Here is a 226,639-nt window from a genome sequence, read left to right on the forward strand (position 1 = left end):
CGGCGGTCGCGGCGATCCTGTTGTCCGGCGATGCCGGGGAACTCAATCGCGTGTACTTCGGCACCGACACCCGCGCGCAGGCGCTGATGATCGGCGCGGCCGCTGCGGCGCTGCTGGTGCGCGACTGGTCGGCGCTGACCGTGTCGGGCACGCTGATCCGGACCCGGTGGCGCCGCTGGGTGGCCTGGACATTGCCGGTGATCGGGATCGCGGTGCTGGCCGCGGCTGCGCACCTGGCGACCGGGAGCGCCGACGAATTCCACCGCGGGCTGCTGATCGTGGTGGCCGTAGGCGCCGTGCTCGTCGTCGCCCCCGTCGCACTGGACCAGGACGGCTACGTCGCCCGCGCGCTGGCCTGGTTCCCGCTGGTGACGTTGGGCGTCATCTCTTATGGCGTCTACCTGTGGCACTGGCCGATCTTCCTGATCCTCAACGGCGAACGCACCGGCCTGGACGGCTGGTCCCTGCTGGCGCTGCGCTGCGCGGTGACCATCGCGGTGGCGTGGGTGTCGTGGTGGGCGATCGAGCAGCCGATCCGACACTGGCGCCCCGAACATGTCCCGATGCTCCGGCTGTCCGCCGCCACGGTGGCCACCGCCGCGGTGGTGACGATGACGGTCGTCCCGGTCGGCGTCCCGAACCGCACGGCGGGCCCGGACGTGATGGCCGCCGCCGCGTCCGAGCAGGACATCGGCGCGGAGCGGGCCGTCGCGGTGGGGCAACCGCCGGCGCTGCCTCCCGGCACGAAGACGGTTGCGGTGTTCGGCGACTCGGTGGCGTGGACGTTGATGCGGTACCTGCCCGCCACACCGGGTTTTCATTTCAGCGACTACACGACCATCGGCTGCGGCATCGCCCGCGGCGGGCCGTACCGGTCGGCCGGGGAGACGCTGAACCAGAAGCCGGAGTGCGATTCCTGGCCGGAGCGCTGGACCCAGCGGCTCGCCCATGACCGGCCGGACACCGTGCTGCTGATGATCGGGCGCTGGGAGGTTGTGGACCGGACCTGGCACGGGCGGTGGATGCACATCGGTAACGACGCCTACGACACCTATCTCAAAGGTGAGCTGCAGCGCGCCTTGGACATCCTCAGCTCGACCGGAGCCCGGGTTGTGGTGACCACGGCGCCGTACAACCGGCGCGGCGAGCGGTCGGACGGGACGCTGTACCCCGAGGATCAACCGGGCCGGGTACAGGCCTGGAACACCATGCTGCGCAGTGTGGCCGCGCAACGGCCCAACGTGTCGGTGGTGGATTTCAACGCCAAGCTCAACCCGGACGGCAAGTACACCGCGAAGATCAACGGCGTCCGGACCCGCAGCGACGGCGTGCACCCGACGTCCGAGGCGGTCCAGTGGTTGACGCCGTGGCTGCTGGACTCGCTGAAGGCGCCTGCCAATCCGGCAGGACGCTAGTCGATCTATCGAGGGCAGGTGTCGAACTGCTCGCGGAGGCGCTCCTGCAGCGCCCTTTCCTCGCGCGACAGGCTGTCCCCGTGGGGTGTGCTCGGATATCCGCAAGCGCCCACATGTACGGTCCCGTCGGGCGCCGCGGGAAGGAAGATCTGACCGACTTGCCAGCTCAACATCAATGGTGAGTCAGGTCCGGCGCCGAGCCGGCTGATGACATCCTTCATCGCCGGTTCGACCGCCTGGATGTCGGTGACCGCGACATTGAGTTCGGTGATGACACCGGAACTGACCGTCACCGCGCCCACCTGAAGGGGGAGTGAGTCGAGTTGAGAACTGACGCGGCGTTCTTCATCAGGTGAGAACGGGAAATAGATGCGCCAGCGCTGCACGCTGCTCGATGCGCCTGGGTATATCTCGGCCAGACCAATGCCGCCCAGGCTGTCCCGAATCATGCCGAGTGTTCCCGGTAGCGGCGATTCGCGTGAGACATAGAGGTTGCCGTTCGGGATGTCGTCGCGGGTCCACTTCATCACCGCAGCCGGACCCACCGCCGGGGTGAGTCGACGTAGCCGCTCGACATCGTCGACGAACTGACCGGCATCGAGGTCGGCGACCGTGCCGCTGACGAGAATCAGTGGTTTTTCGGCGACACGGATGTTGATGGTCTCGAGATCCTCGTGGGGATTGTTCTTGAGCGTGTCGACGACCGCGCGGATCTGCCCGGGCGTTGCCCTTGCCATCGTCACAAAGAGATTCGGCAGCGTGACGGTGGCCAGTTCCGCGTCGTTTGTCGCAAACCCTGCGCTGGTGACACCGGGCATGGCGGCGATGGTGTCCTTCAACCTATCGGCGCCGTTGTCTTTGCCGGGGCCGAAGAAGCATCCGCTGAGCAGACCGGTGACAAGGAGAGCGATGCCGGCTATCGCTCGCGTCATGCTGGTACTCCTGGGGTTCGTCCCTCGGTGGGGTAGGGGGTCGGATCGCCGGGGGGAGCGTTCTTGGGATCGCCCCCAGGCACGCCGATCGGCAACTTGGGGTCGTTGCTCCAGGTCAAGCCTGCGCCGTCCTGGCTCACGATCACGGTGTCGCCACCTCGTACCGCCGATTCCACCTGAGCAGCGAGTTCCTCAGGTGACGCTTTCGGATTGGCCGTGCCGATCTGCCGGCCGATCTCGTTGTTGTACAGATCCATTGCCTCGCGCGGGGCAGGATCGCCTGGGCGCCGTTCGTGCGCCGTGGCGAATTTGCGGGTCCACTCTTCACCGAACCGTTGCGTCATCAGCGCATTCCAATACGTGTGCCGGAACGCGTCGGTGTGGTTGTCACTGGTGTTGCCGTCCGGTGGCGGGAACTTCCTGCTGGCCTCGTCGATTGCAGCTTGCTTGATGTCGAAGAAGTCCTTGACCGCCAAAGGCCCTTGGGTTGCAGCCAGTTCCGCGAGCACGCGGTACTCACCGACCGTGAGGTTGGCATCCCCTTTGACTTCGTCGCCGAGGACGCCCCCAATGGTGTCGAGCAGCCACTTGGGCAGCATCCGATCGTCTTTGACCTGGTACTCGCGCAGGATGTCTTCGAGCTTCTTACGGGGATCCTCCTCCAGAGTCGATCCGGCGCCCTCACCCGCTCCGAGCTTCTGATACTCGTTGGCGATTTCTGTGATGTCCTTGCTGATGTCCGAGAGATCGGCGGTGGTGCGACTGACGATGTCCCCGATCTGGCCGATACCGGCGGCGACGATCGGCATCAGCATCTTCTCCCGAAACGGACCAGGAGGGACCGACTCGGCCAAATGGACCACCTGATCGTGCAGCGAGATGAGTTCATTGCGTCCGCGGGTGACTGCGAAGGCGGCGAAGTCGATCTGGGCGCCGAGCCGCTGATCCAGGTCCGCGAAGTTCCCGACGTTCCCGATGTGCTTGTTGTTGGCCTGCGTGTACCTGTCGGATGCCGTACCCGTCCACTGACCTCCGGGACTGGCTCCCCGCAGATCGCTCTCGACGGTGCGGACCGCCGCGCTGCTCTCGAACAGGGGAGTGCCCGGCTGTGGAATACCATCGCCGAAGTTCGATTGCGCGGTTCTGGACACCGCCAGAAATGTGTCGAGCACGCTCATTGATGGCGCCCCCGGATTGTCACCCGTCCATTATCGGGCCTACCAGCGCAGTATCCTTACAGCAATTTCCCAGGATGGCCGGAGTTAGTGGCCCAGTCGGCCGCGGCCGAGCTGCAGCAGAAGGATCGCCAGGTCCTTGCCCTCGGGGCCGAGCGCGCTGTACCGCTCGATCACCTGCATCTCGCGGCTGTGCACCAGGCGGGTACCGCCGGAGGCCATCCGGGCCTTGCCGATCAGCTTGGAAACCTCGGCGCGGCGCTGGACCGCAGCAAGGATGGTGGCGTCGAGTTCGTCTATCTCCCGGCGCAGGTCATCGATCTCAGGCACAGCCTGATCGTCTCAGTCGGCCCGTGCCAGCGCAAAACTGTCCCCGCTCAGCGGTAAGTTTGATCGCACGATGACCACTTCCCCCGTCGCCTCCGAAATCGACCAACTCCTTGACGGTCTGAACCCGCAACAGCGCCAGGCGGTGCGCCACGTTGGGTCGCCGTTGCTGATCGTCGCGGGCGCCGGGTCGGGGAAGACGGCGGTGCTGACCAGGCGTATCGCCTATCTGCTGGCGGCGCGTGACGTCGGGGTGGGGCAGATTCTGGCCATCACGTTCACCAACAAGGCCGCCGCCGAGATGCGGGAGCGGGTGGTCGGATTGGTGGGGCCCAGAGCCCGCAACATGTGGGTGTCGACGTTCCACTCGACCTGTGTGCGCATCCTCCGCAACCAGGCTTCGCTGCTGCCGGGGCTGAACTCCAATTTCTCGATCTACGACTCGGACGATTCCCGGCGCCTGCTGATGATGATCGGCAAGGACATGGGGCTGGACACCAAGCGGTATTCGCCGCGGCTGCTGGCCAACGGCATCTCGAACCTGAAGAACGAACTGATCGGGCCCGAGCAGGCGGTGGCCGAGGCCTCGGAAGCCGCCGAGGAGATGGCCGGTGTCATCGCGCAGGTCTACGGCGAGTATCAGCGCAGGCTGCGCGCGGCCAATGCGCTGGACTTCGACGATCTGATCGGCGAGACGGTCGGCATCCTGCAGGTCTTCCCTCAGATCGCCCAGTACTACCGGCGCCGGTTCCGCCACATCCTCGTCGACGAATACCAGGACACCAACCACGCGCAGTACACGTTGGTGCGCGAGTTGGTGGGCCACCACCTCGACGAGACCGAAGGGGTGGCTGCGTCGGAGCTGTGCGTGGTGGGTGACGCCGATCAGTCCATCTACGCGTTCCGTGGTGCGACGATCCGCAACATCGAGGACTTCGAACGCGACTACCCGGACGCGACGACGATCCTGCTGGAACAGAATTACCGCTCCACCCAGACCATCCTGAACGCAGCCAACTCGGTGATCGCCCGCAACACGGGCCGCCGGGAGAAGCGGCTGTGGACCGAGGAAGGCGAGGGTGAGCTGATCGTCGGCTACGTGGCCGACAACGAACACGATGAGGCCCGGTTCGTGGCCCAGGAGATCGACTCCCTGGCCGACAGCGCAGGCCTGAAATATTCGGACGTCGCGGTGTTCTACCGCACCAACAACTCCTCGCGCGCGCTGGAGGAAGTGTTCATCCGCGCCGGCATCCCATACAAGGTCGTCGGCGGGGTGCGGTTCTACGAGCGCCGCGAGATCCGCGACATCGTCGCCTATCTGCGGGTGCTGGACAATCCGGGCGACTCGGTGAGCATGCGTCGCATCCTCAACACGCCCCGCCGTGGCATCGGCGACCGGGCCGAGGCCTGCGTCGCGGTGTACGCCGAGAACACCGGCGCCAACTTCAACGATGCGCTGCAGGCTGCCGCTGAGGGTCGGGTACCGATGCTGAACAGCCGCTCGGAGAAGGCCATCGCCTCGTTCGTCCAGATGCTGGACCAGTTGCGCGGGAAGCTCGATGATGAGCTGGGAGACGTCGTCGAGGCCGTGCTCGAGCGCACCGGCTACCGCCGTGAGCTGGAAGCCTCCAGCGATCCGCAGGACCTGGCCCGGTTGGACAACCTCAACGAATTGGTCAGCGTCGCACACGAATTCAGCACCGACCTGGCCAACGCCCGCGCACTGGCCGAACAGGGCGAGGGCGAGTCCGTCGACGAGGACATCCCCGACACCGGGGTACTGGCCCAGTTCCTGGAACGGGTGTCGCTGGTGGCTGACGCCGACGAGATCCCCGAAGACGGTGCGGGCGTGGTGACGATGATGACGCTGCACACCGCCAAGGGCCTGGAGTTCCCGGCGGTGTTCGTCACCGGCTGGGAGGACGGCATGTTCCCGCACATGCGGGCTCTGGGCGATCCGAACGAGCTGTCCGAGGAACGCCGGTTGGCCTACGTCGGCATCACCCGCGCCCGCCAGCGTCTCTACCTGAGCCGGGCCAAGGTGCGGTCGTCGTGGGGTCAACCCATGCTCAATCCGGAATCGCGGTTCCTGCGCGAGATTCCGGAGGACCTGATCAACTGGCGGCGCGTCGAGCAGCCGTCGTCGTCGATGAGCGCGCCGGTGGGTAACGCCGGCCGCTACGGAGACCCGCGCCCGTCGCCGTCACGGCCCGCGCCCGCCCGCAACCGTCCGGTGATCACGCTGGAACCTGGCGATCGCGTCACCCACGACAAGTACGGCCTGGGCCGCGTCGAAGAAGTCACGGGCGTGGGCGATTTGGCGATGTCACTGATCGACTTCGGCAGTGGGGGTCGGGTCAAGCTGATGCACAACCACGCGCCGGTGCAGAAGCTCTGACCCGGAGGATGTGGTAGTCCTCGGGCACCAGGCCGAGCAGTAGGGCCGCTGCGGCAGCAGTGAAAACCGATGCGCTGAACGGTGTCTCGAAGCCTGCGAAGAAGAACATCGACAGGCCGAATGCAATCAGCGTGGCCGCGCTCGCAAGGGACACCCAGCGCAACGCTGCGCCCAACAGCAGCGCCACGCCCAGGATGATCTCGAGGACTGTCGCGAGCCAGGCCGTCAGCTCCAGCAACGCACCGGGCACGTAGGGCGCCAGGACGCCGACATAGGCGGTGAAAGACTCGAAGTTGCCCCAGGCGACGTTCGGGGTGCCTGCCGGTCCCCATAGGCCGAATCGGTCCGCGACGGCGGAAAGAAACGCGGCGGCCAGCGCCACCCGGGCGAAAACGGTTGCCCCGTAGAGCAATCGCCGGCTCTCGGTCGGGTTCTTTTCGCGGTCGGCGGCGGACGCGTCGTCAGGCATGATCCTGATGATTCCAGGGTCTGTCGGCCAGAGTGCGTCGGGCACCTACCGGTGTGCGCTCCAGCGCCCGGTCGAGGGCAACACGGTGAACACGATGGCGGCCAGCGGGAGGGCCGGCATTGCGTAGACGACGGGATGCAGCCGGGCCCCGGCGATGAACAGGCTGCCGAAGATCAGCAGGCTGATGACCGCGCCGACGATGACCAGGAGCCGGCCCATCCGGTGCCGCAGCAACAATGCGATGAGTCCGCCGATGGTTGCTGCAGCCGAGATCGCCGCCAGGAAACCGATGGCCACGCAGAACAATCGGTCGGTGCGCCACCAGCCGGCGATCAGATCGGTCGCGATGACGCCGGTGGCCCAGCCGCTGAGAATGGCCAACGTGGCCGCCACGATCGTCGTACGCGGGTTGGTATCCGCCGGGGTGCGCGGGATGATCGGCGGCCCCGCACGGGGCACGAAACTCGTGCTGGCGTCGTCGTCCGCACGGCCGATCAGACCGGTCTGAGGCTCCGCGCCGGCCGCGGTGGGAACGGCGCCGGTGGGATGACGCCGGATGATGTTCGTGTGTGGTTCGCCGGCCACGGGTAACGGACGGGAAATGCGGTCCTGGGGCTGGCGCCGGATGATGCGGGTGTGGTCGTCGTCTTCGTCGGGGTGATCGGCCGGAATCTGACCGTCGTCGCTCACTCAGCCAACATAGCTGCCGAGGCTGAGGCCTCGCTTGGACAGCCACGGCACCGGATCGATGCGGCTGGTCCCGTTCTGCAGAACCTCGAAATGCAGGTGGGGGCCGGTGGAGTAGCCCCGATTTCCGACGGTGGCGATCTGATCGCCGGCCATCACGCGCTCGCCCACGCTCACGAGCCACGTGTTGATGTGACCGTAGAGCGTGACGGTGCCGTCGGAATGGCGCAGTTTGACCCACGCGCCGTAGCCGGCGGTCGGGCCCGAGGCGATGACGACGCCGTCGGAGACGGCCACGATCGGGGTACCGATCGGGCTCGCGAGGTCGATGCCGGCGTGCAGGACGCCCCAGCGGTAGCCGAAGTTCGAGGTCCAGACGTAACCCTTGGTGGGCATGACGAACAGCGGGCGTGACAGCCGCGCCTCGCGCTCAGCGCGTTCCTGGGCGAAAGCGGCGGCCTTCGTGATCTCTTCGGCGTGCACCGAGGTGTCGGCGGTCGACGAGACCGAGACGATCTGCATGCCGTCCACGGAGCCCGTCACGGAGGCGCCTTCGATGTGGCTGCCCTCGGAGGCCAGGATCGTGTCGTCAGCGTTGATCTCGGTGGGGTTGGTCAGCGAGTAGGCGCCGGCTGCGGTCGCACCCGCGGCCATGGCGGCGATCATCAGGCGGCTCTTGACCGCCCCGGCGGCCTCCTTGCGGTGGGCACCGCGCCCGCCCGAGATGTTGATCACGTCGGTGGCGGCGACGCCGTCGCTCACATCGGTGTGGCTGTCCCGGTACGCGTAACGGGAGCTGCGGTCACTGGTGGCCTCCGGGCGGAAGCGTGAGGGGACCGCGAGCCGGACGGGCACCAGATCATCGGTGTCGTCCATATCGTCGAGTTCGGGGGCGAAGATCACGCCGGGTTCGTGGTTGTCCGATCCGCGATCACCCTGGTCGGACTGGTCCTCGAACGCTTCGAAGGCGCTGAACGGAATGACGTCGGTGATCTCCGCGGCATCCAGAATTTCAGGTGCAACACGGCGCCTATGGCGGCGCGCATCCGTCGACGCCCCACGCGGGGCTTCGGACGAACGGTGCTGCGGCAAGACTCAGGAATCCTTCTTCGTCGTGACCTGAACGTTATCTGGACCAGAGGCACGTTAACCAAATCCCACTGATGGTGGCAACCTATGGGTCTATTCCGCGCCGGAATGTGATCCGTATCACCTCTTGTGGGCGGTGAGATCTACCACATGAGCCGGAGGCGATGCTAACCCATCACTCGGCGGTGGATAAAGTGCCAGCGGGCCCGTCAGAGGTTAAGCGGACCGGGCAGCTTCGAAGCTCGCTAGAAGCCAAGCAGACAGACAACGCCTATCTAGGAAGCACATGGATCTCTTCGAATATCAGGCAAAAGAGCTGTTCGCCAAGCACAACGTCCCCACGACTCCGGGCCGCGTGACCGACTCGGCCGAGGACGCCAAGGCGATCGCCACCGAAATCGGCAAGCCCGTGATGATCAAGGCACAGGTGAAGGTCGGCGGCCGCGGCAAGGCCGGCGGCGTGAAGTATGCAGCGACCCCCAAAGACGCCCTCGAGCACGCGACCAACATCCTCGGTCTCGACATCAAGGGTCACGTCGTCAAAAAGTTGCTGGTGGCCGAGGCGAGCGACATCGCCGAGGAGTACTACATCTCGTTCCTGCTCGACCGTTCCAACCGCACCTACCTGGCCATGTGCTCGGTTGAAGGCGGCATGGAGATCGAGGAAGTCGCCGCCACCAAGCCTGAGCGGCTCGCCAAGGTCCCCGTCGACGCCGTCAAGGGTGTCGACCTGGCCTTCGCCCGCTCGATCGCTGAGCAGGGCCACCTGCCCGCCGAGGTGCTCGACGCCGCGGCCGTGACCATCCAGAAGCTGTGGGAGGTGTTCGTCGGCGAGGACGCCACCCTGGTTGAGGTCAACCCGCTGGTGCGCACGCCCGACGACCAGATCCTGGCCCTGGACGGCAAGGTCACCCTGGACGCCAACGCAGATTTCCGGCAGCCCGGCCACGCCGAGTTCGAGGACAAGGACGCCACCGATCCCCTCGAGCTCAAGGCCAAGGAGAACGACCTCAACTACGTCAAGCTCGACGGCGAGGTGGGCATCATCGGTAACGGTGCCGGCCTGGTCATGTCGACGCTGGACGTCGTTGCCTACGCGGGCGAGAAGCACGGCGGCGTGAAGCCGGCCAACTTCCTCGACATCGGCGGTGGCGCTTCGGCTGAGGTCATGGCCAACGGCCTCGACGTCATCCTGAACGACAGCCAGGTCAAGAGCGTGTTCGTCAACGTGTTCGGCGGCATCACCGCCTGTGACGCGGTGGCCAACGGCATCGTCGGCGCGCTGAAGAAGCTGGGCGATGAGGCAAACAAGCCGCTCGTCGTCCGTCTGGACGGCAACAACGTCGAAGAGGGCCGGCGCATCCTGGCCGAGGCCAACCACCCCCTGGTTGTCCAGGCCGAGACCATGGACGCCGGCGCCGACAAGGCCGCCGAGCTGGCGAACAAGTAAGGGACACTTGACATGTCGATTTTTCTGAACAAAGACTCCAAGGTCATCGTCCAGGGCATCACCGGCGGTGAGGGCACCAAGCACACCGCTCTGATGCTCAAGGCCGGCACCCAGGTCGTCGGCGGCGTCAACGCCCGCAAGGCCGGAACCACCGTGTCCCACAAGGCTGCTGACGGTTCCGATGTGGAGCTGCCGGTGTTCGCCTCGGTCGCCGAGGCCATGAAGGAGACCGGCGCTGACGTGTCGATCGCCTTCGTGCCGCCGGCGTTCTCCAAGGACGCCATCATCGAGGCCATCGACGCCGAGATCCCGCTGCTGGTGGTCATCACCGAGGGAATCCCGGTGCAGGACAGCGCTTACGCGTGGGCCTACAACGTCGACAAGGGCGAGAAGACCCGCATCATCGGGCCGAACTGCCCCGGCATCATCACCCCCGGTGAGTCGCTGGTCGGCATCACGCCGAACAACATCACCGGCAAGGGCCCGATCGGCCTGGTGTCGAAGTCGGGCACGCTGACCTACCAGATGATGTACGAGCTGCGCGATCTCGGCTTCTCCACCGCCATCGGCATCGGCGGCGACCCGGTCATCGGCACCACCCACATCGACGCCATCGAGGCGTTCGAGAAGGATCCCGAGACCAAGCTGATCGTGATGATCGGTGAGATCGGTGGCGACGCCGAAGAGAAGGCCGCCGCCTACATCAAGGCCAACGTCACCAAGCCGGTCGTCGGCTACGTCGCGGGCTTCACCGCTCCTGAGGGCAAGACGATGGGCCACGCCGGCGCCATCGTGTCCGACGGTGCCGGTACCGCGGCCGGTAAGCAGGAGGCCCTGGAGGCCGCCGGCGTGAAGGTCGGCAAGACGCCGTCCGAGACCGCCGCGAAGGCGCGCGAGCTCCTCGCGAACCTGTAAGTCTTTACAACGGAAAGGCCCCCGCTACGGCGGGGGCCTTTTCTTTTGGCGCGGGCCGGCTAGACCCTTCCGTCGAGATGCTCGGCCAGGAACCGCTCGACAGCGTGGTACATGTCGATCTGGTTGTCGGGGTTGAGGAATCCGTGTCCCTCGTCCTCCTTGACCATGTACTCGACCTCGACGCCCCGCGTACGCAGCGCTTCGACGAGGTTGTCGGATTCGGCCTGCACCACGCGGGAGTCGTTGGCGCCCTGGATCACCAGTAGTGGCGTGCGGATCTGGTCCACCTTCGTGATGGGGGAGCGGGCCAGCATGTCGGCTTCCTGCACGGGATCGTTGTGGTCTCCCACGTACAGGTGCCAGTTGGTGGACAGGAAGGGCCGCGCCACATTCGGCAGTGTGCGCATGAAATTGGCCAGGCTGGAGATCCCGACGTAGTCGATCGCAGCGGCGAACACGTCCGGGGTGAACGTAACGCCGACGAGCGCGGCGTAACCGCCGTAGGAGCCGCCGAAGATGGCCACCTTGTCGCGGTCGGCGTAGCCCTGCTTGACGGCCCAGTCCACCGCATCGATCAGATCGTCGTGCATCTTGCCGGCGAACTCACCGATCGCAGCTTTGGTGAAGCCCTTGCCGTAGCCGGTGGAGCCGCGAAAGTTGACCTGCAGCACCGCATATCCACGGTTGGCCAGCATCTGCACGTCAGGCTGGAAGCCCCAGCAGTCCCGTGACCAGGGCCCACCGTGAACGAGCAGCACCATCGGCAGGTCGGTGGGCTCGATCCCGACGGGCAGGGTCAGATACGAGTGCAGCCGCAGTCCATCGCGTGCGGTGATCGTCACCGGGGACATCGGTGCAAGTGAATCTGAATTCAGATTCGGGTATGGCCGGAAAAGCATCCGGCTTTCGCCGGTGGCGTGGTCGTAGAAGTAGGTGACGGCGGGGTCGCGGTCGTGGGTGAAGTTGACCACCCATCGTTGCCCGCGGTCGTCCGAAGAGATGCCGCCCAGGTCGCCGTCGGACAGTTTGGTCAGATTTTCAAGTACGGCAGCGAAATTCGGGTCGAGGGCATGAATCACCTGACGTTCGCCGTAGTAGCGGGCACCGATCAGTTCTCCCGTGCTCCCGCTCAGGATCATCGGTGACGGCAGTACCATCTGGGCCGCCAGGTCGTAGGTCGGGTGACTGTCCACCTCGGTCTCGGCGCCGGTTGCGACGTCGATCCGGACCAGTCGTGTGCGGTCGGTGCCGGTGTTGGCGCCCAGCCAGATGCCGCTGCCGTCGGGGGTGATGGTGATCGGGAAGATGCCCAACGGGTAGTCGGTGCCGTCGTAGGTGGTGATGGTCCGCAAGCTGTGGGTCGCCGGATTCCATTGCGACAGTTCGACGTCACCGTCGCGCGTCAGCGTATTGGTGAACAGGTCACCGTTGGGCGCACACAACCAGGTGATGACGTTCCCGGGATTCTCCGCCAGCAGGGTGAGTTCTCCGCTGGCGATGTCGAGTTCGTACGCGTCGATCAGCTGGGGATCGCGATTGTTGGTCTGCACGATCGCTTTTCCGGGCCGGCCCTTGGTCAGGTCGAAACTCGCCCTGGCACCCGGAAACGGTGTGAGATCCACTGCGGCGGTGTCGGGGTGGTCCAGGTCGACGCGGAAGACGTGCCAGTTCTCGTCACCGCCGTTGTCCTGCATGTAGAGCAGCCATCGCGGATCGTCGGTCCATTCGTAGATGTAGACACTGCGGGTTTCGTCCGCGGTGACACAGCGTGGCGATGCATCGCCGTCGAGGTCCTGAACCCACACGTTGAGGCGGTTCTTCCACGGCGCCAGGTAGGCGATCTTGGTTCCGTCCGGTGAGATCTTTGCGGCTGCGCGCTCGGGTGGGTTGAAGAAGTCCTCTACCGAGATGAGTTCGGGCAACGCCATGACGCTCCTTTCGCGGGTGCGGACAAGCTCTTTCGGGCTCAGGATTCGACGGGTCCGCCCAATCGCCCGTTGGTGGCATCGCGGATCGCGCGGTCTATCAGGGCGAGTGCCTGCTCCTCGGTGACCTTCTTGCCTTCGACGATCACCGCGACGCTGACGTCCTCGTCGACGACGCGGAACGCCCCGGTGACAGCAGCCGCGCAGAGGCGAACGGTGAGGTCTGTTTCCGGCAGGCCCAGTCGCTCGGCGATCACCGGGATGAAGCCTTGCTCCATCCGGTCGTGCACCATGAGGTACGCGGTACGCAGGGCCGGCTCAGACATCGTCATGGTGGCGATCCGCATGGCGCTGATCTCGTCTTGCACGTCCTCGGCCGCCATCGGATGTGAAATCCCGTCGGTGGCAAGGTGTTCGGCCAGCGATACCTCATGCGGCCACCGGTTCAAAATGTCGATGAACCGGTCCGCGGACTTTTCCAGCACCGGTTCGACGCAGCGTTCCTTGGCGCGGAAGTAGCGCCAGATCGTGCGGGTGGAAAGCCCTGCGGCCGCGGCGATGTCGTCACCGCTGGTACCGGCGACCCCACGCTCCCAGAACAATGCGCACGCATGTCGTGACACTGCGAGACGCGCCTGATCCTGCTTCTCGCCCAACGCCCTCACCTCCAGAACTTGTCACTTAGTGACAGCTCCAATATGTCACTAAGTGACAGGGTCGTCAAGGTGCGCTGGTGAGCGCCGGTTTCGTTGTTGCTTTGCCTCTTCTAAGGCGTGGCTTTCCACATCTGGGCTGTGCTCGCTCGCTGAGAAGGACCCGGGCGTAGGAAGCGGTGAGCTCAGAAAGCCCAGCTGCCGGAGGGCTGCAGGACGAACCCGTGCTTGTGGTCGGCGTCGATACAGGAAACGAGGTTGTTCCCGCCGACGACGCAGGTGCTGTTGTGGCCCTCGAGTTTCTTGCCGACGGTGATCGGTTTAAACCTCGCCGAGGCGCAATCCCCATCCGGCCGTGAGATGACGTAGGGTGCGTCGCTCGGTCCGTCCTCTGGCTTGCGCACCTCAGGACAACCGGTACCTGTTACCGAATCGGCGATGCCGTCAATGTTGCCACCGCACACGACGGATCTATGAGGCCCGTAGTCGAGCAGGCAACTGATCCGTTCGGGACTGACGAACGCTGTTCCGCCCAAGTCGAAATCTTTTGGGTCGACGCCCGTAAATTCGTTCAGGTCGGGGAAACCTACTGGCGGAGAAGGTAACTCCGGTGGGCGAACATGCCGTAACCCCGAGAAGTGCGACGACCAAACACCGCGCAAGCCGCATCAGAACGCCCAGCTTCCCGACGGTCGCAGTACGAAGCCATGCTTCCCGTCGCCGTCGATGCATGCGGTTAATCTATCCTCACCGACCACGCACGCCGAGGTGTTGTTCGCGGTAAGTGTTAGCTTCTGACCGATGTTGAGAAGTGTGTCGGCCGGTGGTGGGCACCCCTTGACCGACTTCTCAAATCTGAAAGGTGCTGAGCGACTGTACTCTTCGTGGGTCTGCAGCACGACGGCACATTCGCCGTATTCCACGGGCAGTCCGGGTAGGGGTCCACTGCACCGTCTGACACCACCGATCATGCAGCTTAGACCGTCAGGTGTGCGAAAGAACGCGTACCCGTTGGCCCAGCGGTCTGGGCGCGAGAAGTCGAGGTTGGCCCACCCGAGCGACGCAGATTTCAGGTGGCCCGTCGTCCACCCCTCGACACGGGAGCGTGTCAGCATCTCGACTCGGTACTCCTACTTGGGCGGGTTCATCGTCTTGATTACGGCTTGAGCGTTGACCGAATCCGTTGCGTCGTAATAGCGCGCTGCCTGGGCGATGTTGTCGGCGAAGTGGAGCAGGTTGGCAGAACATTCGCTCATCACGTGATTGGTCGCCGCGGTGAGGGCGACCGTGGCCTTCGCCGACGGTTGATCCGCTGGAGGCTGCCATTCGTGAGTGAGTGAATCTCCGAGTTCGTCGCTGAACGCGGCTAGCTCTTCCGCAGCCCCTTTGAGTGCCGCGGTATCGACCCTCAACGGCCGCGTCACCCATTCACCCTAATGCGGCTCATGAGGGCAGATGCGCACCGATTTCGCTCTCGAAACCACAATCGGTTAGCCTCGCGAATTAACACCCGTCAAGGAGATTGTCATGGTCGATCCGCGCACACCTGTCATCGTCGGCGTCGGACAGTTCACCGAACGCATCGATCTTGACGGCTATCGCGGCATGTCCTCGGTCGAGCTGGCCACCGAGGCGGCCAGGGCAGCGCTGCACGATTGCGGGGCCGACGCCGCTGCTGTGGCGCAGGCGATCGACACGGTGGCGGGTACGCGGCAGTTCGAGATCTCCGGCCCACAGACGCCAACCCTGGGTGTGTCCGACAACTACCCGCGCTCGGTGGCGCGCAACGTCGGCGCCGCGCCGGCCCGCGCCATCCTCGAAGTGATCGGCGGCCAGAGCCCCCAGCACCTGGTCACCGAGTTCTCGGCGGCGATCGCGGCAGGCGAGGCCGAGGTGGTGCTGCTGTTCGGTTCGGAGAACACCTCGACGCTGCGCCACTTCTCCAAGCGTGACGACAAGCCGGATCACTCCGGGACCGTCGAAGGCCAGTTGGAGGACCGTGGCTACGGCTATGACGGCATCTTCGACGAGTACACGATCAAGCACGGGTTGATCGGTGCCCCGGTGCAGTACGGCCTGCTGGAGAACGCGCGTCGCGCCCGGCAGGGTCTGTCCGTCGCGGACTACCGGCAGGCGATGGCGGAGCTGTTTGCGCCGTTCTCGAAAGTGGCAGAGAAGAACCCGTATTCGTCTGCCCCGGTGGAGCGCTCGGCCGAGGAGTTGGCCACCGTCACCTCGAGCAACCGGATGATCTGCGACCCGTACCCGCGCATGATGGTGGCGCGCGACCAGGTCAATCAGGGTGCTGCCGTGCTGATGATGTCGGTCGAGACCGCCCGGAAACTCGATGTGCCCGAGGAGAAGTGGGTTTACCTGCGCGGGCACGCCGACATGAAAGAGATCAAGCTGCTGGAGCGCGCTGAACTCGGCTACAGCGATGCCGCGAACATCGCAGTGAACGAGGCGCTGCGGGTCGCAGACATCACCCTCGATGACGTCGCGGCGTTCGATCTGTACAGCTGCTTCCCGTTCCCGGTATTCAATATCTGCGACGGCACCGGTCTGGCACCCGACGATGAACGCGGTCTAACGCTCACCGGCGGTCTGCCCTTCTTCGGCGGCCCGGGGAACAACTACTCGATGCACTGTATCGCCGAGGCTGTCAATGAAATGCGCGACAAGCCAGGGCAGTTCGCTCTAGTCGGCGGCAACGGCGGTATCGCCAGCAAGTACTCGGTCGGTATCTACTCCACCGAGCCCGCCGATTGGGTGGCCGACGGCAGCGCCGCCTTGCAGGATGCGTTCAACGTTCAGGAGCGCGTGGTCATCGCCGAAAAGGCCGATGGCCCAGCCGCAATCGAGACCTACACCGTCCGTTATGACTGGACGCCGCGCACGGGCATCATCGTCGGACGCCTGGATGTCGATGGCAGCCGATTCCTGGCGACGACGACGGACGAGGCGCTGGTGGAGTTGCTCTCAGACGGCGAGCCGTTGGGCGCGTCGATCATCGTGCAATCTGGTGAGAAGCGGAACACCGCGACGCTGGCGTAACGCGGCTCTTTGGTCGCGGCACTGTGCCTGGAAACCTGGTACCGCATGCGATACCAGGTTTCGAGATCATATGTCGCCGAGAACATCCGACCTGCTCAGAAGAGCCTCGTGCGACTTTCACGCCCGCCATCTCAGAAGAACCTCGACCATTTAGGCCCCAGCACAAACCCGTGCCTGCCGATACGGCAGGCCGTTATGTGGCTGCCAACCCCGCAGACAAGGTCATCTTTCGGGTACCGCACCACGTGTTGGGCGGGCAGCAACGGAGGTGGAGTGGCCTGGGGATCATCCGGGTCGGTGAGCTGACGAATGGTGGCGGCAGACCGTCGTTCGGCGGCCACCAACCAGAGCCCCGGCCCCTTGTCCGGCCGAGGACCCCAGCATTGGATCCGCGCGTACTCGGGACCGAGATAGTCGTTGGAGTCACACGTCAGGCCGCTCGGCGTCCGGAAGCTGTAACCCGAATATCTCTGCCCGCCAGAGAAATAGGTGTCATGGTCAGCGGGGGTGTATCCGCTGAAATCGGGAAACCCCTTGCCGTCGCTGGGGCGGCCAGCGGGCGCGCAGGCGGCAAGAAACGCGATGAGGCAGACGACGAGGCGTCCAGCGGTGCGCACCCGCGTCAGCGTAACCGTGAGATCAACGCCATGGTCGTTCCGCTCGAACTTTTACGACCACAGCGTTGATTTCGGCGTGCCAGAAGCTAGTCCAGCGCGGCCAGCTTGCCCGCAAGCCGCTCGACGTACGCCGATACCTCGGCCTCGGACTTGTCCGGCAGCCCGAACAGAACCTCGGTGACGCCCAGTTCGCGCCAGTGGGCGAGCTTGTCGGCGTCCGGCTTGAAGTCCAGCGCGACGATCTGCGGTGCCCCGTCGCGTCCGGCGGCGGCCCAGGTGTCTTGCAGCAGCTTGACGGGCTCGTCGATGTTGAAGTCGCGGGGAGTGGTGATCCAGCCGTCGGCCGACTTGGCGATCCACTTGAAGTTCTTCTCGTTGCCGGCCGCGCCGACCAGGATCGGGATGTGCGACTGCACGGGCTTGGGCCAGGCCCAGGACGGTCCGAAGTTCACGAATTCGCCGTCATAGGAGGCTTCTTCCTCGGTCCACAGTGCGCGCATGGCTTCCAGGTACTCGCGCAGCATGGTGCGGCGGCGGCCCGGGGGGACCTTGTGGTCGGCGAGTTCGTCAGTGTTCCAACCGAATCCGACGCCCAGCGACACGCGTCCGCCGGACAGGTGGTCGAGGGTGGCGATCGATTTGGCCAGGGTGATCGGGTCGTGTTCGACCGGCAATGCGACGGCCGTCGACAACCGCACCCGCGACGTCACCGCGCAGGCGGTGCCCAGCGATACCCACGGATCGAGGGTGCGCATGTAGCGGTCGTCGGGCAGGAACTCGTCACCGGTGGTCGGGTGAGCCGCCTCGCGCTTGATCGGGATGTGGGTGTGTTCGGGAACGTAGAACGTCGTGAAGCCGTGATCGTCGGCGAGTTTGGCGGCCTTGGCCGGGGCGATGCCGCGGTCACTGGTGAAGAGAACAAGCCCATAGTCCATACGCAGAATTAGAACGTGTTTCAGTCGCAGTAGCAAGACGCACCGTCTCGTTAGGCGAGTCGGGTCGGAGAAAACTTCATCGCGAGCGATACCCGCGACGGGGCTTCACCAGTTTGCTGGGATCATCGGCATGACGACTGAACGCATCGCCGACCACGTCAAGTTCGCGTACTGGGTGCCCAATGTCAGTGGCGGTCTGGTCACCAGCGACATCGAACAGCGCACCGACTGGAACTACGAGTACAACAAGAAGCTCGCGCAGACGGCGGAGAACAACGGCTTCGAGTACGCCCTGTCGCAGGTTCGCTATGAGGCGAGCTACGGTGCGGAGTACCAGCACGAATCGACCAGCTTCAGCCTCGCCCTGTTATTGGCCACCGAACGACTCAAGGTCATCGCCGCCGTGCATCCGGGACTGTGGCAACCCGCCGTGTTGGCCAAGCTCGGCGCCACTGCCGATCATCTGTCAGGTGGGCGGTTCGCGGTCAACGTCGTGTCCGGTTGGTTCAAGGACGAGTTCACGCACCTGGGTGAACCGTGGCTCGAACATGACGAGCGCTACCGCCGCAGCGCGGAGTTCCTCCAGGTCTTGCGCAAGATCTGGACCGAGGACGACGTCGATTTCCGCGGTGACTTCTACCGGATCCACGATTTCACTCTCAAGCCCAAGCCGCTGAACACGCCGGAGCGTCCCAATCCCGAGTTGTTCCAGGGCGGTAACTCCACGGCGGCCCGCCGCAACGGCGGCCGTTACGCCGACTGGTACTTCTCCAACGGCAAAGACTTCGAGGGCTTCACCGAACAGGTCGTCGAGGTACGTCATCACGCCCGCAACGCTGACCGAGCGGTGAAGTTCGGTCTCAACTCGTTCATCATCGCCCGCGACACAGAAAGGGAGGCGAAGGAAGTCCTCAGAGAAATCGTGGCCAAAGCGAACAAACCCGCCGTCGAAGGCTTCCGAAGCGCGGTGCAGCAGGCCGGCAAGTCCACCGGGGACAAGAAGGGCATGTGGGCCGATTCCAGTTTCGAGGACCTGGTGCAGTACAACGACGGCTTCCGCACCCAGTTGATCGGCACACCCGAGCAGATCGCCGAACGCATCGCCGCCTACCGCAAACGTGGCGCGGACCTGATCCTCGGCGGGTTCCTGCATTTCCAGGAGGAAATCGAGTACTTCGGCGCCAACGTGTTGCCACTGGTCCGCGAAATCGAGGCAGCCGAAACGGATTCCGCCGAGACACCCGTTCTGGTATCGGCTTGAGACCGCTCTGACACCAAGCACGCGCGCCCGGCACACAGTCGGGTGCGCTAGCGTGGAAGATCGAATCGCTCACGTGGTCGGTATTCATGCCTGCGTGAACACACGTCGCGAAGCTTGATAGCACAGGAGAGGTCATGACCTACCCGCCCAGTAACCCCGGATACCCGCCGCAATCGGGTTCGCAGTTCGATGCAACCCAGCAGTTCGCCAAGGCGGTTCCCGCTCCGGCGGCCCCGCCCGCCGCCCCGGCCGCGTCAGAGCCCGGTGAGAACAAGCTGCCCGAGATCCTGCTGGGCGTGGTGGCCGTCACCGGCCTGCTCATCTACTTCGTGAGCTTCGCCTTCGAGGTCCAGGCCGTGATCGGTTCGCTGATCATCGTGGTCCCGCTGTTGGCCGGCCTCCTGGCCGGCGTCGGCGTTCTGCCGAAGCAGAAGAGCCGTGTTGCGCCGGCAGCAGTGCTGTCCACCCTCGGGTTGCTGCTGTCCATCACCCTCTCGGTAGCTGCAGGTGGAGACGCCGATTGGACGATCTGGGTTCTCCTTGTGCTCACGCTGGTCCAGGCCGGTGCCGGTATCGCCGCACTTCTGTTCGACGCCGGAATCCTCACCCCTCCGGCGCCCAAGCCGCAGTTCGACCAGCAGCCCCAGTACGGCCAGTACGGTGGCCCGTCGCAGTACTACGGGCAGCAGCACCAGCCGCAGCACGGTGGCCAGTCCTACCAGCAGGCTCAGCCGCAGCAGCCCGGCTACCCGTCGCAGTACGGCGGCTACGCCGGTGGTCAGAACACCGGTGGTTTCCCGGTGCAGCCCCCGCAGGGGCAGCAGCCGAGCGGCCCGCCGACGCCTCCGACCGGCTACCCCACCTATGGCCAGCCGCAGCATTCGGGCTCCCAGGCGCCCTCTGCCGGCCCGGCACAGCAGCCGCCTTCACAGCAATCTGGCCCTGCGCCGTCGTAAGCTGATCGGCGCGTGCGCTTCCCGCGTACGCGCCGATCATTGCGAGGAGCAGCCCACCAAGTGAGTAACCGGCCAGTCGGCACCCGCCAGGCACGTGAGTTGCTTCGGGTCGCGTTCGGGCCGTCCGTCGTCGCGCTGGTGGTCATCGCCGCGGTTGTGTTGTTGCAGCTGCTGATCGCCAACAGCGACATGACGGGCGCGCTAGGGGCGACCGCCAGCATGTGGCTGGGCGTGCATCAGGTGCCGGTCTCGATCGGCGGCCGCGAGCTCGGTGTGATGCCGCTGCTGCCGGTGATGGCGATGATCTGGGGCACCGCCCGCACGACGGCCGCGGCCACCGCCCCGAATTCCTCTTGGTTCGTCACCCGCTGGGTCGTCGCCTCGGCGCTGGGCGGGCCCATTCTGATAGCGGCCATCCTGCTGGCTGTCATCCATGACGCCGCCTCGGTGATCAGCGAACTGCAGACCCCCAGTGCCTTGCGCGCGTTCTTCAGCGTGCTGGTCGTGCATGCGATCGGCGCGTTGATCGGCGTCGGTTCGAAGGTCGGTCGACGCACGTTGGCGGCCCTGCCGCTCCCGGACTGGCTGCCCGATGCGTTTCGCGCCGCAGCCGCCGGTGTCCTCGCCCTGTTCGGGCTTTCCGGCGTGGTGACGGCGGCCTCCCTGGTGGTGCATTGGGGCACGATGCACGACCTGTTCGCGATTACCGACAGTCTGTTCGGCCAGTTCAGCCTCACTTTGTTGTCGATCCTCTATATCCCCAACGTGATCGTGGGGGCCTCGGCGATCGCGGTCGGATCCAGTGCCCATGTCGGGCTGGCCGCGTTCAGTTCGTTCACCGTGTTCGGCGGCGACATCCCTGCGGTGCCGGTGCTGGCCGCGGTGCCGACGCCGCCGCTGGGCCCGATCTGGGTGGCGCTCCTGATCGTGGGGGCGGCCTCGGCAGTGGCGGTAGGTCAGCAATGTGCACGACGTCCGCTCCCGATCGGGGCGGCCACCGGGAAGTTGGTGGTGGCATCGGCGCTGGCCGCGGTGACGATGGCGCTGGCCGGATTCGCCGGTGGCGGCCGGTTGGGGAATTTCGGGTCCGTCGGAGTCGATCAGGCGACCTTCGGGCCAGCGGTTTTCCTGTGGTTCGTCGGGATCGGCGGGCTGACGGTGGCGATGTCCGGCGGCCTGACCCGCAAGCCGCGGCCCGCGGCCCCGCCCCCGCCCCCACCTGCGCCCGAGCCCGAGCCCGAGCCCGAACTCGACGTCATCGAGGACGACGTCGAGTATGTCGAGGCAGAGCCCGAGCTCGAACCCGACGAACCGCTGGTGTCGTGGTCGGCCGAGGAGCCCGGCGACGAGCCGGAGAGCCCGCAGGACGAGTACGAGGACTACGACGACGTGCAGGAAACCGTCTACGAACCCGGCCCTCGGAGCTATGAAGACCTCGATGACGATCCCGAGGACCACTTCATCGTCGACGACATCCCCGACGACCCGGCGACCGGCGCCAACCCCCGCCGTGCGGACGACTAGGCTGCTGCGCGTGCAGCAACCGTTACAAGTGCCCCCGAGTGCACCGGCACGGCTGGTAGTGCTGGCCTCGGGGACAGGGTCGCTGCTCGCCTCGCTACTGGCCGCCGCTGTCGACGACTATCCGGCGCGGGTGGTCGCGGTCGGAACCGACCGCAAATGTGCCGCGGTGGACATCGCGGCAGAGGCGGGGGTGCCGTCCTACACCGTGCGGCTGGGCGACTATGACGATCGAGACGCCTGGGATGCGGCGCTCACCGAAGCCACCGCCGAACACGAGCCGGACCTGGTGGTCTCGGCCGGGTTCATGAAAATTCTGGGCGGCCAATTTCTTTCCCGCTTCCCGGGCCGGGTGGTCAACACGCATCCGGCGTTGCTGCCCGCGTTCCCCGGGGCGCACGCGGTGCCCGAGGCGTTGGCGTACGGCGTGCGGGTGACGGGCTGCACCGTGCATCTCGTGGACTCCGGGATGGATACCGGGCCGATTCTGGCCCAGCAGGCCGTCGAGGTGCTCGATGATGACACCGAAGAGACTTTGCATGAGCGCATCAAGGTGGTCGAACGACGACTGCTGGTGGATGTGCTGGCCGCGCTGGCAACCCGCGGCGTGACCTGGACTGGACGAAAGGCGACCATAGGGTGAGCGAGAAGAAACCGATCCGGCGAGCGCTGGTCAGTGTCTATGACAAGACCGGCCTGGCTGATCTGGCCCGTGGCCTGCACGAGGCGGGCGTGGCCATCGTCTCCACCGGGTCGACCGCCAAAACCATTGCCGCCGCGGGTGTTCCCGTCACCCCGGTGGAAGAGGTGACGGGTTTCCCCGAGGTGCTCGACGGCCGGGTCAAGACGCTGCATCCGCGCGTGCACGCCGGCTTGCTGGCCGACACCCGCAAGCCCGAACATGTTGCGGCCCTGCAGGAGCTCAAGGTCGAGGCGTTCGAGCTCGTGGTGGTGAACCTGTACCCGTTCTCCGAGACTGTCGAGTCCGGTGCATCGGTGGACGAGTGTGTCGAGCAGATCGACATCGGCGGACCGTCGATGGTGCGTGCGGCCGCCAAGAATCATCCGAGTGTGGCCGTGGTGGTGGACCCGCTGGGCTATGACGGTGTGCTGGCCGCGGTCCGCGCCGGTGGCTTCACCCTCGGCGAGCGGAAGAAGCTGGCGTCGTTGGCATTCCGGCACACCGCCGAGTACGACGTCGCAGTCGCCGGCTGGATGGGTTCGACCCTGGCGCCGGAGGAGCCCGCGCAGCCGCTGCCGGCCTGGTTCGCCGGCACCTGGCATCGCAGCGCGGTGCTGCGCTACGGCGAGAACCCGCATCAGCAGGCCGCGGTGTACCGCGACGATTCCGCGTGGCCCGGACTGGCCCAGGCCGAGCAGCTGCACGGCAAGGAGATGTCGTACAACAACTACACCGACGCCGACGCGGCGTGGCGGGCGGCGTTCGACCACGAAGAGATCTGCGTGGCGATCATCAAGCACGCCAACCCGTGTGGCATCGCGATCTCCTCGGAGTCGGTTGCCGACGCGCACCGCAAGGCCCACGAGTGCGATCCGTTGAGCGCGTTCGGCGGCGTCATCGCCTCCAACACCGAGGTCAGTGTCGAGATGGCCGAGACGGTCGCCGACATCTTCACCGAGGTCATCATCGCCCCGGCATATGAGGCCGGTGCGGTGGAAATCCTGGCGCGCAAGAAGAACATCCGCATCCTGGTGGCGTCCGAGCCACTGGTCGGCGGCATCGAACTCCGCCAGATCAGTGGCGGGGTGCTGCTGCAGCAGCGCGACGCACTCGACGCCGAGGGCGACAATCCGGCCAACTGGACGCTGGCGACCGGTGAGCCGGCCGACCCGCAGACGTTGAGCGAGCTGGTGTTCGCCTGGCGGGCCTGCCGCGCGGTGAAGTCCAACGCGATCGTCGTCGTCAAGGACGGCGCCACGGTGGGCGTCGGTATGGGACAGGTGAATCGCGTCGACGCGGCCGGACTGGCCGTGCAGCGTGCCGGCGACCGGGTGGTTGGCGCCGTCGCGGCCTCCGATGCCTTCTTCCCGTTCCCCGACGGCTTGGAGACGCTGACGAACGCGGGCGTAAAGGCCATCGTGCATCCGGGCGGATCGGTGCGCGACGGCGAGGTCACCGCAGCTGCCGAGGCCGCGGGCATCACGCTGTACCTCACCGGCGCAAGGCATTTCGCGCACTAGTTTTCTGCTGCTCTGGCTGCAGCTGCAGCTGCAGCTGCTGTGGCGGCGGCCCTTGCCATTGCTGCTGCGGCGCCGCCGTTTTCTACCTGAGGGCTGTGGTTCGCGTGGAATTGCGACCCCAGGGTAGAAAATGGCGCACTGCGGCCGCGGTGGTTTGCGCCGGTTTCTACTCCTGGGCTGTGACGGCCTCACGATCACGACCCAGAGGTAGAAAACGGTGAAGCACCACGCCGGGCAAACGCCTCTCGGACCCGGTGCAGGATGAAAGCCCTGCTGTGTTCGACCACGACGCGGATGTCTATCCAGCCCTCACGTTCGATGAGCTCGTTGCGGCCGATGTCGTGCACCACCCGCGGGCGGTCCGTGGCGTGGTGTTTACCTTCGTAGTCCAGGCCCACCTTGACGTCGTCGTAGCCCATGTCGATGAACGCCTCGTTGAAGCCGTCGGTCACCCGGATCTGCGTACGCGGGGGCCGATAGCCCGCGTCGATGAGAAGCAGCCGCAACCAGGTCTCTCGCGGAGATTGCCCACCGGCATCCATCAAGTCGAGTGCTGTTCGGGCGCTTGGTATTCCACGTAGTCCGCGATATCGGGCAGCCAGTTCGAGCACTTGCCCGGCGTCCACGCCGGTGGCGATCGCCATCGCGTCGAGGTGGGCGACCGCCTGGTCACGGGGAAGAAAGCGCGCGAGATCGAGCGCCGTGCGTAGCGGTGTGGTGACGTTGAGATCGCTGATGCGGCAAATCTCGTCGGGCCTGATGCGTTCCTCGCGCACGATGATGCCGGGCCGGCGACGCCCGTGCTTCGTGATCAGTTCGACCGGGGCATCATCGTCAACCCATTGCGCGCCGTGCAGGGCAGCGGCTGCCCGGCCGGCGATGACCCCGCGACGTGCCGTCCACAGCCATGCGGCCACGGTGTTCGCCTTGAGGGTTGGGACGGCCTGCTTCGGCAAGTAGATGCGTGGATGAGCCGCGGCGTATCTCCAACGCAGTTGGCCCCTGCTGAGGCTGCCCGCTGCGAGCGCTTCCGGTCCGATGAATGGGATGCTCATGGACCCCGACGATCGGCAGCGGTACCGACGGATTGACGGCGCCCACATACGTCTTCGTTGCGGCTGTGGATGAACCGTGCGCTGTGGATGAGCGCCGCTTTCTACACCAGGGTCGCGAAACTTCGCGATCACAGCCCAGGCGTAGAAAACGGCGCAAAGGCAAAGCGGTGGCAAAGGCGAGGCGACGCCAGCTACGCGCTCGCCTCGTCCTCGGCCTCGGTTGTCGCATAGGCGATGAAGGAGGCGATCTCGTCAACCGCGTGGCGGGCATCGGGGTTGATGTCGAAACTCAGCTGGAACATGTGCATTGCCTTGTCCCACACCTGAACCCACACCGGGACGCCGCAGGCCTGAAGTTTGTCGGCCAACGCGAAGGTGTCGTTGAGCAGCATCTCGTGGGTGCCGACCTGGAGCAGGAATGGCCCGAGCCCGTGCAGGTCTGCTTCTGGCGGCATCACCGGTGTGGGCCGGGTGCCGTTGACCGTGGCGAACACGTCATAGATGAACTTCACGGTCATGAACGGGAACAGCACGTCTCGGTGCTCTTGCAGGGCACGGTATTTGAGATCCATGTCGGACGAGGTCAGTGGCGAGAGCAGGACCTGCCCGGCCGGCACCGGCAGCCCAGCGTCACGCGCTGCCAGGGCGGTGTCGGCGGCCATCAATCCGCCGGCTGAATCGCCGGCCAGCACAATCCGATCAGGTGCGAAGCCGAGTGAAAGGGCCAGTCGGTAGCCGTCGAGCCCGTCGGCGACGGCGTCGTCGATGTCGGCCTGCGGGGCCAGTCGGTAGCCGACGTTGAGCACGCGCGCCCCGGTAGCGGCGGACAGTTTCGACACGAAGCGCCGGTGTGAGTTCAGGCCGAGGGTCACCAGCGCCGAGCCGTGCAGGTAGACGATCACCCGATCGGAGTCGCGGGCCTCGGGGGCGATCACCCATTCGGCCGGGCAGTTGGGCAGCGCCACCGGCGTCACCTCGGTGCCGGGCAGCGGCTTGATGAACCGCAAGGGCCGGTCGATGACGTCGAGGCGTGCGCGCTGCAGCAGTGCGGGGGCGACGCGGTTGATGCCCAGTCCGATCAGGGTCAGCAGCCCCAGCAATGGGCGGACGAAAATCGCAGTGGTCCAGCCGAGTGCTCTGGACTGCAGAGATGCGGGGCCGAAGTGCACGGTGGCCGGCCGGCTACGCCAATCGAGCGAATTCACGATACCGAGGGTACCGGGTACCTCGCGCCGGAGAGTCGGCCGGCCCGCCGACCGTCAGATGAAGCCGAAGCCGGGGAAGCCGTAGAACTCTTCCTCGCCCGGGTACACCGGGGGCGTCGCGTCGATCTGGACGTTGCCCTCGGAGGCACAGTCGGTGGTCTGCCCACCGGCGATTGAGCTTCCGCCGGTCACCTCGCAGTGCGGCAGGAGCGAAGGATCCGCGGCGGCGGTCGGCGCGGCCAGAATCGCGGCCGCGACGCCGAACCCTGCGGCACCGATGACCATGAGGTTACGCATGTGCGACATGGCGACTAGTCCTTTCGTCCGGGTTGACGCTGCGTCGACCCTGCACGCGATATTGTCGCGCAAGTTATGGTTGCGGCAAACGATAGACCATCGCTCGCAACCTGATCCGACGATCGAGGAGCTCCATGAAACTTGTCACGCGTTCACGTAGCTGGGCCGTAGCGGTGCTGGGGGCGGGCGCGGTGCTCCTCGGCACATCGGCAACGGCGTCCGCCGAACCGCCGAACTGCACCACTGCCGACGTCACCGCGGTGATGGCAGGTGTTGCGACGAATATCAGCGGCTACTTGTTCACTCATCCCGACGTCAACGCGTTCTTCACCGGGCTGCAAGGCCAGGGCAAGAAGACGACCGCGGACAAGACGAAGGCGTACCTCAACGACAATCCGCAGGTGCGCGACGAGCTCAACGCGATCCGCGCACCAGCGATTGATCTGCGCAATCGCTGCAATATTCCGCTCGAAGCCGAAATCTCCGGCGTGATCTAGACCGGTCACCTCGACCCGACGGGTCGAATCGGTTGGGGCCGGCCACCGTGGTGGCCGGCTCCTTTCGTCTGTGTCCGGCGCCGGAGGCACTCAGGGCAGGGCGATGGTGGCCTGGGACTCGATGGCCTTGTTGACCTCGGTGAGCACGCCCTTGTCGCGTTCGGGTGCGTCGGCGTTGATCTGCAGCACGTAAACCGCGCCGGGTGCCTGGATCACGATGGAGGTCTGGGTGATCGCGCGGCGCTGTTCGCCCTTGGCGTAGGTGCCGCTCAGGTGGACCGAGGGGAACCCGCCGATCTCTGCGCGGGTCACCTCACCGTTCGGCTTGTAGTCCGCCAGGTTCTGCAGCTCGCTGGGGGCGTACTCCAGCAGCTTGCCGGCATCGACGTCACCGGTCAGCTTGGAGATCAGTGAGATGACCGACGGCGGATCCGTCGGGTTGGCCGGGTCGTTGATCATCGCCGAGTAGGCCCACGCCGGTGTGCGGGTGCCGGCGTCGATCCATCCGGGCGGAGTCGGCCAGTTGAACACCGGCGCGCCCGGATCGCCGCGATGGACCGGCGTTTCGATGGCGCCGCTCTGCTTGATGTAGTCGGCGATGGTGAAGGCGTGGGCAGGCTTGGCCGGGCTCGTGGTCTCGCCGGAGGTATCCGTGGCGATCGCCGACGTGGTTTCGCCGCCGCCGTTGGTCTCCTCGCCTCCCGAGGTGACCGCGAACATGATGCCGCCGACGAGCAGGAGGACTCCGCCGATCGCGGCCGCGGCGAGGACGAGCTTGCGCCGGTTGTCCGGCTGCTGCGGAATCGGGTTGCGCGGCAGCGGGGGCGGTCCGAAGTTGGTCTGTGGCGGCCCGACTGGTCCAGGCGGCCCTGACGGACCGCTGAGCCCCTGCATGCCGCCCGCCGGATTGCTCGCCACGGGTTTGTGGGACGAAGTCTCGTTACCTGTCCACGATGAGGTGAACACCGGCGGTTCCGACGGGGGTGCTTGCCGGGGATTTGACGGCGGGAGCGGTGACGGCGGGAGCGGTGGCGTCGGCGGCGGGTTCACCGGTTTCGGGATGATCAGCGGGGTGGTGGGCGGCGCCGGCTCGTGAGGCCGTGCCGGGGTGCGCACCTCGGGGGTGGTTCCGGTGGCTGCCTCTGCCAGTGCGACGGCGAAGTCGTGGCACGTGTCGTAGCGGTCCTTGGCGTCCTTGGACAGCGCCTTGGCCATCACCGAGTCGAACACGGCCAGTTCGGGTTTCGTATCACCGAGCTTTGGTGGCGGGGAGTTCAGGTGGTGGCTGATCACGACGGCCGGGTTGCTGTGCGCGAACGGTGGGGTGCCGGTGAACAGGCGGTAGGCGGTGGCGGCCAGGGAGTATTGGTCGGCCCGGCCGTCGAGCGGCTGCCCCATCAGCTGTTCGGGTGCGGTGTAGGACATCGAGCCCACCGTGATGTTGGTCGAGGTGAGCCCGTTGACCTCGTCGGCGCGGCGTGCGATACCGAAGTCGGTCAGCATGATGCGGCGCTTACCGCCCTGCTTGCTGGTGACCAGGATGTTGGCCGGCTTGACGTCGCGGTGCCACAGGTTGCGCTGATGCGCGTAGTCCAGCGCGTCGCCGACGGCGGTGACGATCTCGATGACGTCCTCGGCCGGCATGCCCTTGGGGAACTGGTCGTGCAGCAGCTTGGCGGCGTCGTGCCCTTCGACGTAGTCCATCGAGATCCACAACCGGTCCTCGAACTCGCCGCGGTCGTGCACGCCGACGATGTGCGGATGCCACAGCGTGGCCGCCATGTCGGCCTCGCGGATGAACCGCTGCCGGAATTCGTTGTCCGAGCTGACGCTGATGGGCAGCACTTTGAGAGCGTCCTCGCGGGGTAACCGCGGATGGGAGGCCAAATAGACCTCGCCCATACCACCAGTGCCCACCAACCGGACGATGGTGAACCCTGCGAATTCTTGACCGCTAGCCAACGGCATGGAGCGCAGACTACCGGTAGCCACGCTCGGGCAACGACTATGCCGGGGGTGTGGCTTGCGCGCGCCGGGTGCTAGTTCTGCCGGGTGGCGATGTGCGCGGGCGGGTTCAGTCGTAGCGTGGAGTGGTGACCCAACCCAAGGATCTGCCTCGTACCGTCGGTGAGCTGCGCGCCTCCGGCCATCGTGAGCGGGGCGTCAAAGCCGAAATTCGGGAGAACCTGCTGTCCGCACTGGCCGAACGCCGCGACGTGTGGCCGGGCATTCTCGGGTTCGAGGACACCGTGATCCCGCAATTGGAGCGGGCTTTGATCGCCGGGCACGACGTGGTGCTTCTCGGTGAGCGTGGCCAGGGCAAGACGCGGCTGTTGCGGGCGTTGACGGGGCTGCTCGACGAGTGGACGCCGGTGATCGCCGGGTCGGAGTTGGGCGAGCATCCGTACAGCCCGATCACGCCGGAGTCGATCCGCCGGGCCGCCGATTCCGGCGACGATCTGCCGATCGAGTGGCGACACCGCAGTGAGCGCTATACCGAGAAGCTGGCCACCCCCGACACCAGCGTGGCCGATCTCGTCGGCGACATCGATCCGATCAAGGTGGCCGAAGGGCGCAGCCTGGGCGACCCGGAAACGATCGCCTACGGGCTGATCCCGCGGGCACACCGCGGCATCGTGGCCGTCAACGAGCTGCCGGACCTGGCCGAGCGGATCCAGGTGTCGATGCTCAACGTGATGGAGGAGCGTGACATTCAGGTCCGCGGCTACACGTTGCGGCTGCCGCTCGACGTCCTCGTCGTCGCGAGCGCCAATCCCGAGGACTACACGAACCGCGGCCGGATCATCACCCCGCTCAAGGACAGGTTCGGCGCGGAGATCCGCACGCACTACCCGTTGGAGATCGACGACGAGGTCGGGGTGATCCGCCAGGAAGCCCAGTTGGCCGCGGAGGTCCCGGAGTACCTGATCGGTGTGCTGGCCCGGTTTGCCCGCAATCTGCGTGAATCGAGCTCGATCGATCAGCGTTCCGGTGTGTCGGCCCGGTTCGCGATCGCTGCCGCCGAGACGGTGGCGGCCTCGGCGCGGCACCGCTCCGCCATTCTCGGTGAGGACGATCCGGTGGCTCGGGTGGTTGATCTGGCCACTGTGGTCGACGTGCTGCGCGGCAAGTTGGAGTTCGAGAGCGGCGAGGAGGGACGTGAGCAGGCGGTACTGGAGCATCTGCTGCGACGTGCCACCGCCGACACCGCACAACGACTGCTGGGCGGCATCGATGTCGCCCCGTTGGTGGCCGCGGTCGAGGAGGGTTCTCCGGTGACCACCGGCGAGCGGGTATCGGCCAAGGACGTCCTGGCCGCGCTGCCGGATCTGGCCGTGGTCGACGCGCTCGCCGCCCGGGTGGGCGCGGTGTCGGTCGGTCAGCGGGCCGCGGCCGTCGAATTGGCCTTGGAGGCGCTGTATCTGGCCAAGCGTGTGGACAAGGTGACGGGGGAGGGCGAGACGGTCTATGGCTGATCCCGGTCGGGCTCACGGGCACACCTCGCGGTATTCGCGGTACACCGGAGGCCCCGACCCGCTGGCACCGCCGATCGATCTGCGCGACGCGCTCGAGCAGATCGGTCAGAACGTCATGGAGGGCAGCTCGCCGCGCCGCGCCCTCTCTGAGCTGATGCGTCGCGGCACCGAGGGGATGCGCGGCACCGACCGGCTGGCGGCCGAGGCCAACCGGAAACGCCGGGAATTGTTGCAGCGGCACAACCTTGACGGCACGTTGCAGGAGATCAAGAAGCTGCTCGACGAGGCCGTGCTGGCCGAGCGCAAGGAGCTGGCCCGTGCCCTCGACGACGATGCTCGGTTCGGCGAACTGCAGATGGAGGCGCTCTCGCCGTCCCCGGCCAAGGCCGTGCAGGAGCTGGCCGACTACGACTGGCGCAGCCCCGAGGCGCGGCAGAAGTACGAGCAGATCAAGGATCTGCTGGGCCGCGAGATGCTGGATCAGCGTTTCGCCGGGATGAAGGAGGCGTTGGAGAACGCCACCGACGAGGACCGGCAGCGGGTCAACGACATGCTCGATGACCTCAACGAGCTGCTGGACAAGCACGCCCAGGGGAATGACTCGCCTGAGGACTTCCAGAATTTCATGGACAAGCACGGCGAATTCTTCCCGGAGGGCCCGCAGAACATCGACGAGCTGCTGGACTCGTTGGCCAAGCGGGCGGCTGCCGCGCAGCGGTTCCGCAACAGCCTGTCGGCCGAGCAGCGTGCCGAGCTGGATTCCCTGGCGCAGCAGGCTTTTGGTTCGCCATCGTTGATGAATGCGCTGGATCGACTCGACTCGCACCTGCAGGCCGCCCGACCCGGCGAGGACTGGACCGGTTCGGAACGATTCTCCGGTGGCGACCCGCTGGGCATGGGCGAGGGGGCCCAGGCGCTGTCCGACATCGCCGAGTTGGAGCAGCTGGCCGACGCGTTGTCGCAGAGCTACTCCGGGGCGTCGATGGACGACGTCGACCTCGAGTCGTTGGCCCGCCAGCTCGGCGACGACGCCGCGATCGACGCCCGCACCCTGTCCGAGCTGGAGAAGGCCCTGGTCAATCAGGGTTTCATCGACCGCGGCTCCGACGGGCAGTGGCGGCTGTCGCCCAAGGCCATGCGTCAGCTCGGCCAGACCGCATTGCGTGATGTGGCGCAACAGCTTTCGGGTCGACATGGGGAGCGGGACACCCGTCGGGCCGGCGCGGCCGGGGAGTTGACCGGGGCGACCCGGCCCTGGCAGTTCGGCGATACCGAGCCGTGGAATGTCACCCGCACGGTCACCAATGCGGTGCTGCGCCAGGCCGGTACCGGGATCGTCGAGCGGCCCATCCGGTTCGCGGTCGAGGATGTGGAGATCTCCGAAACCGAGACCCGCACCCAGGCCTGCGTGGCGTTGTTGGTGGACACCTCGTTCTCGATGGTGATGGAGAACCGCTGGCTGCCGATGAAGCGCACGGCACTGGCGCTCAACCACCTTGTGAGCACCCGGTTCCGATCAGATGAGTTGCAGATCATCGCCTTTGGCCGGTATGCCCGCACGGTGACCGCGGGTGAGTTGACCGGGCTAGAGGGCGTGTACGAGCAGGGCACCAACCTGCACCACGCGCTGGCCCTGGCGACGCGGCATCTGCGTCGTCATCCCAATGCGCAGCCGGTGGTGCTCGTGGTGACCGACGGTGAGCCCACCGCGCATCTGGAAGATTTCGGGGATGGGGAGGGGTCTTCCGTGTTTTTCGACTACCCCCCGCACCCGCGCACCATTGCCCACACCGTGCGGGGTTTTGACGAGGTGGCCCGCCTCGGCGCGCAGGTGACGATCTTCCGGCTGGGCTCCGACCCCGGCCTGGCCCGCTTCATCGATCAGGTGGCCCGTCGTGTGCAGGGCCGGGTGGTGGTGCCCGACCTCGATGGTCTGGGCGCCGCCGTCGTCGGCGACTACCTGCACTCGCGTCGGCGGTAGTGCGCCCCGAGCGCGACGCACACGTCGTTTGACCGGGCCGCCGACGACGTCTGCGTCGCACTCGGCTCTGAAGCGGGCTCGCGTAGTGTCTGGAACCGATGGGGGTCTCAAAGTGTGGTGCCGGTGTAGTCCTGGTGACGGCCGGGCTGATCCTCAGCGGATGCACCCAGATGACGGATGGCACCGTGACGGCCGGGTTCGATCGGCCTGACGGGTTGTCGGACGCCGCGTCGGGAGAGTCCGGATACAAGGTCCAAACCTGCGAGCAGTTGCACTCGGATGCCTGGATCGAGGTTCCCGGGATCGGATCCGACCAGCCGAGGGTGCGTGTGGCGCAACCGCCGGGATGGGTGCCCGCACCTGAGTTCGCCAAGGGCCCAGTCAAATTGGTGCTGCGCAATGAATCCCTCAGCGACGGAGTTTCGAATCCGGCCGTCTCGGTGTCGATCGGAGATGCGACGGATGGGGACCGGTCGCCCGAGGACCTGCTGACTGAGACCATCAAGGGCTTCCAAGCTGTCGGCGCCGAGAACATCACCCAGGTGCCGTCCGAGATCTGTGGATTCCCGGCGTTGATGGTCAACTACACGACCCCGCCCGACGACCAGATCAGCAAGACAAGCTACGTGACCGCCGTGTCGGTGATGGTGCCGCTCGGAGCGAAGTTCTGGAACATTGTGGCGCTGGCACAGAGCACGGCGCCCAATAACCCCACCTTCATGGCTGACGCGCAGGTGATGCTGGCGGGGTTGCGGATCGCGATGCCGCGCTGATCCAGGCGGCCTAGGAATTGCGCGGCCCGGGTGGATTTCGGGCCAATTCTTCTATCGGCACCCGACGACCGAAGTTAATTGCGTTTGCAAGGGTGTAGCTGTCGGGTCCAATTCATTTGAAAATGAAATCAATTGGCGGTGCTCCGAGTATTCGGTTGCCAGTGATATGCATTGTGTTCGTGATCCTTCAAGATCAATTCCGAACCGTGAGCTACCCGCCTGAACTGGGGTGATCGGTCGCAAGGTCGGCAATCGGCCACTGATTCCGTTACGACGATATTGTGCCGCTACATTCGGAGGCGCTCCGGCGGGATTGTGGCGACTTCGGCTGCGGTATTGGTTAGTCATTGATGGGTTGATATCGGTTGCAGGAGGGCAAGTCGAGCCTTAGCATTCACAGGAGTTTCTAAGTCGCCGCCGGAGCAGGAGCGGATTCTCGGAAACGGCCGTTCGTCCTCTAGATAAGGGGCTAGCTACATGGCTGTACGTCCGCTTGTCACCACTGCTGCTGCAGTCCTGAGTGCAGGCGCGATAGTTGCCGCGACTCCGGCCCTGTTCGTCCCTCGTGATCAGATCACCGTCGCCGCCCCGACTGCCGCGATCGCCCCGGCCACGTTGACCCAGGAGCAGATCAATCTGCTCGCACTGTCGTTGCAGGGGGCGTGGCAATCATTCACCCAGGGTTATGGCGGTCTCTGGTTCCCGGGCCAACGCCCCAAGCCCGCCGCGGCAATCGACCAGGGCGGGTTTCTCTTCGACGCGAACGACACCCCGCTCTACAACGCAGACGGGACCCGCGCCACGACGGCCGATCTCGAACCGGGCGCTCAGTACTACAACGTGAACAACCAGCCCGTCTACGAGCTCGACGCGGACGGCCAGATCGCCCTGGAGGACGATCCCGGCAATTGCGCCGCCCCCGGAGCCGTATGCCAAAAGGGCTTCACCGGTCTGGCGTACTACCTCAGCGACAACATCTTGCCTCTGGGCGATGTGGACAACATCTTCTTCGAGGGCGGCTTCACCGAGCTGGCCCATCAAGCCATCCGCACGGTTGCTCTGGTCATCGATGCGGTCGATCCGACCGGCCGGCTGGATCTGACCAAGCGCGTCGATGATTTCTTCGAGGGTGGTGCCACGCAACTCGTCGGCAACCTGCTGCTCGACAACCTTCCTCAGGACGGCTATGCCTACGGCCTGACCAACTCCTTCTTCTTCGGTTACGGCACCAACTCCGGCATCTACGCCGCGTTCACCTACGTGGTGGACGCCATCGTGCAGGGCACGCCGACACCCAACCCGAACCTGATCAATCCGCTCGACTCCGGCCCGTCCACCTTCTCGACACAGGAGCAGAGCAACAGCGACACCATGGTGCTGGCCCAGAAGGCGACCGACCCGACCTCCACCAGCCTGCCGGGGCCCGCGTCGCTGCTGAAGCTGTCGACGCAGTCGCCGTTCAAGAATCTGGTGAAGTTGCCTTTCAAAGCACCCGCTGTCGACGAGAGCAACCTCGTCAAAAATCTTGACGTGATCGAACAGGACGTGGACCAGGGCATCGGGAACCCGGTCGAAGGTGGTACCGGCGCCATCCCTCTGGGCATCAAGCTGCCGGCGGCGCCGGAAGCCCCGACGTTCGAGGCCCCTGAGGCCCCCAAGATTCCCGAGTTCAAGGCACCGGAGTTGAAGTTGCCTGAGTTCAAGGAGCCTGAGGTCAAGCTGCCCGAGGTGAAGGTTCCCGAGGTCAAGCTGCCGGAGATCAAGGTGCCGCAGCCGAAGGCGCCCGAGGTCACGGTGCCCGAGGTGAAGCCCGACATCACGCCCAAGATCAGGATCACGGTCAAGGACAAAGAACCCGCGACGGAAGACGGGCCGGCGACGGGTACCGACACCAAGAACGGCAACAAGTCCACCCCACCCATCCTCTTCGGCGACGGCAAGCCGAAAGGGGAGTCCAACGGCAGCAAGTTCCTGAAGAAGCTGGGCGAGGCCGTCAAGAATGCCACCGGCTCCGATCATGACAAGGGAACCGACAGCGGCGACAAGTAGACAACTGCCCGCATGATTCCCCGTGCGGGCATCATGCGCCCGGCCTAGGGCCACGAGTGGTTGCGCGAGTGTGCCGGGTCGGTACATCCGGTGGATACGCCACGGATTCCGTAGGCGATAACCCGCATATTTGTGCCCGCTAGTGCCTCGGCGACGGTATTCGAAGGTAGCTGGATGTGAGTCGTTCGGGAACGTCGCGTTCGGCATCGAAATATTTTTCGGACTCGTCCCGCAAAGAACCGCGTTGCGGCGGGGCATCAGGGGCTCCGGTCTCGCATAGAGAGAGGTTGCGGGAGGTGGTGACGGGAATTACCCTTCTCAAGGACTTTTAAGTTAGTACCTATATGCCAGGACGGATTCTCAGGAATCCGTCCTGCGCTCGAGATAAGGGGCCTCACCCGCATGGCAGTCCGTCCACTCGTCACCACTGGGGTGGCACTGCTCAGCGCCGGCGCGATTGTTGCCGGAACCCCGGGACTGTTCGTTCCCCGCGACGAGATCACGGTGGCATCGTCCGCTTCGGACGCTCCTGCGCACCGGACCATGACGGCGGAGCAGATCAACCTCGTCGCGCTCTCGCTCGACGGCCTGTTGAATTCATTCAACAACGGCTACGGTGCGCAGTACTACCAGGGCACGGTCACCGCTACTGCCTACGTCAAGAACAGCGAGGGCAAGCTGGTCCGGGCTACCTACGACGAGGACGGCACCGACGTCCTCTACGACGAGGACGGCTACCAACTCTACGGCGCAGATGTCGACGGCTATCTCGTGCCCGTTACGACTGCCAACCTCGACGCAGACGGCAAACCCGTCCAGTTCTACTGGGGCAACGGCAATGCCGCCTGGGAGCATGACCCCGGCAACTGCTCCGCAACCGGCGCGGTGTGCCATGACGGGTTCACCGGTCTGGCCTATTACCTCAGCGACAACATCCTTCCGCTGAACATCCTCGACAACATCTTCTTCGAGGCCGGCGCCAGCGAGTTCGCCTATCTCGGTGCAGTGATCGGCAGCTCGATCGTCGACGGATTCGACCCGACTCAACGCCTCCAGCTGTCGAAGCGGGTGGATGAATTCTTCGCCGGCGGCGCCGCTTACGTGGCCTACAGCATTATCAACGACAACCTGCCGGACAACGCGGTCGGCGAATGGGCCAAGGGGCTCAACGGCACCTTCTACGTCGATGGCATCCCGGGCGTCGTCAACTACATGGTTGAAACCGTGAAAATGCTGATCGCCGGGCCGGAACCCGAGGAAACCAACAGCCTCAACCTGCCGTCGACGCCGGAAGACGCTGAAGCAAAATCGGAAACCGCGTCGGACATCAGCTCCACGAGCCTGCCGAACGTCAGCAAGCTGCTGAACCTGCCGACGAACGTCGAGTCGCCATTCCAGAAGCTTGTGGAGAAACTCGAAGCGCCTGCCGAGCCCAAGCTCGTCAAGACTCTCGACCTCAAGACACTCGACCTCAAGACCGAGGACATCACGGTCGACAAGACCGCCGAGGACGTCACCGAGGCAGCTACACCCATCGTCGAGGTCTCGAAGCCCGAGACCCCGGAAGTCGTGGCGCCCAAGCTTCCTGAGCTCAAGCTGCCCGAGACCAAGCTCCCGGAAATCAAGCTCCCGGAAATCAAGCTGCCGCAACACGAGATCGAGTCCGTGGACGCCGACGCCGATGAGGCCGCGACTTCGCCGGAGTCCGGTACCGCGAGCACCTCTGGCACAGAGGCCAAGTCCACCTCCGAGACCAAGTCCACCTCCGAGACCAAGTCCACCTCCGAGACCAAGTCCACCTCCGAGACCAAGCCGACGACCGAGACCAAGTCCACCACCGGCACCTCGCTGGTCCGCGACAGCCTGGTGGCCAAGCCCGAGCGCAAGTCCACCGAGCGCAAGAAGTCTGCCGGTGAGAAGTTCGTCGAGAACGCCACGAAGAATCTGGAGAAGGCGTTCAAGGCAACGCCCAAGACCAAGGCGGGGGCGGACTCGCACGAGAAGGCCAAGGACGCCAAAGGCGATGCCGACTCCGGCGACAAGGACAAAGGCAAGAGCGCCGACAAGTAGCACCTGACTCATACGACGGCCCCCTCCAAAACGGAGGGGGCCGTTGTATTTTCGCGTGCATGGGCGGCCCTGTGAGTGACCTGTGAGTTCTCATGATGATGTGCCGAACGGCAAGTGAACAACATCGCCAGTACCTATCGCGCCTCCTCGCCGTACCTTATGTTCGCTGGCGGGCCAGCGGCAATGTCAGCCGATCGGCTCCAATTCAGCTGTGGCGCAAAGCCAATCACGAGAGGTTGCAGACATGGCAAAACATCGGAAGATGTCCGAGCGGTCGGTGCGGACGCGGACATTGGTTGGGGGCGTCATCGCGGGCGGCGCGTTGGCGGTGGCGTTGCCGACGGGATTGGCGTCCGCTGATTCCAGCGCATCGGGCAATGCGGTGGGTAGGCCTGCCTTCGACAACCCCGCACCGGTAGTCCGGGCCGCCCAGGCTGCCGGCGACAAGGTGTTCAACCAGACGCCCGGCGTCAACAAGACGCTCGACGACAGCCCACTGGGCGAGGTGTACCACACCAATTTCGGTACCGGGAACTACGCCGACCCGAGCAAGGGCGCCAACGGTGCGATCCAGGGCGAGCTGAACGTCAACGCCGGCAAGTACTACTACAACGAGACGCAGAAGTACTCGAATCAGTACCTCGGCAACAAGATCCTCGCGGACGAGAAGGACCTGCCGGGCACCCTGCCCAAGGCCATCGCCGGGAACGGACCCACCGCCAAGGTGTCCAGCGCTAAGCCATCCAACGCGAACAAGTCGCTGACCTGCGTCGCCGCCGCGAGCTGCAACCACTGATCGTTCGACATGGGGAAAGCGGGCGGGCCTTCGGGCCCGCCTGCTTTGTCTCAGTCGGTCTGGTTGCGGCGTTTCTTGCGCTTGACGCTCACGCTGCCCCATAGCGAGAAACCGCGGATGTGGACCCGCGGTGCCCCGGACGTGCCGGATCCGTCGACGCTGTGATCGAAGTTCCCCATCACGCCCATGCCGTCGACATCGACATTCACCTCCGGCGGCACCAGGATGGTCTGCCCACCGAAGATCGAATAGCTGCGGACATCGACGTCGGGTGCGGTGAAATCGGCATAGCGCAGATCGATCACGCCGCCACCGAAGAGCGCGAACGTCGTCAGCTTCTTGGGCACGTTCCACCGGCCGCGGCGCTCGAACCCGCTCATGATCGCCAGCAGCAGCGTCGAGGGGGCAGGGCGACATTGGCTTACCGAACAGTTCACGGCCCCCGGAAGGTCCCGGCTCAACCGGGCCAGATCGTCGTACGTCTGCGCCGCGTAAGCCTTTGCCAGCCGATCCTCGTATTCGGCCATCGGCAGCCGGCCCGCGGCCGCAGCATCAGTGAGCAGTTGCGCCACCTGAATGCGGTCGGTGTCGGCCGCGCGCATCGACTTGCCCTGAGGCGCTGAAGTGCTCATCGGTGTCGAGCCTACGACGATCGCTGTCACATGCAAGACCAGTGGCCTACCTGTGTTGCGACGGTTGCGGCAATGGACCCCACTCGGTGCCGACGATCTATCCGGCCGTACCCAAATAGTCCTGGAACGATGTGCCTTCGACCGCATTCTTCGGGGCCAGATTGGCCCCCGACCTGTAACCCGCGACGATGCGGCCGGGGATGGTGAATCTGACCACGCGACGCACGCCGTTGTGGGCTGATAGATACATCTGTCCCAATTCTGGGTGGCTGTGAACCGCGGGGCCGCCGATATCGGACACCCGCCCGGCGGGCTCGGAATCGATCAATGCGACCAGTCGAGTGGCCACATCCCGGGTGTCGATCGGCTGGAATCGGACGTCGCGTAGGGCCCATAAAACAGGGGAGAATCGCTGCGCCGAAAACGTCTTTTCGATTAGCTCGTGGAACTGCGTCGCGCGCAGGATCGTGTGCCCGACCCCGGACGTCTCGAGCGCCTCCTCGACCCGCAACTTGGTCTTGTAATAGGGCAGTGGGATGTCGTCGATGCCGACGATCGAGATATAGATGAGGTGCCCGACGCCCTTGCGTCGTGCCGCCGCGATCAGATTCCTGGCGGCTTTGACGTCCTTGCTGCCGGTGGCTTGCGTAGCGCAGTGGACGACGACGTCCACGCCGTCGAGCGTGGCGTCCAGGCCGTCGGGCGAGAGCAGGTCGGCTTGGTGCCAGTGCACGCCGGTGTAGCCGACCCGGTCCCGGCGGCTCAGTGCGCGGACCTGATGGCCGGCGTCGATCGCCTCCGGCACCACATGGTGGCCGAGAGTGCCGGTCGCCCCGGTGACGAGCACAGTGCGTGGCATGGTGGCCACGCTACCGACGCGTCCCCGGGGCCGTCAGCGATTACGCGGCTGCGTCGGCCGACTTCTCCTTCTTCTCGGCCTTGGCTTTCTTCGTCTTCTTCAGGCCCTTGCCGACGTCCTTGACGTCGTTGGCGGCATTGTCGACCGCGCCACGCACCTTGTCGACCGTCTCCTTGACCGACTTCTTGACGGGATCGCTCGCGTCGGCGGCATGGCGGGCCTTCGCTTTGGGCCGGGCGACCTTCACCGAGTCCTTCTCCACACCAAGACCCTTGAGGGTGTCCTTGACCGGGGTGGACGTGGCGCCAGTGTCCTTGGGTTCGGGTTGGTCGGTGTCGGTAGTCGTCGTGTCCGGGGCTTCAAGGCTGAGCGTCTGCAGCTGGCGGTCGCCCGATGGGATCGAGGTGATGGCCTGCTTGTTGGACTGCTTATTGGCGGTGGAGCCATTGACCTTGAGCATGTTGTCGATGGCCGTCTCGACCTGAGCGTTCACGCCGTCGAGAGCAGTGGTGACCGGGGCGAGGCCCTTCTCGATGCCGTCGAAGATCGGGTGGGCGCCGTCCTGGACGAGTTGCAGTGCGTCGCTCATCGCCTTGGCTACCGCCACCGACACGGCGTTCTGCACGATCGGCTTGAAGTCCATCCCCGGAAGTTTGGGGGTCCAGGCCTCCGGGTTGAGGGCGTTGGCCTGAATGCCGTCGATCAGCGCGTCGAAGATGATCTCGTTGGCGGCCAGCTGCTGCGTCACGTTGAGCGGGGAATGCCACAGGTATGCCTGGTCGCCGGCTTCGCCGAAGGTGCGCTCCAGGTTCGCGGGGTTCACGTCCTGGTACCCCATGTTCACCATCTTCCGCAGCGCATCCTCGACGCTGTCGGTCAACGGAGTCGGGATATCAACGCCCGGAGCAAGATTGAGCAGATGCGGGACCATCCGCAGCGGCTCGAGCAACGGGAGATTGCCCGAGTCGTAGGTGATGTAGGTGGCGTTGCCGGGGAACTTGGTGGCGTTGGTGAAATTGTTCAGCCAAGTGTTGAGGATGGGGACCCAATTGAGGCTGTCCACGAACCCCGTCCAGCCCGGAACCATGTCGAGGCCCTGGCCGCCGGTGGGGTCGACCATCACCTTCACGCCGTCGAGGATCCCGGTTACCAACTGCGGCAAGACATGGCTGCCGATGTTGTTGCCCTCGTCGGGCAGGAGATAGGTGAGGAATACTCCGGCTGCGAGCGAGTTGGCCCAGGCCAGCGGGCTCAGCGTGGTAGGTACGTCCGAGAGCGGGTTGTAGGCCCAGGTGATGTCGAGGATCGACGTGTTGAGCACCTTGGTCATGGCGTCGTTGGTGTAGCTGCCCGCATCCGGCGTGGTGAGGTTCACCCCGAGCAAGTTGGTGAAAGGTGTTGCCAGCGCGAACAACCCGCCGCCAGGACGGCTCGGGTTGTTGACGAAGATCAGCCACTGGCCGGTGACCCCGATCTGCCAGTCCGGGTCATTGGACTGGACTGCGTTGATCATGTCACGGTAGGCCAGCGAGGTGGTCAGCCCTCCGAGGCTTTCGGACAGGATGACGGCGCGTCGCTGATTTAGAACGGGAGCCTCGTTCAACAGCCAATTGGCAATCTGTTGAAATACCGGCTGGTTGCCCAGGCCGAACATCTTGATGAGGCCGGTGAGGGTGGGGTCCAGGCCGTTAACGGCGTCGTACACGTCGCTGGGCAGCGGGCCCTTGACGCCGGCCTCGACCGGCGAGACGGCGTCGAGCAGGTCCAGCAATCCGACGACGGTCTCGGCCAGCGCGGTGTTGCCGGTCAATCCTCCGGCCGCCCGGATCACGTTCCCGGGGGTGATCCCGAGGAGCTGCGCGGTCCAGAAGATCGGGCCTACCCCGTAGAGCCCGACGATGTCGGGGATCTTGCCGATGTCAGGGGCCGAGGCTGCCGTCAGTTCCACGTCCGCCTGCACGCTGCGGTTGTGGGCGGCGAGCGCTTCCGGCGCCGACGAGGCCACGCCTGCGGTCAATGCCGCCGCGGTCGCGACGACGGCCGCGGCGGTGGCTGCTGTCTTGGCCTTGGGAAGGCGGGGTGGGGTGGGCTGTGACATCAATCGATCCGCCTTCAAAGTGTGACGTAGCCGACAGAGAGCTTGCACACTGTAACAACACATATTTGCCCAGATGGCGTCCTTGCGCGTAGTTGGTGGATGGCGGCGCTGCGGAATCAGTCGCCAACCCACGCGCATGCCTGGTGAGGCGGGGAAATTCACCGGGCCTGTGCTCGGGGTTTGGCCTATGTGGAATCCGAAGTTGCGTGTCGCGATTGATTGCCAGAATCGCAGCCCGAGGTGTTATGCGCTCCCATAGTCCACCTGCCAGTGTTTGACGCCGTTGAGCCAGCCAGACTTCAACCGTTCCGGCTCACCGATCGGCTTGAGATCGGGCATGTGGTCGGCGATCGCGTTGAACATCATCGTGATCGTCATCCGCGCCAGGTTGGCGCCGATGCAGTAGTGCGCCCCGGTGCCGCCGAACCCGAGGTGCGGGTTGGGATCTCGGAGGATGTCGAAGGTGTGTGGGTCTTCGAACACGTCCTCGTCGAAGTTGGCCGAGCGGTACGACATCACCACCCGCTCTCCCTTCTTGATCTGTACGCCGTGTAACTCGACGTCGGCGAGGGCGGTGCGCTGGAACGCCGACACCGGGGTCGCCCAGCGGATGATCTCGTCGGCGGCGGTCTTGGGCCGCTCTTTCTTGAACAGCTCCCATTGATCGGGGTGTTGTGAGAAGGCGATCATGCCGTGGGTGATCGAGTTGCGGGTGGTCTCGCTGCCGGCCACCGAGAGCATGATCATGAAGAAGCCGAACTCGTCGTCGGACAGCTTCTCGCCGTCGATGTCGGCCTCGATCAGCTTGGTGACGATGTCGTCGGTCGGGTTCTTGCCCCGCTCCTCGGCCATCTTCATGGCATAGGAGATGAGCTCGAACGACGACGCGACCGGATCGACATCGGCGTACTCGGGGTCGTCACCGGCGGTCATCTCGTTGGACCAACGGAACAGCTTGTCGCGGTCGTCCTGGGGCACGCCGAGCAGTTCGGCGATGGCCTGCAGCGGTAACTCGCAGGCCACCTGCTCGACGAAGTCGCCGGTGTTCGACGCGGCCGCGGTCTTGGCGATCTGCTGGGCCCGGAAGTTCAGCTCGTCCTCAAGCCGCGAAAGCGCGCGCGGGGTGAAGGCCCGGGACACGATGTTGCGTAGCCGCGCGTGTTGCGGGTCGTCCATGTTCAGCAGCACGTTGCGCTGCAAGTCGACGGCCTCGCGGGTCATCGTCTGAGGCCACACCGGGATCGCGCCGTCCGGCGAGGTCCCGAAGGTGTCGTTGCGCTTGGACACCTCTTTGACGTCGGCATGTCGGGTCACGAGCCAATAGCCCTTGTCGCCGAATCCACCGGTGCCGCCGGGCACATCGACCCAGTGCACGGGCTCGGCCCTCCGCAGCTCGGCAAGTTCGGCGACCGGGAGGCTCACAACGTTCAGGTCCGCGTCGAGAGGGTCGAAGCCTTCGGGCAGATTGGGACGGGTCATGTAACGAGGCTCCTCAGATTCTCCGAGACGGCGGTGGCAACGTCCCATCACCTTGCGCTCAGCCGCGCGCCGCAACTAGGGCCATTAGTCCCTATTGGGTCCGTATGGCCTGGGCTTAGCGTTGCAATCCAGCAACTACAGGAACGTGTTCTAGTTTCTGGACTGAGCGGGAGGTGGCGGGTTGAGTAGCGATTCGACTGGCACTGCGGTGCGCGAGATCGACGTCGGCACGACGCCGACGCGGTTCGCTCGTGGCTGGCACTGCCTGGGCATGGTGTCGGAGTTTCTGGACGGCAAACCCCATTCGATTCACGCATTCGGGACGAAGCTGGTCGTCTTCGCCGACAGCAAGGGCGAACTGCACATTCTCGATGCCTACTGCCGCCATCTCGGCGGCGACCTGGCTCAAGGTGAGGTCAAAGACGATGCAGTTGCGTGTCCGTTCCACGACTGGAGGTGGTCCGGCAGTGGCCGCTGCACACAGGTGCCCTATGCCAAACGCGCTCCACGACTTGCACGTACACGTGTGTGGATATCAAGTGTCCGTGCGGGTCTCCTATTCGTCTGGCATGACCCCGAGGGCAATACACCGCCTCCGCATCTGGACATCCCCGACATTCCGGAGTTTCGTGACGAGGGCTGGACGGAATGGTCGTGGCGCACCGAGCTCATCGGCTCGAACTGTCGAGAGATCGTCGACAACATCGTCGACATGGCGCACTTTTACTACATCCATTTCGGGTTCCCGACCTACTTCAAGAACGTGTTCGAAGGCCAGGTGGCGTCCCAGTACCTCCAGACGATCGGGCGGCCCGACGTCAACCTGGGTGGATCGCACTACGCCGGTGAACAGGTCCTCGATTCCGAAGCGTCCTACTTCGGTCCGTCGTTCATGATCAACCGGCTGCACAACAGCTACAGCGGATACGCCGTCGAAGCAATCCTGGTCAACTGCCACTACCCGGTATCGCCGGATTCCTTTGTGCTGCAATGGGGCATCATGGTCCGCCGGCCGAAGGGGCTGACCGCCGAGGCGACCGACATGCTGCTGCATGCGTTCACCGACGGTGTCAGCCGCGGGTTCCTGCAGGATGTGGAGATCTGGAAGAACAAGACCAGGATCGACAACCCGCTTCTGGTCGAGGAAGACGGTCCGGTCTATCAGCTGCGGCGGTGGTACGAGCAGTTCTACGTCGATGCCGCAGACGTCACCCCGGACATGACCGATCGCTTCGAGTACGAAGTGGATACCACTGCCGCCAATGAGTATTGGCGCAACGAAGTCGCCGAGCATCTTCGACAGCAGGAACCACCGGCCCCGGCCCTCACTGGCCTCGGTCTCACCCAGTCCAACCCTGAAAGGGCAGTCCAGTGACCACTATTCAGATCGATCGTATTCAGGCGGTGCGCGATCCGCGGACAGTTCTGGCCGGTATCGACGAGTTGTTGCCGCTGCTGCGGGAGCGGGCCCAGGCCACCGAGGATCGGCGCGCGATCCACGAAGAATCATTGTCGGCACTCGACGACATCGGTTTCTTCAAGCTGCTGCAGCCCGAGCAGTGGGGCGGCATGCAGTGCGATCCGACCGTCTACTGCGAGGCAGTGCGCCGCTTGGCCAGTGCCTGCGGTTCCACCGGATGGGTGGCAGGAGTGCTGGCCGTGCACAACTGGCATCTGGCCCTGTTCGATCAGCAGGCACAAGAAGATGTCTGGGGCGACGACCCGTCCGCGCGGGTGTCGTCGTCCTATGCCCCGATGGGCGCCGGACACGTCGTCGACGGAGGCTATCTGGTATCCGGCTCGTGGCAGTGGTCGTCCGGAAGTGCGCACGCGACTTGGGCCTTCGTCGGCGGCCCGGTGATCAAGGACGGGCGGCCGGTCGATTTCGGCAGCTTCCTGATCCCGCGCTCCGACTATGAGATCGACGATGTGTGGAATGTCGTCGGCCTGCGCGGCACCGGCAGCAACACCCTGGTGGTCAAGGACGTGTTCGTGCCCGAACACCGTTTCCTGTCGTATGCGGCGATGAACGACGGCACCGCCGGCGGCTACCAGACCAACACCGCCCCGGTGTACAAGATGCCATGGGGCACCATCCATCCCACCACCATCTCGACTCCGATCGTCGGCATGGCCTACGGCGCCTACGATGCCCACGTCGAGCACCAGGGCAAGCGGGTCCGCGCCGCCTATGCGGGTGAGAAGGCCAAGGACGATCCGTTCGCCAAGGTTCGGATCGCCGAGGCCGCCAGCGACATCGACGCCGCCTGGCGACAGCTGTCGGGCAACGTCGCCGACGAGTACGCCCTGCTGGTCGCCGGTGAGGAGATCCCGTTCGAGCTGCGGGCCCGGGCGCGTCGCGATCAGGTGCGTGCCACCGGCCGTGCGATCGCCTCGATCGACCGTCTGTTCGAGGCCTCGGGTGCCACCGTGCTCTCCAATGATGCTCCGGTGCAGCGGTTCTGGCGTGATGCGCACGCCGGTCGGGTGCACGCGGCCAACGATCCCGAGCGTGCCTATCTGATCTTCGGCGACAACGAGTTCGGCCTGCCCCCGGCCGACATCATGGTCTGATAGCTCCGCAGGCACAGATACCCGTGGGGGTCCGGGGCCGCGGCCGGCCCCGGACCCATTAGGGCAGCAAGCTCAGGCTGGCGCCTTTTGTTGTGCGCCTGAGGGGATCAGGCCGAGCTGCTGCAGCATGCCGAGGGTGTCCCACGTGACCCAACTTTCGGCGATCTTGCCGTCTTCGATCCGGTCGATATTGGTCAGGTTGATCCGGCTGTGCTTGCCGGTAGCGGGCCGGCCCATGATCTCGCCGGTGTTGTCGCCCTGGGCCTCGATCATCGTGCAGACATAGTCGCCATCGGCGAGTTGCCTCTTGACGTCAAATCGCATGTTGGAGAAAGACGTCCGATACATGCCCATCAGGCTTCTCATGTGTTCGGGACCCCGCTGATCGCCGAACGGATCCTGGGTGTCGTGGAAGGCGGCACCCGGAGCAACGAGATCGTCCAGCTCGCCGAGGTCGCCGGAGCCGAATACCTCCCAGATGCGTCGGGAAATCGCCTTGTTCTGATCATTGGCCATGATTCCGGCCTTTCGGGAGACCACCGTACGGCAGATAACGTCCGCACAGAAAACGCTAGAACTGTGGCCGCCGATCCGACAGACGCGGGGCAGTGTGTGCTGCCACTGGCAATTACCAGTCGTCCAGCATGCACAGGCTGACCTGCGCTGTCCGCGACGCCGCCACTGTCGGATGGCGTCGCTTCGACCAGAGGCGTTGGCGCTTCCCCCCAGGGCGGCGGGGGAGGCGCCAACGTTCTGCTTGTTATTTGTCGCCGCTGCCGGCGTCGCTCTTGTCTTTCTCTCCGGCCTTGGAGGCCGCGGCCTTCTTGGGGCCCTTGGTGAGAGACTTGACCCTCTTCTTGATGTCGTCGCGGACGCTCTCGGCACTCTTGTCAACCTGACCTGCCGCGTTCTGCAACGACGTGCGCAGCTGCTGCCCGGTTCGGCTGGTGGCGGCGGCCGGTTTGCCGGGGGTGACCTTGTTGCCTGTCGAAAGGTCCTTTGCCCCAGTGGAGCTGGCGTTCACCGCGGCGGTATCCGCCGGGGCGGAGTCGTCCTCGGTTGTCGCTTCGGCTTTGGCCTCAGGCTCGTGGACCGGCGCCTGTGCAGGAGCGACCGGCGCAGTATCAGGCGCCGAAATCTTGGCAACCGGGAGCGCGGACTCAGGCTTCGGCAGTGCGATCGCCTGGGCGATGAACTCGGCCTTCCTGAGGACCAGGTTCAGCACGGTGCCGCCGGTGACGATGCAACCGCAGCCCCCAACCACCCGATAGTCGAACAGACCGGCCGGCGAGTTGAGGACCGAGTCGATGGCGTTGGCGGGGGCGTTGGCAACGGCGGTCAATGCCGTTGGGACATCGCCTGCTTCGATGGCATCGATGGCCGCCTGGGCTGAGGTGGCCATCGAATCAGCGGTCTTCATCACGACGTTTGACATGCCGTTGAAGAGGGGGGACATGGTGTTGATGCTGAAGATCTCCCGAACCACTGCAGCGGCGTGGTCACCTATCGAGGTGGGGATCTTCATGAGGTCCATCATGGGCATCAAGGCGAACATCACCCTGTTGAAAGCAAGTACGGTCGTCATCGTCTTGACCGCCTGCTGGACATTCCCGGCCTGGAACTGGGTCACGGCCAACTCAAATGCCGGCGCTACCTGATTTTCCGCCCAGTACTGCAGTTTCGGAATCGTGTTCTGCACACCGGAACTGATCCAGTCAGCGTAGGTCTGCACGTTGGTGATGAGCTGTCGGGTGATCGGCATCGGATTGTTCATCCAGTACGCGCCGAGCTCGCCGAGGTTCTCGCCGGTGTTCGTCGCCACCTGACTCCAGCGGGTCAGTGGGTCAACGGTCGACGTCAGCTGGACCGCGGCGGTCGAGATCGAGGTGGTGGCCGAGGCTGTGGCCGGTGGTGGTGCCAGTGGTGACATGGCGATCACGCTGGCCCCAACAAGTGCGATGCCGGCCCTGGCGGCCGGCCGCATTGCTTTCTGCATGGATGGTTCATTCCTGTCGGTAGTTCGGAATGGGAACCGTAGCGAGGCGAGAGCTCGTCGACGTCGAATCTTCGGAAAGTTTCAACGTGCAAGGAACGAATCAGCAAACTATCTGCTCGGGGCATATCTAGGTGCTACATGTGATGGGGTGCCATCGTGTGCGGGCAGTAGCTACTTGAAAATCATTGAATGTATTTCAAAGCGGAACAATCGCTGCGGGCCGGTTGCAACCGGTTCCGGCACTGCTGACGGCAACGGCCCCACTTCGTTGGCGCTGAAGTGGGGCCGGAGTCGCCGCTGGGTCAGCCCGTCACCCAGTTCGGTGGGCGCTTCTGCAGGAATGCCATCATGCCCTCGCGGGCTTCATCGGAGACGAACAGTTGCGCCGACTGCCGGGTCAGTGCCTCGGCATCCTCGTCGAACCGGCGCAGGATCGACGCCGTGGTCAGCGCTTTCGACGTCGCCAGCCCCTGCGGTGAACCCTTCGCGATCTCGGCGGTCAGCGCGGCCACGGCGGATTCGACGTCGTCGGCGGCCTGCGTGATCAGCCCGATCTCGGCTGCCTCGGCGGCACCGAACTTCTCCCCGGTGACGAAATAGCGCCCCGCCGCCCGCGGCGACATCTTCGGCAACAACGTCAGTGAAATGATCGACGGCGCAACGCCGATGCGCGCCTCGGTCAGTGCGAACGTGCTCTGCGGGCCGGCGACGACGAGATCGCACGCACCGATCAGGCCCATCCCGCCGGCCCGCACATGCCCGTCGATCGCGCCGATCACCGGGACCGGCAACTCTAGGATGGCCCGCAACGTCCTGGTCATCTCCCGGGCTCGGTCCACCGCGATCTCGCCGGGATCCTGCCCTGCGGCCTCGCTCAGATCGGCTCCCGCGCAGAAGGTTCCACCAGTGTGACCGAGCACCACCACCCGCACACCGGGTTCATCGGCCGCGTCGGTCAGCCCCTGGTGCAATTGCTCCACCAGGGCCGTCGACAGTGCATTGCGGTTGTGCGGGGAATCCAGCGTGAGGCGTGCGACGGCGCCCTGGACCCGGTAGTGGACGACCGCGCTCATCAGTAGGACCGAGGAAGACCGAGCGACGTCTGCGCGACGAAGTTCAGGATCATCTCGCGGCTCACCGGCGCGATGCGGGCGAGCTTCGACGCCGTCACTGCGGCCGCGATGCCGTACTCCTTGGTCAGACCGTTGCCGCCGAGCGACTGCACGGCCTGATCGACCGCCCGCACCGATGCCTCACCGGCGGCGTACTTGGCCATGTTGGCGGCCTCGGCCGCACCGAAGTCGTCGCCGGCGTCGTACAGCGTCGCGGCTTTCTGCATCATCAGCTTGGCCAGCTCCACCTCGATGTGGTTCTGCGCCAACGGATGCGAGATACCTTGGTGAGAACCGATCGGTACCTTCCAGACCTGGCGAGTCTTCACGTAATCGACGGCCTTGTTGATGGCGAACCTGCCCACGCCCGTCGCGGATGCTGCCCCCATGATGCGTTCGGGATTCAGTCCGGCGAACAGCTGCGCGATCGCGGCGTCCTCAGAGCCCACCAGCGCATCGGCGGGCAGCCGGACATCGTCGAGGAACACCTGGAACTGGCTCTCCGGGCTGACGATCTCCATCTCGATCTTGGTCCAGCTCAGACCCGGGGTGTCGGTCGGGATGACGAACAGTGCGGGCTTGAGGTTTCCGGTCTTGTGGTCCTCGGAGCGGCCGACGACGAGGATGGCCTGCGCCTGATCGACCCCGGAGATAAACGTCTTCTGGCCCTTGATGATCCAGTCGCTGCCGTCGCGGCGGGCGGTGGTGGTGATGCGGTGGCTGTTGGAACCCGCGTCAGGCTCGGTGATCGCGAAGGCCATGGTGATCGAGCCGTCGGCGATACCGGGGATCCAGCGCTTCTTCTGCTCCTCGGTGCCGAACTTGGAGATGATCGTGCCGTTGATCGCGGGGGAGACGACCATCATCAGTAGCGCCGACCCGGCCGCCGACATCTCTTCCATCACCATGGACAGCTCGTACATGCCGGCGCCACCGCCGCCGTACTCCTCGGGCAGGTTCACCCCGATGAAGCCGAGTTTGCCTGCCTCGTTCCACAATTCGGTGGTGTGCTGCCCGGAACGGGCCTTCTCCAGGTAGTAGTCCTGCCCGTAGTTGGCGGCCATCGCGGCCACCGCCTGGCGCAGGGCCTTCTGCTCGTCGGTCTCGATGAAGCTCATGACTGTTCTCCTTCAGGGTTGTGCACGCGGGCAAGTACGGCGCCGACCTCGACCTGTTGGCCAGCGGCGACATTGAGTTCGGCCAGCACCCCGTCCTCGGGGGCGGCGATGGTGTGCTCCATCTTCATGGCTTCCAGCCAGATCAGGGGCTGTCCGGCGGTGACGGTATCGCCGACGGCGGCGCCGACGCGCACCACCGAACCGGGCATCGGTGCCAGCAGCGAGCCGTGCGCCACCGCGTCGTCGGGATCGGGGAAGCGGGGCAGCGCGGTGAGTGCCACGGGGCCCAGCGGGGAGTCGACGAACACCTGATCGCCGTACACCGCCACGTCGAACGCGCGATCCACCCCGTTGACGGTGAGCACCACCCGGTCCGGAGTCGCCGACACCAGGGAAACCCCGCCTTCGTCGGGTAATTCAACGCCGGTACGGGTAAATCGGTAGCGCACCGGGACGTCGTCGCCCGCGGCATCGCGGTAGGTCCGGGACTGGTATCCCGAGGCCAGGTTGCGCCAGCCGCTCGGGGCGGCACCGAAAACCTTTGCACTGCTGCGGTTGCCCGCGGAGTTGGCCAGGGCGGCGGCGATCGCCGAGAGCGTCACCACCCCCGCGTCGGCCAGCGCAGCAGCCAGGGTATCGAGACCGTGCGCGTCGAAGAACGCCGTGTCGGTGGCCCCGCCCAGGAATGCCGGATGCCGCAGGACGTTCACCAGCAGATCCCGGTTGGTGCGCAGTCCGTGGATCCGGGTGCGGGCCAAGGCATCGGCCAGCACGGTCGCGGCCTGACGCCGGGTGGGCGCGTAGGAGATGACCTTGGCCAGCATCGGGTCGTAGAAGATCGACACGACCGAACCGTCTTCGATGCCGGTATCGACGCGCACGTGCCCGGGCACGTCGAACCGATGCACCGTGCCGGCCTGCGGCTGCCAGCCCTTGGCCGGATCCTCGGCGTAGAGGCGGGCCTCGATGGCCGAACCACGTGAGGCCGGTGGTTGCGCGTCGAGGGTGCCGCCGTCGGCCACCAGGATCTGCAGCTCGACCAGGTCGAGCCCGGTGGTGGCCTCGGTGACCGGATGTTCCACCTGCAGACGGGTGTTCATCTCCAGGAAGAAAAAGTCACCCTTGTGGTCGGCCATGAACTCGACCGTGCCCGCACCGGCGTAGCCGATCGCCTCGGCGGCCAGGCGGGCTGCGTCGAACAACTTCTCCCGCATCCCCGGGGTGCGCTCGACCAGGGGAGAGGGGGCCTCCTCGATGACCTTCTGGTGACGGCGCTGGATCGAGCATTCGCGCTCACCGACCGCCCACACCGTGCCGTGCTGATCGGCCAGCACCTGCACCTCGACGTGGTGGCCCGCGGCCAGGTAGCGCTCACAGAACACCGTCGGGTCGCCGAACGCCGACTGCGCCTCGCGCTGCGCGGCGGCCACTTCGGTGGGTAGCTCCGACAATTCACGCACGACGCGCATTCCCCGACCACCGCCACCGGCAGAGGCCTTCACCAGGACCGGCAGCTGATCGGCTGTCACGGTGGACGGATCGAGTTCGGCCAGCACCGGAACGCCGGCCGCGGCCATCATCTTCTTGGCCTCGATCTTCGAGCCCATGGCAGCCACGGCATTCACCGGTGGCCCGATCCAGGTCAGCCCGGCGTCGATCACCGCGGCGGCGAAATCGGGGTTCTCCGAGAGGAACCCATAGCCGGGGTGAATGGCGTCGGCGCCGGAGGCCTGGGCCGCGGCGATGAGCTGCGCGGAATCGAGGTAGCCGTTGGTGCCCTCCAGGCGCACCCGGGCGTCGGCCTCGGCCACATGCGGTGACCCGGCGTCGGGATCGGTGTACACCGCGACGGTGCCGATACCGAGGCGCCGGCACGTCTCGAACACCCGGCGGGCGATCTCGCCGCGGTTGGCGACCAGAACTCTCGTAATCATTGGGCGTCTCTCACATCCTGAAGACGCCGAAGTTCGACGTCCCCTCGATCGGGCCACTCGCAATGGCGGACAGGCACATTCCCAGCACGGTCCGGGTGTCACGGGGATCGATCACCCCGTCGTCGTACAACCGGCCGGACAGGAACATCGGCAGCGACTCGGCCTCGATCTGAGCCTCGACCGCGGCCCGCAGCGCCGCGTCGGCAGCCTCGTCGACCGCCTGTCCACGGGCCTCGGCGGCGGCGCGGCTGACGATCGAGAGCACTCCGGCCAACTGGGTACCGCCCATCACCGCGGACTTGGACGACGGCCAGGCGAACAGGAACCGCGGGTCGTACGCGCGCCCACACATGCCGTAGTGGCCTGCACCGTAGGAGGCGCCGACGAGCAGCGAGATGTGTGGCACGGTGGAATTCGACACCGCATTGATCATCATCGAACCGTGCTTGATCATGCCGCCCTCTTCGTACTGCTTACCCACCATGTAGCCGGTGGTGTTGTGCAGGAACAGAAGTGGGGTGTTGGACCGGTTCGCCAGCTGGATGAACTGGGTGGCCTTCTGCGATTCCTCACTGAACAGCACACCGCGGTGATTGGCCAGGATCCCGACCGGGTAGCCGTACAGCGTGGCCCATCCCGTCACCAGTGACGACCCGTACAGCGGCTTGAACTCGTCGAAATCCGAACCGTCGACGATGCGGGCGATCACATCGCGCGGGTCGAACGGGATGCGCAGATCGGCGGGCACGATGCCGATGAGTTCTTCGGGGTCGAACCGCGGCTCGACCACCGGGGCAGGCGCAGGCCCCTGCTTGCGCCAGTTCAAACGTGCCACGATGCGACGCCCGATCCGGATGGCGTCCAGCTCATCGTTGGCCAGGTAATCGCCCAGACCCGAAGTGCGGGCGTGCATCTCGGCCCCACCCAGCGACTCGTCGTCGGACTCTTCGCCGGTGGCCATCTTGACCAGTGGCGGCCCGGCCAGGAACACCTTGGAGCGGTCTTTGATCATCACCACGTGATCGGACATGCCCGGCACGTATGCCCCGCCGGCGGTGGAGTTGCCGAACACCAGCGCGATGGTAGGAATACCCGCCGCCGACAGCCGGGTCAGGTCGCGGAACATCTGCCCGCCGGGGATGAAGATCTCCTTCTGCGTCGGCAGATCGGCGCCACCGGACTCGACCAGGGAGACCACCGGCAGCCGGTTCTCCATCGCGATCTGGTTGGCGCGCAGGATCTTCTTGAGCGTCCACGGGTTACTCGTGCCGCCCTTGACCGTCGGATCATTGGCGACGATCAGGCACTCGACGCCCTCGACGGCGCCGATACCGCAGACGACGCTGGCGCCGACGGTGAAATCGCTGCCCCAGGCGGCCAGCGGGCTCAGCTCGAGGAACGGTGCGTCCGGATCCAGCAGCAGCTCGACGCGCTCGCGGGCGGTCAACTTGCCGCGGCCGTGATGGCGGTCGACGTACTTGGGCCCGCCACCAGCCAGCGCTTTGGCGTGTTCGGTGTCGAGTTCGGTGAGCTTGGCCGCCATCACCTCGGCGGCCTCGGTGAACCCGGGGGAGCGGGGATCGATGGTGGACTTGAGAGTGGTCACGACTGGAACCCCAATGTCTTTGCGGCCAACGAGGTCAGGATCTCGGTGGTGCCACCGCCGATACCCAGGATGCGCATGTCACGGTACTGACGCTCGACCTCGGATTCGGCCATATAGCCCATTCCGCCGAACAACTGCACGGCCTGGTTCGCCACCGATTCACCGGCATCGACCGCGGTGTTCTTGGCGAAACACACCTCGGTGATCAAGTTGGCCTCACCTGCCAACTGCCGCTCGGCCACATGGCGCGTGTACACCCGGGCCACATCGATGCGCCGGGCCATCTCGGCCAACGTGTTCTGCACCGATTGCCGGGCGATCAGTGGCTTGCCGAAGGTCTCGCGGTTGCGGCACCACTCGACGGTCAGATCCAGACAACGCTGCGCACTCGCGTACGCCTGCACGGCCAGGCCCACCCGCTCGGACACGAACGCCGCGGCAATCTGGAAGAAGCCGGAGTTCTCCGCACCGATCAGGTTGGCCACCGGCACCCGTGCATCGGTGTAAGACAGTTCAGCGGTATCGCTTGAGCGCCAACCCATCTTGTCGAGCTTGCGGCTGACCTCAAAGCCGGGCGTGCCCTTGTCCACCACGATCAGGGACACGCCCGCGGCCCCGGGACCGCCGGTGCGCGACGCGGTGACGACGTAGTCGGCGCGCACACCCGAGGTGATGTAGGTCTTGGCGCCGTTGAGGAGGTAGTCGTCACCGTCTCGAACGGCTCTCGTCGTCAGGTGCCCGACATCCGAGCCGCCACCGGGTTCGGTGATGGCCAACGATCCGATGAGCTCCCCGCGCAGCGTGGGCTTCACATACGTTTCGATCAGGCGCTCGTCGCCCGAGGCGATCATGTGCGGCACCGCGATGCCGCAGGTGAACAGCGAGGCGAACACGCCGCCGGGTGAGCCGGCGTAATGCATTTCCTCGCAGATGATCACGGCGTCGGCACTGTCGCCGCCACCGCCGCCGACCGACTCGGGGAAGTTGGCTCCGAGAAGTCCGGCCCCGCCGGCCTTGCGGTGCAGTTCGCGCGGGAGCTCGCCGGTGCGTTCCCACTCGGCGGCGTGGGGTAGGACCTCACGCTCGGTGAAACTGCGCACCGTCTTGCGCAGCGACTCGCGTTCGGGGGTATTCCAGATGCCGCTCACAGCAACCTTTCCGGGATATCGAGATGACGGCTGCGCAACCATTCGCCCAGCCCCTTGGCCTGCGGATCGAATCGGGCTTGATATGCAACGCCCTGACCGAGAATGCCTTCGATCACAAAGTTCACTGCCCGCAGATTCGGTAGCGGATGCCGGGTGACCGGCAGGTCGGCTGTCTCAGGCAGTAATTCACGAAGCCGCTCGACGGTCAGTGTGTGGGCCAGCCAGCGCCACGCCTCGTCGCTACGGACCCAGACGCCGACATTGGCCGACCCACCCTTGTCGCCGCTGCGGGCGCCGGCGATGGTGCCGAGCGCGGCACGCCGAGTCGGCCCGTCCGCGAGTGGCTCGGGTAGGGCAGGGTCGGAAACCGGTGCCAGTGGCAGGGTTTCGGCCGCAGGAGCGATACCGATCCGGGCGCCGTCGGCGTGCACGGCGATGTGCGGCACCTCGGCGGCGTCGACGTAGCCAGGTACGAACACGCCGTATATCTGCCCGTCGCCGGGCGGCGCGGTGGTGGTGAACCCCGGATAGCTGGCCAGCGCGAGTTCCACGCCCGCCGCGGAGAATTGGCGGCCGACGAGGTTGGGGTCGGGGTCGCGGACCACGCAGTGCAGCAGCGCACTGGCAGCTTCCTCGGTATCGGCGTCAGGGTGGTCGGTGCGGGCCAGGTTCCACTCCAGCTCGGCCGGACGGACCTTGATCCCGGCCTCCAACTGGCTGCGGATCAGCTGCGCCTTGGCCTCGATGTCCAGACCGGTCAGGACAAAGGTGGCGGCATTGCGGAAACCGCCGATGCTGTTGCACGACACCTTCAACGTCGGGGGCGGGGCCTCGCCCGTCACATTGGAGATCCGAACCCGGTCTGCGCCATCGGGGCCGTCCTGGCTCAACTGCAGTGAGTCGACGCGCAGCGTCACATCGGGATTGGCGTAACGGGCCCCGGTGATCTCGTAGAGCAGCTGCGCGGTGACGGTGCCGACGCTGACCTGCCCGCCGGTGCCGGCATGTTTGGTAATCACCGAGGAGCCGTCCGCGGCGATCTCGGCGATCGGGAACCCGGGGCGGGCCAGATCCGGGATTTCTGTGAAGAACGAGTAGTTGCCGCCGGTGGCCTGCGTGCCGCATTCGATCACGTGACCCGCCGCGACCGCCCCGGCCAGCGCGTCGTAGTCGGTGGCCGACCAGCCGAAGTGCGCGGCCGCGGGCCCGACGATCACCGACGCGTCCGTCACGCGGCCGGTGACCACGACGTCGGCGCCGGAATTCAGGCAGTCGACGATGCCCCATGCGCCCAGGTAGGCATTGGCGGCCAGGGGCGTACCCAGGCCTAGCTCAGAAGCACGGCCCACCAGATCGTCGCCCTCGACGTGAGCGACGTTGACGTCGAGGCCCAGGCGCTCGGCCAGGGCCCGCACCGCGGCGGCCAGTCCGGCCGGATTGAGCCCGCCGGCGTTGGCCACGATCTTCACGCCCTTGTCGAGAGCGAGGCCCAGCGACTGTTCCAGCTGGGTCAGGAAGGTCTTGGCGTAGCCGCGGTCGGGATTCTTGGCCCGATCACGGGCCAGGATCAGCATGGTGAGCTCGGCCAGATAGTCGCCGGTCAGATAGTCCAGCTCCCCGTCGGTGAGCATGTCGCGCATCGCAGACAGCCGATCACCGTAAAAGCCCGAACAGTTGCCGATGCGAACCGCATCAGTCCCTGATGGCACACGTACTCCCGTCGACGCTGACTATGGATACCAACCAACCAACCGGTAGGTTAGCGGGTACCGCCGGTCCCACGTCAAGGGTGGCCCCGTACGCCGAGTTTCCGCACCCAGATTGAACCCAGGGACAGAATCGGCCGGGTTTTTGTCCGTGGCTGCAATCTCGGCGCAGGGGCGTGAAACTGCGTTTTGGAGCCGACGCCGATCAACCGTTACTCTGTAGGACAGTCGTCTGCCGCTGCGATTCGCGCGGCAACACCCCTAAGCAAGGAGATGCACGTCATGGCTGTGCCCAAGCGCAGAATGTCGCGCGCGAACACCCGTAGCCGGCGCGCGCAGTGGAAGGCCGAGGCCACTGGCCTCGTCGGCGTCAATGTCGCCGGTCAGCAGCACAAGGTGCCGCGCCGTCTGCTCAAGGCCGCTCGTCTCGGCCTGGTCGACCTCGACAAGCGCTAGACCCGCAGAGGCTTCTTCAGAAAGCGCCATCACTCGTGATGGCGCTTTTTGTCGTGCTCGGAGCTTCCTAGAGCTGGGAAAACGCTCGGTGAATTTGCGGCGTGCCTCTCAGCCCACTCTCAGACGGCGGGATGAGACTGTTGCCTGTGCGCATACTTGTCGTTGACGACGATCGCGCTGTGCGCGAATCCCTGCGCCGGTCGCTTTCTTTCAATGGATATTCGGTCGAGCTCGCCCAAGATGGGGTCGAAGCGCTCGAGGCGATTTCCAATGACCGGCCTGATGCTGTGGTTCTGGACGTGATGATGCCGCGAATGGACGGCCTGGAAGTGTGCCGGCAGCTACGCAGCACCGGTGACGACCTGCCCATCCTGGTGCTGACCGCCCGCGACACGACCTCCGAGAAGGTCGCCGGGTTGGATGCAGGCGCAGACGACTACCTGCCCAAGCCGTTCGCACTCGAGGAGCTGCTGGCGCGGATGCGGGCGTTGCTCCGCCGGACCGTCAGCGACGATGGCTCCGATTCGCAGAAGATGTCGTTCTCCGACCTGACCCTCGACCCGGTGACCCGCGAGGTCACCCGCGGCGAACGTCAGATCAGCCTCACTCGCACCGAGTTCTCGCTGCTGGAAATGCTGATCGCCAACCCGCGGCGGGTGCTGACCCGTAGCCGCATCCTCGAAGAGGTCTGGGGTTTCGACTTCCCGACTTCGGGCAACGCCCTCGAGGTGTACATCGGCTACCTGCGCCGCAAGACCGAGGCCGAAGGTGAGATCCGGTTGATCCACACCGTGCGCGGCGTCGGCTACGTCCTGCGCGAAACTCCTCCCTGATTTGATGGCGCTCAACGGAAACACCTGGCGAGCCGCCACCGACTCTGGGCGGCTCGCGGCCGTGAACCTACGGAACACCAGCTCACTGTCATTGCGCTGGCGCGTGATGATGCTCGCGATGTCGATGGTTGCGATGGTGGTCGTCCTGATGGCCGTCGCCGTCTACGCCGTGGTCTCCCGTGCGCTCTATGACGACCTGGACAACCAGCTGCACAGCCGCGCCCGGCTGCTCATCGAGAGTGGATCGCTGGCGGCCGATCCCGGCAAGGCGATCGAGGGCACCGCGTACTCCGACGTCAACGCGATGCTGGTGATCCCGGGCCGCTCGATCTACACGGCCAACCAGCAGGGCCAGATGCTGCCGCTGGGCAGAGCGGAGAAGGACGTCATCTCGGGCGAGCTGCTGATGTCCCTGCGCACCGCCAACCACCAGCGGGTGCTCGCAGTGCATCTGGCCAACGGCAGCTCCCTGCTGATCTCCAAGAGCCTGGCACCCACTGTCCAAGTGCTGAGACGTCTGGGCACGGTGCTGCTCATCGTCGGCGGTGTCGGCGTGGCGGTGGCGGCCATGGCCGGCGGTGCGGTGGCCAGAGCCGGGCTCAGACCGGTGGGCAGACTCACCGAAGCTGCCGAGCGGGTGGCCCGCACCGACGATCTTCGGCCCATCCCGGTGGTCGGCAGCGACGAGTTGGCCCGGCTCACCGAGGCGTTCAACATGATGTTGCGGGCGTTGGCCGAATCGCGGGAACGCCAGTCCCGGCTGGTCTCCGACGCCGGGCACGAGCTGAGAACCCCGCTGACATCGCTGCGCACCAACGTCGAACTGTTGATGGCCTCGCAGGCGCCCGGGGCGCCGCCGCTGCCCAAGGACGAGATGGACGGGCTGCAGACGGATGTGGTCGCCCAGATCGAGGAGCTCTCCACCCTGGTCGGCGATCTCGTCGATCTCACCCGCGACGATGCGGGCGGTATCAACCCGGAGCCCGTCGACATGTCCGAGGTGGTCGACCGCAGCCTGGAGCGGGTCCGGCGGCGCCGCAACGACATCGAATTCGACGTCGACATCGTCGGTTGGCAGGTGTTCGGTGATGCGCCCGGACTGGGCCGTGCCGTGCTGAACCTGCTCGACAACGCCGCGAAGTGGAGTCCGGCCGGTGGACGCGTCGGTGTCCGGTTGCATCAGGTCGATCCGACGCATGCCGAGCTGGTGGTCTCCGACCACGGGCCCGGTATCCCGCCGCAGGAACGTGCGCTCGTGTTCGAGCGGTTCTACCGATCGGATGCTGCCAGGGCGATGCCGGGATCGGGCCTCGGACTGGCTATCGTCCAGCAGGTGGTGCTCAAGCACGGCGGTGCACTACGCATCGACGAGACCGTGCCGGGCGGCACCCCACCGGGGGCTTCGTTTCACATGGTGCTGCCGGGGCAGCCGATCTCGAATACCGATGCGACACATCTGCACCGAGTCGGTGGCGCGCACAGCGTCGGCGCGGAGGAAAGGTGAGAGAGTGAAGTCGGTCGGGGGACCAGTCACGGATGGATCAGAAATCTCTAAGTGGATTCTCAGCCCATCTGGGCAACCAAGGTGACCACTTCGTCGTTTGACGAAGTGACGGACGCGAGGGCTGGACATACGGGTCGGACCGGATCGGCGTGACTGGCCGGCGGACCTTTTATAAGAGAAGAGCACGCAGCACAATGACGAACCACCCGAGGTACCCCCAGCAGCCGGAGCAGCATCCCGGCGGCGCCCCCGGATACGCCGGTGCGCGTCCTGATCCTTATCAACCACAGCAGTACGACTGGCGATACGCGCGGCAACAACCGCAGCAGCAGCAACAGCAACACCAGAGCCAACAACACCAGAGCCAACAACACCAGCCGCCGCCGCAGCAGGCCTACCGCGCGCCGTATGACCCGTACCGGATTCCGGCCAGCCCGCAGCCTGTCCCGGCGAAGAAGCGGTCCAAGACCGGCTTGTTGGCCGGGGCGCTCGCGGTGGCCGTGGTCTCGGCAGGCATCGGTGGCGGTGTCAGCACCCTCATGCACGACGACCACCCGCGCCTGGGCAACTACGGCCTCGGCGCCGCGCCGACCGTCCCCGCGGCCGCCCTGCCGCCGGGCTCGGTGGAGCAGGTGGCGGCCAAGGTGGTGCCGAGTGTGGTCAAGCTCGAGACCGACCTGGGCCGCGCCTCCGAGGAGGGGTCCGGCATCATCCTCACCGCCGACGGCCTGATCCTGACCAATAACCATGTCGTGCAGGCCGCCAAGCCGGGCGGGCCCGGCCCCGCGCCAGTACCGGGAGGGGCACCGGCACCAGCCGGCGCACAGACCAAGGTGACGTTCTCCGACGGGACCACCAAGTCGTTCACCGTGGTGGGCACCGACCCCAGCAGTGACATCGCGGTGGTGCGGGCGCAGGACGTCTCGGGCCTCACCCCGATCACGATCGGTTCCTCGGCCAACCTGCGGGTGGGCCAGGACGTTGTGGCCGTCGGGTCGCCGCTGGGCCTCGAAGGCACCGTCACCACCGGCATCGTCAGCGCCCTCAACCGGCCGGTGGCCGCCGGCGGCGACGCGAAGAACCAGAACACCGTTCTCGACGCAATCCAGACCGACGCTGCGATCAACCCGGGCAACTCCGGGGGCGCGCTGGTCAACATGAACGGCGAGCTCGTCGGCATCAACTCGGCGATCGCCACCATGGGCGGGGATTCACCGCAGGCCCAGAGCGGCTCGATCGGGCTGGGTTTCGCGATCCCGGTGGATCAGGCCAAGCGGATCGCCGATGAGCTGATCCAGAACGGGACGGCCTCGCACGCCTCGCTGGGCGTGCAGGTCAGCAATGACACCACCAGCGACGGCGCCAAGATCGTCGAGGTCACCAACGGCGGGGCCGCGGCGGCAGCCGGTCTACCCAGCGGTGTTGTGGTCACCAAGGTCGATGACCGGGTGATCGGTAGTGCTGACGCGCTCGTGGCCGCGGTGCGGTCCAAGGCCCCCGGCGACAAGGTCACGCTGACCTTCCTCGGCGAGGGCGGCAAGCCGCAGACCATCGAGGTCACCCTCGGCAGGGCCGAGCAGTGAGCACGCTGATCGGACCCGGCGAGATGGCCACACTGCGTCTGGCTACACCGTTGTCTGCCGCCGGATATACGGTTGCAGGCATGGAACAGCCAGGGGAGTTGGTGGGCCGGGCGCTCGTCGTCGTCGTAGATGACCGCACTGCACATGGCGAAGAGGACCACAGCGGTCCGTTGGTCACAGAGTTGTTGGGTGAGGCCGGATTCGTCGTCGACGGTGTCGTGGTCGTCGCCGCGGACGAAGTCGAGATCCGCAACGCGCTGAATACCGCGGTGATCGGCGGCGTCGATCTGGTGGTGTCGGTGGGCGGGACGGGGGTGACACCGCGCGATGTGACGCCGGAGGCCACCCTCGACATCCTCGACCGCGACCTGCTGGGTATCGCCGAGGCGTTGCGCGCGTCGGGACTTTCGGCCGGCATCGTCGATGCCGGGCTGTCCCGCGGCCTGTGCGGAGTCTCGGGCAGCACGCTGGTGGTGAACATCGCCGGGTCACGTGCGGCGGTGCGCGACGGTATGGCCACACTCGGGCCACTGGCCGCACAAGTGATAGGCCAGCTGTCAAGCTTGGAGATCTGAGCGCAAGGAAGAAACGGCGGCCATCGGCCGCCGTTTCTTTTTTTGCCAATGTCTCGCGCAGTGTTCATGCTGGTTAAGAGCAGGTTAACGACTGCTTGCGTATCGCCCGATCTAGAGTGTGGGCTTCGTCACAAAGGAGGATCGCGATGCCGGAAGCGAATAAATCGTCCCGTCACGCAGTTAACAAGATCTTCGGTGAGGCTCTCCCGGACATCGCTCCCGACGAACGGGACACCGATTCGCCAGACGACGAAGCCGACCGTGACCGGTGGCTGCGGAACAACATTCCGCCGCATCATCATGACCTGTGAGCGGCCTGTCAGCGTAGGAACCCCCCATCTGGGGTGTGGCCTGAGCCTCAGCATGTCGTTCAGGCGAACGGCGTCACAGCATTGCCCCGCGGTCCAACTTGCAGCATCAGGGCGTTGTGCACCGATGCGCCTCCGGGACCCAGCAAATTTTTGAGCGCCTGAACGAATGCAGCTCTCGCGATATGTGCTTGCGTTGCCGCCGGAATGCCCTGCCGTTATGTTCCTCGTGTCAAAGACGATGTGCATTAGGTAAGAGCGACATGTGGAGTTCCTAATCCACGCCACGTGTTGGTCTTGCGCGGCGGTACGGTCTGCGGGGGACCGTAACGCCGACCACAAACGGTGGGCCTCTGGGAGCGCCGGCGATATGGCTAGGGAGAATATGAAGGCATTCAGTCGGGTGCTGGTCGTGATGGTCGCAGCCATCGCGACGTTGTTTACGAGCACGGGCATTTCTCATGCGGGTCTGGACAATGAACTGAGCCTGGTCGACGGCCAGGATCGGACCTTGACCGTTCAGCAGTGGGACACCTTCCTCAACGGTGTCTTCCCCCTGGACCGCAACCGGCTGACCCGTGAATGGTTCCATTCCGGCCGGGCGAAGTACCACGTCGAGGGCCCGGGGGCAGATGAGTTCGAGGGCACCTTGGAGCTGGGCTACCAGATCGGTTTCCCCTGGTCGCTGGGCGTCGGGATCAACTTCTCCTACACCACCCCCAACATCCTGATCGACGACGGTGACATCACCGGACCGCCCTTCGGCCTCGAGTCCGTGATCACCCCGAACCTGTTCCCGGGTGTGTCGATCAGCGCCGACCTGGGCAACGGCCCCGGTATTCAGGAAGTGGCGACGTTCTCGGTGGACGTCAAGGGCCCGGCCGGTGGCGTGGCGGTGTCCAATGCGCACGGCACGGTGACCGGTGCGGCCGGTGGTGTGTTGCTCCGTCCGTTCGCCCGCCTGATCGCCTCGACCGGTGACAGCGTCACCACCTACGGCGAGCCCTGGAACATGAACTAGGCACTGATCTGAAGCTCACACCAAAGCAGCCCCTGGATTCATCCAGGGGCTGCTTTGGTGTGCGGGCTACTTGTCGCCGCGGTCGGCACTCGTGTGCCTGGCGGTGTCGGGGCTGGGGCCCGTGCCGGGGCCGCTGACGTGCTTGCCGGCCGAGCCGTTTTCGTTCAGGAGATCACGAATCTCGGTGAGGAGGCTCAGCTCGGTGTCCTGGGCCTGTTCCACCTCGCCGCGCTCGCGCAGCTTCTTGTACGGCAGGACGATGACGAAGTAGATCACCGCCGCTACCAGGATGAAGTTGATGAAGGCCGACACGACGGCATTCAAGTCGATGAACGTCTCGGGATCGCCGCCGAGTGAGATCTTGAGGATGCCGTACTCGCTGTCGGGGCCGGCGCCGATCCGGTCGATCAGCGGCTGCACCACCTTTTCGGTGAAGGCGGTGACCAAGCCGGTGAAGGCGGCGCCGATGACCACAGCAACCGCAAGATCGATGACATTGCCGCGAGACAGAAACTCTTTGAAGCCCTTCAACATGCTGCGGACCCTCCCTGCAGTGGTGTGTGTTAAGTGCGACAAGCAAACAGTAACGGAGTTGTCCGAACGGCTGGGTGATTGTGGGACAACAACTTGGATTCGTGTGAACTATGTTGTCCGGCAAGGGAACCCGATTTCAGTGAATCGTCACCGTGACGGCCTGCACCAGGCTGGTGGCCGCCACCTCATTGGCTGAGCGGGCCGGCAGCGCCACCAGGGCCACGCGGTCGCTGCCCACCCCGGCCCCACGTGGCTTCTCGGAAACCAGCACCACAACGGCGCCTGAGGCCACCACGACCGGCCGGGCCGGCTGCTTGTCGTCCAGATCGGCCGTGACTGTCAGCACGTCGACCACATCGCCGGGACGGATCAGATCCAGTAGCGCGGTGTCGCTGAGTTTGAGCGGCACGATCCGGGCATCGGGGCCCGCAGCCGATTCGGCCAGCCGCGACCCGAGCAACCGGACATCGGTGATCACCTCGCCACGACGGGCCGGGGCGGTCAGCGTCGCGCCGATCACCGGAGCCACGTCGCGCTGGGCGCCATCGGGCAGGGTCGCGGTGCTGCGCCGCTCGAGGCGGACGTCGGCGGCGGTCAAGGCGACGCCGGGGGACAGGTCATGAGCCGCGACCGCGATCTCGGTGTACTCGCCGTGGGGATCGGAGCGCAGGGCGGCGACGGCGGCCAGCAGCACCAATCCGGCTGCGGCGGCGCGGCGGGCGGCCACGGTGCGGGTCCAGTCGGGCCGGGCGGCAGTCAACCGATGCCAGAGTGGCGGGTTGAGAGATTCGGCCATGGCGCCACGGTAGGCGCGCGACGGCCGGGTGGGAACGGCGTCTTCGCCGCCCTGTGGATAACTCGGGCTAGCTTGAGGTGGCCGCGGCGGGGGCGGCGCTGGAGCTGCTGGACGAGCTCGAAGAAGACGAGTCAGAAGAAGATGACGACGAGTCGGACGACGAGCTCGACGAGCTGCTTTCCGAGCTCTTGGCCGACGAGCCGTTGGACGTACTCTTGCCCGATTCGCGGTTGTCGGTGCGGTAGAAGCCGCTTCCCTTGAACACCACGCCCACCGAGCCAAAGAGCTTGCGCAGCTTTCCGGAGCACTTGGGGCAGGAGGTCAGCGCATCGTCGCTGAAGGCCTGCACCGCGTCGAACCGATTGCCGCACTCAGTGCATGCGTAGGAATAGGTAGGCACGAAAACCCTCCGAGTTGGTCAAACTTGTTAGCACTCTACCGGCTCAAGTGCTAGAACCGCTATGTGGGCCATGTCATTCCCGCGCGCCGTCGGCGCCGGCGCTCCGGAAGATTAGCGGTCCTGCTCGTGGTGGCGGTAATCCTGGCGGTGCTGGCCGTACTCCTGGTGGCCCGCATGCGGGAGGCAAGCCCGGTCGAGGATTCCGTGGCGCACCCGACCACGCACCCGTCAGCGTCCCCGGCCGTCGGTCCGGCGCCGGTGCAGCGGACCCCCGGCTACGACCGGGCCCGAACGTTGTTGGCGGGGCTGCCGGTCAAGGGATGGGATCGCGACACCGACTACCTCCGGTCCCGCTTCGGTGAGGCGTGGAGCGACGACGTCAACGTCGAGTTCGGCCACAACGGCTGCAACACCCGTGACGACATCCTGCGCCGCGACCTGGCTCAGCTGACCGTCCGCCCCGGCACCTGCTACGCCGCCACCGGCATCCTCCACGACCCCTACACCGGCGTCGAGGTCGCGTTCACCCGCGGGCCCGACACCTCCAGCGCCGTGCAGATCGACCATCTCGTGTCCCTGTCGGACGCCTGGTACAAGGGTGCACGCACCTGGGACCCGCAGCGGCGCATGGACTTCGCGAACGATCCACGCAACCTGATCGCGGTGGCGGCACAGCCCAACTTCGACAAGGCGTTCCGCGACGCGGCCAGTTGGCTGCCACCCAATGCGGCATTCCGCTGCGAGTTCGTCGCCCGTCAGGTCGAGGTGAAATCGGCGTACGGACTCTGGGCGTCGGAGAAAGAGAAGCGGGCGATGTCGGACGTGCTCGACAATTGCTGACTAGCTGCGGCGGTAGCTCGGCGCGATCATCAGCGGGACCGGTGAGTGGCGCAGGATCTTGCCGGCCGCCGAGCCCAGGAATACCTGGGCGAACGGCGCGGCCGCACCCGAACCCATCACCAGCATGTCTCCGGTGTTCCATCCGATGCTCTCGACCGCGGCATTCCAGTCGTGACCCGCGCCGACCACCACGTCGACGTCGGGAACGGCCATCCGGTCACGAATGGCGTTGAGCTGCTTGGTGATCTCGGCAATGGTTCGCCGTGACCACTGCTGGACCACCAACTCCTCGGCCGAGGTTTCGATGGTTCCGGCGAAGGCCGCGGTGTTGCGGACCGTGAACGAGACGATGCGCAGCGTGGCCTTCCACGCCGCGGCCAGCTCAGCGGTGGCCGGGATGAGCCCGTTGACATCGGCTTCTCCGCCGTAGGCCGCGGTGAGCCGGCGTATCCGTCCCTCGGTCTGCAGGTATCCGCGCGGCGCGAATGCCACCGGCACCCGCGCGGTGTGCACCAGGCGCTCGGTGACGCTCCCCAGCGTGACGCGCCCGAGCATGCCCGACGACGAGGAGCCGACCGTCACCAGCGTGGCCCGGTGAGCATCGGCAAGCTCCATCAAACCCGTTGGAATCGAAGTAGATTCATGTACCAACGGGGTGACGCCGATATCGGCGGGCAGCACCGCTGTAGCCCGTTGCAACTCCTGGGTGGCTTGGGCGCGAACGTAGGCCAGATATTCGACCTCGACGGGGTCGTCCCGGGGCGGCCAAGCTCTCTCCACCACCGCTGCGGCGATCACCCGCTCCCCGGTGGTGCGGGCGAGCTGGACGGCCAGATTCAGGGGTGCGCCGCTGTGCCGGCTCGCGCTGAATGCCGCGAGGATCGTCACGACGCGTGCTCCTGGGTGCGCACCCGCGCCACCACATGGGTCACCGGGATCTGGTAATCGGCGCGGGCCCGGTCGACGACATCGAATCGGTGCCACACCGAATCCTCCGGCGGCAGCGTCGCAATCACGATCTGGTCGGGTCGGAACGCCTCGACGGCACGGGCCAGGGCCCGCAGCGGACGATAGTCACCCAATTCCCCGTCGGCCGGTAACTGCTCGGAGCGCAGCGTGCTCAGCGTGTGATCGAGGCGGCGCTGGGCCGCGCGGGTGGTGGCTGCGGCGATGTCGAGCGGGCCGTGGGTGGCGGCCGCCCCGGTGTCGATCGGACTGGCCGGCACCACCACCTGATAGACGGCGTCGCGGTCCGCGCCGATGCGGCGCAACTCGTCGAGTAGTTCATCGGATTCGACGGTCTCGTTGGCCAGCACCAACACCCGGTGCGGACGCGGGGCCCCGGCCGCCCGCTCAGGCTCGGGCGTTTCGGGCCGGCGCCCGACGAACCAGCGGTTGGCCAGGAACAGCAGGATCACCACGGCCCACGATGCCAAGCTCAGGACCAGTTGCGAACGCACTTCCTCCTGCAGGTACATCTGCACCAGGATCGCCGCGATGGCCACCGCCGTGAGGATCGACGCCACCGGGAACAACCACATCTTCACCTTGAGCTGATCCGGGGAGGTCCGGTAGCGCAGCACGATCTGCGAGATGCAGATGAGGAGGTAGACGAACAGGATGATGGCGCCGCTGGAGTTCAGCAGGAACGCGAAGATCGTCTTCTCGGCGAACGCCGCCGCGATCACGCACAGGAAGCCGACCACCGATGACGTCAGGATCGCCGCTGCGGGTACCCCGCGGCGGGTGACGCTGACCAGTTGCGGCGGCGCTTCACGGCGGGCGGCCAGCACGAACAGCATCCGCGACGCGGTGTACATGCCCGAGTTCAGGCAGCTCAACACGGCCGTGAGCACCACGGCATTCATGATGTGGTCGGCGTAGGGGATGCCCATCTCGGTGAATGCGGAGACGAACGGCGATGCGGCGAGGTTCTCACTGTTCCACGGCAGGATCGTGACGAGCACGAACGCCGAGCCCACGAAGAACACCGCGATCCGCAGGATCACCGAGTTCGCGGCCCTGGCCACGGCGCGTTCGGGATCGGCAGACTCCGCGGCCGCGATGGTGGCGATCTCGGCGCCGACCATCGAGAAGATCACCGTCACGACGCCGACGGTGACCGCCATCGGCCCGAACGGGAAGAACCCGCCGTGCGCGGTCAGATTCGAGAAGTCCATCTCCTTGTGCGGCCACAGTCCGAAGATGAAGAGCATGCCCAGTCCGATGAACGCCAGGATCGCCACGACCTTGATGCCGGCAAACCAGTATTCGAATTCACCGAATGACGAGACGGAGAACAGATTGGTGGCAGTCATCGCGACCAACAGCAGCAGCGCCGTCAGCCAGATCGGGATGTGCACCCAGTACTGAATGATCTTGGCACCGGCGATGGCCTCGAAGCCCACCACGATCACCCAGAAGTACCAATACAGCCAGCCCACCGAGAAACCGGCCCAGTTGCCCAGGGCATTGCGCGCATAGTCGGCGAACGAGCCGGTCGACGGATTGGCCACCGCCATCTCGGCCAGCATGCGCATCACCATGATGATCAACACGCCGGCCAGGGCATAGGTGATGAAGGAAGCGGGGCCGGTCGCGCCGATCACCACGCCGGATCCGACGAACAGTCCGGCGCCGATCACACCGCCGATCGCGATCATCGTCAGCTGTCTCTGACTGAGCGCCTTGTTCAACACCGGAGTCTCGCCCATATCGCCACCCCTTCTCGCGTACGTGACGTGCATCACATCTCGTCAGAAGGTTGACGCTATGCCCGACGCCGAAACCGCGGGCGGCAATTCGGACGACGAGTTGTGCTCAGTTCCCGGCGGGGTTGCCCAGTCGCACGATCCCGCCCGCAGGCGTCAGCGCATGCGTCATCCGCACGTCGTGGGCGTCGGCGGGCAACGCGTCGACCAACTCGTCGTCCCGCACCACCGCGACCAGCCGCGCGTGTGGCGAGGCGTAGATCAGGCTGCGGTCGTAAAAGCCGGCACCTCGGCCCAACCGGTTCCCGTCGCGGTCGACGGCCAGGGCGGGCACCAGTACCACCTCGGCGTCGGCGATCGATCCGGCGGGCAACCACGGCGGCGGAGGCTCGCGCAGACCGAACTCGGCGGCCACCAACGTGCCCGGTTCGTAAGCGCCCCACTGCATCGGCAATGCGCGGCCGTCCATGTCGTTTCGGGCAACCGGAAGAAGCACGCGCACACCGAGTTCCGACAGGGCGTCCAGAAGGGCCGGCGCCCCCGGTTCGGAGCCCACCGGAGCGTAGGCGCACACCGTCTGGCCGCCGCGGACGAGAGTGGGCAGCCAGCGGCAAAGTGCCAGCGTCTCGCGGTCACGGAGGTCGGCCGGTACGGCCCGTCGTGCACGGAGAACGTCGGCTCGCAACTCGGTCTTGGTCGGCGGGGTCACGCCCTCCACCATTTCAGAACGAACGTTAGTGTGTGAACGATGAGCACGTCTCACAAGGCGCCTGAGGTGCCGTTTCCCTACACGGCCGTGGTTCCCGCGGCCGGTCTGGGTACGCGGTTCCTGCCTGCGACCAAGACGGTCCCCAAAGAACTGCTGCCGGTGGTCGACACCCCAGGTATCGAATTGGTCGCTGCCGAGGCGGCCGACGCCGGCGCCGAACGACTGATCATCATCACCTCGGAAGGCAAAGACGGCGTCGTCGCGCATTTCGTCGAGGACCTGGTGCTCGAGGGCACGCTGGAGGCGCGCGGCAAGAAGACGATGTTGGAGAAGGTCCGCCGCGCCCCCGCACTGATCAAGGTCGAGTCGGTGGTGCAGGCCGAGCCGCTCGGCCTCGGACATGCCGTCGGTTGCGTCGAGGGTGCGCTGGCTCCCGACGAGGACGCGGTGGCGGTGTTGCTGCCCGACGATCTGGTGCTGCCCACCGGCGTACTGGAGATCATGTCGAAGGTGCGGGCCAAGCGCGGCGGAACGGTGTTGTGCGCGATCGAGGTCCCCGAAGACGAGATCAGCGCCTACGGCGTCTTCGACGTCGAGACGGTGCCCGACGCGGCCAATCCGAACGTGCTGCGGGTCAAGGGAATGGTGGAAAAACCCAAGCCCGAGGATGCGCCGTCCCCGTACGCCGCCGCCGGCCGCTACCTTCTGGACCGGGCGATCTTCGATGCACTACGTCGCGTTTCGCGCGGGGTGGGTGGGGAGATTCAGCTGACCGACGCCATCGCACTCCTGATCGAAGAGGGGCATCCGGTACATGTGGTTGTGCACCGCGGAGCCAGACACGACCTGGGAAATCCCGGCGGCTACCTGAAGGCTGCGGTTGACTTTGCGTTGGAACGTGACGACTACGGCCCAGATTTGCGGCGGTGGTTGGAAGAACGGTTGGGTCTGACCGGACAGGAGGGCTAGCAAGAGCTGGCCCGGTCCCTCGCACGTCGGCCCGTAGATAGGAAGGCGTGTTGTGCGTTCGGTCGAGGAACAGCAGGCTCGGGTAGCGGCTGCCGCGGTGGCTCCCCGGCCGGTGCGAGTGGCCATCGCCGAGTCGCAAGGCCTGATGTGTGCCGAAGAGGTCGTGACTGAACGGCCGATGCCGGGGTTCGACCAGGCCGCGATCGACGGGTACGCGGTGCGCAGCGTCGACGTGTTGTCCGTGGGCGACGGCGCCGGTGAGATCAGCTTGCCGGTGATGGGGTTGATCGAGGCGGGGGCACGGACCCCGAGTCGCTTGCAGCCCCGGCAGGCTGCGCGCGTGCAGACCGGCGCGCCGATGCCGACGCTGGCCGACGCGGTGCTTCCCTTGCGCTGGACCGACGGCGGCGAGAGCCGGGTCCGGATCATGCGCAGCGTGCGCTCGGGCGCCTACGTCCGGCGCACCGGCGACGACGTGCAACCCGGTGACGTCGCAGTGCGGTCCGGCACCATCATCGGTCCGGCCCAGGTGGGCCTGCTTGCCGCGGTCGGACGGGACCGCGTGCTGGTGCATCCACGGCCCAGGTTGTCGGTGATGTGCGTGGGCGGCGAACTCGTCGACGTGTCCCGCAACCCCGGAACCGGGCAGGTGTACGACGTGAACTCCTACGCACTGGCCGCGGCGGGCCGGGATGCGGGCGCGGAGGTCAACCGCGTCGGCATCATCAGCACCGACCCGGCGGAACTGCGGGAAACCGTTGAAGGTCAAGTCAATCGCAACGAGATCGTGGTCATCGCCGGGGCGGTGGGCGGGGCGGCCGCGGAATCGGTGCGCACCGTGCTCGCCGAACTCGGCGAGATGGAGGTGGCCCGGATCGCGATGCACCCCGGGTCGGTGCAGGGCTTCGGGCAGCTGGGCCGCGACCGCGTGCCGGTCTTCCTGCTGCCTGCGAACCCGGTCAGCGCGCTGGTGGTGTTCGAAGTGATGGTGCGTCCGCTGATCCGGCTGTCACTGGGCAAGCGCGCACCGATGCGCCGCGTCGTGAAGGCCCGCACGCTCGCGCCGATCAGTTCGGTGGCCGGGCGCACGGGATACCTGCGCGGGCAGTTGATGCGCGACCAGGACACCGGCGAGTACCTGGTGCAGGCACTGGGCGGGGCGCCCGGCGCGTCGACGCATTTGCTGGCCACTCTCGCCGAGGCGAACTGTCTGGTGGTGATTCCGAGTGAGGTCGACGAAGTCCGCACCGGTGAAACCGTGGATGTGGCATTCCTGGCTCAGCGCGGCTGATAAGACTTCATTCGATGAATGACGGTGTGACGAATCGACGATGTGGATGAGCTGGCTGCGCTCCAGTGCTTCTTTTCACCCGGGCTGGCCCGTTCCGATCGGGCCGTTGCGCGTGCAGGCCGGCGTGGTGCGGCTACGCCCGGTGCGGCTGCGCGACGCCGCGGTGTGGAGCCGGATCCGGCTGGCCGACCAGGCTCACCTTGAGCCCTGGGAGCCGGTCAGCGGTGTGGATTGGCGTCTCCGCCATGGGGTTTCGTCATGGCCCGCGATCTGCTCGGGATTGCGCGGCGAGGCCCGGCGCGGGCGGATGCTGCCGTATGTGATCGAGCTCGACGGGGAGTTCGCCGGCCAGCTCACGATTGGCAACGTCACCCACGGCGCGCTGCGATCAGCCTGGATCGGTTACTGGGTGGCCAGCGACAAGACCGGTGGCGGGGTGGCGACGGGTGCGCTGGCGCTGGGGCTCGACCATGCCTTCACCGGGGTGCAGTTGCACCGGGTCGAGGCCACGGTGCGTCCGGAGAACGCCGCGAGCCGGGCTGTGCTGGCACGGGTCGGGTTCCGCGAGGAGGGCCTGTTGCGCCGCTACCTAGAGGTCGACGGTGCCTGGCGCGACCATCTCCTGGTGGCGCTCACGTTGGAGGAGCTGAAACATTCGGCGTGCCAAGCGCTGGTTTCGGCGGGACGGGCCAGTTGGTGCTGAGTCTTCGCGCCGACGGCGCGCCGCGTTGAGATTGCGCCCACGGTCGCGATTTCGCCGGATTCACAGCCCTGGAAGCAATCTCAACGAAAACCGGTCCACCGAACTGTTACTAATGTGGCAAATGTGGCTGTTGGTGCTTGTATCGATTGAATTACAGGTGTGTAATTGTCTCGGCGCGCCATCGATGGATGCGCTGGTCACAGACCTAGCCTGAAGGGGAAAGGAGCAGGCGTCATGCCAAGCATCCCCCAGTCACTGCTGTGGATTTCCCTCGTCGTTCTCTGGCTTTTCGTGCTCGTTCCGATGTTGATCAGCAAGCGCGACTCGGTGCGTCGCACCAGCGACGTCGCCCTGGCGACTCGAGTACTCAACAGCGGCCGCAACGCGCAACGGTTACGACGCGGCCCGGCCGCCGGGCATCACAGCGATCCGCACTGGCAGCACACGGCCGACCACCTCGACGAGAAGCTCGACGACGACTTCGAAGAGGATGAAGAGCCGGCCGAGGTGCACGTGCGTGCCACCGTGCAGCACACCGTGGTGGTGGCCGCGGCGGTGGTGAGCGTCGAGACCGCCGCTGAGCCCGACTACCTCGACGTCGATGTCGTCGACGAGGATTCCGGTGCGCTGCCCGTCGGTTCGATGGCCGAAGCCGCCGAACCGGTTGTTGCGCCCGAGGAAGAGTCCGAGCCCGAACTCGAGTTGGAGTTCGAGACCGAGCCTGAGGTCGAAGCCGAGCCGGAACCCGAACCTGTCGCGGTCGAAGAGCCCGTCGAGGAGTTCGATTCTGTCGAATCGGAGGCCCAAACCGAGCGCATCGCACTGGATTCCGAGGACATTCAGGAGTCCGAGGATCCCGACGACCTTTCCGACGACGAGTACGAGTACGTCGACGACTCGTCGGGCCTGGAACCCGAGGCCGAGGACGAGCCGGTCGACGGGGAACAGGCGGAGACGCCCGTCGCGTCGCTGAGTGCCACCCGCCAGCGCCGGTTCGAGTCCAAGACCTCAGCGGAGGTCACCGCACGCAAGTTCCGGTTCCGCAAGCGCGTGTTGGCCGTGCTGGCGGCCACGATCCTGTTCTCGGCGGGCGCTGCCTTGCTCGTGACGCCGTCGGCTTGGTGGGTGTGTGGCGGCGCGGCCACACTGACCGTGCTCTACCTGGCCTACCTGCGCCGTCAGACCCGCATCGAGGAACAACTGCGACGTCGTCGGGCACAGCGGATGGCGCGGTCCCGGCTCGGCGTGGAGAGCACCGACGACCACAAGCTCGACGTGGTACCTGCCCGGCTGCGTAGGCCCGGCGCGGCGGTACTCGACATCGACGACGAGGATCCGATCTTCGAACACCTGGCTTACGCGTCGTACGCGTCGACGGCCCGTGAATACGATCTACCGCGGGCTGCCGGGCAGTAGAGCGGCCGGTTTCCGGTTCCAGGCCGGCGACTGGTAGCCTTGCGTTCCGGTATCAGGGGCTATAGCGCAGTTGGTAGCGCGTCTCGTTCGCATCGAGAAGGTCAGGGGTTCGATTCCCCTTAGCTCCACAATGTGGTGAGTCGGGTCATGGGTTACACATGAGTCGAGTCATCGGTTACAGAATTCCCCGGTCTTTTGGCCGGGGTTTTTTGTTGGTTGGGCCAGTAGTTGCGGTCGGGGTTGATCCGGTGGCCAGCGATGAGGTGGTATCCGGTTTTGCTGATGATGGTGACGTTGGTGGTGGTGACCACAATGAGTACCGGGGTATGGGCATGGCGGCGTCCGATGCCCAGGTGGTGTAGTCGGCTGCCGTGGCGCAGAGTGAGTTTGCCGAATTGATCGACGGTGTCGTGGCGGATGCGGAAGTGTTCGATCATTGCGTCCGGGGTGGCTTTGGGTCGGCCGGTGTAGGCCTGCGCCGGTGTGGTGGCGGCTGGCAGGGCTCGGTGGGTGCGTTCGGTGTTGTAGATGATGCGGAATTCGTCGAGCAGGTGTTGCAGGTCGGCCAGGGTCGATGGTCGGGGGCGGGCGGCCAGCCAGCGTTTGAGGGTTTGGTGGAAGCGTTCGATTTTGCCTTGTGTTTGTGGGTGGCCGGGGCGTCCGTTCTTTTGCGTGATGCCCAGGCTGGCGATAAGTCGTTCGAAATCGTTGTGGCCGTGGGTGAATCGTGAGGTGTAGACCGATCCGTTGTCGGTCAGGGTGGATGCCGGCGGGCCGTAGATGTCGATGAGGGTGGTGAAACTGGCCACGATGTCGGGTCCGCTGACGCGGGTAAATGCGGTGCAGTACAGCAGGTATCGGGAGTGGTCATCGAGCCAGTTGAGGATCTCGATGTCGGTGCCGTCTGCCAGGGTCCAGTGGGTGAAGTCGGACTGCCAGCATTCGTTGGGTTGTTCGGCGGCGAAGCGGTGATAGGAGCTGCGGGGCCGTTTGTGGGGTTGCGGGGCGATCAGTCCGTGATGGTGCAGGATGCGTCGGATGGTGGAGGTCGAGGGCACCGGTAGCTGTTGTTGGGCCAGGTGTTCTTGCAGGGTGATCGGGCCGGCGTCGAGGCCTTGTGCGGTGAGTTTTTCGCGCAGCAGCACGATCGCGGTGATGACCTCATCGCTGACTGCACGGGGGTTGCTGGCGGGGCGCCGAGAGCGGGGATCGACGGCTTCCAGACCGCCTTCCCGGAAACGTTTGAGCAGTCGGTGGATGTGTTGACGGGACATCCCGTAGGTACGGGCCGCGGCGCTGACCGACAGATGACCGGAGACGATTTCCAACACCACCACGCGGGCTTTCGACATGAATCATGACTGTCACCTATGACGCGACTCATCGAGGTGCCATCGCAGGTGTCACCCATGTCCCGACTCAGGTGTCACCTATGTCGTGAACTCACACACCCTTAGCTCCACAAAGTTTGAACAGCTAAGACCCGCCGGAGACGGCGGGTCTTTCTCTTATCCCTCAGCTATCCCTCAGCGAGGATGAACCGTCGCATACTGGTCCTCGAACAGTGAATGCGAATCGAAGGGCACACCATGACCGTCAGCATCGTTGACGCGGGTCCGAATCAGATCAGCCGCTCCGTGGAGGTCAATGCCCCTGCGGCCGAACTGTTCGCCATGATCGCCGATCCGCGTCGTCACCACGAGATCGACGGTTCGGGCACCGTCCGCGACAACGTGTCGTGCCCAGATGACATCGCTCCGGGGGCGAAGTTCACGACTGGGATGCGGATGTACGGGGTGCCCTACCGGATCACCAGCGTCGTCACCGCGGTAAGACCCGACGAACTCTTTGAATGGCGACATCCAGTGGGGCACCGTTGGCGCTGGGAGTTCACCGCGCTCGCCCCCACCCTCACACGCGTGACAGAGACATTCGATTACCGCGACACCGGGCCGATCAAGGACACGCTGAAGTACTACGAGCGAATGGGCTTCGCCAAGGGCAACGCGAAGGGTATCGAGTCCACGTTGACCAAGTTGCACGACCGCTACGCGACTTGATTCGCGTCGAAGGGCGTGGCTTACGTCAGCGCGCGCGATCGCAGGGTGATCGGTAGGTCGTCGGCCGGGGTCGGCCCGGTACCCCAGGTCAGCTGAAGGCGGTAGTCGTCAGGCACGCTCCATTCGAATCGTCTCAGCATCTGGTGCATGGTGGTCTTGACCGTCATATCGGCGAACTGCTGGCCGATGCACTTGTGCGCGCCGCCGCCGAACGGGGCGAACACGTAGCGGCTCACATCGGCGCGGGATTGCGCATTGTTCACAAACCGTTCCGGATTGAACGTGTCGGGGTCGGGCCACCAGTCGGAAAGCCGCATGGAGGCATAGACATTGATAGCCACCTGGGTCTTGCGTGGAACGAAGTGTCCGAGGATCTCGGTGTCGCGGACGGTTTGGCGGAAGAGCGCGCCGGCCGGCGCGTACATCCGGAGGATCTCCTTGAACGCGGCATCGAGCAGTGGGTAGGCCTCCAGGTCGAGCACCGTCGGCGTGTCATTCGGGAGGCTGATCGCCTCCTCGCGCAACGCGTCCTGCCACTGCCGGTTCCGGCCCAGTTCGTAAGTCAGCATGGACAACGCGATGGCGGTGGTGTCGTGCGCAGCCATCAGCAGGAAGATCATGTGGTTGACGATGTCGGCCGGCGTGAACCGGGCGCCGTCCTCGTCCTGGCTGCGGCACAACATCGAGAACAGGTCGGCGCCGTCGCCGCGCTGGCGATCGGGAACCTGCTCGGCGAAGTAGCGTTCGAGCCGCTCCCTGGCCCGCAGCCCCTTGGCCCACACACCGCCGGGCACGTCGGCGCGGACCAGCGCCTGCCCGCCTCGGACCGTGTCGTGGAAATCCGCCGACAGTTGGTCGGACTCGGGACCGAGGTGCGTGCCGACGAACACTTCCGCGGCCTGTTCGAGCAGTAGCGCCTTGATGGACGGATAGAACGGAAAGCGCTGTGCCGAGGGCCAATTACGCAGGGTGCGGTCGATACTCGGCCGCATCAGTCCCAGATAGCCGTCCAACGCGCTGCGGGTGAAGGCCGCCTGCATGATGCGGCGGTGGTCGCGGTGTTCGTCGAAATCCAGCAACATCATTCCGCGGTGAAAGAACGGTCCGATGACCGGTGCCCAACCGCGCGTGCTGGAGAACACCTTGTCCCGGTTGACCCATGCGGTCTCGAGGGCATCGGGGCCCATCAGGCCGACGACGCGGAAGCCGACGCCCCCGGCCCACGACACCGGTCCGTAACGCTCGTAGCGGTCCCGGGCGAAGGTCAGGGGATCGGCCAGGGTACTCAATACATGGCCGAGGAACGGAAAACCGTAATTACCCATGACCGGCTTGAGGTTCGACCCCGGTGGCGGAGTGGCCAGTGGGTGATCTCCGCTGGGAAACCGTGACGTGACAGCGGCGCCGAACGCTTGCAGGCGGTGTTTGTTCGCCGGCGACGCGAGGCACGTGGCCAATGTCGTCATCCGTCGATCCGATCCAAATAGTCACGGCGACGATCTTCGTCGAAGTGGCCGGGTGGCTCGTTTCGAGTGGCGAGTCGTTTGAACAATTGCATCACCGGTTCCGGCGTGGCTTCCTCCAGCAGTCCGAACGGCGACAACCATTTCGGGACGGTGACCTCGCGTCCGGGGTTGCGTGCGCTGTCGGCGATGACGGTTCCGATCTGCTCGGGTTGCCGGGTGGGGAGAAGGTCGAGAGTGACTCCTGCGGTCAGGTCGGTGTGGACTGCGGTAGGCATGACCGTAGTGATGGTGACGTCGGTGTGGGCGATTTCGGCGCGGACGGCTCGTGACAACGCCGCCACCGCGTACTTCGTGGCGCAGTACACCGACATGCCCGGAGTGGTCACCTTGGCCGCCATCGATGCGACGTTCACGATGTGGCCGTGATTGCGATCGAGCATGCCGGGAAGAAACTCGTGCATGCCGTTGACGACGCCGGTCAGATTGACGGCGATCTCTTGGTGGTACGCCGCGAGCTTCTGGTCCACGAAAGGGCCCATGTGCTGAATGCCTGCGTTGTTCACCAACATCACCACCGGTCCGTCAGCGGATGCCGCACGGTGAAACGCCGCGACGCTCGACTCGTCGGTGACGTCCAGATGGGTTGCTTTCGCGCCGATTTCGCGTGCGGTGCGTGCGGCCTCGTCGGCGTCTAGGTCGCCGATCCATACCGTTGCGCCCCGCTGCACGAGCGCCGTCGCGGTGGCGCGACCGATACCGCGCGCACCGCCGGTGACGCATGCGACGGCCCCGTCGAGGTCGATCATCGGCCCGCGCTCTCGTCGGTGAACTCCCGCAGCGCGAAGTATGCGATGGGTCGCACTTCGCCGCTGTTCATATTCAGCAGGGCCCGCCCGAGATAGAGGCCGGGTAGCAGCTCGACGATTTCGTCGCGGGTCCGTTTGATGGGGAAGGTGCGCACGCTGGGGTTCCGGAATTCATCCGGGCTGTAGTCCAGTGCCCGAACCTTGATGTAGGGCGGGATAGCCGCGGTGTCGATGCGGTGGGTGAACTCGAATCCCACCATCTCGGATCCGGCCCGGCGCAGTCCGCGGTACAGGGGCGCGATGACGCGCATCGCGTACTTGGCGATCGGCGCGAGGCGGTTGAAGCCGGTATTGGTGTCGAATGTCTTTCCCCGCCAGGTCGGGTCGATTTTCAACAGCGGATTCGCCAGGGACGCCTCGGGAATGCCGAAGAGGTTGCCGACGATCAGACCTTCCATGGCTCCGTGCGGTCCGTCGGGTGCGTGTCCCCGCTCGAACAGCGCGGCGAGTTGGTCGCGGCGACCCGCGGTGCCGAGTTCCTGTAGGTAGTCCCAGCCCTGGCGCTGGGCCAGGGCCGGTGCGGTCTGGGCCAACTCGCGCAAGTCGTTCAACACCGAGGTGTGGGCCGTGTCCGGTGCCTGATTGTCGATGCCGGTGTTCTTGGCTGCGGTTGTCATGGTTCTCCTGGTGGAAGCATCTGGTACGGAATCGTGCCTAATATCTGGTACGGGACTGTGCCAGACTGTCGGGGTGGTGTCAACGACGAATCGCGCCTACGGAGGCCAGTCGGCGGACGCTCGCCGTCGGCAACGGCGCGAGCGTCTGCTGGATGTTGCGATGGACCTGATGACGCGCAAAGAGTGGCGCGGCGCGACGGTCGAGAAACTCTGTGCCGCAGCAGGTCTCAACAAGCGTTACTTCTACGAGAGCTTCACCGACCTCGATGAGCTGTCCGCCGCCGTCGTCGACGACATTGCCGAGAATGTCCGCGTCGCCACCGTTGAGGCGGCCGACGCGGCCGCACAGCAGCCACTGGAGGTTCAGGCCCTCGCGAGCGTCGCTGCTGCAGTGCGGGCGCTCGTGGACGACCCGCGTCGCGCCCGCGTCCTACTCGGCGGGGTGGCGGCTTCGCCCGAGCTCGATACGCACCGCACCACGGTCATGCACCGGCTGACCGACGTACTCATCGACCACGGGCGCACAGTGCACGGCGTCGAGCTGGAGCGAGACCCCCTGGCCAAGGTGGCACCGGCGTTCATCGTCGGTGGGACGGCGGATGCCATCCTGGAGTTCGTCAACGGCGGAGTCAACCTGTCCCTCGACGATTTCATCGCGCAGCTCGCCACTCTCTGGTTGATCACAGGCAACGGGGCCGCGCAGGTGGCCCGCGCCAGGCTTTCCTAGGCCGGCCTCAGCTGGCTCCGGGGTGGTGTGGATCGCGGCGGTTGACCAGAGGCCTCTGGTAGGACGGGTCGCTTCGGTTCCGCGCCGACGTGCCGTTGACGGCGATGTCGGGGACGTCGGCGAACGGTATCGGCATCGTCGGCAGCATGCCGGACCATTCGATTACGTTGGTTCGTAGCGTGATACGCCACTGACCCGCTCGGCGCTCGAGCCGGTCGAAGTACCGTCCTCCGGCGATCCAGTTGGAATCGTCCAGGTTCCGTGCGGCGAACAGGTAGTACGTTTCGGAATGCGCGATGTCGCCGTCGATGTCGACTGTGTTGTTCAACAGGTTGTGTTGGGTGGCGATCTGCCCCTGCTCATGCATGGCGTGTGCCCACGCGTACAGATCGGTCGCCGGTCCTACGAAGTCACCCGCGGCGATCTGCGCGTCGGGATGAAACGCCGAGAGGAACAGCTCGGAGTCGAACCGGTCCATGCCACGACTGAATCGGGTCAGACAGTCGGTGATCTCCTGACGTGACAGCAGGCCTTCGAGTCGAGCATGTTGATCAGCGTCCATGAGATGCCTCCGTGAGCGGCTGCCAGATCGGGGATCCTCGTTCGGCACGCAGCGATGGGATGGTCCTGCCGTCGATATCGGTGATCCCGTAGCGGTAGGCGAGTTCGGCAGTGATGAATGTGCCCCCGGTCAGGTCCATCACCGCGGGGTCGGTCGCCAAAGCTGCGATTACCCGGCCGGGAAATTCCGGAGAGCAGCCGACCGCAGGGTTTGTGACCAGTGACTGCGTCATCTCGGGTCGGGCCGTCAGATTGTGTTGCGCCCGTTCGGTCATGGTGAGGCCCTGCCACAGCGACAACGATGCGACGTTGTGGGGCTGAAGTTCAATGGCCATGTCGCGTGCCATTCGATCGACAGCCGTCTTGGCCAGGCCGAACACGACGCCGTAGGTGTACGTGACGCCGACGTATCCCGATGTTGCGACGATCAACCCGGAACCTTGGGGCACCATGATCTGGGCGGCGAGGCGGGCCGCGGTGAAGTTGGAGCGCACGCCGACGTCGACCATCTCCCAGTTGGATATCGGCTTGTCCCAGAAAGGCTTCGGGTCGGTGAGGTCGTCGGGGAGGGCGAACGCGTTGTTGACCAGGATGTCGAGTCGACCGTGCTCGATTCTCACCTGGTCGAACAAGGCGCTCACCTGGTTGTCGTCGGCATGGTCGACTTTTGCCGCGATCCCGGTTCCGCCTCGTCGGGTGATCTCGGCCGCCGTCTCGCCGATAGTGCCCGGCAGGTCGTGCTCACCGACCGTCGCAGTGCGCCCGGTGACGTACACCGTGGCACCGGAGTCACCCAGCGCCAACGCGATGCCCTTACCGATTCCGCGACTGGCCCCGGTCACGACGGCTACACGGCCCGACAGCGAGGTCATCGGTTGCCGTTCTGCGTTGTGAGACTCCAGGAGTCGCCGAAGAAGTCTTCACTGGGGTCACCCGCAGCTCGCCCGGTATAGCGCTCGGCATCGAGCGGCATTCCCATGAATCCGGTTCGCCAGTCGATCGATGCGCCGAGGTCCTGAACCCAGTCGTAGACCATGGTGCGCTTGGAGATCCGCCACTCGTTGGCGGACTTCTCAAACCAGTCCAGATAGCGGCCACCGATGACTGTGTCGCTGTGGTCGTCTCCGGTGACCATTCGGTGGTAGGCCAGCACGTGGGTTTCCACCAGGGCCGAGTCGAGGTGGAGGTCGATGGTGCTCTGCCCCAGCACGTGTTGCGTCACCGGAATGTCGGGCGAGCCCGGAACTACCCATCCGAGATATTCGTCGAAGGTTCCGCTGACGATGCCGTGATCGACGACGGCCCGCGGCCAATACGACCCGATGATGAGTTGGGCGTTGCGGCGGTCCTCGCCTCGGGCCAGCCGCGCAAGGCAGGAGCGGATCTTGTCGCGGTCCAGCAGTTCTGTGAGTTCTCGGGTGTCGGGGTTCATGGTCAGGCCAGTAGCCCTTCGCTCTCGGGATTTGTCTGGGTCGACGGGAACGTCGAGCGACTGTTCTAGCTGTTCGTAAAGTAATGTCTTGCTGATCAGAAAGTAAACGTTTTTCGAGAAATGAGCGTTGATCTTTATGATCGGCAAGTAGGGTGTGTCGGGATCGACTTGGCCGTCAGAGGAGGGGCGATGAGCATCGGCGTCGTTGACGACACGGCCTGGCCGGAGCCGACTCGGCGCCGGATGTTGGACGCGGCGATGAAACTGTTCAGCCAGTACAGTTTCGCCGGAACCTCGCTGCAGATGATCGCCGCCGAACTGAACCTCACCAAAGCGGCGATCTACTACCACTTCCGCACCCGCGAGCAACTCCTGATCGCCCTGATGCAGCCGATGCTCAGCCAGATCGGGCAGGTAGTGGAGCGCGCGGAGCGCAGCCGTGGCGACCGCGCCCGCGCTGAGGCGATTCTGGTCGGGTACGCCGACATCGTGGCGAGGAACCGGTCACTGACCGCCGTCACTGTTTTCGACCCCAGCGTCAGCAGCGTGCTCAGAAACCAACCGGAGTGGGCTGCGTTGATCGAGCGTCAACTTGCCCTGCTGGCTGCCGTCGGCTCATCGCCTACCGGCGCGATCAATGCTGCGGCGGTGATGACCGGCTTGGCAGGTGCTGCATCGACCGCGGACCCTGACCTCGCTGATGATGCGTTGCGTGAAGAACTCGTCGCCGTCGGCCGTCGAATCTTGGAATTGCCCGCCCCAAAGCGCTGACTGGGGACGACTTTCAATTCGATCTGGACGTCATCATCGCCGGGTTGGGGAGCCGGTTGGGCACAGGTGCTTGAGAAACCTGATAACACCGGGGATACCGCGTTTCGAACTCATACCCCACTTCCTGAGCCGGGGTAGAAGTGGCAGCTGTGACCCTAGGTGCTCAACGCAGTTCGACGAACCGCTATTCGTCCACTCGGTCGGGTAGTCGACCAGCCCCGGTTAGGATGGGGGCGTGGAGGTTCAGCCCGCCGGCTCCAGCCGAGTGACGCGTCGTCGTGACCGGCGTAAGGCCGAGATCGTCAAGACTGCCACCCGAATCCTGACCGAGTCCGGCTACCAGGGTATGAGCCTGGAAGAAGTCGCCGAGCAGACCGACATCGCCAAGGCCACGCTCTACCACTACTTTTCGTCCAAGGATGCCCTGGTTGCCGCCGCACTCGAGACCCTCACCGAGGACGTGCTGCAGCGGCTCGCGGCCCGCGAGGAGGCGATCGGAAAGGTCGGTGCCCGCGAGCACCTTGCGGCCCTGATCGATGAACAGATCCGCATCCTGACCGAGACCGCACCCGAGGTGGCCGCGGTGTTCTCCTGGCCGCGGGGCTGGCCGGCGGTGTTCGACGAACCGATGAAGGACATGCGTCGTCGCCACGACGCGGTGTTCCGCCGGGTCGTCGACCGCGGTGTGGCCGGCGGTGAATTCACCTGCCCCGACGTCAATGTCGCCTTGCAGTGCCTGCACGGGATTCTCAACCAGTCCTCGGTCTGGATCGGGCCGGGCATGCACGACGACGACCGCGCCGACCTGCGTGCCGCGATCGTCGACCGTGCGTTGTGCCTGTTCTACTGACCGCTATCCGGCTCCTGCGGCGGCGGCCACCTCGATGAGCAGGTGCTCGTTGGCGTTGATCCGCTCGGCCTCGACCCCGTAGTGCGGCGGGTAGAGCAGTGCCCAGTCGACCACGTCGGCGTAGCGACGCAGCTGCTCGACGATGTCCTCCGGGGTTCCGAACACCGCGCGGTCCCCGACCATCGCCTGCCCGGCGGCGACCACCCCGTCGAGGTCGTTGCGGGCCAGGGCCTCTCGGCTGGCCTGGCGCTCTGCGGTGTGCTCGCCACCCGGGAACAGCGCGTCGTAACCCTTGGGGGTGGCGTAGAAGCCCACCTGTGCCGCAGCGTCCCGCCGTGCCGCGAGACGGTCCGAATCGGCCGAAGCCACAATCTGCGTGGTGACCCGGATGTCATTGACGTCCCGGCCGGCCTTGGCCGCACCGGCGGCCAGCAGCGGTAGCGAGGCGTCGCGCAGATTCTCGGCCGAGGCGATGGTGTGCCCGACGAAGCCGTCCGCGCACTGCCCGACCGCCCTGACCATGTGCTCGCCCACCCCGGCCGCCATGATCGGCACCTCGGTGGGTAGCCCGGCCCGCTCGTAGTGGGCCATCGCCACCGTGTCGAACCGGCCGTCGAAGCGGAACGGCCCGCCGCGATGGGCGATCAACTGCCGGATCAACTCGATGCGCTCGCGGACCTGTGGGGCCGGGTGCTGCAACGCCGCGCCGTACCAGTCCTGGTTCATCCGCCGGGTGCTGCTGCCCACGCCGAGCACGAACCGGCCACCGGCGAGGGCCTGGATATCGGCGGCAGCCGACGCCAGTGCCAGTGGTGCGCGGGCGAAAAGCGGTGTGACACTGGTGCCGACGATCGCGTTCTCGGTGACGGCGGCGAACGATGCGGCCCGGGTCAGGCTGCTTCGGTTGTAGTAGTCGATGCTCCACAACGAGTGCACGCCGGCGCGGTCGGCGGCCTTGGCCACCTTGAGCGCGTCGGATGGGTTTTCGTCCATGACGACCAGGCCGATCTTCATGTCAGTCCGCCTGGCTCGGCTGTGCGGACGGGAAGTGCGGCGCGCGCTTTTCGCGCAAGGCGGTGTAGCCCTCCACGACGTCCGGCCCCAGAAAGGTCAACATCTCGTAGGCCGCAGACTGGTCGAAGATCGGGCCCGCGTTGCGCAGCCAGTTGTTGAGCGCCCGCTTGGTCAGCCGGATCGCCTGTTGGGCACCGTTGGCCAGGTTATCGGCGATCCGCAGCGCCTCATCTAGAACCTCCTCGCGCGGAAGGGCTTTGGCGACCATTCCGATACGCTCGGCCTCGATGCCGCCGATCATCTCACCGGTCATCAGGTAGTACTTGGCCTTCGCCGTGCCGGCCAGCAGTGGCCAGATGATGGCGGCATGGTCGCCCGCGGCCACGCCGAGTTTGACGTGTCCGTCGCCGATCCGGGCGTCCTCGGCGATGATTGCGACGTCGGCGAGCAGGGCGGCCACCACGCCGGCCCCGACTGCCACACCGTTGATCGCGGACACGATCGGCTTGTCGCAGTTGATCATGTTGTAGACCAGATCGCCCATCTCGCCGAGCATGTGTGACACCCGGTCGTAGTCACCGGCCATCCGTTCGACCATGGCCAGATCGCCGCCTGCGCTGAAGGCCTTGCCGGCCCCGGTGATCACCGCGACCCGGGTCTGCGGGTCGGCGGCCACGTCCTTCCAGATGTTGGCCAACTCGGTGTGCATGCCCTCGTCGGCCGCGTTGTACTTTTCCGGCCGGTTCAGCGTGATCAACAGGACGCCGTTGTCGCGGCGGGTCAGCGTCAACTGTTGGTAAGCGGAGAAATCCATGGGGACTGTCCCTTCTGTCTGCGTGCGCACGGGCACCCGGTTCAACCGAAGTTACGGTTTTTCGACCGCCTAAGTCAATTATCGACCATTCGGTTGATTTTCTGCATCGATCGGCCGATAGTGGCCATAGCGTCCACATCACCGCAGATCGGGAGGTCAGATAGTGCCATTCGACAACAAAGTCGCCGTGGTCACGGGTGCCGCCTCGGGGATCGGCCGGGCCATCGCGATCGCCCTGGCAGAGGAGGGCGCCGTAGTCGCCGCCGTCGACCGCAACGAAGCGGGCCTGAAGCAGACCGTGCGGGCCTGTGCGACTGCGACCGCTCACGTGGTCGATCTCGCCGATCCGGCAGCGGTCAGCACACTGCGCGACGAGGTGGTGGCCGCCCACGGACTTCCCGGCGTCATCGTCAATGCCGCCGGCTTCGATCGGGTCGAACCGTTCATGTCCAACGACGACGCCCTCTGGCAGTCGTTGGTCGCGTTGAACTTCCTCGGACCCGTCCGACTCACCCACGCGTTCCTCGAAACGATCCTCGACGAGGGGAATATGGCAAAGATCGTCAACATTGCCAGCGATGCAGGGCGGGTGGGCAGTCTGGGGGAGACGGTCTACGCCGGCACCAAGGGCGGGGTGATCGCTTTCACCAAGTCGCTCGCGCGCGAGATGGCCCGTCATCAGATCAACGTCAACTGTGTTTGCCCTGGACCGACCGACACCCCGCTGTTCGACTCGCTTCCCGACCGGGTCCGTGAGGGGCTGATCAGAGCCATCCCGTTCCGCCGGGTCGCCAAACCGGAAGAGGTTGCCAAGGCTGTGCTCTTTTTTGCCTCCGACGATGCCAGCTTCATCACTGGCCAAGTCCTCAGTGTCAGTGGGGGCTTGACGATGGCCGGTTGATGGCCAACTGATGGCCGGCCGGCGTCGAACCCACCCTTGGTCGATGCCAGATAGCAATGGCATACTTGCTCAGCCCCTGGGCTCAACCCAGCCAATTCGGTTAGCCTCGGGGAGCAGATTGGCCAGTTGGGGGATTGCTATGGCAAACGATCTGAGAGTGGACCCGGGGGCGCTTCGTGCGGGGGCCACTAGCAGCGAGATGATCGCTGCCGAATTGGGGGCACCGCCTGCCGGTCCCGATGCCGGCGGCTATCCGAGCAGTACCGGCGTCGTCGCGATGGACAGCGCGGTCATCACTGCGCGGACCTCCCAGTCGAGTCGTGTGAGCGTCCAGGCGGGGGACCTGTCTGCGGCCGCACTGCGATACACCGCGGTCGATGAGCAACACGGCGGAGGTCTGGCGGAGTTGATGTGAATGATCCGTCTACTACCGGACCGTCTGGTGGAGCCTTGACTCGATCTCAGTTGGAAGGTTGGGACACAACGTATCTGGCGGACGCCGCAGCCCGCTGGCGGCAGTTGGCCGCCGAGTCGGAAGCATTGTTCGAGTGGCACCGGCAGAACATTTTCGCGCCCGGCGGTGCCGAGTGGTCCGGCGAAGCCAGTGAAGCCGCGGGGGAGCGGGTCAGCGCGGACGCTGCCGTGGTCCGCAGGCAGGGCGACATTCAGCGTGAGGCCTCCGAGATCGCCGAGAACGGCTGCCGGGACATCCGCTTGGCCGTGGGGCAGGTACTCGACGCCATCACCGCCGCCGAGGAAGACAGTTTCCAGGTGGCCGAGGATCTCAAGGTCCGCGATACCCGACGCATCGACGTGACGACCATGGCGACGCGCTACACGGCGTCGCGGGAACATGCCGAGGACATCCGGTGGCACTGCGAGCGGCTCATGCAGGCCGAGATCTACCTGGGGCAGCGGCTCGAGGGTAAGGCCCTCGAGCTCGCCGCCGTCCAGTTCTCGGTGTGACGAGCTCGCCCGCTACAGCTGCGCCCAGATTGTCTTGGTCTTCAGATAGGCGTCGATGCCCTCGTATCCGAATTCCTTGCCGACGCCTGACTGCTTGTAGCCGCCGAACGGCACGTTGTGGTCGAATGTCAACTGGCAGTTCAGCCCCACCATGCCGGCCTGCAGGCGCTTGCCCAGGCTGTGCGCACGGGCCAGGTTCGAGGTCCAGACGGTGGCGGCCAGGCCGTAGCTCGTGTCGTTGGCCATTGCGATGGCTTCATCGTCGTCGTCGAACGGCAGAATGGTGGCGACCGGGCCGAAGATCTCTTCCTTGTACAGGCGGCTGGTGGCCGGGTCGACGTTGGTGACCACAGTGGGCTTGACGAAGTAGCCCTTGCGGTCCAATCGATAACCACCGGAAACGATTTCGGCACCGTCTCGCTTGCCCTGATCGATGTAGCCCAGCACGCGGTCGAGCTGCTTCTGACTGACCAGTGGGCTGATCATGGCGCCCTCGTCCTTGGGGCCGCCCAGCACCAGGTTGTCGCCGATCATCGCGATGCCCTGCACCACGCGTTCATACACGCTGCGCTGCACAAAGATTCGTGATCCGCACACGCAGCCCTGCCCGGAGTGCACAAAGATGCCCATCGAGGCCATCATGATCGCCATGTCGAGGTCGGCATCGTCGTAGATCAGTACCGGGGACTTACCGCCCAGCTCCAGGGTCACCTTCTTCAGGTTGTCCGCCGAGTCCCGCATGATCTGCTTGCCGACCTCGGTCGAGCCGGTGAAAGCGACCTTCTCCACGTCGGGGTGCGCGGTGATCGCGGCACCCGCGGTGGCGCCGTAGCCGATCACGAAGTTTGCCACGCCGTCTGGCACGCCGGCCTCACCGATCAGCCGTTCGAGCAGCACGGCTGACAGCGGGGTCTCTTCGGCGGGCTTGACGACGAGGGAGCAGCCGGCGGCCAGAGCCGGGGCGATCTTGGCGCAGGCGTTGAACAGTGGGCCGTTCCACGGGTAGATCAGGCCTACCACGCCGTACGGCTCCTTGGTGGTGTAGGCGTGCAGGTTGGAGTAGTTGCTGTTGACCCCGCCCTCCATCTGCACCTGGTAGCTGCTGCCGTTGAGCTTGGTACACCAGCCCGCGTAGTAGCGGAAGAACTCCGCGCAGGTGGAGACGATCATCTCGGCCTGCATCGGGGGCATCCCGGCGTCCAGCGACTCCAGTTCGGCGAATTCCTTGGCGTGCTCGTCGATCAGATCGCCCAACTTCCACAGCACCTTGGCGCGCTGGCGGGCCGGGATGTCAGTCCAAACCCCGGACTGGTACGCGGCCTTCGCGGCGGCGACGGCCGCGTCGACCGCGGCGACCCCGCAGTCGCGGAACTCGGTGATCTGCTCCTCGGTCGCGGGGTCGATGACCGGAATGGTCTCGCCCGTGCCGGGTCGGTTGCGGAGCTCTTCCAAAACCGTCTGCAGTGCCATATGGTTCCCTTCGTCGACGAAATGCTGAGCATCTGCTTAGCAGCCGGGGGCCGAGGCGGTCAAGACCGCATGTGCGGTTCAAAACCGGCGAATTCTCCTGTGTTTGCGGTTGTTGGGTGGATATTCGGCCGATAGGCTGTCGCGGTGCCAGACATCCGGGTCCGTGAGGCGGCCGAACTGCTCGGGGTCAGTGACGACACCGTGCGGCGCTGGATCGACGACGGATCGCTGCCGGCCCACCTCGACGGCTCCGGGCGCAAGGTGATCGACGGGGCCGCACTGGCCGCCTTCGCCCGTGCCAACGCCGCTGCGGCGCCCAAGGATCCGCTCGGCATCGGCAGCTCGGCACGCAACCGCTTCGCCGGGCTGGTCACCCACGTCATCGCCGATGAGGTGATGGCGCAGGTGGAGATGCAATGCGGACCGTTCACCGTGGTGTCGCTGATGAGCAGCCAATCGGTACGCGAGCTGGGCCTGGCCCCCGGCAGCATCGCTGTCGCGGTGGTCAAGGCCACGACCGTGATCGTGGAAACCCCGAAAGGACAATCGTGAACCGAGTCCGGATGTTCGCAATGGCGCTCAGCGTGGTGGGTGCGACCGCCCTGGTCGGTGGCTGCACCTCGACCGAGAAAGCCGCGGCACCCTCGAACACCGAGGGTGGCTCGATCACGGTGTTCGCCGCGGCCTCGCTGAAATCGGCGTTCACCGAGATCGGCGAGCAGTTCAAGACCGGCAACCCGGGCAGCTCGGTGGAGTTCTCGTTCGCCGGATCCTCGGACCTGGTCACCCAGCTCACCCAGGGCGCCGACGCCGACGTGTTCGCCTCGGCCGACACCCGGAACATGGACAAAGCGGTGACCGCCGGCCTCGTCGAGGGCACCCCCGTCAACTTCGCCACCAACACCCTGACCATCGCTGTCGCCCCGGGAAACCCCAAGGGCATCAAGACTTTCGCCGACCTGGCCAAGCCCGGCACCAGCGTCGTGGTGTGCGCCCCGCCGGTACCCTGCGGCGGCGCCACCGAAAAGGTCGAAAGGGCCACCGGCGTGACACTGTCCCCGGTGAGCGAGGAGACCTCGGTCACCGACGTGCTGGGCAAGGTGACCAGCGGACAGGCCGATGCCGGCCTGGTCTATGTCACCGATGCCGCCGGAGCCGGGGACAAGGTCACCAGCGTGGCCTTCCCCGAGGCGGCCGGGGCCGTTAACACCTACCCCATCGCCGTGCTGAAAGAGTCCAAGCGGGCGGAGCTGGCGCACCGCTTCGTCGACCTGGTGACCGGCGAGGCCGGCCAAAAAGCGCTCGCCAAGGCCGGATTCGCCAAGCCCTGACCGCACCCGCGGCGGCGTCGTAGCCTGGGGACGTGGCCGATCTGACCGAGATCAGTGCCGACGACCTGGCGGCACTGGAATTCTTCGCCGGATGCCGGCCGTCCGTACTGGCGCCGTTGACCACCCTGCTGAGGCCGCTGACGGCCCCGGCCGGGCAGGTGCTGATCCGGCAGGGTGATCCGGCCCTGACGTTCATGCTGATCGCCTCCGGGCGGACTCAGGTGGTCCATGACGGGCCCGACGGCCGGACGGTCGTAGCCGATCTGGAGCCGGGGCTGATCATCGGTGAGATCGCGCTGCTGCGCGATGCGTCGCGCACGGCCACGGTGACCGCCTTGGAACCGGTCACCGGTTGGGTCGGTGACCGCGATGCGTTCGAGGGCATCCTGCACGTGCCCGGGATGTTCGACCGCCTGGTGCGCATCGCCCGCCAGCGGCTGGCCGGGTTCATCACACCGATCCCGGTGCAGGTGCGCACCGGGGACTGGTTCTATCTGCGGCCGGTGCTACCCGGCGACGTCGAGCGCACCCTGAACGGGCCGGTCGAATTCTCCAGTGAAACCCTCTACCGCCGTTTTCAATCCGTGCGCAAACCGACCAAGGCCCTGTTGGAGTACCTGTTCGAGGTCGACTACGCCGATCATTTCGTCTGGGTGATGACCGAGGGCGCACTGGGGCCCGTCGTCGCCGATGCCCGCGTGGTCCGCGAGGGCCACAATGCGACGACAGCCGAGGTCGCATTCACCGTCGGCGACGATTATCAAGGCCGCGGCATCGGAACATTCCTGATGGATGCCCTGGTGGTGTCCGCGGATTATCTTGGGATTCAACGTTTTACCGCACGGGTGTTGAGCGAGAACTATGCGATGCGGCGCATCCTGGACCGGCTCGGCGCGGTATGGGAGCGGGAGGATCTGGGTGTGGTGCTCACCGATGTCGCGGTGCCCGCGGCCGACACCCTCAGTCTGGAACCCGAACTGGCGGCGAAGATCAAGGATGTGACCCGGCAGGTGATCAAGGCGGTCGGCCAGTGAGGCCGCCGTTGACCGCCCGTGGCCGGAGGCCACCGTTGACCGCCCGTGGCCGGAGGCCACCATTGAACAAAGACACCCGGGTGTGCATCTCACTGGCCGCGCGGCCCAGCAACATCGGCACCCGGTTCCACAACTACCTCTACGACGAACTCGGCCTGGACTACCTCTACAAGGCGTTCACCACAACCGATATCGCCGCAGCCATCGGCGGGGTACGGGCGTTGGGTATCCGCGGCTGTTCGGTATCGATGCCGTTCAAGAAGGCGGTCATGGACCTCGTCGATGAGGTCGAACCGTCCGCGCTGGCCATCGATGCGGTCAATACGATCGTCAATGACCTGTCGGTGCCCGGAGGTCGTCTCGTCGCCTCCAACACCGACTACCTGGCGGTGCAGGAACTCATCGGCCATTTGGACCCGAGTGATGCGGTGCTGATCCGGGGCAGTGGCGGCATGGCCAAGGCAGTCGGTGCGGCATTGCGGGACAAGGGGTTCCGCAACGGGACCGTCATCGCGCGCAATGCGGAAGCCGGACGTGGACTGGCCGGGACACTCGGCTACGGCTTTGCGCCGGAGGTCGGCGCATTGACCGCACCCATCCTGGTCAACGTCACCCCGATCGGGATGACGGACGGGCCCGACGAGCACCGCAGCGCATTCGAGCCCGCGACCATCGCGGCAGCCCGCGCCGTCGTCGACGTCGTGGCGATGCCGGCCGAAACCCCGTTGATCACCGCGGCCCGCGCGGCGGGGCTGCCGGTCATCACCGGCGCCGAAGTGATCGCGCTGCAGGCCGCCGAACAATTCGAGCGTTACACCGGAGTGCGGCCGACACCTGAGCAGGTGGCTGCGGCGTCAGCCTTCTCGCGGCAGGCGGCTACGGGGTGATGACCGTCTCGTCATCGATCGCCGAGGTAGCATCCATCAGTGGACCCATCTGATCCTCCGTGCCATCGGCGTTGAACTGCAAGACAAACAGCCCGTCCGACCCGGGGATCACCACTGTTTTCTGGGCGATCAGTCGGGTGGCGCCGTCCTTCACGTAGGTGCCACCGATCTGATAAGAATCGAACCCGCTCAGCTCGCCTGCTGAGCCGTCCCCCTGGTTCTGGTAACCCGGCAGGTTCTTGATCTCGTTCGGTGCGTACTCCAAGATCTTGGCCGCGTCGACGTCGCCGGTCAGCTTTGACATCAACACGATGATCGACGGCGGATCTGCCTCGAAGGCCGGATCGGTGGATACGATTGCGGCCCAGGCCCATTCGGGAGCCGACGAGGTCGCGTCCGTCCAGCCGTCGGGAATCGGCAGGTCCAATGTGGGTGTGCCCGGATCGCCCCGGCGCACCGGAGCTTCGGTGAGTTTGTTGTCACGGATGTAGTCCACGATCGTGTACTGGTGCCCGGCCGTGGGTGTGCGCGTTTCGTTGGCCTTGGTCTCGCTCGGTTCGCTGCTGACGCTGGTCCCGGTCGCCTCGGTGGCGGTGCCGGATACCGTCTTGTCGCCGCAGCCGGCCAGCGTGACCCCGAGTGCGACGGCAGCGATGGCGATTCCGCCGGCCCTCATTGAGGTGGTCATCGGTCTCCAATCGGTGGGACGCCCTGGCGAGGCGCAACTGATTGCACGATAAACGCTCACCTGGGCATTAGCTGGCAGAAGCGGCGGTCCTGGGACCCCGATCCTTTGCGCAGGGAAATGTTCCGTGGTGTCGCCGACCCGGGTCGGGCTCAGCAAATCGCGGACAGATACACCGTCTGCCGCAGAACCTGCGCCGGCCGTACCGATGAGACGGTGCAGCGATCGAGTGCCGCCGTACCGGCCCGGTAGATGATGACGTCGAAACCCTGACGCTCCAGTTCGTCGGCCGTGTCCTGCGCGGACCCGACCCCCGACGGGGCGGCCAGAGCCGGGACGGGAAAACCCAGGGCCAGGGCCGACAGTGCGGTGCCGGCCAGCGCAGCTCCCGTCAGTCCGTACATGTTGGTGCCAACCGGTCCTGCCACGATTAAATTCCGCTGTATCGCAACACTTGTCGTATGCCGACGAGCACCCTCGACAGCAAACCCGGCCTGTGGTATCAACACGCCGTGCGCCTTTTCGCCGTCGCGGCGGTCCTCTTGGCTTTCGGGGTGGCCTGCGGGCCGCAGCCGGCGCCGGAACCGACGCCGACATCGTCGAGACCTCAGGCCACCGGCAGTGTCGCCACGGTGAACCCGGTCCGCATCGACCGCGTGCGTCAGGCGCTGCCGCCGGGCTACGAAGTGGTGGCCATCGACCCGCAGGCGACCCCGGTGTCCGTGTGGGGTTTCGGCCCGGACTGGACGGCCGACCCCGCGGAATGCGGGGCATTGCCGGCCCGTGAAGTCGAGCCGACCCGGGGCTGGTCGGCCTCGGGGTCCGGCGGCATCGTGTACGCCGGCATCTTGAAGCTTGCGCCAGGCGTACCTGCGGATCGCCGCGAACCGCCGTGTGAACAGTGGAGTGTGTCGGGCGGCCATTCCGTCGGCACCGTCGACTCCGTCGCGGCCCCGGCGATCGAGGGCGCGACAACCGCGGGGATGTCCACCGCCGTCACCACGGTCGTCGAGGGTGGCACCGAAACCAGATCTCACGCCGACACATTCACCGCCGATCTGGGCGGCGGCTATCACGTGTTCGTCAGCGTCGTCACCGATCCCGGATCACCCAATCCTGCGCTCGACCCGGCGTTCGCCGCCGACCTGCTGGTGAAATCGGTTTCGGCGCTACGCGGCTGAGTCAGCGGTCCCAGGTATCTTGACAGCGATGCCGAACCGCAACGTCTTACTCGCCACCGCAGGCGTGCTTGCCTGCGCCACCGGATTGGTCGCCTGCGGTCAATCGGACCAGTCGACGTCCGCCGACGCGGACATCGCCAACGTCGCCAAGGTGCGGTCCAGCTTCGGGCCGGAATTCAAGGTCACCGATGTCGCCCCGGCCGGAATCGACCCGAAAAAGCTGGCGCCGCACAAAATGCCGCCCGGGGTGAAGGTCGAACCCGCCGATTGCGCGAAGTTCGCCGAGGGCCAGTCCCTGCCCGAGGGTCTGCAGGGAAACGTGGCGGCCACCACGGCCGAAGGCGCGGGCAACCGGTTCATCGTGATGGCTCTGGAGACCTCGGAGCCGGTCCCGCTGAACGTTCCCGGCGATGAGTGCAAGCAGGTGAAGTTCCTCGGTCCCGGGATGCGTGGGCAGGTGGATGTGGTCGAGGCGCCGCAGATCGACGGGGCACGCACGACGGGAACGCACCGCGTCGTGCAGACCGCGATGGGCGGCCAGCCACGTACCGGGGAGTTGTACAACTACGTCGCCAGTTTCGACACGTTCACGGTGATCGTCACGGCCAACCCGCTGGTGGAGCCGAACAAGCCGGTGGCTCCGGTGGACGACAAGCGGGCCCGCGACCTGCTCAGCGCCGCGGTCGCCGCGGTCCGGGGCTAGTCCGGCACCTCAGCGCACGTCGTGCGGGCGGAACTGGATGCTGATGCGCGGTCCGACCAGGCTGGTGGTCTTCGGTATCGAATGCTCCCAGGTGCGTTGACACGACCCGCCCATCACCAGCAGATCGCCGTGGCGGTGCTGTAGCCGCAACGCGTGACCACCGCCGCGGGGGCGAAGCGCGAAAACCCTTGTCGCACCCAGCCCGATGATGGCCACCATGGTGTCGTCGGTGCGGCTGCGGCCGATGGTGTCGCCGTGCCAGGCGACGCTGTCATTGCCGTCGCGGTACAGACACAGGCCCGCGGTGGTGAACGGTTCACCGAGCTCGCCGCCGAACGTGTCGTTGAGCTTGCGCCGGATCTGTTTGAGCCGGGGGTGCGGAACCGGTTCGTTGATCAGGTGGTGGAAGCTGACCAGCCGCGGCACCGCCACCACGCGGTCGTACATCTCGCGTTCCTCGGACCGCCAGGGGATCCCGTCCATCAACTCCTCGAACAGCGAGTCGGCGTCGGGCAACCAGCCCGAGCGCAGCTCCACCCAGGCGTCGTTGCCGAGTCGACGACGCTCCGCGTGCTCGAACAGTGAGCCTTGCAACGCCAGCTCCATGCGCGCGAGTGTATCGCACAGACGTTCGACTGGGTTAGAGGCGGGAGGCCCCGGGGCCGCGTTCGGCGAGGACGTCGTCGGGGTTGGTCAGCAGGCACGTCTTGAGACTCAGGCAGCCGCAGCCGATGCAGCCGGTCAGGTTGTCGCGCAACCGTTGTAGATGCAGGATGCGGTCATCGAGGTCCTGGCGCCAACCGGCCGACAGCTTGGCCCAGTCCTTGCTGGTCGGAACCCGGTCGGGGGGCAGGCCGGCCAGTGCCTCGCGGATGCGGGCCAACGGAATGCCCAGGCGTTGCGACATCCGGATGAATGCCACGCGGCGCAGCGTCTCACGTGCATAGCGCCGCTGGTTTCCCGAGGTGCGGCTACTGGCGATCAGGCCCTCGCGCTCATAAAAGTGGAGTGCGGACACCGCAACGCCGCTGCGCTGGGACATCTCGCCAGGAGTTAACTCGTGCGTCTCCATACACCTCAACCATAGTTGAGTTAACGTCATGGGGTGGAAACTGCGGCGTTCGGTTCCAATTCCGAGGTCGGCACCCTGCGCGCCGTGATCCTGCATCGACCGGGGCCCGAGCTGCAACGGCTGACGCCACGCAACAACGACGCCCTGCTGTTCGACGGCCTGCCCTGGGTTTCCAAGGCGCAACGTGAGCACGACGCCTTCGCCGACGTGCTGCGCTCGCGCGGGGTCGAGGTGCTGCTGTTGGCCGACCTGCTGACCGAAGCGCTGGACAGCGGAGCCGCGCGCATGCACGGTATTTCCGCTGCCGTCGATGCCCGGCGTCTCGGTGTGCCACTGGCTCAAGAACTTTCGGCCTACTTGCGGGCCCTGGCTCCGGCCGATCTGGCCCATATCCTGATGGCCGGCATGACCTTCAACGAGGTGCCGTTTCACGGTGCCGAACTGTCGCTCGTGCGCCGCATGCACCACGACGGCGATTTCGTGATCGAGCCGCTACCCAACCTCCTGTTCACCCGGGATTCGTCGTTCTGGATCGGGCCGCGGGTGGCCATCACCTCGCTTGCCCTCCCGGCCCGGGTGCGCGAGACCTCGCTGACCGATCTGATCTACGCCCACCATCCGCGCTTCCTCGGCGTCCGGCGGGCCTACGAATCGCGTTCGGCGCCCGTCGAAGGCGGCGACGTGCTGTTGCTGGGGCCCGGCGTGGTGGCGGTAGGGGTGGGGGAGCGGACCACACCGGCCGGTGCCGAAGCGTTGGCGCGCAGTCTGTTCGACGACGACCTGGCCCATACCGTACTTGCGGTGCCGATCCGGCAGGAGCGCGCCCAGATGCACCTGGACACCGTGTGCACGATGGTCGACGTCGACGCCGTGGTGATGTACCCCAACATCGTGGACTCGTTGTCGGCGTTCACCATCCACCGCACCGAGGCCGGAATCCAGATCGACGACGAAATGCATTTCGTGCAGGCGGCCGCGAATGCGATGGGGATCGAGCAGTTGCGCGTGATCGACACCGGGCTCGACCCGGTCACCGCCGAGCGCGAGCAATGGGACGACGGCAACAACACCCTGGCCTTGGCACCGGGGGTGGTGGTGGCCTATGAGCGCAACGTCGAAACCAATGCACGGCTGGCAGATTCGGGAATCGAGGTGCTGCCGATCGAGGCCTCGGAGCTGGGCACGGGCCGCGGCGGGCCCCGCTGCATGTCGTGTCCGGCGGCGCGGGACCTGCTCTAGCCACCCTTGCTCACCGTTTTCTACACCAGGGTCGCGGCCCGGCCATCCTTGCTCGCCGTTTTCGACCTGAGGGTTGTTGTGCGTGACGTTTTACAGCCCGCAGGTAGAAACCGGCGCAGAGGCGTCGGGCCACGAAACCGGCGCAGAGGCATGCGGCACAACTACCGCCAGGAAGGCAGCCAGATCTCCAGATTCCAGGTCGACTGTGAAACCGGAATACCCGTCAGGACCGGGTACAGCCACGCGAAGTTCGCGATCACCAGCGCCACGTAGAAGCAGACCACCAGCAGCCCCAACGTTTTACGTTCGGGGTTCTGCCGGGGCTGATAGAGGATGTCGCCGAGGATCAGCGCGATCGCCAAGATCAGGAACGGCGCCATCACCGTGGCGTAGAAGAAGTACATCTGCCGGTCGATGTCGAAGAACCAGGGCAGGAAACCGGCTGAGTATCCGACCAGAACCACGCCGAATCGCCAGTCGCGCCGCACCACGGCCCGCCACAGGGCCCACCCGAGTACCGGCAGCGCGATGAACCACATCGCCGGAGTGCCCACCAGCATCACGGCTTTCACGCACGACTGCGTGCCACAGCCCGCCACATCCTGGTTGTCGATCGCATAGAGCACGGGCCGCAACGACATCGGCCAGGTCCAGGGCTTGGATTCCCACGGGTGGTGGTTGCCGTCGGCGTTGGTCAGCCCGGCGTGGAAATGGTAAGCGGCATAGGTGTAATGCCACAGCGAGCGCAGCGCGTCAGGCAGCGGGATGATGCTGTTCTCGCCGATGGACTGGCCGGCCTCGTACCGGTTGATACCCGTCTCGGAGGCGAACCACGGTCCGTAGGACGCCAGGTACACCGCGATCGGGATCAGCCCGAATACGTATGCGGCCGGCCCGACATCGCGGCGCAGCACGCCCCGCCACGGTGCCTGCACGTGGTACTGCTTGCGCGCGATCGCGTCGAGCACGAGCGTCATCACGCCGAAGAACGCCACGAAGTACAGCCCCGACCACTTCGTCGCGCACGCCAGACCGAGCAGCACCCCCGCACCGAATCGCCACCACCGCACGCCCAGCCGAGGGCCCCACGGCGTCTCGGCGATCCGGCCCTCCATGAACGCGTTGTACATGCGTTGGCGCACGTCGTCGCGGTCCACCATCAGGCAGGCGAACGCCGCCACCACGAACACCACCAGGAACACATCCAGCAGCGCCGTCCGGGCCGAGACGAAGCTGACCCCGTCGGCGATCAGCAGCAGCCCGGCGATACCGCCGACGAGAGTGGAGCGGCTGATCCGGCGCGCGATCCGCACCACCAGCAGCACGATCACCACACCGCACAGGGCCCCGGCGAACCGCCAGCCCAGCCCGTTGTAGCCGAACAGTGCCTCACCGATCGCGATGAGCTGCTTGCCCACCGGCGGGTGCACCACGAGCCCGTAGCCCGGGTTGTCCTCGACCCCGTGGTTGTGGAGCATCTGCCAGGCCTGCGGCGCGTAGTGCTTTTCGTCGAACACCGGGGTGCCGGCATCGGTCGGCGAGCCCAGATTCAGGAACCGGCTTATTGCGGCCATCCCGGTGATGACGACCGTCATCAACCAGCCCTGCAGCCGGTCCGTCGGGCCGAAATCCGCGGCCGGGATCAGCGGCGCCGGGCTGATCAGCGGGACCGAGCGACCAGCCGTCGGCGTTGCGGTGGCGGTGGCGGTCACGCAAGCGATCGTAGGCTGTCGGTCGTGACACCCGGCAAACTACTGATCGGCGCCACGCCGCTGGGCCTGCCCTCGGATGCCTCTGCGCGTCTCATCGCAGCGCTGCAGACGGCCGACATCGTGGCGGCCGAAGACACCCGACGCGTGCGAGCGCTGGCCCAATCGCTGGGCGTGCAACCGTCCGGGCGGATCCTGAGCTTCTTCGATCAGAACGAGGCGAGCCGCGTGCCCGGTCTGGTCTCCGAGATCCAGGCGGGAGCGACGGTACTCGTGGTCAGCGACGCCGGCATGCCGCTGATCAACGACCCCGGCTACCGCCTGGTCGCGGCCTGCGCCGAGGCGGATCTGCCGGTGTCCTGCCTGCCTGGCCCGAGCGCGGTGACGACGGCGCTCGCGGTGTCCGGGCTGGCCTCGGACCGGTTCTGCTTCGAGGGCTTCGCGCCGCGAAAGCACGCGGCCCGGCTGACCTGGCTGCAGACCCTGGCCGCCGAACCGCGCACCACCGTGTTCTTCGAATCCCCGCGCCGGCTGGGTGAGACCCTGCGTGACGCGGTCGAGGTGCTGGGGCCTGCGCGGCGTGCCGTGGTGTGCCGCGAGCTGACCAAGACGCATGAGGAGATCCGCCGCGGCAGCCTGGCCGAGCTGGCGGAATGGGCCGCCGACGGCGTGCTGGGGGAGATCACCGTGGTGCTGGCCGGAGGCACCCCGACCGTCGAACTGCCCGACCTGGTGGCCGAGGTCGAGGAGCTCGTCGCCGACGGGGCCCGCGTCAAGGACGCCTGCGCCCAGGTGATCGCCGCGAACCCGGGGGCACCGTCCCGGCGGGCGCTTTACGACGCGGTGCTGCGCGCCCGGGACTGAACGATCGAGGCCGCCTTGTGCAGGCATTCATCCCATTCCGCGTCGACATCGGAATCGGCGGTGATGCCGCCACCCACGCCGAGGACCGCCGCCCCGCCGGCGTCGAATTCGACCGTGCGGATCGCTACGTTCAGCTCGCAACCGGCCACGGGTGAGGCCAATCCGACTGTGCCGCAATACACTCCGCGCCGGGTCGGCTCCCACTGGCGCAGCAGTTCGCGGGCCCGTCGCTTCGGGGTCCCGGTCACCGAGGCGGGCGGGAACGTGGCGTCCAGCAGCGTGCTCATCGGCACCTGCGCCGGCACCTCGCCGGTGACGGTCGAGACCAGATGCCATACCCCCGGCGCCGGATGTACTGCGAGCAACTCGGGCACCGTCACGCTGCCCGTCGTCGCCACCCGGCCCAGGTCGTTGCGGACCAGATCGACGATCATGACGTTCTCGGCGACATCCTTGACCGAAGCCAGCAGGTCCGCCGGGTCGGCCGAGCACGGCAGCGTGCCCTTGATCGGACTGGAGGCCACGGCCGTACCGGCCCGGCGCAGGAACAACTCCGGTGACATTGAGGCCACCGCGCCCCAGTCGCCGGCCACGTACGCGGCCCGCGCCGGTGCGGTCCGGGCCACGGCCTCGCTGAAGAAGTCGATCGGCTCGCCGTCGAGGTGGCCGATGAAGCGGGTGCAGACACAGGCCTGATACACCTCGCCGGCCGCGATGGCTTCGAGGCAGGCCAGCACGCCGCGGCGGTGATCGTCGCGGTCGGGCGCCGTCCAGGCGATGGCGCAGGCGTGCGGGGTCGCCGGCCGAAGGGTGGTGAGCCACGCGGGAAGTGCTGCACCGCTGAGGCTTTCGAACCACCAGATATCCTCGGAATCCTGGCGCAGCACGCAGTCCGACCAGCCGCCGGCGGCCACCGGGATGCGCGGCGGGGTGCCGTCGGATCCGGGGTCCGGGTAGGAGAGATAACCGAACCACCCACCCCCGACCGAGCCGGCCGGCCCCGAAGCATCGTGTGCCACCTCGAACGCGGCTTCCGGCGCAACGGGGGTTGCCGCCACCGACGGTGCGATCACCGCTCGTGAGGAGAACCAGTCACCGATCAGCGCGGCGGGTGGCGCCAGGCCGGCGGCCCGGCCGGCCGCGGCGACGCCACACAGCACCGCCGAGGCATTGCCCAGCGCGCCGAGCCGCTCGATTCGCATGCCCCCAAGCTTGCTTCCTCCCGCGAGCAGACGCAAAATCGCACTTTTCAAGGCGAAACAGTGCGAGTTTGTGTCTGCTCGCGGGGAAGTTCGCGGAAGAAACTCAGCGGCTGATCACCCGCGGGACATCGATGCCGGCGAGCTTGTCCGGATTGCGCATCGCGTAGAAGTGGGTGATCTTGCCGTCGATGACCTCGACGGTGAAAACCCCTTCCATGCCGGCGTCGCTGCGGATCATCACCGCGGGTTCGCCGTTGCACGTGATGCGCTCGAACGACAGCCCAGGGACCCGTTCGCCCGCGCGGAACAAGCCGACCAGCATGGCCGCGACCCTCTGCGCGCCCACCACGGGCCGCCGGGCCGCACTGGCTTTTCCGCCGCTGTCGGCGGTGTACACCGCGTCCGGCGCCAGCAGCGCCAGCAGGCCGTCCATGTCGCCGGTGGCCGCCGCAGTCAGGAATTCCTCGGTGACCCGGTTGGACTCGTCGAGGTCGACGGGCTCGAACCGCTTGCGCCGTGACTGCACGTGCTCGCGGGCCCGGTGCGCCATCTGACGCACCGCGCCCGCGGATTTGTCGATCGCAGCGGCGATCTCGTCGTGGCTGAACCCGAACACCTCGCGCAACACGAACACGGCGCGCTCGTCCGGGGTCAGCGTCTCGAGCACCACGAGCATGGCCATCGAAACCGATTCGGCCAGCACCACATCGGCGGCCGCGTCACGCTGGTCCAGCAGCAACGGTTCGGGCAGCCAGGGGCCCACGTAATCCTCGCGACGCCGCGACTGCGCGCGCAGGGCATTGAGGGCCTGGCGGGTGACGAGCTGGGCCAGGAACGCCTTGGTATCGCGGACCGTGTCCAGATCGACCTCGGCCCAGCGCAGGTAACTCTCCTGCAGGACATCATCGGATTCTGTTGCCGCCCCGAGGATCTCGTAGGCGATGGTGAACAACAGCGGCCGCAGCAAAGTGAATCGTTCGGCGTGTTCGTTCGAGTTGCCTGCGCCGGGGGTGTTCATCGGACCGGTGTCTCCTGCTGTGCCTGGGCCAGCTGGCGCGCTCGGTTGCCACCCTTGAACCAGAAGTACGAACCTGGCTTCACGCCCTCCTTGCGCAGGAACGTGATGGTCGCCCGGCAGACCTGCTCCTTGAGCATCGCCCCGGTCCGCCCGCCGATGAAGACCCGCCGCGGGCTGTCGTCCGAGTGGCACAGCTGCACTGTCCCGGCGTTGCGGCCGACACTCACGCACTGCCCGGCGAAGGCCTGGTTGATCACCTCGGGCTCGGCGCCGGCGATGCGGGCCAGTACGGTGTTGGCCGCCTGGACACCCAACGGGCCGGCCGACTGGCAGCTCATCCGCAGCGGAACCCCCGACGGTGAGGCCGCGTCGCCGGCCGCCACGATGTGCGCGTCGTCGACACTGGTCAGGGTTTCGTCGGTGAGCAACCGGCCCAGCTCATCGGTGCGCAGTCTGCTCGCGGCGGCCAGGCCCGGAACGCCGAACCCGGTGGTCCACACCGTCACCGCGCTGGGCAGGCGGTTGCCGTCGGCCAGCGTGATGGCATCCGCTTCGACCCCGGACACCAGGATCTCGGGTCCGTCGATGATCGAGACGCCGAGCTTGGTCAGCGCCTTGACGATCGAGGCACGGGCACCTGCCCCCACCGAGGCGCCGACCACATCGGTGACGAGCGTGACCTTGCGGCCCACCTCGGCCAGCTCGCTCGCCGCCTCGATGCCGGTCAACCCGCCGCCGACCACGACCACCGGTGCCGACATCGGCACGTCCTGCAGCCGGGTGCGCAGGCGCTGAGCCTGTTCCAATTCCGAAAGCGGATAAGCGAATTCCGCCGCACCGGGCACCGAGGCGGGCACTCCGCCGGTGCTGCCGACGGCGTAGACCAGATAGTCGTAGTCGAGCACCTCGCCGGACGTCAGCTGTACCTGACGGATGTCGGCGTCGATGTACTCGGCGCCGTCGACCAGCAGCCGCACCCCGTCGCCCAACAACGTGTCGTAGGCCGCGGTGGCGTCGTGGTTACCGGCCGCCAGCTGGTGCAGGCGGATCCGCTCGACGAACTCGGGCCGCGGATTGACCAGCGTGACAGCCACTCCCGGTGTGCCCTGCAGTCGGTTGGCCGCCAGCACCCCGGCGTAACCTCCGCCGATCACGACGACGTGTGTGTTCTGCGCGTTCATGGTGTCTCCTCTCGAAAGGCTTGTGCCCTCAAGACACCGCGCGGACCGCCGTTGTGACAGCCATACGGGAAATGTGGTCTAGATCACTACACCAGGCCCAGGGCCAGCATCGCGTCGGCCACCCGGATGAAGCCCGCGATGTTGGCGCCGGCCACGTAGTTGCCGGGCTGGCCGTACTCCTCGGCGGTGGACAGCACCCGATTGTGGATCCGGCGCATGATCTCTTCCAGCCGCTTCTCGGTGTCGACGAACGTCCAGGAGTCCCGGGAGGCGTTCTGCTGCATCTCCAGGGCGCTGGTGGCCACACCGCCGGCGTTGGCCGCCTTGCCCGGGGCGAAGGTCACTCCGGCGTCGGCGAAGTTCTTGATCGCGCCTGGTGAACACGGCATGTTGGCGCCCTCGGCGACGAAACGGCAGCCGTTCTTGATGAGGTACGCGGACTCGTCACCGTTGATCTCGTTCTGAGTGGCGCACGGGACCGCGATGTCGCAGGGGACCTCCCAGACCGTCCGGCCTTCGACGAACCGGGCCGCACCCGCCCTGGCCTCGACATAGTCGGCGATCCGGCCACGCTGGACCTCTTTGACCTCCTTGAGCAGCCCGACGTCGATGCCCTTCTCGTCGACGATGTAGCCGCTGGAATCCGAACATGCGACGACGATGCCGCCGAGCTCGTGGATCTGCTCGATCGCGTAGATCGCGACGTTGCCCGAACCGGACACCACAACCCGCTTGCCCTCGACCGTGTCGCTGGCGGCCTTGAGCATCTCGTTGAGGAAGAACACCGTGCCGTATCCGGTGGCTTCGGTGCGGACCTGGGATCCGCCCCAGGTCAGCCCCTTGCCGGTGAGCACGCCGGACTCGTAACGGTTGGTGATGCGCTTGTACTGACCGAACAGATAACCGATTTCACGCGTCCCGACGCCGGTATCGCCGGCCGGCACATCGGTGTACTCGCCGATGTGGCGGTACAACTCGGTCATGAAGGACTGGCAGAACCGCATCACCTCGGCATCGGAGCGGCCCTTGGGGTCGAAGTCCGATCCGCCCTTGCCGCCGCCGATCGGCAGGCCGGTGAGCGAGTTCTTGAAGATCTGCTCGAAGCCGAGGAACTTCACGATGCCCAGGTAGACCGACGGGTGGAACCGCAGCCCGCCCTTGAACGGTCCGAGCGCCGAGTTGAATTCGACGCGGAAACCCCGGTTGATCTGCGTGGCACCGGAGTCGTCGGCCCAGGGAACCCGGAAGATGATCTGGCGTTCGGGCTCACACAGCCGGCGGATGATGGCCCCGTCGGCGTAGTCGGGGTGCTTGTCCACCACGGGCCCGAGGCTGGTCAGCACCTCGATGACGGCTTGGTGGAACTCCTGCTCGCCGGGGTTGCGTTGAGCTACTTCAGCGTAGATCGGCTGCAGTTTGTCGTGTAGTACGGCCATGTCAATCCATCTGGTAGCGGGGAAAAACCCCTGTCGGAGCGGGCAATTCGGTACCGGGCTTGATCCGGGTACCGATGGAGTCGAAGTCGCGTGCGTCGGACGGCTGGCCGAGCAGGTCGAGCAGCTTGGCCGTCGAGTCCGGCATCACCGGCTGCGTGAGCAGCGTTGCGATCCGCACTACCTCAAGCGTCGTGTATAGCACCGTACCGAACCGTTGTTGGTCAGCCGAATCGTCGGACTTGCGCAGCACCCACGGTTCCTGGGCGGAGAAGTAGCGGTTCGCCGCGCCGAGTACCGACCAGATCGATTCAAGTGCGAGGTGCATCGCCGGCACATCGTATTGCGCCCGCACCTGCTCGAGCAGCCGGTCGGCCGCATTCAGCATGGCGGTGTCGTCGTCGTTGAACGTGCCCGGGTCGGGGACCACACCGTCGAGGTTCTTGGCCACCATCGACAACGAGCGCTGGGCCAGGTTGCCCAGCTCGTTGGCCAGGTCGGCGTTGATCCGGCCGATGATGGCTTCCTCGCTGTAGCTGCCGTCCTGGCCGAAGGACACCTCACGCAGGAAGAAGAAGCGCACCTGGTCGACGCCGAAACGATCCGCCAGATCGACCGGGTCTATTACGTTTCCCAGCGACTTGCTCATCTTCTCGCCCTTGACGTTGATGAAGCCGTGCGCGAAGACCCGCTCGGGAAGCGCGATCCCGGCCGACATCAGGAACGCCGGCCAGTACACGCTGTGGAACCGGATGATGTCCTTGCCGATCATGTGCAGCTTGGCGGGCCAATATCTGCCGAAGGCCTCCGACGCCTCGTCCGGAAATCCCACCCCGGTCAGGTAGTTGGTCAGTGCGTCCACCCACACGTACATCACGTGGTCGGGGTGGTCGGGCACGGGCACACCCCAGTCGAACGTGGTCCGCGAGATCGAAAGATCCTTCAACCCGCCCGAGACGAAGCTGACGATTTCGTTGCGGCGCACGTCGGGCCCGATGAACTCGGGGTGGGCCTGATAGTGCGCCAGCAGCCGCTCGGCATAGTCCGACAGCCGGAAGAAGTAGGTCTGCTCCTCGGTCCAGGTGACCGGCGTGCCGGTCTCGATCGCGGTGCGGGTGCCGTCGGGCCCCACGGTGGTCTCGTCCTCGGCGAAGAACCTCTCGTCGCGGATCGAGTACCAACCGGAGTAGGCGCCCAGGTAGATGTCCCCGGCCTCGTTCATCCGGCGCCAGATCTCCTTGGACGCCTCATAGTGGTCGGCGTCGGAGGTGCGGATGAACCGGTCGAAGGAGATGTTGAGCTTTTCCTGCAGCCGCTGGAACACGTCGGAGTTGCGGTTGGCCAGCTCAGCCGCCGAGATGCCCTCGGTTGCCGCGGTCTCGGCCATCTTCTGGCCGTGCACATCGGTGCCGGTCAGATAGCGCACGTCGAAGCCATCGAGGCGCTTGAACCGGGCGATCGCATCGGTGGCGATGTACTCGTAGGCGTGCCCGATGTGCGGCGCACCGTTGGGATACGCGATCGCCGTAGTTATGTAGAAAGGCTCACTCATTTGGTCCCACCTTATGGTGTTGAGGTGGGTTCGAAACGCTCAGCCAGGGAGAAGCCGCCGGCACCGGAGCCGTTGGCGCCGCTGGTCGACGCGCACACACACCTCGACGCCTGCGGCGCGCAGACCGCCGAGGACGTGCGCGCGATCATGGATCGCGCGGCCGCCGTCGGGGTGGGCCAGGCGGTCACCATCGCCGACGATCTGGACTCGGCGCGCTGGGTGACCACGGCCGTCGAGGCTGACGAGCGGGTCTACGGGGCAGTGGCGTTGCATCCCACCCGGGCCAACGCGCTCACCGACGCGGCCAGGGCCGAACTGGAGCGTCTCGCCGTCCATCCCCGCGTGGTGGCGGTGGGGGAGACCGGGATGGACCTGTACTGGCCGGGCCGGTTGGACGGCTGCGCGACGCCGGCCGAGCAGCGCGAGGGCTTCGCCTGGCACATCGACCTGGCCAAGCGCACGGGTAAGCCGTTGATGATCCACAACCGGGACGCCGACGCCGAGGTGCTCGACGTGCTGCGCGCCGAAGGGGCGCCCGAGACAGTGATCTTCCACTGTTTTTCGTCGGGACCTGAGATGGCTCACACCTGCGTCGAGGCCGGCTGGGTGCTGAGTCTTTCCGGCACGGTCAGTTTCCGCAACGCCAATGAGCTGCGGGAAGCCGCCCGGTTGATCCCGCCGGGCCAGCTGCTGGTCGAGACCGACGCGCCGTTCCTGACCCCGCATCCGTTCCGCGGAGCACCGAACGAGCCGTACTGCCTGCCATACACTGTGCGGGCACTCGCAGAGTTGCTGGACCGGCCCGCCGAGAAGGTCGCGTCCGAGACCGCAGCCACTGCGGCGCGGGTGTACGGACTTAACGGGAGCCACCCGGCGTAGTTGCCGAGCCCGGTTGCTGAAATCGGGAGCTTTTCGTTACCGTCTTGTGATCAAAGCTCAACCGCCGGCGGTGCCCCATGCCGTCCTGGCCGAAAGCGGATGGTGTGGACGTGCTCAACAAACTTCATGAATCCCGATCGCCGCTGCTGCGAGGCGTGGTGGGAGCCCTGCTGGTCACGCTGACCGCGGCCGGGGGCTACGCCGTCGGATCGCACAAGACCGTGACGCTGAGCGTCGACGGCGCGCCGATGACCGTGACGACCATGAAGTCGCGGGTGATCGATGTGGTCGAGGAGAACGGTTTCTCGGTGGGCGATCGCGATGATCTCTACCCCTCGGCCGACGAGTCCGTGCACCAGGCCGACACCATCGTTCTGCGCCGCAGCCGGCCCCTGCAGTTGTCGTTGGACGGCAATGACAGCAAGCAGGTGTGGACCACCGCCTCGACCGTGGACGAGGCCCTGGCGCAGCTGAAGCTGACCGACAAGGCACCGGCCGCGGCTTCCCGCGGCAGCCGGGTGCCGCTGGCCGGTATGGCATTGCCGGTGGTGAGCGCGAAGACCGTCCGGATCGACGACGGCGGAGCCGTGCGGACAGTGCATCTGGCCGCGCCGAACGTTGCCGGTCTGCTGGCCGCCGCGGGGGCGCCGCTGGAGCAGAACGACACTGTTGTTCCGGCCGCATCGACCCCGGTCACCGAGGGTATGCAGGTCGAAGTGACCCGCATGCGCATCGTGAAGGTCACCGAGCGGGTTCCGCTGACCCCGGGCAATCAGCGCATCGAAGACACCTCCATGAACATGAGCCGTCAGGTCGTCGAGGAACCGGGCGCCCCGGGCACCCAGGACGTGACCTACGCGGTGGCCAAGGTGAACGGCGTGGAGACCGGCAGGCTGCCAGTAGCCAATGTCGTGATCGCCCCGGCGCGCGACGGCGTGCTGCGGGTCGGAGCAAAGCCCGGCACCGAAGTCCCGGCGGTCACCATGGGCGGCACCTGGGATTCTCTCGCGCAGTGCGAAGCGGGAGGTAACTGGGCCATTAACACAGGTAACGGATTTTTTGGTGGCGTCCAATTCGACCAGAACACCTGGGAGCGACAGGGCGGTCTGCGCTATGCTCCGAGGGCCGATCTGGCGACAAGAGAAGAGCAGATTGCGATTGCTACGGTGACGCAGGCCCGGCAGGGATGGGGTGCTTGGCCGACGTGTAGCGGGAGGATTGGGGCGCGCTGACTATTCGACTGCTCGGGCGGACCGAGATACGACGCTTGGCGAAAGAAATCGACTTTCGACCACGCAAGGCCTTTGGCCAGAACTTCGTTCATGATGCCAACACCGTTCGGCGCATCGTGTCGGCGTCCGGGATTCACCGGGACGACCATGTGCTCGAAGTCGGACCCGGCCTCGGGTCGCTGACTCTGCCCCTGTTGGACCGTGGTGCCAGGGTGACCGCGGTGGAGATCGACCCGGTGCTGGCCAAGCAACTGCCGGCCACCATCGCCGATCATTCGCACAGCGAGATCAACCGGCTCACCGTCATCAATCAGGACATCCTGACCCTGATGCCGTCCGATCTGACCGATCACCCGACGGCACTCGTGGCGAACCTGCCCTACAACATTGCGGTGCCCGCACTGCTGCACCTGTTGGCCGAATTCCCGTCGATTCGCACGGTGATGGTCATGGTGCAGGCCGAGGTGGCCGAGCGTCTGGCGGCCGAACCCGGCGGCAAGGACTACGGCGTGCCCAGTGCCAAGGCGCGTTTCTACGGAAACGTGCGCAGGCACGGGATGGTGTCGCCGACGGTGTTCTGGCCGATCCCGCGGGTGTACTCCGGGCTGGTCCGCATCGACCGGTACGAGACATCGCCGTGGCCGACGGAGGCCGAGTTCCGTGATGAGGTGTTCAAGCTCATCGACATCGGATTCGGGCAGCGGCGCAAGACCTCTCGTAACGCGTTCGCGGATTGGGCGGGTTCGGGCAACGAGTCGGCCGAGCGGCTGCTGGCCGCCAGTATCGACCCGTCGCGCCGCGGCGAGACGCTCGGTATCGCCGACTTCGTCCGGCTCCTGCAGCGGGCCAAGGAGGCCGAGGGTGAGGCCGCCGCCGAGGTTGCGGCGGAGCCTTCGCGCCCAACGTGAAGAAGATCGCGAGATTTTTCGATAATCTCGCGATCTACTTCACATTGGGGACGTGATTGCCTCGGCGATCAGGCTGACGAACTCCGAGCATGAGTCGTATCGCCGTTCCGGGTCCTTCGCCATCGCCCTGGTGACGATTGAGTCTGCCGAAGGTGCAATCCAGTTGCACCGCTGCGATATTCGTGGCGGTCGGCTGTACATCTGGTGATCGATCAGGGCTATCGCGGTATCCGCGGAGAACGGCGGCGACCCGGTCAGTAGCTCAACCGTCGTGCAGGCCAGTGCGTACTGGTCCGTTGCCGCCGACGGCGTCCGGTCACTGAGTAGCTCGGGTGCCGAATAGGGCAGTGACGCTTGAATATCCGGGTGCGGACGGGGCGCCCGGCGGGTGATGCGTCGGGCCGGGTCGAGGCTCATCCTGCTGTGCCGGTCCTGGGCCAGCTTGGCGGCCACGTCTGCGGCCATCGAATGGGCCACCCCGAAATCGATCAGCACTGCTCTCGAAAATGGTTGATCGACAAGGATATTGGCAGGTTTGACGTCGCAGTGCACGATGCCGCGTCGATGGACGTGATCGAGCGCCCCGGCGATCTGGGTCAGCGCGGTGAGCCGCTCGGGGATGCCGGTCAGGTTGGTCACCCTGCCACCGTCGAGGAGTTCCATCGCCAGCCAGCCCGGGCCCGCCGCGTGTGCCGTGACGACGTTCGGATGGGTGAGCTGGCGGGCGAAGTCGAACTCGCGTTGCAGCCGGGCCAACTGGGCGGGCCTGCGGTGCCGATCATCGAGAACCTTCAGTGCGACGAGGGCCCCGTCGGGATCGCGTGCCTGATACACGAGCGCTGAGCCGCCGTACCCCACGACCTTCGTCGCGGTGTATCCCGCTATTCCCACCTCGAGTGAGGGCACCGTCTCAGCCTAGGTTCACCGACAACCGTGGGTGGACGGCGATAGTGTCGTGGCCGTGTCAGCATCCGACGGCAGTACCGCCTCCGAGTGGGTCCCCACCGGTTCGGTGACCGTGCGCGTCCCCGGCAAGGTGAATCTCTACCTGGCCGTCGGCGACGTGCGCGACGACGGCTATCACGACCTCGCCACGGTGTTCCACGCCGTGTCGTTGCTGGACGAGGTGACGGTGCGCAATGCCGACATGCTGTCGGTGACGGTCGAGGGTGAGGGTGTGGAGTCGGTGCCCACCGACGAGCGCAATCTGGCCTGGCGTGCGGCCGAACTGTTGGCTGAGCATGTGGGCCGGGCGCCGGACGTGGCAATCAGCATCGACAAGTCGATCCCGGTGGCCGGCGGCATGGCCGGGGGGAGTGCCGACGCGGCCGCGGTGCTGGTGGCTATGAACACGTTGTGGGAGCTCGGGGTGCCCAGGCGCGATCTGCACGCCCTGGCCGCCAAGTTGGGCAGTGACGTCCCGTTCGCGCTGCACGGTGGTACTGCGCTGGGTACCGGCCGCGGTGAGGAGCTGGCCACGGTGTTGGCCCGCAACACTTTCCACTGGGTGCTGGCGTTCGCACGCAAGGGCCTGTCCACCCCCAAGGTGTTCGGCGAGCTGGATCGACTGCGCGCGGACACCTCGACTCCAGGCCCGCCGCGGACCGAGGAGCCCGAGCCCGTGCTGGCCGCGCTGGCGTCCGGTGATCCGGCCGAACTGGCCCCGCTGCTGGGCAATGACCTGCAGTCGGCCGCGCTGAGCCTGTACCCGGATCTGCGCCGGACCCTGCGGGCCGGGGTGGAGGCCGGCGCCCTGGCCGGCATCGTGTCCGGTTCGGGCCCGACGTGTGCGTTCCTGTGCTCGTCGTCGACGTCTGCGGTGGACGTGGGTACGGAACTGGCCGGGGCCGGCGTGTGCCGGACGGTGCGGGTGGCCAGCGGCCCGGTCAGCGGTGCCCGGGTTGTTCCCGAGCCGTCGACGTCGGCCTGACAGTCGGGTCTGACCCGCTGTCGTCTGTCGTTTTCGACGCCAGGGCTGTGGATTTTTTGGCAGAACGGCCCCTGGGTGGAAAGCGGTGCGGCCCACCCCATTGACGTCGGCCTGAAAATGTGACGCAGACCTCAATTAGTGCGAGGGTTTGGCAGTTACTTAAGGGCCTCTTAAGATGGTCGACGGTGAATGCTAGCGATCTTGCATCGAACGCGACTTGTGCGCCTGCCGTCCACGACGGTGGGTGGTCGCCCAGACGTACACCCGCTTCCGGGGCATCACCTTTTCGAGACATAACTGCTCCCCAATCGTGCGCGCGCGCCTACCCGCAAGCGGTGCACAGCGGGCGGAGCATGGATAACCGGGCAACTGCACCTGGCGCACTGCCGCCGGTGTCGGGGCCGCGGAAGCCAAGGAGGTCGTCGTGAGCAGATTCACCGAGAAGATGTACCGCAACGCTCGTGAGAGCAAGCGCGGCATGGTGACAGGTGAACCACAGGAGCCGGTTCGCCACACCTGGGGTGAGGTTCACGAGCGGGCCCGGCGCATCGCAGGCGGCCTGGCCGCCGCGGGTATCGGTCACGGCGACGCTGTCGGCGTGCTGGCCGGCTACCCCGTCGAGATCGCGCCGACCGCGCAGGGCGTGTGGATGCGCGGCGCGAGCCTGACCATGCTCCACCAGCCGACCCCGCGTACCGACCTGGCGGTGTGGGCCGAGGACACCATGAACGTGATCGGCATGATCGAGGCGGACGCCGTCGTCGTGTCCGAGCCGTTCCTGGTCGCCATCCCGGTGCTGGAGGAAAAGGGCATCAAGGTGGTCAAGGTCTCCGACCTGCTGGCCGCCGACCCGATCGACCCGGTGGAAACCGGCGAGGACGATCTGGCGCTGATGCAGCTGACGTCCGGGTCTACTGGATCCCCGAAGGCAGTGCAGATCACCCACCGCAACATCCACTCCAACGCCGAGGCGATGTTCATCGGCGCGAAGTACGACGTCGATACGGACGTCATGGTCAGCTGGCTGCCCTGCTTCCACGACATGGGCATGGTCGGCTTCCTGACCATCCCGATGTACTTCGGCGCGGAGCTCGTCAAGGTCACGCCGATGGACTTCCTGCGTGACACCCTGCTGTGGGCCAAGCTGATCGACAAGTACAAGGGCACCATGACCGCGGCGCCGAACTTCGCCTATGCGCTGTTCGCCAAGCGGTTGCGTCGCCAGGCCAAGCCCGGCGATTTCGACCTGTCCACGCTGCGGTTCGCGCTCTCGGGTGCCGAGCCCGTGGAGCCGGCCGACGTCGAGGACCTGCTCGACGCGGGCAAGCCGTTCGGTCTGAGGAAGTCGGCGATCCTGCCGGCCTACGGCATGGCCGAGACCTGCCTGGCGGTGTCGTTCTCCCCGTGCGACACGGGCCTGGTGGTCGACGAGGTCGATGCCGACCTGCTGGCCGCACTGCGCCAAGCTGTGCCCGCCACCAAGGGCAACACCCGGCGGCTGGCCTCACTGGGCCCGCTGCTGAAGGATCTGGAGGCCCGGGTCGTCGACGAGCACGGTGACGTCATGCTGGCCCGCGGCGTCGGCGTCATCGAGTTGCGCGGCGAATCCCTGACCCCCGGCTACCTCACCATGGGCGGCTTCCTGCCGGCCCAGGACGAGCACGGCTGGTACGACACCGGCGACCTCGGTTACATCACCGAAGAGGGCAACATCATCGTGTGCGGTCGCGTCAAGGACGTGATCATCATGGCCGGGCGCAACATCTACCCGACCGACATCGAGCGCGCCGCCGGCCGCGTCGACGGCGTGCGTCCGGGTTGCGCTGTGGCGGTGCGCCTGGACGCCGGGCACTCGCGTGAGACCTTCGCTGTCGCAGTGGAGTCCAACGCCTGGCAGGATCCGGCCGAGGTGCGCCGGATCGAGCATCAGGTGGCGCACGAGGTGGTGTCCGAGGTCGATATGCGTCCGCGCAACGTCGTGGTGCTCGGGCCCGGCAGCATCCCGAAGACCCCGTCGGGCAAGCTGCGTCGCGCCAACTCGGTCTCCCTGGTCACGTAGCCTTTTTCGGCACGCGAGCGAGCGCGACTCGCCGCGAAATCATCTGGCTCTCGGCAGGTAAACGGTGTCCGACCTGTGTATTCTGACGCCGAAACTAATTTGACGAGAGGACCGGCATGGTCAATTCCCGATGGGTTTCGGCGATCCTCGGTGCGGGCGTTATTGCTGCCGGGATTACCGCGGGCACCGCGTGGGCGGGTGGTCCCGGCGGTTACGTCGAGGATCCCGAAGACATATTCGCAGCAGTCGGCACCGGCGAATTCGTCGACACCCTGGCTGGTTTCACCGCGACCGGTGATACGAGTGAAGAGGCGTCGGCAGCGGTGATCGCCGCTTGCGAGAGCGCCGGTGGCGTGGAATGTACCGCCGACGAGGTGACCAACGACAACGTCTGCATCGTGTCCGTCGCCAGCCCCAGTAACCACGCGGTGGCCGGTGGGGCCGGGGCGACGGTGGAGGCTGCCCGCCAGGACGCGTTCACCCGGGCGGCGGCGAACAACACCCCGCTCGATGCAGATTCCCACGTCGTCGTATCGGCCTGCCCCTGATGAGCGAGGCGCGGAAAGGCAAGGAACTGATGACAGGTCGCGGCAAGTTGGCCTTCGTGATGGCGGGTTTGGCTGCAGCATCGGTGATTTCGGCACCGGTGGCGTCAGCTCGGCCGACCTGCCAGGACACGGCCACCAAGACGATCTGCACGACCAACGGCAGCACGTCGATCAAGGCGCGGCCCGGCACCGTCGCACCGCCGGCCAATCAGCCGATGATGCCGTGGCTCGGTATGCCCGGTCGTCGCCGCTAGCCAACCTCGTAATATTCCGTACCCGCGAGCGGGCGTGTCTCACCTGACACGCCCGCTCGAGGTCGTCATGGAGCCGTCGGCGCAGCGGGCTCGGCCGCGTCGGCGATCCGGTTCTGCCGAATGACGTAGCCGCGCAACATCAACAGAATCGCCACTGGCGCCGCCATCAGCGACAGCACTTCGAGCATGTCCGACCTCATACGTCGGGTGTACCTGCTGCGCACACGCTCGAGTCGGGCCTGAACGGTTTCTTTACGGCCGAGGGGGAGATCCTTGCACCCTGGGGAGGGTTTCCGGTGGCCCGCCCCGCGGCATCACCAGGCGTGCACGGTGTTCTGGGCCGGTTCCAGGCCCTCGGCGATCATCAACTCGGTGGCGTCGGCGGCCTGCTCGCAGATCGTCGGCACTTCGGCGCGTTCGGTGGCGGTGAACGCCTCGAGCACGTACGCCGCTGGATCCTTACGGCCCGGCGGGCGGCCCACTCCGATGCGGACTCGCTGAAAGTCCTTGCTGCCCAAGACCGATGCGATTGAACGCAGCCCGTTGTGGCCGCCTTCGCCGCCGCCGACCTTGAGCCGGATCCGTCCGAAGTCGATGTCGAGCTCGTCGTGAATGACCACGAGCCGGCCCGGCGGCACCGAATAGAACTTGGCCAACGGTCCGACCTGGCGGCCGGACTCGTTCATGTAGCACCGAGGTTTGGCCAGTATCACCGGGGCTCCTGCGAGCCGACCGGTGAGTACCTCGGCGCCGGACTTCTTGTGAACCTTGAAGGCCGAGCCGATGCGGGCGGCCAGCACATCGGCCACCATGAACCCGACATTGTGCCGGGTCTTGGCGTAGGCGGGCCCGGGATTTCCCAGGCCCACCACCAGCAGCGGCTCGGCCATCGAAAGGGGTGCCTACTCGGAGGCTTCGGCAGCCGCGGCCGCCGGCTGCTCGGCCGGGGCCGCGGGGGTCTCGGACTCGAGCTCCTCGGCACTCGGAGCCTCGACGACGTTGACCACCAGCAGCTCGGGATCCGACACCAGCGAAACGCCCGCAGGCAGCTCGACCTGGCCGGCCAGGATCTGGGTGCCGGCCTCGACGCCCTCGATCGACACGGTCAGGTGCTCGGGGATCGACAGGGCCTCGGCCTCGATCTCGATGGTGTTGGTGTCCTGGGTGACCAGTGCGCCCGGAACGGCGTCACCCTCGATGACGACGCTGACCTCGACGTGGACCTTCTCGCCACGGCGCACGACGAGCAGGTCGACGTGCTGGATGTTGCGGCGGATCGGGTGGATGTCGAGCGACTTGGTCAGGGCCAACTGCTCCTTGCCCTCGATGTCGAGGGTCAGCACGGCGTTGGTGCCCGAGTTGCGCAGCACGGCAGCGAACGCGCGGGCGTTGATCTCCAGGTGCTGGGGGTCGGTGCCGTGGCCATACAGCACGGTGGGCACGTTGCCGTCGCGGCGAGCCTGACGGGAGGCGCCCTTGCCGGTGCGGGTACGCACGGCGGCAGTCAGCTTATTGGGGGCGTTCTTGGATGATGCGGCCTTGGCCATGGTGTTGCTCCTCTAGTTGCGGTACTGCGGTCAGATCGTCAGCACGGCAAGGGTCACAACACTTACAGAAGTTCCCGCCGATAACGGTGGTCCAGAAGGTCCACCCTCGCCGTGACGCCAGGTCAGGGTAGCAAACGACGCAGGTCGCCCCAAAATCCGGTGGAAATCGCCCAACGCCCCTACAGCGGATAGGCCGTCTTGGTGAGCTCTTCGGACAATCCCCAGAGCGCCCTCTGGGTGTCCACCCGCCGGGCCAGCGGGCTGCGCCCGACCGGTTGGCTGGGGCCGAACTGGCCGAACCGCGGCCCGATGAAGCTGTCGCCGGGAACATCCTGGGACGCCGCGAACAGGGTCTGCCGGGCGCCGAACGACGCATCGCTGGCGAAAACCCGGTTGGCGGTCGCCATCATGCGCGCGCCGAACTTGTTGCCGGTCTGGCCCTGCAGGTTGGTGGCCGAATAGCCGGGGTGGGCGGCCAGGGCGCGCACCTGCGACCCCGAGGCCGTCAGCCGGCGCTGCAACTCGGAGGTGAACATCAGGTTGGCCAGCTTGGACTGGCCGTAGGCCAGCCACGCCGAATACGGCCGCGATTTCCAGTTCAGGTCCCCCAAGCTGATCTTCCCGATCATGTGCATCAACGAGGACACCGTCACCACCCGATCGGTGATCTTGGGTAGCAGCAGATTCGTCAGCGTGAAATGGCCGAGGTGGTTGGTGCCGATCTGGCTCTCGAAGCCGTCGACGGTGCGGCTGAGCGGGACCGCCATGATTCCGGCGTTGTTGATCAGTACGTCGACGCTCTCGACGGTGTCGGCGAACTCTCGCACCGAGGCCAGGTCCTGCAGGTCGAGTTTGCGGACCTCGACAGAGTTTCCCTGCGCGCCGGTCATCGTCTCGGCGGCTGCGGTGCCCTTCTCCAGGTTGCGCACCGCAACGGTGACCTTGGCGCCGACGCGGGCGAGCTCACGTGCGGTGATGAGCCCCAGCCCGCTGTTGGCGCCGGTGACGATCACCCGGCGGCCGGAAAACGAGGGCAGGTCGGCGCTGGTCCATCCACTCATGCTGACCACCCTACGGGTGGCTCAATTACTTCTTCGCGACGTTGAAGCCCGCGATGATCGATTCGATGTCCGGCCCCTGCGCCGCAGCCTCATCGGCGTAGGTCGTCACGGTCAGCTGGATGAGATACCGCTGCGGGGGCTGCAGCCCGTCATTGGCGATGACGACCCGGTTGTAGCTCTGCATGCGCTTGCCGTTGAGGTCGTAGCTGCCCTCGATCATCGCCGACGGGAAGCCCTTCCAGTCGGCGGTGGATGCGTTGAGCTGCTTGAAGTTCTCCGACAGTTGAGCATCGGCGTAACCGTGGTCTTTGAGGGCCTTGGGAATGTCGAAGTCACCGTGCAGGGCGAAGGCCAGCATCATCGCGGTGGGGTAGGTGTCGCCCTTGGCGATCATCCGGGTGCCTGGGGCCAGGTTCGGATTGTTGTAGGTATGCCATCCCGGTGGGTTCGGCATGGTCACCGTCAGACGCGGGATCTTCTCGGGCGCGATGGCCTCGCCGATCACACCGGATTCCTCCAGGTATTGCCACAGCGGCACCGGCTGCTTGTCGGCGGCGGCGGCGGCCGGAGCCGTCGAGCTCGTGGTCCAGATCGACTTGTAGTCAGGCGTTTCGGCGCCGCAACCGGTAACCAGCACCGCCAGCGCGCCGGCCGTGGCGAGCAGCTGCTTCACAGAATCTCGCGCACCGAATCGATCGGCCGGGCCAGCCTGGTGCCGTTGTCGGTGACGACGAACGGCCGCTCGATCAGGATCGGGTTCTCGGCCATCGCATCGAGCAGTTCGTCGTCGGAGGCATCGGCCAAACCCAGTTCGGCATAGAGGGATTCACGCTTGCGCACCGCGGTGCGGACATCGATCCCGGCAGCTTTGATCAGCGCGGCGATCTCATCGCGTGTCGGCGGCGTCTTCAGGTACTGCACAACTTCGGGCTCGATCCCGTTCTCGCGCAACAGGTCCAGCGTCTTGCGTGAGGTGGAGCACTTCGGGTTGTGGTAGATACGCGCCGGCACCGCTATGCCGACCCGTCGAAGAGCCCGGTCACCGAACCGTTCTCGAACACCGCGCGAATGGTGCTGGCCAGCAGCGGCGCGATGGACAGCTCGGTCAGCTGTGGGAACTTCTTGTCCTCGGTGATCGGCAGCGTGTTGGTGACGATCACCTCACGGGCGCCGCAATCGGCCAGGCGCTGGGCGGCCGGGTCGGACAGCACGCCGTGCGTCGCGGCGATCACCACGTCCTTGGCGCCGTCCTCACGCAGCAGCTTGACCGCGCCGGCGATGGTGCCGCCGGTGTCGATCATGTCGTCGGTGAGGATGCAGGTCTTGCCCTTGACGTCGCCCACCACCCGGTTGGCCACGACTTGGTTGGGCACCAGCGGGTCGCGGGTCTTGTGGATGAACGCCAGCGGCACGCCGCCCAGCGAGTCGGCCCACTTCTCGGCGACACGCACGCGGCCCGAGTCCGGTGACACCACGACGACGTCGGAGTCGTTGTACTTGTCGGCGATGTAGCCGCACAGCAGCGACTGGGCGCGCATGTGGTCCACGGGGCCGTCGAAGAAGCCCTGGATCTGGTCGGTGTGCAGGTCGACCGAGACGATGCGGTCGGCGCCGGCGGTCTTGAGCAGGTCGGCGACCAGGCGGGCCGAGATGGGCTCGCGGCCGCGGTGCTTCTTGTCCTGCCGCGCGTACGGGTAGAACGGCAGGATCGCGGTGATCCGCTTGGCGCTACCGCGCTTGAGCGCGTCGATCATGATCAGCTGCTCCATGAGCCACTGGTTCAGCGGCGCAGGGTGACTCTGCAGCACGAACGCGTCGCAGCCGCGCACGGACTCGTCGAACCGGACGAAGATCTCGCCGTTGGCAAAGTCACGGGCGGTCTGCGCCGTGACCTCGATGCCGAGTTCCTTGGCCACTTGCTCCGCCAACTCGGGGTGCGCACGCCCCGAGAACAGCATCAGGTTTTTTCGATTGTCGGTCCAGTCCGTGGCCACTATGGCTGCCTTCGCGGTTGGGGATCGATACGGGGCAATCGTACGTAGCGTTTCCGGTAGTTCGTAGCCGGGTTACCAGATTGCCAACATGAAACGTCCGTTCAGCCGCTGGGCCGGGTGGACCGATAACCGCTTATGCGGCGGATTGCTGCTCGATAGTGGCTGCAATTCGCCGCATTGACGTGCTCAGTCGCCCTCGCCGCGGGCTTTGCGGGCAGCTTCGGCCGCGGCAGACCCCGGACGCTTGCGTTCCACCCAGCCCTCGAAGGTGCGCTGGGCGTTGTCCGAGACCGCCAGCGCGCCGGGCGGGACGTCGTCGCGCAGCACGGTGCCCGCGCCGGTATAGGCACCGTCGCCGACGGCCACCGGGGCGATGAACATGGTGTCGGAGCCGGTGCGCACGTGGGAGCCGATGGTGGTGCGGTACTTGTTCTCGCCGTCGTAGTTGACGAAGACGCTGGAGGCCCCGATGTTGCTGTGATCGCCGATGTCGGCGTCGCCGACGTAGGTCAGGTGGGGCACCTTGGTGCCGGTACCGATCGTGGAGTTCTTCGTCTCGACGAAGGCGCCGAGCTTGGCCTCGGCCCCGAGGGTCGTGCCCGGCCGCAGATAGGTGAACGGGCCGACGGTCGCGCCCGCGCCGATCACAGCGAGCTGGGCGTGCGTGCGCACCACGGATGCGCCGTCACCGACCTCGACGTCGGTCAGGGTGGAATCCGGACCGATCTCGCAGCCGGCGCCGATCTCGGTGGTCCCCAGCAGCTGGGTGCCGGGGCGGACGACGGTGTCGCGGCCGATGGTGACGTCGACGTCGATCCACGTGGAGGCCGGGTCGATGATCGTCACACCGGCGCGTTGATGACGGGCCACGATGCGGCGGTTGAGCTCGGCGCCGAGGTCGGCGAGTTGCACCCGGTCGTTGACGCCGGCGACCAGCGCGCTGTCGTCGACGTGCATGGCCCGCACCGTCCGGCCGTCCTGGCGCACGATCGCGATGACGTCGGTGAGGTAGAGCTCCTGCTGGGCGTTGTTCGAGCTCAGCCGGCTCAACGCCGAGCGCAGGTCGGCGATGTCGAAGGCGTACACGCCGGCGTTGACCTCGCGGATGGCCCGCTGTGAGTCGGTGGCGTCGGCCTGCTCGACGATGCCGATTACTTCGTTGTCCTGGGTGCGCAGGATGCGGCCGTAACCGGTGGGGTCGGGCACGGTGGTGGTGACGACGGTGACCGCGGCCGGTTGCGCGCTGTGGGACTGGATGAGGCCGGCCAGGGTGTCGGCGTCGAGCAGCGGGACATCACCGGAGGTCACCACGACCGTGCCGGTGAATTCGTCGGGCAGTGCGCTCAGGCCGCAGGCCACGGCGTGGCCGGTGCCGAGCTGTTGATCCTGGATCGCGACGTCGATGGTGCGGCCCAGCTTGTCGGCCAGCTCGCCGATAGCGGGGGCGATGCGCTCCCGGTCGTGACCGAGGACGACCACCAGGTGTCGGGCGGTGGCATTGGCCACGGTGTGCACGGCGTGGCTGAGCATGCTGCGGCCGGCCAGGGTGTGCAGCACCTTGGGGGTGTCCGAGCGCATCCGGGTGCCGGCGCCTGCCGCCAGTACGACGACTGCGGCCTCCATCGGTGCGGTCATGTTCTCCTCTCCGGCGAGCGACCGGGTCTGTACGCCGACACGCCGTCCTTAGTGTCATATTGCGGTCGCTCGCGGAAGTTTGAGCTCCGTCGCCAGGACTCGAACCTGAACTATCTGAACCAAAATCAGAGGTGCTGCCGATTACACCACGACGGAATGTCCGGGAGAGACTCTAGTCGAACGGTCTAGCCTGATATGCGTGGCAGCACCCGAGAAGGAAGTGCGGGCCCCCCGGGCCCGGATGACCGGCAGTGAACGGCGACAACAGCTCATCGAGATCGCCAAGTCGCTGTTCGCCGAACGAGGCTACGAGGGGACCTCGATCGAGGAGATCGCCCAGCGTGCGAACGTCTCCAAACCCGTGGTCTACGAGCATTTCGGCGGCAAAGAAGGCTTGTACGCCGTCGTCGTCGACCGGGAGATGTCGGCCTTGCTGGACGGGATCACCTCGTCGCTGACCAACAACCGGTCCCGGGTGCGGGTCGAACGGGTGGCCCTGGCCCTGCTGACCTACGTGGAGGAACGCACCGACGGTTTCCGCATCCTGATCCGCGATTCGCCGGCGGCCATCACCTCGGGGACCTACGCCACGTTGCTCAACGACGCGGTCAATCAGGTGTCCTCGATCCTGGCCGGGGATTTCTCCCGCCGCGGGCTCGACCCGGACCTGGCGCCGCTGTATGCCCAGGCGCTGGTCGGTTCGGTGTCGATGACCGCGCAGTGGTGGCTCGACGTGCGTGAGCCCAAGAAAGAAGTGGTGGCCGCGCACGTGGTCAACCTGGCCTGGAACGGACTGACCCATCTCGAGTCCGATCCGATCCTGCACGAGGAGTAGCGCAACTAACTGCAACCTGGGGGTTGCAATCTCGGGTCTTCATGTGCAACTGTTGGGTTGCAGTAATCCGGCGAGAGGAAATCCTGACATGACCACCGACTACGACCGCATCGAGCGCGAGATCGCTATCGACGCACCGGCGCAACGCGTCTGGGACCTGGTGAGCGAACCCGGTTGGTACATCAACGAAGAGCGGATCACCGAACATCGCATCGACCGTGACGGCGACGTCGCCATCGTCACCGACCCCACACACGGCAGGTTCGCCTTGCGGACCGTCACACTCGACGAGCCGCGCTACGCGGCCTTCCGGTGGCACATCGACGCCGACGACGTGGACAGCTCTTCGACCCTTGTCGAATTCTGGATCACCCCGGCGCCGTCCGGCGTGCTGCTGCGTGTCGTCGAGAGTGGGTTCGCCTCGCTCGACGAGCCTGAGGCCGACCGCCGCTCCCGGTTCGACGATCACAGCGGCGGCTGGCCGATCGAGCTGAACCTCGCCCAGAAGTACCTGGTGGGGGCCGCTGCCGATGCATGAGAATGCCTCGCCGGTACAGGTTTTCGCCGCACTTGCCGACGACAGCCGCTGGCAGGTTCTGGTGGCACTCGGGCGTCGGCCCGCGTCTGCGTCGGCACTGGCCGACGAGCTCCCGATCAGCCGCCAGGCCATCGCCAAACATCTGAAAGTGCTCACTGATGTCGGCCTGGTGGTCGCCACCCGGGCCGGGAGAGAGATCAGGTACGAGGCGGTGGGGGCCCGGCTCAGCGAGGTGGCACGCCGGCTCGACGGAATCGCGGCGGGGTGGGAGCGTCGGCTTTCCCGGATCAAGGACGCTGCCGAGCGGGGCGGATCAACGTAACCGACGGGTCTTCGCGCAAGCGGCTCAACTCCACTGCCGGGTCTTCGTGCAAGCGGCTCATCCCCGATCCCGCGATAGCAGGTCGGCGGTCGTCTCACGACGTACCAACATCCGCGAAGCGCCGTCGCGCACCGCCACCACGGGTGGGCGGCCCACCATGTTGTAGGTCGAGGCCATGCTGTGTTGGTAGGCCCCGGTGCAGGCTACTGCCAGCAGATCGCCGGCATGGATGTCGGCGGGCAGCTCGACATCGTGCACGATCTCGTCACCGGCTTCGCAATGCCGGCCGACCACCGTGGCCACCACGCTCGGGCCCAGCGGATGTCGATTTGCCAGGGCCACAGTGTATTTCGCCCCATGCAGGGCGACCCGCGGGTTGTCGCTCATGCCGCCGTCCACCGCGACGAACGTGCGCCCACCCGGCTGGGACTTCACCCCGCACACCCGGTACAACGTCACGCCCGCCCGTGCGCTGAGGGCCCGGCCGGGTTCGACGACCAGACGTGGCCGCTGAAATCGCTCGGCCGCGCAGGCCGTGGTCAGTGCGTCGTCGACGACGGCGGCGAACGCGCCGGTATCGAGGGCCGCGTCCCCGCGGACATACGGAACCCCATGGCCGCCACCGATGTTGAGTTCGGTCAGCAGTACGCCGTGTTCGGTACGGATATCGGCCATCGCGCCGATCAGCCGGTGCACGGCCTCGCCGTAGGGCGCGGGATCGCTGATCTGCGAACCGATGTGGCAGTGCAGCCCAACCAGATCGAGGTTCGGGGTGGCCAGAATGCGAGCGGCGGCGCGGGCGGCTCGGCGGTCGGCCAACGCGAAGCCGAACTTCTGATCGGTCACGCCCGTGGTGACCGCTCGATGCCCGTGGATGTCGATGTCGGGGGTGACCCGGATCAGTACCGGCTGGGGCCGACGCACCAACCCGGCCAGGTAGGTGATCTCCATCGGGGAGTCGATCACGATGCGGCCCACGCCGACGTCGATCGCATTGCGCAGCTCGTCACAGGATTTGGCGTTGCCGTGCAGCACGATGCGCGCCGGGTCGACCCCGCCGGCCAACGCGGTCGCGAGTTCAGCCGCCGAGCACACATCCAGACCGAGGCCTTCCTCGGCAACCCAGCGGGCCACAGCGGTAGTCAGCAGCGACTTGCCGGCATAGACCACAGCGGCCTGGGGCAGCGCAGCGCGGTAGCGCCGGGCGCGGGTCCGGAAATCGGTTTCGCCCAGCACGTAGGCCGGGGTGCGGTATTGGTCGGCGATGTCGGTCAGTGCCACCCGGCCGACGGTGATCCGGCCCAACTCGTCGACACCCGTGGTCAGCGGCCAGATGTTCGGGTCGAGCCGTGGTCGGGTGGTGCCGCGCAGCGACGGCAGGATGTCCAGCAGGGTCATGACTTCAGCGTCGGCTCCGCGCAGGCCCGCGTCACCAGGTTTGACGATCCCTTGACGCCGATCCGCTCAATCTTGACGGGCTCAGGTCCTACCGAACGTTGTGGTGCCGGTACCGGTGGCGACGAACCCGTTGCCCTTGACGGCGTCGGCCATCCGGCAGGCCAACAGGATGTCGTCGGTGTGGATGCAGGTGGCGTTGCCCGCCTCGAAGCGCTGACCGGCGGGCAGGATCGGCGCCTCGTCCTCGCGTAGGCCGTCGACGGGGCTGAGCGGCTCATCGGTGTGGGTGAAGCTCATCGGGATGGCACCGTTGGTGGTGCCGTAACTGAACAGATGCGCGAGGTTGGCGTCATGGGGCGCCCCGACGAACGGCCCGCGGCAGTCCAGGGCGTACATCGCCCGGTGTTGGGTGGTCATGCAGACGAAGCCGTCGGGGGTGCGAAACCCCTGGACCGGAAAACCTTGACCCTCGTGCAGGACGTACCGCGCCGGATCGGCGGCGGGGTAGGCGGCGAAGTCAGGGATACCGTCGGGCCCGAGGTGTGTCGCAATCGCGGTGTGTGGGGTTTCCCGGGTGGCGAGCCACAACCCGGCCAGGACCGCCGTCAGGACCGATACGGCCGCCACCGCCACACGCACCATTGCTCCATGATCGCCCGGGGCAGATCGGGACGGAGCCGAATTCCCGGCCCCGTAGAATGGCGTCATCATGACCGCACCGGGGCACAACCATGTCCAGACCCCGATTGCGGGTCTCGTCGAGCTGGCATTAACCGATCCGTCACTGCAGGACGTCCTTCGCCGTGCCGCCGACCGGCCCGCCGATCTCGCACTCGTCGGCCCGGCCAGCGCCCGCGTGCTGGTCGCCGCCGGGTTGGCCCAGCAGGGGCCGTTGCTGGTGGTCGCCGCCACCGGCCGTGAGGCCGACGATCTGACCGCTGAGTTGCGCGGCGTCTTCGGCGATGCCGTCGCGCTGTTCCCGTCCTGGGAGACGCTGCCGCACGAGCGCCTGTCGCCGGGCGTGGAAACGGTCGCTGCCCGGTTGTTGCTGTTGCGCCGGCTGGCTCATCCCGACGACGCGAGGCTGGGTCTGCCGCTGCGGGTGGTGGTCACCACCACCCGATCCCTGCTGCAGCCCATGGCCCCCGATGTCGTGGGTACCGAGCCGGTCACTCTCGCCGTCGGTGCGGAGGCCGAGTTCGAAGGCGTGGTCGCGCGCCTGGTCGACCTCGCCTACACGCGCGTCGACATGGTGGGCAAACGCGGGGAGTTCGCCGTCCGCGGAGGCATCCTCGACATCTTCCCGCCCACCGCCGAGCACCCGGTGCGCGTCGAATTCTGGGGCGACGAGATCTCCGAGATACGGATGTTCGCGATCGCCGACCAGCGTTCGATCCCTGAGATCCCGGTGCAGAACGTGGTTGCCGTGCCGTGCCGTGAACTGTTGATGACCGCCGATGTGCGTGAGCGTGCCGCGGTGCTCGCCGCCGAGCACCCCACCCACGAGAACAGCGTGCCGGGCAGCGTGCCCGACATGCTGGCGAAGCTCGCCGAGGGCATCCCGGTCGACGGCATGGAGGCGCTGCTGCCGCTGCTGCATCCGGTGCAGCCCACGACGCTGACGCACCACTTGCCCGAGGGCGCCCCGGTGCTGCTGTGCGATCCGGAGAAGGTGCGCACCCGGGCGGCCGACCTGATCAAGACCGGGCGGGAATTCCTGGAGGCCTCCTGGTCGACGGCCGCGGTCGGCGGGGATGCCCCCATCGACATCGAGGCGTTGGGGGCGTCCGGGTTCGTTCCGTTCGCGCAGGCGCACGAGGACGCCGTCGCCGGCGGGCACCCCTGGTGGACGTTGAGCCAGCTGCCCGACGGCAAGGCCACCGAACTCGACCTGCGACCGTCGCCGTCGGCGCGTAGTCAGCAGAGTCTCGAAGAGATCTTCGCGATGCTGCGCGCCCACGTGGCCACCGGCGGATACGCCGCCGTGGTCACCCCGGGTGCCGGAACCGCGAACCGGATAGTCGAGCAGCTCGGCGAAGCGGACACGCCCGCAGCAATATTGGAGCCCGGAGCAGCGCCCAAGGCCGGAGTGGTCGGCGTGCTCAAGGGTCCGCTGCACGACGGTGTGGTGCTACCGGGGGCCAACCTCGTCATCATCACCGAGACCGATCTGACCGGTAACCGGGTGACGGCATCGGCAGGCAAAAAGCTTGCGGCCAAACGGCGTAACGTTGTCGATCCGCTGGCGCTGACCGCCGGTGATCTGGTGGTGCACGATCAGCACGGCATCGGCAAGTTCGTCGAGATGACCGAGCGGGTGGTCGGTGGAGCCCGCCGCGAGTACCTGGTACTGGAGTACGCGTCAGGCAAAAGGGGCAGTGGAAAGGACAGCTCGGACCGCCTCTATGTACCCATGGATTCGCTGGACCAGCTGTCGCGTTACGTGGGCGGCGAGGCGCCGTCGCTCTCCAAGCTCGGCGGAAGCGACTGGGCCAACACAAAAACCAAGGCCCGCAAGGCTGTTCGAGAGATCGCCAGTGAACTGGTGGCGTTGTACGCCAAGCGCCAGTCTGCGCCCGGGCATGCGTTCGGGCCTGACACCCCATGGCAGAACGAGATGGAGGATGCGTTCGGTTTCACCGAGACCATCGACCAGATGACCGCCATCACCGAGGTCAAATCCGATATGGAGAAGCCGGTTCCGATGGACCGGGTGATCTGCGGCGATGTCGGCTACGGCAAGACCGAGATCGCGGTGCGGGCGGCGTTCAAGGCGGTGCAGGACGGCAAGCAGGTCGCGGTGTTGGTGCCGACGACGCTGCTGGCCGATCAGCACCTGCAGACCTTCACCAACCGGATGGCGGGTTTCCCGGTGACGGTCAAGGGGTTGTCGCGGTTCACCGATCCCGCGGAGTCACGCACCACCATGGAAGGCATGAAGGACGGGGCGGTCGACGTGGTGATCGGGACGCACCGGCTGTTGCAGACCGGTGTGACCTGGAAAGACCTGGGCCTCATCATCGTTGACGAGGAACAGCGGTTCGGCGTCGAGCACAAGGAGCACATCAAGTCGATGCGCACCCACGTCGACGTGCTCACCATGAGTGCCACCCCGATCCCGCGCACCCTGGAGATGAGCCTGGCCGGCATCCGTGAGATGTCGACGATCCTCACCCCGCCCGAGGAGCGCTACCCGGTGCTGACCTACGTCGGTCCGCACGACGACAAGCAGGTGGCCGCGGCGCTGCGCCGCGAGCTGCTGCGCGACGGGCAGGTGTTCTACATCCACAACCGGGTCCGGACGATCGACCAGGCCGCGGCGCGGATTCGTCAGATGGTGCCCGAAGCCAGGGTCGTGGTGGCGCACGGGCAGATGAACGAGGACACGCTGGAGAAGACCGTCGAGGGCTTCTGGAACCGCGAGTACGACATCCTGGTCTGCACCACGATCGTCGAGACCGGCCTGGACATCTCGAACGCCAACACGCTGATCGTCGAGCGGGCCGACACTTTCGGCTTGTCGCAGCTGCATCAGCTGCGGGGCCGGGTGGGTCGTAGCCGGGAACGCGGATACGCCTACATGCTCTATCCGCCCAATTCACCGCTCACCGAGACCGCCTACGACCGGCTGGCCACGATCGCGCAGAACAACGAGCTGGGTGCCGGCATGGCCGTGGCGATGAAGGACCTGGAGATCCGCGGTGCGGGCAACGTGCTGGGTGCCGAGCAGTCCGGCCACGTGGCGGGGGTGGGTTTCGACCTCTACGTGCGGCTGGTCGGAGAGGCCGTAGAGGCCTACCGGGCCGCCGCCGACGGGAAAACCGTGGCCACACCGCAGGAAGCGAAAGAAGTGCGGGTCGATCTGCCGGTTGACGCGCACCTGCCGCCGGAGTACATCGGCAGTGACCGGTTGCGGCTCGAGGGCTACCGTCGGCTGGCCGCCGCTACCGATTATGGGGCTGTGGACTCGGTTGTCGACGAACTCGTCGACAGGTACGGTCCGCTTCCGGTCGAGGTGCAGCGCCTGGTCGCGGTGGCGCGGCTGCGGTTGCTGTGCCGGGAATACGGCATCACCGAGATCGGCGCGGTGTCGGCGTCGACGATCAAAGTGTCACCACTGGTGCTGCCCGATTCCGCGCAGCTGCGGCTCAAGCGGATGTACCCGGGTGCGCACTACCGGGCCACCACCTCAGTGGTTCAGGTGCCGATCCCACGCGAGAGCGACAGCATCGGCTCGCCGCGGATCCGCGACCTCGACATTGTCCAAATGGTTGCCGGTCTGGTGCTCGTTCTTCATGGCAAAGGCCAGTCGGATGTTGATATAACGAAGTTCTCGCAGGTAACTGGGGAGGTGTGACCATGACTGTCGTTCTGGTTGATCCCCGCCGCCCGTCGCTGGTCCCGGTCGAAGCGATCGAATTCCTGACCGGCGACGTGCAGTACACCGAGGAAATGCCGATCAAGGTGCCGTGGACGTTGCCCGCCGCCCGGCCCATCTACGGCGACGACGAGGACAACCCGGCACCGGTGCTGCTGTCCTCGGATCCCGAGCATCCGGCGGTCAAGGCCCGATTGGCGGCCGGGGACCGGTTGATCGCGGCCCCGCAGGCGCAGGCGGGGGAGCGGCTCGTGGATGCCGTGGTGATGATGGACAGGCTGCGCACCGACGGGCCGTGGGAGAGCGAGCAGACCCACGATTCGCTGCGTCGCTACCTTCTGGAGGAGACCTACGAGGTGTTCGACGCGGTCCGCGGCGGCAACGCCGACGAGTTGCGCGAAGAGCTCGGCGATGTGCTGCTGCAGGTGCTGTTCCACGCCCGCATCGCCGAGGATGCGCCCGTGCATCCGTTCGACATCGACGATGTCGCCGATTCGCTGGTCCGCAAGCTCGGTAATCGGGTGCCGGCAGTGCTTGCCGGAGAATCGATTTCACTGGAGGAGCAGCTGGCCCAGTGGGAGGAACGCAAGGCCCAGGAGCAGAAGGTGAAGGCCCGTGCGTCGTCGATGGATGACGTGCCCACCGGGCAGCCGGCGCTGGCGCTGACACAGAAGGTGCTGGCCCGGGTGACGCAGGCCGGGTTGCCCGCCGACCTGGTGCCCGCGGCGCTGACGGCGGTGGTGGTTTCGGCGGACGCTGACGCTGAAAACGATCTGCGCAGTGCGGTTTTGGAATTCATGGACACCGTGCGGTTGGTGGAGTCCGACGTCGCCGCCGGCCGTCGGGGCGAGGATGTTCCCGAGGAACTCGACGCGACACCGCTGGGGTCGATCACCGAAGACGAGTGGCGAGCGTACTGGCCGGGTGCGGTGGTCGAGGTGCCGGCCGTCGAACCCGAGGTCGACGAGGACGCCGAGCTTGAGGCCGACGCTGAGGCCGTCGACGATGACGCCGAGGAAGATCCGCCCCGCTCGTAACCCCAGGGCGATTCCCGGCCGGTTCTGCCGCCAGCACGTTACGAACGCGAGCTACGGCGGTGGCGTACCTCCTGACGGCGTGGCATCAGCCCGCCACCTCGGGGCCGAATTACGGTGGCCGCATGCGGGTACTGCGGGTCGTTGCCGTCGTCGTGGCTCTCAGTCTGGGAACGGTTGCACCGCAGGCCGGGGCGGACTGTGCGGCAACGGGCTGCGACCTGCGCTCGCGTATCGCGGCGGCGGACGCCTACTTGGCGTCGCGGCCCGGCACCGTTGGGTATGTCCTGCGTGACCGTGCCGCGGGGACGCGCTACGCCAATCCCAATGCGAACACGATGATCTGGACCGCCTCCACCATCAAGCTGGCGATGGTGGTCGACCTGTTGACCCGGGAACGTGCCGGGGCGTTGCGCATGTCGGGCAATGATCGGCAGCTCATGGTGAACATGTTGCGGGACTCCGACAATGACGCGGCCGATTCGCTGTGGAAACGCTACGGCGGACCCGATCACAAGGCGTTCAATGCCGGTTTCCCGCGTTACGGCATGACGGACGTGAGGCCGCAACCGGGATTCGGCGACATGTTCCCGTACTGGGGCTTCCAGAAATCGACCACCAATGACCTCGACCGGTTGATGAACTACGCACTGACCCAACTGAATCCGCCCGACGCGGCCGCCGTGGTCGCGGAGATGCAGCGGGTTGGGGGAGAGCAACGGTGGGGTGTGTGGGGCGCAGGGCCGTCGATGAGCCCCGGCAACAAGAACGGGTGGTCGCAGGAACAGGGCGGCTGGGTCGTCAACTCGGTCGGCTTCGCCGGACCCAACCAGCGCTACACGCTGGCCATCATGAACGGGCTCAACGGGCAGGGCGGCTACGACGACGGGGTCGCCACCACCACCCGGCTCAGCCAGATTCTGCTCGGGCCGAACGGCTGAGCAAGACTGCCAGACACAGCTATTCGGCCAGAGCCTTGTCGAACGCGGTGGACAGGTCTTCAAGGCTGTGTGGCTGGATACGGGAGCCGTTGAGGAAGAAGGTCGGTGTTCCCTGCACGCCCAGGGCGCGGCCGTCGGCCACGTCGAGTTGGACCCGTGCGGCGGTGGCGGGGTCGCGGTAGGCCTTGTCGAATGCGGTCATGTCGAGGCCGAGTTCGGCGGCAAAGGTGCGGAACACTTCGTCGGCCGGGGTCTGTTTCTCGCCCCACTGGCCCTGGGTCTCGAACATCTTCTTGTACATCGCCTCGAACTTGCCCTGTTGGGCCGCGGCTTCGACGGCGCGCGCTGCCCGTTCACCGTTGAAGTGCCCGCTCATGGGGAAGTGCCGGATGACGAAGTTCACCCGACCGCCGTACTCGGATCGAAGTTGCTCGATCGCCGGGTGCACCGCGCGACAGCCCTCGCATTCGAAATCGAGGAATTCCACGAAGGTGACCGCACTGTCCGGCACGGAGCTCAGCCGGTGACTGTTGTCGCGAACCAGCTGGCCGGCGTCGGCGGTCGCAGCTTGCGGTGGCGCACCGCGATCGCGACTTGACTGGTACACGAGAACGCCGACGGCCATCAACGCGATGACGAATGCGGTCAGCAGGATTCGGGTGTTGCGCGTCATCTGATCAGTACCTCACTCGAAGAGTGTCGAACCCCAGTAACCCGAGGTGTCACCGTCACGCAGCCCAGGTGGGCAGGCGAAGATAGCCGTCCCGGTGTGGGTGATGTACTCGTTGAGCAGGTCCTTGCGGGCCAGCTCCCGCTGCATCGGGATGAACTGCTTCTCGGGGCTGCGCACAAACGCGATGAAGAACAGGCCCGCGTCCAGGTGGCCGACGCCATCCGAACCGTCGGTGAAGTTGTAACCGCGGCGCAGGATCTCGATGCCGCCCAGATGCTCGGCCGAGGCCAGCCGCACATGCGCGGCCACGTCGATCTTCGGATTGCCCTTGCCGTCGGTGATCTCGAAGTTGAGCTCGTCGAACTCGTCCTGAAGGCCGATGGGCGCACCGCTGCCCTTCGTCCGCCCGATCACCCGCTCCTGCTCCAGAAGCGTGGTGCGGTCCCAGTTTTCGATCCGCATCCGGATCCGCCGGGTGATCAGATAGCTGCCGCCGGTGAGCCAGCCCGGTCCGTCTCCCTCGGCCACCCACACGCTCTGGTTGAGCTGGTCTGTCTCGTCGGATTTGAGGTTGTTCGTTCCGTCCTTGAACCCGAACAGGTTTCGCGGTGTCGCCTGCTCCCTGGTGGTGGACGAGGTGCGGCCGAACCCCAGCTGGGAGTACCGCACCGCGACCGTGCCGAACCCGACGCGGGCCAGGTTGCGGATCGCGTGCACCGCGACCTGTGGGTCGTTGGCACAGGCCTGCACGCAGATGTCGCCGCCACTGCGAGCCGGGTCCATGGTCTCGTTGGGGAACTTCGGCAGGTCTTTGAGCTCGGCGGGCTGCTTGTCGGCGACACCGAAGCGGTCCTTGCCGTCCTTGCGGAAGAAGGACGGTCCGAACCCGATCGTCAGGGTCAGCTGGGAGGCCGGCAGGCCCAGCGCCTCACCGGTATCCGACGGCGGCGCATACGGATTGCCGTCCACCGCGCCGCCGGCTTCGGTCTCCTCGCCGCGCGTCATCCGCTCGGCCATCGTCGTCCACTGCTTGAGCAGCGCGACGACGTCGTCGCGGTTGTCGGTGGTGATGTCGAAGGAGCAGAAATGCATCCGGTCCTGCGCCTCGGTGATGATGCCTGCCTGCCGGTCACCCCGAAACGGGACCGGCCCCTGCAGGGCGCCGTGCGGGGCGCTGGCCGCAGAGGCGCGGCCCGCCAGCGCACCCGCGCCGGCCGCACCGACTACCGCAGCGGTGACCCCGGCAGCGCCGAACAGCTTGCGTCGGGAGAACCCGCTCGTCTGCTCGGCATCCGGGGTGGAGCCCGAATCCGCTATCGGGTCACTGGTGGGCGATGACACCTTGCACCTGGCTCACTTCTTTGCTCAGCGCGTCGATGGCGCGCGACAGTTCCTGGCGTTGGGGTTCGGTCACCTTGTCGTAGGAGACGAAACCATCGCCGTCACGATACTTCTCCAGCAACTTCTCGACATCGGCGAACCGCTGGTCCACGCGGTTGCCCAGTTCGGCGTCGCGCTCGTCGAGGATCGGCCGCACGGAGGCCACCGCGGTCTGCGAACCTTCGACGTTGGCCCGGAAGTCCCACAGGTCGGTGTGGCTGAAGATGTCCTCTTCGCCGCTGATCTTGCTCATCGAGATCTCGTCGAGCAGACCCTGTGCGCCACCGGCGATCTGGGTGGAGTCGATGGTCCAGTCGGGTGCTCGCACCCCGGCCTGGAGTTCCTTGACGTCGGCGATCAGCTGGTCGCCCAGCGCGCTCGCGTCCGGCTGCAGGCCGGTCACCCACAGCTGCTTCTCCAGAGCGTGGAAGCCGGTCCACTTCTGCCCGGGCTCCAGATCGGCCTCTCGCAGGTCGACGCGGGGATCGAGGTCGTTCGGGAAGGACTCGGCGACCGGCTCGATGCGCTCCCAGTAGATCCGGGAGGTCGGGTAGAGCTCCTTGGCCCTGGCGACATCCTTGGCCTTGACCGCGGCGACGAACTCTTCGACGGCCGGGACCAGGGCGTCGACCTGGCTGTTCACGTACCGCTTGTAGTTGTCGGCGGCGTCTTTGAACTTGCCCTCGGTGTCGACCTTCACGGCCTCGCCGGTCACCACGAAATCGCCGCGGATGCCCTCACCGACCATGCCGGGGCGGCACGAGGTCCGGTAGGTGCCCGGCTGGGTGAGCTGCACGATCAGCTGGCGCTTGAGCCCGGGGGAGATGTTCTCCACCTCGCCCATGACCCGCTCGCCCTCGCCGTAGACGTAGAACTCGGTGACCTTGTCGCCGCTGTTGGTGACGACGAAGGTGCTGGGGCCGGTGGTCGCGGTGGTCCCGGACAGCTCGCAGCCGGTGTCGGTGGCGTCGACCGTGATCTGAGTGCCCTCGGCGCCGGCGCTGCCGTTGTCGGCTTCCTTTGCCTGGCAGGCGCTCATCGAGATGCCGGCCAGCACCGCGGCGGTGGCCGCGAATCCGGTCTTGACGGCAGGGGTGATCTTCACTTGGTCGACCTTTCGGGTGCGATGGCGGTCTCCGGCTCGACCGTCGGCTCGGAGGAAATCTCAGTGGAAGCTGAGGCACTGGCAGATGGGGCGACTGCGGCCCGAATCGGCTTCAGGAACAGCGTCAGCACCACCACGATGTAGGCCACCCACGCGGCGAACTGCAGCACGGTCGGCGTGGGGTCGATGTTGAAGACACCCTGGATGATCTCGCCGTACCAGGCCGACCAGTCGAAAGCGCCGCTCATGTCGAAGGCCTTGGTGCCCAGGCCGGGCAGCCAGCCCACGGTCTGCAGCGCCTTGATGCCGTAGGCGAGGATTCCGGCCGCCACCACGATCAGGAACATGCCGGTGTAGGTGAAGAATTTGGCGAGATTGATCCGGACGGCGCCGGCGTACATGCCGTAGGCGATCGCCGCGGCGATCAGCACGCCGATGATCAGGCCGGTCAGCGGCCAAAGTGTCTCGGCCTCGGCGTAGCCGACCATGAACAGTGCGGTCTCCACACCTTCCCGACCGACCGCCAGGAAGGCCAGCAGCGCCACGGCCGGGCCGCCGGTCTGCAGCGCCTGCGACATTTCGCCGCGTAGCTGGCCGGACATCGAGGCGGAGGCCTTCTTCATCCACAGCACCATGGTGGTGACGATGACGACGGCGATCAGTGAGGCGATACCGGCGATGGCTTCGGCACCGAGTCCGCTGATGGTGTTCTCGCCGAACTGGATGACCAGGAAGACGGTGGCGGTCATGGCGATCGCGGCGCCGACACCCAGCCACACCCATTTGAGTGCGTCGCGGCGTTCGGATTTGACCAGGAATGCGACGAGGATCGACACCACGATGGCGGCTTCGAGGCCTTCCCGCAAACCGATCAGCCCACTGCCGAATACCTGGGATGTGACGTTGGACGCGGCCAGTGTGCTGGTCGGAACGTCCGAGATGACAGACATCAAAGCGTCCTCGTTCGACCGGGGTGAAAACACCATGAAAAATGTAGCCTTGGCTTGCCATAGCAAGGCGTGGCTCACCTTATCAGGGGGGCCTGTGAGGCCGGCTGTCTTCACCTGCTGTTCTCCCGGCATGGACCCGTCGCCCGCCACGTCCGCAGTCGCGCATGCGACGATGGCCAATCAGACCGAACGGGGTTGAGGGAGTCCGGTGTCGCCAGTGCGTTGGCTGCGGGCTGTCGCCGTAATTGCTGCGACAGCGCTGCTGTTGGCATCCAGCTGTTCGTGGCATCTGGGGACCCCAATTCCCGAGGGCGTGCCACCGCCGGCCGGGGATGCGGTGCCGGCAATCGATACCTATGCCAAGGGCAGACCGGCCGATCAGCTGCACGAATGGGCGGTACGGCGAGCACCCGCCATGGGCATGCCTGTCAACGCCCTGGAGGCCTACGCCTACGCCGCGCGCGTCGCCCAGGTGGAGAACCCCAACTGCAAATTGGCCTGGACCACCCTGGCCGGCATCGGCATGGTCGAAAGCCACCACGGCACCTATCGCGGCGCGATGGTCGCCCGCAACGGCGACGTCACCCCGCCCATCCGCGGCGTGCAGCTGGACGGGACCGCGGGCAACATGCGCATTCCTGACACCGACAAGGGCAAGCTCGACGGCGATCCGCTGATGGATCGGGCCATGGGGCCGATGCAGTTCATCCCGGAGACGTGGGGGCATTTCGGGGTGGACGCGAACAACGACGGCGTGGTGAGCCCGGACAACTTCGACGACGCCGCGCTCTCGGCGGCCGGTCTGCTGTGCTGGTACGGCAAGGACCTGTCCAGCCCGAGGGGCTGGATGACGGCGCTCAAGGCCTACAACAACTCCGAGCAGTACGCGCGTGCGGTGCGGGACTGGGCAACGGCGTATGCGGCCGGCCACGGTTTGTGATCCGGGTGAGCGACCCGTGTGACAAGCCCAAACACACTATTGCGCCGACCACGATCTAGTCTCATCTCTACACGCCGGACTCAATAAGGAGAAGCCAGTGCCCATCATCGAGCAGGTTGGAGCCCGCGAGATCCTCGACTCCCGTGGTAACCCGACGGTCGAGGTCGAGGTGGCCCTGACCGACGGCACGTTCGCCCGGGCAGCGGTGCCCTCGGGCGCGTCGACCGGCGAGCACGAAGCGGTGGAGCTGCGCGACGGCGGCTCCCGCTACGGCGGCAAGGGCGTCGAGAAGGCCGTGGAGGCCGTGCTCGACGAGATCGCCCCGGCCATCATCGGCAACGCCGCCGACGATCAGCGTCTCGTGGACCAGGCACTGCTGGATCTCGACGGCACGGCGGACAAGTCCCGGCTGGGCGCCAACGCGATCCTCGGCGTCTCGCTCGCGGTGGCCAAGGCCGCGGCCGACAGTGCCGCGCTGCCGCTGTTCCGCTACCTCGGTGGCCCGAACGCGCACATCCTGCCGGTGCCGATGATGAACATCCTCAACGGCGGCGCCCACGCCGATACCGGGGTCGACGTGCAGGAGTTCATGGTCGCCCCGATCGGTGCGCCCTCCTTCAAGGAGTCGCTGCGCTGGGGTACCGAGGTCTACCACTCGCTCAAGGCCGTGCTCAAGAAGCAGGGGCTGTCCACCGGGCTCGGCGATGAGGGCGGGTTCGCGCCCGATGTCGCGGGCACCAAGGCCGCACTGGACCTGATCGTGACGGCCATCGAGGCCACCGGCTTCAAGCTGGGCAGCGATGTGGCGTTGGCACTGGATGTCGCCGCCACCGAGTTCTACACCGAGGGTTCGGGTTACGCCTTCGAGAAGGAGACCCGGACCGCCGAGCAGATGGCCGACTTCTACGCCGGCCTGATCGACGCGTACCCGCTGGTGTCGATCGAGGACCCGCTGTCCGAGGACGACTGGGACGGCTGGGTCTCGTTGACCTCGGCGATCGGCGACCGGGTCCAACTGGTCGGTGACGACCTGTTCGTCACCAACCCGGAACGTCTCGAGGACGGCATCGAGCGTGGCGCCGCCAACGCGCTGCTGGTCAAGGTCAACCAGATCGGCACGCTCACCGAAACCCTGGATGCCGTTGCGCTGGCACACAACAGCGGTTACCGCACCATGATGAGCCATCGTTCCGGTGAGACCGAGGACACCACCATCGCCGACCTCGCGGTCGCGGTGGGCAGCGGTCAGATCAAGACCGGTGCCCCGGCCCGCAGCGAGCGGGTGGCCAAGTACAACCAGTTGCTGCGCATCGAGGAGGCGCTGGGAGACGCTGCGCGTTACGCGGGCGATCTCGCGTTCCCTCGGTTCGAGGCCAGGTAACGCAGGCGTCTGCGCACCCATACGGCAATGGCTGAAGCGAAGCGGCCCGATCCGAGGCGACGGTCCCCGGCCTCCCGACCCGGCAAGCCGGGTAAGGCAGGGGAGTCGAATCGGCCGCGCGCTTCGCAACCCCGACGCCGGACGACCGAGTCCCGGCCGGCGCAGGCTGAGCCGGTAGCCGACGAGACGGTCACCAAAGCCATTGCGGTGCAAGCTCAGCAGCAGGCCGAGCTGCAGTCCGAACAGCGGTTCGGGTCGACTGCGCGCCGGGCGGCGATTCTGGCCGCGGTGGTGTGCGTGCTGACCCTGACCATCGCCGGGCCGGTGCGCACCTACTTCGCCCAACGCACCGAGATGAAACAGCTCAAGGCCAGCGAGGAGCAGTTGCGGGCCAAGATCGGCGACCTGGAGCAGCAGAAGGTCAAACTGGCCGACCCGGTGTTCATCGCGGCCCAGGCCAGGGAGCGGCTCGGCTTCGTGATGCCCGGCGATACTCCGTATCAGGTACAACTGCCCCAGGGGGCCGTCGTGTCCGGCGAGCCGGGGGAAGCGGTGCTGCCCGGTTCGACCGTGCCGGCCGGTCAGCCCTGGTACACCTCGCTGTGGCACACGATCGCCGAAGAGCCACACGGGGTTTCACCGACTATCGGCGGGCCACCTGTTCCAGCACCGCCGCCGGGCGGGCCGCCTGTGCCGGCCCCGCCGGCCGAACCAAGAGGTCCTAATGGTTGATCCCACTGACATCGAGGCTGTGACGCGGCAGTTGGGCCGCGAACCACGTGGCGTTCTGGAGATCGCCTACCGCTGCCCCAACGGCGAGCCGGCCGTGGTGAAGACTGCGCCCAAACTTGCTGACGGCACACCATTTCCGACGCTGTACTACCTGACGCACCCCGCACTCACCGCGGCCGCCAGCCGGCTGGAATCCTCCGGGCTGATGCGTGAGATGTCCGAGCGGCTGCAACAGGACGAGGAATTGGCCGCGGCGTACCGGCGGGCACACGAGTCGTATCTGGCCGAGCGGGACGCGATCGAATCGCTGGGTACCACGTTCACCGGGGGCGGTATGCCCGATCGGGTCAAATGTCTGCACGTGGTGATGGCCCACTCGTTGGCAAAAGGCCCCGGGGTCAACCCCTTTGGCGACGAGGCACTTGCGATGCTGGCGGTCGAACCCGCGATGGCGGGAATCCTGGATCGAGAGGTGTGGGTTTGAGTAGGGTCGGCGCCATCGACTGTGGCACGAATTCGATTCGTCTGTTGATCGCCGACGTGGTGGACGGAAAGCTGCGAGACGTGCACCGCGAGATGCGGGTGGTGCGGCTGGGTCAGGGCGTCGATGCCACCGGGCAGTTCGCTCCGGAAGCCTTGGCGCGCACCGAATCCGCACTGGCCGACTATGTGGCGTTGATGGTTGAGCATTCGGTGACCGCGGTGCGCATGGTCGCCACCTCGGCTGCACGTGATGCCGGCAACCGCGACGAGTTCTTCGCGATGACCGCGAGCCTGCTGGGCAAGGTGGTCCCGGGATCGGTGGCTGAGGTGATCACCGGCACCGAGGAGGCCGAGCTGTCGTTCCGCGGTGCGGTCGGTGAACTCGACCCTGCCGCAGGCCCTTTCGTGGTGGTCGATCTGGGTGGCGGGTCAACCGAACTGGTGCTCGGCGAGACGGCCGTGCAGGCGAGCTTCTCCGCCGACATCGGGTGTGTGCGGCTCACCGAGCGGTGCCTGCACTCCGATCCGCCCACCGCGGACGAGGTGGCGCAGGCGCGGGCGGTGGCTCGCGACGGCCTGGCCCAGGCGTTGCGGGAGGTGCCGGTCGAAGGTGCGCGCACGTGGGTCGGTGTGGCCGGGACGATGACCACCCTGTCTGCCCTGGCGCAGCGGATGACCGAATACGATCCCGACGCAATTCACCTGTCCCGCATCGGGTTCGATGCTCTGCTCGGGGTGTGTGAGCAGCTGATCGGAATGACCAAGGCCGAACGCCTGGCGCTCGGCCCGATGCATGCCGGCCGTGCCGATGTGATCGGCGGCGGTGCGATCATCGTCGAGGAGTTGGCGGCCGTTCTCGGCGATCGGGCCGGCATCGGCGAACTGGTGGTCAGCGAGCACGACATTCTCGACGGCATCGCGTTGTCGATCGCCTGACTGCGTTCGCTGCGTTCTCTGCGCGGCTGGAGGCAAATGGAAGCGTGGGATCCTCCACATAAAACAACGGCCGAACGCGGTTACCCGCGTCCGGCCGTTGCCTTGACTACCTAGATCAGGACGCAGTCCCGTGGTTGCTCGCCGGCGCGACCGCGGGGGCCGGGGCGGGCGTGATGACGGGCTGGGTGCCCGCCGGAACCAACGCGGGCTCGCCGGCCGGTGCGGGAGCAGCCGGAGCCGGGGCACCCGGAGCGGCCGGAGCAGCGGGAGCACCCGGAGCAGCGGCGGGCACACCCTCAGCGGGCACACCCTCAGCCGGCGAAAGCGCGGTGGCGGCGTTGCCTGCACCGGTGGCGGCCGGTGCCGGTGCACCCTCGGCGACCGGAGCGCCGTGCGCGACCGGAGTCGACTCGGGAGCCGGAGCGCCCGGTGCCGGAGCGGCCGGAACCGCTTCGGCGTCAACCGGGGCTGCGGCCGGGGCGCCCGGAGCGGCGGCAGGCAGGTCCGCCGCGCGGCTACCTGCGCCGGTGCCGGCCGGTGCAGCCGGGACGGCGGCGGGCGCGGGGGATGCGACGGCAGGAGCAACAGCCGGAGCGCCAGCAGCAGGTGCGGCCGCGGGTGCGGCAGCAGGTGCGGCAGCCGGAGCCGCGGCGGTGGCCGGACGCTTCGGAGCGCCGGCAGCCGGGGCTGCGGCGGGTGCGGCGCCCTTGTCCCACGCCAGCACGTCGTGGCCACCGGCGTTGTAGACGACGGAGGTCGGCTGCTCACCGGTCACGTCGAAGTAGATCTTGCCGCTGGTCTTCTGACCCTGTGCGAGGGTGGCCGGGTTGACGCCCTGTGTGGTGGGCACCTGGAACAGCGCGCGGTAGTTCTGCCCGTCGGCGGCGCGGATGTTGAAGTTGGAGACGATCGGCGTCACCGAGCCCTCGAGGGCTTCATTGGTCGCGGTGACTTCCCACAGGGTGCCGCGGGGCGTGTAGTTGATGGTGTCGGTGCTGGGCTTCAGGTCGGTGACCGTCCAGCTCTGGGTGCCGTTGTCCAGCTTGCCCTGGCCGCCGAGCGCGGCGGTGGTGACGGCGTTGTTGTCGGCGCTGGCGTCGGCGAGCGCCATCGGGGCGCTTGCGACGATCGCCGCGGCGGCAATAGCCGCTCCGGCAAAGGCCGTACCGATATTGGTCTTCTTCAAGGCGTTCACTCCTGACTAGTCCAAAGAACTGGTGGCAGGCCCCCCGGCGGTGGGACACCCACTTCATCCGAAACTATCAGCTTAAGAGGATGGTTAGGAACAGTAGTTCACAGTTCTGCCACCGGCGCATGGCAGAAAGGTGCGTTGACCGGGCCTCTGACGCTGCTGATCGGATGTGAATGCGGCCAGGATCAGCCGGTTCGCGGCCTCATCGAATCTCGATGAGCGGTAATGCCTGACTGGCCGACAGGGAAAGTCGTTGACGCCCCAGCGCGGGCCAGGCCTGTACCGCGCAGAACGGTGCGCACTGGTGTTCGGCCGAGTCCGACTGCCCGGACCGGGTGCCGACGTGTACACAGCACTGGGTGAGTCGTTCCTCGATCATCGTGGACATGTCCATGAACGGTTTGACGGTCAGCCGCACCACGCGCTCGCCGAGCAACCTGCGAATCTTGCGGCGACGGCCCGGCAGGGCCGAGGACGCCAGCGTCAACAATGTCCCCATTCCGAGGTCGCAGCTCTCACAGATGGCGCGCCAGACGTCGCCGATCTGAGGATGGGAAAGCGACGACTGCTCGGAGAGCAGCCCGAGCAGTGACTCCTGCACCGCCATGCGAAGTTGGCGGGGGATCTCGGTGTCGGCGATCCGGTTGGAGACCAGGCCAAGCTTGTCCTTGAGGCTCTCGGTGCCGATCAGCGATACCAGCGAGCGCCACTGGTCGCTGTCGTCACGGACCAGGTAGCCGACCGAACAGCAGTGCGGGTGCGAGCAGGGCAGCGCGGTCAGGTCGCGCCAGGTGACGGCGCCGCCGGTCTGCGGGCCCAGCCGCTTGAGCACCCCGGTGTGGGTGAGCCGGTTCATCGGGTCGATCGCGCCCGAGCGTCCGGAGCCGAACTGCGGTTGGATGGTGAGCCCGCCGACGTACGGGGTGTCCAGGGCCAGCCGGACCATGTCCCCGATTTCGTCGTCGTTGATGCCCAGCGCGCAGGTCATCACCAGCGTCGTGAAAATCTCCCGCTCGGAGAGTCGCTGGAGGGCTTGGCTTTTGATCTTCCGCAGGTCGCCGCCGCGGTGGTGGCGGTGCGCCTGTTCGGACAACCCGTCGTATTGCAGATAGACCTCGACGCGTTCCCGGTATGCGGTGAGCAGATCCAGTAGCGCGTCGTCGTTGGCGATGCGGACCCCGTTGCTGTTGACCAGGATTCGGGTGATCGGCCGGGCCACCAGCTGGTCGAGCAGTTCGGCCAGGTTCGGGTGCAGGGTTGGTTCGCCCCCGCTGAGCATCAGAACGTCGATACGGCCGTTCTCCCGGGCCAATCGCTGGTCGACGTTGGCCAGCACGTCGGCGGTCGGCACCACATGGCGCAGATCGGGGGAGCTGTCGGTGAAACAGGTCGGGCAACGCAGGTTGCACGTTTCGGCGATGTCCTGCAGGAGGATGCAGGTGTGTTGGGTCTGCATCTCGGGCAGGCCGCGCAGATAGGCCGAGGGAATCGGGTCGAAGTTCCCCGCGACGTCGGGAACGTGGGCCTTGGTCGGGGCGGTCCACTCCTCCAGATAGGACAGGATCTCGGGATCCTCGTCATAGAGCGTGCTTACCAGTCCATGTGTGCGGCAGCCGCGTTCGAGCCAGACTCGTCCCTCGCGCTCGACCAGGATGCCGGCCAGGCGCGCGACGTCGGCCAGCGGCCGCTCGGGTGCCTCGTCGTGGCATCGCGGGCAGAACGCGGTGACGTACCGGTGCAACCGGTCGCCGCGCAACCCCATTCCGGTGCTCACAGGCTGTACACCGCTGGGTTGATGCCGGTGCAGAATCCGGCGGAGAACAACGAGACCAGGGCCCAGCCGACCATCAGCCCGATGCCAAGGCCCTTGGCTGCCGGGTTCTTCGACGCCAACAGTGCGGCGCCACCGCCGAAGGCGATGAGGGCCAACAGCACCGCGGCGCCGCCCACCGCCGCAACGGGACCGTTCCCGGTGCTGTCGACGGACCCGGCGACCATCAGGGCGAGGAAACCGACCACCAGGTTGAGCGCGGCGTAGAGAAACGGGCCGAGGATCACCATGAGCACCGAAATGCGGCGCTGCGGTTGTGGCGGCGGGTACGGGTATGCGGGATAGCCCGGGGGTGGCGGGGGGAAGCCCGGATATGCCGGTGGGATCCCTTGTGGTTCATAGCTTTGTGGGCCGAACGCCGGTTGATCGAACCCGTGTGGAGGTGTGTCATCGGATGGGCCGGGTGGTGTCGTCATGCGGGCACCTCCTGAGTGTGGGCTGGGCTGCGATAGTACCCACGGCGGTAGCCGTACCACAGCCGAAACCCCAGGATCAGCATCGATGGCAGCAGGAACCATTGCGCGCGGGTCAGATCCAGCCACACGGTCTCGTTGGCCCGGACGAATTCGACAAGGAAGCGGAACACCGCATGGCCCGCGACGTAGAACACGAACAGCTCACCGGGCCTGCTGATCCGGGGACGCAGCCACAGCAGTACGGCGAATGCGGTGAGCTGGAAGGCGATCTCGTACAGAAACGACGGGTGCATCGCCGCTCCGGCCAGGCATCCCGGACATTCGGGGGTATCGGCCGGGGCGTGGATCCCCCAGGGCAGGGTGGTGGGCCGCCCGGGGGCTTCGGTGAGGAAACAGCCGATGCGGCCGATCGCCATGCCGAGCGCGACCGCAGGTGCGAACAGATCGCCGGTCTTTCCGCGATATCCGCCCAGGCGCTTGGCGATCAACACCCCGAGATAGGCGCCTAGCAGTCCACCGAGGATGCTGCGAGAGCCGAACTGCCAGGCTTGCGCCAGGCTCGGATTGGCGCTGAAGTCCAGGTGACGTATCCACCCGGTCAGCCTCATGCCGATAGCGCCACCGATCAACGCCCCGGCCGCGGCGACCACGGACTGCTCGTTGACCGCACCACGCCGGCGGGCCTCGGCAACGAACACCAGCAATGCGGCGAACACTCCGAATGCCACGAACAGGTTGTGCACTCCGACGTTGAGAGGCCCCAGGTGCCACTGCGTAGTCACCCGCTGAACCTAACGCTTCAGCCGGCCAGTGACAGCCCCGCGGCGACGGCAAATCCCAGCACGGCCGCCAGTCCGGCGTTCTCCCGGGCTTTCTCGGTGGCCTCTGGAATCATCGAGCCCACCAACATGACCAGCAGCGCTCCCGCGGCGAAACCGTTGATCCCGCCCTGTAATTGGGCGCCGGCGACATCCTGCAGCTGATAGCCGCCCACCGTGGCCAGTGCGCACAGTACAGCGATCAATGCCCACCCGCCCACGATCCGGCGGGCCGGCTCGCCGGCTGAGCGCATGTCGCTCGCCGATCCGATGGCCTCGGGGAGGTTGGACACGAAGATGGACACCACCAGTGCGAGGCTGACACCCGCTCCGGTCGCGATGCCGATGCCGAGCGCGGCCTGTTCGGGAATGCCGTCGAGCAATGCACCCAGGAGCAGGGGCATTCCGGCGGTCTGGGTTCCCTTGCGGCCCAGTCGATCTACTGCCTTGTCGGCAAGATAGAACACCACGGCCCCGGTCGCCAGGCCGAGCGCCACGGCCCAGGCGCCGCTGGCCCGGAAGCCTTCCTCGGCGAGTTCGAAGGAGATGCTGGAGATGAGCGCCCCGGCGCCGAAACCGAGTACGAGGCCGACGAGGCGCCGGTTCCAGTCCCGGATCACTCCGGCGATGGCACCGATCAGCAGTGAGGATGCAGCGACCAGGCCCCAGACCAGCGCGGTGAGCACAGTCGCAGCATAAGCCGACGCAGGCTCAGCACGGGGGACGTGGGAGTAGTGATAAATGCGACGAAGCGCGAGATCGCACGACCGATTGGTGCGATCGATGGGTTATGACTCGTTCAGCGGGCGATGTGGCGGGTGGTGACCTGCCGCCGGTTGCGCTGGCGACAGGCCACCGACAACGTCAGCGTCGTGCGTTGCAGTTCGGGGGGTTTCCGCAGTGGTGGCCACCGTCGCAGGCATTACAGCGACAGGTGCAGGATCCCTTGGTTGCCATGCGCATCGTCGTTCAACTCCTCACTGTTCGGGTACTGCCGGTGTGGCCGGCAGCAAACTCCCGAGTTTGGGCGGACATCAACATATAACGATTTCACAATAGTTCGGGCCACCGTGAAAATAAAGGATCCCCGCTATTGGCGCGAGCAGACGCAAAACTGCCCAAAACTAGGGGATTTAGGGCAGTTTTGCGTCTGCTCGCCGAGAGATTTAGCCCCGCAGCACGTCCTTGAGCGCATCGAGCACCGCGGGATCCTCGATGGTGGAGGGCACCGGTTCGTCGAGTCCGTCGGCGATACCGCGCATGGTTTTGCGCAGGATCTTGCCCGAGCGGGTCTTCGGCAACGCCGCCACCACGTCGACCTTCTTGAAAACCGCTACCGCACCGATGTTTTCCCGCACCCGCGTGACCAGCTCCTCGGCGATCCCGTCGCCCGTGGCGCCGGACTTGAGCACCACGAAGCCTCGCGGCACCTGACCCTTGAGTTCGTCGGCGACGCCGATCACCGCGCATTCGGCCACGGAGGGATGGTCGGCCAGTACGGCCTCGATCGACCCGGTGGACAGCCGGTGGCCGGCAACATTGATCACGTCGTCGGTGCGGCCCATCACGAACAGGTAGCCGTCGGAGTCCAGGTAGCCGCCGTCGCCGGTGAGGTAGTACCCGGTGAACGCCGACAGGTACGACGCCACGTAACGGTGGTCATCGCCCCACAGGGTGGGCAGCGTGCCCGGCGGCAGCGGCAGCTTGATGCAGATGGCGCCCTCCTCGCCGGGGTCGCACCGGGTGCCGTCCGATTGCAGGATCTGTACGTCGTAGCCGGGCATCGGCACGGTCGCCGAGCCCGGTTTGATCGGCAGCACCTCCAGTCCCATCGGATTGGCGGCGATGGGCCAGCCCGTTTCGGTCTGCCACCAGTTGTCGACGATCGGGATACCGAGCTTGTTCGCCGCCCATTGGTAGGTGTCGGGGTCGAGGCGCTCGCCGGCCTGGAACAGATACTTCAAGCCGGACAGGTCGTAGTTGCCGATCTGGGTGCCTTCGGGGTCTTCCTTCTTGATCGCGCGGATCGCGGTCGGGGCGGTGAACAGCGCCTTGACGCCGTACTCGGCGGCCACCCGCCAGAACGCGCCCGCATCGGGGGTACCGATCGGTTTGCCCTCGTAGAGAACGGTTGTCGCGCCCAGGAGCAGGGGTGCGTAGACGATGTAGGAGTGCCCGACGACCCAGCCGACGTCGGAGGCCGCCCAGAAAACGTCGCCGGGTGCCACGTCGTAAACGTGGCGCATGCTCCACAGCAGGGCCACCGCGTGCCCGCCGTTGTCACGGACGATGCCCTTGGGCTTACCGGTCGTGCCCGACGTGTACAGCACGTACAACGGGTCGGTCGCGGCCACCGGTACCGGATCGGCCGGTTGGGCGGCAGCCACCAGATGCTGCCAGTCGTGATCACGCCCGTCGACCAATTCGCAGGGGCTCTGCTCGCGCTGCAGGACGACGCAGGCCCGGGGCTTGTGCTCGGCGATGTCGAGCGCCGCATCCAGCATCGGCTTGTACTCGATGATGCGGGTCGGCTCGATGCCGCAGGATGCGCTCACCACGACCACGGGGCGGGCGTCGTCGATGCGGGTGGCCAACTCGTGCGCGGCGAACCCACCGAACACCACCGAGTGCACCGCGCCGAGCCGGGCGCAGGCCAGCATCGCGATGACGGCTTCGGGGATCATCGGCATGTAGATCACGACGAGATCGCCCTTGTTCACCCCGAGCCCACGCAGGGCCCCGGCGAACTGGGCGGTGGCGTCGCGCAACTCGCGGTAGGTGTAAGTGGCCTTGGTTCCGGTGACGGGGGAGTCGTAGATCAGTGCGGCCTGATCGCCGCGTTCGGCGACGTGGCGGTCCAGGGCGTTGGTGCAGGTGTTGAGCTCGGCGTCGGGGAACCAGCGGTAGAACGGCGGCCTGGAGTCGTCCAGAATCTGGTCCGGCGCGCGCGTCCAATCGACCGCCTTGGCGGCGTCGGCCCAGAAGGTGTCCGGGTCGTCGAGACTGGCTTCAAAAAGGGCACGGTAAAGGCCGGGGTCGGACATACCGGCACCGTATCGTGTCCGGCTGGTCGAAATCGGCGATTGTCGCTGGTCGGTTGCCTGTCCTCGACGGGTGGTCGCTTGCGCGCGGTCATCGGTCCGTCACCTTCCCGGCGAGCAGACACAAACCTGCCCGTTTTCGCGGGAGAAGGGACAGTTTTGTGTCTCAGTGTCAGTCTGGCAATTGCCGCGTTGCGGTGGTTGGGTCTGGATCATCTGGTGTCTGGCTCATTTTGTGTCTGCCGCCCCTTTGGTGGGTTGGCGTTGAGCAGTAGTGCCGGCATCAGATGTGAAGGACCGGACGGCGTGACTTGATAGGAGCGTGGCATCGCCCCCGACTGAGAAGTGTCCGCCGACCGGCCCAACCTCAACACACCCTCTTCATGACTGAAGGAGGCAACCATCATGGTTGTTGTTGGAGCCGATGTACACAAGTCCACCCACACCTTTGTCGCGGTCGATGAGGTCGGGTGCAAGCTCGGCGAGAAGACCGTCAAGGCCACCACTGATGGGCATCGCAAGGCCATCATGTGGGCCCGCGAGCAGTTCGGTGTCGAGTTGATCTGGGGCATCGAGGACTGCCGCAACATGTCGGCACGGCTGGAGCGTGACCTGCTCGGTGCGGGGCAGAAGGTGGTGCGGGTACCCACCAAACTGATGGCCGCCACCCGCAAGTCCGCGCGCGCTCGAGGCAAGTCCGATCCGATCGATGCGCTTGCGGTGTCGCGGGCAGTGCTGCGCGAACCTGATCTGCCGGTCGCTTCGCACGACGAAGTGTCGCGGGAGTTCAAGTTGTTGACTGATCGTCGTGATGTTCTTGTGGGACAACGGACCTCGGCGATCAACCGGGTGTTGTGGCATGTTCATGACCTCGATCCCGAGTGGGCCGCCGCGTTGGGCTCACTGACTGCTCTCAAGCATCAGAAGGCCCTGATGGTGTGGCTGGCCGAGCGGCCCGGTGTGGTCGCTGAAATCGCCCGCGCTGAGGTGGGCGACATCATCCGGCTCACCAGTGAGATCAACACCTTGACCAACCGCTTGGCGGCCAGCATCGGCCAGGTCGCACCGACGCTGCTGGCGATTCCTGGCTGCGCGGAGCTCTCGGCGGCCAAGATCGTCGGCGAGGTCGCCGGCATCGGCCGGTTCACAAGTGAGGCAGCGTTTGCCTGCCATACCGGGGTTGCGCCCATCCCGGCGTGGTCTGGGGCCAGTGCCGGGCAGATGCGGTTAAGCCGGGCCGGCAACCGTCAACTCAACGCCGCCATCCACCGCATCGCCCTGACCCAGATTCGGATGACCGGCAGCCTCGGGCAGATCTACTTCCAAAAACTGATCGAGACCGGGAAAACCAAACGCGCGGCGCTGCGCTGCGTCAAACGCCGAATCGCTCGCCGCGTCTACCAAGCCCTACGCCGCGACGCCCACGACCACCAAAACCCAGTCAAGCCGCCACAATCAGTGGCGGCTTGACATAGGAGCTATTGCTCGCCGGGAAAAGTCACTCCTGGAAGCGGTAGCCCATCCCTGCTTCGGTCAGCAGGTGCACCGGATGTGACGGATCGTCCTCGAGCTTGCGGCGCAGTTGCGCCAGGTACACCCGCAGGTAATGGGTTTCCTTGGCGTAGGCGGGCCCCCACACCTCACGCAACAGTTCTTCACGGCCCACCAGCTTGCCGCGATTGCGCACCAGCATCTCCAGCATGCCCCACTCGGTGGGCGTCAGGTGGACCTCGTGATTGTTCTTGGTCACCTTCTTGGCGGCGAGGTCGACGGTGAACGAGGAGGTTTCGATGACGGGCTCATCCGTCTCGGAAGCTGCCGCGCCACGGCGCACGGCCGCGCGCAGCCGGGCCAGGAACTCGTCCATGCCAAAGGGTTTGGTGACGTAGTCGTCGGCGCCGGCATCGAGCGCCTCGACCTTGTCCGACGAGTCGGTGCGGGCCGAGAGCACGATCACCGGTGCCGAAAGCCAGCCGCGAAGCCCGGCCAGCACCTCGATGCCCGACATGTCCGGCAGGCCGAGATCGAGCACGATCACGTCGGGTCGGTGATCGGCGGCGGCGCGAAGTCCCTGCCCGCCGTTGGTGGCGGTGTCGACCTCGTAGCCGCGTACCGAAAGGTTGATCCGCAGCGCGCGCAGGATCTGCGGTTCGTCGTCGATCACCAGGACACGGGTCTTGGCGGAGTTGGTGGGTGTCATGCCGGTTCGTCCTTTGGCGGTGCAGCAAGGTCGATTTCGACGGTGAGCCCACCGCCGGGGGTGTCGGTCGCCAAGATGGTGCCGCCCATGGCTTCGACGAATCCGCGGGCGACGGACAGGCCCAGCCCGACGCCGATGGTGGTGTTGTGATCGCCGAGTCGCTGGAACGGTGCGAAGAGTTGTTCCCCGGCCCCGCGCGGCATTCCGGGCCCCTCGTCGATCACCGCGATCAGTACCCGGTCGGCGACCTGTCCGGCGCTGACCCGGATGGGGCCGTCGGGTGCGTACCGCAGGGCGTTGTCGATCAGGTTGGCCAGCACCCGCTCGAGCAGTCCGGCGTCGGCCATGGCGACCGCATCGCCGACCTCGACCTTCACCCGGTCCAGGCCTTCGCGGGTGAATCCGGTGGCACCCTTGCTGATTCCCAACAGGGCGCGCTGCGTCGTCTCCTCCAGATACACCCGGCGCAGCTCGGGGCGAACCACGCCGGCCGACAGCCGCGACGAGTCCAGCAGGTTGCCGACGAGCGCGGTGAGCGCGTCGACGGATTCCTCGATGGTGGCCAGCAGTTCGGCGGTGTCCTCGGCGGAGAAGTCGATGTCCTCGCTGCGCAGGCTCGACGCCGCCGCCTTGGCCGCGGCCAGCGGGGTGCGCAGGTCATGGCTGACCGCCGAGAGCAGTGCCCGGCGCAATTCGTCCGCCTGGGCGATGGCCGCGGCCCGGCCGGCTTCCTCGGTGAGCTCGCGTTGCTTGACCAGTCCGGCGGCCTGTTTGGCGACGGCGCTGAGTACGCGGCGGTCGCGGGCGGCCAGTTTGCGTCCGGCCATCAGCAGCCAGAATTCGTCGTCCCCGACTTCGATGGCGGTGTCGGCGGAGTCCACCTCGGCGCAGGGCTTCGAGCCGACGCACGCCACGATCTCGGTGGTCCCGTCGTGTTCGCGCAGCAGGCTCACCGCGCGTTGGGAGTACGTCTCCCGCAACCGTTCCAGCAGGGTGGTCAGGTCTGCGCCGCGCAGCACCGACCCGGCGAACAGCGTCAGTAGCTCGGCCTCCTGCGAGGCTTTCCTGGCTTCGCGCGCCCGGCTGGCGGCGCCGTCGACGAGTGCCGCGACCGCTACCGCGACCAGCAGCAGCACCACAACGGTGACCGCGCTGTCGGGTTCGGAGATGGTGAACGTGTGCCGCGGCGTCACCAGGAAGTAGTTCAACAGCAGTCCGGACAGCAGAGCCGACAGCGCGGCGGGCGCCACCCCGCCGAGCAGCGCGACGACCAGCACACCGATGAAGAACAGGGCGCTTTCGCCGCTGACCCCGAGGACCGGATCCAGCACCCCGACGATCAATAGGCAGATCGCGGACGGAACTAACAGGGCCGCAAGCCAGGACGCGATGTGGCGCTGACGGGGGGTGGCGGTCGACCAGCCGAACCCGCGGCGGGCCTGGTCATGGGTGACCATGTGCACGTCGATCTTGCCGGAGTGCTGCACCACAGCGGGTCCGATGCCCTCTTCGAAAATCCGCGCCCACCGGGACCGCCGCGACGTCCCGAGGACCAACTGGGTGGCATTGCGTTCGCGGGCGAAATCCAGCAGTGCCGCGGGTACGTCATCTCCGACGACGGTGTGCACGGTGGCCCCCAGGCTGGCGGCCAGCTCCCGCACCTTACCCATCTGGGGTGCCGAGAGGCCTGAAAGTCCATCTCCGCGTACGACGTGTACCACCATCAGTTCGGCGCTGGATTTCGAGGCGATGCGGGATGCCCTGCGCACCAGGGTTTCCGACTCTGCGCCGCCGGTAACGGCGACCACCACGCGCTCGCGGGCCTCCCAGGTGTCGGTGATCTTGTTGTCCGCCCGGTACTTGGCCAGCGCGGCGTCGACCTGGTCGGCCAGCCACAGTAGCGCCAGTTCCCGTAGCGCGGTGAGGTTTCCGCGCCGGAAGTAGTTCGACAGTGCTGCATCGATACGCTCAGGTGCGTACACATTGCCGTGGGACAGCCTGCGGCGCAGCGCCTCCGGAGTGATGTCGACCAGCTCGATCTGGTCGGCCGCCCGAACGATCTCGTCGGGAACCTTCTCCTGCTGCTCGATTCCGGTGATCTGGGTGACCACGTCGTTGAGGCTGTCCAGATGCTGGACGTTGACCGTGGAGATCACCGTGATCCCGGCAGCGAGCAGTTCTTCGACGTCCTGCCAGCGCTTGGGGTTCTTGCTACCCGGGGTGTTGGTGTGGGCGAGCTCGTCGACCAACACCACCTGAGGGTTGCGCGCCAGAACCGCGGCCACGTCGAGTTCGGGGAAGCGGCCTCCCCGGTACTCGACGTAGCGCGGCGGGATGGTCTCGATACCGTCGATCAGATCGGCGGTTTTCTTGCGCCCGTGCGTTTCGACCACCGCGGCAACCACGTCGGTGCCGCGTTCGAGCCTGCGGTGCGCCTCGCCGAGCATCGCGAAGGTCTTGCCCACGCCGGGAGCTGCGCCCAGATATATGCGCAGCTCACCGCGTTTGGTGGGGCTGGACGACGCCGTGTTCACAAGACCATCATCCTCGTGCCTACAGCGCGTCGAGGGCGATGTTGAGTTCCAGCACGTTGACCCGCGGTTCGCCGAAGAAGCCCAGGGTGCGTCCGTCTGTGTGCTGGCCCACCACGGTGCGTACCAGATCGGGGTTGAGACCGCGGGCCGTGGCCACCCGGTTCACCTGAAGATCCGCGTAGGCCACCGAGATGTTCGGGTCCAGGCCGCTGCCGCTGGCGGTGACGGCATCTGCGGGTACCTCGGGCTCGGCGGGTGCGCTGCCGCGGATCGGCACGATCAGGCCGAGGCTGTAGTCCTCGCCGGCCTTGGCGCATTCCACCCGCACGCCCTCGTAGGTGTTGAGGAACGTGGTTTTCGTTGTATCGCAGGGCTCGTTGACGCTGACCACCTTCGTCGGTTGAATGACGTTCCCGCGTAAGTCGCGGGGTCCGATCACCGACAACACCGCTCCGACACCGCCTCCGGTGCAGAACGGTCGGGCACCGTCGACTCCGTCGAGCGTGCCGACCGCTGCGCTGCGTGCGCACACCAGGGTGAGCAGGCTCGGCTTGTCGGGTTGGTCGATAACGCTTTCCGGGCCGAGGTTGCTTGCGCCCGAGGCCATCGGGTCGTAGCCGGTACCGGCGTTGGACGGGCGACTCTGGAAGTAGCGGGGCAGTGGATTGCCGTCCGCGTCGGTGAACGACTGACCGATCAGGCTGCTGCCGACCGGTTCTCCGTTCGCCTCGATCAGCGATCCCTCGGCATTGGCGCGCAGGCCGGGGATCTGGGCCACCAGCCAGATGAAGACCGGGTAGCCGATGCCAAGGATCACGGTGAGTACCAACAGCGCCCGCAGGGCTGCTGCGTGCTGACGAACCAGGTTGGAGAAATTCATGTCACATTCCCGGGAAGAGTTGGACGACGAGATCGATCAGCTTGATGCCGATGAAGGGTGCGATGATGCCGCCGAGGCCGTAGACGTACAGGTTGCGGCTCAACAGCTTGGATGCGCTGCTGGGCGTGTACCGGACACCCTTGAGCGCCAATGGGATCAGCGCCACGATGATGATCGCGTTGAAGATCACCGCGGACAGGATCGCCGATTGCGGGCTGTGCAGCCGCATGATGTTCAGCAGGTCCAGGCCGGGGAACAGGGCCACGAACAACGCCGGGATGATCGCGAAGTACTTCGCGATGTCGTTGGCGATCGAGAACGTGGTCAGTGCGCCCCGGGTGATCAGTAGCTGCTTGCCGATCTCGACGATCTCGATCAGCTTGGTGGGATCGGAGTCGAGATCGACCATGTTGCCGGCCTCTTTGGCCGCCGAGGTCCCGCTGTTCATCGCGACGCCGACGTCGGCCTGGGCCAGGGCGGGGGCGTCGTTGGTGCCGTCGCCGGTCATCGCGACGAGCTTGCCGCCGGCCTGCTCCTTCTTGATCAGTGCCATCTTGTCCTCGGGCGTGGCCTCGGCGAGGAAGTCGTCCACACCGGCCTCGTCGGCAATGGCCTTGGCCGTCAGCGGATTGTCTCCGGTGATCATCACCGTGCGGATGCCCATGCGGCGCATCTCGTCGAAGCGTTCCCGCATGCCCTGTTTGACGACGTCCTTGAGGTGGATCACACCGAGCACGTCGGCCTTGCCGTTGATGACGCGCCCGACCACCAGCGGCGTACCGCCGGCCGCCGAGATTCCGTCCACGATGTCACCGAGTTCGGTGGGCACCCGGCCACCTTCGGAACGCACCCACTCGGCGACCGCGCCCGCCGCGCCCTTGCGCAGCCGGTGACCGTCGGACAGGTCGACGCCCGACATCCGGGTGTTGGCACTGAACTCGACCCAGTGCGCCTGGTCGAGTTCGCCGGGTGTGCGGCCGCGAAGGCCGTACTCCTGCTTGGCGAACACCACGATGGAGCGGCCCTCGGGGGTCTCGTCGGCCAGGCTGGACAGCTGGGCCGCATCGGCGAGTTGTTCCGGCGTGACAGTCGACAGTGGTACAAAGGCGGCGGCCTGCCGGTTGCCGAGCGTGATGGTGCCGGTCTTGTCGAGCAGCAGGGTGTTGACGTCACCGGCTGCCTCGACCGCACGGCCGGACATGGCCAGCACGTTGCGCTGCACCAGCCGGTCCATGCCGGCGATGCCGATCGCCGAGAGCAGAGCGCCGATCGTCGTCGGGATCAGGCACACCAGCAGAGAGACCATGACGATGCCCGAGATGCCGTTCCCGTTGAGCGCCAGGGTGTCTGGGACGCCCGGGTTGTTGGCCTTGGAGAAGATGGCCAGCGGCTGCAGGGTGGCGACGGCGAAGACGAAGATGATCGTCAACGAGGCCAGCAGGATGTTGAGCGCGATCTCGTTCGGGGTCTTCTGGCGGTTAGCGCCCTCGACGAGGTTGATCATCCGGTCGATGAAACTTTCGCCGGGCTTCTGGGTGATCTGGACGACGATGCGGTCGGAAAGCACCGTGGTGCCGCCGGTGACGGCGCTGCGGTCGCCGCCCGACTCGCGGATGACGGGCGCAGATTCGCCGGTGATTGCCGATTCATCCACCGAGGCAATGCCTTCCACGACATCGCCGTCGCCGGGGATGACCTGGCCGGCTTCGACCACCACGAGGTCGCCCTGTTGCAGCAGCGGTGCCGCGACTTCTTCTTCACGGCCGGGGGTGCCCGGGGACCAGCCGGTCAGGCGGCGGGCCATGGTCGACGTCTTCGTCTTGCGCAGGCTCTCGGCCTGGGCCTTGCCGCGCCCCTCGGCGACCGCCTCGGCCAGGTTGGCGAAGATCACCGTCAGCCACAGCCAGATGACGATCAACCCGGCGAACCAGGACGGGTTGAGGACCGCCAGGACGGTGCTCCAGACAGCACCGATCTCGACGATGAACATGACGGGGTTACGCCACAGCGTGCGCGGGTCGAGCTTGCGCAGCGCATCGGGCGCCGAGCGCCACAGCATCTTCGGGTCCAGCAGGCCGCCGCTGATCCGTGAGCCTTTTGTCACGCTGGAGTGGCTGCCGCCGGCGGCAGCCACTCTGGCGTGACGCTCGGCGACGGGGGAGGAGTGAACGCTTGACATCAGTGGATTCCTTCAGCGAGGGGCCCGAGCGCGAGCACGGGCAAGAAGGTGAGGGCGACCAGGATCAGGGTGACGCCGGCGACCATGCCGACGAACTGGGGTCGATGAGTGGGCAGTGTGCCGACCGAATCAGGTGTCTTGCCCTGGCGGGCAAGCGATCCGGCCAGCGCCAGCACGAAGATGATCGGCAGGAACCGGCCGAACACCATCGCAAGGCCGAGTGCGGTGTTGTACCACTCGGTGTTGACGCTGATGCCGGCGAAGGCAGAACCGTTGTTGTTGGCGGCCGAGGTGAAGGCGTACAGCACTTCCGACAGGCCGTGCGGCCCGGTGTTGAGCATGCCGGCCCGTTGGCCGGGCATGGCCATGGCCACCGCGGTGCCGGTCAGCACGAGCAACGGTGTGATCAGGAAATACGTTGCGGCGAGCTTGATCTCCCGCGGGGTGATCTTCTTGCCCAGGTACTCCGGCGTGCGGCCGACCATCAGGCCGGCGATGAACACCGTGAGGATCGCCAGCACCAACATGCCGTACAGCCCGGAGCCGACGCCGCCGGGCGCCACCTCACCGAGCTGCATGTTGAACATCGTGACCATGCCGCCGAGGCTGGTATACGAGTCGTGGAACGAGTCCACTGCACCTGTCGACGTCAGCGTCGTCGCGTCCGCGAACACCGCGGAGTTGGCGACACCGAATCTTTGCTCGACGCCTTCGGTGGCTGCTCCGACCGCAGTCGGGACGGTGCCGTGCGCCTGCAGTTGGAACAGCATCATCAGGCTCACGCTGATGGCCGCGATCACACCCATCACCGCGACAATCGCGAGGCCCTGCTTCTTGGCGTTGACCATGCGTCCGAACGTCCGCGGCAGCGAGAACGGGATCATCAGGATCAGGAAGATCTCCACCCAGTTGGTCCAGGTGGTGGGGTTCTCGAACGGGTGCGCCGAGTTGGCGTTGAAGAAGCCGCCACCGTTGGTGCCCAGCAGCTTGATGACTTCCTGGCTGGCCACCGGCCCGCCCGGGATGGTCTGCGTCCCACCGACGAGAGTGTTGACCACCTCGCTGTGCAGCGCGAAGTTCTGGATGGCGCCGCCGCCGACCAGGATCAGTGCACCGATGATCGAAATCGGCAGCAGGATACGAAGACTGCCGCGCACCATGTCCACCCAGAAATTGCCCAGGTCGCCGGTGTTGCGCCGGACCAGGCCGCGCACGAATGCCATCGCCACGGCCATGCCGACCGCGGCGGAGACGAAGTTCTGCACCGCCAGGCCGGCCATCTGCACCAGGTGGCCCTGAGTGGATTCACCCGAGTAGGCCTGCCAGTTCGTGTTCGTCACGAAGCTGACGGCGGTGTTCCAGGCCAGCGCCGGTGTTATCGGCGTGCCCGGATCGTTGAGGTGCAGCGGCAGCCGGCCCTGCACCAGCTGCAACGCAAATAGGAACAGGATGCTGATCGCGGAGAAAGCCAGCACGCTGCGGGCATAGGCGCCCCAGGTCTGCTCGGTTTTCGGATCGGCGCCGATCAGACGGTAGATGACGCGCTCGGCGCGCGAGTGCTTCTCCGCTGTGTAGACGCGGTACATGTAGTCGCCGAGCGGCACGTGGACCGCCGCCACCGCGGCGATGAGGACGGCGAGGAAGACGATCCCCGCGGTGGTAGTCGTCACTAGAACCTCTCCGGAAACAGCAGCGCCGCGAAGAGGAACAGCGCGATGAGGATCGCCAGGCCCAGGCCGACGACGTTTTCGTAGCTCACAGTCCCTCGACCAACTTCTGCACCAGGCCCAGCAGCGCAAAGATCGCCACTGTCAGCACGATGAACACCACTACGGACACGGGTTCTCCCACACGTATACGGGCGCCGTATCTCGGCGACCTGCTCAAGAATCCGCCCGCCCGCAGCGTCCGGCCACGATCTTTATGTCTTCTTTACGGCGAATCGCCAGTCCTTTACGGGATTTATCGGGCCGCGGCACCGCGCACCTGCCGAGGGTCGGTGAGATGCCGTCAAGATGACGTCAATGTGCACCGCTGCGGGCGTAGGAATTGCGTAATCGACGGGCAATTCTCGGTTGATCTGTCCCTAATCTGCATGGGAAATGTCACCGCGCAGGAGGAGCAGGAGTCATCGACGATCCATCGCAGTGGGGGCCGGCTTCCTGGATGCAACTGTTTGTCATCGCCGCGCTGGTCGTATTGCTGCACGTCCCGCTCGGTAACTACATGGCCCGTGTGTACAGCGCCGACGGCAGCTGGGCGGTTGAGCGGGCCATCTACCGAATTGTCGGGGTGCAGCCCGGCGAGCAGCAACGTTGGACCAAATACCTCAGCGCGGTATTGGCCTTCTCGGCGGTCGGTGCGCTTTTCCTTTATGGGGTGTTGCTATTGCAGACGTATTTGCCGCAACCATGGGGACATAAAGGCATGACGCCGGCATTAGCGTTCAATACCGCAATTTCATTTACGACCAATACCAGCTGGCAGAACTACCCGGGTGAGGCGACGCTGGGGCACGTCGGGCTGGTGGCCGGGCTCGGTGTGCAGGCCTTCGCGAGTCTGGCCGTCGGCATGTGCGTTGCGGTCGCATTGATCCGCGGGCTGGCACGGTATCAGAACCAGGAGATCGGCAATTTCTGGGTGGATCTGGTGCGTACCGTGGTGCGGATCCTGTTGCCGCTTTCGGTGATCGTGACGTTGATCCTGCTGGCGCTCGGAGTGGTCAACAATGTCCATGGCGTCCAGGAGGTTTCGACGATCGCCGGGGGGCACCAGAGGCTGCTCGGCGGTCCGGTGGCCACGTGGGAGTCGATCAAGCTGATGTCCGGCGACGGTGGCGGGGCATTCAACGTCAACAGTGCGCATCCGTTCGAGAACCCGACGCCGTTGACCAATGCGGTGGAGATCGTGGCGATGCTGCTGATCCCCGTCGCGTTCCTGCGGATGTTCGGTGTGATGGTCGGCGACTGCAGGCAGGGTTGGGCGTTGTTCGCTGTTGTGGCAACGTTGTTCGTGGTTGCGACGGTGGCGCTTGCCGTGGCGACCTCGGTCCCGCACGGCACGGTTGTGCACGCCGTGGGCGGGCCGGTGGAGGGCACCGAAATCCGGTTCGGCGTACCCGGCAGCGCGGTGTTCGGTCAGGCCGCCACCGCGACGGGAGACGGTGCGGCGAATGCGTCCTACGACAGCTTCGCCAGCCTCGGGGGCGCGGTACTGATGCTGAACATGATGCTCGGCGAGGTGGCGCCGGGCGGTGCCGGCAGCGGCCTGTACGGGCTGGTGATGATGGTCCTGTTGGCGGTGTTTCTCGGCGGGCTGATGGTGGGGACGACGCCCGAGTATCTCAAGCAGCGTCTGCATGCCAGACATATGAAGCTGGTCAGTCTGTACATCCTCGCCCTGCCCGCCGCGATCCTGGTCGGTACCGCGATCGCGATGGCGATGCCCGGACAGGGAGCGGCGATGCTCAACTCCGGGCCGCACGGACTCTCGGAGGTGCTGTACGCCTTCACCAGTTCGGCGGCCAACAATGGCAGCGGCTTCGCCGGATTCAGCGGCAACACCACCTGGTACAACGTCGCGCTGGCGATCGCCATGGTGATCGGACGGTTCGTGCCGATCATCGCGGTTCTCGGCGTCGCGGGCACCTTCGCCGCGCAGCAGCCCGGTGTGATCACCGCGGGCACGCTGCGGACCCACACCCCGACCTTCATCGTGCTGACCCTGGCCACCACTCTGCTGCTCGTCGGTCTGGAGTATCTACCCGCGTTGGTGGTCGGCCCGGTGGCCGATGCGCTGCAGTGACCGAGGCGACATCAAGGAAGGCTGTGAAATATCAATGTTGCGTGAATGTTTCGTCCGATCCCGTCAAGAGACCGCAAGGGTTCGGGCCAGGCCCCGGCAGTGCCGAAAGACTCGAACCAGGCGCACGCGGCATCCGGCTGCGGCCCAATGGAAAGAGGTTTCGGTGACCATGTCGACAGGCTTGCGGTCCTCATTTTTGGCGGCGCCACAGCGATCGCCCGAGTGGGATGCCATGCGCCGCTGTGCCACGTACAGCCGCTCCCTCGATCCCGTCGAACTCGCACTGCCTACCTGGGCGCTCCGCGACAACAATGTGGCCAAATGGGCACGTGATCATGGGTCGATCGTCGCTGTCACCAGCGGTCGAGATCTCGCGGTGGCGATCGGGACGGGCATCCATCCGATGCGTCTGGTGGTGCACGCCGGTGGGTTCACCGGTGACGAGTTGGTGTTCTGCAGTGCCAATCTCGGGGTGGGCCGGCTGGTGGCCAACAGCGTCGACGAGGTCCGCCTACTGGCCTCCTGCGCGGTCCGGCACCGTCGGCAACGGGTGATCCTGGGGGTGTCGGGTACCGACGCGGTGGCCGCTGTCCTGGACGGGCCTCGGCTCGATCTGGTCGGCTTGTACCGCGAAATCGATTCCGGGAAAGACTATTTCACCGGACATCCGGCGGCAGTCGCTGACGCGATCACGGTGATGGCCGACATTCGCCGGGCGCACGGCGCGGTGCTCACACGGGTACTGGTCGGCGGCGGGTTCGATGTGGACACCGGCCCCGAGGATCTCTCGGAGTTCGCCGAGGCCATCGAGATGGCCGCTGACGACGCCTGCGCGACGCTGCAGTTCCCGAGGCCTGTGGTTGTGGTGTCACCTGGGCTGGCAATGACTGGTCGATCCCTGTACAGCGGGCCTGTATCGGACATAAATTGAGCCGTGGGCCCAAAACGGCCTCAGAGCCGGCACCACGTCCAGTCAGCGCCGCAAGGGCCGCTGCGGATCCTCGTTGTCGGCGCTGGGGTGGGTGGTATCTCCATCGCCCGGGGTTTGTTGCGGGACGGACATGACGTCACGGTGTTCGAGCAGCGCCCCGAGGTGCGGGCGGGTGGCGGCGCCGTCACCATCTGGTCGAACGGTGAATCTGTGTTGCGGCAGCTCGGTGTCGAGATGGACGGTGCCGGCCAGGAGCTGGCCACCGTTCGGGTGGTGACCTCGACCGGACGCCCCATGTCGACCCTGGACGTGGCCGCGATCGTCAACCGGATGGGTGCGCCGGTCCGGATGGTTCCGCGTCGGGTTCTGCTCGGACGTCTGCTGGAAGGTTTTCCGGCGGAACGGATTCGGTGTCGAGCGCAGGTGGTCGGCGTCGCCGGCAACGGCAGTGGGATGCGGGTCGATTTCGCCGACGGCAGCTGTGCGGATGGAGATCTGGTGATCGGTGCGGACGGCCTACACTCCAGGCTCCGCGAGATCGTCGGTGCGCCGCCGGCAGTGCCGACCGGCTGGTGCAGCTGGCAAGGGCTGGCCGCGCTTCCGGACGGGGCCGATCGGCACGTCGCCTTCGTCATCGTCGGCGAGCACGGGAACCTCGGTCTCTGGCCGGCCGGAGACACGGAGGTGCAGTGGTGGTTCGATCTGCCGTGGTCGTCGGACTTCGTCAGGCCAGAACGCCCGATCGAGGTGATCCGCGCCAATTTCACCGGATGGTCCGACCTGGTTGATCGGGTACTCGCGACATTGACCGACGATGATCTGGCGCATTCGCCCTATCCGCATTTTCGCCATCCGATCCCCGGGCCGGGGCGTGGTGCGGTGACGTTGGTCGGCGATGCGGCCCACACGATGCCGCCCACACTGGCGCAGGGAACGAACCAGGCGCTGCTCGACACGATGGTGTTGTGCAAGGCGATTTCGGATTTCCGCCGCCGCGCCACCGGCGATCTCTCCGGTGCCCTGCGGTGGTACGAGAACACCCGCCGTCGTCGGGTCACAGCGGTGTCCCGGGTGGCCTCGCTGCAGGTGTCGCACGGTGAGGCGGTGCTGCGGCCGGCGGCGATGGTCCCGGACCGGCTCATGACCTGGGTGTTGGCGACCTTCCTGCGGGTGGTGAGCCACCGCCGGATGGCCGCGGGAATCAGCCGGGAGCTCGCCGCGACGACCACCGCCGGCAGTGGTGACCATGCCCGCTGAGGCCGTACGGGTGCGGGGCGCGATCGACGCGCCGTCGAGACGGCTGTGGCTGGTCAAATGGTGTGTGCTGGCCGTGCCGCACTATCCGATCCTGATCGGCCTCTACCTGGTGTATCCGCTGGTGGTGCTTGCCGCGGGGATCGCGATTCTGTTCACCGGCCGGTATCCACGGCCCCTGTTCGATTTCAATGTCGGGGTGCTGCGCTGGTCGTGGCGCGTGATGAACTACCGGTTCCCGATGAACACCACCGACACGTACCCGCCCTTCACCCTCAAGCCCGATCCTGACTATCCGGGCGATCTGGAGGTCGCCTATCCCGAACAGCTCTCCCGTGGGGCGGTTCTGGTGAAGTGGTGGCTGCTGGCGTTTCCGCAGATCATCATGTGCTGGGCGATGGAGGCGCTGCTGCAAGTACTGTGCGTCATCTCCGCGGTGCGGTTGTTGGCCCGGGGGACCGTCTCACCGAGCATGTTCGACCTCCTCATGGGAATCGTGCGATGGCGCTACCGGGTCGCCGCGTACGTCTCACTGATGACCGACGAGTATCCGCCGTTTCGACTGGATCTGGGGGCCTCGGAGTGAGGCACCGTAACCCGTTGTTCCCGTACGTGTATCGGCTCGGCATGCCGGCATTCGACAGGCTGTTCTACCGCCGCTACCGGCGGTCGGCGATGAGCCATGTGACGGGCCGGTTGTTGATGGTCGGGGTCGGGCCGGGAACCGATCTGCTATTCGTACCGAACGCGGTGACGTCGGTCGCGGCGGTGGAACCCGATCCCGCGATGCGACGGATGGCGTGCGCGCTGGCCCGGCGCCACGGTATCGAGGTCGATGTCGTCGACGGGGCCGGAGAATCGATCCCGTTCCCGGACAGCAGTTTCGACTCGGTCCATGTGGGTCTGGTGTTGTGTTCGGTCGACGATGTGCCCGCCACCCTCGGTGAGATCCGGCGCGTCCTGACGCCCGATGGCCGGCTGGTCGTTCTCGAACACGTCCGCGGCGAAGGCTTGATGGGTCGCTTCCAGGACCTGATCGCGAGGCCGTGGGCGTGGTTGTCGTCGGGATGCGAACCGAACCGCCGCACCGTCGACGCCATCGCCGCAGCCGGGTTCGACACCAGTGGGCTGCGCAGTACCCGACGGACATTGGTGCCGCCGCCCTGCACGCCACATCTGCAGGGCGTCGCGACTATTCGACGCTGACGGCCTCGATGATGTTGAGCCGCGCGGCCCGTCGCGCCGGCGGCAGCGAGCCCAGCAGGCTGATCGCCAGCGCGCCGAGTGTGAACACCAGTGCCATGGGACTCGGATGGAACGTGACGTTGAAGTTCATGATGTCCCCGCTGACGAGGCTGAACAGCCACTGATCGACCAGGCCGATCAGCAGGCCCAGGATGCCGCCGACGATGCCGATGGCCGCCGCCTCGGCCAGCACCATGGCCAGTGTGTAGCGGCGGCTGGAACCCATCGCCCGCAGGACCCCGATCTCGCGGCGCCGCTCCAGTACCGACAGGGTCAACGTGTTGAGGAGCGCGACCGCGGCGACGAACACGACGATGATCCACACGGCGTTGGCGATCAGCATGCTCTGGTGCAGTGGGGCTTCGAGACCGGCCAGCGCGGTGCGGCCGTCGTAGGTGTGGTTCGGTGCGGGCACGACGTGACGGATGTTGGCCAGCAGCCGATCGGGATCTGTTCCCTTGACGGCGGTGACCTGAAGTGTCGTCGCTCCCGGCCGGTCGTACCAGATGCGCATCTGATCGAGACTCATTCCGACGGTGCCGATCACCGTCGAGAAGTAGGGCACCAGGGCCAGCACCTTCGCCTGCTGCGGGCCGCGCGGTGTCTGCAACGTCAGCTCGTCGCCGACGCGGACGTTGAGGGTCTTGCCCAGGTTCTGCGAGAGCACCACGCCACGGCCGGCCAGCACGTCGGCGCGGGTCTGGTCGTCGAGGGCGCGGAAGAGCGCATCGTGGCTGCCAGGGGCGAAGCCGTCGAGCATGACGCGGGTGCCGCCGACGACGGCGAAGCCCAGGGCCCCTTCGGTGACGTTGGAAACCCCGGGCACTTCGGTGACGTTCTGGGTAAGGCCTTGGGGCAGAAGATCAGTGGGGTACTGATCGGGTGAGTTGGCGCTCACCCACACGTCGACATCGGCGACGGGGGCGAACACGTCACGGGCCGAGCGGATCATGTCGTTGTTCGTCCCGGTGATCACCACGGTGGTGACGACGGCGATCAACACGGTCATCACGGTGGCCCACACCCGCCTCGGCGCACGCTCCACCGTCGCGGCCGCCAGCGCCCCGGCCGATCCGAACAGGCGTGCCACCGCGGCGGTGGCCGTGACGATGGGCCCGGCAAGGGCGAAACCGAGCGCGATCTGCGCGGTGAACAGGGCGGCGATCGCCAGGAATGCCAGGGATCCCGGTTGGTAGAACACGATCAGGATCGCCGCCGCCAGCACCGCCACGGCCGCGATGCCGGTGGTGATGCGCAGCCAGCGCGGAACGTTGTCGGCCGCCGACACCCCGACCGGGGCCAGCGCCTCGATCGGCGACACCTTGTACACCTGCCGGGCCGCCATCGCCGACGCCGCCACACTGGTCAGTGCCGTGGCGGCGATCGCGACCGGGATCGCGTAGCTGGGCAGCCAGTACTCGATGCGGGCTTCGAGGCCCTGCGTCACCGTCGGGGGCAGTCGTCCGATTGCCAGGCGGCCCAACGCGATTCCCAACAGTGATCCGATGGTGCCGCCGATCAGCCCGAGGATCGTGGCCTCGGCGAGCATGTCCCGGACGATGGTGGTGCGCCGGCCGCCGATGGCGCGCAGCATCGAGATGACCGGGCGGCGTTGGGCGATCGCCATCGTCATCGTCGTGTAGATCAGGAACGCGCCGACCACCAGGGCGACCGCCGCACCCATCAACGCCATGTAGTTCATCAGCTTGACGCCGTCGCCGGCGCGGGCCGCCCGCGAACTCGGGGCGGCGACCAGCGCCCGGCCGTTCACCGCCGCGGTCACCTGGTCTCGCACCGTGGCGAGGTCGGCATCCGGTGTGGTGGTGATCAGGATCGAGTCGAGCTGTCCCTGTCTCCCGGTGACGTTCTGCGCCAACGGGAGTGGGGCCAGCACATAGTGACCACCGTTGAGATCGGCGAGCTGCTTGCCCTCAAGGACTTCGCTGACGGTGACCGAGCCCGACCCGAGCTGGAACGTCTCGCCTTTGGAGTGCCCGACGCCGGGGCCGACGCGGACGCCCTCTTGTGCCGTCGGGGTCTGAACCTGAACGCCCACCGCGTCTTTGAGGGCACCTTCCAACGCGCGGCTGCGGTCGTCAGCGCCGAACAGCAGCACCGGTTCGGTCGCGGTGGGCGCCGTCATCCGGATCATCGGTGCCGCGGTTGCCACCCCGGGAACCTTGGCGACGTCGGCCGCCACCGACTCGGGGAATCCCGCGTCGGTGACGCCCGAGACCTCCAGCGCGGCGATGCCGGCGACGCCGTCCGCGAGGCGGTTGACCGATCCGGTGATCGACCCGAAGATGCCGAGGATCGCGACGAGATACATTGCCGACACGGCCATTACGGCGATCGAGGCGAGGGTACGCCGCCGGTGCACGATGAGCTCACGCAGGCTGAATACTCGGAGCCGACTTGCCGCGGCCGCGAGTTTCACCCCGGGACCACCGACATCTCGTCGGAGCCGAGCCGGCCGTCCTGCAGGGTGATCACCCGGTCGGTGGCCGCCGCGGCCTCGGCGTTGTGGGTCACCATCACCACCAGCCGACCGAGCCCTTCTTCGTGTGCGACCTCGCCGAGCAGGGTCAAGATCGCCGCACCCGTCGTCGAATCCAGGTTGCCGGTCGGTTCGTCGGCGAGGATCAGCGGCGGGTCCATCATCATGGCCCGGGCCACCGCGACGCGTTGCATCTGGCCACCAGACAGTTCGGACGGCCGGTGCTCGGTCCGATTGCTCAGGCCGACCCGGTCCAATAGTTCCACGGCCTGCGGTTTGACCTTGCCCAACCGGACCCCGTCGAGCAGCTTCGGAACGGCCACGTTCTCCCAGGCCGACAGGGTTGGCAGCAGGTTGAAGAACTGGAAGACGAAGCCCACCCGGTGGTGGCGGAACGCCGACTGTTGCTCGTCGCCGAGACGCCCGATCTCCTCGCCGTCAAACGTGATCGAGCCGGAATCGGGGGAGTCCAGCGCGCCCAGCAGATGCAGCAGCGTGCTCTTACCTGCACCGGACGGTCCGATGATCGATACGAACTGCCCGCCGTTCAGCTGGAGGCTGATCTCGTCGAGAGCGCGCACGATCTGACCGCCGACCTTGTACTCGCGCACCACGTCGCGCAGTTCGATGGCCAGTTCGGGCATCGCAGCCTCCCGGGAGTCGGGATATGCGCAGCCTACGCCGGGCGTCAGCCGCCCAAGGTGTTTGCGAGGCGTTGGCAGAAACTCGCAGGCGACCTCAGACTCGCGGCGCTAAGGAGGCGACCAACCGGGCTTTCTGGTCGGTGGCCGGGATGATGCGGGGATTGGTCAGTTGGTAGTGCCGGCCGCGATGCCTCACCTCGGCCGTTCCGGCGGCCCGGACATTGCGCACCCAATCGGAATGCTCGCCGTAGTTCAGCACCACCGAGACCGACTTGTTGTCGACGAACACCATGACCGGGGTCCGGTACGGCTTGCCCGACATGCGGCCGGTGTGCTCGATGACCGCCATGTACGGCAGCCACGGCGCCCAGAGCCGTTGCAGCGGATTGGTGACGTACTTGTTGATGTGGGCGATCACCCGCATCGCCCGTGGTCCAAGTGTTGCCGCGATCCGTTCGGCAACTACGGCAATCGAATTCGCGATACTGCTCGGCATATGCGGCCCCCGTCGCTGTCCCACCCCTGGGACTCATTCAACCAAGTGCACCCCCGGGTGCGCGAGTGTGCGGGGCCTTGAGGCCACCTCCGTTCAGCCGAACACCCGGCGCTCGAAGCGCCGGTGCCGCACCGCCATCAGCTTGATCAGCGCCAGTAGGACCGGGCTGACTTCGTCGGCCAGCGCGGCCCGCTCGTCATCGGTCATCACCGCCAGCGTGCGTGGCCCGTTGAAGGACAACCGTCCGCCTCGTTGAGCGGCCTTCTCGACCATGGCCCAGTTGGCAACCGAGACGTGCCGCCGGATCACCGGGAACAAAGCGCGCTCCTCGTCGGCGATGTGATCGCGCAGCATGGTGTGCAGCTCTTGGAGTGCGGCCTTCAGCGGGATCGCGGAAATGTCGTGGCCGCCGGACTGCCGAAACGAATTGGCCAAGGCAAGTATCCCGTCCAGACGAGGATCGAGCGCCGTGTGGTCTTCGGTCAACTCGGTCAGGTCCACGTCGTTCCCGGCGGAGGCTTTGATCACCGGCCACAACACCTGGTCCTCGAGCCTGTGATGGTGGTGGATGGAGTCGCACAACAGATCGACATACCGCGCCAGTGCCTGCGCGCGGTTGGGCGCGCACAGGATGCGGCCTTCGGCGATGTCCTCGGTCAACTCTGCGACCCGGCCGACATCGGTGATCATTGCGCGGTGGGCCAGGGTGATGCCCAGAAGATCGGGTGCGGGGTCGCCGTCGTGGCGTGGCGTGACCCGAATGGATGTTGTCGGCTGAGTGGGGCTTTCCATGCGTCTACCGTGACGGGTGGCACTTGCGGCGGACTTGGCTTCGGCTTGTTGAGGGGGACCCATTCGGTGGTCCAGTCGCTATGCGGCTTGGGGTTGGTGGGTCGTGGTCCACTGTAGGACGAACTCGGCTGGGGTGAGTCCGCGGTGGGCCGAATGCGGTCGGTTGGCGTTGTAGTCGATCCTCCAGTCTTCGATGATGACCCGGGCTTCGCGTAGGGAGTCGAAGCGCCAGGAGTTGAGCAGCTCGTCGCGCAGTCGACCGTTGAACGACTCGATCCAAGCGTTCTGCCAAGGCGATCCGGGATCGATGAACAGCGAGCCGGTGCCGTTGAACCGGCTCCAGTCGTTGACGGCGTGAGCGACGAACTCGGGCCCGTTGTCGAACCGCACGTAGGTCGGCGCCCCATGTATCAGGGCCAGGCGGTCGAGGACGTCCACGACGCCGTCAGCGTTGATGGAACGGTCGACCTCGATCGCCAGGGCCTCGCGGGTGAACTCGTCAATGATGTTGAGCATCTTCAATGTTCGGCCGTCGGCAGTAGTGTCGAACTGGAAGTCCATCGCCCAGATCACATTCGGCCGGATCGGGCACATCGCCCCGACCGCGGTCCCGATACCGGTCAGGCGTTTCTTCCTGCGCCGCTGAGGAACTCGTAGCCCCTCCTCACGCCACAGCCGCCGGACGCGCTTGTTGTTAACCTGCCAGCCCGCTTTTCGCGCTGCAATCGCCGCTCGTCGCCAGCCCCAGCGGGGCCGGTCGGTGGAGAATGTACGCAGCCAGGCCCGTAGCTCGGCCTCCTCGTCGGTGATCGGTGCTGGTTGCAGACGCATCGTGGACCGATGCAGGCCCACCACCGCACACGCCCGGCGCTCAGAGACCCCGAACCGCTGACGCAGCACCGCAACGGCACTGCGCTTGCGGTTCGGGGTCAGAAGTTTCCCGCCGAAATCTCCTTGAGCATGTCGATGTCGAGAGCCTGGTTGGCGACCAGCTTCTTGAGCCGAGCGTTCTCGGCCTCCAGCTCTTTTGAGGTTCCCCAGAAGTAGTGGACATCTGAGATAGCGGGACGGTGGTCCCCTTGGAAGGATGTTCGTATGTCTGGTCGTCGGCGTTCGTTTACCCCGGAGTACCGGGTGGAGGCCGCGCATCGGGTGATCGATTCGAATCGGCCGGTGGCTGAGGTTGCCCTGGAGCTGAATCTGCATGAGAACCTGCTGCATAAGTGGGTGAGCCAGGAGCGGCGACGGATGGCCGCCGCCGAAGGCGGCGGGGTTGCCGATCCTGGTGATGGGCAATCGCTTTCACCGGATGAACGTGCTGAGTTGGTACGGCTGCGGGTGAAGGTCACCGAGCAGGCAAAGGACATCGCGTTCCTGGAAAAAGCCTCGGCGTACTTTGCGGGCAAGCATCTAAAGTGAGCCGGTTTGAGCTCATGGCCGCAGAGTGCGCCTCCCACGACGTGACCCGCATGGCCCAGCTGCTGGGGGTGTCCACCTCGGGCTACTACAAGCATCGGTACCGGCTGTCGGCCAGTGAGCCGACGCCACGGGTCCAACGACGCCGGGATCTGGAAGTCAAGATCTTGACCCACCACAAGGACTCCGGCGGCACCTACGGCTCGCCGCGGATCACCGCTGATCTGCACGACGCCGGAGAACGGGTATCGGTCAACACCGTCGCAACGATCATGGCCGACCTGGGCATCGAGGGCATCAGCCCACGCACCTTCAAAACGACCACGGTCGTCGATCCTTGTGCGTCGTTCCCGCCTGATCTGGTCGGCCGCCGGTTTGACCAGGGTCGTATAGATGCGGTGTGGTCCTCCGACATCACCTACCTGAGCTGCGGGGAAGGCGACATGTACCTGTGCGCGATCCGCGATGAGCATTCGCGCCGCGTCTTGGGCTGGGCGGTCGATGACCACATGCGCACCGGGTTGGTGACCACCGCGGTGGATCGGGCGGTGTTCACCCGCGGCGGCCACGTCAAGGGCGTCATACTGCAATCGGACCGCGGCACCCAGTACACCTCCCACGATATGGCTGCCGCAGCCAGCGCCCACGGGCTGCGGCGCTCTATGGGTGCCACCGGCATCTGCTGGGATAACGCCGGCGCGGAGGCGCTGTGGTCGACGTTCAAACATGAGTACTACTACCGGCACACTTTCGCCACAATGGCTGAATTGATTGCAGCAGTTGACAATTGGATGCGATTCTACAATCATCAACGTCGGCATTCAGCGATCGGAATGCGCTCACCCATCACCTACGAGCGCAGCCTGAATGTCACCCTGGAAGCAAGCTAACCGCGTCCACTTTTCCTGGGGAACCCCATTTGAGGCGTTTGGCATCGTTGGCCTTCATACCGCCGTACTGGGCAACCCAGCGATGCCACGTCGACTCAGTGACCTCCAGATGCCGGCACACCTCGGCCAGTTCCTGGCCGGTCCCGAGCAGCTTGTTGCCCTCGGCAAGCTTGCGGATGATCTGATCCGGCGTATGCCGCCGGCGCTTGTTCGATGCCATGTCGTCGTCGATTCTTCCTGCCCAAACACTTGGGCAACAGAGTCCCACAACGACTGGACCACTACGAAGGGCTCACCTCATTGTGATGCGGGGCAATCTGGCTCAGGGCGTGGTCGGTGGCGACCTCGTGGCCAGGTACCGTGCTACCGATCGCCCCCATAGCCCAACTGGAACTGTTGGGCCGTCGGCGTTCATAGGAGTTCGTTAACGTATTGCGTTGCAATCACTCTCGTAGTTACCTGATACGCATAGATACATGTAAGTTCAGCACGATTCACGGTCGTTTTCACGGGGAAAGTACGGAGAGGCCGCAACCCTCGCTTGCTGAAACGGCAAAGAGACTTGCCACCTTGATCGAGGTATAGGCCCGAGACCCAACAGGGGGCCAGGTCGCCCTCATCGGGCGATCCACCCGCCCGCGGCGCCCGGGTGTTCGCGGCCGTGAAGCGGCGCCGCGTGCCCGGCGGGTGCTGGAGCCTTAGCGGAAGCGGACCCGCATGGATGCGCCGCTCGGTGGCGTCCTACAACTGCGTCATTTGACGCAGTTGCCGCCCCCTTCAGGGATCTTCCGACCTTTTTGCCGGCGCCGATAAAAAGCCTGGTCAGACCTTTTCATCCGATCCAGTAAAAAGGGGTCGCATTTCAAATGCGGAAGTCGGTCCGCCCGCTAGCGCCTTCAGCGAGGCAAAATCGCTGGCTCGCAGTCGGTGCCCAGTCGTACGATTGCAAACAGGTTGGGCGGTCCGTCCCTTATGGCAGGCGTGAGTCGGCCGCCGGGTAAAAAGACCATAGGGCGCTGGCGGGGACGTCAACACTAGCCCGGAAGCATCGTCAAGCCGCCCGACCCCAAACAGCAGCCAGGGAGGTGAACACTCAATATGAGCGCACTCGATGATGATCGACGCATGCGCGATCTCGCGTTCGTAGCGATCCCGTCCGCCTGGCCTGGCCTCTCACGCGATTCGCAGGAGGACGTCATTGACCTGCTGTCGACGTACGACGACCTCCTGGCGCTGCGTTACCTGATTGACTCTCCGTCTCTTGATCCCGCGATAGCCAAAGACATCCGCGACGCCCTCGCGATCACTCAGCCGAAGGCCTGACGAGGGACCCATAGAAAAAGCGGGACGCAATGCCTCCGTGAAACGAAGGGGCGCCCCGCAACACTCAGACTACCCACCCGGGAAGGCCCCAACAACACCTCCGGCTGGTCTCTCAGGGCATAGGCGGATGTGTGTGTGCCCTGGGGGGTAGGGGGGGTATGGGTTGGCCCCAGGTCCGTCGCTGTGACTGCCGTTCAGCGTGGACCTGGGGCCGTGGGCTGCTGCGTGTGCGGGAAAGGAGGACCGCACAGCGCTGCCCGGTGCCGCTGCGGTAGTGGCGCGAGGGGGCGACCAGACCTCTTCGGTGCCCTACCGCAGCGACGGTCTCTAGGTGAGGACGAACTTGCCAATGCGATCGGGGCGCGGGACGCCGTAGCCGATGCGCCAGGTGCCACGGACAGCGACCTTGACGGCCTTGAACGCTGCGGAGTGGTCGACGTCGACTTCGAGGCCGGAGACGGCTGAGATGATCTCGTTCTTGTCTACGAGCAGGCCGGTCTTGCTGGACATCTGGGAGTTGACGTACACCGGGATGCTCAACAGGTAGGGCAGGGCGTCGGAGGTGCCGGCGCCGAGCAGGCCGAGGTTCCCGCCGGATGAGACCTGCTTCATCTTGCGCAGGATGGCCCACGCGTCGGGCGCCATAACCCATGCGGTGGGGGTGGCGCCAGCTGTGTGCACGGTGCTCTCCAGATCGACCAGCTTGTCGATGTTGGTGGCCACGGCGGTCTGGGTGGATAGGCCGGTGTAGTTCTCCAAGCCGCCGATCGGTCGTACTGCGGGGCTGGTCGGGTTGGCCTCGGACAGGAAGCTCTTGTCGGCCAGTTTGGTGATGGACCGGGCGACCGATGCTGCCAGCTGTTCGGGGGTGCTGGTCTTGCGGTACTGGTCGCGGGTCATCTCGTGGTAGAAGCCGATTTCTTGTGTGATGACTTCGATTTCGCTGAGGCTGGGATCGGTGACCGTCAGGTCTGCGCCTTCATTGTGGTAGGCGGCTGCGGCGTCGGAGACGTAGCCGACCCGCATGCTCGGGGCGTCGCCTTCGATGGTCGCGGAGACCGTGGAGTGGGTGAGGATCGCGGCGTCGGGGAGAGCGTCTTGCGGGGCGAAAACGTTCTCGTCGGGCCGCCATACCTGTGCGGCTGTAGTGGTGGTTGTGGGTGCCATGAGTTACTCCAATGGTGTGCAAAGGGAATGGGTTTCGCGATCGCTTCGAGCGGTATCGCGGTGCACACCAGGTGCGGCGGTAGCGGGGGTGGAGCGCCTGGCTGTCACACCCGCTACCGCCGAGTTTACTACCCGAGTGGACGCTTACTGGCGGAACACGTCGGCCATGCTGCCGGTGGCCCGCGCCGCGGACGGGTTGCCTTGCTGCGGGTTGGGTTTGACGGTGCGTTGTACCCGGAACTTGATGGCGGTCTGGTCGATGAACTGGTCGACGGCGGTCATGTCGAGGTGTCCGTTGTCGTCGAGCAGGTCGGTGATGGTGATGCCGGCGGCGTCGAGCAGCTGGGGGTCGACGGCACCGGATTGTGCTGTGGAGGCTCGCCAGTTGATCAGTGCGCGCTGTTGGGCGGTGATTTGGTCGCGGAGCTGGTCGCGTTCGGCTTCGGCGGCGCGTAGTTTTGTGCGCCACTTGGCCGCTTCAGCGTTAGGCGACTGCTGATCGTCGTCCTGATCGTCCTCGGGGGTGGTGTCGACTTCGGTTGTCTCGGTCGTGTCCTCGGTGGGTTCGGTTGTCTCGGTCGTGTCCTCGGTGGGTTCGGTTGTGTCGGTGGTGTCCTCGGTGGGTTCGGTTGTGTCGGTGGGGGTCTGTGGAGTGGTCATGCGGATTTACCTTTCGTTGTCCCGGTCGGTCGGCCGGGAGGTTTGGGGGTGTTGAGCTGGCCGGCCACGACACCTTTGGGTCGGCGGGTGGCGGTCAGGGTGTCGAACCACGTCTGGCACGAGGCGAGTGCTGGGCACAGTCGGCACAGTCCGAGGGCTTGGGCGTGGCGCTGCTCGGTGGTCTCGGGGGCCTCGTGGGTGCCCTGCTCATCGAACAGGTGGTGCTTCCCCCTGCATCGTGCACCAGGAAGTGCGGGTGCTGCCCCGACGGCGGCCAGGAGGGCATCGAGCTGGCTCACGCGGTCACCTCGCCCTCGGCCGGCGCTGCCACCGGTGGCCTGATGAGCCATCGTCGTTCGGATTGCGAGGCGCCGTGTGCGGGTACGGACTCGATGAGCTCGGATTTGACGGCCGTCTTGCGGGCAAGGGTCCGCTCGATACCGTTGCGTTCGGCGTAGGCGTAGTAGTCGTTCTGGTCGACCTCCGTGGTGTTTGCCGGGAGCTGTTCGAGGTAGTCGGTGAGGACCTTCGACGGCCCGAAGAGACGCTCCCCGGTCAGCGACCACCACGTGGTGCGTTCGTCGCGTACCGCTGTGATGTCGGCATGCGCGGATGCCGCCACCCGGATGTTCTGTTCCTTGTATCCGTAGGCCTCGCCGGCGGCGATAACAGCAAACGGATTGAGGCGTGTGGCGCCGGATGCGAGCGCTTTCGAGACGTACTCTTCAAACCACTTTCGGCACGACACCTTTGGGCGCTCGGAATCGTGCGACCTGCGAGAATCCAGGTCGGTGATGGTAGCCCCGGGGTCAACCTTGACCCCAAGGGTCAACCTATCTGAGCTGGGAATATCGTCCTTGACCCTGGGGTCAACCTTGACCCCAGTCGATAGTGAGTACCGTTTCCCGCGAGGCAGTTCCTCAGCCAGTACCTCCCCAGATCGCAGCAAACTCGCGATGACATCTGGGAACAGCTCTTTGTACTCCCGTTTGCCGATGCGGCTATGGACAGTTCCGTGAGTTGCTGGTCCTTCGCTGAGGATGCGGAAGATCCGGCGACGGACTACCTCGGTGCGGCGATCGTCGATGATCTCTTCCCCGACCGCCTTCGCGATGGACTTCTCGCGCAGCTTTGCCCGCGCGGCCTGTCGGTCGTATTCGAGCACGGCCGCGCGGGTGGCGTCCGACTTGGCCATGATGTGGTCTGACAGCTCCCAGTCGACACCGGAGACGACCATTCGGTGATCGAGGATCGCCAACGCCGCGGCGACCTTGAGTCGGGTCAGGGTCCGGTGGCCGTCGATGGCGTCGAGCTGCCCTCGCTGGTTAGCGAGCAAGCCGGCGGCGACATACTCGCGGATTTCCGGCGTGCCGTACTGGATAAGCGTCTGGCTTCCGGACAACGCCCACGACGGCAACGCCGTGTCCAAGACACGATCTGGAGTAGGTCCGGGTTCTTCTGGCATGTCCGGATCGGTGACCAGCACCCACAATTGCCGTTGCGGCGTCCCGCCGGATACGTCGTCGAGAAGAACGCCGCAGTGGCCGAACTGCGCGCTGATGGACAGGCAGAGCCGATACGAGTCGGCGGGGACTGACCGTGAGGTGGCCGACGATGCGCCCTTGCTGCCCAACCGGTCACCGGTCAGCGCTGCCTTGATCGCGGCCCTGGTGTTGTTGCCCTGCCCTGCATTGAGAGCTGACAGGTGGTCGATTTCCGACACAGAGATGAGTGCGCGCGTGATCCGGTCTTCGGGGTCCTTCTGTTCCTTGAACAATTCGGCGATGCCCTGTCCCGAGCCGAGGCCTTCTTCGTGAATGTCGGCGGGCCACACGACGCGGCTGAGCTTGTCGGTGACGCCTTTGCCGGATCCCGACCGCCCGATGAGGACAAGCCCCATGTTGAGAGATGCCGGCGCCGGCGGGCCGGGGAGCATCACAGGGTGGCCGGTCGATGCGATCACCCGGAGCAGAACAGCACATAGCAGCGCCCACGGTGCCACGTAGCTTGCTCGTGCCCATTGGTGAATCAGCTTGATCTGGTCTGTGGCCGACCAGAATTCGTCTTCGTTCACGATGCTCTCCTGGGGATGTAGGCGGGGCCACGGCCCTGGGCGATGCGCTTGCTCAGCGCGGTCCAGTCAGCGGCACTGCAGATTTCGCGGCTGGCTTCAGCACGATGTCCTTGTACGACATCGTGGTTAAGTGCTTCCCGGACACCGCCGAGCACCAGGGCCATGAGCTTGCGGGCGTCGTCGTCGGGCATTCCGCACCACGCGGGTGTGCCAGGTAGGGGCAGATGGTCGAGGCCGACACCGTGGCTGGTGGCAAGGCGTTCGGCGAAGCTGTACACCTCGAACCAAGACACCTGTCTGGAAGAGATGGTTGAACCATGTCTTCCAGTTATTGCGGGAGTGCCCGCGCCACGGTCGGCGCGGGCCTCCATGTTCTTCTGGTCGGTCACTACTGCGCCTCGCGGGCCGGGATCACGAAGATGCGGTTGCATGAGTCGCAGCAATCACCGTCGGCGGTCACCGGGTCGGCATTGTTGGCGCCACAAGGCCAGTCGGCCAGTTCTTCGCCGCAGATGCAGCACAGCCGTGGCGCGGTGACGAGTTCGATGACGTTCACTGCTCACCGCCGATCAGATCGACCGCGGCCCGCAACACATCGGCCAACTCCAGTGCCTCCGCAGGCGAGAAGCCAAGCGCTACCGAGCGCCATTCTTTGCCCGCATGGATGCTGGTCAACGTCACGGCTACCTTGGCGATCCCAGTGCCGTACAGCTCCGCTGAAACCAGGGCGGCGGCGGGCGCCCACTGATCTGCGTTGATGCGGTTACCGGGCGCTTGCTTGACTGCAACCCTGGCCGGCCGCGAGCTGTAGCACGTCGAGATGTACGACTGCCCAAAGTCATCCTCGTCGGGATCTGCCCACGCTGGCCGTGGGAACGGGAGCATCGCCTCGGCGTCACCGTCGTGGTAGATGATGCCGTCCCACTCGGCCAGCTCCTCCCAGCGGGCCAGCGCCGGGTTGGGCGGGTCGAGGTCGACGGGTTCGAGGTCCACCGGATCGACCACGACCTGCTCGACGGCGGGCTTCTTCCGTGCGGTCATCGGGTCACCTCGGTGGCGGCGATGCGGGTGGCGGCCTTGTCGATCAACCGTTGCGCGGCGATCAGATGGGCGCGTGCGGTCACGAGGTCGACAACCGCCGGCAACGGGGCCTCGTCGGGCATCACCTCGAAGGCATCCTCGATGTCCTCGAAGGCGTACCGGGCATGCTGGGCAACTTCCGCCAGAGCCAAACCGAAACTGTGGGCGTCGGGCTCCAGGGCGTCATCCTCGCGCCCTGCTGCGGACTCGGGTGGGGTGTAGGACTCGCAAAACGCGTAGATATCGCCGGTATCGACCGGCACAGTGCAGTGGATGCACTCGCTGACGATCTGGCCGTTGCCGAGTTGCATCCGCCCGTCGTCGAGCACACGGTGCAGATGTCCCCGCACATCGGTCTGCCACGGCCCAGCGGTAGCACCTTCGGGCAATGGCACCGGGGCCAGCAGATCGCAGTCATTGGCGGCGGCTACCGGCACAGAGCCGGGAGTGGGTACAGTCATGTCAGAACTTCTCCTTCGTGGGTGTTGGGTTGTTCGGATCGGTCCCCGCCCGGTGCGCTAACACCGGGAACTCGGGGGCCGATTTGCTTGGTCTCATATCCGGGGTGTGGTCGCCCTCGATCAACCCCAAGTCGGCGTGATCTTCCTGCGGCAGAGATCGCATTAGGCCGCACCTTCGAGCCGGCTGATGTACTCGCCGATTTGAGCGTCGGTCGAGAACCTGCGCCGGCCGATCTTCACCGACGCCAGCGCGCCGGATGCCCAGAGCTGAAACACCATCGTCCGGCTGATACCTCCGAGCTTGTCGGCCGTCGATTCCCAATCGTTCACACCTACCTCCTTGCGTTCAATGACGCCAACAAGCGTCCTATTGCGTGTGACGACTCAAGTCTTACCCGAGCCAGGACGTGAACGCAAGCGACCGGTAATCTGCGTGTCATGACGCAACCGAGGTCTAAGCGGCTGAGTTGGACTGAGCTACCGCCTCAGAATTGGGCGGAGCGCCAAGCGCACCGAATCGCCGGGGAGGTCACCCGATTGCGTGGGAGGAACTCGGCGCAGTGGCTCGCTGACCGCACCAAAGAACTCGGGTACGAGGTGTCACGGTCGGTGATTTCCGATTTGGAGAACGGTCGACGCCGCTACGTCACGACGGCCGAGTTGGTAATCCTGGCCGCCGCACTGAACACGTCGCCGGTGGTGCTGATCTACCCCGGACCTTACGACATTCACGTTGAGTTGGCGCCTGGGTTACGGGTGATTGAATTTGATGCAGCGCAGTGGTTTTCGGGTTTCGATACTCACCTATTCAGAGTCGGTGAAGTTATCGACGTCGCCCGACCGGACATGTTAGAAAAATTCCAACAGTGGCAAAAGTGGCAAGAGAATACCGAGATGCTGGACCAATGGCGTGAGCTCAAAGAGCTAATAGCAACGCGAGACAACATGGATCATCCAGACCACGTAGCTGCACTCAATCGTCAGATCAGGTCAGTAGAAGATCGGCTCATTCGCCTGCTCGGTCGGAAGCTGGATTCCGATGCAGTAGATCCTCCGGTAAATATCAAAATCGAAGGCGGCGACGATGCCTAGGCAGCGCATGGCCCCGGGTGAGCACGGCAAGATCACCGAACGGGTTGCCGCCACAAAGTCGCCAGACGGAAAGAAGGTTGAAACCTTCTACGCCACAACCTATCTACGACTGCACAGCGGCAAGCTACGTGAGCGTGAAGCGTCGTCGCGCAAGTCTGCCGAGGATGCCCGCCGGGAGCTGAAACGCCGGATAAAGGCAGAACTCGAGGCTGGAGAACCGACCGGTGCGGTCAACCACACGACGACACTCGATGAGCTGTTCGAGACGTGGATTCTGGCCAAGATCAACGACGACCGAATATCGGAACGCACAGCGACGCTGTACCGCGATGCCTGGCGACTGCATGGCCGCAAACAGATCGGCGAACTACGCATCAGAGAGTTATCCACATCCCGCGCGGATGCCCATGTGAAGACATTGCCGCCATCTGCTTCGGTCATGCTGCGCAGCGTGTTGGCCGGCATGTTTTCGATGGCCGTGCGGTACGACGTGCTCGCCCACAACCCAATCCGCGAGACAAGGGCCACCACCACCGCCCGTAAACCTGCCCGTGCTATTACGCCGCTGGAGTTCGAGCAGGTTCGGCTAGCTGTCGCGGCCCGACCACTCGAAGCGGCGTTCGTCGAGCTCCTCGCAGCGACCGGTGCCCGCCCCGCCGAGGTGCTCGCGATCCGGTGGCAGGACGTAGACCTCCTGGGCGATCCGCCGACCGTCACCGTCTCCGGCACGGTAGTCGACTCCGGCCGTGCCGCGGGGAAGCCGACGCATCGGCAGGACAGCCGCAAGGGTGGCGCGCCGCCGCATGCGGTTGCCCTCCCGAGCTTCGGAGTGAAGGTGCTCACCGGCCTGTACTCGGTCACCGGACCAGAGGGGCCGGTACTGGGCCGCGAGGGTCGATACGTGCCGCTGGCCAGCATCCGAGGATCACTGCGCGCGCTCCTGGCCGAGCACAAGGGGTTGTCATGGATCACCCCGCACTCATTCCGCCGGACCGTGGCCACCGTCGTGCGGGACGGGCTCGGTATCGAGGCGGCGCAGCGGCAGCTGTCGCACACGAGGTTGTCGACCACCGAGGGCCACTATGCACAGCGTGCGACCACCGGGCCGGATGCTCGGAGCGTGCTGGAACAATGGGCCGGTGAAGGCAGCGGCAATGGATCTACGGGGAAAGTACGGGATTGACCCTGAACGGAAGCAGTCAGCAATGGTAGATATCCTGTTTACCTGCTGATATGAGTATCTAGCAAGCTAAGAAGCCCCCATAGCCCAATTGGCAGAGGCAGCGGACTTAAAATCCGCACAGTGTCGGTTCGAGTCCGACTGGGGGCACTGTATTTGCGCAAGTCAAGCACTGTTTCCCGCGGCGGGAACCGGCTTGAGTGCTCGACCTGTCCGCGGCGCGTCCTCAGCAGATTCAGTGGCGGTATCGAATACGTCGGCAACTCGGTCCCGATCATCGGTGAACCGGGTGTGTGCCGCGGGCACAGCCGCCCGCACCGCCCGATGGTTTCGATGTGCCGGCGTGGGAGGTGGAGCGCGGTACCAGTTCTCAGGAGTTTGAGGCTGCCCGGCAAGCGTGGTGGGACGAGCACAAGCATTCGCCGGTGGCTGATGTGCCGTTCTGACGTCACCGACATATGACCGCTGTCTCGATGTGAACTGTCCGCTCCTGCTGGTACTACTTGATCAGCCAGACAGGAGGTTGACGGTGGACCGCGGCACGGTAGCGAAGATCCTCGTCGTTGGCGGCGTGTTAATCAGCGCCGTGCTCATCGTTGGCTTGTTCCTCGGCGGTTCCAATGACCACGAGGTCAAGACCGGCGGATACCGGATACCGCAGGACTCCGACAAGGTCGCCACCGGCGGACACTTGGTGACGCCCGAACCCGCCATGAAAGTGCTTGAAACGATCCCGGTCAAAGGACGAGCGCCAGCGACGGGATACACCCGAAGCGAGTTCGGCCGACCGTGGACGGATGACGTCGATGTTGAAGGCGGCCACAACGGATGCGACACCCGCAACGACATCCTGCGTCGTGATCTGGTCAGCGTCGTGCCCGCCGAGGGGTGCCGTGTGCTGGCAGGGCTGCTGCATGACCCATACACCCGGAGAGACATTCAGGTTGATCGGGGCGAGGGCACGGCCATCCTCATCCAGATCGACCACGTAGTGCCGCTGAAAGATGCTTGGCAGAAAGGCGCACAGGAATGGGACGCGCGCAAGCGTGTTCAGTTCGCCAATGACCCGTTGAATCTTCTAGCCGTGGGCCATCAAGCGAACAAGGCAAAGAGGGATGGCGACGTAGCAACATGGCTGCCGCAGAACAATGCGTTCAGGTGCGCCTACGTCACCAGGGTAGTAAAGGTAAAGGCGAAGTACGGCGTTTGGATGACCCAGCCCGAACACGACGCTGCCGAGCGCATCCTCAACCAGTGTTCGCTGTCCGGAAAATAAGCCCGCTGGAGCGCGAAGCCGGCTTGGGATCGACGCGCCAGCTGACCGTCACCCGCCACAATTTCTGCGTACCCCGCGGTGGACGCCCTGAAGCTGTTCGATCCCGAGGACATCCCGAAAAAGCTTGCGGAGGTTGAAGATTCCGCGGTGACAACCAACACCAACGGCCACCCGTACTCGGGTGGCCGTTGGGTTCGCAAGCGTTAGCCCTTGTCGAGCAGCCGCTCGATGTTGTTGACGCCGAACGGGGCGAGGCCGGACTTCTCGTCACTGGCCAGCACGATGAATCCCGGGCCCTGGTGGTTCTTGGTGATCAGCAGGGTCTCGTTGTTCATCCCCACATCGGCGCCCGCCTTCTTCAGCGGCGCAACGATGTCGGTATTCAGCGCCGCGAAGAAGTTCTGGTCAATGTTGTCGGTGTTCCACGCCCGGTAGCCGTGGGGGCTCTTCTCGATCTGGTCCGTTTGGGTGTGCCCCCGCACGCCGATCACGGAGTCCTTCCAGGTCTTCGCGTCCTTGGTGACCTTGTGGTTCTTGACGGCCTGGTCGATGTCGGCGCGGGCCGTCGGGTCGAGCAGGGTCACGTGGATGTGCAGCTGATCCTGGCCGCGGTTGTCGGCGGAATTGATGCCGAGTGCCCAGTCCGGGCTCTGGCCCTGGTTGCCCGGGGGCAGCGTCCCGACATAATCGAAGGCGTCTTTGAAGTAGTGAGGCGCGTTGGCGTCCAACAAGTTATTGCATTCGATGCCGGTCTCGCGTGCGGTTGGGATCACCAGCAGATCGGTCAGTTGGGCGGGATGGTGTCCTTCGCGGACGGCAAAGCCGCGGGACCGGTCGCCGCCGGGGAACACGACGTCGATGGCGCCGTTCTTGTGTTGCGGTGTGGCGGTCTTGACGTCCTTCCAGATCGCGACGTTGTCGCCGGGCTTCCCGCACGGACCGAACTCGGCGGCCTGTGCACCAGCGGTCGGGGCGACAGCGAGTCCCATTGCTGGCACGGACGCCGCGGCGGCGATGAGAGCGAAGCGGCGGGCGAACCCGATGCGGTTGGTGGTGGTCATGTGTGGAGTTCCCCTCGGTGGGTGTTGGTGTGTTGAAAACACCATCCCGTCTGGGAGTCGCCGAGTCTGTCCGCTGGTCAGCCCATGAATCGCCGGAATCGTGGGTCCACCAATCGGGGGAACGCACCTACGATCGGACGGTATGACCAGCAAGCCTGCTTTGATTCTGGCGTTCGCGGCGTTCACGGCAGCTGTCCCGGCTATCGCAACGGCGCCGGCTACCGCCGCCCCGTGTCCCGACGTTGAAGTGGTATTCGCCCGCGGCACCAACGAACCGCCGGGCCTGGGCAGTGTCGGCGGTCCGTTCGTCGACGATCTGCGTGCGCGGGTGGCACCGCGCACCGTCGACGGAACCGCGGTGGACTACCCGGCCAACAACGACTTCCACACCAGCACCCCGGCTGGCACCGACGCGGCCCGGTCCCTGATCGACTCCATCGCGGCTAGTTGCCCGAACACGAAGATGGTGCTGGGCGGCTACTCGCAGGGCGCGGCGGTCATCGAACAGGCCACCACCGCAGCGTCTCCCCAGACCGCCGATCACGTGGCGGCTACCGCACTGTTCGGTACACCGCGCACCAGCTTCTCGGGCCTCCTGGCTTCCGGGATGCCACTGCCGACGCTGGCGCCGCAATACGCCGCCAACTCGATCGACCAGTGCAATGAGGCCGACCCGATCTGTTGGGAAGGTGGCTGGGACATGGGCGCCCACGTGTCCTATGTGCAGTCCGGAAAGGTCGCGCAGGCAGCCGATTTCGCCGCCGGCAAGCTCTAGGCGGCGCTCCTACTTCCGCTAGATCACCTGCATCAAGGTCGGTGACTGTCTTCAGATCCGGTTCGCCGACGTGCACAAGCACCCACCGACGGCCTGACGGCGTGGCTGTGCAGAGTGGCCGGTGATCGCTGCGACAATGGGGCCCGCACCGACTCGTGGAGGAAGCCTCAGTGAACGACGACAGCTTCAACCCAATCGTCTTCTTTGGCCCGGTGGTGTTCGGCGTGCTGGTCATCGTGTCCGTGTGGCTGATTCCCGCCATCGTCGCCGGGCTCATTGCAGACCGCCGCGGGCGCAGCGGCATAGGCTTCGCCTTGGCGACGTTCTTCTTCCTCGGGCCGCTCGGCGTCGGCGTGGCGCTGCTGGCCACGCGCGGAGAACTCGACGGCGCGCCGTGGTCGGCAGCACGGCGGAAGCTGGCTCAAGGGCGTCGGCGGTATCTCTGCGATCGATGCGGTGCGATCAACGATATTGCGGTGGAAACCGTTGCAACCGATGCCGAGTGCTGGCGCTGCGGTGAGCATTGGAATGTGGAGCCGGCCAAGACGATCTAGCACACGAGCGCCGCTCAGTTGAGTCTGCGGACGTTCTGCGCGCTCACGGTGGAACCGTCCCACCGCAGATCGGCGGCCATCTTGATCGTGGGACAGCACTCGCCATCCTGGGGTCATCGGCGAGGCCATTTTCTCAAGCGAGGTGTGCCATACCGGCTGAAATCGGCAGTTCATCTGGCTCGCTCGCCCATAGCTCGTTCATACTGCACAAACGCGTGCCCGCATCGGCATCGCGGCCGGCCGGCTCTAGGACCTGCGACGGCCGACTCAATCCTCCCGAGGCCGGGTGCGTTTACGCCCGGTGCCGCCGAACACGCCGTCAGGGAGATCCCTGGCCCGCAGCTGGGAACTGCTCGCCAACGTCGTCACCGACCGCACCCGCGAGGCGACCGACCGCGACGAGCGGGCGTCGAGCACCTGGTGCTCGGGCGCTTCGAATATCGAGATCGACAAATCGCTCGGTGCAATGGTGGCGAGTGCCTCGACGGGCACGCGAATCGCGGTCTCCCAGACGGATTCGCGCACGATCCGATGCCCGCGGAAGTCGTCGGCCGAATCGGCCGGGTCGGGAATGCCGATGCTGAGCCCGGGATCGATCAGCGGCTGCAGCGCAATCACCTGATCACCGGCGCGCACCTCGAGGAACGTCGAGCCGCGCACCTCGGCGTCATCGGGAGCGGGGGCCTCGACGACGGCACTGTCCAGCACGGTGATTCGGCCGCGGCGGACCTGCAGGCGAAGTCGGACACTGCGGGCCTGGTCGGATGGTTCGCGTTCCGGTGCCACCTGGGGACCCCATTTCCGTTTCGTGGCTCTGCCACGGACCAGCGCTCGCGAGGCGGCCACCGAAGGCTTCTCCCGGCCAGTCTGCTCCCGGCGCAGCGCCGACAGTGTGCCGCCGTCCTTGGTCTCACCGCGGGCGAACCCGTCGGTGGTCGTGCCCAACGGCCGCCGCCGGCGCAGGTTCTTCGACGGCCGTTCAGTCGAATCAGTCATCTTCGTCTCCCTTACCAGTTTCTGCCGTACCGGTAGTTGTGCACCCATTTGTTGTAAATGCAGTTCAGCCGCAGCGGTTGGACGCCGCGGAACGTGCCCAGCCAGTCACGGTTGTGCACCAGCACGCGGTCTGGACCGCGCAAGATAATCGGCCCGGGCAGTATTCGGCGCACTTCACCGATCGGCGGACGGAACCGCTCATAGGTGGGTACACGGTTGAACACGTCCGATGAACTCAGATGCCACTCGCCGATCCAGTCCTCACGGAAGTCGGCCGACAGGTTGGCGCCGCTGGAGATCATCCGCCCGGCGTAGGTGTGCGACCAGTCGACCATGTTCCAGGCGAACAGGCCGACCTTTCCGCTGCCGGTGAGATCGGCGGCCAGGAACTGGTCACCCTGACGCATTCCGCCCCAGCCGGGGACATCGCCGTCGAACATTCTGCTACGGGTGAAATCGCTTCCCGTGGAACGGAACATCGCCAAATACGGGTTCGCCCAGTCGCTGCCGTTGAATAGGTAGAGATCGTCTTTTCCGTCGCCGTTGAAGTCGCCGACGATGAACCTGTCGTGTTTGGCGAACCCGCCCCAGCCCGGAAGGTCGTCCTCCCACAACCGGATACAGCTGAACGTTCCGCGTCTCATCCGGAACAGGCCGAGGTACTCGCTGCTCCAGTCCCGCGAATTCCAGATCAGTAGGTCGTCGTGGTCGGTACCGCCGAAATCGCCGACGAAGATCTGGTCGTGGCGGGCCAGCCCGCCCCAGCCGGGGATGTCGCCGTCGTAGCGGCGGCTCTGGGTGAATCCGGAACCGGTCGACATCAACGTCGCCACATAGGGCATCGACCAGTCGTCGAAGTTGTAGATCAACAGGTCGGTCTTGCCGTCGCCGTTGAAGTCACCGGCGATCAGCCGATCGTGACGCGCAAACCCGCCCCAGCCGGGGATGTCCCCGTCGTAGCGGGCCAGCACACGCATCGTGCCGTCGGTATTCACCTTGAGCAGTGCCAGGTACGGGAAAACCCAGTCGGTGGAGTTGAATACGACGAGTTCGTCGCGGCCGTCGCCGTCGAAGTCCGCTGCCAGGTAGGTATCGCCGGGGCGGATGGCCCAGATGCCGGGGACCGCGGCGGCGGTGGTCTTCTTGTGTTCCCACTGGTTGCCGTCGGCTCGGTACACCGTCAATGCGCGGTTCTCGGGGACGATGAATTCCGAACCGACGACGGAGGTGAAGCGCCCCGGGATGGCCTTGCGGAAATCGTGGTCGGCGGCGAGGCGATAGCGCTTCTTGAGTTCCGTGTAGCAGACCGGGCAGAAGTCCGGGACGTTGCTGTTCATCCGGCAGTTGATGACCGGACGGTAGATCCCGGTCTCGAAGGTGTGGCCGCCCTCGAACAACCCGGCGTCGGAGGCGTCGTCCCAGCCGGCCGGCTTGGTGCCGACGGTCCAGCCGGCAGCCGCACCGACACCCGTGGGTACCGGCGTCGCGGGATTGACGTAGTTCTTCCATTTCACCTTGGAACGCTTCGTTTCGAGAGTGACGTTCACCCGCCCCGGATCGGAGCCGGTGAAGGCGCCTTTCCCGTTGGCGCTGTACTCGTCGGCCAGATTGCCGAAGCCGTGCCCGAATTCGTGGGCGACGGTCGACCAACCCTGGTTGAGCGTGACCTTGAGGGTGGAGCCGGTGCGCAGCCCGCCCGGCTTTGTCGAGTTGACGATGATCAGGGTGAAATCCGCCCCCGGGGCCCACGTGTTGATCGCGTTGTTGATCCGGGTGCCGGTGTCGGTCCCGTCCTCGAACCAGTTGTGCCACCACGCGCCGTTGGCGATGATGTTCAGCGCGGTGTCGTGGATGGTGTCGGTGGACGTGTCATCGGAGATGTCGGTCGGCGTTCCCGCGTCGTTCCACGTGCGCTCGCTCGCACCGGAGTCATTCGATTCGAGGTTGACGCGCCGGATGTTCCACGCGGCGGCGTCCTCGTTGTAGTAGCTGGCGGCCCCGAAGACCTGCTTCATCACCACGTCGCGGACGTAGTTGTCGTAGATCGTCTGATCGGCGCCCGCCGCGAATCCGTCGCCGAGAATCGCCAGCGTCCTCTTGAAACTGAACAACCCGGTCCCCACGTCCTGCAGGACGGTCACACTGTCAGCCATCTCAGCCCCCACTCGTGCGGTGAGATTCTGACGATCCTCCGCCAGCGGCGGGACCGAACGCGTAGCGCGCTACCTGTTCTGGCCGAACTCGGCCCGTACGGGCACCGGCCCCACTAGCGTGCGACGAGTCAGGGTCGACGCACAGGGGGAGCGGGATATGACTCGAGTCGCAACATGGGTGGGTGCCGGAGTGTTCACGGCCGGATTATCGGCGGCCGTGCTGGCCGGGGCGGGCACCGCCCACGCCGACGAGGGGGACTCGGCGAAGCAGGATGCGAAGCCGACGGCCACACACAACGATTCAGACCGACAGTCTGATCGGCGGAGCCTGCGCTCGGCAAAACCGCGGGCGAAATCGGAGGTCGCAGACGCCGCGGCCACCGACACGAAGGTCAAGCAACGTGCGGCCGGGGAGTCCGGCCGGTCCGCGCGCCCGTTCGCTGATTCGGCGCGAAAGGCCCGTGCCGATTTTCGGGATTCCACCCGCGGCGTCCGGAAAGCGTTGCGCGACATCGGCGACACCACCCGCGACCCGATAGCCGACGCCACCGATCCCGCCGAGGAGGTCACGGCGCAGGAGAGGCGGGTCGCCGAAGTGCGGGTCCGACCACCGATCCGCATCCGGCAGGCGCTGACCGCACCGCAACCGCTCGCCGCACCGCAGCCGCTCGCCGCACCGCAACCGCTCGCCGCACCGCAGCCGCTCGCCGCACCGCAACCGCTCGCCGCACCGGAGCGCTCCGCCGCGCCGTCCGTCGCTCATGACCCGGTCGAGGCCATCCACGACGTGATCCGCAGCCTCGGCGCACTGACGCTCAATCCCGAACCGCAGCATTATCCCAAGGTGTTGTCGGTGATCAGCGACGTCGTCTTCGACACCCTGGCCACTTTGGAACGAGCCGTCGGCGGTGACCCGGTGGTCCCGCCGGAGTTGCGGGACTCCGTCGAGGTCAGTACCTCCACCCTGGTCATCTCCGAAGGCCATGAAGTCGAATCCAATTGGTATTTCCCCACCTCCGAGAACGGTGAGCCGCCGACCCGGATGATCTACCTGCAGCACGGCTTCATGGCGAACGGCCCGCTCTACAGCTACACCGCCTCGTATCTGGCGCATTCGACCAACAGCGTCGTCGTCACCACCACGTTCTCGTCGAATCCGTTCGAGGCCGACGGCATGTGGCTCGGCGGCGACAAGCTGCACGAGTCGGTCGCCCAGTTGTTCCTCGACCCGGACCGCACTGCGCTCAACGCCAGCATGGATACCGCGGAGCTGAAGGCCGGACGCACCGAGAACCTGGACGTCCCAACGCAGTTCGTCCTCGTCGGGCATTCGCTGGGCGGCGGCTTCGCGCCCGGTGTCGCGGGGTACTACGCCGAGGGGCTGTCGCGCCGGCGCGATCAGGGTCTGGACGCACCGAACGAGCTCGCCGGTGTGGTGATCTACGACGCGGTGCCGATGGGGTCGATCATCCCCGATGCGATGGAACGACTGGACGAGCTGGAGACCAACGGGACCGCTGACCCGAGTGACGACGACCCCAACGATTACATCCCGATCTACGAGATCGGCGCCCCGCTGAACTTCCTCAACGTGTTCAGCGACGTCAACGGCCAGCTGACCGAGGCCAGGCCGGGACAGTTCACCGGCGTGGTCCTCGAAGGCGGCGTGCACATGGACCCGATGCAGGGCGGCAACCCGTTGATCCAGGCCACCGCGTACCTGATCGCCGGATTTCCGCAGCCGCAGAACCCGCTGGCCGTCCGCGAACTGTCTGCCGGGTGGATCAACGACATGTTCGACCAGAAGATCGACCCCGCGACCGGGATGTGCCACACCGATTGCGCCGGGCAGTACGGCGACGGTGACGACTCGTTCACCATCACCACCGACAAGGGCGATGCGGTGGCGGTGCTGATCGGCTCGCAAAAGGCCACCGATATGACCTCATTGCGGGCCATCAGCGTCATCGACTTCGTCTCCGCCATCCCGGCCGGGGTGCTCAACGGCCTGCAGACCACGTGTGACCTGTTCGCCGGCGGCAAATGCACGGTGTAGCGCGCCGACACGGACGTAGTGTTCAACCATGACCGAGGCACTGCCCAAGACTGCGCTGGAATTGCGGTCGTTGGTGACACCGGACGGCACGCTCGAGTTGTCGCTGCACGAGGTCGAGGTGCCCGCGCCGGGCCCCGACGAAGTGGTGGTCCGGGTCGAAGCGTCACCGGTCAACCCGTCGGACCTGGGCCTGCTGATTCCCAGTGCCGCCGACATGTCGGCGGCGACGATATCGGGCACCCCGGACCGTCCCGTGGTCACCGCACCGCTGGCGTCGGGGGCGCTAGCAGGTCTGTCGGTGCGCGTCGGCGCTTCGCTTCCAGTGGGCAACGAAGGTGCGGGCACCGTGGTGGCGGCGGGGGAGTCGGCATCGGCACAAGCCCTGCTCGGCAAGACTGTCGGGATCGCCGGCGGCGCCATGTACGCGCAGTACCGCGTGGTCAACGCCGCGGCGTGCCTGGTCCTGCCCGACGGTGCCTCAGCCAAGGACGGGGCCTCGTCGTTCGTCAACCCCCTCACCGCGCTGGGGATGCTGGAAACCATGCGCCGCGAAGGACATTCGGCCCTGGTGCACACCGCCGCGGCATCGAACCTCGGCCAGATGCTCGTCAAGGCGTCCCTGGCCGATGGGGTGCCGCTGGTCAACATCGTCCGCAAGGTCGAACAGGAGGACATCCTGCGCGGCCTGGGCGCGGTCCATGTGTGCAACTCGGCATCCCCGTCATTCGAGGGCGATCTTGTCGAGGCTCTCAAGGCGACCTCGGCGACACTGGCGTTCGACGCCACCGGTGGCGGCACGCTGGCGAGCCAGATCCTCAACGCCATGGAGCAGGCGGCCAACGCGACCGCCGCGCAGTACTCCCGATACGGGTCGGCCGTGCACAAGCAGGTCTACATCTACGGCAGCCTCGACACCGGCCCGACCGTCCTGACCAGAAACTTCGGGATGGCCTGGGGAGTGGGCGGCTGGCTGCTCACCCCGTTTCTCGCCGGCGCCGGGGCAGAGACCATCGGCAGGCTTCGCGCCCGGGTGGCTGCCGAACTCACCACGACGTTCGCAAGCAACTACACCCAGGAGGTCTCGCTCGCCGGGCTGCTCAAGCCCGAGGCGTTCAACAGCTACCTCAAGAAAGCGACCGGCGAGAAATATCTGGTGACGCCTCAGACGGTCCTGTAACCGGCGCCGATACCTGAGCACCCTCCAGGGCGTGGATGCGCGACGTCGGTGACCCCCCGTGGGCACAGGGCAAGCAGTGCAATGTGGCCAGTACGGGCAACGCCGTCCGGGTAACCGGCCCTCAAGAACGCAACGACGTTCCTCATGCAAGTCGAGAAGCTCATCTTCGGATCCTTGTGACATCCATTGACACCCAACACCGGTCGGTGAAGGCCAACGTAACCGGCCGTCGCCAACCGCTGCACCTGCGCGGACCGAATACTTACGAATCGTTGATGACGCGGGCGCCCATCTATACGGCCCCGGCTCTTATCGTGGGAAAGATGCGAGACGGGTTTCATCGACAGCTGGATCTCCTCACCGCCGACATTGCGATGCTCTGTCACTCGGCTGGGATCGCGATGAGTCATGCCACCGAAGCGCTTCTGTGCGCACAGATTTCGGCGGTTGAAGAAGCCGTCGGCGATCACCAACGTATCTCGGCCAAGGCTGCTGAGGTCGAGACCATTGCCTATCGCCTGCTGGCCCTGGAGTCTCCCGTCGCATCCGATTTGCGTGCCGTTGTCACCAGCCTGCAGCACGCCGGCGATGCCGACCGGATGGGCGCGTTGGCGCTACACGTCGCCGAGGCCGCCCGTCGGCGACACCCACAACGTGCTGTGCCCCAAGACATCAGCATCGTCTTCGCCGACATGGCCGCCATCGCGGTGCAGATCGGCAGTGCTGCAAGAGATATCGTGTTGTCCGGCGATCCGGTCCGGGCGAACCAGCTCCGGCGCGACGACGACCGAATAGATTCGCTGCACCGCAATCTGTTCGGCAAGGTGATGGATCCACAATGGCGCCATGGGATTGCAGCCGCGATCGATGTCACGCTGCTGAGTCGTTATTACGAGCGGTTTGCCGACCATGCCGTGGACATCGGGGTGCGCGCGGCCTTTCAGTGCACCGGTCGCCCGCTGTCTCGCTGCGCAGTTGCGGCCGGATGTTGAGACTCGCGGACGAACGCGCCTGGCAATCGCGAGCGAAATGCCGTGATCATGCCACCGACGTGTTCTTCCCAGATCGCGTCGGCCGCACTGGCCTGCGCCAGCGGGAAGAGACGGCCAAACGGATCTGCCGCGAGTGCCCGGTGCTGTCGGTCTGCCGGGAACACGCACTGCGCTTGCCGGAGGACCACGGTGTCTGGGGTGCGATGACGGCCGCCGAACGAAGCAAGGCGCGGGCAACCGGCAGCTGACCCGCTTACCAGACCCGCACGTAGTCCACGAGCATGTCGGCCGGGTAGGTACCCCCGCTGGGGTCTTCTCCGCCGGATCCCGCGATCGCCAGGTTCAACACCACGAACATCGTGTAGCCGGGCTGGCTGAACGGCCAATCAGGCAGCTGGCTCGCCGAGACCTCGAAGTAGGGCTTCGCACCTTCGGTGTAGTCCTGCCAGAAACGCGCGCCGCTGGCGTCCCACTGGGTTCGCCACGTGTGCCAGCCGGAGTCGACGGCGATGTTGTGGGTTTCCCATTCGCCGCCGTTCGACTTGGCGTGCACGGTGGTGGCCGACGGCCATTTGCCGTTGCCGTACCACTCGACGATGTCGAGTTCGCCCTCGCCCAGGGTGCCCAGCCAGAACGCCGGCCAGGCTCCCGGGGTCAGGCAGTTGAACTTGATCCGGGCTTCCCAGGTATGCCCGGCACCGCCCTCCCACACGCTCGCCAGCTTGGCGCCGTAGTAGGCGTCGCCTTCCTTCGTGGCCCGGATGACGAGATTCCCCTTGCCGTCGAGGAAGACGTTCTTCCGGTCATTGCGGTACTGCCCGATGCGGCCGGGCTGTTCCCAGTAGGTGGGCTCCTTGAAGGTTTCGCGGGCCTTGGCGATGGTCCACTTCGACCCGTTCGGTGCCGAGCCGGCCGCGCCGTCGAATTCATCGGCGAACACGTAGTTCACCGCAGCCTGCGGCGCCGCCGGGGCGGGAACACGCGGTGTCTGGGGCTTGGTCGGGAGGGCATTGGCTACTGGGGCCGGCATCGCTGCCGCAATCACGCCCAGACCCGACAGCGCCATCATTTTTCGACGATCCATGTTGGCCATAGGGGACCACGATAGCCGTGCTGCGTGCGCGAGTACGGATTGAACGCTTTTGCCGGCGGGGAGTTCAGTTCAGAACATTTCCATAGGAAACGCTTCATCCCTGCTCAGCCAGCGCGGGGACAGTGGGTTGCATGACACTGATCGATTCTTTGCGCCGGGCCACACGGGGGCGCAGTGCGCTGACCGCCGGGCTGGTACTTGCCGGAGCGTTCGTCGCGCTCCTGCTCAGTGTCGCCGTCAGCGGGGAGTGGGCCACGGTGCTGGCCTCACTGGCCGGCTTCGCGACGGCCATCATGGTGATCGCCGCCGTGGCGACCAGCTGGGAACACGTCGTCGTCGACGCCCGCAGCGCCGGGTTGGTCGAATCCGAGGTCGAATACCGCTAACCGCCCGCCGGTTTGCCAGCTAAGGCGATCGCTGCTCAGCCGCTCCAACTCGAGCCACTGCAGTGCCAATTCTGCTGTGCCCGAGGCACCTTCGTGTGAGATGCTCTTCGCGTCAATTTGTGGGGCCGGGTCGAGGCGACTTCAGGGAGTGCGATCGTGAGACTTGTCATGGGCTTTATTCCGGCGATGGTTCTGGCCGGAACAGCTGTCGGTTTCGCGAGCCCGGCTGTTGCCGAAGAACTCAACGGCAGCTATCGCTATGACCACGATGGCCCGTCGACGTGGAGCACCTGGACCGCGACGTCTTGTGGCCAGGGTTGCGCCGACGTGGCTGCCACCGGCGGCGCGACGTGGGCGCCGTATGGCGGCCGGGCCCACCTGGACGGTGGACGCTGGACGATGGTGAGCCCGTGGCCCGACGCGGGGACCTGCGAGGGCACCCCGCTCACCGCATCACGCACGCTCTCCTGGGACGATGCGACACTGGCCGGCACGGGCTACGCCACCTGGGAGGCGAGCGACTGTGGTCCAGCTGAGCGCAGTGAGCGGTTCTCGTTCACCTTGACCAAGTTGTCGTAGCCCGAGCTGGTTTGACCGTGATTGACCACTTCGCTCTGCGATAGTCGTGGATTGTGGGTAGTCAGAACATGCACTACTGGCGACGTGCCTTCTGGGCGCTCGTGGGTGTGGCGGTCCTGGGTCTCGGGTCGGCCGTGTTGCGCGTCGCGCAGGTGGGCGTGGATCCCTACACCGCGGCCAACATCGGCATCAGCAACACGATCGGCCTGGACCTCGGCACGTACCAGCTCATCAGCAACGCCGTGCTGCTGATCCCGGTGTTCTTCTTCGGCCGGATGTATATCGGGATCGGCTCGATCATCAACATGGTCATGACCGGCTACTTCGTTCAATGGTTCTCGGCCTTGCTGGGCCCATTGGTTCCCGCCGATCCCGGACGCGTGCTGCAGGCCGCGATGTTCCTGGTCGGCATCACGTTGTTCGCGGCCGGTGCGTCGATGTACATGACCGCCGCTCTCGGTAACGCCCCCTATGACGCGATCGCGCCGATCATCGTCGACCACACGCGCCTCCCGTACCGGGTGGTGCGCGTGGCCCAGGACCTCGCGTTCGTCGCGTTGGCGTTGGCGTTCCACGGGCAGGTCGGCATCGGAACCGTGATGACCGCGTTCTTCGCCGGCCCGCTGATCGACTTCTTCACCGAGAAGGTCAACAAGCCGCTGATGAAGAAGGACCTGGCGTTACTCGAGGCATTTCAGCAGCGCGTGAAGACCACCCGCTGGCATTTCTGACTGCGGCGTCGTCACCCACCGGAATCGGTATAGAACGCTGTCCTAGCTGGTCAAATAATTTGACGGATCCGTGCCGGACCTTGCTGTGCAGAAAGGCGCCCTCTTGCGCCACTGACCTAGGATGCCCAGGTGGGAGCAGGATCCTGGCCGGCGCACATTCCGGTGGTGACGGTCGGACGGCCGGCCACCGCGCGTTCTGGTGTTCCCCGCCCCGATGTGACCCGCTTACTGCAGGACCGCACCGGCCTGGTCGTGGTGTCCGCGCCCGCGGGATACGGGAAGACCACCGCGGTGGCGCAGTGGGACGACGCCGATGAACGCCCATTCGCGTGGGCGCGGCTGGACAACCTCGACAACGACCCCGCGCATCTGCTGTTGCACCTGGCCACGGCGCTGAACCAGGCCAAGCCCGTCGACCCGGCGGTGCTGAACTACCTGCAGGGCTCGGGCCGCGACGAATCCCAGCTGGTACCGGCACTCGTCCGGGCACTCGAAACCTGTGGGCCCATCGTGCTGGTGCTCGACGACGTTCACGAGCTGTCGGCGAGTGCGGCCGCAGACACGTTGCGCGCCGTGGTGGACCTGGCCCCGAACTCGACGACGCTGGTGCTTCTCGGCCGGCAGATTCCGGCGCTCGATCTGGCGCGACGCCGACTGCAGGGCTACGTCCTGGAGATCGGCATTCCGGAGCTGAAGCTGTCGGAATCCGAAGGTACGGCCGCGTTCGCGGCCCTGGGTGCCGGGATCGACAAGGCCACGATCACCCGGGTACTCGACAAATGCGAAGGCTGGGCGGCCGGTGTGGTCATGGCGGCGTTGGCATTGCGCGATGGCGCACCCGCCGACGCGGTGACCGGTCGGCACCGGCTGGTGGCCGACTACCTGATCGAGGAAGTGCTCAGTCAGCTCGAAGCAGGCACCGCAGCGTTTCTCATGGAATCAGCGGTGCTGGACAGATTCAGTGCCGACGAGCTCGATGCGTTGCTGGGACGTACCGATTCGGCCGCGATGCTCGACGCGATCATCCGTTCCGGCAACATGTTTCTGGTTTCCCTTGACGCCCAAGGAATCTGGTACCGCTATCACCAACTCTTCGGAGATCTGTTGCGCGCGCGGCTGCATGACCGGGATCCGGACCGGTTCCGCGAACTGGCGGCGAGGGCGGCAGATCGGCTGGCGCACGCCGGTGACGTCGACGGTGCGCTGACGCAGGCGCTGGCTGCCGACGACCGCGCCCACGCGGCGGCGCTGGTGGGTATCGACGCCGTGCGGTTGGGATTCGACGGCCGCGTCGGCGTCCTGGCCCGGCGACTCAGCCTCATCGATGAGCAGACCTTCACCGACTACCCCGACGCGGCGATCGCGCGGGCCTGGCTGGGCGTGGCTACCGGTGACGCCGAGTTGATCCAGCGGTCGCTGTTGACCGCGAGCGCGGCCGATACCGGCAAGCCACTCGCGGACGGCACACCGTCGGTCGATGTGGCTGCGGCGCTCATCGGTTCGATGGTCGGTGTCGGCGGTGTGAATGAGGTCATTCGGCATGCCGAAACCGTCTGTGGCGCAGGTGATCACCTGGTCAACCCGTGGTGGGGTGCAGCCACCACGATGAAAGGCTCCGCCCTGGCCATGCTCGACGCACCCGAGCAGGCGCGGGCCACCCTGGAATCGGCGCTCCCGGTGATCGAAGACCTCCCCGGGTTTCAGGCTGCCGCGCTGGCGCATCTTGCCGCACTGGACCTCGGCGACGACGATCTGCCGGCAGCTGTCGAACACGCCGCGGCCGCGCGCTCGATCGTCGATTCACGAGACCTGTCCGACATGGTCCCGATGGTGGTGGTCTACGCGGTCGACGCCCTGGTCCGGGCCCGGCGCGGCGACGTCGCCGGGGCGCGCTCGGCCGTCCGCGCCACCGAACGGCTCGTCGACCGGCTGGGTGACCTGTCCGCCCGCACCGCCCTGATGGCACATGTGCTGGTCGCCGGCACGGCGGTCGAGATCGACGACACCGAACTGTGCGACCGCCACCTGGAGGAAGCGCAGCGCGCGCACCGGCGCGAGCCCGAGGCCGTCGGCATCGGGCAGGGCCTGGACCGTATTCGGGCTGTGTCGGCGGCCCGCGCGGCCCGTGGCGCCCGGCCGTCGTTGACGACGGCCGAGCTCAGGCTGCTGCCCTACCTGGCCACCCACCTGTCTCTGCAGCGCATTGCCGGTGAGCTGACGGTGGGCCGGGAAACACTGAAAAGCCAGGCCACCTCGATCTACCGCAAGCTCGCCGTCTCCTCCCGCGCCGCCGCAGTGGCCGAGGCGGCGCGGCTGGGACTGCTCAGTGAGACCGCGCGAGCCGCCGCGCGAACGGCAACAGCATCAGAAACTCGGCGATCAACACCACGGTGATCATCACGACGACCTTCGGATCATCGAAGTTCTGGCCGGCGACTACGAACGCCGCGGCGGCGTTGCGCTGAGCGGTCCCGAGCGCCAGCACCTCCCGTGTCCCGGGACCGCCCATGAGCCAACCGATCCCGCCACAGATCACCGTGTAGATGACGGCCGCCAGGATGCCGAACGTGCCGAAAACCGACAGCACGCTGTTGAAATGGGCGGAGATCGTGAACACGATCACGAGAATCATGCTGACGGTGGACACCTTCGCGATCACCGGCTGAAGGCGGGCGGCCACGCCGGGACCGCGGGCCCGCAGCAGCAGGCCGGCGGACAGCGGGATGAGCATCAGTACCACGAGCGACATCGCGATCTGGGCGGGGTTGACCGCGGCGCCCGAGACGAAGATCGGCAGGATCAGCGGCACATAGGCCACTGTGACCACCATCAGGAGCACCATCAGGCCCACCGCGAAGGCCATGTCGGCCTTCGCGAACTCGGCGAGCTTGATCAGGAACGGTGCGCCGGCCGCGAGCCCGCACAACAGCAGCCCGATCCCGAGCGGGTCGTCCAGATCGAACACCTGCCACAGCCCGAACGCGGCCAGCGGAGCCAGCACGAAGTTCGCGGCCAGCGACAGCGCGACCAGTCGAACATTCTTGAGCGGGGCCAAGATCTGGCCGACGGTCAAGCCCAGGCCGACCGCCAGGGTGCTCGATACGACGAAGAAGACGACGGCGATATTCGACCCCCGCAAGAGGAGGTCGTTCATGCCTGCCCCCATCAGGCCATCGTTACCAGGTTGCGCCAGAAGGACTTCAGGCTGTCACTGGCGCCGAACAGCGTCGTGAAGTGGGTTGAGTCGACGAGCACGATGTCACCGGCGCGGTCACCGGACGGCGGCATGTGGATCAGTGCGTTGAACTCGGTGTTACCGGCCAAGGTGAACGGATGCGGTCGGGTCTGGTCGATCAACTGCCGGCCCAGAACCCGAAGATCGGGCCCCTCGGGGGCGGTCAACTCGTAGTGCGGCAGGTGCGGGTGCAGGGCCAGCGTCGTGACGTCCTTCAGCAGGCCGGCGGAATCCAGATCCTGGAATCGGGTGAGCGGCACAATCTGTCTGGTGCCCTCGACCGTCGCCGGACGCAGGCCCCAGGTGTTGTGCACCGGGATGTTCAGTCCGGTCAGCAGCGACCGGGCGTAGCCGCTGAAGCGCTGGATCCGCGGTGTCAGCGGATCACCGTGATGGAGGTACTCCATCTGCTGCTGTTCTTTGTCGTCGGTGAACCCGACGTCGTGATGCGGAGCCAGCATCAGGCAGGTGCCCTCGCGCTTCAACCACTGCTGGATCGCGGCGATCTCTTCCGGAGTCGCGGCCTCGTCGCCCAGTAGGTGGTCCAGGCCGAAGATCATCAGAGTGTCGGTGTCGTCCAGGATGCGCTCGTCGATCGGCAACCGGTACCCGGCCTGATCGACCCGCTGGAACACCGGCACCGGATGTCCGGTCGCTTCACCGGCCACCTCCTGAAAGGTCAAGGCAGACCGGTGGAACAGTTCCAGCGTTCCGTCGATGCCCTGCAGGAATTCGTGCGGGTCGTACTCGGGTCCGGCATAGGCAGGCCAGGTCGCCAGGCGAACCTCAGTCATCGTGGAGAACCGGTTGTACAGCAGCGACGGGTCGCGCTGGACTTCCCACGGGTAGCTCCACGACCAGTAGATGGACACGCGCCGCTTGCCGTTGTGCGGGCGGGCGATGTGGGCCTGGTTGTAGGTACGGGCCGAGGTGCTCATGCTGTCTCCTTGCTTCGTGGGGTCCCAATGTCTGTGAGGTAACGCAGCGCACTCAAGCCGGGCAGGAAGAAGTACGCCCCGCCGCGCAGCGTGGTGAATGCAGGTATCCCTTTGTGTACCTTGCGAATCGGACGCTTCGGAATCTTGAAGTCCAACGTGCCGTCCTGGGTGCCGCAGATGGGGTCGTGCTCGTTGCCCAGCTCCTGGAACGACGTGTCGTTGATCCACACGTTCTGGGCGAACTCGAACTGACGGACCAAGCTGGCGCAGATCAGGAACATCCCGACGCCGCGTTCCACCCCGTCGTCGGCGGCGCCGTCGGGTAGCGCCGGGCCGTAGGTGCCGCTGCGCCGGATCAGCCTGCGCCGATTCGGATTCGGCTCGGTGTCACGCGGGTTGAGCCGGCGTGCGTGCGCGCCGAGCGGACACGCGTAACCGTGCGGATCCATCTCGCCGTAGTCGAAATCGTTGTTGCGCATCGGATCCGCACCGAGCTCCGGATCGTCGTGCTCGGGCGCCAACACCAGAGGTGCACCGCTGCGCCAGCGGCCCATGAACTTGGCGGCCAGCAGCTCCTCGTCTTCGTCTCCCTCGGCGTTCTGCCTCAGATAGTCGCGGAAGACCCCGACGTGTTCCTCCAGTCGGCGGTACGCCAGGTAACTGCCGTTGCGCGAAAGAGCCTCGGGTCTGGGCTGGTCCGCCACCAGGCCCTCCTCGTCGGGATAGCCGAGGAGGAACTCGCCCGGTTCCAACGCCCCGCCGGAGCCGGGGATCAGTACCTCTCCGGAACCTTTCATCTGCGGCTGAGAAATCGGATCGCGGTAGCCGAAGTGATCGTGGTCGAACTCGAAGGGCGAGGTGGCGGCCAGGTCCAGATGGGACAGTGACCGCACCCCGGGGCAGCGGGTCAGCAGTGCATCGTGCTCACCGACGCACCGAACCCGCTCCTCCTCGTCCCGGGCGAACAGGATGACGATGGCGTGCAGATCGTCACCGGCGAGCCCGCCTAGCCAGTGTTCGGGCGCGGCCGCCCCGGTATCCCCGAGGATGTCGGCCCGCGACGCCATCCCTTCTCGGAACTCGTCGGGGAAACTCGCCAGCGACTCGTCGTCCAGACCCAGCGCACGCAACCCCTTCCAGGTGAAGGCCAGGTTCACCCAGCGCTTGAAGATATTGACCGTCTCGCGGACGTCGGTGGCCGACTGCACCAGGGGAACCATCTCGGCCAGCCAGGCCCGGCCCGCCTCGGGAGTGTCGAACGACAGGAACTCGTACCGACCGGTCAGGTGCGGTGTCCCGGTCAGCATGATGTGCTGGATATCGTCGAATTCGAGGGCGGTCATCGCATTTGGAGCCACAGCATGTGGTGTCACTGCATTTGGTCCAACATGTCGGAGAACGCTTCCTTGAGCCGCAACGCCTTCTTGACCTCCTCGGACGTGACGTACGGGTACTCGCCGTACTCCAGGAAGCTGGGCACCTGATGGTCGCGGACGAACATGATGAAGGCCTCCGGATTGGTCTTCCAGTCCTCCGGGAAGCCCACCAGATGGGTGAAAGCCGTGGTGATGCCGGTCGAGCTGAACAGTTTGACGGCATCCTCGGTGTATTTGTCGAAGTCGGTGTCGAAAATGCCCTGGTACTGGAAATGCACACCGGATCCGACGTCGAATAACTGCCAGCGCAGGTAGTGCAGCTTCAGCGGGGCGAGCACGTCCGGCTGCGCTGCGACGGCCGCCTCGAGCTGCTTGCCGTAATCGCGGATCGCCTGCTCATGGCCGTCGAGCACCTTGGCGATGATGTTGAAGCCGTAACAAGCGGGAGTGCGGGGAAAGGTAGGCCCGTACCGCCCCCGGGTCAATTCGAAATAGCCCTCTTTGGGGATGGCTAGAGCTGCTGGTCGGGACCAATCATTGCTTCCGTTGTGTGCCATGGCAACAACGATAAATACGCGAAGGTCTCACGTCGTCCCCCAATTCGGGGGATTATTTCCACCCGAAATACCGTCGCCTTACACCTCAGACCTCACCGGCTCGACTTTCCAACTGCAATGGCCATAGAGGAGTCGAGCGGTCAGGAGCATCCCGCCGAGCAAAGCCGCAGTGAAAAGCCATGCACTGACCGCCAACTGGATACCGCCGCTGAGAGTGTGCCCGCTGGTGCATCCGCCGGCCATCCGGGCCCCGAAGATCACGAAAAACGATCCCACAAAGCATGCCAGTGCCCGCCTGGCGCGGCTGGGGCCGAATCGATTACGCCATGACGGCGGCACGACAGGGCGGAACGCGTTGAAGCGACCGGTGATGAACAGTGCCGAGAACAGGGATCCGAGCAGCACGCCGAGAACGACCAGAGGCTCCCAGCCGATCGTGGCGAAGACCTCCCGGCTGTAGTCGAAGCCCGGCATGAAGAGGTGCCCCACCACCCACGAGTAGGTGGTCGACATGCCGAAGGGCTGCCGAAGGAACAGCGACAGCACCACGAGCGCGGCGACGAACGTGGCCGCCATGGCAGTGGCCCGCGCGAAGAAGGTCGCGCTGGGGACCTGCTGTGACGCCAGCCGCGACAGTAAGGCGGGCCGGGCCGGCACGGCCGCGCCTTCGGACAGGTAGGCAGACGTGTCTTCGGCAAAGGCCCGATCATGTTCATCGAGTGGGGCACAGGTGCCGCGTAGATCCTGAAAACACCGGTGCTTTCCCCCCACATATCGTGGGAGGTGGTACAGCAGCGTCAACGCGACTGCCGCGTAAGCGATTGCGATGATGAACATCGGGATGGGGCGGATGTCCGCGATGTCTCCGGTAGCTACCAGGTCACCGAGATCGGCGGTGTGCACCAGCCAACGGCCCGCATCGGTCTGGTAGACCGCGGTCCAGGCCGCGGCGCCCAGGAATCCGCCGGGTAGCGCTGCAAGGGCATCCCGGCGCCCCTCCCCGAGGGCGATCATTTCGGTGCCCGGGAAGTAGCCGCTCACCGCTGCTCCGGCACCGAACAAGATCCCGCCGACGGTGACGCCGATCAGATACGTGGGCCTCGGTGAGAAGTGCATCGAGAATCCCAGCGCATAGAGGCCATACAGCAGGACAGCGCCGATCGCGGTGACAAACAGAAAGCAGCCGAGGAGGAGCCGGTCTACGAGCCTGGCAGTCCGGATAATTGTTTCGGGGTTGCCGATTCCCCACAACGATGCCGGAACACTGAACGCCGCACCGATCAGCAGCCCCACCCATAACGGAGCGGTGACGCTGACCATGCGCACCTCCTGAGGCAGTGGCTGTGGGACCTGGCCGTCAGAAGTTGGGCGTGCTCACGTCTTCGAGTGCCTGCCGGGGGCCCGTCGGCGCGGTCGGCGCAGTAGGAACCGTCTTGATCTCCGCCGAACCGCACTCAGCACCGTGGACCCCCGGTGGGCACAGGCTGTTGCTGCTCGGCGAGTTCGGGACCAGGTACGGAATGCAATTGCCGGTGTAGGTGTCCTGCTCCTCGCCGTTGGAGCAGGCGGCCAGCACGGTCGAGGGAACGGGTAAGGCGTCGATCGCCGTCGTCGCTGCCAGGACCGCGATCGCGGAGCAGGAGGTGAGGATCAGCTGTCGGGTAGTGATCAGGGCTGTCATGTCGTTCGCTTTCACCGCGTGGTGGAGGGGATTCTGGTGGATCACGGCGTGAGATTCAGGACTGCCTTGCCGTACTCAAGGTCAGCCGGCACCGAGACGTGGTCATGAAAGACGCGCCAAACACCGTCGACGTGCCTCATGCATGCCGTCCACCGCAGCCACATGTCGATGTCCCGGCCACTGGCCAGGGTGCCGCGGACATGGTTGAGGCTGTGTACGAACGCGATGTCACCCTCGGTGGTGACGGTCAACTCGTGCACGTCGTAACCGATCGGTCCGGTGTAGGCGGTGAAGACCTCATGCCAGGCCCGCCGCTTGTTGTCGTCACCGGCGTACCGCAGGGGCGCCCCGAGGTCGAAGGAGACGACGTCGGGCGCATAGAGAGCTGTGAGCGTGTCGAGATCGCGCGCACGGATCGCATTCACACCCTCAGCGATGCGTTCTCGAATGGCCGCTTCAGTCACAAGTATCACGGTAGGCCACCGCCGCCGTCAGGCACCGGAAATCAGACGGCGGGCCGGTTCACGGGGTGGAGCAGGCGCCACCGGATTCGGGGCCATCAAGTGCGGGCGAGTCAGTGCCGAAGGAATCCGCGTCGGCGAGAACTGTGTAGCCCTCCCACTTTTCGCCACCTGGCCCGCTCACCCACACCTTGTCCTGCGTCGCGAAACAGCAGGTTGTGCTGGACTCGACTTCGACGCCGAGATGGTTCAGTGTCCCATCAGACGCACTCGACGCAGAGCTGCTGCTCACCCTTCTGGAGTGCCAAGCGGTTGCGGTGCTGCACCAGGAAACAGCTGGAACAGGTGAACTCGTCAGCCTGCTTCGGGACGACCCGCACGGTCAGCTCCTCGCCGGAGAGGTCGGCGTCGGGCAGGTCGAACGAATCGACCACCTCGTCCTCGTCGATGACCGTGGTGTTGGTCGCTGTCCGCCGCTGGGTGGCCAGCTCTTCCAGCGACTCGTCGCTGGTCTCGTCGGTCTCCTTGACGCGCGGGGCGTCGTAATCAGTAGCCATTGATGATCCCTCCTAAGTTCAAGACCAATGTCTGGCCAACGCCGCGATGGGACTCCTTGTTCCCAGGGCGCACGGCCGGTAAACGTCGGGTGCACGTTAGCCGTTCAAACCCCCACAGTCGTCATCGGCAGACGTGATGCTGAGTACAGTCGTCGGCGTGCATGACGATGTCAAAGGTTCGGACGCCGAGATTTTCGATGACGCTGAGCTTGATGAGTACCTCGATGACGATGCGGATCTGGAGGACAACGGCCAGGTGATCTCGATCCGTCGCGCCGATGGGGAGGAGCTCCTCACCATCGTCGCCCAGGACGACGAGTGGAATGTCGACCTGCAGCCCGGGGGCTCCGTGCAGAGCGCATTCCTCGGTTCGCGACGCGACACCCCGGTGTGGATCAACGCCCTCGACGGCCAGATCGAGCGTGACGACGACGGCACCTACGTCATCCGCATCGACTGACCTTCGAACGGTCTTTGCGCTCGTAGTGAGCGCAACCGTGGTGCTGCCACACCCCTTCGCCGATGGTGACGGGGTGTCCTCTCTACGTGTAGTGAAGCTCGGCGCCCACATCGGAGCCCGCATCGACGGAATCGACGTCAACGGCAGCCTCGACACCGCCACGGTGTCCGCGATCAACGATGCCCTCCTCGAGCACAAGGTCATCTTCTTCCGCGGACAACACCACCTCGACGATGACGGTCAGTTGGCATTCGCCCGATTGCTGGGCACGCCGACGGGAGCACACCCGACTGTCACCTCACGCGGCGACCGGATCCTGCCCATCGACTCGCGGTATGACAAGGCCAACAGTTGGCACACCGATGTGACGTTCGTCGACCGCATCCCGAAGGCCTCGCTGCTGAGGGCGGTGACGCTGCCTCACTACGGCGGCACCACGACGTGGGCGTCGACCGAGGCGGCGTACGACCAGCTGCCAGAGTCGCTGCGTGCGCTGGTCGAGAACCTGCGGGCGGTGCACACCAATCAATACGACTACGCAGCCGGTGATCAGGTCGACCACGAGGGCCGGCCCGTTGTTGCTGACGGCCACCGTCAGTACCGCGAAGAGTTCGAGTCCGAGTACTACGAGACCGAACATCCGGTGGTGCGGATCCATCCCGAGACCGGTAAACGGGTGCTGCTGCTGGGGCACTTCATCAAACAGTTCGTCGGGCTCAGCGCCACCGAGTCCGCCACCCTGTTCCAACTGCTCCAGAACCGGGTCATCAAGCTGGAGAACACGATTCGATGGAACTGGGAGCTAGGAGACCTGGCGATCTGGGACAACCGGGCGACCCAGCACTACGCGGTGGCCGACTACGACGATCAGTTCCGCCGGCTGAGCCGGATCACGCTGGCCGGTGATATCCCGCTGGATGCCCACGGCCGGCGCAGCCGGGTGATCGCCGGCGACGCATCCCGATATTCCGAGGTCATCACACCGGTCGCGCTGGCCGGCTGACCGGCTGACCAGGCGCGGCCTGCCGGTCAGAGCCGGTCCATCTCCCGAGCCATCAGGCTGCTCTCCAGATAGCTGTACCGCGACGGGTAGTAGGGAGCGTGCCGCCGGTCTGCAAGGGCGTGCCAATGTTCCGCCACGGATGACATCGCATGGGACATGACCGTGAGGACGTGGTGGTCATTGCGGGTACCCGCTGCGGCGGCGGTGCTGAAGAGCACCTGCTGTTCGGTGATGAGCACCGGCTTGTGCGTATGCCGGCGCGTTGTGGTCGGGATTGGGGCTTCGCGTCTGATGGCGGAAACCGGATGGAAAACGCTCATGTCGAAACTTCCTCTGAACCAAGCGCCGTACTGTCCAGCGCTCTCATGCAGAAAACGTACGACTGACCCAGGTCAATACTCACGCGTAGTGCACTACCTCAATAAGGGGCATCTGCGGCTGAACGTCCTTTTACAGGAGCGGTTCTCACGGCGGTGAGATGGACAGGCCCGGCGATTTGTAAAGTCCACCACGCGGGTTGCCATTGGCCGATGGCGTCACTTCCGGACGTTCCCCGCGCAACTATCTTCCCGCACAGGACAATTCGATGATCCATGTAGCCCGGTTTGCACGCCCCGCCCCGCGGCGTGATCGCCCGTGGCGAACCGTGCACGGGTAAATACCGCCCTAATTGCAGTGACGGCGATAGCGTGAGGACTCGTCGTTTCACACCTGGTTAGGAGACTGAGCGATGAGAGCCGAATCTGCGTCGGTCGGCGGTATCGCCGGAATCATCCGGTCCCCGCACCGACTGCTGGCCGCCGTCGTGGCGTTGCTCGTCGGGTTGTTCGGGGCCGCGCTGCTATCCCCGGCACGGGCCGCGGCTGACGGTGAGACCTACACCGTCGCGACCGACATCACCTTCGCGCCGTTCGAATTCCAGGACGCGCAAGGAAAATTCGTCGGGATCGATATCGACCTCCTGAACGAGATCGCGGCGAACCAGAGGTTCAACGTCTCCATCAAACCGTTGGGCTTCGACGCCGCGCTGCAGGCCGTCCAGGCCGACCAGGCCGACGGCGTGATCGCCGGCATGTCGATCACCGATGAGCGCAAGAAGGTCTTCGACTTCTCCGACCCGTACTTCGAATCCGGCGTGCAGATGGCGGTGCTGGCCGGCAACGAGGACATCAAGTCCTATGCCGATCTCAAGGGCAAACGGGTCGCGGTCAAGAACGGCACCCAGGGCGCCGATTTCGCTGCGTCGATCAAGGACAAGTACGGCTTCCAGATCGTCTCGTTCGCGGATTCGGCCTCGATGTTCGAGGAAGTCAAGACCGGTAACTCCGTGGCCGTCTTCGAGGACTACCCCGTGCTCGCCTACGGCATCCAGCAGGGCAACGGGTTCAAGACCGTGACGCCGAAGGAGAAGGGTTCCAGCTACGGTTTCGCGGTCAACAAGGGTCGCAACGCCGAGTTGTTGACCAAGTTCAACGCGGGTCTGGCGCAGCTCAAGGAGTCCGGCCGGTACGACGAGATCGTCGAGAAGTATCTCGGTGAAGGGGCCACAACGGCCGACAACTCCTTCGTCGGACTACTCGAGAGCACCTTCCCGTTCCTCATGACCGGCCTGAAGATGACGCTGATCCTGACTGTGGTGTCCATCGCCATCGCGCTGGTGCTCGGAATCATCTTCGGACTCTTCCGGGTGTCGCGCTCGATCGTGTTGCGGGCCATCGGCACGACGTTCGTCGACATCTTCCGCGGCACGCCGCTACTGGTGCAGGCCTTCTTCATCTACTTCGGCATCCCGACGGCACTCGGCTTCCAGATGACGGCGCTGACCGCGGGCATCATCACGCTGTCGCTCAATGCCGGGGCCTACATGACCGAGATCGTCCGCGGCGGAATCCAGGCGGTGGACAAGGGCCAGATGGAGGCGGCCCGCAGCCTGGGTATCGGTTATCTGCCGACAATGCGCAAAGTCATCCTGCCGCAGGCGATTCGCACCATGATCCCGTCCTACATCAACCAATTCGTGATCACCCTCAAGGACACCTCGATCCTGTCGGTGATCGGTATCGCCGAGTTGACCCAGACCGGACGGCTGATCATCGCCCGCAATTACCAGTCGTTCACGATGTGGCTGATCATCGGCATCATCTACTTCATCGTGATCATGGCGCTGACCAAGTTCTCTGACCGGCTAGAGAAGAGGATCGTGAAATGACCCAGCTGGTACCGGAAGCCGCGGCCGCCGAGCCCGCGGGCACCGTCAAGATCCGCGTCGAGGGCCTCAAGAAGTCATTCGGCGATCTGGTGGTACTCGATGGCATCGACACCACCGTCGGTAAGGGTGAGGTGGTCTGCGTCATTGGGCCGTCGGGGTCGGGCAAATCCACGTTCCTGCGCTGCCTCAACAAGCTCGAGGAGATCACCGCGGGCAAGGTCACCGTGGACGAGTTCGACCTCACCGACCGGAGGGTGGACCTGGACAAGGTCCGTCAGCACATCGGCATGGTGTTCCAGCACTTCAACCTGTTCCCGCATATGACCGTGATCGACAACGTCACGTTGGCGCCGCTGCTGACCAAGAAGATGAACAAGGCCGCTGCCGAGAAGCGGGCCATGGAGCTGCTGACCCAGGTCGGGCTGGCGGAGAAGGCCAACGTCAAACCGTCCACGTTGTCCGGTGGCCAGAAACAGCGTGTCGCGATCGCCCGGGCACTGGCGATGAACCCGTCGATCATGCTGTTCGACGAAGCCACCAGCGCGCTGGACCCCGAGATGGTCGGTGACGTGCTGCAGGTGCTGCGCGACCTGGCCGATGGTGGCATGACGATGGTGGTGGTCACCCACGAGATGGGGTTCGCCCGCGAGGTGGCCTCTCGGGTGATCTTCATGGCCGACGGCAACATCGTCGAGGACGACACCCCGGCCGAGGTGTTCAACAACCCCAAACACCCTCGACTGCAGGAGTTTCTGTCGAAGGTGCTGTAGCTCAGCCCTGCTCGACCACGTTGGACTGACCCGACTTGGACACATCAGGTTCGCCCGTGTAGAACGTGACCCGGTTGTCGAATCCAGATACCCCGATGGTGTCGACGGATTCGACGATGACGACGTTCTCGACACCGGACACGGTGATCGCGGCGCAGTGGCCGGTGATCTCCACTTCGTTCTCGATGCCGCTGACGATCACGATGTTGTCCCGGCACTCGAGGGCCCGGTGCCCGTTGATACCTGAGACGGTTACCGTCTCTCCCGCCGGAACCTGCGTCGGCGCAACGGGTCCGGGAAGGGGCATCTGGCTGACGACAGTCCGCGTCGTGGATCGGCTGTCGGTGAACGTGTCGGTGCTTCCGGAATCGTCGCTGCTGAACATCGCAAAGCTCGCGACACCGCCGGCCACCGCCATCATCGTCACCACGCCGACCATAAAGAGCAACGGCGCGTTGCCCGTCTTGCGCTGTGGTGGCGTCGGCGCCGGATACGGTTCGTAGCCCGGCCACGGCGCAGGCGGACCAGGGGGCGGCGGCGGGAACGTGTTGCCGTGGGTCCAGGGCCGGGTCGGAGGCGGAACGGCGGAATGCCCCGTGCCGAGCTCGGATGAGCGGGCGGCGTCGGCGAGCGGGCGTTCCAACTCGCGGATGCGGGCCTCAGGGTCGTCCTTCGGATCCATGCGCAGATGCTCGCACATTGGGCAGCTGATGCGGGCGGGAAGCGCCGTTGCCGATTCTCCACTTCGTTTGCTGATTGTGGACTTTGCGAACGTGCTGCGACGGCAACGTCCAGGTGTGCCATCGGCAGGCAAAGTGATTGATCCATAACCAGTCTGACGGTCATGCCGCATGCCCCGAAATGCCATTCGCCCGGCGTAGGCTTGCGGGTACAGGGCGTTAGCTGCGTGTGGAAGAGGAGCCTGAGTGCCTCAGACAGGACGATGGACTGGTGACCCGGTCTGGCTGGCCGACATTCTTCGTGCCGAAGGTGTCGACCTCGTCGAATACCCCGGTTGGCGGACACGGGGACACGGCGATTTCAAGGACATCCGCGGGGTCATGGTGCACCACACCGGATCGGACACGGCCACCGCCGCATCGATCGCGAACGGCCGCCCGGACCTCGCCGGCCCGTTGTCGCAGCTGCACATCGCGCGCGACGGCACGGTGACCATCGTGGCGCTCGGCGTTGCGTGGCATGCCGGTGCCGGCATGTATCCGTGGTTGCCGACGAACATGGGTAATTGGCACCTGATCGGTATCGAGTGTGCCAACAGCGGTACCAGTCCGACGGCTCCGCACCGTGAGAACTGGCCTGACGCACAGTATTTCGCGCTGGTTCGGAGCTGCGCGGCGATCAACCGCAGACTGGCGCAGAGTTCGGCGCGCACCATCGGTCACAAGGAGTACGCGGGCCGGGCGCAGGGTAAGTGGGATCCGGGGGCCATCGACATGGACGTCCTGCGCGCCGACATTCAGGACCGGATCGGCCACATCGAGAAACCGGCACCGACGCCCAGGCCGACGGCTCCGGTGGGGCAGTACGCCGAGGTCCTGCTGTTCCGGCCGATGGAGGGCCCGGAGGTTGCAGCACTACAGCGCCGGCTCAAGAGCGCCTACGCGGAGTATGCGGGGGATCTCAAAGTCGACGGTGTCTTCGGTCCGCAAACCGAGGCGGCGGTCAAGGAGTTTCAGCGTCGCACCCCCGGCCTCAGGGTCGACGGCATCGTCGGCCCCGCCACCGCCACCGCCACCGCCGCCGCACTGCGGCTCTGAGGCTCCGCTGGGCAAATTCACGCACTCGGGGTTCCGGGGTGGAGGTGTTGCCTTAGGCTAACCAAACTTCTATGGTTAACCGCATATTTATCCTCCAAATTAAGGAACCGCTGATGAAGCGCCTGTTTCCGCTAGTCGCCAGCGCCGCAGCCGTAACACTCGCGGTGTCCCTGGCACCGTCGGCCGCCGCCGAGGATTTCGCCATCACCGCTCCCGTCCCCACGTTGGAGGAGCTGAATGCGCAGATCCAGCTACTCGTGGCGAGCCCCGCGCCGGATTACGTCAAGGCCGCGCAACTGGAAGGCGGACCTCGGGCGGTCATCGTGCCGAAGATGGTCTACCGGATCGGCGTCTTCCGTGCGCCGAAAGGCTCGGCTGTGGTGACCGGGCCGGAAACCCACGACGGCACCAGCCACACCGCGGTGATCAACGGCAGCCGCCAAGGACAACCGACGCTCCAGATCCCCGCCGAATGGCGCTACATCGACGGACAGTGGAAGCTCGCGAGCAAGTCGATGTGTAGCGGCATCTCGACGCTGGGTCTGCCCATTCCGTGCAATTTCCAGTGACCAGGCCATGATCGAAGTCTGCGGACTGGCCAAGGCCTTCGGCGGTGCGCCGGCACTGTGCGATGTCACCGCAACATTCCCGCCCGCCACCGTCACCGGACTCCTCGGCCTCAACGGTGCCGGAAAAACCACGCTGCTCCGGTTGATCGCCGGCCTCGAGCGACCTGACCGCGGCACGGTGACGTTGTGCGGCAAGGCGATTGACAGGTATGCCGAGCCCATGCGGGTGCTCGGTGTGCACGGTGACCCATCCACCATGGACCCGCGGCACAGCCCACTGCGCCACCTGTCCTGGTTGGCGGCATTGGGCGATATCCCCAGCGGGCGCATCGACGCGGTGTTGGCCCAGGTGGGTCTGTCCGAGTACCGGCACCGGCGGATCGCGGGACTGTCGATGGGTGCCCGGCAGCGGCTGGCCATCGCCGGTGCACTGCTGGCCGAGCCGCGGGTGCTGATCTTCGACGAACCGGTCAACGGCCTTGATGTCCCGGGCATCGTCTGGCTGCGGGAGTTGTTGCGGCAGTTGGCTGCCGACGGGTGCACAGTCGTAGTGGCCAGTCATGTGCTCGGTGAGGTGACATTGACCGCCGACCGACTGCTGGTGATGGACCGGGGTCGCGTCGCCGCTGCAGGCAGCCTCGATGAGATCGTTCCCGCCGATGCCGATCCACGTCTGCATCTGGAGGCCATGTTGCTCGGAATGGCCCCGGTATGACCGCACACGTGTTGCGCAGCATGCGTGCCGAGATGACCCGCACCGGCGGTCGCGGTCCGCTGTGGAGTGTCCTGGTCCCGGCTGCGGTGATCCTGCCGGCCATGATCACGTTCCTGATCGCCTACGTGGCGGAACGATTCGCCCGAATCCCGGGCCAGAGTTACGTCCAGCAGGTATCGACGACCAATGCCGCCTACTGGGTGATCACGGTGACCGTGGTGCTGTCCGCGCTGGCGGCGGCTCACGGACAGGCACACGAATTCAGGTCCGGCGCACACCAATACGTCCGATTCGCGGTGCCGCGCACCTGGGCGGCCACCTCCGGCAAGTGGTTGTTCTACGGCACGCTGGGGGCCGCACTGTCGGCGGCCACCGTGGTGCTGGTGCTCGTCGCGCTACCGCAGATTTCAGAGTTGGTCTACGGGCAGGTGTCGCTGACCGACCCGCACGGCCTGCGCCTGCTCTGGACCGTGCCGCTCTACGCGTTCTTCGCAGCAGGTCTCGGGCTCGGCGTGGGTGCATTGATCCGGTCGCCTGCCGCTGCCGTCGGCGCAATTCTGCTGTGGGTGTACGTGATCGAGACCGCAGTCGGATACCTGCCCGGCGGTTACTCGATGCAACGGTTCATGCCGTTTCTCAACGGTGTCTACGCCACCGGCCAAGACATCGTGCTGAACCCGCCGTGGGGTCCCAACCTCGCGCTGGCGTACACGTGCGCCTTGTTTTCCGTTGTCCCGCTGTGCAGTACGTGGTGCACTGCACACAGAGGAGGAATCCCGAAATGACTCGCAAGAATGACCTGCCGCTGGCACAGCGGTCCGACGCCGATCTGCCGGGGCACTGGCTGCTGGCCCGACTGGGCAAGCGGGTGCTGCGGCCGGGCGGGCTGGAGCTGACCACCCGGCTGCTGGGCTCGGCCCAGATCGCCGACGCTGACGTCGTCGAACTCGGCCCCGGCCTGGGCCGCACCGCCACCGACATCGCCGCACAACGACCACGGTCATACGTCGGGGTCGACGCCAGCTCGGTGGCCTCGGCGCCGCTGCAGAAAGTTGTGGCCGCCACCGGCGGTCGGCTGGTCGATGCCGACGCCGCCGACACCGGCCTGGAGGCCGGCTCCGCTGACGTCGTGGTCGGCGAGGCCATGCTGACCATGCAAGGCGAGAATGCCAAGAAGGCCATCGTCGACGAGGCCTTCCGGGTCCTGCGCCCCGGCGGGCGCTACGCCATCCACGAACTGGGGCTGATGCCCGACGAGCTGGCCGAGGAGGTCAAGGACGACATCCGCCGCGAGATGGCCCGGGCCATCAAGGTCAACGCCCGCCCGTTGACCGTCAAGGAGTGGTCCGAGCTGTTGACCGGCGCCGGATTTGAGATCAAGAGCGTCGACCTGGCTCCGATGGCGCTGCTGCAACCACGCCGGGTGATCGCCGACGAAGGCGTCTTCGGTGCGCTGCGGATCGTCGGCAACGTCCTCACCCACCCGGCCGCCCGCAAGCGGGTGCTCAGCATGCGGGGAACCTTCAATCGCTACCGCGAGCAGCTGACCGCGGTAGCGATCGTCGCTGTGGTGCCCGGTTCCGACTGAGCGCCGAATCGAAATGGCATCTGAGCCAAGGTCCCGCCGCCGTGCGCGATAGGCGGCCCGCCGCCGTGCATGATGTGGGCATGCCCCGGCACGGTGATCGCGTCGAATCGGACCGCGGGGTCGGCCTGCAGCGGCAGCGGGTAGTTGACCTGCTGCGTGCCGCGGACACCCCGGTCGATGCGCGACAGATCGCCGAGACGCTGCGGATCCATGTCACCACGGCGCGGTTTCACCTGAGCACGCTGGAGGAGCAGGGCGTCATCCGCCGTGGCGGCGCGGCCTCCGGTGCCGGCCGCGTCGGCCGGCCCCGGCTGACCTATGAGATCGCCCCGCGCCTCGACTACGCCGACATCGTTGCGTTGTTCGCGGCACATCTGGGCGGCACCCCCGAGGAACGGGAAGAGCGCGCGCTGCGGATCGGTGCCGATCTGGCGCGTCGGGTGCGGGTGGCGCGCCGGCGCGATGAGACGTCGATCGCCGATCTGGTAGTGGCGACCCTCGGCGAACTGGGATTCAAGGTCCGTTCGGTGCTCAGCTCGTTCGGCGAGGTGTCCGTGGAGATCTGCACGTGTCCGCTGGCCGAGGTCGCGGTCGATTCCCCCGAGGTGGTGCGGGGCATCCAGCAGGGCATGATCCAGGAGGTCATCGACCTGAATGCCGAGGTCATCGGTGGTCGATACCAGGCTGCGGTACGCCCCGACGCCCGCCACGGATCGTGTGAGGTGAGCCTCGTGGTTCGGCCGGTGACGGACCAGTTGCCGGGGTAGCGAATTACCGATCCCGCATGGCACATCTTTCACAGCTGTCACAGGCGGCTGCCCGCAATGCTGGTCACGGAGTCTTGACGCCTACGAAAGTTTGCTGGCGTGTCGGGGTGTGATCTACCGCTCACTTTTGCCGGCGAAGGTAAGAATTGCCATTGACGGTCCCGCTGCTCGCGAAATGTGACATGTCCGAGGGCTCCGTCGAAGTGCCTGGTAACGGGCATTTAATCAGATGCGACCAAAAGGTAACGGCTCGATAACAAAGATTTTCCTAAGCGCATTCTGAGGGAGAATTGGTGGTGGTCACGTATTCGCTGTGAAGTCGTTCGGGAGCTGTCGGTTCCGTCGCTAGACTCAATGCAACCGCGCCACTCCCGGTGCAGATCAACTTGAAATCTAGAGCCGGCTAAAGCTCCGCCGGCGGAGGTGCCGATAACGATGGCAAAGAACTTCCTGCGCGCGCTGACTGCCCTGCGCTCTGGCCGCAATGACCGCGCCATCGACGATATGTCTCCCCGCGGCGTCGTGTTCGACGGTGCGCTCGACGGTATCGACGTCGCCGGTCTGGCCGAGGTCGGCCGTGGGCCCATCGGCGACATCGCCGTGGATCCCGACCGCGACACCGTGGTGGTCACCAACGCCGGAGCTCAGAGCCTGACGGTCCTCAATCCCCACACGATGGGCGTGGTGGGCTCGGTCCGACTGGCCGGCGACCCGTTCGCCGTCGTCGTCGCCGATGACCACGCCTACGTCAGCGTCTCGGGCACCGGGCATGACTCGATCGTCACGGTCGACACCATCACCGGCGCCGTACTTGCCGAATACCCGCTGGCCTTCGGTGTCACCGCCCTGGCGATCAGCCCGGACGGCAAGCGTGTGTACGCCGGTCGCACCGGCCACGAGCGCATCGACATCGCCGTCATCGACACCACCGCCGAGCGCGTCGGCACGATCGACATCGCCACCGGTGCCGGCATGAACCTGGATGCCCTGCAGATCGACTCGACCGGTAAGCGTCTTTGCGTCGCCACCTCCGATCCCCGCGGCAGCCGGCTGGTCGTCGTCAACACCGAAACCGCCCAGGCAGAGGCCACGGTGTGGGTCGGCGCCCCGATCCGCGACATTGCGATCGGCGACGGCGTTGCCTACGTGCTGACCTCCGACCTTGAGAATCGCGGCGTGGTCCACACCGTGGACCTGTCCGCCGGGACCGTGGTGGACGCCGTCGAGGTCGGCGGGGCACCGACCCAGCTGGTGCTGAGCCCCGACGCCACCCGCGCGTACCTGGTCGACTACGACCGTGTCGTCGTCTGGTGCGCACTGACCAGCGAAATTCAAGGCAGCATCGACGTGCACGCGCAGCCCGCGGCGGTCGCCTTGTGCGACAACGGAACTCGGCTCTACATCGCCGACTATGCCGGCCAGGTCAACGCCTTCGACGTCGCCGAGTCGCTGTACTCGCAGCTGTCCGCGGTGCACGCGGTGGAGATGCACGCACTGCCCGCCCTGGCGCCGGTCGGCGTCTGATTCATCGCGGGTGCCGCCCCCCCATTTGTGAAGGCAATGATCTTCCACCACGGTGGCCCGGATATCCGCTGGTAGCGGGATTGCTCCGATAACCCTGAGACCCTTCGCGGCCGTCAATTGAGGGCTGCTGTTCGTGGGCGCTGAGTCGTAGAATCTCTCCATAAGCAGGGTCGAGGGTGATCCAAGGGAGACCTGCGATGAGCTGCATGATTCATCGCGTGACAACCATCAGCATGGCTGCGGTCGCGTCGCTGGCAGTGGTAAGCATGAGCTTCCCGGTGGTCAGTAACGCCACCGAGTGCGGCGTGGGCACCGTCTTCGATCCACCGTCGAACACCTGCGTGGCGGCCCCGTTGCCGCCGCCTCCACCACCCCCGCCGCCGGCGTGGAACGGTGACGTCACGCCCTACTTCTCGGTGGGTATCTGTGCACCGATTCCCTTCGTCGCACTCTGTGCGGGTATCTGAGCGGGCGGTCATCGCCGGAACCCAATGAACGAAAAGTGACCTGGGTCACCCTAAGGTCGAAGGTGCGTATTACCGTGCGTTCGAAGTCAACTGGAGGTGGCCCGATGACCGTGTCCGCAGATCCGCAAGTAGAGCCGTCGCCCCCTCCGCGTCGCGACCGTACCCATTGGCTCTACATTGCGGTCATCGTGGCCGTCGTCATCGGTGTGGTGGTCGGGCTCGTGGCACCCGAGGTGGGCAAGAACGTCGGCGTGCTCGGCACCATGTTCGTCAACCTGATCAAGATGATGATCGGCCCCATCATCTTCTGCACGATCGTGTTGGGGATCGGCTCGGTACGCAAGGCCGCCACTGTCGGGAAGGTCGGCGGCCTGGCCTTCGGCTATTTCCTGGCCATGTCCACGATTGCGCTGACCATCGGTCTGGTGGTCGGCAACCTGATTCACCCGGGCAGCGGCATGCACCTCTCGGAGAGCTCGGCAGGCAAGGGTGCTGAACTCGCGGAGAAGGCGCACGAGTCCGGCGGACTCATGGACTTCGTCCAGGGCATCATCCCCGAGACGCTGTTCTCGTCGCTGACTGCCGGGAGCGTGCTTCAAGCCTTGTTCGTGGCGCTGCTGGTCGGATTCGCGCTGCAGGCCATGGGCAGCTCCGGTGAACCGATCCTGCGCGGTATCGAGCACCTGCAGAAGCTCGTCTTCAAGGTGCTGATCATGATCCTGTGGCTGGCGCCCATCGGTGCGTTCGGCGCGATCGCCAACGTCGTCGGGCAGACCGGCTGGACCGCCGTCACCCAGCTGCTGACGCTGATGTTGGGCTTCTATGTGACCTGCGTGCTGTTCGTGTTCGGCGTGCTCGGCCTGCTGCTGCGCGCGGTGTCGGGAGTGTCCATCTTCAAGCTGGTGCGCTACCTGGCCCGCGAATACCTGCTGATCTTCTCGACCTCCTCGTCGGAGTCGGCGCTGCCGCGGCTCATCGCCAAGATGGAGCATCTGGGCGTCGACCGCAGCACGGTCGGAGTCGTTGTGCCGACCGGATATTCGTTCAATCTCGACGGCACCGCGATCTATCTGACCATGGCGGCGCTGTTCATCGCCGATGCGCTGAGCGCCCCGATGTCCGTCGGGCAGCAGATCGGCCTGCTGGTGTTCATGATCGTCGCGTCGAAGGGGGCGGCCGGCGTGACCGGCGCCGGATTGGCCACGCTGGCCGGCGGCCTGCAGGCGCATCGCCCCGATCTGCTCGACGGGGTCGGCCTGATCGTCGGGATCGACCGGTTCATGTCCGAAGCCCGCGCGGTCACCAACTTCTCCGGCAATGCGGTGGCCACCCTGCTGGTCGGCTCGTGGACCCACACCGTGGACAAGGCCAAGGTCGATGCGGTGCTGCGCGGTGACGATCCGTTCGACGAACTCACCATGGTCGACGACCACTCCTCAGCTGGCACCCAACCGGCCCCCGCTTAGCCGCCCGCGTTGAACCAGTGCCGAGCCTGGCCCGTAACAACGGGCAGGGCATCACCGAAAAGGAGTATGCGAGAAGAAAGAAGACACGACCATGCGGGCATCAATCATCATGCTCGCCGCGTCGGGGGCGGCTATAGGCACACTTCTGGCGACCGCCGGCCCGGCATATGCCGATTCGGCGATCGAAACGATCGGGCTGCTGGAAGCCGAGGGGTTCTATGTGAACATCGATCGAGTGGGCAGTGCGCCACTGGACCAATGCACCGTCACGAGCATCCGCAACCCGCAGACCCAGACCCGGCTCATCCGGGTCGAGCGATTCGGCAAGAACGGCGCGAAGGAATTCGACCTGATACCCGTGGTGGTGCGTCGCACTATCACCGTGTCGCTCGACTGCTCGAAGTAACCACTCAGCGCTGGCAGTTGAGCGAGACCGACACCGTCCTGCTGGTGGTCGTCGGGAGCAGTATCCGGTTGTTCCCGCCGAGGCCCGGCCCGACATAGGGCATCAATTGGGAGATGTGTTGGGGGTTGCGCACATCGGTGACCACGCACTGGTCCAGCGGTGCGGTGCCGATCTTGTCGATGGTGACGGTGTACCCCTCACCCTGCAGCCGGCTGATCGTCTCCTGGGCGGTTTCCTCGGCCGATGCCACCGCGGACGACGCGCCGATCATCCCGAACACCGCCACGGCGACGGTGAGGGACCACTTCATGCGCATCGACCCCATTGATCTCCGAACCCTTTCGCCGGTACGAACCCATCTTCCTCTACATACATCGTTCGGGGAATTCGAATCGTTCCCGCCGGTCCTTCCCCGCGAACGCATACCATCGCGCCCGTGGACAGCACGATGCAGAACTGGCCGTTGACGATCACCGCGATACTGCGCCACGCCTGCGCAGCCAACGGCGACCGGACCGTGACCACCGCGTGCGGCCAGGGCCGCTACCGCACCATCAGCTATCGCGAACTGGGCGAACAGGCGGCTCGGTTGGCGCATGCCCTGCGCGGGCTGGGGATAGCCGGTGACGAGCGCGTCGGCACCTTCATGTGGAACAACACCGAACATCTCGCCGCCTACCTCGCCGTGCCCGCGATGGGTGCGGTGCTGCACACCCTGAATATCCGGCTCGCACCCGAACAGATCGCCTACATCGCCAACGAGGCGGCCGACCAGATCGTCATCGCCGACGCCTCCGTCGCGCCCCTGCTCGCCCCGGTGCTGCCGCTGCTGGAGACCGTGCACACCGTGATCGTGGTCGGCGACGGGGATGCCGGCATGCTGACCGGAAAGACGGTGCTGCGCTGGGACGAGCTGCTGGCAGCGCAGCCAGAAGAGTTCGAATGGCCGGAGATCGACGAAAACTCCGCGGCCGCAATGTGTTACACCAGCGGTACCACCGGCAACCCGAAGGGTGTGGTGTACAGCCACCGGTCGAGCTACCTGCACGCGTTGAGCACCTGCACGGCCAACGCACTCGACGTCAGCTGCAGCGACTCGGTACTGCCGATCGTGCCGATGTTCCACGCCAACGCGTGGGGGCTGCCGTATGCGGCGCTGATGGCCGGCGCCGACCTGGTGATGCCCGACCGGTTCATGGACGGCGGCTCGTTGATCGACCTGATCGAATCGCAGCGCCCCACGCTGGCCGGCGCGGTGCCGACCATCTGGAATGACGTCATGCACTGCCTGGAAAAGAACCCGGGACACGATGTTTCGTCGCTGCGACTGGTGGCCTGCGGTGGTTCGGCGGTGCCGCTTTCGCTGATGCAGACGTTCCAGCAGCGCCACGGCGTGTACATCCAGCAGGCCTGGGGGATGACCGAGACCTCACCGCTGGCCACGGTGGCCAAACCGCTGCCGGGGGTGTCCGAGGAACGGCAGTGGGAGATGCGGGTCAGCCAGGGCAGGCCGATGTGCGGCGTGGAGGTGCGCGTCGTCGATGACGAAGGCGCCCCGGTGCCCAATGACGGCAAGTCCGTCGGTGAGCTCGAGGTGCGCGGGCCGTGGATCACTGGCGCCTACTACCTGGGCCGCGACGCCGAGAAGTTCGACACCGGCTGGCTGCGCACCGGGGACGTCGGCTCGATCGATCCGCAGGGCTACGTCACGCTGACCGACCGGGCGAAGGACGTCATCAAGTCCGGCGGGGAGTGGATCTCGTCGGTCGAGTTGGAGAACCACCTGATCGGGCATCCGGCGGTGCTTGAGGCGGCCGTGGTCGGAGTGCCCGACGAGCGCTGGCAGGAGCGTCCGCTGGCGGTGGTGGTGCTGGAGTCGGGTGTTTCGGCCAGCCCGGGGGAGCTACGAGAGTTCCTAGCGGAAAAGGTGGTTCGCTGGTGGCTTCCGGAGCGATGGACCTTCGTCGAGCAGGTGCCACGCACCAGTGTGGGCAAGTACGACAAGAAGACCATCCGGGCCCGTCACGCCGACGGCGCCTACGAGATCGTCACGCTCTAGTGCCGTCGAGTGTCGACTATGGGCCCGCAACATCCTGGCCCAGGCCGCCGAGATGGAGAACACCTCCACGACCATGCAGGAAATGCGTAATCACTTCGGCGTTGGGAGGACGTCGACGAGATCGCCCCGGCCATCTACCGGCTGCAGTCTCGACGCTTGGGTTACCTTGGCACACAGTAGGACGCTCAATGGCACGCCGAACAGCAGCATCGCGAGCGTCGGATCGCCGGCCGAAATGTCCGGAAGGCACGAGACGATCGCCGAGGCCGCGGCGACCAGCAACAGCTGCGCCGACACCGTCAGGACGCTGCCGGCGTGTTCCTCGTCGCGGTCAACTGCCGGCAACGCCCACAACAGTGCAAACAACGCGGCGGTGACTGCGATGACGGGCGTCAACGGGACGGCGATGACGTTCGGCAGCCAGGATGCACCACTGACGATCAGCAGCGGGATGAGCACCAGCCGGTTCGTCATCTCCGACGATATGGGTGTTGGTCTACCAAGGAGGCCGAAGATCGTTGCGACACAACCGATGATGGTCAGGCAGATGGCAACCTGCGGAGCCTTCGCCCAGAAGGTGACGGGCCAGTGGTAACCCAACTGGTCGCCCAACACCCCGATGTAGACAGGGACCAGGAACAGCAGTCCCACTCTCGCGACTGCCTGTCCGACCGTGCCGTCCCACCGCTCACGCAGCGCGATGGGGACCAATGCGGCGAGGCCGAGCCAGGCGATCAGGAGAACGAGGCCTTCGGGCGGTGAAATGCTGTCAGCCCGCGGACCAGTGATCGCATCCGCGACCAGGTTCACGATCAGGACGATGGCGATCAGGATGTGGACGGCGAGTGCGCTGACACCGATGGCCAAAGTCGCGGCCACGTCGCCGCGCTGCACCAACGGCGTCCGAAACGAGCGCTGGGTCACGTAGGCGATGGCGACCGCGACGAGGACGGCGTGTGGCCACGTCCAAGGGTGGCCAAGCCCCCAATAGTCCTCGATGAAGCCCGAGGAGACTCCCGCGACGCCGGACACCTCGAGCACGATGACACCGACCGCGACGGCGCAGATGATTGCGGTGAGCCGCCAACCGCCACGATGCGCGGAGATCTGCTGGGCGACGGCCGACCGGGAGTGCGCGGCCAGTGCAACGCCTGCGGTGGCCATGGCCCCGACGAAGGCGAGCGCGATGCCGGGAACGTAGGTCCGGGTCGAGACATCGGCGATGAACATTTCGAGCAGTTCGCCGTCAGGCGGTGGCTTGGCGGCGTTCAGGGCGAGCCCGAACCGGAGATTCGCATGGATGGCGGGGATCCATGGCGCCGCGACAAGGCAGGCGAGCACGAGCCCCACCCACGGCCGGGGAGCGCGGCGCCGCACGTGCAGACAGCCGATCACCACCTCGGCGCCGGCGAGCCACGCGACGGCCGCGGGGATCGTCTGCCAGTCGCGGCCGATTGCCAGCATCAGGACGGGGATCAGCGGGACCCACACCCCGGCACACCACGCCAGCGCCGCGTGGTGTCGCGGGGCGTCCGGGCCGGTGGCCGTGACGACGTAACCTGCGGCGGCCGCGCCCGAACCGATGGCGAGGCCGCCCAGCAGCGGCCAGAACGGCGAGTAGAGGAACACGAGTTCGCCGCCGTAGAGGCTGCCATTCTTCGACTCGAACAGGCCCGGGATGAAGCCGAACGCCAGCATGATCACGGAGCCGAGCCAGGTAAGGACGGCGAGGATGCGCAGGGGTACCGCGATGCGGCCGGGGCCGAGGCGCGCCGGCCGGTGCCTGGCTTGCTGCCACAGAGGGTTCCACAGGCGTTGCGACAAGGGCACTTGCTCAGGTGTCTGATCCACCGCGGCATCATTGCCGAGCGCACTTGGTGATTACTTGGATGGCCGGGCTAGTTTCTCCAGCGAGCAGACGCAAAACTGCCCCTTTTCGCTGGAAAAGGGGCAGTTTTACGTCTGCTCGGCGGGAGTGGTTACCGCTCGGCGCGCTGGTAGGCGGTCACGACGGCCGCGCCGCCGAGGCCGATGTTGTGCTGCAGGGCCGCCGTCACGTTGTCGACCTGACGCTTGTCGGCGGTGCCACGCAACTGCCAGGTGAGCTCTGAACACTGGGCCAGGCCCGTCGCACCCAGCGGATGGCCCTTGGAGATCAGCCCGCCCGACGGGTTGACCACCCAGCGGCCCCCGTAGGTGGTGTCGTTGTTGTCGATCAACCGCGCCGCCTCGCCCTCACCGCACAGGCCAAGGGCTTCGTACAGCAGCAGCTCGTTGGCGGAGAAGCAGTCGTGCAGCTCGATGACCTGGAAGTCCTCGGGGCCCAGCCCGGACTGCGCGTAAACCTGTTGGGCAGCTTGCACATTCATGTCATAGCCGATGACGTTGGCCGCACTGCCGTCGAAGGTCGACGTGAAATCCGTCGTCATCGCCTGGCCGACGATCTCCACCGCCTGTGCGGCCAGCCCGTGCTTGTCGACAAACGCCTCACTGGCCACGATCACCGCGCCCGACCCGTCGGAGGTGGGGGAGCACTGCAGCTTGGTCAGCGGATCGGAGATCATCTTGGCGCCCAGGATGTCGTCGAGGGTGTACTCGTCCTGGAACTGGGCATACGGGTTGTTGACCGAATGCTTGTGGTTCTTGTAGCCGATCTTTGCGAAGTGCTCGGCGGTCGTGCCGTACTTCTTCATATGCTCACGCCCGGCCGCACCGAACATCCACGGCGCGACGGGGAACGCGAACTCGTCGATCTCGGCCAGCGCCTTGACGTGGCGGCCCAACGGGGACTCGCGGTCCTGTGCGCCGCCGCCCAGCGAACCGGGTTGCATCTTTTCGAAGCCCAGGGCCATCGTGCAATCGGCGAGTCCGCCGCGGATCGCCTGTGCAGCAAGGTAAAGCGCGGTCGAGCCGGTAGAGCAGTTGTTGTTGACGTTGACGATCGGGATGCCGGTCATACCGAGTTCGTAGAGCGCACGCTGACCCGAGGTGGAATCCCCCGAGCAGTACCCGACGTAGCCCTGCTGCACCCGGTCATAGGAGATGCCGGCGTCCTCGAGGGCCTTGGTGCCCGACTCGCGCGCCATGTCCGGGTAGTCCCAGCCTTCTTTGCTGCCCGGTTTCTCGAACTTCGTCATCCCCACACCGACGACGAAAACTTTGTTAGCCATGCCGAGAAACATACAGATCGCGGTTTCCGTGGTGTAGAGATAGTTGGAACACGTTCTAGTTTTCTTCGGAAGGGGTGTTCCGTGCTCAAGGTCGTGCAGTGGGCTACCGGTGGCGTCGGCGTTGCCGCGATCAAGGGCGTGCTCGAACATCCTGACCTGGAACTGGTCGGCTGCTGGGTGCACTCCGAGGCCAAGAACGGCCGCGACGTCGGCGAGATCATCGGCACCGAACCTATCGGCGTCGTCGCCACCAACAGCGTCGAGGAGATTCTGGCGCTCGACGCCGACGCGGTGATCTACTCGCCGCTGATCCCCAACCCTGACGAGGTCGCGGCGCTGCTGCGCTCGGGCAAGAACGTCATCACCCCCGTCGGCTGGCTGTACCCGAGCGAGAAGCAGGCCGCGCCGATGCGGGCCGCCGCACTGGACGGCAATGCCACGCTGCACGGCACCGGCATCGCCCCCGGTGGGATCAGCGAGAAGTTCCCGCTGGTGTTCTCCGCGATGGCCACCGGAGTGAGTTTCGTTCGTGCCGAGGAGTTTTCCGACCTGCGCACGTATGAGGCACCCGACGTGGTGCGCCACGTCATGGGATTCGGCGGCACCCCCGACACCGCACTGAGCGGGCCGATGCAGAAGATGCTCGACGGCGGCTTCATCCAGGCCGTCAAGATGGTCGTCGACCACATCGGGTTCACCATCGACCCGCGGATCCGGGCCACGCAGGAGATCGCCGTGGCCACCGCGCCCATCGACTCGCCGATCGGCGTGATCGAACCCGGTCAGGTCGCCGGCCGCAAGTTCCACTGGGAGGCCCTCGTCGACGGCGAACCCGTCGTCCGGGTCACGGTGAACTGGCTGATGGGTGAGGAAAACCTCGACCCTGCATGGACTTTCGGTCCGGCCGGGCAGCGTTACGAGATGGAGGTCCGCGGTAACCCGGACTTCACGGTCATCATCAAGGGCTTCCAGTCCGAGGCGGGCGAGGAAGGCCCGGAGTCAGGCGTCGTCGCCACCGCCGCGCACTGCGTCAACTCGGTGCCCGCGGTGTGCGCGGCCGAACCCGGCGTGGTGACCTACCCGGACCTGCCGCTGATCAGCGGTAAGGCCGCTCCAAAGCTCGCCGGCTGAGCCGGCCATCCGGCCTGAGCTAAGGCTCAGGGCCGCACCAGAATCCGGATCGGATTGCCCTCCTGGCGCTCCAGCTTGTCGATACCGATCGCGACATCCTCCAGTGACACGATCTCGCTGATCGATCGGGACAGATCCAACCTGCCCAGCGACACCAGCGTCGCCAGTGTGGAGATGTCGACGTTCTGGTAGCCCAGGTGGCCGAGCACCTGCTTCTGGGTGAGGCCGAACATCGACGTAGGGCCGATCGTCGGCTCCTGGGCACTCATACCGACCGCAACCAGCCGGCCGCCGACCGTCAACTGGCCGAGCGCCTGCTCGAAAGTCGACTTCAAACCGACGGCGTCGAACGCCACATCCAGGCCGCGACCCCCGGTGACCTCACCGATCTTCTCGCCGAGGCGGTCGTCTCCCGCGTCGAACGCGTAGTCGGCGCCCAATTCCACGGCCCGCTCCAGCACCTCGGGTTTGATATCGACCGCGACCACCGGCACCGCGCCCACCAACCGGGCCAGCTGCACGATGTGGGTACCGACCCCGCCCAGGCCCCACACCCCGACGGACTCGCCGATGCCGACCTTGCCGGTGCGCACCACCGCGCCGTACGGCGTCGACACCGCATCGGCGAGGATCGCCGCCTGCTCCAGCGGCACGTTGTCGGGAACCCGGGTCAGACCCACCGCCTGGGCCAGCGTGTACTCGGCCCACGCCCCGTCATAGGCGAAGGCCATCAACCGGATTCGCAGGCAGTTGGCGATGTCCCCCCGCCCGCAGTTGGGACATTCCATGCAGGGCCGGCCCGCCGCGACGATGACCCGATCGCCCTCGGCCCAGCCGGTGACGTCGGGGCCGAGCTTGGCGATGGTGCCCGACGCCTCGTGGCCCTGCGTCACCACCGGGGCCTGCGCCGGGAAAGTCCCGTTGATCAGGCTCAGATCCGAATGGCAGATCCCACAGAACGCCACCTTGACCAGGACCTCGCCCGGTCCCGGCTCGGGAATCGGAACATCTTCCACCACAACTCTTTTGGTGTCGGCGTAGAAACGCTCGGCCCGCATCGTCGGCCCAAGATCGGATGTCATGGCTTCCCTCCGTCTGCCCGGTTACTATCCGCATCATGGCACTTGATCGGGCAGGCTGAGGGCATGTGCCGATTGTTCGGTTTGCACGCCGGTCGCCGACTGGTGCCGGCGACCTTCTGGCTGCTGGACGCCCCGGACAACCTGGCCGCGCAGAGCCGGCGCAACCCGGACGGCACCGGCCTGGGCATCTTCGGCGCCGACGGAAAACCAGTGCTGCACAAGGAGCCCGTCGCGGCCTGGCAGGACAGCGAATTCGCCACCGAGGCACACGAAGTCACCGCGACGACCTTCATCGCCCACGTCCGATACGCCTCGACCGGGGCGCTCGACGTGGCGAACACCCATCCGTTCCTCCAAGATGGTCGCATCTTCGCGCACAACGGGGTGGTTGAAGGCCTGGAGGCGCTGGACGACCGGATACGCGAACTAGAAGTGACGGACCTGGTCGGAGGGCAGACCGACTCCGAACGCGTCTTCGCGCTCATCACCGCGGCCGTCCGGGCGCATGACGGCGACGTCGGCGCGGGCATCGTCGACGCCGTCGGCTGGCTGGCCGACAACGTACCGATCTACGCCGTCAATCTCCTGCTCAGCACGGCTACCGACATGTGGGCCTTGCGCTACCCCGACACCCACGAGCTGTACGTGCTCGACCGCAGACATCCGGCGCAGCGGCTGGCGCTCCGCAGCCCCCGCATCCGGGCTGAATCCGGGCCGCTGACGTCGCAGCCGTCGGTGGTGTTCGCCAGCGAACCGATGGACGGCGAAGATTGGCAGCTCATCGCCCCCGGCGAGCTGGTGCACGTCGATGCCGACCTGGGGATCGAACGCACGGTGGCATTTCCTGACCCGCCGCGTCACCTCCTGCACCGTGAGGACCTGTCCGCGAAGGCCGCGGCATCGCAGCACGCTTAGCCGCGCTTTCCGGCGCCCTGGCAGACTCGACGTTCGTGACTTCCAAACGTGCACTGGTGCTCGCTGGTGGCGGTATCGCCGGAATCGCCTGGGAGACCGGCATCCTGCAGGGCATCGCCGACGAATCTCCCGAAACGGCGGACGCGTTGCTCGCCTCCGATGTGCTCGTCGGCACGTCAGCCGGCTCGACCGTGTCAGCGCAGCTCAGCAGTGGGCTGAGCCTGCAGGAGCTATTCGAACTCCAGGTCGGCACCACGTCCGCTGAACTCGACCCGGGCGTGGGGATCGACAACGTCACCGACCTGTTCGTCAAGGCGATGCTGACGCCCAACACCACCAGGGCACAGAAACTGCAGGGCATCGGTGCCGTGGCACTGAGCACCGACACCGTCGCCGCGGCGGTACGGCGCAAGGTGATCGAAGCGCGGCTGCCCTCGCATGACTGGCCCGACCGGGTACTACGGATCTCGGCCATCGATATCGATACCGGCGAGCTGGTGACGCTCGACTCCGAATCCGGGGCGTCGCTGGTCGACGCCGTCGCCGCCAGTTGCGCGGTACCTGGGGTGTGGCCGGTCGTGACGATCGGCGGCCGCCGGTTCATGGACGGCGGCATCGGCAGCGCGGTCAACATGGTCCTGGCCGCCGACTGTGACACCGCGGTGGCACTCGTCCCGCAAGGTCGATCGACACCGTCGCCGTTCGGTGCCGGTGCGGCCGAGGAGGTCGACGGCTTCGACGGGCGGTCACTCGGGATCTTCGCCGACGACGATGCCCTGGCCGCGTTCGGCAAGAACCCCCTCGACCCGGCCTGCCGGGTGCCATCGGCTCACGCGGGCCGGGCGCAGGGCCGACAGGTGGCGGCCGAGGTCGCAGAATTTCTGGCGGGCTGATTCAGCCGTCGAGCTTCGCCGCGGCCAACTCCTGCCCGGCGGCGATCACCTCGGCTGCCCGGTTGAACTCCAGACTGCGGCACACCGAGCGCGGCACCTCGATGAGCAGATCCGGCGGATAGGCCGCCAGCGTGTGGCGGGCCAGCGCGGCCTGGGCGATGTCGATGGTGCGGTACATGACCTCGAAGCTGCCCAGCCGCGGGAGATCGGCCGGCTGCACCTCGTCCGGCTCGACGTCGGGCTCGGCGTCCGCCTCGGCGTCGGGGTAAGTGCCGGGCACCGAGGACCCGAACCGACTCAGGATGGCCCGGGCCGTCGGCCGGTCCAGCACATTGCGCACCGAGGTGGTGTCGAGCACCGCCGAGGTGCTGCGCAGCATCCGGTCGAGCCATTCGGTGCTCGGCTTCGGATCGTGCTCGGCGGCGGGTATCGCGGCCGTCCCGGGATCACCGCCGGACAGGCTGACCGCGATGGTCAGATCGGCGTTGACCGCGGCGATCGGCGCCATGGGCAGCGGGTCGAGAATGCCGCCGTCGCCGAGCAATCGGCCGTCCAGCACGTACGGGGCGATCACGCCGGGGATGGCGATCGAGGCGCGGATCGCCGAATCCACCGGGCCGCGCTGCAGCCACACCGGTTTCCCCGCAATGAGATCGGTGGCGACCGCGGTGTAGGGGATCGGCAGCTCCTCGATGGTGACCTCGCCGAGAATGTCACGCACCGCGTCCAGGATCTTCCCCGCACGCAGGATGCCGGCCGCGCTGATCGACGGGTCGAGTAGCCGCAGCACCGCGCGCTGAGTCAGTGTTCGGGCCCATTCGGCGAAATCATCGAGCCTGCCCGCCGCGTGCAGGCCGCCGACGAGTGCGCCCATCGACGAGCCGGAGATGCCGACGATCTCGTGCCCGCGGGACTGCAACTCGTGGATCACCCCGATGTGGGCGTAGCCGCGAGCCCCGCCACTGCCGAGGGCCAGAGCAACACGCATACCGCCATTGTCCCCCAGCGCGCGATCCTCGAAAGTCTTAGAGCATGGTTTGAGACCAGTTCTGCATCTGCCGCACCGTGGTGATGCCAACTAGCATCGGTACAAGGACATTTCGCCCTGGCCCGCGCCGCAGGACGGGCAGGCAGTCAAATTGACGAGCTGACATGGTTGCACAGTCGATCATTCGCAAGATGTGCAGAACAGCACTTCTGGGCCGGGCCACGAATGCCTACCGTTCTGGCATCTCGCCAACCAACTACAGGAGAAGTTGTGACCACGATCGAACACACTGCGTCCGATCTCGCCCGGCGACCGCATCCGGCCACAGCGCACGGAAATCCGTTCGACGACGCACGCGCTCAACTTCGCGATGCCGTCAGGATCCTGGGCTACGACGACGGTATGTACGAGCTGCTGGCCAATCCGCGCCGCGAGCTCACCGTGGCCGTGCCGCTGCGGCGAGATTCCGGTGAGATGGAACTCCTCATCGGACATCGCGTGCAACACAACGTCTCTCGGGGTCCGGCGAAGGGCGGGTTGCGTTATTCCCCCGACGTCACACTCGACGAGGTTCGCGCCCTGGCGATGTGGATGACGTGGAAGTGCGCACTGCTCGATGTGCCTTACGGCGGTGCGAAAGGTGGCATTCGGATCGACCCGCGTCAGTACAGCTCCTCGGAACTGGAACGGGTCACCCGCCGCTACACCAGTGAGATCAGTCCGCTGATCGGGCCGGACCATGACATCCCCGCGCCCGACGTCGGGACCGACGAGCAGACCATGGCCTGGATGATGGACACCTATTCTGTCCAGAAGGGGCACACCGTTCTCGGTGTCACTACCGGAAAACCGGTGAGTCTCGGTGGTTCTCTGGGCCGCGCCACGTCGACGTCGCGCGGAGTCGTCCATGTGGCACTGGCTGCGCTGCGGTCCAGGGGCATCCGGGCCGAAGGTTCCACGGCCGCGGTGCAGGGCTTCGGGAAGGTTGGTCGGCACGCGGCGCGCTTCCTGGACGATGCCGGAGTGCGCGTCGTCGCCGTGTCCGACCAGTACGGCGCCATCAGGGCAGATTCCGGTCTCGACATCGCGACCTTGGCGAGTCATGTCGACGCCACCGGCTCGGTAGTCGGTTTCGCAGATGCCGACGCAATCAGCAACGAAGACTTGCTCGCGGTCGACGTCGATCTGCTGGTACCCGCGGCCGTCGAGGGTGTGATCCACGCGGGTAATGCGGGGCAGATCAAGGCCACCGTTGTCGTCGAGGGAGCCAACGGACCTACGACCCCGGAGGCCGACCGCCTTCTCAATGAGGCTGGAACACTGGTCGTTCCCGACATTCTGGCCAACGCCGGCGGCGTCATCGTCTCGTATTTCGAGTGGGTGCAAGCCAATCAGGCTTACTGGTGGGGTGTCGACGAAGTCGAGGCCCGGCTGGCCGAACGCATGCTGACCGCGTGGGAGCACGTCAGCGCCCACGCCGAGAAACTGCAGCTGCCGCTTCGCGCCGCCGCGACCTGCCTGGCCGTCGAACGCGTCGCCCAGGCCGGACAACTACGCGGGCTCTACCCCTAGCGCCGATACGGAAGAATTCCCGGCGCAGGCACATTCGCAGTTTCGCCCACCACAGACTCATTCGTGGGAGGGTTGAACCGTGGGAGCGTCAACGTGCGCGCGAAAGCTCGGTCGCCCCAAACCCCGCGATGTGATCTCCGGGCTGGTCACCGGACTGTTCTCCATCCCCGAGGGCATGGCCTACGCCAGTATCGGTGGGTTCAACCCGGTCACCGGTATCTATGCCGGTGTGGTGCCCGGCATCATCGGCTCCCTGTTCGCGCGCACGGTGCTGATGGTGACCACATTGACGAGCGCCATCGCGCTGACGTCGCGCAGCGTGCTCAAGGAGGCCGGGCTGGATCCGCAGGATCCGGCCAATATCGCCGCACTGGCGGTCGTGGTCGGTGCGGTGATGCTGCTGTTCGGCCTGCTGCGGTTCGGCTCGATCATGAACTTCGTCTCCAATGCGGTGATGACCGGCTTCTCCACCGGCATCGCCCTGCAGATCGTGGCCGGCGTCCTCGGCGACGCCACCGGCTACAAACCGCAGAGCGGCAACACCATTGGCAAGTTCATCGACGCGTTGGCACATATCGGGCTCTGGCATCCGACCGCCGTCGCCGTCGCGCTGGGCACCGTCGCGGTGTGGGCAGTGTTCCACTTCATCAAACCGCTCGAATCGTTCGCGACGTTGCTGGCGCTCGTCGTGGTCACGTCGGCGACCGCGGCGTTCAAGATCGACGTCGAAACCGTAGGGGACATCGCCTCGATCGCGAATGCGCTTCCGCCGGTGACCCTTCCGAACTTCGCCGCCATGCCCGAGCTGATCGTCGGCGGCGTGGCGGTAGCCCTCGTCGCGCTGGCCCAGGCCGCCGGAATCTCCGCCGCTGTGCCCAACCCGGACGGCAGCCGCACCAACATGAACGGCGATTTCCTGGCCCAGGGTGCGGCGAATGTGGCCGGCGGACTGTTCGGGGCGTTGCCGGCAGGCGGCTCACTGTCACGCACCGGGGTGGCGACCTCGGCGGGCGCCCAGACCCGGTGGGCGGGCATCTTCGCCGGGCTCTGGCTTGCCGTGTTGGTGCTGGTCGCCGGGTCGGCCGCCGAGATCATCCCGATGCCGGTGATCGGCGGGTTGATCCTGGTGATCGGCGCCGAGCTGATCGTCGGCCGGCTGCCCGACATCAAGCTGGTGCTGCGGGTCGCTCCACTGTCGGCGGTGGCGATGCTGGTGACCTTCGCGGCGACCACGCAACTCCCGCTGCACACCGCGATCCTCATCGGCGTCATCACCTCACTGGTGCTCTACTGCGCCAAAGCGGCCAAAGCCGCGCAGCTGATGGCGCTGACCCCGGCGCCGGGCGGTGGCTGGCAGCAGGCACCGGTGCCGGAGCGGTGCGCCAGCGATGACGTCACCGTGCTGCATTACGCCGGGGTCGGGCTGTTCGCCGAAGTGGCCCGCATCGACGAAACCTGGCCGCGCGCCGATGGCACCACCAACGCCGTCGTCGTGCTCAGCCTGCGCGCGCTGCCCGATGTGCCGTCATCGGTGACCATCAAGGCCATGCGCCGCTGGGCCGGGCAGCTGACCGACAACAACGGACGGCTCATCATCTGCGGGGTCGACGCCGCCACCGCGGAGGTGCTGCGGCGGGGCGGGCTCGACGACCTGCTGGGCGACGACGGCATCGTCCCGGCGTCCGACCGGGTCTTCGGCGCGCTCGACACCGCAGTCGAGCGGGGGCGCGCCTGGGTGGCCGCCCAGAGCGGCGGACCGGGAGATTTGCCGCAGCGTGATTCGAACTAGCTGCAGAGCTCGTCGGCCGCTGCCTGCGCGGCAACGACGACCGCAGCCTGACGTCCCGGCTCGAGATCAGCCCAGGCCACGTTGTAGGTGCCCGGACCAGGCGCCGCCTCGGGCGCCTGGACGCTCGCCAGGTAGGGCTCGATCTGCGCCTTGAGGTCCCCGCCCTTGGCCTCCATCCAGATCTTGGCGGCGTGACAGGCCTGGAAGTACTCCTCTTCGGTGGACTGCGCGTCGGCACCGACCGCGGTCGTGACCCCACCGGGGGACACCGCGACCTCGCCCGGCTTGGCCGTCGGGGTCGACGATTCCGACGTCGCGGTGGCTTGCGGCGACGGTGCCGTGGATTCCCCGGATTGCCCCTGGCCGGCCTCGGTCGAGCATCCGATCAGCAGGCTCAGGCCTGCAGCGGCGACGGTTCCGGCGGTCAGGCGGGTGGTCCACGTGTAACGGCGCATGCAGCCAATCTATGCAACACTGGCCCACATGACGGAAGGGACCGGATTCCAGGAGTGTTGTCGGGCGCGTTAGCGGACCCGTCCATCCTTTCCGACCGTCATTCCTGGAGTTTCTCTGATGCTGTCCACACTTGCGCCTGTTCCTGCGGTTTCCGCGCCCACCCGGCTGCGCTTGCCCGATCTGCTGCACACCACCGACCGCGCCGCCGACGACGTGCTGTCCGGCCGCTACGACCGCCTGCTGCGCGGGCTGCCCAAGGACGACCGGTGGTACACCCGGTTATCCGGTGACGACGAAGTCGAGGTCTGGCTGATCAGCTGGGTGCCCGACAAGGCCACCGAACTACACGACCACGGCGGCTCCCTGGGTGCCTTGACCGTGGTGTCCGGCGAGCTGACCGAATCCCGTTGGAACGGTGAGGTGTTGCGTCACCGGCGGCTCGAGGCCGGGGACCAGGCCGCCTTCCCGCTGGGCTGGGTCCACGACGTGGTGCAGGCACCCGACGCGGTGGCTGGGCCGACCTTGAGTGTGCACGCCTACTCGCCGCCACTGACGGCGATGTCCTACTACGAGGTGACACCGCAGAAGACGTTGCGCCGCAACCGTACCGAGCTCACCGACGCGCCGGAGTGATGGCAATGAGTCGCATCGACATTGTGCTGGAGCAAGCCCGTACCCGGCTGCACCGACTGCCCGCCTCGGGTCTTTCCGAGGCACTCACTGCCGGAGCCGTGCTGGTCGACATCCGCCCGGCCGCTCAACGCGCCGCCGAAGGGTCGGTGCCCGGCGCGCTGGTCATCGAACGCAACGTGCTGGAGTGGCGCTGCGACCCGACCAGCGAAGCGCGTCTCCCGCAGGCCGTCGACGACGACGTCTACTGGGTGATCCTGTGCTCGGAGGGCTACACCTCGAGCCTGGCTGCCGCATCGTTGGTGGATCTCGGGCTGCACCGGTCCACCGATGTCGTCGGCGGGTACCACGCGCTGGTCGCCGCCGGCCAGGTGTAAACGGCAGGCGCTCAGCTGTTTTCGTTGCTGCTCAACAGTGGCCGCAGCTTCGCGGTCTGCTCCGGGGTCCAACCCGGGGGCTGAAGCACCGCGGCCCAGGCGTCTGCCACGTTCTCGACGTACACGTGTCCGTGTCCGTCGGGAACGTCGATGGCCACTGCCATGTCCGCCGAGACCTGCAGGAAGGTCACCACCGGAATCCACTCCATGCGCCGGGACACGTCGTACCCACGAGGCTCACGCAGCCAATCCGGTTTGGCGAACAGCAAATCGGGCGTCCACCAGGAGATCGGGTCCGATGCGTGCTGCAGATACACCGCCCGCGGGTGACCCCACGGCGCGGCGGGCCGG

At 66.0% G+C, this 226,639-nt stretch carries 223 protein-coding genes, 3 tRNA genes and 4 pseudogenes (2 of these 230 cut by a window edge); 110 read left to right on the forward strand and 120 right to left on the reverse strand.

The features are described from left to right. On the forward strand, positions 1 to 1,415 hold the 3' portion of the coding sequence (locus JOF57_RS01125; protein ID WP_209912810.1) for an SGNH/GDSL hydrolase family protein. Its footprint begins 619 nt before the window's first position; only the last 1,415 of its 2,034 coding nucleotides appear in the window; its start codon lies beyond the left edge, outside the window; the stop codon is at positions 1,413 to 1,415. 5 nt (positions 1,416 to 1,420) lie between these two features. Here JOF57_RS01125 and JOF57_RS01130 read toward each other — a convergent pair whose 3' ends face one another. The 3 genes from JOF57_RS01130 to JOF57_RS01140 all read right to left on the reverse strand — a co-directional run bounded on the left by JOF57_RS01130 (position 1,421) and on the right by JOF57_RS01140 (position 3,852). After that, positions 1,421 to 2,347 carry a hypothetical protein gene (locus JOF57_RS01130; protein ID WP_209912812.1) on the reverse strand — a complete coding sequence of 309 codons (927 nt, stop codon included), beginning with the start codon at positions 2,345 to 2,347 and terminating at the stop codon, positions 1,421 to 1,423. Then, entirely contained in the window at positions 2,344 to 3,525 is a 1,182-nt protein-coding gene (locus JOF57_RS01135) for a DUF6973 domain-containing protein (RefSeq protein WP_209912814.1), read from the reverse strand. The genes JOF57_RS01130 and JOF57_RS01135 overlap by 4 nt, the downstream gene beginning before the upstream one ends. 84 nt (positions 3,526 to 3,609) lie before the next feature. Continuing rightward, complete coding sequence (locus JOF57_RS01140; protein WP_209912817.1) at positions 3,610 to 3,852, reverse strand: chorismate mutase; 243 nt, start codon at positions 3,850 to 3,852, stop codon at positions 3,610 to 3,612. A gap of 70 nt (positions 3,853 to 3,922) precedes the next feature. Between JOF57_RS01140 and pcrA the strand changes: the two genes are divergently transcribed. Next, on the forward strand, positions 3,923 to 6,250 hold the full coding sequence (gene pcrA, locus JOF57_RS01145; protein WP_209912818.1) for a DNA helicase PcrA: 2,328 nt from the start codon (positions 3,923 to 3,925) through the stop codon (positions 6,248 to 6,250). Here pcrA and JOF57_RS01150 read toward each other — a convergent pair. The 3 genes from JOF57_RS01150 to JOF57_RS01160 are packed head-to-tail and all read right to left on the reverse strand — an operon-like array spanning position 6,210 to position 8,498. Next, complete coding sequence (locus tag JOF57_RS01150; protein ID WP_209912820.1) at positions 6,210 to 6,719, reverse strand: DoxX family membrane protein; 510 nt, start codon at positions 6,717 to 6,719, stop codon at positions 6,210 to 6,212. The two genes, pcrA and JOF57_RS01150, sit on opposite strands and share 41 nt — an antisense overlap. Before the next feature lie 45 nt (positions 6,720 to 6,764). Next, on the reverse strand, positions 6,765 to 7,409 hold the full coding sequence (locus JOF57_RS01155) for a hypothetical protein (RefSeq protein ID WP_209912822.1): 645 nt from the start codon (positions 7,407 to 7,409) through the stop codon (positions 6,765 to 6,767). Beyond that, positions 7,410 to 8,498, reverse strand: a complete 1,089-nt coding sequence (locus tag JOF57_RS01160; RefSeq protein ID WP_209912825.1) for a M23 family metallopeptidase — start codon at positions 8,496 to 8,498, stop codon at positions 7,410 to 7,412. Positions 8,499 to 8,781: 283 nt separating this feature from the next. On the opposite strand from JOF57_RS01160, the gene sucC reads away from it, so the two are divergent. Both sucC and sucD read left to right on the forward strand, forming a co-directional pair. Then, positions 8,782 to 9,945 (forward strand): ADP-forming succinate--CoA ligase subunit beta, encoded by a 1,164-nt coding sequence (gene sucC, locus JOF57_RS01165; RefSeq protein WP_209912826.1) that lies wholly within the window; start codon positions 8,782 to 8,784, stop codon positions 9,943 to 9,945. A 12-nt stretch (positions 9,946 to 9,957) separates the two neighbouring features. Then, positions 9,958 to 10,860, forward strand: a complete 903-nt coding sequence (gene sucD, locus JOF57_RS01170; RefSeq protein WP_163667970.1) for a succinate--CoA ligase subunit alpha — start codon at positions 9,958 to 9,960, stop codon at positions 10,858 to 10,860. A 59-nt stretch (positions 10,861 to 10,919) separates the two neighbouring features. Here sucD and JOF57_RS01175 read toward each other — a convergent pair whose 3' ends face one another. The 4 genes from JOF57_RS01175 to JOF57_RS01190 form a co-directional block, all read right to left on the reverse strand. After that, positions 10,920 to 12,788, reverse strand: coding sequence for a S9 family peptidase (locus JOF57_RS01175; protein WP_209912828.1), 1,869 nt, complete (start codon positions 12,786 to 12,788; stop codon positions 10,920 to 10,922). A 38-nt stretch (positions 12,789 to 12,826) separates the two neighbouring features. Continuing rightward, the gene (locus JOF57_RS01180; protein ID WP_456094034.1) at positions 12,827 to 13,450 is read right to left on the reverse strand and encodes a TetR/AcrR family transcriptional regulator; all 624 of its coding nucleotides are present in this window, start codon (positions 13,448 to 13,450) and stop codon (positions 12,827 to 12,829) included. Between the two features lie 173 nt (positions 13,451 to 13,623). Further along, positions 13,624 to 13,974: a hypothetical protein gene (locus tag JOF57_RS01185; RefSeq protein WP_209912834.1), complete on the reverse strand. Its 351-nt coding sequence runs from the start codon at positions 13,972 to 13,974 to the stop codon at positions 13,624 to 13,626. A 594-nt stretch (positions 13,975 to 14,568) separates the two neighbouring features. Continuing rightward, positions 14,569 to 14,862, reverse strand: coding sequence for a hypothetical protein (locus JOF57_RS01190; protein WP_209912837.1), 294 nt, complete (start codon positions 14,860 to 14,862; stop codon positions 14,569 to 14,571). A 103-nt stretch (positions 14,863 to 14,965) separates the two neighbouring features. On the opposite strand from JOF57_RS01190, the gene JOF57_RS01195 reads away from it, so the two are divergent. Continuing rightward, complete coding sequence (locus JOF57_RS01195; protein WP_209912839.1) at positions 14,966 to 16,492, forward strand: acetyl-CoA acetyltransferase; 1,527 nt, start codon at positions 14,966 to 14,968, stop codon at positions 16,490 to 16,492. Between the two features lie 131 nt (positions 16,493 to 16,623). Here JOF57_RS01195 and JOF57_RS01200 read toward each other — a convergent pair whose 3' ends face one another. Together JOF57_RS01200 and JOF57_RS01205 are read right to left on the reverse strand one after the other, a co-directional pair. Then, positions 16,624 to 17,109 carry a hypothetical protein gene (locus JOF57_RS01200; RefSeq protein ID WP_209912841.1) on the reverse strand — a complete coding sequence of 162 codons (486 nt, stop codon included), beginning with the start codon at positions 17,107 to 17,109 and terminating at the stop codon, positions 16,624 to 16,626. An 86-nt stretch (positions 17,110 to 17,195) separates the two neighbouring features. Beyond that, a complete protein-coding gene (locus JOF57_RS01205; RefSeq protein ID WP_209912844.1) occupies positions 17,196 to 18,044 on the reverse strand; it encodes an LLM class F420-dependent oxidoreductase in 849 nt (282 codons plus the stop codon). A 130-nt stretch (positions 18,045 to 18,174) separates the two neighbouring features. Between JOF57_RS01205 and sfnG the strand changes: the two genes are divergently transcribed. The 5 genes from sfnG to purH all read left to right on the forward strand — a co-directional run bounded on the left by sfnG (position 18,175) and on the right by purH (position 23,984). Beyond that, positions 18,175 to 19,305 (forward strand): dimethylsulfone monooxygenase SfnG, encoded by a 1,131-nt coding sequence (gene sfnG, locus JOF57_RS01210; RefSeq protein WP_209912846.1) that lies wholly within the window; start codon positions 18,175 to 18,177, stop codon positions 19,303 to 19,305. Positions 19,306 to 19,439: 134 nt separating this feature from the next. Then, the gene (locus JOF57_RS01215; protein WP_209912849.1) at positions 19,440 to 20,261 is read left to right on the forward strand and encodes a DUF5336 domain-containing protein; all 822 of its coding nucleotides are present in this window, start codon (positions 19,440 to 19,442) and stop codon (positions 20,259 to 20,261) included. Positions 20,262 to 20,321: 60 nt separating this feature from the next. After that, positions 20,322 to 21,785, forward strand: a complete 1,464-nt coding sequence (locus JOF57_RS01220; RefSeq protein WP_209912852.1) for a cell division protein PerM — start codon at positions 20,322 to 20,324, stop codon at positions 21,783 to 21,785. Next, positions 21,700 to 22,425: a phosphoribosylglycinamide formyltransferase gene (gene purN, locus JOF57_RS01225; RefSeq protein ID WP_407666526.1), complete on the forward strand. Its 726-nt coding sequence runs from the start codon at positions 21,700 to 21,702 to the stop codon at positions 22,423 to 22,425. Before JOF57_RS01220 ends, purN begins: the two co-directional genes overlap by 86 nt. After that, entirely contained in the window at positions 22,422 to 23,984 is a 1,563-nt protein-coding gene (gene purH, locus JOF57_RS01230) for a bifunctional phosphoribosylaminoimidazolecarboxamide formyltransferase/IMP cyclohydrolase (protein WP_209912857.1), read from the forward strand. Before purN ends, purH begins: the two co-directional genes overlap by 4 nt. Before the next feature lie 194 nt (positions 23,985 to 24,178). Here purH and JOF57_RS01235 read toward each other — a convergent pair whose 3' ends face one another. The 3 genes from JOF57_RS01235 to JOF57_RS01245 all read right to left on the reverse strand — a co-directional run bounded on the left by JOF57_RS01235 (position 24,179) and on the right by JOF57_RS01245 (position 26,550). Next, positions 24,179 to 25,039: a type IV toxin-antitoxin system AbiEi family antitoxin gene (locus tag JOF57_RS01235; RefSeq protein ID WP_209912860.1), complete on the reverse strand. Its 861-nt coding sequence runs from the start codon at positions 25,037 to 25,039 to the stop codon at positions 24,179 to 24,181. 191 nt (positions 25,040 to 25,230) lie between these two features. Beyond that, positions 25,231 to 26,244 carry an alpha/beta hydrolase gene (locus JOF57_RS01240; protein ID WP_209912862.1) on the reverse strand — a complete coding sequence of 338 codons (1,014 nt, stop codon included), beginning with the start codon at positions 26,242 to 26,244 and terminating at the stop codon, positions 25,231 to 25,233. A 54-nt stretch (positions 26,245 to 26,298) separates the two neighbouring features. After that, positions 26,299 to 26,550, reverse strand: a complete 252-nt coding sequence (locus JOF57_RS01245; protein ID WP_209912864.1) for a hypothetical protein — start codon at positions 26,548 to 26,550, stop codon at positions 26,299 to 26,301. Between the two features lie 125 nt (positions 26,551 to 26,675). Between JOF57_RS01245 and JOF57_RS01250 the strand changes: the two genes are divergently transcribed. Beyond that, positions 26,676 to 27,038 (forward strand): heme-binding protein, encoded by a 363-nt coding sequence (locus tag JOF57_RS01250; protein WP_209912868.1) that lies wholly within the window; start codon positions 26,676 to 26,678, stop codon positions 27,036 to 27,038. Positions 27,039 to 27,128: 90 nt separating this feature from the next. Here JOF57_RS01250 and JOF57_RS01255 read toward each other — a convergent pair whose 3' ends face one another. Further along, positions 27,129 to 29,006 carry an LpqN/LpqT family lipoprotein gene (locus JOF57_RS01255; protein ID WP_209912870.1) on the reverse strand — a complete coding sequence of 626 codons (1,878 nt, stop codon included), beginning with the start codon at positions 29,004 to 29,006 and terminating at the stop codon, positions 27,129 to 27,131. A gap of 125 nt (positions 29,007 to 29,131) precedes the next feature. Here JOF57_RS01255 and JOF57_RS01260 point away from each other — a divergent pair, with 125 nt between their 5' ends. From JOF57_RS01260 to JOF57_RS01285, 6 genes are all read left to right on the forward strand, one after another. Then, positions 29,132 to 30,514 carry a sigma 54-interacting transcriptional regulator gene (locus JOF57_RS01260; RefSeq protein WP_209912873.1) on the forward strand — a complete coding sequence of 461 codons (1,383 nt, stop codon included), beginning with the start codon at positions 29,132 to 29,134 and terminating at the stop codon, positions 30,512 to 30,514. Beyond that, positions 30,507 to 32,495, forward strand: a complete 1,989-nt coding sequence (locus JOF57_RS01265) for a vWA domain-containing protein (protein ID WP_209912875.1) — start codon at positions 30,507 to 30,509, stop codon at positions 32,493 to 32,495. Before JOF57_RS01260 ends, JOF57_RS01265 begins: the two co-directional genes overlap by 8 nt. Positions 32,496 to 32,593: 98 nt before the next feature. Continuing rightward, positions 32,594 to 33,268 (forward strand): hypothetical protein, encoded by a 675-nt coding sequence (locus JOF57_RS01270; protein WP_209912878.1) that lies wholly within the window; start codon positions 32,594 to 32,596, stop codon positions 33,266 to 33,268. Positions 33,269 to 33,745: 477 nt separating this feature from the next. Then, a complete protein-coding gene (locus JOF57_RS01275) occupies positions 33,746 to 35,317 on the forward strand; it encodes a hypothetical protein (protein WP_209912880.1) in 1,572 nt (523 codons plus the stop codon). Positions 35,318 to 35,719: 402 nt separating this feature from the next. Then, entirely contained in the window at positions 35,720 to 37,387 is a 1,668-nt protein-coding gene (locus JOF57_RS01280) for a hypothetical protein (protein ID WP_209912883.1), read from the forward strand. Between the two features lie 244 nt (positions 37,388 to 37,631). After that, positions 37,632 to 38,183 carry a hypothetical protein gene (locus JOF57_RS01285; RefSeq protein ID WP_209912885.1) on the forward strand — a complete coding sequence of 184 codons (552 nt, stop codon included), beginning with the start codon at positions 37,632 to 37,634 and terminating at the stop codon, positions 38,181 to 38,183. A 50-nt stretch (positions 38,184 to 38,233) separates the two neighbouring features. On the opposite strand, the gene JOF57_RS01290 is transcribed toward JOF57_RS01285, so the two are convergent. The 4 genes from JOF57_RS01290 to JOF57_RS01305 form a co-directional block, all read right to left on the reverse strand. After that, the gene (locus JOF57_RS01290; RefSeq protein ID WP_209912887.1) at positions 38,234 to 38,815 is read right to left on the reverse strand and encodes a DUF1707 SHOCT-like domain-containing protein; all 582 of its coding nucleotides are present in this window, start codon (positions 38,813 to 38,815) and stop codon (positions 38,234 to 38,236) included. A 97-nt stretch (positions 38,816 to 38,912) separates the two neighbouring features. Then, on the reverse strand, positions 38,913 to 39,674 hold the full coding sequence (locus tag JOF57_RS01295; RefSeq protein ID WP_209912889.1) for an SDR family oxidoreductase: 762 nt from the start codon (positions 39,672 to 39,674) through the stop codon (positions 38,913 to 38,915). A gap of 40 nt (positions 39,675 to 39,714) precedes the next feature. Further along, on the reverse strand, positions 39,715 to 41,772 hold the full coding sequence (locus JOF57_RS01300) for an alpha/beta hydrolase family protein (protein ID WP_209912892.1): 2,058 nt from the start codon (positions 41,770 to 41,772) through the stop codon (positions 39,715 to 39,717). 243 nt (positions 41,773 to 42,015) lie between these two features. Continuing rightward, positions 42,016 to 43,251: a cytochrome P450 gene (locus JOF57_RS01305; protein WP_209912894.1), complete on the reverse strand. Its 1,236-nt coding sequence runs from the start codon at positions 43,249 to 43,251 to the stop codon at positions 42,016 to 42,018. Positions 43,252 to 43,432: 181 nt separating this feature from the next. Here JOF57_RS01305 and JOF57_RS01310 point away from each other — a divergent pair, with 181 nt between their 5' ends. After that, on the forward strand, positions 43,433 to 44,626 hold the full coding sequence (locus JOF57_RS01310) for a 3-ketosteroid-9-alpha-monooxygenase, oxygenase component (RefSeq protein WP_209912896.1): 1,194 nt from the start codon (positions 43,433 to 43,435) through the stop codon (positions 44,624 to 44,626). A gap of 20 nt (positions 44,627 to 44,646) precedes the next feature. After that, positions 44,647 to 45,825, forward strand: a complete 1,179-nt coding sequence (gene hsaA, locus JOF57_RS01315; protein ID WP_209915681.1) for a 3-hydroxy-9,10-secoandrosta-1,3,5(10)-triene-9,17-dione monooxygenase oxygenase subunit — start codon at positions 44,647 to 44,649, stop codon at positions 45,823 to 45,825. A gap of 72 nt (positions 45,826 to 45,897) precedes the next feature. On the opposite strand, the gene JOF57_RS01320 is transcribed toward hsaA, so the two are convergent. The 8 genes from JOF57_RS01320 to JOF57_RS01355 form a co-directional block, all read right to left on the reverse strand. Further along, positions 45,898 to 46,341 (reverse strand): ester cyclase, encoded by a 444-nt coding sequence (locus JOF57_RS01320; protein WP_209912898.1) that lies wholly within the window; start codon positions 46,339 to 46,341, stop codon positions 45,898 to 45,900. 244 nt (positions 46,342 to 46,585) lie between these two features. Then, positions 46,586 to 47,821, reverse strand: a complete 1,236-nt coding sequence (locus JOF57_RS01325) for a hypothetical protein (RefSeq protein WP_209912900.1) — start codon at positions 47,819 to 47,821, stop codon at positions 46,586 to 46,588. Positions 47,822 to 48,123: 302 nt separating this feature from the next. After that, positions 48,124 to 48,894: an enoyl-CoA hydratase family protein gene (locus JOF57_RS01330; protein WP_209912902.1), complete on the reverse strand. Its 771-nt coding sequence runs from the start codon at positions 48,892 to 48,894 to the stop codon at positions 48,124 to 48,126. Further along, on the reverse strand, positions 48,894 to 50,051 hold the full coding sequence (locus JOF57_RS01335) for an acyl-CoA dehydrogenase family protein (RefSeq protein ID WP_209912904.1): 1,158 nt from the start codon (positions 50,049 to 50,051) through the stop codon (positions 48,894 to 48,896). The genes JOF57_RS01330 and JOF57_RS01335 overlap by 1 nt, the downstream gene beginning before the upstream one ends. Next, the gene (locus JOF57_RS01340; RefSeq protein WP_209912907.1) at positions 50,048 to 51,985 is read right to left on the reverse strand and encodes an ATP-binding protein; all 1,938 of its coding nucleotides are present in this window, start codon (positions 51,983 to 51,985) and stop codon (positions 50,048 to 50,050) included. Before JOF57_RS01340 ends, JOF57_RS01335 begins: the two co-directional genes overlap by 4 nt. A 10-nt stretch (positions 51,986 to 51,995) precedes the next feature. Continuing rightward, positions 51,996 to 53,591: an acyl-CoA carboxylase subunit beta gene (locus JOF57_RS01345; RefSeq protein ID WP_209912909.1), complete on the reverse strand. Its 1,596-nt coding sequence runs from the start codon at positions 53,589 to 53,591 to the stop codon at positions 51,996 to 51,998. Then, positions 53,588 to 54,739: an acyl-CoA dehydrogenase family protein gene (locus JOF57_RS01350; RefSeq protein ID WP_307869934.1), complete on the reverse strand. Its 1,152-nt coding sequence runs from the start codon at positions 54,737 to 54,739 to the stop codon at positions 53,588 to 53,590. The genes JOF57_RS01345 and JOF57_RS01350 overlap by 4 nt, the downstream gene beginning before the upstream one ends. Beyond that, positions 54,736 to 56,448 carry an acyclic terpene utilization AtuA family protein gene (locus tag JOF57_RS01355; protein WP_209912914.1) on the reverse strand — a complete coding sequence of 571 codons (1,713 nt, stop codon included), beginning with the start codon at positions 56,446 to 56,448 and terminating at the stop codon, positions 54,736 to 54,738. Before JOF57_RS01355 ends, JOF57_RS01350 begins: the two co-directional genes overlap by 4 nt. 279 nt (positions 56,449 to 56,727) lie before the next feature. On the opposite strand from JOF57_RS01355, the gene rpmF reads away from it, so the two are divergent. From rpmF to JOF57_RS01390, 7 genes are all read left to right on the forward strand, one after another. Continuing rightward, the gene (rpmF, locus tag JOF57_RS01360; RefSeq protein ID WP_003885704.1) at positions 56,728 to 56,901 is read left to right on the forward strand and encodes a 50S ribosomal protein L32; all 174 of its coding nucleotides are present in this window, start codon (positions 56,728 to 56,730) and stop codon (positions 56,899 to 56,901) included. Positions 56,902 to 57,047: 146 nt separating this feature from the next. Then, on the forward strand, positions 57,048 to 57,734 hold the full coding sequence (locus tag JOF57_RS01365; protein ID WP_209912916.1) for a response regulator transcription factor: 687 nt from the start codon (positions 57,048 to 57,050) through the stop codon (positions 57,732 to 57,734). 4 nt (positions 57,735 to 57,738) lie between these two features. Further along, complete coding sequence (locus JOF57_RS01370) at positions 57,739 to 59,238, forward strand: HAMP domain-containing sensor histidine kinase (RefSeq protein ID WP_209912918.1); 1,500 nt, start codon at positions 57,739 to 57,741, stop codon at positions 59,236 to 59,238. 194 nt (positions 59,239 to 59,432) lie between these two features. After that, positions 59,433 to 60,821, forward strand: coding sequence for a S1C family serine protease (locus JOF57_RS01375; RefSeq protein WP_209912921.1), 1,389 nt, complete (start codon positions 59,433 to 59,435; stop codon positions 60,819 to 60,821). 23 nt (positions 60,822 to 60,844) lie between these two features. Continuing rightward, a complete protein-coding gene (locus JOF57_RS01380; protein ID WP_407666550.1) occupies positions 60,845 to 61,396 on the forward strand; it encodes a MogA/MoaB family molybdenum cofactor biosynthesis protein in 552 nt (183 codons plus the stop codon). Positions 61,397 to 61,542: 146 nt separating this feature from the next. Next, positions 61,543 to 61,707 (forward strand): hypothetical protein, encoded by a 165-nt coding sequence (locus JOF57_RS01385; RefSeq protein WP_209912924.1) that lies wholly within the window; start codon positions 61,543 to 61,545, stop codon positions 61,705 to 61,707. Positions 61,708 to 62,089: 382 nt separating this feature from the next. Then, positions 62,090 to 62,725 (forward strand): porin MspA, encoded by a 636-nt coding sequence (locus JOF57_RS01390; RefSeq protein WP_209912926.1) that lies wholly within the window; start codon positions 62,090 to 62,092, stop codon positions 62,723 to 62,725. Positions 62,726 to 62,791: 66 nt separating this feature from the next. Here the strand turns inward: JOF57_RS01390 and mscL are convergent, their stop codons facing one another. From mscL to JOF57_RS01405, 3 genes are all read right to left on the reverse strand, one after another. Next, positions 62,792 to 63,259: a large-conductance mechanosensitive channel protein MscL gene (gene mscL / locus JOF57_RS01395; RefSeq protein WP_209912929.1), complete on the reverse strand. Its 468-nt coding sequence runs from the start codon at positions 63,257 to 63,259 to the stop codon at positions 62,792 to 62,794. A gap of 136 nt (positions 63,260 to 63,395) precedes the next feature. Then, positions 63,396 to 64,055: an SAF domain-containing protein gene (locus JOF57_RS01400; protein ID WP_209912931.1), complete on the reverse strand. Its 660-nt coding sequence runs from the start codon at positions 64,053 to 64,055 to the stop codon at positions 63,396 to 63,398. A 67-nt stretch (positions 64,056 to 64,122) separates the two neighbouring features. Beyond that, positions 64,123 to 64,455: an FmdB family zinc ribbon protein gene (locus JOF57_RS01405; protein ID WP_209912933.1), complete on the reverse strand. Its 333-nt coding sequence runs from the start codon at positions 64,453 to 64,455 to the stop codon at positions 64,123 to 64,125. Between the two features lie 63 nt (positions 64,456 to 64,518). Between JOF57_RS01405 and JOF57_RS01410 the strand changes: the two genes are divergently transcribed. Beyond that, entirely contained in the window at positions 64,519 to 65,295 is a 777-nt protein-coding gene (locus JOF57_RS01410) for an HNH endonuclease family protein (RefSeq protein WP_307869935.1), read from the forward strand. On the opposite strand, the gene JOF57_RS01415 is transcribed toward JOF57_RS01410, so the two are convergent. The 3 genes from JOF57_RS01415 to JOF57_RS01425 all read right to left on the reverse strand — a co-directional run bounded on the left by JOF57_RS01415 (position 65,296) and on the right by JOF57_RS01425 (position 68,727). Beyond that, positions 65,296 to 66,183, reverse strand: a complete 888-nt coding sequence (locus JOF57_RS01415) for a universal stress protein (RefSeq protein ID WP_209912935.1) — start codon at positions 66,181 to 66,183, stop codon at positions 65,296 to 65,298. It lies immediately after the preceding gene. Further along, positions 66,180 to 68,009: an amino acid permease gene (locus JOF57_RS01420; RefSeq protein WP_209912937.1), complete on the reverse strand. Its 1,830-nt coding sequence runs from the start codon at positions 68,007 to 68,009 to the stop codon at positions 66,180 to 66,182. Before JOF57_RS01420 ends, JOF57_RS01415 begins: the two co-directional genes overlap by 4 nt. Before the next feature lie 106 nt (positions 68,010 to 68,115). Continuing rightward, complete coding sequence (locus JOF57_RS01425; protein ID WP_209912939.1) at positions 68,116 to 68,727, reverse strand: 5-formyltetrahydrofolate cyclo-ligase; 612 nt, start codon at positions 68,725 to 68,727, stop codon at positions 68,116 to 68,118. Positions 68,728 to 68,754: 27 nt separating this feature from the next. Here JOF57_RS01425 and JOF57_RS01430 point away from each other — a divergent pair, with 27 nt between their 5' ends. From JOF57_RS01430 to JOF57_RS01450, 5 genes are all read left to right on the forward strand, one after another. Beyond that, a complete protein-coding gene (locus tag JOF57_RS01430) occupies positions 68,755 to 69,684 on the forward strand; it encodes a UTP--glucose-1-phosphate uridylyltransferase (protein WP_209912940.1) in 930 nt (309 codons plus the stop codon). A 52-nt stretch (positions 69,685 to 69,736) separates the two neighbouring features. Then, on the forward strand, positions 69,737 to 70,975 hold the full coding sequence (glp, locus tag JOF57_RS01435; RefSeq protein ID WP_209912942.1) for a molybdotransferase-like divisome protein Glp: 1,239 nt from the start codon (positions 69,737 to 69,739) through the stop codon (positions 70,973 to 70,975). A gap of 46 nt (positions 70,976 to 71,021) precedes the next feature. Next, the gene (locus tag JOF57_RS01440) at positions 71,022 to 71,678 is read left to right on the forward strand and encodes a GNAT family N-acetyltransferase (protein ID WP_209915688.1); all 657 of its coding nucleotides are present in this window, start codon (positions 71,022 to 71,024) and stop codon (positions 71,676 to 71,678) included. A 234-nt stretch (positions 71,679 to 71,912) separates the two neighbouring features. Then, on the forward strand, positions 71,913 to 73,094 hold the full coding sequence (gene sepX, locus JOF57_RS01445; protein ID WP_209912944.1) for a divisome protein SepX/GlpR: 1,182 nt from the start codon (positions 71,913 to 71,915) through the stop codon (positions 73,092 to 73,094). Positions 73,095 to 73,149: 55 nt separating this feature from the next. After that, positions 73,150 to 73,222: transfer RNA gene (locus tag JOF57_RS01450), tRNA-Ala, on the forward strand. Between the two features lie 24 nt (positions 73,223 to 73,246). Here the strand turns inward: JOF57_RS01450 and JOF57_RS01455 are convergent. Next, positions 73,247 to 74,446: an IS481 family transposase gene (locus tag JOF57_RS01455; RefSeq protein ID WP_209912946.1), complete on the reverse strand. Its 1,200-nt coding sequence runs from the start codon at positions 74,444 to 74,446 to the stop codon at positions 73,247 to 73,249. 237 nt (positions 74,447 to 74,683) lie between these two features. Between JOF57_RS01455 and JOF57_RS01460 the strand changes: the two genes are divergently transcribed. Beyond that, positions 74,684 to 75,154, forward strand: coding sequence for an SRPBCC family protein (locus tag JOF57_RS01460; RefSeq protein WP_209912948.1), 471 nt, complete (start codon positions 74,684 to 74,686; stop codon positions 75,152 to 75,154). Between the two features lie 20 nt (positions 75,155 to 75,174). Here JOF57_RS01460 and JOF57_RS01465 read toward each other — a convergent pair whose 3' ends face one another. Genes JOF57_RS01465 through JOF57_RS01475 form a run of 3 tightly spaced genes read right to left on the reverse strand, consistent with a single transcriptional unit; the run spans position 75,175 to position 78,103 of the window. Then, entirely contained in the window at positions 75,175 to 76,620 is a 1,446-nt protein-coding gene (locus tag JOF57_RS01465; protein ID WP_209912950.1) for a cytochrome P450, read from the reverse strand. Continuing rightward, positions 76,617 to 77,426: an SDR family NAD(P)-dependent oxidoreductase gene (locus JOF57_RS01470; protein WP_209912952.1), complete on the reverse strand. Its 810-nt coding sequence runs from the start codon at positions 77,424 to 77,426 to the stop codon at positions 76,617 to 76,619. The genes JOF57_RS01465 and JOF57_RS01470 overlap by 4 nt, the downstream gene beginning before the upstream one ends. Continuing rightward, positions 77,423 to 78,103, reverse strand: a complete 681-nt coding sequence (locus JOF57_RS01475; protein ID WP_209912955.1) for a hypothetical protein — start codon at positions 78,101 to 78,103, stop codon at positions 77,423 to 77,425. The genes JOF57_RS01470 and JOF57_RS01475 overlap by 4 nt, the downstream gene beginning before the upstream one ends. A gap of 73 nt (positions 78,104 to 78,176) precedes the next feature. On the opposite strand from JOF57_RS01475, the gene JOF57_RS01480 reads away from it, so the two are divergent. Further along, complete coding sequence (locus JOF57_RS01480; RefSeq protein WP_407666527.1) at positions 78,177 to 78,830, forward strand: TetR/AcrR family transcriptional regulator; 654 nt, start codon at positions 78,177 to 78,179, stop codon at positions 78,828 to 78,830. A 7-nt stretch (positions 78,831 to 78,837) separates the two neighbouring features. Here JOF57_RS01480 and JOF57_RS01485 read toward each other — a convergent pair whose 3' ends face one another. Genes JOF57_RS01485 through JOF57_RS01495 form a run of 3 tightly spaced genes read right to left on the reverse strand, consistent with a single transcriptional unit; the run spans position 78,838 to position 80,823 of the window. After that, entirely contained in the window at positions 78,838 to 79,392 is a 555-nt protein-coding gene (locus tag JOF57_RS01485) for a nuclear transport factor 2 family protein (protein WP_209912960.1), read from the reverse strand. Then, complete coding sequence (locus tag JOF57_RS01490; RefSeq protein WP_209912962.1) at positions 79,382 to 80,263, reverse strand: SDR family NAD(P)-dependent oxidoreductase; 882 nt, start codon at positions 80,261 to 80,263, stop codon at positions 79,382 to 79,384. The genes JOF57_RS01485 and JOF57_RS01490 overlap by 11 nt, the downstream gene beginning before the upstream one ends. After that, positions 80,260 to 80,823 carry a nuclear transport factor 2 family protein gene (locus tag JOF57_RS01495; RefSeq protein WP_209912964.1) on the reverse strand — a complete coding sequence of 188 codons (564 nt, stop codon included), beginning with the start codon at positions 80,821 to 80,823 and terminating at the stop codon, positions 80,260 to 80,262. The genes JOF57_RS01490 and JOF57_RS01495 overlap by 4 nt, the downstream gene beginning before the upstream one ends. Before the next feature lie 189 nt (positions 80,824 to 81,012). Between JOF57_RS01495 and JOF57_RS01500 the strand changes: the two genes are divergently transcribed. Both JOF57_RS01500 and JOF57_RS31310 read left to right on the forward strand, forming a co-directional pair. Beyond that, a complete protein-coding gene (locus JOF57_RS01500; protein ID WP_209912966.1) occupies positions 81,013 to 81,594 on the forward strand; it encodes a TetR/AcrR family transcriptional regulator in 582 nt (193 codons plus the stop codon). A 235-nt stretch (positions 81,595 to 81,829) separates the two neighbouring features. Next, entirely contained in the window at positions 81,830 to 82,444 is a 615-nt protein-coding gene (locus JOF57_RS31310; protein ID WP_209912968.1) for a TetR/AcrR family transcriptional regulator, read from the forward strand. Positions 82,445 to 82,447: 3 nt separating this feature from the next. On the opposite strand, the gene JOF57_RS01510 is transcribed toward JOF57_RS31310, so the two are convergent. Beyond that, positions 82,448 to 83,458, reverse strand: coding sequence for an LLM class flavin-dependent oxidoreductase (locus JOF57_RS01510; RefSeq protein WP_209912971.1), 1,011 nt, complete (start codon positions 83,456 to 83,458; stop codon positions 82,448 to 82,450). A gap of 1 nt (position 83,459) precedes the next feature. Continuing rightward, positions 83,460 to 84,272: an enoyl-CoA hydratase/isomerase family protein gene (locus JOF57_RS01515; RefSeq protein ID WP_209912973.1), complete on the reverse strand. Its 813-nt coding sequence runs from the start codon at positions 84,270 to 84,272 to the stop codon at positions 83,460 to 83,462. A gap of 163 nt (positions 84,273 to 84,435) precedes the next feature. On the opposite strand from JOF57_RS01515, the gene JOF57_RS01520 reads away from it, so the two are divergent. The 3 genes from JOF57_RS01520 to JOF57_RS01530 all read left to right on the forward strand — a co-directional run bounded on the left by JOF57_RS01520 (position 84,436) and on the right by JOF57_RS01530 (position 86,139). Then, complete coding sequence (locus JOF57_RS01520) at positions 84,436 to 85,173, forward strand: SDR family NAD(P)-dependent oxidoreductase (protein ID WP_209912975.1); 738 nt, start codon at positions 84,436 to 84,438, stop codon at positions 85,171 to 85,173. 139 nt (positions 85,174 to 85,312) lie between these two features. Then, the gene (locus JOF57_RS01525) at positions 85,313 to 85,588 is read left to right on the forward strand and encodes a hypothetical protein (RefSeq protein ID WP_209912977.1); all 276 of its coding nucleotides are present in this window, start codon (positions 85,313 to 85,315) and stop codon (positions 85,586 to 85,588) included. Between the two features lie 35 nt (positions 85,589 to 85,623). Then, complete coding sequence (locus JOF57_RS01530) at positions 85,624 to 86,139, forward strand: hypothetical protein (protein WP_234937672.1); 516 nt, start codon at positions 85,624 to 85,626, stop codon at positions 86,137 to 86,139. A gap of 12 nt (positions 86,140 to 86,151) precedes the next feature. On the opposite strand, the gene JOF57_RS01535 is transcribed toward JOF57_RS01530, so the two are convergent. Further along, the gene (locus JOF57_RS01535) at positions 86,152 to 87,609 is read right to left on the reverse strand and encodes an aldehyde dehydrogenase family protein (RefSeq protein ID WP_209912981.1); all 1,458 of its coding nucleotides are present in this window, start codon (positions 87,607 to 87,609) and stop codon (positions 86,152 to 86,154) included. Between the two features lie 144 nt (positions 87,610 to 87,753). Between JOF57_RS01535 and JOF57_RS01540 the strand changes: the two genes are divergently transcribed. The 4 genes from JOF57_RS01540 (at position 87,754) to JOF57_RS01555 (ending at position 90,861) form a co-directional block, all read left to right on the forward strand. Then, positions 87,754 to 88,161 carry a TOBE domain-containing protein gene (locus JOF57_RS01540; RefSeq protein ID WP_209912982.1) on the forward strand — a complete coding sequence of 136 codons (408 nt, stop codon included), beginning with the start codon at positions 87,754 to 87,756 and terminating at the stop codon, positions 88,159 to 88,161. An 11-nt stretch (positions 88,162 to 88,172) separates the two neighbouring features. Further along, complete coding sequence (modA, locus tag JOF57_RS01545) at positions 88,173 to 88,940, forward strand: molybdate ABC transporter substrate-binding protein (RefSeq protein WP_209915689.1); 768 nt, start codon at positions 88,173 to 88,175, stop codon at positions 88,938 to 88,940. A gap of 32 nt (positions 88,941 to 88,972) precedes the next feature. Further along, positions 88,973 to 89,974: an acetyltransferase Pat gene (locus JOF57_RS01550; RefSeq protein WP_209912984.1), complete on the forward strand. Its 1,002-nt coding sequence runs from the start codon at positions 88,973 to 88,975 to the stop codon at positions 89,972 to 89,974. Between the two features lie 62 nt (positions 89,975 to 90,036). Then, complete coding sequence (locus JOF57_RS01555) at positions 90,037 to 90,861, forward strand: shikimate 5-dehydrogenase (protein WP_234937673.1); 825 nt, start codon at positions 90,037 to 90,039, stop codon at positions 90,859 to 90,861. Here the strand turns inward: JOF57_RS01555 and JOF57_RS01560 are convergent. Continuing rightward, positions 90,851 to 91,549: an envelope biogenesis lipoprotein LpqN gene (locus JOF57_RS01560; RefSeq protein WP_209912989.1), complete on the reverse strand. Its 699-nt coding sequence runs from the start codon at positions 91,547 to 91,549 to the stop codon at positions 90,851 to 90,853. The two genes, JOF57_RS01555 and JOF57_RS01560, sit on opposite strands and share 11 nt — an antisense overlap. Positions 91,550 to 91,698: 149 nt before the next feature. Continuing rightward, positions 91,699 to 91,974 (reverse strand): hypothetical protein, encoded by a 276-nt coding sequence (locus JOF57_RS01565; RefSeq protein ID WP_307869938.1) that lies wholly within the window; start codon positions 91,972 to 91,974, stop codon positions 91,699 to 91,701. A gap of 33 nt (positions 91,975 to 92,007) precedes the next feature. Here JOF57_RS01565 and JOF57_RS01570 point away from each other — a divergent pair, with 33 nt between their 5' ends. Next, the gene (locus JOF57_RS01570) at positions 92,008 to 92,727 is read left to right on the forward strand and encodes a DUF5642 family protein (protein WP_209912991.1); all 720 of its coding nucleotides are present in this window, start codon (positions 92,008 to 92,010) and stop codon (positions 92,725 to 92,727) included. 28 nt (positions 92,728 to 92,755) lie between these two features. Next, positions 92,756 to 93,430, forward strand: coding sequence for a DUF5642 family protein (locus JOF57_RS01575; protein WP_209912993.1), 675 nt, complete (start codon positions 92,756 to 92,758; stop codon positions 93,428 to 93,430). A 9-nt stretch (positions 93,431 to 93,439) separates the two neighbouring features. Here the strand turns inward: JOF57_RS01575 and JOF57_RS01580 are convergent, their stop codons facing one another. Together JOF57_RS01580 and soxR are read right to left on the reverse strand one after the other, a co-directional pair. Further along, positions 93,440 to 94,036 (reverse strand): alpha-ketoglutarate-dependent dioxygenase AlkB, encoded by a 597-nt coding sequence (locus JOF57_RS01580; RefSeq protein WP_209912995.1) that lies wholly within the window; start codon positions 94,034 to 94,036, stop codon positions 93,440 to 93,442. Between the two features lie 34 nt (positions 94,037 to 94,070). Next, the gene (soxR, locus tag JOF57_RS01585) at positions 94,071 to 94,502 is read right to left on the reverse strand and encodes a redox-sensitive transcriptional activator SoxR (RefSeq protein WP_209912998.1); all 432 of its coding nucleotides are present in this window, start codon (positions 94,500 to 94,502) and stop codon (positions 94,071 to 94,073) included. A 33-nt stretch (positions 94,503 to 94,535) separates the two neighbouring features. On the opposite strand from soxR, the gene arcA reads away from it, so the two are divergent. Next, complete coding sequence (gene arcA / locus JOF57_RS01590) at positions 94,536 to 95,741, forward strand: arginine deiminase (RefSeq protein ID WP_209913000.1); 1,206 nt, start codon at positions 94,536 to 94,538, stop codon at positions 95,739 to 95,741. 161 nt (positions 95,742 to 95,902) lie between these two features. Here the strand turns inward: arcA and JOF57_RS01595 are convergent, their stop codons facing one another. Then, positions 95,903 to 97,453: a dolichyl-phosphate-mannose--protein mannosyltransferase gene (locus JOF57_RS01595; RefSeq protein ID WP_209913002.1), complete on the reverse strand. Its 1,551-nt coding sequence runs from the start codon at positions 97,451 to 97,453 to the stop codon at positions 95,903 to 95,905. A gap of 24 nt (positions 97,454 to 97,477) precedes the next feature. Here JOF57_RS01595 and rsmI point away from each other — a divergent pair, with 24 nt between their 5' ends. Then, positions 97,478 to 98,314, forward strand: coding sequence for a 16S rRNA (cytidine(1402)-2'-O)-methyltransferase (gene rsmI / locus JOF57_RS01600; RefSeq protein WP_209913004.1), 837 nt, complete (start codon positions 97,478 to 97,480; stop codon positions 98,312 to 98,314). Here rsmI and JOF57_RS01605 read toward each other — a convergent pair. The 5 genes from JOF57_RS01605 to metG all read right to left on the reverse strand — a co-directional run bounded on the left by JOF57_RS01605 (position 98,284) and on the right by metG (position 104,700). Beyond that, complete coding sequence (locus JOF57_RS01605; protein WP_209913006.1) at positions 98,284 to 99,516, reverse strand: aminodeoxychorismate synthase component I; 1,233 nt, start codon at positions 99,514 to 99,516, stop codon at positions 98,284 to 98,286. The genes rsmI and JOF57_RS01605 overlap by 31 nt on opposite strands. Positions 99,517 to 99,619: 103 nt before the next feature. Next, positions 99,620 to 100,534, reverse strand: coding sequence for an RNA polymerase sigma-70 factor (locus tag JOF57_RS01610; protein WP_209913008.1), 915 nt, complete (start codon positions 100,532 to 100,534; stop codon positions 99,620 to 99,622). Then, positions 100,531 to 101,715 (reverse strand): NAD(P)/FAD-dependent oxidoreductase, encoded by a 1,185-nt coding sequence (locus JOF57_RS01615; protein ID WP_209913010.1) that lies wholly within the window; start codon positions 101,713 to 101,715, stop codon positions 100,531 to 100,533. Before JOF57_RS01615 ends, JOF57_RS01610 begins: the two co-directional genes overlap by 4 nt. An 86-nt stretch (positions 101,716 to 101,801) precedes the next feature. Further along, complete coding sequence (gdhA, locus tag JOF57_RS01620; protein ID WP_209913013.1) at positions 101,802 to 103,151, reverse strand: NADP-specific glutamate dehydrogenase; 1,350 nt, start codon at positions 103,149 to 103,151, stop codon at positions 101,802 to 101,804. Between the two features lies 1 nt (position 103,152). Then, a complete protein-coding gene (metG, locus tag JOF57_RS01625; RefSeq protein ID WP_209913015.1) occupies positions 103,153 to 104,700 on the reverse strand; it encodes a methionine--tRNA ligase in 1,548 nt (515 codons plus the stop codon). Between the two features lie 24 nt (positions 104,701 to 104,724). Here metG and JOF57_RS01630 point away from each other — a divergent pair, with 24 nt between their 5' ends. The 3 genes from JOF57_RS01630 (at position 104,725) to rsmA (ending at position 107,719) form a co-directional block, all read left to right on the forward strand. Beyond that, on the forward strand, positions 104,725 to 105,579 hold the full coding sequence (locus JOF57_RS01630; RefSeq protein WP_209913017.1) for a TatD family hydrolase: 855 nt from the start codon (positions 104,725 to 104,727) through the stop codon (positions 105,577 to 105,579). A gap of 104 nt (positions 105,580 to 105,683) precedes the next feature. Further along, on the forward strand, positions 105,684 to 106,811 hold the full coding sequence (locus JOF57_RS01635; RefSeq protein WP_209915695.1) for a resuscitation-promoting factor: 1,128 nt from the start codon (positions 105,684 to 105,686) through the stop codon (positions 106,809 to 106,811). Further along, positions 106,808 to 107,719 (forward strand): 16S rRNA (adenine(1518)-N(6)/adenine(1519)-N(6))-dimethyltransferase RsmA, encoded by a 912-nt coding sequence (gene rsmA / locus JOF57_RS01640; RefSeq protein ID WP_209915693.1) that lies wholly within the window; start codon positions 106,808 to 106,810, stop codon positions 107,717 to 107,719. The genes JOF57_RS01635 and rsmA overlap by 4 nt, the downstream gene beginning before the upstream one ends. Positions 107,720 to 107,758: 39 nt before the next feature. Here the strand turns inward: rsmA and JOF57_RS01645 are convergent, their stop codons facing one another. Further along, complete coding sequence (locus tag JOF57_RS01645) at positions 107,759 to 108,625, reverse strand: serine/threonine-protein kinase (protein WP_209913019.1); 867 nt, start codon at positions 108,623 to 108,625, stop codon at positions 107,759 to 107,761. Positions 108,626 to 108,680: 55 nt separating this feature from the next. Between JOF57_RS01645 and JOF57_RS01650 the strand changes: the two genes are divergently transcribed. The 4 genes from JOF57_RS01650 (at position 108,681) to JOF57_RS01665 (ending at position 112,510) form a co-directional block, all read left to right on the forward strand. Continuing rightward, a complete protein-coding gene (locus tag JOF57_RS01650; protein WP_209913021.1) occupies positions 108,681 to 109,649 on the forward strand; it encodes a 4-(cytidine 5'-diphospho)-2-C-methyl-D-erythritol kinase in 969 nt (322 codons plus the stop codon). A gap of 424 nt (positions 109,650 to 110,073) precedes the next feature. Continuing rightward, positions 110,074 to 111,708, forward strand: coding sequence for a fatty acyl-AMP ligase (locus JOF57_RS01655; protein ID WP_209913024.1), 1,635 nt, complete (start codon positions 110,074 to 110,076; stop codon positions 111,706 to 111,708). A 116-nt stretch (positions 111,709 to 111,824) separates the two neighbouring features. Then, positions 111,825 to 112,256, forward strand: coding sequence for a DUF4189 domain-containing protein (locus JOF57_RS01660; protein ID WP_209913026.1), 432 nt, complete (start codon positions 111,825 to 111,827; stop codon positions 112,254 to 112,256). Beyond that, positions 112,256 to 112,510: a hypothetical protein gene (locus JOF57_RS01665; protein WP_234937676.1), complete on the forward strand. Its 255-nt coding sequence runs from the start codon at positions 112,256 to 112,258 to the stop codon at positions 112,508 to 112,510. The genes JOF57_RS01660 and JOF57_RS01665 overlap by 1 nt, the downstream gene beginning before the upstream one ends. Before the next feature lie 65 nt (positions 112,511 to 112,575). On the opposite strand, the gene JOF57_RS31170 is transcribed toward JOF57_RS01665, so the two are convergent. The 9 genes from JOF57_RS31170 to JOF57_RS01705 all read right to left on the reverse strand — a co-directional run bounded on the left by JOF57_RS31170 (position 112,576) and on the right by JOF57_RS01705 (position 118,903). Beyond that, positions 112,576 to 112,710, reverse strand: a complete 135-nt coding sequence (locus tag JOF57_RS31170; protein ID WP_273544622.1) for a hypothetical protein — start codon at positions 112,708 to 112,710, stop codon at positions 112,576 to 112,578. A gap of 114 nt (positions 112,711 to 112,824) precedes the next feature. After that, positions 112,825 to 113,400, reverse strand: a complete 576-nt coding sequence (pth, locus tag JOF57_RS01670) for an aminoacyl-tRNA hydrolase (protein ID WP_209913028.1) — start codon at positions 113,398 to 113,400, stop codon at positions 112,825 to 112,827. Between the two features lie 12 nt (positions 113,401 to 113,412). After that, positions 113,413 to 114,057: a 50S ribosomal protein L25/general stress protein Ctc gene (locus JOF57_RS01675; RefSeq protein ID WP_209913030.1), complete on the reverse strand. Its 645-nt coding sequence runs from the start codon at positions 114,055 to 114,057 to the stop codon at positions 113,413 to 113,415. A gap of 179 nt (positions 114,058 to 114,236) precedes the next feature. Further along, positions 114,237 to 115,118 carry an oxidoreductase gene (locus tag JOF57_RS01680; protein ID WP_209913032.1) on the reverse strand — a complete coding sequence of 294 codons (882 nt, stop codon included), beginning with the start codon at positions 115,116 to 115,118 and terminating at the stop codon, positions 114,237 to 114,239. 25 nt (positions 115,119 to 115,143) lie between these two features. Then, entirely contained in the window at positions 115,144 to 115,791 is a 648-nt protein-coding gene (locus JOF57_RS01685) for an LpqN/LpqT family lipoprotein (RefSeq protein WP_209913034.1), read from the reverse strand. Then, on the reverse strand, positions 115,788 to 116,135 hold the full coding sequence (arsC, locus tag JOF57_RS01690) for an arsenate reductase (glutaredoxin) (RefSeq protein ID WP_209915700.1): 348 nt from the start codon (positions 116,133 to 116,135) through the stop codon (positions 115,788 to 115,790). Before arsC ends, JOF57_RS01685 begins: the two co-directional genes overlap by 4 nt. Then, positions 116,132 to 117,112 carry a ribose-phosphate diphosphokinase gene (locus JOF57_RS01695; protein WP_209913036.1) on the reverse strand — a complete coding sequence of 327 codons (981 nt, stop codon included), beginning with the start codon at positions 117,110 to 117,112 and terminating at the stop codon, positions 116,132 to 116,134. The genes arsC and JOF57_RS01695 overlap by 4 nt, the downstream gene beginning before the upstream one ends. Positions 117,113 to 117,298: 186 nt before the next feature. Continuing rightward, on the reverse strand, positions 117,299 to 118,747 hold the full coding sequence (gene glmU, locus JOF57_RS01700) for a bifunctional UDP-N-acetylglucosamine diphosphorylase/glucosamine-1-phosphate N-acetyltransferase GlmU (protein WP_209913038.1): 1,449 nt from the start codon (positions 118,745 to 118,747) through the stop codon (positions 117,299 to 117,301). Positions 118,748 to 118,831: 84 nt separating this feature from the next. After that, positions 118,832 to 118,903, reverse strand: a tRNA-Gln gene (locus tag JOF57_RS01705). 85 nt (positions 118,904 to 118,988) lie between these two features. On the opposite strand from JOF57_RS01705, the gene JOF57_RS01710 reads away from it, so the two are divergent. The 3 genes from JOF57_RS01710 (at position 118,989) to JOF57_RS01720 (ending at position 120,442) form a co-directional block, all read left to right on the forward strand. Then, a complete protein-coding gene (locus JOF57_RS01710; protein WP_209915701.1) occupies positions 118,989 to 119,582 on the forward strand; it encodes a TetR/AcrR family transcriptional regulator in 594 nt (197 codons plus the stop codon). A gap of 88 nt (positions 119,583 to 119,670) precedes the next feature. Further along, a complete protein-coding gene (locus tag JOF57_RS01715) occupies positions 119,671 to 120,120 on the forward strand; it encodes an SRPBCC domain-containing protein (RefSeq protein ID WP_209913040.1) in 450 nt (149 codons plus the stop codon). After that, positions 120,113 to 120,442 carry an ArsR/SmtB family transcription factor gene (locus tag JOF57_RS01720; protein WP_209913041.1) on the forward strand — a complete coding sequence of 110 codons (330 nt, stop codon included), beginning with the start codon at positions 120,113 to 120,115 and terminating at the stop codon, positions 120,440 to 120,442. Before JOF57_RS01715 ends, JOF57_RS01720 begins: the two co-directional genes overlap by 8 nt. Before the next feature lie 57 nt (positions 120,443 to 120,499). On the opposite strand, the gene lysA is transcribed toward JOF57_RS01720, so the two are convergent. Together lysA and JOF57_RS01730 are read right to left on the reverse strand one after the other, a co-directional pair. Beyond that, the gene (gene lysA, locus JOF57_RS01725) at positions 120,500 to 121,840 is read right to left on the reverse strand and encodes a diaminopimelate decarboxylase (RefSeq protein ID WP_209913043.1); all 1,341 of its coding nucleotides are present in this window, start codon (positions 121,838 to 121,840) and stop codon (positions 120,500 to 120,502) included. 81 nt (positions 121,841 to 121,921) lie between these two features. Next, positions 121,922 to 122,482 (reverse strand): hypothetical protein, encoded by a 561-nt coding sequence (locus JOF57_RS01730; protein ID WP_209913045.1) that lies wholly within the window; start codon positions 122,480 to 122,482, stop codon positions 121,922 to 121,924. A 67-nt stretch (positions 122,483 to 122,549) separates the two neighbouring features. Here JOF57_RS01730 and mfd point away from each other — a divergent pair, with 67 nt between their 5' ends. From mfd to JOF57_RS01745, 3 genes are all read left to right on the forward strand, one after another. Continuing rightward, the gene (gene mfd / locus JOF57_RS01735; RefSeq protein WP_209913047.1) at positions 122,550 to 126,197 is read left to right on the forward strand and encodes a transcription-repair coupling factor; all 3,648 of its coding nucleotides are present in this window, start codon (positions 122,550 to 122,552) and stop codon (positions 126,195 to 126,197) included. Positions 126,198 to 126,199: 2 nt separating this feature from the next. Next, complete coding sequence (locus tag JOF57_RS01740) at positions 126,200 to 127,255, forward strand: nucleoside triphosphate pyrophosphohydrolase (protein WP_209913049.1); 1,056 nt, start codon at positions 126,200 to 126,202, stop codon at positions 127,253 to 127,255. Between the two features lie 122 nt (positions 127,256 to 127,377). Beyond that, entirely contained in the window at positions 127,378 to 128,193 is an 816-nt protein-coding gene (locus tag JOF57_RS01745) for a serine hydrolase (RefSeq protein ID WP_209913052.1), read from the forward strand. Positions 128,194 to 128,212: 19 nt separating this feature from the next. On the opposite strand, the gene JOF57_RS01750 is transcribed toward JOF57_RS01745, so the two are convergent. The 4 genes from JOF57_RS01750 to efeU are packed head-to-tail and all read right to left on the reverse strand — an operon-like array spanning position 128,213 to position 132,301. Next, positions 128,213 to 128,866 (reverse strand): DsbA family protein, encoded by a 654-nt coding sequence (locus tag JOF57_RS01750; RefSeq protein ID WP_209913053.1) that lies wholly within the window; start codon positions 128,864 to 128,866, stop codon positions 128,213 to 128,215. A 12-nt stretch (positions 128,867 to 128,878) separates the two neighbouring features. Then, positions 128,879 to 130,207: an iron uptake transporter deferrochelatase/peroxidase subunit gene (efeB, locus tag JOF57_RS01755; protein ID WP_209913055.1), complete on the reverse strand. Its 1,329-nt coding sequence runs from the start codon at positions 130,205 to 130,207 to the stop codon at positions 128,879 to 128,881. Continuing rightward, the gene (gene efeO, locus JOF57_RS01760) at positions 130,188 to 131,351 is read right to left on the reverse strand and encodes an iron uptake system protein EfeO (RefSeq protein WP_209913057.1); all 1,164 of its coding nucleotides are present in this window, start codon (positions 131,349 to 131,351) and stop codon (positions 130,188 to 130,190) included. The genes efeB and efeO overlap by 20 nt, the downstream gene beginning before the upstream one ends. Further along, on the reverse strand, positions 131,348 to 132,301 hold the full coding sequence (gene efeU / locus JOF57_RS01765; protein WP_209913059.1) for an iron uptake transporter permease EfeU: 954 nt from the start codon (positions 132,299 to 132,301) through the stop codon (positions 131,348 to 131,350). Before efeU ends, efeO begins: the two co-directional genes overlap by 4 nt. Before the next feature lie 208 nt (positions 132,302 to 132,509). On the opposite strand from efeU, the gene JOF57_RS01770 reads away from it, so the two are divergent. The 5 genes from JOF57_RS01770 (at position 132,510) to JOF57_RS01790 (ending at position 136,773) form a co-directional block, all read left to right on the forward strand. Continuing rightward, on the forward strand, positions 132,510 to 133,241 hold the full coding sequence (locus tag JOF57_RS01770) for a lytic transglycosylase domain-containing protein (RefSeq protein WP_209913061.1): 732 nt from the start codon (positions 132,510 to 132,512) through the stop codon (positions 133,239 to 133,241). 97 nt (positions 133,242 to 133,338) lie between these two features. Then, positions 133,339 to 134,622 carry a phosphopyruvate hydratase gene (gene eno / locus JOF57_RS01775; RefSeq protein WP_209913063.1) on the forward strand — a complete coding sequence of 428 codons (1,284 nt, stop codon included), beginning with the start codon at positions 133,339 to 133,341 and terminating at the stop codon, positions 134,620 to 134,622. A 27-nt stretch (positions 134,623 to 134,649) separates the two neighbouring features. Beyond that, positions 134,650 to 135,354 (forward strand): FtsB family cell division protein, encoded by a 705-nt coding sequence (locus tag JOF57_RS01780; protein ID WP_209913065.1) that lies wholly within the window; start codon positions 134,650 to 134,652, stop codon positions 135,352 to 135,354. After that, on the forward strand, positions 135,347 to 135,838 hold the full coding sequence (locus JOF57_RS01785) for a DUF501 domain-containing protein (protein WP_209913067.1): 492 nt from the start codon (positions 135,347 to 135,349) through the stop codon (positions 135,836 to 135,838). The genes JOF57_RS01780 and JOF57_RS01785 overlap by 8 nt, the downstream gene beginning before the upstream one ends. Then, positions 135,835 to 136,773: a Ppx/GppA phosphatase family protein gene (locus JOF57_RS01790; protein WP_234937677.1), complete on the forward strand. Its 939-nt coding sequence runs from the start codon at positions 135,835 to 135,837 to the stop codon at positions 136,771 to 136,773. Before JOF57_RS01785 ends, JOF57_RS01790 begins: the two co-directional genes overlap by 4 nt. A 115-nt stretch (positions 136,774 to 136,888) precedes the next feature. Here the strand turns inward: JOF57_RS01790 and JOF57_RS01795 are convergent, their stop codons facing one another. From JOF57_RS01795 to JOF57_RS01820, 6 genes are all read right to left on the reverse strand, one after another. Further along, complete coding sequence (locus tag JOF57_RS01795; protein WP_307869939.1) at positions 136,889 to 137,968, reverse strand: MPT63 family protein; 1,080 nt, start codon at positions 137,966 to 137,968, stop codon at positions 136,889 to 136,891. Positions 137,969 to 138,167: 199 nt separating this feature from the next. After that, entirely contained in the window at positions 138,168 to 139,727 is a 1,560-nt protein-coding gene (locus tag JOF57_RS01800) for a radical SAM protein (protein WP_209915704.1), read from the reverse strand. 8 nt (positions 139,728 to 139,735) lie between these two features. Beyond that, positions 139,736 to 140,212 (reverse strand): hypothetical protein, encoded by a 477-nt coding sequence (locus tag JOF57_RS30800; RefSeq protein WP_234937679.1) that lies wholly within the window; start codon positions 140,210 to 140,212, stop codon positions 139,736 to 139,738. Next, entirely contained in the window at positions 140,209 to 140,994 is a 786-nt protein-coding gene (locus JOF57_RS01810; RefSeq protein ID WP_209913071.1) for a prolipoprotein diacylglyceryl transferase, read from the reverse strand. The genes JOF57_RS30800 and JOF57_RS01810 overlap by 4 nt, the downstream gene beginning before the upstream one ends. 17 nt (positions 140,995 to 141,011) lie before the next feature. After that, positions 141,012 to 141,716 carry a ZIP family metal transporter gene (locus JOF57_RS01815; protein WP_209913072.1) on the reverse strand — a complete coding sequence of 235 codons (705 nt, stop codon included), beginning with the start codon at positions 141,714 to 141,716 and terminating at the stop codon, positions 141,012 to 141,014. Between the two features lie 480 nt (positions 141,717 to 142,196). Then, positions 142,197 to 144,074, reverse strand: coding sequence for a propionyl-CoA synthetase (locus JOF57_RS01820; protein ID WP_209913074.1), 1,878 nt, complete (start codon positions 144,072 to 144,074; stop codon positions 142,197 to 142,199). Positions 144,075 to 144,476: 402 nt separating this feature from the next. Here JOF57_RS01820 and JOF57_RS01825 point away from each other — a divergent pair. After that, positions 144,477 to 145,538: pseudogene (locus JOF57_RS01825) on the forward strand (IS110 family RNA-guided transposase); the annotation flags it as partial. A gap of 31 nt (positions 145,539 to 145,569) precedes the next feature. On the opposite strand, the gene JOF57_RS01830 reads toward JOF57_RS01825, so the two are convergent. From JOF57_RS01830 to JOF57_RS01860, 7 genes are all read right to left on the reverse strand, one after another. Beyond that, positions 145,570 to 146,271, reverse strand: a complete 702-nt coding sequence (locus tag JOF57_RS01830) for a response regulator (RefSeq protein ID WP_209913078.1) — start codon at positions 146,269 to 146,271, stop codon at positions 145,570 to 145,572. After that, on the reverse strand, positions 146,268 to 148,805 hold the full coding sequence (locus JOF57_RS01835) for a DUF4118 domain-containing protein (RefSeq protein ID WP_209913080.1): 2,538 nt from the start codon (positions 148,803 to 148,805) through the stop codon (positions 146,268 to 146,270). Before JOF57_RS01835 ends, JOF57_RS01830 begins: the two co-directional genes overlap by 4 nt. A 19-nt stretch (positions 148,806 to 148,824) precedes the next feature. After that, complete coding sequence (locus tag JOF57_RS01840; protein WP_209913083.1) at positions 148,825 to 149,685, reverse strand: potassium-transporting ATPase subunit C; 861 nt, start codon at positions 149,683 to 149,685, stop codon at positions 148,825 to 148,827. A 1-nt stretch (position 149,686) separates the two neighbouring features. Continuing rightward, on the reverse strand, positions 149,687 to 151,744 hold the full coding sequence (gene kdpB, locus JOF57_RS01845; protein WP_234937817.1) for a potassium-transporting ATPase subunit KdpB: 2,058 nt from the start codon (positions 151,742 to 151,744) through the stop codon (positions 149,687 to 149,689). A 119-nt stretch (positions 151,745 to 151,863) separates the two neighbouring features. Beyond that, positions 151,864 to 153,534 (reverse strand): potassium-transporting ATPase subunit KdpA, encoded by a 1,671-nt coding sequence (kdpA, locus tag JOF57_RS01850; protein WP_209913085.1) that lies wholly within the window; start codon positions 153,532 to 153,534, stop codon positions 151,864 to 151,866. Then, the gene (locus JOF57_RS01855) at positions 153,534 to 153,623 is read right to left on the reverse strand and encodes a potassium-transporting ATPase subunit F (protein WP_019347277.1); all 90 of its coding nucleotides are present in this window, start codon (positions 153,621 to 153,623) and stop codon (positions 153,534 to 153,536) included. The genes kdpA (JOF57_RS01850) and JOF57_RS01855 overlap by 1 nt, the downstream gene beginning before the upstream one ends. Then, positions 153,620 to 153,715, reverse strand: coding sequence for a potassium-transporting ATPase (locus JOF57_RS01860; RefSeq protein WP_234937680.1), 96 nt, complete (start codon positions 153,713 to 153,715; stop codon positions 153,620 to 153,622). The genes JOF57_RS01855 and JOF57_RS01860 overlap by 4 nt, the downstream gene beginning before the upstream one ends. A 315-nt stretch (positions 153,716 to 154,030) precedes the next feature. Here JOF57_RS01860 and kdpA (JOF57_RS01865) point away from each other — a divergent pair, with 315 nt between their 5' ends. The 5 genes from kdpA (JOF57_RS01865) to JOF57_RS01885 all read left to right on the forward strand — a co-directional run bounded on the left by kdpA (JOF57_RS01865) (position 154,031) and on the right by JOF57_RS01885 (position 159,059). Then, positions 154,031 to 155,668, forward strand: a complete 1,638-nt coding sequence (gene kdpA, locus JOF57_RS01865; protein ID WP_209913087.1) for a potassium-transporting ATPase subunit KdpA — start codon at positions 154,031 to 154,033, stop codon at positions 155,666 to 155,668. Positions 155,669 to 155,837: 169 nt separating this feature from the next. Beyond that, positions 155,838 to 156,599 carry a type III PLP-dependent enzyme domain-containing protein gene (locus JOF57_RS01870; RefSeq protein ID WP_234937818.1) on the forward strand — a complete coding sequence of 254 codons (762 nt, stop codon included), beginning with the start codon at positions 155,838 to 155,840 and terminating at the stop codon, positions 156,597 to 156,599. 66 nt (positions 156,600 to 156,665) lie between these two features. Beyond that, positions 156,666 to 157,856 (forward strand): FAD-dependent oxidoreductase, encoded by a 1,191-nt coding sequence (locus JOF57_RS01875; RefSeq protein ID WP_209915710.1) that lies wholly within the window; start codon positions 156,666 to 156,668, stop codon positions 157,854 to 157,856. A 10-nt stretch (positions 157,857 to 157,866) separates the two neighbouring features. Continuing rightward, positions 157,867 to 158,439: a DUF4389 domain-containing protein gene (locus JOF57_RS01880; protein ID WP_209915712.1), complete on the forward strand. Its 573-nt coding sequence runs from the start codon at positions 157,867 to 157,869 to the stop codon at positions 158,437 to 158,439. Beyond that, positions 158,436 to 159,059 (forward strand): class I SAM-dependent methyltransferase, encoded by a 624-nt coding sequence (locus JOF57_RS01885; RefSeq protein ID WP_209913092.1) that lies wholly within the window; start codon positions 158,436 to 158,438, stop codon positions 159,057 to 159,059. Before JOF57_RS01880 ends, JOF57_RS01885 begins: the two co-directional genes overlap by 4 nt. Here the strand turns inward: JOF57_RS01885 and JOF57_RS01890 are convergent. The 5 genes and pseudogenes from JOF57_RS01890 to JOF57_RS01910 form a co-directional block, all read right to left on the reverse strand. After that, complete coding sequence (locus tag JOF57_RS01890) at positions 159,046 to 161,442, reverse strand: FtsX-like permease family protein (RefSeq protein ID WP_234937821.1); 2,397 nt, start codon at positions 161,440 to 161,442, stop codon at positions 159,046 to 159,048. The genes JOF57_RS01885 and JOF57_RS01890 overlap by 14 nt on opposite strands. An 89-nt stretch (positions 161,443 to 161,531) precedes the next feature. After that, positions 161,532 to 162,239: an ABC transporter ATP-binding protein gene (locus JOF57_RS01895; RefSeq protein ID WP_407666528.1), complete on the reverse strand. Its 708-nt coding sequence runs from the start codon at positions 162,237 to 162,239 to the stop codon at positions 161,532 to 161,534. A gap of 94 nt (positions 162,240 to 162,333) precedes the next feature. Then, positions 162,334 to 162,735, reverse strand: a complete 402-nt coding sequence (locus tag JOF57_RS01900; RefSeq protein WP_209913096.1) for a nitroreductase family deazaflavin-dependent oxidoreductase — start codon at positions 162,733 to 162,735, stop codon at positions 162,334 to 162,336. 93 nt (positions 162,736 to 162,828) lie between these two features. Then, positions 162,829 to 163,527 (reverse strand): hemerythrin domain-containing protein, encoded by a 699-nt coding sequence (locus JOF57_RS01905; protein WP_209913098.1) that lies wholly within the window; start codon positions 163,525 to 163,527, stop codon positions 162,829 to 162,831. Positions 163,528 to 163,605: 78 nt separating this feature from the next. Then, a pseudogene (locus JOF57_RS01910) lies at positions 163,606 to 164,555 on the reverse strand (IS3 family transposase); the annotation flags it as partial. A gap of 67 nt (positions 164,556 to 164,622) precedes the next feature. Here JOF57_RS01910 and JOF57_RS01915 point away from each other — a divergent pair. Both JOF57_RS01915 and JOF57_RS01920 read left to right on the forward strand, forming a co-directional pair. After that, positions 164,623 to 164,946 carry a transposase gene (locus JOF57_RS01915; RefSeq protein WP_209915717.1) on the forward strand — a complete coding sequence of 108 codons (324 nt, stop codon included), beginning with the start codon at positions 164,623 to 164,625 and terminating at the stop codon, positions 164,944 to 164,946. Further along, the gene (locus JOF57_RS01920) at positions 164,943 to 165,833 is read left to right on the forward strand and encodes an IS3 family transposase (protein WP_209913100.1); all 891 of its coding nucleotides are present in this window, start codon (positions 164,943 to 164,945) and stop codon (positions 165,831 to 165,833) included. Before JOF57_RS01915 ends, JOF57_RS01920 begins: the two co-directional genes overlap by 4 nt. Before the next feature lie 28 nt (positions 165,834 to 165,861). Here the strand turns inward: JOF57_RS01920 and JOF57_RS01925 are convergent. After that, positions 165,862 to 166,053, reverse strand: a pseudogene (locus tag JOF57_RS01925) (transposase); the annotation flags it as partial. 878 nt (positions 166,054 to 166,931) lie between these two features. Here JOF57_RS01925 and JOF57_RS01930 point away from each other — a divergent pair. Beyond that, on the forward strand, positions 166,932 to 167,156 hold the full coding sequence (locus JOF57_RS01930; RefSeq protein ID WP_209913102.1) for a hypothetical protein: 225 nt from the start codon (positions 166,932 to 166,934) through the stop codon (positions 167,154 to 167,156). Between the two features lie 327 nt (positions 167,157 to 167,483). On the opposite strand, the gene JOF57_RS01935 is transcribed toward JOF57_RS01930, so the two are convergent. The 9 genes from JOF57_RS01935 to JOF57_RS01975 form a co-directional block, all read right to left on the reverse strand. Continuing rightward, the gene (locus JOF57_RS01935) at positions 167,484 to 168,323 is read right to left on the reverse strand and encodes a phage major capsid protein (RefSeq protein ID WP_209913104.1); all 840 of its coding nucleotides are present in this window, start codon (positions 168,321 to 168,323) and stop codon (positions 167,484 to 167,486) included. A gap of 144 nt (positions 168,324 to 168,467) precedes the next feature. Further along, entirely contained in the window at positions 168,468 to 168,983 is a 516-nt protein-coding gene (locus JOF57_RS01940; protein ID WP_209913106.1) for a hypothetical protein, read from the reverse strand. Then, the gene (locus JOF57_RS01945; protein WP_209913109.1) at positions 168,980 to 169,282 is read right to left on the reverse strand and encodes a hypothetical protein; all 303 of its coding nucleotides are present in this window, start codon (positions 169,280 to 169,282) and stop codon (positions 168,980 to 168,982) included. The genes JOF57_RS01940 and JOF57_RS01945 overlap by 4 nt, the downstream gene beginning before the upstream one ends. Next, positions 169,279 to 171,057, reverse strand: a complete 1,779-nt coding sequence (locus JOF57_RS01950; RefSeq protein WP_209913111.1) for a hypothetical protein — start codon at positions 171,055 to 171,057, stop codon at positions 169,279 to 169,281. The genes JOF57_RS01945 and JOF57_RS01950 overlap by 4 nt, the downstream gene beginning before the upstream one ends. Then, positions 171,054 to 171,350, reverse strand: coding sequence for a DUF2742 domain-containing protein (locus JOF57_RS01955; RefSeq protein WP_209913113.1), 297 nt, complete (start codon positions 171,348 to 171,350; stop codon positions 171,054 to 171,056). The genes JOF57_RS01950 and JOF57_RS01955 overlap by 4 nt, the downstream gene beginning before the upstream one ends. Before the next feature lie 95 nt (positions 171,351 to 171,445). Continuing rightward, positions 171,446 to 171,613 (reverse strand): hypothetical protein, encoded by a 168-nt coding sequence (locus JOF57_RS01960; RefSeq protein WP_209913115.1) that lies wholly within the window; start codon positions 171,611 to 171,613, stop codon positions 171,446 to 171,448. After that, a complete protein-coding gene (locus tag JOF57_RS01965; RefSeq protein WP_209913117.1) occupies positions 171,610 to 172,098 on the reverse strand; it encodes a hypothetical protein in 489 nt (162 codons plus the stop codon). The genes JOF57_RS01960 and JOF57_RS01965 overlap by 4 nt, the downstream gene beginning before the upstream one ends. Then, positions 172,095 to 172,598, reverse strand: a complete 504-nt coding sequence (locus JOF57_RS01970; protein WP_209913119.1) for a hypothetical protein — start codon at positions 172,596 to 172,598, stop codon at positions 172,095 to 172,097. Before JOF57_RS01970 ends, JOF57_RS01965 begins: the two co-directional genes overlap by 4 nt. 162 nt (positions 172,599 to 172,760) lie before the next feature. Next, positions 172,761 to 172,928, reverse strand: a complete 168-nt coding sequence (locus tag JOF57_RS01975; RefSeq protein ID WP_209913121.1) for a hypothetical protein — start codon at positions 172,926 to 172,928, stop codon at positions 172,761 to 172,763. 108 nt (positions 172,929 to 173,036) lie between these two features. Here JOF57_RS01975 and JOF57_RS01980 point away from each other — a divergent pair, with 108 nt between their 5' ends. The 4 genes from JOF57_RS01980 (at position 173,037) to JOF57_RS01995 (ending at position 176,146) form a co-directional block, all read left to right on the forward strand. After that, complete coding sequence (locus tag JOF57_RS01980) at positions 173,037 to 173,690, forward strand: helix-turn-helix domain-containing protein (protein WP_234937682.1); 654 nt, start codon at positions 173,037 to 173,039, stop codon at positions 173,688 to 173,690. Next, complete coding sequence (locus JOF57_RS01985; protein ID WP_209913125.1) at positions 173,683 to 174,873, forward strand: tyrosine-type recombinase/integrase; 1,191 nt, start codon at positions 173,683 to 173,685, stop codon at positions 174,871 to 174,873. The genes JOF57_RS01980 and JOF57_RS01985 overlap by 8 nt, the downstream gene beginning before the upstream one ends. A gap of 73 nt (positions 174,874 to 174,946) precedes the next feature. Next, positions 174,947 to 175,020: transfer RNA gene (locus tag JOF57_RS01990), tRNA-Leu, on the forward strand. 379 nt (positions 175,021 to 175,399) lie between these two features. Continuing rightward, positions 175,400 to 176,146 carry an HNH endonuclease family protein gene (locus JOF57_RS01995; protein ID WP_307869941.1) on the forward strand — a complete coding sequence of 249 codons (747 nt, stop codon included), beginning with the start codon at positions 175,400 to 175,402 and terminating at the stop codon, positions 176,144 to 176,146. Positions 176,147 to 176,349: 203 nt separating this feature from the next. Here JOF57_RS01995 and JOF57_RS02000 read toward each other — a convergent pair whose 3' ends face one another. Next, positions 176,350 to 177,207, reverse strand: coding sequence for a CDP-diacylglycerol diphosphatase (locus tag JOF57_RS02000; RefSeq protein WP_209913127.1), 858 nt, complete (start codon positions 177,205 to 177,207; stop codon positions 176,350 to 176,352). A 142-nt stretch (positions 177,208 to 177,349) separates the two neighbouring features. Between JOF57_RS02000 and JOF57_RS02005 the strand changes: the two genes are divergently transcribed. Both JOF57_RS02005 and JOF57_RS02010 read left to right on the forward strand, forming a co-directional pair. After that, the gene (locus JOF57_RS02005; RefSeq protein ID WP_209913129.1) at positions 177,350 to 177,982 is read left to right on the forward strand and encodes a cutinase family protein; all 633 of its coding nucleotides are present in this window, start codon (positions 177,350 to 177,352) and stop codon (positions 177,980 to 177,982) included. A 170-nt stretch (positions 177,983 to 178,152) separates the two neighbouring features. Beyond that, a complete protein-coding gene (locus JOF57_RS02010) occupies positions 178,153 to 178,536 on the forward strand; it encodes a hypothetical protein (protein ID WP_209913131.1) in 384 nt (127 codons plus the stop codon). Between the two features lie 267 nt (positions 178,537 to 178,803). Here JOF57_RS02010 and JOF57_RS02015 read toward each other — a convergent pair whose 3' ends face one another. Beyond that, on the reverse strand, positions 178,804 to 179,532 hold the full coding sequence (locus JOF57_RS02015; RefSeq protein WP_209913133.1) for a hypothetical protein: 729 nt from the start codon (positions 179,530 to 179,532) through the stop codon (positions 178,804 to 178,806). An 11-nt stretch (positions 179,533 to 179,543) separates the two neighbouring features. Beyond that, positions 179,544 to 181,685 (reverse strand): M64 family metallopeptidase, encoded by a 2,142-nt coding sequence (locus JOF57_RS02020; RefSeq protein WP_209913135.1) that lies wholly within the window; start codon positions 181,683 to 181,685, stop codon positions 179,544 to 179,546. 157 nt (positions 181,686 to 181,842) lie between these two features. On the opposite strand from JOF57_RS02020, the gene JOF57_RS02025 reads away from it, so the two are divergent. The 4 genes from JOF57_RS02025 (at position 181,843) to JOF57_RS02045 (ending at position 186,158) form a co-directional block, all read left to right on the forward strand. Further along, positions 181,843 to 183,741, forward strand: coding sequence for a hypothetical protein (locus JOF57_RS02025; RefSeq protein ID WP_209913137.1), 1,899 nt, complete (start codon positions 181,843 to 181,845; stop codon positions 183,739 to 183,741). Between the two features lie 28 nt (positions 183,742 to 183,769). Then, positions 183,770 to 184,918: a zinc-binding dehydrogenase gene (locus JOF57_RS02030; protein WP_209913140.1), complete on the forward strand. Its 1,149-nt coding sequence runs from the start codon at positions 183,770 to 183,772 to the stop codon at positions 184,916 to 184,918. An 83-nt stretch (positions 184,919 to 185,001) separates the two neighbouring features. Then, positions 185,002 to 185,910 (forward strand): phosphate signaling complex PhoU family protein, encoded by a 909-nt coding sequence (locus JOF57_RS02040; protein WP_307869942.1) that lies wholly within the window; start codon positions 185,002 to 185,004, stop codon positions 185,908 to 185,910. Continuing rightward, on the forward strand, positions 185,904 to 186,158 hold the full coding sequence (locus JOF57_RS02045; RefSeq protein WP_209913147.1) for a WhiB family transcriptional regulator: 255 nt from the start codon (positions 185,904 to 185,906) through the stop codon (positions 186,156 to 186,158). Before JOF57_RS02040 ends, JOF57_RS02045 begins: the two co-directional genes overlap by 7 nt. Before the next feature lie 5 nt (positions 186,159 to 186,163). On the opposite strand, the gene JOF57_RS02050 is transcribed toward JOF57_RS02045, so the two are convergent. After that, positions 186,164 to 187,003 (reverse strand): glycoside hydrolase family 16 protein, encoded by an 840-nt coding sequence (locus JOF57_RS02050; protein ID WP_209913149.1) that lies wholly within the window; start codon positions 187,001 to 187,003, stop codon positions 186,164 to 186,166. Between the two features lie 131 nt (positions 187,004 to 187,134). Between JOF57_RS02050 and JOF57_RS02055 the strand changes: the two genes are divergently transcribed. From JOF57_RS02055 to JOF57_RS02070, 4 genes are all read left to right on the forward strand, one after another. Continuing rightward, on the forward strand, positions 187,135 to 187,389 hold the full coding sequence (locus JOF57_RS02055) for a hypothetical protein (RefSeq protein ID WP_209913151.1): 255 nt from the start codon (positions 187,135 to 187,137) through the stop codon (positions 187,387 to 187,389). Between the two features lie 156 nt (positions 187,390 to 187,545). Continuing rightward, positions 187,546 to 187,968, forward strand: coding sequence for a hypothetical protein (locus tag JOF57_RS02060; RefSeq protein ID WP_209913153.1), 423 nt, complete (start codon positions 187,546 to 187,548; stop codon positions 187,966 to 187,968). 53 nt (positions 187,969 to 188,021) lie between these two features. Then, entirely contained in the window at positions 188,022 to 188,699 is a 678-nt protein-coding gene (locus JOF57_RS02065; RefSeq protein ID WP_307869943.1) for a YczE/YyaS/YitT family protein, read from the forward strand. 129 nt (positions 188,700 to 188,828) lie between these two features. Beyond that, positions 188,829 to 191,093 (forward strand): winged helix-turn-helix domain-containing protein, encoded by a 2,265-nt coding sequence (locus JOF57_RS02070; protein WP_209913156.1) that lies wholly within the window; start codon positions 188,829 to 188,831, stop codon positions 191,091 to 191,093. On the opposite strand, the gene JOF57_RS02075 is transcribed toward JOF57_RS02070, so the two are convergent. From JOF57_RS02075 to JOF57_RS02110, 9 genes and pseudogenes are all read right to left on the reverse strand, one after another. After that, positions 191,023 to 191,853 (reverse strand): bile acid:sodium symporter family protein, encoded by an 831-nt coding sequence (locus tag JOF57_RS02075; protein WP_209913157.1) that lies wholly within the window; start codon positions 191,851 to 191,853, stop codon positions 191,023 to 191,025. The genes JOF57_RS02070 and JOF57_RS02075 overlap by 71 nt on opposite strands. 11 nt (positions 191,854 to 191,864) lie before the next feature. Further along, entirely contained in the window at positions 191,865 to 192,872 is a 1,008-nt protein-coding gene (locus JOF57_RS02080) for a hypothetical protein (RefSeq protein WP_209913160.1), read from the reverse strand. Next, positions 192,869 to 194,215: a Dyp-type peroxidase gene (locus JOF57_RS02085; protein ID WP_209913162.1), complete on the reverse strand. Its 1,347-nt coding sequence runs from the start codon at positions 194,213 to 194,215 to the stop codon at positions 192,869 to 192,871. Before JOF57_RS02085 ends, JOF57_RS02080 begins: the two co-directional genes overlap by 4 nt. A gap of 26 nt (positions 194,216 to 194,241) precedes the next feature. After that, a complete protein-coding gene (locus JOF57_RS02090) occupies positions 194,242 to 194,805 on the reverse strand; it encodes a hypothetical protein (protein WP_209913164.1) in 564 nt (187 codons plus the stop codon). 78 nt (positions 194,806 to 194,883) lie between these two features. Continuing rightward, positions 194,884 to 196,125 (reverse strand): YeeE/YedE thiosulfate transporter family protein, encoded by a 1,242-nt coding sequence (locus JOF57_RS02095; protein ID WP_209913166.1) that lies wholly within the window; start codon positions 196,123 to 196,125, stop codon positions 194,884 to 194,886. 37 nt (positions 196,126 to 196,162) lie between these two features. Then, positions 196,163 to 196,486: a hypothetical protein gene (locus JOF57_RS02100; RefSeq protein WP_209913168.1), complete on the reverse strand. Its 324-nt coding sequence runs from the start codon at positions 196,484 to 196,486 to the stop codon at positions 196,163 to 196,165. A gap of 41 nt (positions 196,487 to 196,527) precedes the next feature. Next, positions 196,528 to 196,950 (reverse strand): YybH family protein, encoded by a 423-nt coding sequence (locus JOF57_RS02105; protein WP_209913170.1) that lies wholly within the window; start codon positions 196,948 to 196,950, stop codon positions 196,528 to 196,530. A gap of 58 nt (positions 196,951 to 197,008) precedes the next feature. Then, a pseudogene (locus JOF57_RS30805) lies at positions 197,009 to 197,206 on the reverse strand (glyoxalase/bleomycin resistance/dioxygenase family protein); the annotation flags it as partial. A 1-nt stretch (position 197,207) separates the two neighbouring features. Beyond that, positions 197,208 to 197,504: a DUF4193 domain-containing protein gene (locus JOF57_RS02110; RefSeq protein ID WP_209913172.1), complete on the reverse strand. Its 297-nt coding sequence runs from the start codon at positions 197,502 to 197,504 to the stop codon at positions 197,208 to 197,210. Positions 197,505 to 197,661: 157 nt separating this feature from the next. Here JOF57_RS02110 and JOF57_RS02115 point away from each other — a divergent pair, with 157 nt between their 5' ends. Together JOF57_RS02115 and JOF57_RS02120 are read left to right on the forward strand one after the other, a co-directional pair. Beyond that, positions 197,662 to 197,964 (forward strand): hypothetical protein, encoded by a 303-nt coding sequence (locus tag JOF57_RS02115; RefSeq protein ID WP_307869944.1) that lies wholly within the window; start codon positions 197,662 to 197,664, stop codon positions 197,962 to 197,964. A 73-nt stretch (positions 197,965 to 198,037) separates the two neighbouring features. Continuing rightward, positions 198,038 to 198,967 carry a TauD/TfdA dioxygenase family protein gene (locus JOF57_RS02120; RefSeq protein WP_209915723.1) on the forward strand — a complete coding sequence of 310 codons (930 nt, stop codon included), beginning with the start codon at positions 198,038 to 198,040 and terminating at the stop codon, positions 198,965 to 198,967. Between the two features lie 26 nt (positions 198,968 to 198,993). On the opposite strand, the gene JOF57_RS02125 is transcribed toward JOF57_RS02120, so the two are convergent. Further along, positions 198,994 to 199,206, reverse strand: a complete 213-nt coding sequence (locus tag JOF57_RS02125; protein WP_209913177.1) for a hypothetical protein — start codon at positions 199,204 to 199,206, stop codon at positions 198,994 to 198,996. A gap of 491 nt (positions 199,207 to 199,697) precedes the next feature. Here JOF57_RS02125 and JOF57_RS02130 point away from each other — a divergent pair, with 491 nt between their 5' ends. Then, positions 199,698 to 201,176 (forward strand): amino acid ABC transporter substrate-binding protein/permease, encoded by a 1,479-nt coding sequence (locus JOF57_RS02130; RefSeq protein ID WP_234937683.1) that lies wholly within the window; start codon positions 199,698 to 199,700, stop codon positions 201,174 to 201,176. Continuing rightward, complete coding sequence (locus JOF57_RS02135) at positions 201,173 to 201,946, forward strand: amino acid ABC transporter ATP-binding protein (protein WP_209913179.1); 774 nt, start codon at positions 201,173 to 201,175, stop codon at positions 201,944 to 201,946. Before JOF57_RS02130 ends, JOF57_RS02135 begins: the two co-directional genes overlap by 4 nt. Position 201,947: 1 nt before the next feature. On the opposite strand, the gene JOF57_RS02140 is transcribed toward JOF57_RS02135, so the two are convergent. Next, positions 201,948 to 202,628, reverse strand: coding sequence for a DUF3060 domain-containing protein (locus JOF57_RS02140; RefSeq protein ID WP_209913181.1), 681 nt, complete (start codon positions 202,626 to 202,628; stop codon positions 201,948 to 201,950). 244 nt (positions 202,629 to 202,872) lie between these two features. On the opposite strand from JOF57_RS02140, the gene JOF57_RS02145 reads away from it, so the two are divergent. The 10 genes from JOF57_RS02145 (at position 202,873) to JOF57_RS02190 (ending at position 211,226) form a co-directional block, all read left to right on the forward strand. Next, the gene (locus JOF57_RS02145; RefSeq protein ID WP_209913183.1) at positions 202,873 to 203,724 is read left to right on the forward strand and encodes a peptidoglycan recognition protein family protein; all 852 of its coding nucleotides are present in this window, start codon (positions 202,873 to 202,875) and stop codon (positions 203,722 to 203,724) included. A gap of 113 nt (positions 203,725 to 203,837) precedes the next feature. Next, positions 203,838 to 204,293, forward strand: a complete 456-nt coding sequence (locus JOF57_RS02150; RefSeq protein WP_209913185.1) for an MTB12 C-terminal domain-containing protein — start codon at positions 203,838 to 203,840, stop codon at positions 204,291 to 204,293. A 7-nt stretch (positions 204,294 to 204,300) separates the two neighbouring features. Further along, positions 204,301 to 205,008: an ABC transporter ATP-binding protein gene (locus JOF57_RS02155; protein ID WP_209913188.1), complete on the forward strand. Its 708-nt coding sequence runs from the start codon at positions 204,301 to 204,303 to the stop codon at positions 205,006 to 205,008. Then, a complete protein-coding gene (locus JOF57_RS02160; RefSeq protein WP_209913190.1) occupies positions 205,005 to 205,793 on the forward strand; it encodes an ABC transporter permease in 789 nt (262 codons plus the stop codon). Before JOF57_RS02155 ends, JOF57_RS02160 begins: the two co-directional genes overlap by 4 nt. Then, positions 205,790 to 206,596: a class I SAM-dependent methyltransferase gene (locus tag JOF57_RS02165; RefSeq protein WP_209913192.1), complete on the forward strand. Its 807-nt coding sequence runs from the start codon at positions 205,790 to 205,792 to the stop codon at positions 206,594 to 206,596. The genes JOF57_RS02160 and JOF57_RS02165 overlap by 4 nt, the downstream gene beginning before the upstream one ends. Positions 206,597 to 206,676: 80 nt before the next feature. Further along, entirely contained in the window at positions 206,677 to 207,363 is a 687-nt protein-coding gene (locus JOF57_RS02170) for a helix-turn-helix domain-containing protein (RefSeq protein WP_209913195.1), read from the forward strand. 435 nt (positions 207,364 to 207,798) lie between these two features. Then, positions 207,799 to 208,887: an MmpL3/TtfA transport complex stabilizer gene (locus JOF57_RS02175; RefSeq protein ID WP_209913197.1), complete on the forward strand. Its 1,089-nt coding sequence runs from the start codon at positions 207,799 to 207,801 to the stop codon at positions 208,885 to 208,887. A 218-nt stretch (positions 208,888 to 209,105) separates the two neighbouring features. Continuing rightward, positions 209,106 to 209,354: a hypothetical protein gene (locus JOF57_RS02180; protein WP_307869945.1), complete on the forward strand. Its 249-nt coding sequence runs from the start codon at positions 209,106 to 209,108 to the stop codon at positions 209,352 to 209,354. A 104-nt stretch (positions 209,355 to 209,458) separates the two neighbouring features. After that, on the forward strand, positions 209,459 to 210,820 hold the full coding sequence (locus JOF57_RS02185) for a cation:dicarboxylate symporter family transporter (protein WP_209913200.1): 1,362 nt from the start codon (positions 209,459 to 209,461) through the stop codon (positions 210,818 to 210,820). A gap of 91 nt (positions 210,821 to 210,911) precedes the next feature. Next, positions 210,912 to 211,226: a hypothetical protein gene (locus JOF57_RS02190; protein WP_209913202.1), complete on the forward strand. Its 315-nt coding sequence runs from the start codon at positions 210,912 to 210,914 to the stop codon at positions 211,224 to 211,226. Between the two features lie 4 nt (positions 211,227 to 211,230). On the opposite strand, the gene JOF57_RS02195 is transcribed toward JOF57_RS02190, so the two are convergent. Continuing rightward, positions 211,231 to 211,542, reverse strand: coding sequence for a hypothetical protein (locus JOF57_RS02195; protein ID WP_209913204.1), 312 nt, complete (start codon positions 211,540 to 211,542; stop codon positions 211,231 to 211,233). A gap of 120 nt (positions 211,543 to 211,662) precedes the next feature. On the opposite strand from JOF57_RS02195, the gene JOF57_RS02200 reads away from it, so the two are divergent. Beyond that, positions 211,663 to 213,285 carry a fatty acid--CoA ligase gene (locus JOF57_RS02200; protein ID WP_209913207.1) on the forward strand — a complete coding sequence of 541 codons (1,623 nt, stop codon included), beginning with the start codon at positions 211,663 to 211,665 and terminating at the stop codon, positions 213,283 to 213,285. Between the two features lie 90 nt (positions 213,286 to 213,375). Here the strand turns inward: JOF57_RS02200 and JOF57_RS02205 are convergent, their stop codons facing one another. Both JOF57_RS02205 and JOF57_RS02210 read right to left on the reverse strand, forming a co-directional pair. Further along, positions 213,376 to 215,136 carry a hypothetical protein gene (locus JOF57_RS02205; RefSeq protein WP_209913209.1) on the reverse strand — a complete coding sequence of 587 codons (1,761 nt, stop codon included), beginning with the start codon at positions 215,134 to 215,136 and terminating at the stop codon, positions 213,376 to 213,378. A gap of 128 nt (positions 215,137 to 215,264) precedes the next feature. Continuing rightward, positions 215,265 to 216,455, reverse strand: coding sequence for a lipid-transfer protein (locus JOF57_RS02210; protein ID WP_209913211.1), 1,191 nt, complete (start codon positions 216,453 to 216,455; stop codon positions 215,265 to 215,267). Between the two features lie 81 nt (positions 216,456 to 216,536). Between JOF57_RS02210 and JOF57_RS02215 the strand changes: the two genes are divergently transcribed. After that, positions 216,537 to 217,586, forward strand: coding sequence for an NAD(P)H-dependent amine dehydrogenase family protein (locus JOF57_RS02215; RefSeq protein WP_209913213.1), 1,050 nt, complete (start codon positions 216,537 to 216,539; stop codon positions 217,584 to 217,586). 26 nt (positions 217,587 to 217,612) lie between these two features. Here JOF57_RS02215 and JOF57_RS02220 read toward each other — a convergent pair whose 3' ends face one another. Then, positions 217,613 to 218,668 carry a zinc-binding dehydrogenase gene (locus JOF57_RS02220; RefSeq protein ID WP_209913215.1) on the reverse strand — a complete coding sequence of 352 codons (1,056 nt, stop codon included), beginning with the start codon at positions 218,666 to 218,668 and terminating at the stop codon, positions 217,613 to 217,615. 63 nt (positions 218,669 to 218,731) lie between these two features. Between JOF57_RS02220 and JOF57_RS02225 the strand changes: the two genes are divergently transcribed. Both JOF57_RS02225 and JOF57_RS02230 read left to right on the forward strand, forming a co-directional pair. After that, entirely contained in the window at positions 218,732 to 219,583 is an 852-nt protein-coding gene (locus JOF57_RS02225) for a class II glutamine amidotransferase (protein WP_209913217.1), read from the forward strand. Positions 219,584 to 219,618: 35 nt separating this feature from the next. Further along, a complete protein-coding gene (locus tag JOF57_RS02230) occupies positions 219,619 to 220,476 on the forward strand; it encodes a patatin-like phospholipase family protein (protein ID WP_209913219.1) in 858 nt (285 codons plus the stop codon). Between the two features lies 1 nt (position 220,477). Here the strand turns inward: JOF57_RS02230 and JOF57_RS02235 are convergent, their stop codons facing one another. After that, positions 220,478 to 221,464 carry a patatin-like phospholipase family protein gene (locus JOF57_RS02235; RefSeq protein WP_209913221.1) on the reverse strand — a complete coding sequence of 329 codons (987 nt, stop codon included), beginning with the start codon at positions 221,462 to 221,464 and terminating at the stop codon, positions 220,478 to 220,480. A 270-nt stretch (positions 221,465 to 221,734) separates the two neighbouring features. Here JOF57_RS02235 and JOF57_RS02240 point away from each other — a divergent pair, with 270 nt between their 5' ends. Both JOF57_RS02240 and JOF57_RS02245 read left to right on the forward strand, forming a co-directional pair. Next, complete coding sequence (locus JOF57_RS02240) at positions 221,735 to 223,036, forward strand: Glu/Leu/Phe/Val family dehydrogenase (protein WP_209913223.1); 1,302 nt, start codon at positions 221,735 to 221,737, stop codon at positions 223,034 to 223,036. Between the two features lie 79 nt (positions 223,037 to 223,115). Continuing rightward, the gene (locus JOF57_RS02245; RefSeq protein ID WP_209913225.1) at positions 223,116 to 224,825 is read left to right on the forward strand and encodes a SulP family inorganic anion transporter; all 1,710 of its coding nucleotides are present in this window, start codon (positions 223,116 to 223,118) and stop codon (positions 224,823 to 224,825) included. Here the strand turns inward: JOF57_RS02245 and lpqV are convergent. Next, positions 224,822 to 225,280 carry a lipoprotein LpqV gene (gene lpqV / locus JOF57_RS02250; RefSeq protein WP_209913227.1) on the reverse strand — a complete coding sequence of 153 codons (459 nt, stop codon included), beginning with the start codon at positions 225,278 to 225,280 and terminating at the stop codon, positions 224,822 to 224,824. The genes JOF57_RS02245 and lpqV overlap by 4 nt on opposite strands. A 118-nt stretch (positions 225,281 to 225,398) precedes the next feature. Here lpqV and JOF57_RS02255 point away from each other — a divergent pair, with 118 nt between their 5' ends. Next, positions 225,399 to 225,914 carry a cysteine dioxygenase gene (locus JOF57_RS02255; protein ID WP_209913229.1) on the forward strand — a complete coding sequence of 172 codons (516 nt, stop codon included), beginning with the start codon at positions 225,399 to 225,401 and terminating at the stop codon, positions 225,912 to 225,914. A 5-nt stretch (positions 225,915 to 225,919) separates the two neighbouring features. After that, entirely contained in the window at positions 225,920 to 226,288 is a 369-nt protein-coding gene (locus tag JOF57_RS02260; protein ID WP_209913231.1) for a rhodanese-like domain-containing protein, read from the forward strand. 11 nt (positions 226,289 to 226,299) lie between these two features. Here JOF57_RS02260 and JOF57_RS02265 read toward each other — a convergent pair whose 3' ends face one another. Next, a protein-coding gene (locus JOF57_RS02265; RefSeq protein ID WP_209915727.1) for an alpha/beta hydrolase crosses the window boundary here: on the reverse strand, positions 226,300 to 226,639 show its end. 1,301 nt of this gene lie beyond the right edge of the window; the window shows 340 of its 1,641 coding nt (coding positions 1,302-1,641); the start codon falls outside the window, past its right edge; the stop codon is at positions 226,300 to 226,302.

It is taken from the genome of Mycolicibacterium lutetiense (assembly GCF_017876775.1).
GTDB classification, from domain to species: Bacteria; Actinomycetota; Actinomycetes; order Mycobacteriales; family Mycobacteriaceae; genus Mycobacterium; species Mycobacterium lutetiense.

Bases quoted from the DNA above. Each gene is read 5' to 3' on its own strand.
- mscL (WP_209912929.1), bottom strand. From the start codon at position 63,259: ATGTTGAAGGGCTTCAAAGAGTTTCTGTCTCGCGGCAATGTCATCGAT.
- JOF57_RS01615 (WP_209913010.1), bottom strand. From the start codon at position 101,715: ATGAACGCGCAGAACACACACGTCGTCGTGATCGGCGGAGGTTACGCC.
- JOF57_RS01305 (WP_209912894.1), bottom strand. From the start codon at position 43,251: ATGACCCGTCCCAATCTGCCCGAAGGCTTCGACCCTCTCGACGCGGAC.
- JOF57_RS01895 (WP_407666528.1), bottom strand. From the start codon at position 162,239: ATGCCCGAACTGGCCATCGAACTGCGCGACGTGGTGCGCGAGTACAAG.
- JOF57_RS01370 (WP_209912918.1), top strand. From the start codon at position 57,739: ATGGCGCTCAACGGAAACACCTGGCGAGCCGCCACCGACTCTGGGCGG.
- soxR (WP_209912998.1), bottom strand. From the start codon at position 94,502: ATGGAGACGCACGAGTTAACTCCTGGCGAGATGTCCCAGCGCAGCGGC.
- JOF57_RS01560 (WP_209912989.1), bottom strand. From the start codon at position 91,549: ATGACCACCTCAATGAGGGCCGGCGGAATCGCCATCGCTGCCGTCGCA.
- JOF57_RS01150 (WP_209912820.1), bottom strand. From the start codon at position 6,719: ATGCCTGACGACGCGTCCGCCGCCGACCGCGAAAAGAACCCGACCGAG.
- JOF57_RS01980 (WP_234937682.1), top strand. From the start codon at position 173,037: ATGACGCAACCGAGGTCTAAGCGGCTGAGTTGGACTGAGCTACCGCCT.
- JOF57_RS02155 (WP_209913188.1), top strand. From the start codon at position 204,301: ATGATCGAAGTCTGCGGACTGGCCAAGGCCTTCGGCGGTGCGCCGGCA.
- JOF57_RS01470 (WP_209912952.1), bottom strand. From the start codon at position 77,426: ATGATCGACCTCGACGGGGCCGTCGCATGCGTCACCGGCGGTGCGCGC.
- JOF57_RS01660 (WP_209913026.1), top strand. From the start codon at position 111,825: ATGGTCAATTCCCGATGGGTTTCGGCGATCCTCGGTGCGGGCGTTATT.
- JOF57_RS02140 (WP_209913181.1), bottom strand. From the start codon at position 202,628: ATGGATCCGAAGGACGACCCTGAGGCCCGCATCCGCGAGTTGGAACGC.
- JOF57_RS01915 (WP_209915717.1), top strand. From the start codon at position 164,623: ATGTCTGGTCGTCGGCGTTCGTTTACCCCGGAGTACCGGGTGGAGGCC.
- JOF57_RS01465 (WP_209912950.1), bottom strand. From the start codon at position 76,620: ATGACGACATTGGCCACGTGCCTCGCGTCGCCGGCGAACAAACACCGC.
- JOF57_RS02255 (WP_209913229.1), top strand. From the start codon at position 225,399: ATGCTGTCCACACTTGCGCCTGTTCCTGCGGTTTCCGCGCCCACCCGG.
- JOF57_RS01515 (WP_209912973.1), bottom strand. From the start codon at position 84,272: ATGGATTTCTCCGCTTACCAACAGTTGACGCTGACCCGCCGCGACAAC.
- JOF57_RS01430 (WP_209912940.1), top strand. From the start codon at position 68,755: ATGAGCACGTCTCACAAGGCGCCTGAGGTGCCGTTTCCCTACACGGCC.
- JOF57_RS01385 (WP_209912924.1), top strand. From the start codon at position 61,543: ATGCCGGAAGCGAATAAATCGTCCCGTCACGCAGTTAACAAGATCTTC.
- JOF57_RS01425 (WP_209912939.1), bottom strand. From the start codon at position 68,727: ATGGTGGAGGGCGTGACCCCGCCGACCAAGACCGAGTTGCGAGCCGAC.
- JOF57_RS01175 (WP_209912828.1), bottom strand. From the start codon at position 12,788: ATGGCGTTGCCCGAACTCATCTCGGTAGAGGACTTCTTCAACCCACCC.
- JOF57_RS01330 (WP_209912902.1), bottom strand. From the start codon at position 48,894: ATGAGCGCGGTCGTCCACTACCGGGTCCAGGGCGCCGTCGCACGCCTC.
- pth (WP_209913028.1), bottom strand. From the start codon at position 113,400: ATGGCCGAGCCGCTGCTGGTGGTGGGCCTGGGAAATCCCGGGCCCGCC.
- JOF57_RS02165 (WP_209913192.1), top strand. From the start codon at position 205,790: ATGACTCGCAAGAATGACCTGCCGCTGGCACAGCGGTCCGACGCCGAT.
- JOF57_RS01680 (WP_209913032.1), bottom strand. From the start codon at position 115,118: ATGAGTGGATGGACCAGCGCCGACCTGCCCTCGTTTTCCGGCCGCCGG.
- JOF57_RS01730 (WP_209913045.1), bottom strand. From the start codon at position 122,482: ATGGTGCGTGTGGCGGTGGCGGCCGTATCGGTCCTGACGGCGGTCCTG.
- JOF57_RS01930 (WP_209913102.1), top strand. From the start codon at position 166,932: ATGAGCGCACTCGATGATGATCGACGCATGCGCGATCTCGCGTTCGTA.
- JOF57_RS01340 (WP_209912907.1), bottom strand. From the start codon at position 51,985: ATGATTACGAGAGTTCTGGTCGCCAACCGCGGCGAGATCGCCCGCCGG.
- JOF57_RS01300 (WP_209912892.1), bottom strand. From the start codon at position 41,772: ATGTCACAGCCCACCCCACCCCGCCTTCCCAAGGCCAAGACAGCAGCC.
- JOF57_RS01440 (WP_209915688.1), top strand. From the start codon at position 71,022: ATGAGCTGGCTGCGCTCCAGTGCTTCTTTTCACCCGGGCTGGCCCGTT.
- lpqV (WP_209913227.1), bottom strand. From the start codon at position 225,280: ATGCGCCGTTACACGTGGACCACCCGCCTGACCGCCGGAACCGTCGCC.
- JOF57_RS02170 (WP_209913195.1), top strand. From the start codon at position 206,677: ATGCCCCGGCACGGTGATCGCGTCGAATCGGACCGCGGGGTCGGCCTG.
- JOF57_RS02005 (WP_209913129.1), top strand. From the start codon at position 177,350: ATGACCAGCAAGCCTGCTTTGATTCTGGCGTTCGCGGCGTTCACGGCA.
- JOF57_RS01280 (WP_209912883.1), top strand. From the start codon at position 35,720: ATGGCAGTCCGTCCACTCGTCACCACTGGGGTGGCACTGCTCAGCGCC.
- JOF57_RS02190 (WP_209913202.1), top strand. From the start codon at position 210,912: ATGCGGGCATCAATCATCATGCTCGCCGCGTCGGGGGCGGCTATAGGC.
- glmU (WP_209913038.1), bottom strand. From the start codon at position 118,747: ATGACCGCACCGATGGAGGCCGCAGTCGTCGTACTGGCGGCAGGCGCC.
- JOF57_RS01270 (WP_209912878.1), top strand. From the start codon at position 32,594: ATGGGGGTCTCAAAGTGTGGTGCCGGTGTAGTCCTGGTGACGGCCGGG.
- rpmF (WP_003885704.1), top strand. From the start codon at position 56,728: ATGGCTGTGCCCAAGCGCAGAATGTCGCGCGCGAACACCCGTAGCCGG.
- JOF57_RS02050 (WP_209913149.1), bottom strand. From the start codon at position 187,003: ATGGCCAACATGGATCGTCGAAAAATGATGGCGCTGTCGGGTCTGGGC.
- purN (WP_407666526.1), top strand. From the start codon at position 21,700: ATGACGATCCCGAGGACCACTTCATCGTCGACGACATCCCCGACGACC.
- JOF57_RS01295 (WP_209912889.1), bottom strand. From the start codon at position 39,674: ATGCCACGCACTGTGCTCGTCACCGGGGCGACCGGCACTCTCGGCCAC.
- JOF57_RS01380 (WP_407666550.1), top strand. From the start codon at position 60,845: ATGGCCACACTGCGTCTGGCTACACCGTTGTCTGCCGCCGGATATACG.
- JOF57_RS02100 (WP_209913168.1), bottom strand. From the start codon at position 196,486: ATGACAGCCCTGATCACTACCCGACAGCTGATCCTCACCTCCTGCTCC.
- JOF57_RS01665 (WP_234937676.1), top strand. From the start codon at position 112,256: ATGAGCGAGGCGCGGAAAGGCAAGGAACTGATGACAGGTCGCGGCAAG.
- modA (WP_209915689.1), top strand. From the start codon at position 88,173: ATGTTCGCAATGGCGCTCAGCGTGGTGGGTGCGACCGCCCTGGTCGGT.
- JOF57_RS01745 (WP_209913052.1), top strand. From the start codon at position 127,378: ATGCGGGTACTGCGGGTCGTTGCCGTCGTCGTGGCTCTCAGTCTGGGA.
- JOF57_RS02020 (WP_209913135.1), bottom strand. From the start codon at position 181,685: ATGGCTGACAGTGTGACCGTCCTGCAGGACGTGGGGACCGGGTTGTTC.
- JOF57_RS01785 (WP_209913067.1), top strand. From the start codon at position 135,347: ATGGTTGATCCCACTGACATCGAGGCTGTGACGCGGCAGTTGGGCCGC.
- JOF57_RS01420 (WP_209912937.1), bottom strand. From the start codon at position 68,009: ATGGGCGAGACTCCGGTGTTGAACAAGGCGCTCAGTCAGAGACAGCTG.
- JOF57_RS02135 (WP_209913179.1), top strand. From the start codon at position 201,173: ATGACCCAGCTGGTACCGGAAGCCGCGGCCGCCGAGCCCGCGGGCACC.
- JOF57_RS02075 (WP_209913157.1), bottom strand. From the start codon at position 191,853: ATGAACGACCTCCTCTTGCGGGGGTCGAATATCGCCGTCGTCTTCTTC.
- JOF57_RS01675 (WP_209913030.1), bottom strand. From the start codon at position 114,057: ATGGCCAAGGCCGCATCATCCAAGAACGCCCCCAATAAGCTGACTGCC.
- JOF57_RS02185 (WP_209913200.1), top strand. From the start codon at position 209,459: ATGACCGTGTCCGCAGATCCGCAAGTAGAGCCGTCGCCCCCTCCGCGT.
- JOF57_RS01970 (WP_209913119.1), bottom strand. From the start codon at position 172,598: ATGACTGTACCCACTCCCGGCTCTGTGCCGGTAGCCGCCGCCAATGAC.
- metG (WP_209913015.1), bottom strand. From the start codon at position 104,700: ATGAGTGAGCCTTTCTACATAACTACGGCGATCGCGTATCCCAACGGT.
- JOF57_RS01130 (WP_209912812.1), bottom strand. From the start codon at position 2,347: ATGACGCGAGCGATAGCCGGCATCGCTCTCCTTGTCACCGGTCTGCTC.
- mfd (WP_209913047.1), top strand. From the start codon at position 122,550: ATGACCGCACCGGGGCACAACCATGTCCAGACCCCGATTGCGGGTCTC.
- JOF57_RS01495 (WP_209912964.1), bottom strand. From the start codon at position 80,823: ATGAACCCCGACACCCGAGAACTCACAGAACTGCTGGACCGCGACAAG.
- JOF57_RS01535 (WP_209912981.1), bottom strand. From the start codon at position 87,609: ATGGCACTGCAGACGGTTTTGGAAGAGCTCCGCAACCGACCCGGCACG.
- JOF57_RS01275 (WP_209912880.1), top strand. From the start codon at position 33,746: ATGGCTGTACGTCCGCTTGTCACCACTGCTGCTGCAGTCCTGAGTGCA.
- JOF57_RS01570 (WP_209912991.1), top strand. From the start codon at position 92,008: ATGCCGACGAGCACCCTCGACAGCAAACCCGGCCTGTGGTATCAACAC.
- JOF57_RS01890 (WP_234937821.1), bottom strand. From the start codon at position 161,442: ATGGCCGTGTCGGCAATGTATCTCGTCGCGATCCTCGGCATCTTCGGG.
- JOF57_RS01390 (WP_209912926.1), top strand. From the start codon at position 62,090: ATGAAGGCATTCAGTCGGGTGCTGGTCGTGATGGTCGCAGCCATCGCG.
- JOF57_RS01250 (WP_209912868.1), top strand. From the start codon at position 26,676: ATGAAACTTGTCACGCGTTCACGTAGCTGGGCCGTAGCGGTGCTGGGG.
- JOF57_RS01780 (WP_209913065.1), top strand. From the start codon at position 134,650: ATGGCTGAAGCGAAGCGGCCCGATCCGAGGCGACGGTCCCCGGCCTCC.
- JOF57_RS01840 (WP_209913083.1), bottom strand. From the start codon at position 149,685: ATGAATTTCTCCAACCTGGTTCGTCAGCACGCAGCAGCCCTGCGGGCG.
- JOF57_RS02025 (WP_209913137.1), top strand. From the start codon at position 181,843: ATGACTCGAGTCGCAACATGGGTGGGTGCCGGAGTGTTCACGGCCGGA.
- JOF57_RS01245 (WP_209912864.1), bottom strand. From the start codon at position 26,550: ATGTCGCACATGCGTAACCTCATGGTCATCGGTGCCGCAGGGTTCGGC.
- JOF57_RS01490 (WP_209912962.1), bottom strand. From the start codon at position 80,263: ATGACCTCGCTGTCGGGCCGTGTAGCCGTCGTGACCGGGGCCAGTCGC.
- JOF57_RS01715 (WP_209913040.1), top strand. From the start codon at position 119,671: ATGACCACCGACTACGACCGCATCGAGCGCGAGATCGCTATCGACGCA.
- JOF57_RS01935 (WP_209913104.1), bottom strand. From the start codon at position 168,323: ATGGCACCCACAACCACCACTACAGCCGCACAGGTATGGCGGCCCGAC.
- JOF57_RS01710 (WP_209915701.1), top strand. From the start codon at position 118,989: ATGACCGGCAGTGAACGGCGACAACAGCTCATCGAGATCGCCAAGTCG.
- JOF57_RS02090 (WP_209913164.1), bottom strand. From the start codon at position 194,805: ATGGCACACAACGGAAGCAATGATTGGTCCCGACCAGCAGCTCTAGCC.
- JOF57_RS02080 (WP_209913160.1), bottom strand. From the start codon at position 192,872: ATGAGCACCTCGGCCCGTACCTACAACCAGGCCCACATCGCCCGCCCG.
- JOF57_RS01195 (WP_209912839.1), top strand. From the start codon at position 14,966: ATGGTCGATCCGCGCACACCTGTCATCGTCGGCGTCGGACAGTTCACC.
- JOF57_RS02085 (WP_209913162.1), bottom strand. From the start codon at position 194,215: ATGACCGCCCTCGAATTCGACGATATCCAGCACATCATGCTGACCGGG.
- kdpB (WP_234937817.1), bottom strand. From the start codon at position 151,744: ATGCTGTGGCGCTCGGCGCCCGATGCGCTGCGCAAGCTCGACCCGCGC.
- JOF57_RS01285 (WP_209912885.1), top strand. From the start codon at position 37,632: ATGGCAAAACATCGGAAGATGTCCGAGCGGTCGGTGCGGACGCGGACA.
- JOF57_RS01460 (WP_209912948.1), top strand. From the start codon at position 74,684: ATGACCGTCAGCATCGTTGACGCGGGTCCGAATCAGATCAGCCGCTCC.
- JOF57_RS02160 (WP_209913190.1), top strand. From the start codon at position 205,005: ATGACCGCACACGTGTTGCGCAGCATGCGTGCCGAGATGACCCGCACC.
- lysA (WP_209913043.1), bottom strand. From the start codon at position 121,840: ATGACCCTGCTGGACATCCTGCCGTCGCTGCGCGGCACCACCCGACCA.
- JOF57_RS01235 (WP_209912860.1), bottom strand. From the start codon at position 25,039: ATGAGCATCCCATTCATCGGACCGGAAGCGCTCGCAGCGGGCAGCCTC.
- sucD (WP_163667970.1), top strand. From the start codon at position 9,958: ATGTCGATTTTTCTGAACAAAGACTCCAAGGTCATCGTCCAGGGCATC.
- JOF57_RS01610 (WP_209913008.1), bottom strand. From the start codon at position 100,534: ATGAACACCCCCGGCGCAGGCAACTCGAACGAACACGCCGAACGATTC.
- JOF57_RS31170 (WP_273544622.1), bottom strand. From the start codon at position 112,710: ATGAGGTCGGACATGCTCGAAGTGCTGTCGCTGATGGCGGCGCCAGTG.
- JOF57_RS01800 (WP_209915704.1), bottom strand. From the start codon at position 139,727: ATGGGGTTGCGCGGCGACCGGTTGCACCGGTACGTCACCGCGTTCTGC.
- sucC (WP_209912826.1), top strand. From the start codon at position 8,782: ATGGATCTCTTCGAATATCAGGCAAAAGAGCTGTTCGCCAAGCACAAC.
- JOF57_RS30800 (WP_234937679.1), bottom strand. From the start codon at position 140,212: ATGACGACACCACCCGGCCCATCCGATGACACACCTCCACACGGGTTC.
- JOF57_RS01400 (WP_209912931.1), bottom strand. From the start codon at position 64,055: ATGGCCGAATCTCTCAACCCGCCACTCTGGCATCGGTTGACTGCCGCC.
- JOF57_RS02030 (WP_209913140.1), top strand. From the start codon at position 183,770: ATGACCGAGGCACTGCCCAAGACTGCGCTGGAATTGCGGTCGTTGGTG.
- JOF57_RS01135 (WP_209912814.1), bottom strand. From the start codon at position 3,525: ATGAGCGTGCTCGACACATTTCTGGCGGTGTCCAGAACCGCGCAATCG.
- JOF57_RS01325 (WP_209912900.1), bottom strand. From the start codon at position 47,821: ATGCAGAAAGCAATGCGGCCGGCCGCCAGGGCCGGCATCGCACTTGTT.
- JOF57_RS01720 (WP_209913041.1), top strand. From the start codon at position 120,113: ATGCATGAGAATGCCTCGCCGGTACAGGTTTTCGCCGCACTTGCCGAC.
- JOF57_RS01870 (WP_234937818.1), top strand. From the start codon at position 155,838: ATGTCGACAGGCTTGCGGTCCTCATTTTTGGCGGCGCCACAGCGATCG.
- JOF57_RS01905 (WP_209913098.1), bottom strand. From the start codon at position 163,527: ATGGAAAGCCCCACTCAGCCGACAACATCCATTCGGGTCACGCCACGC.
- JOF57_RS01455 (WP_209912946.1), bottom strand. From the start codon at position 74,446: ATGTCGAAAGCCCGCGTGGTGGTGTTGGAAATCGTCTCCGGTCATCTG.
- JOF57_RS01830 (WP_209913078.1), bottom strand. From the start codon at position 146,271: ATGACACCCACCAACTCCGCCAAGACCCGTGTCCTGGTGATCGACGAC.
- JOF57_RS01265 (WP_209912875.1), top strand. From the start codon at position 30,507: ATGGCTGATCCCGGTCGGGCTCACGGGCACACCTCGCGGTATTCGCGG.
- JOF57_RS01605 (WP_209913006.1), bottom strand. From the start codon at position 99,516: ATGCGAATCGAGCGGCTCGGCGCGCTGGGCAATGCCTCGGCGGTGCTG.
- JOF57_RS01510 (WP_209912971.1), bottom strand. From the start codon at position 83,458: ATGAAGATCGGCCTGGTCGTCATGGACGAAAACCCATCCGACGCGCTC.
- JOF57_RS01900 (WP_209913096.1), bottom strand. From the start codon at position 162,735: ATGCCGAGCAGTATCGCGAATTCGATTGCCGTAGTTGCCGAACGGATC.
- efeU (WP_209913059.1), bottom strand. From the start codon at position 132,301: ATGTCTGTCATCTCGGACGTTCCGACCAGCACACTGGCCGCGTCCAAC.
- JOF57_RS01485 (WP_209912960.1), bottom strand. From the start codon at position 79,392: ATGGACGCTGATCAACATGCTCGACTCGAAGGCCTGCTGTCACGTCAG.
- JOF57_RS02055 (WP_209913151.1), top strand. From the start codon at position 187,135: ATGACACTGATCGATTCTTTGCGCCGGGCCACACGGGGGCGCAGTGCG.
- JOF57_RS02000 (WP_209913127.1), bottom strand. From the start codon at position 177,207: ATGACCACCACCAACCGCATCGGGTTCGCCCGCCGCTTCGCTCTCATC.
- JOF57_RS02225 (WP_209913217.1), top strand. From the start codon at position 218,732: ATGTGCCGATTGTTCGGTTTGCACGCCGGTCGCCGACTGGTGCCGGCG.
- JOF57_RS02175 (WP_209913197.1), top strand. From the start codon at position 207,799: ATGGCAAAGAACTTCCTGCGCGCGCTGACTGCCCTGCGCTCTGGCCGC.
- JOF57_RS02110 (WP_209913172.1), bottom strand. From the start codon at position 197,504: ATGGCTACTGATTACGACGCCCCGCGCGTCAAGGAGACCGACGAGACC.
- JOF57_RS02220 (WP_209913215.1), bottom strand. From the start codon at position 218,668: ATGACATCCGATCTTGGGCCGACGATGCGGGCCGAGCGTTTCTACGCC.
- JOF57_RS02260 (WP_209913231.1), top strand. From the start codon at position 225,920: ATGAGTCGCATCGACATTGTGCTGGAGCAAGCCCGTACCCGGCTGCAC.
- JOF57_RS01965 (WP_209913117.1), bottom strand. From the start codon at position 172,098: ATGACCGCACGGAAGAAGCCCGCCGTCGAGCAGGTCGTGGTCGATCCG.
- kdpA (WP_209913087.1), top strand. From the start codon at position 154,031: ATGCAACTGTTTGTCATCGCCGCGCTGGTCGTATTGCTGCACGTCCCG.
- JOF57_RS02210 (WP_209913211.1), bottom strand. From the start codon at position 216,455: ATGGCTAACAAAGTTTTCGTCGTCGGTGTGGGGATGACGAAGTTCGAG.
- JOF57_RS01985 (WP_209913125.1), top strand. From the start codon at position 173,683: ATGCCTAGGCAGCGCATGGCCCCGGGTGAGCACGGCAAGATCACCGAA.
- JOF57_RS01820 (WP_209913074.1), bottom strand. From the start codon at position 144,074: ATGTCCGACCCCGGCCTTTACCGTGCCCTTTTTGAAGCCAGTCTCGAC.
- JOF57_RS02150 (WP_209913185.1), top strand. From the start codon at position 203,838: ATGAAGCGCCTGTTTCCGCTAGTCGCCAGCGCCGCAGCCGTAACACTC.
- JOF57_RS01750 (WP_209913053.1), bottom strand. From the start codon at position 128,866: ATGACGCGCAACACCCGAATCCTGCTGACCGCATTCGTCATCGCGTTG.
- JOF57_RS01740 (WP_209913049.1), top strand. From the start codon at position 126,200: ATGACTGTCGTTCTGGTTGATCCCCGCCGCCCGTCGCTGGTCCCGGTC.
- JOF57_RS01940 (WP_209913106.1), bottom strand. From the start codon at position 168,983: ATGACCACTCCACAGACCCCCACCGACACAACCGAACCCACCGAGGAC.
- sepX (WP_209912944.1), top strand. From the start codon at position 71,913: ATGCCAAGCATCCCCCAGTCACTGCTGTGGATTTCCCTCGTCGTTCTC.
- JOF57_RS02195 (WP_209913204.1), bottom strand. From the start codon at position 211,542: ATGCGCATGAAGTGGTCCCTCACCGTCGCCGTGGCGGTGTTCGGGATG.
- JOF57_RS01475 (WP_209912955.1), bottom strand. From the start codon at position 78,103: ATGACAACCGCAGCCAAGAACACCGGCATCGACAATCAGGCACCGGAC.
- gdhA (WP_209913013.1), bottom strand. From the start codon at position 103,151: ATGGCCGTACTACACGACAAACTGCAGCCGATCTACGCTGAAGTAGCT.
- JOF57_RS01215 (WP_209912849.1), top strand. From the start codon at position 19,440: ATGACCTACCCGCCCAGTAACCCCGGATACCCGCCGCAATCGGGTTCG.
- JOF57_RS01500 (WP_209912966.1), top strand. From the start codon at position 81,013: ATGAGCATCGGCGTCGTTGACGACACGGCCTGGCCGGAGCCGACTCGG.
- JOF57_RS01375 (WP_209912921.1), top strand. From the start codon at position 59,433: ATGACGAACCACCCGAGGTACCCCCAGCAGCCGGAGCAGCATCCCGGC.
- JOF57_RS01255 (WP_209912870.1), bottom strand. From the start codon at position 29,006: ATGCCGTTGGCTAGCGGTCAAGAATTCGCAGGGTTCACCATCGTCCGG.
- JOF57_RS01320 (WP_209912898.1), bottom strand. From the start codon at position 46,341: ATGGCCAATGATCAGAACAAGGCGATTTCCCGACGCATCTGGGAGGTA.
- sfnG (WP_209912846.1), top strand. From the start codon at position 18,175: ATGACGACTGAACGCATCGCCGACCACGTCAAGTTCGCGTACTGGGTG.
- JOF57_RS02235 (WP_209913221.1), bottom strand. From the start codon at position 221,464: ATGCGTGTTGCTCTGGCCCTCGGCAGTGGCGGGGCTCGCGGCTACGCC.
- JOF57_RS01335 (WP_209912904.1), bottom strand. From the start codon at position 50,051: ATGAGCTTCATCGAGACCGACGAGCAGAAGGCCCTGCGCCAGGCGGTG.
- JOF57_RS01525 (WP_209912977.1), top strand. From the start codon at position 85,313: ATGGCAAACGATCTGAGAGTGGACCCGGGGGCGCTTCGTGCGGGGGCC.
- JOF57_RS02130 (WP_234937683.1), top strand. From the start codon at position 199,698: ATGAGAGCCGAATCTGCGTCGGTCGGCGGTATCGCCGGAATCATCCGG.
- JOF57_RS02015 (WP_209913133.1), bottom strand. From the start codon at position 179,532: ATGACTGATTCGACTGAACGGCCGTCGAAGAACCTGCGCCGGCGGCGG.
- JOF57_RS01205 (WP_209912844.1), bottom strand. From the start codon at position 18,044: ATGGACTATGGGCTTGTTCTCTTCACCAGTGACCGCGGCATCGCCCCG.
- JOF57_RS02095 (WP_209913166.1), bottom strand. From the start codon at position 196,125: ATGGTCAGCGTCACCGCTCCGTTATGGGTGGGGCTGCTGATCGGTGCG.
- JOF57_RS01290 (WP_209912887.1), bottom strand. From the start codon at position 38,815: ATGAGCACTTCAGCGCCTCAGGGCAAGTCGATGCGCGCGGCCGACACC.
- JOF57_RS01575 (WP_209912993.1), top strand. From the start codon at position 92,756: ATGCCGAACCGCAACGTCTTACTCGCCACCGCAGGCGTGCTTGCCTGC.
- JOF57_RS02045 (WP_209913147.1), top strand. From the start codon at position 185,904: ATGTTGAGACTCGCGGACGAACGCGCCTGGCAATCGCGAGCGAAATGC.
- JOF57_RS01580 (WP_209912995.1), bottom strand. From the start codon at position 94,036: ATGGAGCTGGCGTTGCAAGGCTCACTGTTCGAGCACGCGGAGCGTCGT.
- pcrA (WP_209912818.1), top strand. From the start codon at position 3,923: ATGACCACTTCCCCCGTCGCCTCCGAAATCGACCAACTCCTTGACGGT.